Here is a 230,686-nt window from a genome sequence, read left to right as displayed (position 1 = left end):
TGCAGGACGACGTGGAAACCATTTCGTATCAAGAAGTTGAAAAGATTTTCGAGGAAGAAATTGGTGTAAGCATCAGCAAAGCTTTTGTGGATTTCAATCAGGAGCCGCTTGCAAGCGCTTCCATTGGCCAGGTTCATCGCGCGACGCTGCATTCCGGACGCGAAGTTGCAGTGAAAATTCAGCGGCCAGGCGTTCGGAAGAACTTTATTTCAGATCTTGAAACTTTGCAAAAAATGGCCGATTTAGCCGTTAATTATTCTAAAGGTGCCCGGAAATATGCGCTGGATAATGTAGTAGAAGAGTTGCGCTTTATATTGTTGAATGAACTTGATTATAATAAAGAAGCACAAAATCTTTTAACCTTAAGAGAAAATCTGAAGAAATTCAAAAACCTGCTGATTCCCGCGCCAGTGAAAGAATATTCCTCGTCAAAAGTACTGACGATGGATTACATCGAAGGTAAAAAAATCACCTCACTTGGTAATCTAAAAAAAGTTGAAACCGATTTTACGCCGATCATAGATGATTTGGTGGAAGCGTATTTACAGCAAATTGTGGTTGATGGTTTTGCACATGCGGATCCGCATCCGGGAAATATTCACCTCACGCCAGACAATAAAGTAATTTTGATGGATTTGGGCATGGTGGCGAAATTCAGCCCGCAAATGATGGAAAAAATTATGATGTTGATGGTGAGCATCAGCAAAAAAGATGGCGATGCCATGGCTGATGCGCTGCTGGAAATGAGCGACTTCGATTACGACAAAACCAAAATCGCAAGTTTCCGTAAAAACATCAACCGACTGGTTTTAGAAAGTACAAGTACCGCTGCGGAAGACATGGAAACCGGCCGCATTGTCCTGCAAATGAACCGAATTGCTGCAAATGACGAAATTAAAATAGCGGTGGAGCTAAATATTTTAGGTAAAATTTTGCTGAATCTGGACCAAATTATTGCCGTACTTACACCAAAATACGATCTTCAACAAGCAATTCGCCGCTTTATGGAAAAAATGGTGAATAAGCGGATGAAAAGCGAGCTGAAACCCGAAAACCTCTATGGTTTTCTGCTCGACAACAAAAAACTGGTGGAAAATTTGCCGAGCCGTTTAAATAAAATTACCGAAAATCTCGCCAATAATCAGTTTGAAATTAAAATCCAGGCGCTGGATGAAAAACGCCTCACCGACGGTTTTCAGAAAATCGCGAACCGAATTACGGTCGGCTTAATTATCGCCGCCATGATTATCGGAGCTGCACTTCTGATGCGGATTCCATCTGCTTTCACCATTTTGGGGTACGGCGTTTTGCCGTTTATTTTCTTTTTAATTGCGATTAGCCTTGGACTTTTTTTGGTGTACAATATTATGTTCAAGGACGAAAGTTTTAAAGAACAGAAAAAATAAGCTGCTTTAACGGCAAATTTTTTCCTTTTAAAAAAGTTATTCTTTCGGATAACTTTTTTCTTTATTTAAATCCTTATTTTTGCTGCGATGCGAGATTTAAGCCTTCGGACAGTTACGGTGATGCGGTATATTTTGCCTTTGCGCGAGGGCGGCTCTTTGCCGGCTTTGGCGGAAGCGGACGACGATTTTAAATATGTTTTAAAGTTTCGCGGCGCGGGCCATGGCGTGAAAATGCTTATTTCTGAACTTTTGGGCGGAAAAATTGCGCAGGTTTTAGGTTTGCCTTTACCGGAACTAGTTTTCGCGAATTTGGATGTAGATTTTGGCCGAACCGAAGCTGATGAAGAGATTCAGGATCTGCTGAAGTTTTCCGAAGGTCTGAATTTGGGACTTCATTTTCTTTCCGGCGCTATCGCCTACGATCCTTCGGTGAAAATTGATTCGCTTTTGGCCTCAAAAATCGTGTGGCTGGATGCGTATATTACCAATATTGACCGCACTTTTAAGAATACGAATCTGCTGATGTGGCATAAAGAGCTTTGGGTTATCGACAATGGCGCGTCGCTATATTTTCACCATTCCTGGATGAATTTTGAAAAGCATGCGCTGAGTCCTTTTCCGTATATTAAAGATCACGTTTTGCTGTCGCAAGCCACGAAACTCCATGAAGCGGATGCATTTGCAAAATCGGTTTTAAGCGACGAAATATTAAAGGAAATCGTAGAGCTCATTCCGTTGGAATGGCTGGATTGGGCTGATACAGACGATTCGCCGGAACAGATTAAAGAAGTGTATTACAATTTTCTGAAAACGCGCCGTGACCACTCGGTAAACTTTCTAAACGAAGCCAAAAATGCAAGAGGTTAAAATTTACGAATACGCGGTAATACGGCTTGTACCGAAGGTTGAAAGGGAAGAATTTTTCAACATCGGGCTGATTATGTTTTCGAAAAAAGAAAAATATATCCGTTTTGAATTTCATTTATGTCCCGATAAATTCCGGTTGATGCATTCAAAACTGGATTATGACGATGTGCAGAAAAACCTGGAAAATTTCCAGCATGTTGCTAACGGTGACAAAGCCGGTGGCGAAATTGCAACTTTCGATATTCCGGAAAGATTTCGCTGGCTGACGGCAGTTCGCAGTTCTGTTATCCAGACTTCGCGGCCGCACCCGGGAAAAGCTTCTGATTTAAATGCAACTTTCGACAGGTTGTTCGAAGAATTGGTAAAATAGAAAAATCCGGTCTTTTAGCACGGAATTTTTTATTGTTGATTTTGCTCTTGCTAAAACTTAATCCAAAACTATTTCAGAAAAAAACTGCCAACTAAAGCGGAATTTTTTAAAAATTTAAAAACGAAAAAATTTGCCCTTAAAGCACTAAATTTTTGTCAGCTTCGCGAATTTTAAAATTAAATTCTTTTCGCCTTCGTGCTGAAATTTCACTTTTGCTTTAATATTCTGCGGATCGGTTCCATCAAGGAAAATAACTTCGCCCACACCGAAACGATCGTGTCTTACCTGATCGCCCACTTCAATATCCTGAGACGACGCGCCACTGGGATTGATAATTCGCGCTGTTGCGACAGGTTTTAAATTCTGCGGCACGGACAACGGTTCGTTTCTTTCGATGGATTTTTTCGGTTCTTTCTTTTTGAAAAAACGCGGTTCTGATAAATCATCATCAAAAATATTGGATTTCAAACCGGAATGATTTACAAATCGGCTTTCCACCGCCGGATTTATATATTCCAGATATTTTTCATCAACTTCACTTAAAAATCTGGACGGTTCTGCGTCGGTAATTTTTCCCCACTGAAAACGCGAAATTGCATACGTGAAAAACGCCTGCTTTTCTGCGCGCGTAAGTGCAACATAGAACAAACGGCGCTCTTCTTCGATTTCCTCGCGCGTGGACGAACTCATAAAGCTCGGGAATAAATTTTCTTCCAAACCAACCAAGTGTACCACGGGAAATTCCAAACCTTTTGAAAGGTGAATGGTCATCAATGAAACTTTGTCGCCATCATCATTTTTGTCGGTTTGCGTGTCCGCGGAAAGCGCGATATTTTCAAGGAAATTGGACAACGACGGATCTCCATCATCCAACTGCTGCTGTTCTTCGATAAAACCCTGCATGGAGTTCATCAATTCCTGGACGTTTTCTACGCGGGAAATACCTTCGGGCGTTTGATCGTCTTTTAAAAACTTAATCATTCCCGTTCTTTTCGCGACTTCCATTGCGACGTTGTAGGCGTTTTCGGTTTTCAACATGACCTGAAAAGCTTTGATCATCGACCAGAAATCTGATAGTTTGGTCAGAATTCCGTTGTTTAAACCGATGTTTGGCGCATAAAATCCGAGGTTATCCAAAACCTGCGAGACCGAAACATTCTTGCTGTCGGCAAAGACAATCAGTTTATTTTGCGTTGTTTCGCCAATGCCACGTGCGGGATAATTGATAATTCGTGTTAAGGCTTCGGAATCGTTTTCGTTGATTAATAACCGCAAATACGCGACTAAATCTTTAACTTCTTTTCTTTGGTAAAAAGACAGTCCGCCGTAAACGCGGTACGGTATATTTTTACGGCGCAATGCATCTTCGAAAGCGCGCGTCTGCGAATTGGTGCGGTAAAGTATTGAAAAATCGGTGAATTTTCGCTGCGCAGAATTGTGCTGTTCCCAGATGTTGGAGGCCACAAAATTGGCTTCATCAGCATCGGAAAGTGCGCGGTAAACTTTTATTTTATCGCCTTCTTCGTTATCACTGAAAACGTTTTTTGCAAACTGCTGCACGTTTTTCGAAATGACGACATTTGACGCATTCACAATGTTTTGCGTGGAGCGGTAATTCTGTTCGAGTGAAACCGTAATTGCGTCCGGGTAATCTTTTTTGAAATTTAAAATATTGTAAATATTCGCGCCACGGAAGGAATAAATGGATTGTGCATCGTCCCCTACCACGCAGATATTTTCAAACTTTGAAGCCAAAGCTTTGATAATCAAATACTGCGAATGGTTGGTATCTTGGTACTCGTCCACCAAAATATAACGGAACCTGTCCTGATATTTCGCGAGCACTTCGGGAAAGCGAGTTAGTAATTCATTGGTTCGTAATAGCAAATCATCGAAATCCATTGCGCCGTTGCGGAAACAGACTTCCACATATTTCTGGTAAATCGCGCCGATTAATTTCATGTTTGCGCGTTCATCAGCTTCGATAAGCTCTGGATTATTGTAATATGCCTTTACCGTAATCAGGTTGTTTTTGTATGACGAAATCCGCGCCTGAACTTTTTTAGGTTTATATAAATCGGAATCAACATTCAGCTCCTTTAAAACTTTTTTGATGACATTCAGCGAGTCCTGGGAATCGTAAATGGTAAAGTTTGAAGGGAAACCTAAATAATGCGCTTCGGAGCGTAAAATTCTGGCAAAAACAGAGTGAAAAGTTCCCATCCACAAAGATTTTGCTTCGCTTTGTCCCACGACTTTCGCGATACGTTCTTTCATTTCTTTCGCCGCTTTATTGGTAAAAGTAAGCGCAAGAATATTAAAAGGATCAACCAGATTGGTAATGAGGTGCGCAATTCTCATGGTGAGCACGCGCGTTTTACCAGACCCGGCGCCGGCAAGCACCATCAGCGGTCCTTCGAGCGTGGTCACGGCTTCATATTGAGGTTCATTCAGTCCTTCTAGGTAATCCATCTGCATTTTTTATAATCTTCAAATTTAGGGATTATTTAGAAATTAGTTGTAGTTGTAACAGTAGTGCAAAAGTTAAAATTCGGGTATTTTTCGCCAATCGAATAAAAGGGCATAATTCTTGAGTAATTGTCAGTACAAAACACAAAAATTTACCACTATGTCAGAAAATATATTATCTCTTGAAGACCTTAAATTTCTGGAAGTCCTGTATCATAAATACGGTCTGGAATTTATAAAATGTGACGAAGCGGGAATTAAAATTAACAACCAGGAGCAAATCTCGCAGGCGAAATCTATTGATTCCTACGATAATATGAGTTACATCGCACAAATTTCTAATAAATTAAAATACCGTTTGGATTCTAACTTTCAGCTGAATTTTTCGCGTGGATTTAATTTCGATTTACAGAGAATTTAAGAATTAGCACAGAACATAAAATAAGGCAATCTTTACAGGTTGTCTTTTTTTGTCTTATGATGCCAGTTGCTGCACCGCATTAATAATATCATCAATCTCGAATGGCTTCGCAATGAATGCGTTGGCGCCAGATTCAAGAGCAGTATGTTCCAGACCGCGGCTTGCGGACATTATTACCACAGGAATATTTTTAGTTCGTTCGTTTTCCTTTAATTTTTTACAGATATCCCGGCCATCTTCGCCGGAAAGCCACATATCTAACAGAATGATATTTGGTTCGTACGATTGTTCTACTAATCCGAAAATTTCGGAACCTCTTTCGAAGGTGTTTACTTCAAAACCTTCAAAATCCAACATTGTTCCTAAAGAATCCAGAATGGCAACATCATCGTCGATAATTACTATTTTTTTAGAAATCATTTTTTTTACGCTTAACTATTAACTTTAGGTAGAGAAAAACAGAAAGTTGATCCGTGGTTTAAAACACTTTTAACAGAAATATTACCGTGTGATCTTTCAACAATCTGCGAAGAAATGTACAAACCGAGACCTAAACCCGGAAATGTACTTTGTTCGTCGCCGCTTACGCGATAATACTGTTCGAAAACCCTGTTTTTTTTATCTTCAGCCATCCCGATCCCGAAATCCTGTACAGACAATTCCACATAATTGTCGGTGTCTGTAACAGTGACCATAATGGTATCCGCTTTAGGCGAATATTTTATGGCATTGGAGATGAGATTGGAAATGACCTGACCTATTCGATCCCTGTCTGCAAAAACCATACCTACTGGTTTGGTATGCAGATCAATTTTATATGCTGTGGACATTTGTTGCTCCTCAATCACTTCTATGACGAGCTTTTCAAAGTCGAAAACATCTTCATTCAAATAAATTTTTCCTGAATTTATTTTGGTTACGTCTAATAAATCACCGATCAGGGAAGTTAATTTTACGATCTGAACGTCCATTTTTTTTGCAAATTCCGCGTTCTTTTCGTCGCCGGTTTTTCGCAACATTCTTTCCAAAACCTGCGCATATAATTTCAGCGAGGTCAATGGTGTTTTCAGCTCGTGGCTTGCAATCCCGAGAAATGTATCTTTTTGTGCTGAAAGCGTTTTAAACTCATCGATATTCGTACTTGTGCCAATCCACTGTCGCAGATTTCCGTTCTCATCCAATACAGGCGTAGCGCGGTTTAAAAACCACACAAAATCATTTTTTTCCGGGCTGTAAAGGCGAAATTCCATTTCGAAGAATTTATGCTCCATGGTGGATTTTTCCCAAACATCTTTAAATTTAATTAAATCTTCGGGGTGAATAACCGCAGAAAAATCAAACGAATCGATCTCGTCTTCCTTTAAATTTAAAAAGTTGATTAAATTTTTATTGTAGTAAACCAGTTTATTCTCCAGGTCGGTGGTCCATACGACATGTGGCATTGCTTCGGCCAAATCTCTGTATTCCTGTTCTGTGTTCTGAGCTTTAATGCGGGATTGCACCAATTCTGTAACATCCATAGCACTGTTCCAGATGGCGTAAATTTTTCCGCTGGAATCACGAAGCGGCCGATAGGAAAAACTATAGTAAAAACGCTGAAGCTTTCCATCAACCTCCAAATCTACAGCATCTTCTGTCGCCATGTACGGTTCACCTGTACGGAAAATATTGCGCAGAATATCGATAAAAGGCTGCCCTTCCAGTTCCGGCACAGCTTCTTCTAATTTTTTACCAATTACAGCTCTTGTTTTGCCCCAGGTTTTAATCATCTGATCGTTAGCGAACTCAATTACCAAATCTTCTCCTTTATATAAAGCGTTGGAATATTCGGAAATTTCCATGAGTTCTTTGAAAAGCATTTCATTTTCCTGTAATTTCTTTTCGCTCAAAACCTTATCCGTCACATCAATTGCGACAACGGAAATTCCCGAAATTTCATCACCGGAAAAAATTGGTGCGTAGATGAAATCAAAATAAAATGGCTGCAAAATGCCGTCCCGCTCCAGGTACGCTTTGGTTTTGGAACCATTATAAGTAACGCCCGTTTTATAAACTTTTTTAAGAATTTTCGGGAATTCCTGGTTTGTAATTTCCGGCAGTGCTTCCAAAATCGGCAATCCGATCACAGTGGAATCTTTCTGCCAGAATTGCAAAATCTGAGTGTTGGCATTCTCTATTACGAAGTCTTTGCCCATTAACAGGGCAAGTCCTACAGGTGCCTGACTGAAAAGAGAAATGATGGATTCTGGACTGATCGTACTGTTCAGGAAATTTTTCATTAATACAAACATAAAAAATTATTGTTACATTATAAAGAAAAAATTTTCCGCCTTAAAACGGCAAAAAATTGCCGTTTTTATAGCCGAACTTTTTCAATATTTAAAGCTGAACAACTGCTTAGATATATTTCTGATTTAGCACAAATCTTTTCATTAAATAATTAAAAAATATGATTATATTTGCCCTTCGAAAACTTTGAATTAAAGATGAACACAATATTTACCTTATTCATGATCCTGATCATGATTTTAAGTATCTTACTAATCATTATTGTTATGGCACAAAACCCGAAAGGTGGAGGCCTTTCCGGAACCTTCGGCGGAACGTCTGCGGCGCAGTTCGGCGTTCAGCGCACCAATGATTTCATGGAAAAAGCAACATGGTGGTTAGGCGGCGGTATTGTATTTTTAATTCTGTTAAGCGTAATTCTTACCGCAAACCCAACAACTGTACAAACTGCTCCGGCTCGTACTGAAACTCCGGCACCACAAACTGCACCGGGCACCAACAACCCAGCGACGTTGCCAACTACACCGGCACCATCCAACTAGAAAAAATTATTTATTTAATACCGAAAGAGATGCAAATATTTTGCATCTCTTTTATTTTATCCGCTGCTTTTCCAGGGAATGCCGAACCTGCAAACCGGCGGAAAGAATGCAGTGCTGTAGCGGTTTGTGGTCTTTATAATATTTATCAATAAAAATCTGCATCGCACCGTAAAAGCGTTTTAAATATTCTAAATCTTTGGTAGTGCTTTGACCTTTGTGATGTAAAATGGAAGTTTTTCCGTAATACCAATTGCTGTAACCTGCGCGTAACAGCGTAAAACAGAAATCGATGTCTTCACCGTACATGAAGTATTTTTCATCCAGACCCCCAATTTCCAAAAAAACTGCCCGTTCAGCAAGTAAAAAAGCGCCGGTAAGTACTTCTACTTCCGCAATTTCAAATTCACCGATATCATTCCGGTAATATGACTTGGTTTTTTCGTTTCTAAAATTCAGATAAAGCTTGCGAAAAGAGCTGAACAAATCCGGAACCGAACGTTTGCTTTCAGGTAAAAAATTTCCGGCTGCATCATGCATACGAACGCCGAGACAGCCAAAATTCTGTTTTGAATCTGCGAAATCCAGCAAGTTTTTCATCGAAAAATCCTCCAGTTCCGTGTCCGGATTTAAAAGCAAAATATATTCTCCACGCGCGATTTTTGCTACTTGGTTATTTGCTTTTGCAAAACCGCAATTTTCGTCGGAAGTCAGAAAATGAAAATCGGGAAATTCATAAATTAAATTTTTCCACGACGAATCCATAGAACAGTTATCGATCACAATTACTTCATAATCAACATCTTTAATATACTTTTGCAGCGAAAGAAGGCAGTTTCGCAGCAAATCGGTTACGTTATAGTTTACAATTAGTATTGATAATTTCATCGGCCTTGCTTTTTAAAATAAAAATTCCGGGCTATTCGTACTAAAAATTTCATTTTATAAAAAGCGAAATAAGCTCCATATTCTGCAAAACCAATCTTTTTTAATGCCAAAAGTTCCTTTAAATTTCTCTGAAAACCTTTTTCCATTTCAAGCAAATTAGCCGATAAACCGGAAACACCGAAACTGCGTTTTCCAGCGCCAGCCAAAATCAATTCTTCATTTAAAATATACATTTTGCAATGCTCAGAAATTTTTAACCAAAAATTCAGGTCTTCAGCAAACCGGAAATTTTCGCCAAAAAAGCTGGTTTTTTTTAAGATTTCAGTTTTAAAAATCACTGTCGAAGGTTGAACTTCATTGCGAAGCAACAATTTTCTAAAAGTAACTTTTGCCAGATTATTTTTTTGCACCCGAAACGGCCATAAAATTTTTTGATTTTTTCTCAAACAACCCAGAAAGTCCACATCCAGATTTCTGTCTTCGAAAACGTCCATCTGCCGCTCCGTTTTGTCCGGAAGCCATTCGTCATCAGCATCTAAAAGCGCGATATATTCTGCTGTCGTTAAGCGCATCGCAGCATTTCTGGCTACCGAAACGCCCAAATTTTCCTGATTGAGTAAAGTGATTTTCAGCGGACGTTGCTTCATATAACTTTCCACCACCGCGGCACTTCCGTCCGTAGAACCGTCATTCACCACAAATATTTCAAACTCACCTTTCCATGTTTGATTTCTGATGGAATCTAAAGTTTTTTCAATACTTTTTTCAGCATTGTAAAGCGGAATGATGACTGAAATCAAGGGTAAAAAATTAAACAGCAATGAAGATAGTAAAAAATCTGAAATCCGCGCCGTTAATCCTTCTCATTGTAAGGCAAACGGTTTTGGATCGAACGGCCCAGCGAAATTTCATCAGCGTATTCCAGTTCATCGCCAACGGAAATTCCGCGCGCAATTGTGGAAAATTTTACGTTGCTGTTTTTAAACTTTTTGTAGATAAAATACGCGGTCGTATCGCCTTCCATCGTGGCGCTCAGCGCAAAAATAAGTTCTTGAACAATTCCTTCTTCAAGTCTTTTTTCAATCGAAGAAATATTGAGTTTGCCCGGTCCAATGCCTTCCATGGGTGAAATTTTACCGCCTAAAACGAGGTATTTTCCGCGAAATTTCCCGGTGTTTTCAATAGCCATCACGTCGCGAACGTCTTCTACTACGCAGATTACTTCTTCTGCACGTTTCGGATCGGCGCAGATTTCACAAACTTCAGAATCCGAAAAATTATGACATTGGCTACAATACTGGATTTCGGTAACAAGTTTTTTTAGTGAATCACCCAAAGTTACCGCTTGGCTCGCGGGCTGCTTTAAAAGATGAAGCGCCAACCGCAAAGCAGATTTTTTACCAATGCCCGGCAAACCTGAAATTTCTTCTACGGCTTTGGCTAAAACTTTACTCGGATAATCCATTGCACAAAAATAAAATTAAATCCCGCAATTACCAAGTCCCTCCTATTTTATTATCTTTAAAAAAAAATTCCTGATGACGCTTAATAACCTGAACTATCCACTCGATTTTAAATTTAAAATTACCACGCTTTCCAGCGACTTCAACATCACCGACAAAAACGGAAATTATGTGGCATACGTGCGGCAGAAAATGTTTAAATTAAAAGAAGATGTGCTGGTTTTTAATGATGAAACAAAAACGCGCGAACTTTTCCGGATAAAAGCCGATCGCTGGCTGGATTTTAACGCAAGCTATTCCATCAAAGATGCCGCGTCACAGCAATATTTCGGGCGGCTTGCACGAAAAGGAATGCGCTCGCTCTGGAAATCGCATTATGAAATTCTAGATGAAAATGACAATATGAGATTTACCGTCAGTGAAGACTATGCGTGGGTAAAAATCCTGGACGGACTGGTAAGCGAAATTCCGATTGTGGGAATGTTTTCGGGTTATTTTTTAAATCCGGCTTATACCGTGAAAGATGTGGAAAATAATGATGTTTTTAAGCTGAAAAAAATGCCGTCGCTTGTAGGCAGACGATTTCAGCTCGACCGTTTGAATGACATTGCGGATTCCGAAGAATCATTGGTGGTTTTATCACTATTAATGATGGTTTTGCTGGAACGCGACCGCGGATAAATTTTAATAAAAAATATATTTAATGAAAAAATTATTGTTTCTCGCAGCTTTTGCATTTTTATTTTCCTGTTCCAAAGACGAAAAAATTGCCGAAAATACCGGTAAAATTTCAGATTCCACGGTTGTAATCCAGGATTCTGTAAATTCAAATCAAACTGATATTCCCGCGCAAATTAAAGTAGAAACCTTCGGTTTTCCGGCCGAAGTTTCGGGTTGTTCCTGCTATTTCAGCACCAATAAAGAAGATTTTCAGGATGAAAAATTTGTCTACATCGATGATTACGGTAATAATGCTTATTTAAAACTCGATGGAAAAACCATAAAAATTCCCATGAAAGAAGGTGATTTCGATCCGGAAAATTTTAATAAAACCCTTAAAAACGAAGAATATACGATTACCATTAATGGTAAAAAAATCAAGGAATTCTATGAAGTCATGATGTTCGAAGGCACGATGACGGTTGAGAATAAAAACGGTGAAAAAACCGTGACACCAATTTACGGTGAATGCGGCTGTTAAATTGCTCACAAAATCTGCATTGAAGCGCTTTCAGCTATTCCGGAAGCGCTTTTTTATTCGTAATTTTGAGCTAAATAAATTTTAAAAATGGAATTATCACAACTCGAACCGCAGATTGTCTGGAAAAATTTCGCAGCTTTAAATTCGGTGCCGCGTCCTTCGAAAAAAGAAGAAAAAGTTATTGAATTTATAAAGAACTTCGGCGAAAAACTCAACCTCGAAACCACTGTTGATGAAGTTGGAAATGTAATCATTAAAAAACCGGCGACGGCAGGTATGGAAGACCGTAAGCCAATTGTGCTGCAATCGCACCTCGATATGGTTTGCCAGAAAAACAACGATGTGAATTTCGATTTCGAAACCGAAGGAATTCAAATGGAAGTTGCGGGGGATTGGGTAAAAGCAAAAGGTACTACTTTAGGCGCTGACAATGGTTTGGGCGTGGCTTCCATCATGAGTATTCTGGAAAGTAATGATGTTCCGCATCCGGCGCTTGAAGCGCTTTTCACCATCGATGAAGAAACCGGAATGACCGGCGCGAAAGGTTTGAAACCAGGTCAGCTGAACGGCGAAATTTTGTTGAATTTGGATACCGAAGAAGATGATGAAATCGACATCGGTTGCGCGGGCGGAATTGATGTTACAGCTTCACAAAATTACACTCTCGAAGATGCGAAAGGCCAGATTGTAAAAATCAGCGTACACGGCTTGCAGGGCGGACATTCCGGGATGGATATTCACAAAGGTTTTGGAAATTCCAACGTGATTTTGGGCCGACTTTTATACACCGGAATTTACAACCAAAATATCCAACTGATTTCCATTGATAGCGGCGGTTTACGCAATGCAATTCCCCGCGAAGGAAACGCGGTTTTGTCGGTGAGAAATTCTGTTGAGTTCATTGAAAACGCAGAAGTTTTAAAGCAGGAAATTCTTGAAGAATTTGCTGAAATCGAAAAAGATCTTCAAATTAACATCGAAAATTTCACCAGCGAGGAAAAAGGGATTTCCGAAAAAGATTCAAAAAACATTATTCTAGCTTTAAAATCAGCACACAACGGCGTTTACAGAATGTCGCCGGATGTGAAAGATTTGGTGGAATCTTCAAACAATATTGCGCGAGTGGAACTGCAGAACGGTGCTTTGAAAATTTTAAATCTTTCCCGCTCATCTGTAGAATCTTCGAAAAATTCGGTCGCAGAGCAGCTAAAATCTGTTTACGAACTTGCGGGAATGGATGTGGAATTCAGCGGCTCTTATCCAGGCTGGAAACCAAAACCGGGTTCTGAAATCGTGCAGATTATGGAAAAAATATACGAAAAAGATTTCGGTGCAAAACCAGCTGTCGTCGCCTGTCACGCCGGTTTGGAATGCGGCATTATCGGCGCCAATTATCCCGAAATGGAAATGGTAAGTTTCGGCCCAACCATCCGCGGAGCACACTCGCCGGATGAAAAAGCGAACATCCCGTCCTTACAGAAATTCTGGGGCTTTTTGCAGGAAATTTTAGCAAATATTCCGAAGAAATAAATTACCACCTTTTCAATAATTAAAAGCGAAATACAATATTTGTGTTTCGCTTTTATAATTTAAAAATTTGCCGCTATTCGGGCTGATTTTGTCAAAATAGCTTTCTACCTTTCTGAAATTATATGTTGGTTCTGAAATTTTTTCCGGAAAATATTAGGGCTTTCACCGGCAATTTTCTTGAAATATTTTCCGAAATGCGATTTGTCCGAGAAGCCCAGCTCAAAAGAAATTTCAGTTACTGAAAGATCGGTGTTTAACAACAATCGTTCCGCCTCTAGAATCACGCGGTTTTGGATTAAATTCTCCGCTGAAACATCGAGTTTTTCTTTCACCAAAGCATTGAGATAATTTGCAGAAATCGCCAGAAATTTTGCGTAATCCGAAGTTCTTTTTAAATCTTTAAAATGAAGTTCAATAAGATTTTTAAACTGCTCTATATGCGAATTTTTCCGGTTTGTCTTAAATTTAATATAATCGGCATTATTGGTTTTCCGGATGAATTTTAACATCGAAACTTTCAGCATCAGGCAAATGATTTCTTTGTTTAAAAGCGCGTGAGTTTCAAATTCTCGTTTAATATCTGCAATTCCGTTTCGGAAATTGGTGAATTCGGTTTTAGAAAAATCCAGCATCGGCGGTAAATCCGAAAAAGCGGTGTCATTTTTAATTTTGCGGTTGCCGGTGTAAATCAAATTGTAGAAACTACGCGTAAAAAGCACAGCTTCGCCGGCAAAATTTTCAGCTTCCGCAAAACGGAAAACCTGGTTATAATTCACGAAAAAAACGCGGTTTTTTTGGAGGTCGAATATTTCAGTATCAATCTGAAGCTGTCCTGCTCCACTTTCCACCGTCATCAATGTGTAAAATTTACTCTTGAAGGCATCACTGCGGGAAAATATTTCAGCCAGTTCTTTTCCGTTTAGAAATATGAATTCACCTTCCAGCGAACTTGTTTTCTTTAATGAATTGATGGTAACAGAATTGATTTTTGTTTTCGCCATTGGTAGAACATATTACTAACCAAACAAAGGTAAAACAAACCATTTTAATGAAAAAATTCGGCCTTAAAACACCTAAATTCTATGATTTAGTTCAAACATAAATAATGATGTGAACTACCGCCAAGGTGAACAACTTCAGTTTTCACCTTTTTGTCTACGTAATCGGAATTCATGGCGCGCAAAACCGCCATATAATTCATGCTGAAATCGATGGTGTCGCCAACCTCCAGATTTTCAGAATTTTCACCTAAATCTAAAATCAGCATATCCGAACTCGCGCCAATAATTTCGATATCCGAATTTAAAGCCTGAATATCTTTATGATCAATATCCAGCAAACCGACATCAACAATGGCGCGCAGCGAAAGTTTTCCTTTTTCATTTTCGGAAAAAACAGGTGTTTCACCTGTTAAATTTGTCCCGGCGGTTCCGGACGGAATCGTTGGTTTTTGCTGCATTTCGATAATTTCAGCGGTAAGCGTGAAAACATCGTGGTACATTCCGCTGAGCAGGGAATCCTGATAGACATTCGTCCCAAAAAACAAAGTTTCACCAACCCGGAAATGGTTGATTCCAAACGGAACTTCATTGGTAAAAATAAGCGGAATCGTCACCGAAGAACCACCGGAAATGTAAGGAATTTTCTCGCCGGAATGTTCTTCCACAATTTCTTTGAAACGGTTGAGCTTGGACAATTTTTTCTCGTCTGGCAAAATTCCGTTCAGGCAATTCAGATTTGTCCCCAGACCAACGACTTCAATATTCGGCAGCGCCAGAACGTCGTCGTAGAAAGACATCAGGTTGCGCGCCATAATTCCCTCACGCAGCTCGCCCATTTCCACCATGAGTACCACTTTGTGGATTTTCTCCTGTTTTACGGCTTCCGCGGCAAGCAGTTCCAGCGTCGCAAGCTCGGTATTGAAACTTACATCAGCAAACTGCACAATGCTTTTTGCCAAACGTTTTGCAGGCGGTTTAATGTAAATCGTCTGCGTTTCCGGCGAAAGTTTTTTGATGGTTTTCAGATTGCTCAGTCGCGAATCGCAAATCTCGGTATTGCTGATATTCAGTAAAACATCGAGGAATTTTTCGTTGCCACACAGCAGTTTTGCTACAATCGCCCACTCGATTTCATGTTCGCGGAAAAGTTGATCCAGAACTTTGAAATTATGACGCAATTTTGTAGCATGTAAAGTAATGTATGACATCTTATTTTTTTAATCTCATTTCGAGATATTTGCTTGTAAAACCAAGGTTTTGGTAAAGGAATCTTGCGGGATTATCCGGTTCGCAGTGAAGCGCCATATCGCCTTCGGAAACTTCTATTGCGGTCTGCATCAGTCTTTTGCCAAGCCCCTGACCACGCATTGATTTGTCGGTAGCGATATATACCAGAATATTTTCCGGGATATAACCTTCCATGCCTGTTTTGTTCACCACCACGGCGCCTGCAATGCGCTGTGTCACGGTATTAAAAGCGCTCAGGACCACACCGCCAGGTTTATTATCAATTCCAAAAGCGTAATTCATCGCTTTTTCTATTTCGGCTTTCGGGTCGCCGTATTGCTCCAGACTTTCCACCAGAAAATCGATAATATCTTCTTTCGTGTGTTCATCTGCTTTATTTTCGTGGGTATAAATGTTTATTTTAATCATTATTTTAATTTTTATCCGGGAAACGGCAAAGTCACGTCGAAACCTGTAAGCGGCTCTTCGCTAATTCGTTCACCTCTTGTCTTCACAATAAAAAGCGGGACATCGGTGCCGTTAATCATTTTTTTAAAGAAATTTTCAGCCATAAAAGATTTCCAGGAATTTTCGTCCTGATCCGCCAATACGATAATATCGCTTTCTTCGCGCTGTGCAGTTTCTACAATTTCGTCGGCGTTATCCGCGCACAGTTTAAACTCCGAAACATAATCAGCCCCTTTCATCTGCATCACCTTCCGCATTTCAGCGTAGGATTTTCTAATCATAGCAAGCCGTTCCGCATCTGCAACACCCAAAAGGTTAATTCCGCCTTCATTTTTTTCGGCCAAAACAAGGGAAATTTTTGCTTTTTCATCCAAATCATTTTCTACACGAACCGGCAAAAGGATTTTCTTGAAATGCGTTTTTCTAAAAGTCTCCGGAACCAAAAGCACCGAAGTTGCCGCGTACTGCAGGATATTGTACGAATTGGAACCTAAAATAAAGCTTTTCACATCCTGTTTACCGGAAGTTCCAAGAACGACCAAATCCACATTTTCTTCCAGAATCAGTTCATTAATGCTGTCAGTAAGGCCTTGCGTGCTTAGCTTAATTTCGATTTCGATATTGAAATTCTGCTGAAGCGCTCCGCGGATCTCATTAAGTTTAAGCTGCGCCACGTCAAGCGATTGCTGCACAATTTCGGAACCTATTACCTGCTTTCCGCCGCGATCCATTAAATAATAAGTGTGTACGACATGCAGAATAATTATTTTTGAACCATGGCGCATTGCCATTTCCGTCGCCAAACGCAAAGCGTTTTCTGCTTTCGCGGAAAAATCCGTGGGAACCAAAAGTGTTTTCAATGGACTGCTCATCATCAGAGTATTTTATGGTTTGCAAATTTATGGGCTCGAATTTCAAAAGCGTGGCTAAAAAAAGCCGGTTTGTGGTATCAATTATCTTCTTTAAGAATGTATTTTGACACACAAATTAAATAAGAAAATCTGCTAAATGATTTTTCGTTCATTAAATATCGGAAAATTTAAATTGAAAAATTACCTGCTTTATGATCATATTTTCTTCAATTTCAAAAAATATTATCTTTAACTTCCAATTCATTGCCATGAAAAATAGCGAGATTAATGACGCTTTGCTAAAGATTTTAAAAGAACGTTTCGACCAAAATATGCAGCGGCACGAAAATTTAAGCTGGAACGAAATCGAAAAAAAGCTACAAAATAACGCCGAAAAACTTAACTCTTTACAGCTTATGGAAGAAAGCGGCGGCGAACCGGATGTCGTGGGTGTCGACGAAAAAACTGGAGAATTTCTTTTTTACGACTGCGCTGCTGAAAGTCCGAAAGGCAGAAGAAGTTTTTGCTACGACAAAGCCGCGCTGGAAAAACGCAAAGAAAACAAACCAAAAAATAATACCGAAGAAGCGGCAAATTTTATGGGCATTGAACTCCTTACCGAAGAACAATACCGTTTTCTACAAACTCTCGGAAAGTTCGACACCAAAACTTCCAGCTGGTTGAAAACGCCGGAGAATATCCGAAAGTTAGGCGGCGCCATTTTTGGTGATTTCCGGTACGACACGGTTTTTATTTACCACAACGGCGCAGAATCTTATTACGCTTCTCGCGGCTTTCGCGGTGTTTTACGCGTTTAGAACTTCAGAAAAAATAGCCGTTAAAAAGGGCAAATTTTTCAGTTTTTTCCGAAAGCGTTAAGCCAAAATATTCAGTGTATTTTCGTCTTTTTTACCATCGTAATATTTCCCGAGCGCTTTGCTGAAAATGCGGTATTTTCCCTCGGAAAACTTTTTTGGATTTTCTTCGACCATGAAATTAAACAAGGTGAGACATGATTTAAATTTCAGAAAATCCGGATAGCCAAAAATCTGCTCCGCCGATTTTCCGTGCACATCATCAACCAAAATTTTTGTTAACCGTAACAGTCTTTTGCCTAAAACATCATGTTCCAAATATTCTTCAGCTTCCGCTAAATCCTGAATTTCAAATTCGCGCGCGATGGCAGATTTCCCCAAACCTTTAATCTGTGGAAAAATATACCACATCCAGTGCGTGGTTTTTTTGCCATTTTTTAGCTCCTGCAAAGCATCTTCAAATGAATTTTTCTGCGCCTCCACGAAACGGTTTAAATGATTTTCCATTTTTTGTGTTTTAAAGCTTAAAGTTACCGGATTTAATTCAAATTTTTTAGCTGCTTTAAGGGCAGATTTTCGAAAATCTCTAAAGCTGCTTTTCTCAAAACCTAACATTTCTCATTGACTTCACCGTGCTGTTTCGGCAAAAAACCGCGCTTTAATGGTTATATTTGTCAAAATTTTTTATCCATGCGTGAAGCACTTTTCAATCCGTTTCTGGAAATGATTTTCGATGACCAGTTCTGTTTTCTTACAGGCGATTTGACGACCGAAAAAATGTCGGTTTATCCGGAGTGGCTGCTGAATCATTTTGATTTTGCCAGTGACCGGATTGAAATGATGGACAAATCGAAATCGTATCAGTACAAAGATTTGCAGCTGCCGTGTTCAACGCGCGTGAAAAAAGCTTTCGGAGAGCTTGAAGAAAAAATACAAGCAGCTTACAAACTGGGATATGAAGGAATGGCGGCGCTGGACGAGCAGCTGATTTTTTTTTGGGCAGGACGCATGGTGTACGGAATGCTATACTATGAAATGCGCTACGAAACCAACCGATTGCTGAAAAAAGGCGAAAATTTTGACCTTTCCGCGTCGCTGCGCGAAAGGTTTGGGAACTTCCATTTGATGATGCAGTCCATCGTCGAACCTATAACTTTCGTGGGCAAAAAACCCTGGACGATTGCGGTTTTTCCGCTGAAATATTCCGCGGACATCATCAGTTACCGCGACGATACCATTAATTTATTGTTCCAGTTTGGCGTCAACGGCTTTGGATTTATCGCTTGCCTGCAGGACAACGGCGTGATTGGCGAAAAACAGCAGGATATTCTGGAAAAAATGGCGGGCCACGCGTTGCATCCGGTTCAATTTGAGGAACTTTTCGCGCGCTTCCACTACTCCGATTATATTTTGCAGTATAAAGCGGAATATGACATTCAGCAAACGGAAAACGGTACTACGATTGAAGCACTTCCAATTGAAGCTAACGCGAACCGTCCGGTTTTCGGATTTTGGGATGAAGATATTTTCGCGCAATTACTGGCAAATTATTGGTCGGTGTACGGCATTCAGCGTGAAGATATTTTAAAATTCCAGAAACCGCCGCTGAGCTTTTTGGAAAATCCGTACACCAAAGATTTCATTGTTCCCGAAAATATCGATTTACCATTTTAAAAAAATTTGCCGTTTAAGCGGCATTTTTTTCGTTTTCATCTTCCTGTTTTTCCACGTATAATTTGTTGACGAGTGTCATAATGATGGCAACAACCGGCGTGGCAAGCAAAACGCCCCAAAATCCGGCGATCAAACCCATCGCGACCTGACCGAATATGAGCAAAGCCGGTGGCACGCTCACCATTTTTTTCTGAATTAAAGGTTGCGTGACGGTGCTTTGAACAATTTGGATAAAAGTGTACAGACCGAGTACAAGCAGCGCAGTGTTTGGACCTTGCATCAAACCGAGTAAAACTGCTGGAACCAGCGCAATGAGCGGCCCGAAATTCGGGATGAAATTGAGCAAACCGGCGATTAAAGCTAAGGTAAGAATCAGCGGCATGCCGAGAATCCAAAGTCCCAAACCGGAGAGAACGGCGATGAAAAAAAAGCCGAAGATTTCACCTTTAATCCAGTTTTTCAGCACGCGGTGAATTTCGTCATAAAGATTTTCGGCGGTTTTTTTTCCTTTCGACGGTACGAGGTGAATGATGCCGCGACGGTAAACACTGGGACCTGCGGTGAAAAATATGGCAAGCAAAAGCACGATATAAATATCACTTAAAATTCCGAAAGTTGAAGAGAAAAAGGATTTCAAAGCGGAAGTTGCTTTGCCGGAATTCAGAGACTTGGTAGAATAATTAAGAATTTTTTCGCCCAAAGGTCTTTCGGAAAGCCAGGTTTTGGCATTGTTGATCGTTTGCGGCAGTTTTTGTGAAAGTTCATCAATCTGAGAATTTAAGCGTGCACCGACGAACCAAAAAAACGCGCCGATAATAATGAGATTCAGCACAATTGAAACGATAAGCGCGTAAGGTGAACCGATTTTCAATTTTTCGGTAACTAAACCTGCGAAGGCGTGAAAATAAATACTGATTAAAGCGCCGGCAAGCACCAGTAAAAGCAGATTTAAAAGCGTGCTGAAAAGATACGCGACCACCACAAAAAGCAAAAGAATTCCGGCGGCGATCCAGACTTTGTTTTTGAAATTGAGGTTTTTCGAAGCAGGAGAATTTTGATCCATAAGGCAGGAATTTTTATGGTAAAATGGAAAGTGCTATTGTAAAGGTAGAAATTTTGAAATAAAAACTTTTTAAATATCAAAAGCTAAATCGAAAATTTTGGCCTTTGTTGTAGCAAATTTTTTAGAAGTTTAGTAGTTTAAAATGGAAAAAAATGCGGTTTTAGCGCGGAATTTTTTAGAACAATAAGAATTTAAAATAAAAAAAAATGATGTTTTGTGCGGGATTTTTTTTAAGACAGTAAAATATTCTTTAGTTAAAATTGAAATTTTAGCGGTTTAATTGTTTTGTATTAAGTAATTTTGTACCTTATCACTTAATCTAAAAACAACAAAAATTATATGGCGGATTCTTTCTCCAAAAAAGAAAACTTTAAGAAAAAACTTCAGAAACAAAAGGAAAAAGCTGCTCGCCGTGAGGAGCGCAAGGACAGCAACGACAAAGGGAAAAGCCTGGACGACATGATTATGTACGTGGATGCCAACGGTCAGTTCACCAGCACACCTCCGGATAAAAGAAATGATGAAGATTTTGATTTAGGAAATATACAGCTTGGCGCGGCGCCGATTGAAGCTGAAAATCCTATTAAATCAGGTATCGTTACTTTTTTCAGCGAAAAGGGTTACGGTTTCATCACCGAAGATAAATCGAAGGAAAATATATTCTTTCACAGCAATAACTGCGAAGAAATGATTAAGAAAGGCAATAAAGTGTCTTTCGAGATTGAAAAATCGCCCAAAGGACTGTCGGCAATGAACATTAAACTCATACGATAAAAATAAAAAAAGCTTCTTTCAGGAGCTTTTTTTTTATCTTAATTTCAGCCGGTAAAAATTCTTAAAATGCCAGCACGACTTTGCAAATCTTATTTTCAGGAGAAAAATGCTCCGGAACTTGCGCGTAAACTTTTGGGGAAAACTCTGGTTCGTAGATTTCCGGATGGGCGGGAAATCCGCAGTAAAATTACGGAAACAGAAGCCTATTTCGGAACCGATGATGAAGCAAGTCACGCCAGCAAAGGCCGCACGGCACGGACTGATCTGATGTTCGGCGACGGCGGTCGCGTTTATGTTTATCTGATTTACGGAAAATACTGGCTGCTGAATATTGTCACCGGAAGAGCGCATACGCCGGAAGCCGTGCTTATCCGAGGACTGGAGACCGTAAGCGGACCGGGACGGCTGGGAAACCTTCTGGAGCTCGACAAAAGTTTCTACGGAGAAGATTTGGAAACATCCGAAAGGATATGGCTTGAAGATTCTGCGTTGGAGGGCGAAATTATCAGTGGTCCGCGGGTAGGTGTGGATTATGCCGGCGAAGAATGGCGCCTAAAGCCCTGGCGCTTTACGCTGATAACAAAATAAAAAAATATCGCTTTTAAAGACGATTTTTTTTTAATCGGAAAACATCAAACTTGATCTATACAATAGCACTTTCAAATATCTTCGGTGTATTTGATTACTGTTTTTTCAAAAAGATAAACATCAAAAGGTTTTGCAAGGAAATCATCTGCCCCGGCCTCGCTTGCAAGTTTGCTAATATTGCTGTTTGCAGAAAAATAGATTACCGGAATGTTTTGCAGTTTGGGATCTGTTTTAATCAGTTTAGTCGCTTCAATTCCGCTGATATCAGGCAACCAGTTATCCATAAAAATCAGGTCGGGCATGAAATCAGTAACCTGCTGCACCACGCTGTTGGTAGTTGGCGACGTTCTTACTTCGCAGCCTATGTCCTGAAGAATTTCGGTACAAAGTTCCAAAATTTCGACATTATCATCAAAAATAAACACTTTCTTTTTCATATCATTTTGGCATTACGCCATTTTATTTATATACTCGGCCATTTCGGTTGGGTCCAGCACTGCATCAACATTTACGTGATCGAGCGCAGATTGTGGCATATAAGTTACCACCGCGGAAGCTGGCTTCTGAACAAGGGCGGTTCCCCCATATTTTTTAATCGCCTGTAACCCTGCGGTTCCGTCGCTGTTGGCTCCCGAAAGCAGCAGACAGGCAAGGTTTTCACCAAAAACTTCGGCAGCACTTTCAAATGTTACATCAATAGACGGACGGGAAAAATTGACTTTCTCTGAGGCGTCCAGCGAAAAAGTGTGATCGTTTTCGATGAGTAAATGGTAATTGGGTGGAGCAATATAAAGGATTGCAGGCAACATTTCTTCTTTTTCTTCTACTTCTTTTACCATCATTTCGGTTCTTGCGGCCAGCAGATTGGTTAAAATGTCGTCTTTTCCGGATTTTCGGTGGAGCACCAGAATAATGGGAAAAGGCAATGTAGGCTTAAGTCCCGGGATTAATTTCAACAATACTTCCAGGCTGCCGGCCGATCCGCCAATAAGCAATGCTTTACAGTGTTTCATCATTCATGGATTTTGCGCCAAATTTTTTCCCCTTTCAACCGTTCAAAGTTCTTTGCCACGCTGGAGAAATCAAGTGTTTCCTTAGTTCCAAGAGCCAGGTAACCAAATTTTTCCAGACTGTTGTTAAAGAGTTCGAAAACTTTGTTCTGCAGCGGCCGGTCGAAATAAATAAGCACATTGCGGCAAAGGATGAGCTGGAATTCATTAAAGGAATTGTCGGTCACGAGGTTATGGGTTGAAAAAATAATTTTCGATTTCAATTCTTCTTTCAGTTTACCCAAAGAGTAATTGGCTGTGTAATAGTCAATAAAATGTTCGCTTCCGCCGGCGGCGATATAATTTTCGGTATACAATTTTATTTTGTTGAGCGGTATCATCGCCTGTGTTGCATTGGCCACTACTTCGCTGTTGATGTCTGTTGCATAAATCAGGGATTTTTGCAGGAGATTAAGTTCCTTTAAAAAAATAGCAACGGAATACGCTTCTTCACCCGTGCTGCAGCCAGCGACCCATATGCGGATAAACGGATAGGTGCCGAGTCGTGGCAGGATTTCGTCTCTTAAGGTTTTATAGAATGCCGGATCGCGAAACATTTCGGTGACATTGATCGTGATTTCCTCAAGAAAACGTTTGAAATAACCAGGTTCGCTTCTAATTTTGTACCGGTATTCGGCGAAACTCACGAATTTATCCATTTCATAAAGCCGCAGTATCCTGCGTTTCAGCGATGCGCGGGAATAGCCGGTAAAATCGTAGCCATAGACTTCCAGCACATCCGAAAGCAAAATTTCTATCAGTTCGTCGTTATGTTCAGAGGATTTCAAAACTAACCGAGTAATTTATTAAGTAAAACAAGCAATTCATCCACGTTCACCGGTTTGCTGATATATCCGTCTGCACCTGCTTCAAGACATTTTTCCCTATCCCCTGTCATGGCCTGCGCGGTAATGGCAATAACCGGAATATGCTGCAGCGCGGTGTCACTTTTTATTTTTCCTATGGCTTCATAGCCGTCCATTTCCGGCATCATCATGTCCATGAGTACTGCACCGATATTTTTGTTTTCTGCCAACAGTTTCAGGCCTTTCACAGCACTCGATGCGGAAAGACATGGGTATTTTTTAGCTTTCAGTACTGCCGTGAGCGCGAAAATATTCCGGCTGTCGTCGTCGATGATCAGGATTTCCTTTTCGGTATTCATCATTATGAATTTTTAAATTTTATCGTACAGCCATACTCTAAGTAATGAGATCAGCTGGTCGATGTCCACAGGTTTCGAAATATAATCTGACGCGCCTACGGCTATGCATTTCTCACGGTCGCCCATCATGGCTTTTGAGGTTACGGCGAGCACCGGCAGGTTTTTAAATTGAGTCATGCTACGGATTTCGCGGATGCTTTCGTAGCCATCCATTTCCGGCATCATCATGTCCATCAACACCACATCAATGGCAGGATCATTTTTCAGGGTGTTGAGTGCTTCTTTTCCATCCATTGCAGGAATTACTTTCATACCGTGAAGTTCCAGGGCTTTGGTGAGCGAAAAAATATTCCGCACATCATCATCCGCAATGAGTACGGTTTTGTCCTTCAATATATTGCGAAGTTCGCCCAAATTTTCGAAGCCTCCGTTAATTTGCTTGTTCTTTTTGGTTTTTTCTTCTACCAAGTGCAGAAACAAACCGGCTTCATCCAGGATTCGCTGGTAAGAGTACGCAGTTTTCACTACAATAGAATCTGCATATTTCTTGATTCGGTTTTCTTCTCCCTGAGAAAGGTTTTTTCCGGTGAATACGATGATGGGAAGCTGCTCCAGACCTTTGTTCTGTTTGATGGTCTCCAACGTTTCATAGGCGGTCCTGTCGGGAACTCCCATATCGAGAATCACACAGTCGATCTCACGTTTTTGCAGCGCGTCGATACTGTCTGAAACATTATTGGCGATGTCGGTATTGATGTTGTTCGCACTTAGGAAATAGCTCAGTGCTTTTGCATGCTGCTCGTTTTCCTCTACAATCAGCACTTTTTTTGGGCCTTTCGTTAGTACATTTTCAAGTTTTTTAAAGATTTCCTGCATTTGCTCCAGCGCAAATGGTTTATTGATGAAATCAACAGCGCCGCGCAGCAAACTCTCCTGTTTGAACTTCATTGAAGACATAATATGCACCGGAATCGGTTTGGTTTCAGCGTTGGATTTCAGAGCTTCCATCACTTGCCAGCCGTCCATCACCGGCAGCTGAATATCGAGCAGAATTGCCAGCGGTTTAAAATGCTGTGCCATTTCAATCCCTTCATCGCCACGTACGGCAACAAGCACTTTATAGTTTTTCGTGCGGGAAAAATCTACGAGAATCTTGGCGAAGGCCGTATCATCTTCAATAATCAATATCACTTTGTCGCCGGCCTGGATATTATCGCGGTCGTCACCGATGGATTCAGGAATTCGGTCAGAGATATAACGTTCAGGCTGTGGTTGGGTTTCTGGAATATAAACTGGCGCTTCCGGCTGAACTTCCTCCTGGGCATCCTGAATTTTTTCCGAATCTACAGGAACAATGAGGGCGAACTCGCTTCCCTTTCCTTCGGTACTTTGCAAAGTAATTTGGCCACCCAACAGTCTTGCAAGTTCACGGCTGATCGAAAGTCCAAGCCCTGTTCCTCCATATTTCCGTTGGGTTGAGCCGTCTGCCTGCTGGAAGGCTTCAAATACCAGCCGCACCTTGTCTTTAGCAATACCAATTCCGGTATCAATGACTTTAAAGATGATTTTTTCTTTCGATTCGTCTTGTGAAACTTTCAGCGTAATGCTGCCTTCGGAAGTGAATTTAATTGCGTTTGAAAGCAGATTTTTAAGAATCTGTTCCAGACGAAGTTTATCGGTACGCAGCATTTGTACTGCTTCGGGATCGGTCTCAATCCTAAGTTCCAGATTTTTATCTTTCGCAAGCGGGCTGAAAAGCATTCGCATATCGGCCGTAACTTCATTTAGAGGAACATCATTGAACTCGAGCGTCATTTTACCCGATTCAATTTTCGAAAGGTCCAAAATTTCATCAATCAGCGTCAGTAAACCCTGACCGGAACTCTGCATTACTTCTGCATATTCAACATACTGCTCATCAAGATCGTCGCTTTCAGACATAAGTTTCGAAAGCAGTAAAATGGAGTTCAGCGGAGTGCGCAGTTCATGAGACATGTTGGCAAGGAATTCCGACTTGTATTTGGTGCTTTGCTCGAGCTCACGCGATTTCTGCTGAATATCAATGTTTCTTTCCTCAATAAGAGCATTTTTCTCTTCAAGAAGGCTCGTGCGTTCTTCTAATTCCTGGTTGCTTTGCAGAAGTTCTTCCTGCTGCACGCGGAGTTCCTCTTCGGAAGCTAAAAGCTTTTGAGACTGAGCCTCAAGTTCGGTATTGATATTTTCCAGTTCAGCATGCTGAGACTGAAGTTCCTCGGATTGTGCCTGGGTTTCCTCTAAAAGTTCCTGAAGTCTCACTCGGCTCTGCGAGCTGTGGAAGGCAAGACCTATATTTCCCGCAACCGAGGAAAGGAATTCGAGTTGAAGCGGTGTATATTCATGCGTACTCGCAAGTTCCAGTACGCCCAAAGGAATATTGTATCTGGTAATTGGGACGGCCACGACATTGCGTGGTTTTGTGTTTCCGGTAGCAAAACTGATTGTGGTTTCATCATTGGGAATGTGTTCCAAAACAATTTGCTGTCTGGACTGGAACGCCTGCCCCACAATACCTTCACCAATCTGCAGGACTCTTTGGGTGTCGCTCCCAGCGAGGGCATAGCTGCCTTCCAGATGAAGCCGATTATCTTCCTGCTGCACATAGAGCGCTGCCACATGACTGTTGGTCTTGACGGTGATTTGGTCTAAAATATCTGCGGCCAGAACGTTGGTATTTTTCTCGCCCATCATACGGTCATTCAGTTGGGCAATCGAAGTGCTCAGCCATTCTTTTTCCTCTAGTGAGTTGAATGAAGTCTGAAGCGATTGAGCCATACGGTTCAGTGGCTCGGCTACATTCCCCAGGCTTTGCTGCGCGTTGTCATCAGAAAGAATATTGTAATCACCATCAGAAATCCGTGCGGTTACTTTCTCAATGGCGATAAGGCGGTTCACGGTTTCTTTATTTTTTTCTTCGAGTTCGGTGGCAAGTTTGGTTTTCTCATTGAAATCCAGCATGACCTTTCGGAAGAATACCAGGGTTATCGTTATGGCAAGCAGTGCCGAAATAATAATCAGGAACGGCGTGTACGAAGCAAAGGTGTTCATGGTATCGGTACGTTCCTGCAGAATTCTTTCTTCCTCGGTCTGCATTGTATCAATCGTAGCGCGAATTGCATCCATGTATTTTTTACCTGACAGCAGCTGTTCGGCCGTCACATCCTGATTTTTTAACCTTTTATAGTTTAAGTTTTTATCCAGGATCATAATCCTGGTTTCGATATTTACTTTTAACTGTTCCAGATTTTGGGCCTGTACCGGAGAGGGCGTAATTTCGCTGTTGAGTTCGGTTATAGCCTGCGCAATTTTAGCTTTGGCGTTATCATAAGGAGTCAGGAATGCTTCGTCGCCCGAAAGCAGATACCCCCGCTGGCCGGTCTCCGCATCTTTAACGAGCGAAAAAACCCTGTCCATATTTTTTATTGTATCGTTGCTTTCGCGGACCATTTTCGAACTGTCGATGAGGTTTTTAATACTGATAAATGATGCCGCGGAGCTTACCAGCAAGAGCAGCATTGATATGCCAAGTCCGTAAAGAAGATTGTTTTTAAAATTCATACATTTTAATTATGATTACGCATCCTTTTCGGGATGTAAGGGGATGTTAAAATAAAATTCGGAACCTTCGCCTGGCTCGCTGTTTACGCCAATGCTGCCCTGATGTCTTTCGATGATTTCCTGACAAATATAGAGACCGATTCCCAATCCCTGAAAACGCTCTGAAGTTTCCTCAACCCGGTAAAATTTATCGAAAATCCGAAGCTGATGATCTTTTGCTATTCCGATGCCAAAATCTCTAACCGAAAAATAAATTTCGTCGCCACGCTGTTCGGAAGTGATGAGAACTTCGTTGCTGTCGGGAGCATATTTAATCGCGTTAGTAATGAAATTAATTATGACCTGTTCCACGCGCATTTCGTCACCAAAAATTTCGGTATTGATTTCACCTTTTCTAATGAAATTCACATTGGGATTGGCCTGCTGCATGATTTCAATAATATGATCAAGAATTTCATTGAAATTGAAATATTTTTTATTGAATTTCAGTTTGCCGCTTTCAATCTTGGAGATATCGAGCAGGTCTGCTACCAACAAATTCAGCTTTTCAACCTGGTTCTGTACCTTTTGCAGCCGGGTTTTCACAGTTGCGGTGTCGTTTTTGTCCACGCTCCTTTCAAGTAACTGAATATAACCTTTAATACTTGTCATGGGCGTTTTCAGTTCGTGACTGGCAATGCTGATGAACTCGTCTTTTTTACGTTCAGCTTCTTTTCGGAATTCTATTTCTTCCAGAAGTTTTTTCTGCATTTCATTCAGCGCGCGGCTTTGCTCATAAATACGGTAAAATGTTTTCACCTTGAGCAAAAGAATATTCATATCCACGGGCTTGCTGATATAATCCAAACCACCTGAAATATAACCTCTTGTAATCAAATTTACATTGGCGCTGGCGGCGGAGAGAAAAATGATGGCGGTTTCTTTGGCTTTGCTATAGCCGGATATCGCTTCTGCAACTTCAAATCCATCCATTCCAGGCATCTGTACATCAAGTATGATTAATACGTAGGATTTTTTGAGGATTTTTTTCAGCGCTTCGTCACCTGAGGAGGCGGTATCCACCTCAAAACCGTTTTTTTCAAGAACGATCTTTAGCGAAATTATGTTTTCAGGAGCGTCATCAACAATAAGAATCATTTTATAGTAAATTTTTTACAGAAGTGGACAAATATAATGTTTTTGAACGTTAGAAGCTTAAAACAGGCGGATAAGACCGATGAAATATAACATTTCTAAGTTTATCATACTAAATTCTCTAAAAAGTCTGATCCCGCAAATCGCTCAAAAGTGACAAAATGAAAAAATACCGCGTTTTAAGGCGATATTTTTTGTAATTGTTAGATTTAAATTTTTAATTAAACTTAAGCTGCAGCGCCCAGTACCGCCGCTTTTTACTTTGATAGACAAAATGAAAAAATACCGCGTTGTAAGGCGATATTTTTCTGAGTAAACGTTGCAGACTTTAGTTAGAGACACCACCTAAAACCCCGATAATCTGGCCGGTGATGTAAGAGGAACAAACAGGCGCAGCGAGGAATACGTAGGTTGGTGAAAGTTCTTCCGGTTGTGCGGCACGTTTCATGGGATTTTTAGCTCCAAATTGCTTGACATCATCTTTTTTCTGATCGGCGGGATTTAAAGGTGTCCACACCGGGCCGGGCGCGACGGCATTGACGCGGATGCCTTTTTCTACCAGGTTTTTGGCGAGCGACTGCGTGAAAGCATTGATGCCACCTTTGGTGAGGGAATAATCGATCATCTTCTCATTGCCGAAAAGCCCGTTTACAGAACTGGTGTTGATGATGGAATCTCCTTCTTTCAGGTGTGGCAGCGCGGCCTTGGTCATGTAGAAATAGCCGTAGAGATTGGTTTTCAGGGTTAAATCAAAATGTTCATCGGAAATCCAGTCCAACTCCTCGGCGTGCGCCTGAAAAGCGGCATTGTTAACGAGAATATTGAGACCGCCGAGTTGGTTTACAGTTTCTGCCACGGCGGCGCGGCAAAATTCAGCATCGGTGACGTCACCGGAAAGGATTAAGGCGCGGTGACCTTCCGCTTCCACGGCTTTTTTAGTGACTTCGGCGTCTTCGTGTTCGGTGAGGTAAACGATGGCGACGTCGGCACCTTCGCGCGCGAAGAGGACGGCGACAGCGCGTCCGATGCCGGAATCTCCACCCGTGATGAGCGCGACTTTACCTTTTAATTTCCCGGAACCTTTGTAATCGGCAGCTTCATAGCGCGGCTGGAGCTGCATGTCGGCTTCCAGGCCGGGTTTTTCCAGTTTCTGGTCGGGAAAAGGCGGCATGGGCTCGTCGCGCTCGTTGGCTTGTGCAGATTTTCCGCCGGATTCTTCTTCTTTCTTTTTTGATTTTGATTTTTTATCGAGTTCATCGATATAATCCTGAATTTCACGGTGTTTTTTGGCGGTTATTTCGGCATTTTTTGCAAATTTTTCCAGATTGTTTTCCATCGTCGTATTTTTTTGTGTTGGTGAATTTTAAGCCAAGGAAGGAGCAAAGATTGTGCAAATGAAGCTTCGGAAAACGGGAAAGCTATTTGAAACGCGCCACCCTAGCCCTGATTGCAGCGGCTACCCCGCAACACGCGTGGGGAAAAGCGCAGGCGTGAGGAGTAATAGCGGAAAGCAGGTTCCCGGCTACGAAAGATTAGTGGTCAGTAATCACTTGTCGGTGGGACAAAATGAAAAAAAACGGTTAAAATGCGGCAAATAAATGCGGCGCTGTAACTTCAGGCTCATAAGTCGCTCACCTTCAAGGGTGGTGCCAAAAAAAATTTCGAGCTAAAAGGCTTATTTTTTGCGGATTTTTTGATAACTTAGTTTTTCCTAAACACTAATGCTATGAAAACCAACAAATTAAAAGACGTGTTATCGTTTGCGGGCTTCCTGGGAATGATTGGTGCCCTTATTTTCTTAACCACCAATTCTACCAGAACCTACAAACCGATCAGTGAATCGCAAACCGAGTGGAAAAACCTGAAAATTCTGCCGAAAAACATTACCAAAGACAGCCTGATGTTTGTGATGAAAACCTTCAATGCGTCTCTGGGCGTAGACTGTGCGCACTGCCACGCGTCACAAAAAGACAATCAGCAAAAGCTGGATTTTCCGTCGGACGCGAAAATGACGAAAGAAATTGCGCGCGGTATGCTAGCGATGACGAACGACATAAACTCCAAATATTTTCTGCCGCACCGCCCGGACCCGAAACCTAAAAATCTGGTTGCCGTGTACTGCGTTACCTGTCACCGCGGAAATCCGAACCCCGAAGAATATCTGCAGGATGTAAGCAAAATGATTCCGAGACTGATGCCGACCAAAGAGAAAAATGAAAAATAGCCGGTTTTACCGGCTTATTTTTTTGTTTTAAGTTTTGCGATAAGTTTCAGCAACGCCTCGCGGTTTTTGGCTTCGTGATAAAAGCGCGGCAGCTTTTCCAGCAGGGTAAAATGGCTGCGTTCTGTATGTTCGCGCAATGTGGCGGAAATATAGGCTTCCAGATAATCGAGGTGTTCGCGGTTAAAAGCGAAAAATTCTTCGCTTTTAAAAGGCGCCGCGAACCACAACTTAGCGCCGAAATATTCGTGTGCAGCGATTTGTAAGTCGCCGCGGATTCCCGCTACCTCAACGCTTGTGCTTACCGTTTTTGAATAACCGCATTGCAGACAGTACATGCGGGCTTCTTTTTTATCATGATCTGCAGTGGCTGTTGCATTTTTGCCACAGCCCCGACAGACAACATCTACGTGATCCTGGAAATGGCTGAGGCGGTGGTTTTGGTCCTGGAAACGGTGAGGCATGAAACTTATTTAATGTGTAAAGTTAGCAATTGTTTATTTCTCCAAATGTCTTCATGAGCTTCAGGCATAAACACAAAATTGCTGGTGCCGACACTAAAAAGTAGTTTAAACAGCAAAATTTTCGTTGCTCATCGAGGCAATTTTTGTTTTATGGTAAAATAGAAAAATCTGCACTTTTAGCGGCAGATTTTTTTGAATAGATCGGTTTATGTAAAAAGCCGCTCCAAGTTAAGCCGTTTTTGATTTAAGGTTAATTATTTTTTAGCCTCGGGTGGATTTTTAATTTCTAAAGTGCGTTTCTCCAAATCGAAAATATCGTGTTTGCTCATCAGGTGTAAAGTCATATTTTCAATGGAAAGGGGCGCGCCATTCACCACTTCCATCAGATTGCTTTTGCTGACATCCCTGCCGTCAAGCAGAATGGCAGCCCCCGAGCCGATGGCTTCCATTTTATTCCGATGGAAGAGCAAGGCGGTATTTTACTCCAAACCAACGCCTAAAACCGTGGGATTACTTACCACGACCTGAAAAAGCCGCGCAATACGTCCGCGCTCAATAAAATGGGTGTCAAAAACGATATGCTTGATGAAGCCAAAACCTGTGGCACTGGTTACGCCACCTTTAAATTCTGCCTCCGAACTGGCCCCTTCAATAATCATGCTCTCCGAAGCGGCAGCGGCTCCAGCCGAAGTGCCCGCATAAACGAAATCAGTTTTTTCGAGCTTTTCAAGTAAAATTCGGTAAAATTCGGTACCGCCGAGCGTAGTAGTGAGCGCAAGTTGCGAGCCGCCCGTGGTAAAAACCGCATCGGCTTTTTTTAACCGTTCCAGATTTTCAGGTTGATCTGCTTCGTGTCTCGTCTTCATCAAAAGAAAACCGCAATTTTCGGCGCCCAGTCTTTTGAAAGTTTTTACGTACTGCTTCCCCATTTCTTCGGGAATCGATGAAGCGGAGGTGATAATCTCAATGCGCGAGCACTTTTTATGCCGGGTTTCTTCAATAAAGCGCTGCAAAATGGTTTCGTCGTTATAGGCGTCGCGGTTGCCTTCCTTATCTTCCGCACCACCTACAATTAAAATTTTTCCTTTCGTCATAGATGTAAAATTTTAAAACTAAATTTTTAAGCAAGTTCAGGCGCAAATTCTTTAATAATCTTAATAACCTCCTGATAATTATCGCTCAGCGCGACGATAAAATCGCCTGGAATGGCAGCTTTAAGGGCAAAGCGGATGGCTTCTTTTTCGTCGGGAATTATCTTGTACGGTACTTTCCGACAGCTTCTTTCCAGGCCGCGGATCATTAGAGTGTTCATTTCGTCCAGTTCTCGGCCCCGTAAGCTGCTATCCTGACGGATGATGATTTGGTCAAACATCTGGCCGGCAAGTTCAGCAAGTTCTATAATATCTTCATCACGCCGGTCGCCCACTGCGGCAATAATTCCGACCTTACGTGATGCCTGCACATGGCTCAGATAGTCCTGCATTTCACGGACACCGTGCGGATTATGCGCGTAATCGACCAATACCGAAAAATCGCGGATTGTAAAATGGTTCATCCGCCCTGGTGTCTGTTCCGGACCAGGTAAAAAAGTCTGCCACGCCTCTTTGATCTGCGTTGCAGAAAAACCATACGCAAAGGCGGCGGCAGTGGCGGCCAGAATATTCGCCGTCATACATCGGGAAGTACCGTTCAATGTGAGCGGAATATCCTGAATGCTTGAAATTATGGCTTTTTCATTCCTTTTTATTACAACGACATTTCCGTCCTCAACCGTCACCACTAAGCCTCCCTTCCAGAGATGTTCTTCAACCGTTGGGTTGGTTTCCAGTGAAAAATAGGCTATATTACAGTTCAAAGTATTTGCGATTTGAACGCAACGGTGGTCCTGAGCATTCAGCACCGCCCAACCATCCTTTTTTACGCTTCGTAGCACAGCTGCTTTTACCTCGGCCAATTCCTCCAATGTATTGATGTTCTTGAGACCTAAATGATCAGCCGCAATATTGGTCAGGATTCCTACGTCGCATTCATCAAAGGCTAGTCCTGCGCGCAGCAGTCCGCCGCGTGCCGTTTCCAATACCGCAAAATCTACTAGAGGATCGGCTAAAACCAGCGCAGCACTGGAAGAACCGGAGCAGTCGCCCTTAACGATTTCGTGCCCAGCGACAGAGATCCCGTCGGTGGTGGTAAAACCCGGAGAATAACCGCAAGTTTGGGCTAAATGTGCCAGAAGCCGGGTGACAGTGGTTTTGCCATTCGTTCCTGTGATGGCAAAAATGGGAATGGTGCTGGGTTTTTCAGCCGGAAAAAGCATATCGATGACAGCAGCGGCAACATTTCGTCGCTGACCTTCCGAAGGAGCAAGATGCATTCTGAAGCCCGGCGCGGCATTCACTTCGATGACGGCACCGTTATTTTCCGCAAGTGGAACTGCAATGTCGGGAGTGATGATATCAATCCCACAAATATCCAAGCCCAGAAATGCGGCAGTTCTTTCGGCCAAAAACCGGTTTTCCAGGTGCACTCTATCAGTGACGTCAATCGCTGTTCCGCCGGTACTGAGATTGGCTGTTGATTTCAAAACAACCGTTTCATTTTCAGCAGGAACGTTTTCAAGAGTATAGTTTTTTTGGTTGAGTAATTTCTCGGTATCTGCATCCACGGAGATTTTGGTTAGAACTTTGAGATGGCCTTCACCACGGTTTGGGTCGGCGTTTACTTTGTCAATTAATTCCCTTATAGTGGATTTTCCATCGCCTTTGACCTGAGCGGGCTGGCGTTGCGCTGCTGCCACCAATTTTCCATTGATGACCAAAAGGCGGAAATCTTTACCTTCAACATACTTTTCAACCATCACCGAAGAGCGGAAATCTTTTGCTTCATCAAAAGCCTGTCTGGCTGAAAACAAATCCTGGATATTGATGGAGACACCGCGACCGTGGTTTGCACCGGCAGGTTTAATGACTAGCGGAAAGCCCAGTTCTTCACAAATCACCTCTAAATCTTCTATAGAAGTGCAAATTGAACCGTGCGGCACCGGAATACCTGCGTCATCTAAAATATTTTTGGTTTGATATTTATTGTCTACCGTTTCCACCGCGATACAGGATGATTTTCCGGTCATGGTGGCGCGGATGATCTGCTGATTTTTGCCATGTCCAAGCAGAATTTTGCAAGAATCGTTTAAGCGTCGCCACGGAATGCCACGTTTTTCGGCTTCAGCAATAATACTTAGCGTGCTGGGCCCGAGATTTTCGGTGTTGCGAAGCTTTTGTTGCATGGTACCAACCGCATAAGGAATTGAGTTTTGATTTTCGGCGTTCGAAGAATAAATTTTTGAGTTTTCGCTGCCTTCAGCACTGCTTCCGTGACGCGAATTTAGATTGGTGGAATTCATGAAATTATTCGTTTTTTTGGCTGTTGCTTCCGGAAAATGGTGAAATTCAATTCTCTTAGCGCGATTAAAAAAGTTTTAGAAGAGATTTCCTTCACCCACAGGAATTGCCATGGTTTTTTTTCGAATCAAAGAAAATGCCATGCTAATCCACTTATAGTCAGATAAGAAGGAGAACAGTTCACCCGTTCTCGATATTGCTTTTTTGAAAATGAACGGCTTAGTTTTTGTTTCGGCACTTTCTCATCCGCGCTGATTGTTTTGAAAATCCAAAATGCTCCATCTAAACGATTGCATTAATGCTGCTTTATTCAAAAAGAAAAAAACGAAAAATTTGCCCGTTTAACGGCAAATAAATTTACCGCTGATATCAACTTCTTCAAACCAAAAAAAACACAACGATGGCTTTAGAAAAATACCGTGAAAAACGCGACCAAAGTAAAACACCGGAGCCTTTTGGCGGAAAAACTTCAGGGAAAGAACTGGTTTTTGTCATTCAAAAGCATGATGCTTCGCACCTGCACTACGATTTCCGTCTGGAAATGGATGGCGTGCTAAAAAGCTGGGCCGTACCCAAAGGTCCATCGCTGGATCCCGACGTAAAACGGCTTGCCATGATGGTGGAAGATCACCCTTACGATTATCGGAAATTTGAAGGCCTCATCCCAAAAGGGCAATACGGCGGCGGCACGGTGATCGTGTGGGACGAAGGCACATATGAACCCATTGATGAAGTTAAGGGCGATAAGAAGAAACAGGAAAAAAGGCTGCTGGAGCAGCTAAAATCCGGCAAGATTAAATTCCGCATGCACGGCGAAAAACTGAAAGGCGATTTTGCTTTAATAAAAGCCTACGGCCGTGGTGAAAACGGTTGGTTGCTGATGAAGCTCGAGGATGAATTTGCTTCTACGGACGACATCACCAAAAAAGATAAATCGGTGATTTCTAAAAAAAGCATTGCCGAAATGGAAAAATCCCCGGACCGCATTTACGGTGAAGAAAAAGCAGCAAAAGCAGAAGACGAGGCAAAAGACAAAAAAATGCCGAAAAAGAGCCGAAAAAAACCGGCTGAGATTGCGGCGCTTTTGGAATCGGCACCGGACGAAAAATTTTATCAGGAAGTCGAACCCATGCTTGCCACATTGGTTGATGAGCCTTTCGACAGTGAAAACTGGTTGTACGAAGTAAAGAGGGACGGTTACCGCGCAGTGGCTTTTCTAAATGAAGGAAGTGTAGAGATGAAATCGCGCAATGATAAAAGTTTCAATGAAAAATTTTATCCAATTTTTGAAGAACTTAAAAAATTAAAAATCAATGCCGTTCTGGATGGAGAAATTGTGGTGCTGAATTCCGAAGGAAAAGCAGATTTCGGTGCGCTGCAAAACTGGCGAAGCGAGGCAGACGGCGACTTGGTGTATTATGTGTTCGACATTTTGTGGCTTGATGGTAAAGATTTGAAAGATTTGGTTTTCACGGACAGACGTGCTATTTTATCGGAAATTTTAAAAGAAAATAAAACCATCATGTTGAGTGAAGCCTTCGATACTTCGGGTATTGAATTTCTGGAAACTGCCAGGAAAATGGGTGTGGAAGGAATTATGGCAAAGCGGAAAGACAGCCGCTACCAGACGAAAAACCGTACAAAAGACTGGCTGAAAATCAAAGCCAATAAAAGACAGGAAGTGGCTATTGGTGGTTTTACACTAAATGAAGATTCCAACAAAAAATTCAGCAGTTTGTTGCTGGGCGTTTATGTAGGGAAAAAACTCGTCTACACCGGAAAAGTCGGCACCGGTTTCAATGCGAAAATGCAGACTGAAATGATGGAACTTTTCCAACCCTTAATCACCGATAAAGTCCCGTTCAGTGAAGAACCGGACGTCAACAAACCTTCGCGCTTCCGTCCAAATCCGCCCCATGCCACAGTCACCTGGCTAAAACCCGAACTTTTATGCGAGGTGAACTATACGGAAATCACGAGTGGCGGCATTATGCGGCATCCTTCTTTCCAGGGAATGCGCACGGATAAAGACGCTAAAAAAGTGGTTTTAGAAACCGAAAAACCAACGGAAGAAATTGTAATTGAAGAAACATCACCCATAAAAAAGCGCGGAAAAGCCGCAAGAAAAACTTTACTGAATCCGAAGGACAAAAGCCAGGTTCGGAAAATAAACGGCAATGAACTGAAATTCAGTAATCTCGACAAAACATTCTGGCCAAAAGAAAAGATTACCAAGCGTGACCTCATCAATTATTATTATCAGGTCGCGCCCTATATTCTCCCTTATTTAAAAAAACGTCCCCAAAGCATGAACCGTTTCCCCGATGGCATTGAAGGTGAGCAGTTTTATTAAAAAGATGTCACCGGTCGCGCGCCAAGCTGGGTGGAAACTTACCTTTACCACAGCGAAAAAGATAATCGGGACCGACATTATCTGGTGGGGAAAGACGAGGCAACGCTGTTGTATATGGCAAATCTCGGATGCATTGAGATGAACCCGTGGAACAGCACCATCGAGAAACCCGAACATCCCACTTATTGCATCATCGATCTGGATCCGGACCAAAATTCTTTCGACCAGGTGGTTGAAACGGCATTGGTGACACGAGACATCTTATCAGATATGGGCGTGCAGTGCTATTGTAAAACCAGCGGTTCCACAGGCCTGCATCTTTATATTCCACTAAGGAACAAATATACGTATGAGCAAAGCAAAGAATTCGCGCGTGCTATCGTAACTTTAGTACACCGTGAGCTGCCGAGAATTACGAGCATAGAACGCATAATTAAGGAGCGTGAAGGCAAGATGTATCTGGATTTTCTGCAAAACCGCCCGCACGCGACTATTGCATCCGTATATTCAGTCCGGCCAAAACCCGGTGCTACGGTTTCAATGCCGCTTCACTGGGACGAAGTAAAAAAAGGACTGAAAATGACCGATTTCACCATTTTCAATGCTTTAAAAAGGCTTGAAGAAGTAGGTGATATTTTTAAACCCGTTTTAGGAAAAGGAATTGATCTGCTGAAGGTTTTGCAAAAGTTTGAGGAGAAATAGTTTTTTATTTTTTCAATTTAGGGAATAAAGAAAAAAAAGAGCCGTTTATGCCGGGAAAAAAAACTTTAGTGAAATTCCGGGAAGTTAGCGTCGAGCTTTTTAAGCTTCGCAAAATGTTTGCGGCAATTTATCATGGTCGTCCAGCCTTGTGTAAAGTTATCGTATTTCACTCCGTGGGTTCTGTTTTGTCTGGAGATTTGAGTCAAAATCAGCCAGTGTTCAGCCAAAATTTTACAAGCTTTAAGCAATGAATTTCCGTTTCCGTAGACGTGATGTGGCTCGGCACCGCAGCCATTATATTCAATAATTGAGTAATTTTTACCTGCTTTTAAATCGTCTACCGAAGCACATTTGATGTCAAACCGCCCGTAAAATAAGCTATCAGAATACGAGCTGATTTCATCAAAAACCTGGTGCAAAGCATCATCTTTTTCATGCTCCAGACTCATTAAACGGCAGCCTTTGCTGAGGTTTAAAGCATAACTCAAACATAAAGTTTCATTATCTTTTAAAACCATTTGCAGCCGGTCTTTGTGCCGGATTTTCATCTCCTGAATTCGTCTGCTTACTCTGTCATTGGCCAACATCAACTGCTCAACAGTGGATTTTCCATCGCCGCAAATCTGCAGGTATTTCTTGCGTACAAAACCAGTGATGGTGCCGCAATTTTTGTTTGGAAAGCGGTAATAGAAAACGCTGACTTCAAGCGGATAATTTACTTTTTCCTGAATAAGGTAATCCACAGACATCGCGCCATTGTAAGCCAACAGCTGCGCGCGGTTGTGAATAATGCGAAACATAAATCCCATTCGCCCGATGTCGGGTTTTACAATGAATGGATATTTAAATTTGCCGTCTATGGCTTTCTCGACCTCACAAAAGGGTGTTGACTTCTTGACTAGTAAAGTTTCCGGAAAACTTCCGGGCGGTAAATGTTCGTAGATCGATGTTTTGGTGGCGCCCTCGAAACCTCCAAAAACCAATTTTGGGTTGGAAGGTGTAAAAAACCAAAAAGACCGGGCGCGCAGACAGTTCCAAACCCAAACGGGCAGAATCGGCACATATTTTATACGCCAGTCCCATCGCTCCCAGGAGGTTATTTTGAGAAACAGCGTTTGCATTTTAATTAAACTCAGTGTTTATTTTTTGTGAAGGTGATTAGATAATCTGGAAAAATAGTGCTTTCGCTGCTTTATTTCAACTTTTTGTGCGGCTTAAAATAGCTAAATCTCAGGATTTTAAGGAAATGATAAATTTATTTCCCGATACAGGATCTTAGCTTTCCTCTATTCATGGGAGTTTAGCTCGTAAAAGTAGTACAAAAGTAGTACAGGCTGAAATGCTGCAACATCTTTTCATGACACATGTTACCGAACATTTCGTCACCGCAAAGCCCGATGGATAAAGGATTTCTACTTTTTCGGGGTGTTCATTTCATGTCATTTTGTACACCTTGGGAAATGTAATGTATTGATTTGTAATCTTTTACGCGAAAAATAAAATACCGTTAAAATCTGCATTTGGGCGAAAAGTGCTGATTTTTGATTAAAAAAAACGCACTTTGTATGAGCTTTTTAATTCAGTATTAATCTCGAGAAAAATGGAAAAACATTTCAGTATAATTTTATATCGTCACGCGCCTATTTGCCAAAGTACAAAATCAAAAGTGATTTGCCTCTATCCAATACTCTGCAATTTGTCACAGGATTAATAATGAAATGCATGCTGCATTATTTCCTGTTCTCCTCTGGAAATTCCAATTTCTGAAGCGATATTTTGCCAGTTTCTCACTGCGTTCTTAATCTCATCAATTATGGAATTCATCCCGCCTTCATTTAACCTAAAATAAATACCGACGCTTTTTGCTAATTCCAAGCTCAAGGCATTATCATCCATATCAACATTCAGAGCTAATCCCTCTTTTTCAACCGAAGGATTTAAATCGTATGCAGGAGATAAAATCCATCCTTTATCGGTTAAAATGAAACCGTGATTTCTTAAATGGTCATCTGTATTTGATATGCAAATATTAAAGACAATTCGCCGCCATAACTGATAAATATTGTTGCTTTTTCTGGGTTACAAAGACCAACAGCAATACAGTTGAGCCTCATTTTTACAGCACGGCACCTGCGCCATCTTCCAATTCTTCCACCCTTTCGCGAAGTATTTTTACGTTGCCGTCTTTTCTGCGGCGCAAGGCTCCTGTAAATCTGGCTTTAGTCCAGCGGAACCTCGAGAATCTTACCCTGCCGAAATGATGCTGCAGTACATATATCATCATTCCAATAGCAGCAATGCAGATCAGGCCGTACACCTTTTTGTTGGCGGCTAAGATCGCGTTGAGCTGTATACTTTTATAACCTGATAAAGCCGACTGTGCCGACATTAAATTCGCGTCCATATACACCGCCAGATTTTGTACACTTTCCCACTGGAACTGATATTGCAGCCAAGATAAGAATGATGAGAATACAGCGGTCGCCACGAAACTCCGGAAAACCAGGATCAGTCCCATCGCCTGAAGCATCGATTCCATTTCCAGCTTATCAAGGGTGTAAAACCACACAGCGATGAAGAGCGCACATAAGCCGTAACCCTTCAGCACCATCGGCAGCAGCCAGCTTTCATAACTGAGTTCAGGCACCATCATAAAATACATCATCACGCTGTTAAGGAAAAAGGCTGCAATACCTGAAAAGATAAACATTTTCAGCGACCGTTCTGCCTTAAACCAATAGACGGCCACCACGCCTGCCACTATCACCCCGGGGATCATCATGATGTTCAGCGACGAATTCGTCACCATATCATAACCGAGTATTCCGACGGCGAATGAGCTCTGAAGCGAACTCGCACCAAGGAACACGCCGGTGAACAGCAGCATCAGCAAACCGCTCTGCACATTGCTTTTGGTGAAGATTCCAAAGGAGATATAACTTCTCTTCAGCATGAGCTGGCGTAGTGCGAGCAGAACGAAGCTGACGAGTGTTCCCCAAAATGATACGCGGATCGCAGACGCCTCGAACCAGTTGAGGGTTTTGCCAAACGAAAGAAAATACGCCATAAACAAAAAGGTGCCGGCAAAAAAGACCATGCTCAGCCAGTCGATCTGCGAGAAGGGCAGTTTGCGCGCGAAACGCTGGTTATGCTGGAAGATCACCGTAATCATGATCAGCACCAGACAAAGCCCCGCCGTAAGCAAATGAGGGTATTGCCACGTGGTGTGATAGGCTAATTTGGAAAGGTAGTAGCCGGCAACATTTCCGGTGATGATGGAAAAAGGATAAAATATCGCGTAAAAGCGGCCCCGTTTGCCGTCCGGACTTAAAATGAACATCAAAGGAAGGATAAATTCCAGCATCATAAACATCTTAAAAAACCCCATGATAAGTGCTGAAGCAATCATGATTTCTGCGACATCGGTCGTAGCGATGACGAAAGACAGCACCGCCGACACGGCCAGTGAAGTCACCATGATTTCTTTAGTCCGGAATCTCATTTTCACCCTCAGTATCAGCGGCATGGCGGTAGCCATTCCGATAAAAGAAGCAAAATTGGCCATCATCAGATAATCGGGCATGATGCCGAGATCACCAACCATCATACTGATATTCCCGCTGTTTACCGGATTCAGCGTCATGATCAGAATGGTGAATATGATGATAAGTAAAAGCTGCACAGGCTTCGGCACCCAACTTTTATACAGCCCTTTGTTATAATCCGACATTACTCTGATTTATTTAAAGTCACACTCACGTTCATCCCGGCACGCAGGTGCGCCACATCTTCTTTTTTATTATCTGCGGTAAATTCAATCCGTACAGGAATCCTCTGCTGTACTTTCACAAAATTTCCTGTGGAATTATCTACCGGAACATTTGAATATTTAGATCCTGTAGCGGCCGAAATAGCCGTCACCGTACCGATGAATTTCTTCCCGTCTAAAGCATCCGCAGTGATATTCATCTTTTCGCCGATTTTTACGCGTGGCATCTGGCTTTCGAGGAAGTTTGCGGTGATCCACTTCTGGCCGTTCAGTACGATGGTGCCCAACTGCTGCCCGGGTTGTACCAGTTGCCCTTCGTTGATCAGCCTTCTGCCCATCACGCCGTTGTAAGGGGCGGTAATTACCGCGTAGGACAAGTTGATTTTGGCCATATCGAGCATGGCTGAGGTTCGTTTTATTTCGGCATCATTTACCCCGAGGCGGCTTCGGGTTTCGCCGGTGGCAAGACTCGCTGAGTTTTTCTGGCTCAGAAGGGTTTCATACGCCGCTTTGGTAGCGTCATATTCGGTCTTTACCTGGTCGTACTGCTGCCTTGTCACCGCTTCGGAAGCTAGAAGGTTCTTGTAGCGGTTCATGTTCTGTTCAGCATTCCAAAGTCGGGCTTTAGCGCCGGCGATGTTCGCATTGGCAACGTTCACGTTATTTGAAACCGTATTCACTGAGGAGGAAGTTACGTCCCGTGAGGCGCGCGCATTCTGCCACGCAGCTTCAGCCTGTGCCAACTGGGTGCGGAGCTCGCGGTCGTCCAGTATGACCAGGGTATCGCCTTTTTTCACGGCCTCATGTTCGGTATATTTTATTTCTTTAATATACCCGGCAACACGTGTGTTTACGGGATTGATAAATTCTTCCACCTGTGCGGAGTTCGTGAAGTTATCGTCGCCAAGGTGAAAATAATGTTTCACCAACCAGTAGAAGCCGCCCACCGCTATTGCGAAAACAAGCAGGTTGATCACCGTTGTTTTTACTTTATTGCTTTTTTTCTTAGGTTTTTTAATAGGTGGCTGCACTTTTTCTTCCGGTTTTTTATGTGAAGCTTTTACTTCAGTCTCGTGCTGGATGATATTTTCGTTATCGGGAGTTTTTTCTGACATCGCTGTAATTTTATTTTATAAAGTTCCTGTTGTTTTCAATAAATTGTAATACTGGTACTGCACGTTAATCTCGCTGTTGGCGTACTGCAGTTCGGCTTCCAGTTTGGCATTGGTGGCATCAATCATATCGGCCTGCAGCGCGAGCTGGTTAAGGTATTTGGCTTCTATGATCTTATAGTTTTCATTGGCCAGTTCTTCGCTTTCTTTGTTAAGACGCGCCTGCTGCACGGCTTCCTGCCATTTGAGATAGGCGGCGTTGGTCTGCACATCAAGATTTTCCTGCTGCAGCACAAGCACGTTTCTGGCCTGGTTGAGCTGCAATTTCCCCAGCTGCTCCTTTTCTTTGGTTTTATAAAGGTTGTCGATATTATAACTGATGCTGAGTCCTGCCTGCCACGTGTTGGTGTAAAAATCCTGCGCAGGAAGCGAACTTGTAACGGGCCGCGCCATATCGTAACCGCCAAAGGCGCCAATAGTGGGTTTTTTATCGGTATTGATAATCACGATGTTTTTGTTGGCGAGTTCAATTCCGGTTTGCGCATATTTTAAGACCGGATGATTCTGATGCGCCCGGTCTAAATAGTAGTTCAGTCCTTCATCGGCCGCCACCCCGCTTAAAGTTGCAGTGGGCACAATAAGAACATCAGGCGAAAGCGCGATAGCGGTCGCCAGCTGATAATTTAAACCCGCACGGTTGTTGTCCAGCGTCAGAATTCCCTGCTCCAGGTTCTTCAGCAACAGTTCGCCACGTATGATCTCATTCCGCGTCACCATGCCCTGCTTATAAAATTTCTTTACGTTCTCAAGGCGCTCAGTCGCGAGTTTTCGGTTATTCAGAAATACATTTTTCTGGTTGATGATCCTTTGGATATCGAGATAATTCGACATCACAAGAAATTTAATATTCTGCTCATCTTTTTCAAGATCCAGTTCGGCAAGCTGTTCGCGCAGTTCCGAAACTTCAATCGATTTTCTCACAAGCCCGCCTTTATAAATAAGTTCTGACGCCTGGATGCTGTAGGTATTGCCGAAATGCGGCATGCTCACGGTTGCGATTTTAGACAGGTCTTTATCGAGGATCAGCGCATCACCCAGATAAAAGGCATTGGCAGAAGCGGTGATGTTCGGCAGTTTCTGCAACGCTGCGTTTTTGGTCTGCTGGCGCGCAATCAGGATGTTTTCTGACGAAAGCTTAAGCTGCGTGTGGTTCTCGAGGGCCATCTGCACCACCTCGTCCAGCACTAAGGTGCGTTCCGTGGTTTGAGCGGTGGCTTCGAAAAAAAACAGACTCAGCAATAATACAGTCAGCGTGTTTTTCAGTTTCATATTTTCTGTGGTTTATTTAACGGTGCAAAGCTACCGGTATACGAGACCCCAGAAAATGACGGAAAGAACGAATAAAATGTTTAAAAGTAAGATTTAGTTTTTAAAACGCCTGCGGTAAACAGCCGGACTTTCGCCTGAGTTCTTCTTGAAAAAATGCCCGAAGGAATACTGGTCGCTGAACTTAAGATCCATGGAAATTTCGTATATACTCTTTTCCGTGGAAGAAAGCAGCGCCATCGCTTCCTTCATCACATAGGCCGCAATGATCTGCCCGGCCGTTTTGCCGGTCACTTCTTTTAAAATGGCCGTGAGATGTCTGGAAGTAATAAATTGCTTTTCGCCGTACCAGGTTACCTCACGCTGTTCGGGAAAATATTCACCAACATTTTTCAGAAACTGAAGGGTAATCTCCTGTTTGCGGGACACTTTTTCCTTCGCGAAAACCGCGTTTTGCGAAATAATATCGCCGAACAGATACACGGCGGAAGAGAAAAGATGCCTGATCACTTCCTCGCGGTTTTCAGATTGATCCTCGCTTTCAAGGATACTCTGCAAAAGTGCTGCGTTGTTCCAAATCCTGGCAAAAGGTGTAGGATCCAGACAAAAATTGCGCACCAGCTCGTTCCGGAAATAGACAAAAGCATTCAGCCGGTTGATCTTGAGGGGAAGTTTTTCGGTGTACTGACGGGAAAAAGCGATAACCAGTATTTCCGGTTTTTCGCTTATTTCCTGAAGTTCGTATACCTGCCTCGAATCGATCAGTGCCACACAATTCTCGCCCAGCTCGATGCTGTTCAGGCCTTCCGTAAAAATGAGTTTTCCCTTTTTCAGGATCAGGAAAGCCGGTGTTTGAGGATGATGCGGCCTGCCTACCGCAATAAATTCAAAAATATTCTCAGCATTAAAGATCCGGATCGGGTATTCCAAAGGTTTAAATTTTAGGCAAAGATAATTATTTAGGTAGCGGAAGAATCATGAAAATGTATCTTGCCTTTTGCTTAATTTTAAATTGAAACATTCCGTGGATTAACACCGTCTCCTAATAGGAATGATAATCTAAGCAAGTGGTACTCTTCAAAACCAAAATGCCGGTAGACTCCCGCAACACTCGCATCATCGTAACCCAGAATAAAGCAGTTGGCAAACAGAATTGATTGCAGTTGCGTGAGCTGCAGATATTCCGACAACATCGCGATCTGATCTTTAAGCATTTCAAAAAGTGGTTCCCGAAGATGCGAATCTCTGGAATGCAGATAAATTTCCTCGATAACGTCCAGCACGTTGAATTTGATCTCTGTTTTCATAAAAGATGTTTATGAGACAAAGATGACGGAGTTTACGGACAAAGTGTGACGCTTTAGCAGGAAAGGTCTACTTCGTTGAATATTTGCACTTTTAATTGTGTAGATTTTTGAATAAAGATTCAGCGAACCCCAGTGTAAGTTTCATTTCATTCACCAGCTGACTATGATTTTTTTTTCAGCAATAATTCAACTTTTAAAGCAATGCTCTTCCGTCTAAATGCCATAAAAACAAAAAAGGAGTTCCGACTTTTTTCACCTTTTGCAAAAAAGGCAAGAGGTCTTGGTATCCAAAACTTGAAAAGTTTGTGGGTACAAAGACACATCTTGCTGTTATCCGTTTTAGAGCTCTAAAAAGTGAAACCTGGTATTATTTTGCCCAGGTTGCAATATATTAGACCTGTCTTTATTTACTCAGGTATATGTATGTATTTGTTAAAAGGGATCGACATGCCTTTTGGTATAATTCGTTGCCTAATAATGAAGGAAACGTGGTACTATTTTACGCAGGTTAATTAGTAGACCTGTAGTGAATTTGCGCAGGAGGTATTTATTGTTTTATGTCCGACCGAAAAAGCACTTTGGTATATTATCTCCCTTGCTCAAAAAAACCTACAGCTATTTTACGCAGGTGAACAGAAATTCCTGTGTAGACATTACTCAGCTACCTGAAACTAATTAGCGCAGCGCCACTGTCGATCTAGCGATGCACCTTGTACTAATTTACGCAGGTTGCAAAAAGAAAACTGCGACTACATTTGACTTACCTGGAGCTATTTTACTCACCTTAATCTTCAAAAAAAAGCAATATTCGCCTAAAACCAAATGACACTGGTATTATTTTCAATTTTAAAGACTAAGTTTTTATGTTTCTGACGTAGCTCTTTTTTTTTCTTTAAAAGCAAAAACTCAAAATGGAGATAATATCCAATTTTGCCTCGGAAAACAAAAAAAATAATGATCTGAATATCAATTAGTTAAGCCAAAAGAAATCGGTTGTTTTTTATCCACAATTATTAATACATTAATAAAAATAATAGAGTTAATTACATTAGTATAATTAAGGAAGGAAATTGAAACCCTTAGGGAAGTCCTTCTGAGAGCCATTTCCAAGAACATAGAACTGATTAAAAATGGAGATAATAACCAAATATTCGGAAATAATATCCAATTACATGGATATAAAATCCTGTTGCATGAAGATAAGATCCTACGTATGGGAGATAAGATAACATTGGACGGAGATAACATGCTACTTTTCTGCGAGCATTTCCAGAACACCCTTTATATACTCACCACCTTTCAAATCTATCTGAATTTTGCGTTTCAGATGAGAAGACAGCCCAATATAACCTCTTAGATCATAAAGCTGCTTTAAAACTCTTAAATGCCCTTCTTCAAGGCTTCGTGTTTTCTTTAAATATTTCAGTGAGCGGCTTATCTGTAAATCATTGAGTGAGCTGAAGGTTTGATCTTTTCCAACAGATTGTTCTGTATAATAGATTACAAAATGATATTGTCCGTTCGAGAATGAATAATTGAAGCTAATGTCATTCAGACTATCCAAGTCAGCTTTTACCGTTCGTAGAAAATCTCTTTCAAAGCGGTAACGACTATCGTACTTATCGGTGGAAATCGCGAGCTCACTAAGTACTTGGGAATAGCTTTTTACAATTTTGCCAATCTTCTTAAACTTTAAAATCCACAGAAGGAATTTTAAGGTATTGGAGGTTGAAGCATGATATGGCAATTCCCTTTTTAGAGAAAAATATTGACTCATATTCAATAAGTTCTTTATTACGGCCCTATCCATATTGAAAAAAATGTTTTTAGAATTCCAGCGAGGTTCAGAAATGAACGGGACAGCTTTAAATCCATTAATGGTTACATCTCTTAACCTAAACCAATTGATGTTGGACATATTGATTAAGGCGCTTTGAATGACAGTGTTTTTCATTTTTCTCCCGGGATTCAATTGGTCCGTGGGAATTACGAATTCCATGACGCCTTGATTTGCCCATCCCTCGAAACAATCGTCAAAAGAGAGCTGTTTTTCTTTTGGATTATTGAATGGTAGTTTTAATTCAATAAAGGCCGACTGCTCTTCTTTTATTGATGCAAGAATCATCATAATTATCCGTTGCTCAATAATCGTAGTATTTTGGGTAATCAGTACTTCACGAAAGTCATTAGAAAACAATACTTTCTTTCTGGGTTTTGTTACAAAAGATCTATTCTTTTCCAACTCACTTTATTTTTTACGTAAAGAAAATTCAATTGCTTCCTGTTGAATTTCATCGTTGGACTTATGGCTGTTTTTTAATAACCAAGCATCAATTTTTTTCCGCTCAAAAAAGAGAACTTTTCCGTTAGGTTTAGAGAATGCGATACTGTTAGAATGTACTAATTTGTAGATGTATGATTTCTTGAATCCTGTGTAATCTGAAAGTTCTTCAACGTTCAAAATTTCTTTCAAACCGAATATATGTTTTTCAATTCGGTTGAGCTTGTGAATAATTATTTCGTCCCTTTCCATGTTTTCGTTTACTCGTTTAGTCAAAGCAAAAGTCAACATTGAAAACCATAAAAACAACATAATCAATACCTTAAAGTGTAAAAAACAATATATAAGGTTATTAAAGATGATTAAACGATTAAAAAAACATTATAATGGGTTATTCTGGATTCAAAAACATTTAAATTAAATGATTATTAACCGATAATATTTAAAAAGTAAATGATATTAAGTTTTGAAAATGGTAATTTCTACATTTCAAGTTTCAATTCAGGAATTATTTCGGCAGCCGCTTTCATATTTTTATCGACGATTTTCGCATAAATTGCTGTTGTTTTGAGTTCACGATGTCCCAGACGTTTCGAGACTGTATAGATATCAGCGCCATTTTCCAGAAGCAAAACCGCATTGGTATGTCGCGCTGAGTGAAAAGTTATATGTTTAGGCACCCCCGCGCGATTGCACCACCGCACGATCTCGGTATTGTACGTCATTCCGTATTTCAGGCCCCTAAATACACGCTCTTTTGGTGAGTCCCGTTCTCCAAGTAGTTCTCGAGCTTGCTTTGAAATATAGAGATACTCTACACCGTCGGTTTTGTCTTGACGAAAATTAATCTTACTGTTTTCACCTTCGTCACGAACTTCAGACCAAATCATCGAATTAATATCAGACCACCGGAGGCCGGATAAACATGAAAACAAAAAAGCCCTCTTTAAAACTGGATATTTACATTCCGTTTTTGCTAAGGCCTGCATTTCATCAAACGTTAAATATTCTCTTTGACTTTCCGCCTGCTCGAAGGATTTTGCTTTTTTCGCGTAATCCACTACCAGATAACCTTCGTCGAATGCGCTTCGTAAGGCAGCCTTGAATTTATTAAAATACGAATACTTAGAGTTTTGGGATAAAGGCAGTTCGCTTTTAGTAAGCGCTTCTTTTGCGAAATAATTTCTTACACGTTTAATCAGATTTTCATCTATATCATCGAATGTCAAATTTGCAGGGATAACTTTCTTAAGATGTTGCAGCGTCGAAGTCCAGTTACCGTAATTATTAATTGAGTTCTGGGTAGGTTTCTCTTCCGTAAGCTCTGCAAAGTAGTTGAGAAATGCTCTTTTCGACTTCGTTGTATTCTTTAAATCGAACCTTCCTTGGACATAGTCAGATTTCCGAATCGCCAAAATACTATCTGCAAGTAGTACACTTTCTTTATTTTCCTTTTTTTCCTTCAAAGTTTGCGGGTCTCCATGAAGATAAATCTGTAAGTTTTCGTACTCTCGAAGATGTCTTCTTTTACCATCCGGAGAAACGGCTGTTCCCTTATAATACTCGACAAATAGGCTAATCCGCCCGTCCTTTAATTTCCTCTCGTTTAGTGATATTTTCATAAGTAGTACAATTGTACTGTTTTATGGGTTCGCGTAGTACAAAAGTAGTACAAAGATAGTAATATAGTCCAATATACGAAAACTTAAAAATCATAAATAATTGATAATCAACTAAAAGAAAGAAAAAGAAACCAAAGAAAAGCTAATCTATTTCCCGATACAAAACTTCGAAAATATATTACCCAAAACCTCATCATTGGTAAATTCACCCGAAATTTCCCCTAACTGTTCAAGGGCGTTCCGAAGTTCATAAGCCAAAAGTTCGGTATGAATGCCGGAGCGTACCGCCTCTTCCACCTGTAATACAGATTGCAGCGATTTTTCCAAAGCATCGTAATGTCTTTGGTTGGTAATGATGACGTTGCTTTCCTGGTCTTTCAGATTTTCCACGTAGTCAGTCAGCACATTTTTTACCGCCTCAATGCCGGTTTTTTCTTTCGCAGAAATCTGCAAAATTTGGTCACAATAATCAGAAAAAAGTTCCTGTGTCAATTCACGGTCAAAGTCGTTCGGAATTTCATCGTTTGTCAAATCAACTTTATTATGAACCAACACGATTTTCAAGTCTTCTCGGTGAAATTCCTTCACAAAAGCAATCACCTCTTCCGGGGTTGAATCCTGTTCGTCATATAAATATAAAAGCACTTTCGCCGAAGCAATTTTCTCTTTCGCTTTCGTCACACCAATTTTCTCAATAACGTCGGTAGTTTCCCGAAGTCCAGCCGTGTCCACAAAGCGGAAAGCCGTGCCTTTTAGGTGAATTACTTCTTCAATCGTGTCGCGCGTTGTTCCTGCAATTTCGGAAACAATTGCGCGTTCTTCTTTCAGCAAAGCGTTCAGCAAAGTAGATTTCCCCGCGTTTGGTTTCCCGATGATAGCCACTTCCACGCCGTTTTTCAGCGCATTTCCGTATTGGAAACTTTCAATCAGCGCGCGCAGTTTTGTGCGCAGGTTTTGTAGCAGACTGTTCATCGCGCTGCGGTCTGCAAACTCCACATCTTCTTCAGCAAAATCCAGTTCCAGTTCAATGAGCGAAGTGAAATTCAGCAGGTCATTGCGCAAAACCGAAATCTCATTGGTAATTCCACCTTTCAGCTGGTTCAGCGCGACTTTGCGTGACGCTTCATTTTCGGAAGCGATTAAATCTGCGATGGATTCTGCCTGCGCGAGGTCAATTCTGCCGTTCATAAAAGCGCGCATGGTAAATTCTCCGGCTTTTGCGAGGCGTGCGCCACTTTTCACCAAAATTTCCAGAATTTTCTTCGCAATATGCGGCGAGCCGTGGTACGAAATTTCCACCACGTCTTCGGTGGTAAAAGTTTTTGGCGCCCGAAAAATCGCAACCATCACCTCATCAATCAGCTCAATTTCCGTTCCCAGATTCACCCCTTGGCTCTTGGCTCTTGGCTCCTGATTTTCGGCTCTTGGCTCTTGGCTCTCGGCTCTTGGCTCTTGGCTCTCAAAAATATACCCATAATGCACCGTATGAGACGCCGCTTTTTTCAGGTTTGCGCCTTTAAAACACCGTTGCGCAATTGTCACCGCTTCCGCGCCTGAAAGACGGATAATTCCCAAAGCGCCCACACCGTTCGCGGTGGCAATCGCACAGATCGTATCTTGATTCATACCGCAAAATTACGGAAATATTCCGGTCATTAGAAGCACAGAAATCTCGCTTCTCCGAAGATTCCAACCCGTTTTTTCGGTCTTTTTTTTGGTAAATTTGTGAATTGGTTAAAATGAAAATTTGAAATTGAATATGAAAAATGCTGTAATAGATCTGCATTGCGACTTGCTGAGTTACCTCGCCCAACCGAATTCTGACATCAACAACCCAGATGATATTGGTTGTGCTTTTCCGCATTTAAAAACGGGAAACGTAAAGCTGCAGGTGATGGCGATTTTTGCAGCGACCGAGCCCAAAAGCGTGGAATTTGGTTTGAAACAAAGTGAAATTTTCCGGGATTTAAACGAAGAAAAAACCGATTTCTATACTTTTGAAAAAAAGCATCTTGCGGATTTTGGAAGTTATGAAAAAGTCGGAATGATTGCGGCGGTGGAAAACGGTTCGGCTTTTTGTGATGAAAATATGCCGTTGAAAGAGGGTTTTAGAAATCTGGAAAAAATCATCGAAAATACCGGTAGAATTTTATACATCGGACTTACGCATCATACCGAAAATCGTTTCGGTGGTGGAAACTTTGCAACAGCAGGTTTAAAAAACGACGGAAAAGCGCTGATCGATTATCTGCACGGCAGAAATATCGCGATTGATTTTTCGCATGCAAGTGACGCGTTGGCGTACGATATTTTGAATTACATCTCCAAAGAAAATATTAAAGTTCCGATTATCGCGAGTCATTCCAACTACCGCGAAGTTTTTGCACACAACAGAAATTTGCCTGATGAAATTGCAAAAGAAATTATTCACCAAAAAGGTTTAGTCGGCCTGAATTTCATCCGCGCTTTTGTACATCCGGCAAAAGTGGAAGCTTTGGAAGAACACGTCGCGCACGGACTACAATTGGGCGGTGAAAACGCAATTTGCTATGGCGCCGATTATTTCTACACCAAAAATCATCCGGATCAGTCGCGTCGGCCTTTTTATTTTAAAGAACACGACAATGCTGGTGAATATCAAAGCATCAATTCAAATTTCGAGCGGATTTTTGGTACGGACAAGGTTGAAAAAATTAGCTTTAAAAATGCACTGAGCTTTTTGGAAAGGAATTGGATTTGAGGAGGAAGGAGGAAGAATGGATGAAGAATGAATGATAATTGGTGAATGGTGAATGGTGAGTGGTTTAGGATAAAGAATGAAAAAAAATTGTCATTTAAGCAGGTAAAAAATTTAATAAAAATGAAAAAAAATATTACAAAAGCCGATAAAAAATATTTAAAAAGATGTGTAGAGCTTGCCGCTTTAGCAGTTGACGCGGGAGATGAAGCGTTCGGTTCCATCTTAGTTGACAAAGAAGGAAAAATCATCGCAGAAGACCACAACCGCGTGAACGAAAAAAATGTGCTGGCACATCCGGAAATCGAGCTGGCGCGTTGGGCAGTGGAAAACCTATCCGAAGAAGAAAGAGCTGCCATCACCATGTACACTAGCGGTGAGCACTGTCCCATGTGTTCCGCGGCACACGGCCTGGTTGGTTTGGGCGCATTGGTTTACCTAAGTTCCGCGAAGCAACTGGGTGAATGGAAAAGTGAATATAACCAACCGGAAGCGAAAATAAACTTTCTGCCCGTGGAGGAAATCATTAAGAATATCGAAGTTCGCGGCCCGGGTGAAGGTGAACTTTTGGAAGAGATAAAAGCACTTCATCTACAGAGCTGGAAGGTAAAGTAGCAACAAAGTGCAGCGGTTGCTAATATGAAATGAAAAAAAGGCCGAATAGCCGGTAAAAACCCGGGAAGGCGCGAGCGAAGCGAGCGCCAAAAAGAAAATTTGTAGCGGCAGTTTTAGGAGACAAACTCATTACTACAATATTGAAAAATACACCCAAATAACAGCTAAAAATTGCAGTTATTGCGTGAGGGATCGCAATGGAAATCCTTTTTGTTTTTTGCGGTGGAAAGGCGCAGGCAAAAACAAAAAGATTGCAATGAAGAGCCCGACCCGAGCCGCCGCGCAAGCGGCGGCTCGAGGCACGCCCCAATAAAAAAAGTGTAGAAAAATCTACACTTTTTATTTTTTAGAGCGGTTTTACCTGGTCCAGGAACCAATTTTTCACCTCGCCTTCCAAATCGTTTTCTAGTTTCTCGCGACACCATGCGTGGTACTCGTTCAGCCAGTTTTTTTCCGGCTCGGTAAGCAGTTCTGTCGCGATAATATTGCGGTCGAACGGACAGATGGTGAGCGTTTCGAAATCGTAGAACGTGCCGAAATCCGTAGTTTCTATTTCGCGCACCGCGATAAGGTTTTCGTGGCGGATGCCGTAGTGGTAATCGTAATAAAAACCGGGTTCATTGGATAAAACCATGCCCGGAATCAGCTGCTGCATATTCATGTCCTTGCGGATGTTCTGCGGACCTTCGTGGACGTTCATAAAGCTGCCCACACCGTGCCCGGTGCCGTGGTTGTAGTCTTTACCTTCCATCCACAGCGCAAGTCGCGCAAAAGCGTCCAGTTGCACGCCGCGTGTGCCTTTCGGAAATTTGACCATAGAAAGCTGAATGAGACCTTTGAGCGCCAAAGTAGCGTTGTGGCGGAACTCATCTGAAGCGCTGCCAAGTGCTAAAGTTCGAGTGATATCGGTAGTTCCTTCCAGATACTGACCGCCGGAATCTACTAAAATCGTATCTTGTTTGGTAACATCTTTGCTGCCTTCGCTCTTTGCTGAATAGTGCATGATCGCGCCGTTTTCACGGTAACCAACGATGCTTCCGAAACTTTCGCCGACGAAATTTTTACCTTCTGCGCGGAAACCGCGAAGTTTTTCACCGATGGAAAATTCGGTCATTTTTTCTTTTCCGGCCTGATGGGTTAGCCAGTAAAGGAATTTCACCATGGCTACGCCATCACGCTGCATCACGGTGCGGAAACCTTCGAGTTCAGTTTCGTTCTTGATGGCTTTCATTAAATTACCAGGAACAGCTGCTTTGATGAAGGTATTTTGGTCTTTTAAAGCTTCAAAAATTGCATGATTGCTGTTTGGCGAAATAAGGATTTTTTCGTCTTTATAGGTTTTTAATTCGTCGAAAAACTGGTCGTAAGGCAGCACTTTTACCCAACATTCCTGCATTTGCTCGCGCGCGTCGGTATCGAGTTTCTCCAGATCTACGAAGAATTTGGTTTCGTTTTTCGTTAAAATGATATAGCCAAGGAAAACGGGATTGGACTGCACGTCGCTGCCGCGTAAATTAAGCGTCCAGGCGACATCATCTAAACTTGAAATAATGTGTACGGAAGCTTCAACCTCCTCCATTTTCTGGCGGATGTCGGCGAGTTTATCAGCCACCGATTTTCCGGCTCTTTCAATCGGATGAACAAAAATCGGGTTTTTCGGTGCACCGGTACTTCGGTCTGTCCAGACTTCTTTTAAAAGCGGCAAATCGACCAAATTTTTCCCTTTTGCTGAAAGTTTTTCCTGCAAAAGTTCGCAGTTGGTATTGGAAGTTGCTAAAGCATTTACCGCGACCGTCCCATTTTCAGGTATTTCGGAAATGATCCAGTCGATATAATTTGGAGTTCCATCCATTCCATCTTTAAAAAGATCGATGCCGGACCCTTCAAGTTCGATTGGTGCCTGCACGAAATAACGGCCGTCTGTCCACAAACCTGCTTTATCTTTGGTGATTACTACAAATCCTGCAGAACCGGTAAAGCCTGAAAGCCAGGATCTTTCCTGCCATTCTGCCGGCAGATATTCGCTCATATGCGGATCGGCGGAATACACAATAAAAGCATCAATATTATTTTCTGCCATTTTCTGGCGCAGCAAAGCTATTTTTTCGGCTGATGTCATAATCTATAATTTGACGTGAATTTACGAAGAATGTCAGACTTTAAAAAAAATTAGCCGTTAAATCGACTAATTTTCCCGAATTGCTTCATAAAAAAAGTATACTGAAATAGCTTCAGTATACTTTTAAGAAATTTATTTAAAAATAATTTATTTCTGAGCCGCTAACATAGCCGCTTCTTTATCTTTAAACTCTTTATATTTCGCCTCGTTTTTTGTAGAAAGGTACAGACCTTTAAGCAAACTCACGACGTCGATATTATTGCTGTCATATTGATACCATTTTTCAGCGTATGGTAACGTAGCAGCTAATCTGGCTCTTCTTGCTTCAATGATTTTATTTGCAAGTTCTGTTTTTCCGGCTTTACGCGCGGTATTGTAGTCTTCGGTAGCTTTTCCATCATCACCCATTGTAAGATAAGTAAGGTTTTGGTGCGCCTGAATTAAATCCGGCTTCACTTCCAACGCTTTTTTGTAAGAAGCAACAGCATCTGCTACTGTTGCAGGATCTTTACTTTGTAAAACTCCCAGGTTGTACCAGTTATTGGCATCATTCGGGTTTTTAGCCAACTGCGATTTCAGGTTGGAAACAAATTCGTTGGTTTTACCGGATTTATAAAAAGCTGTTCCCTGCAGTTCCATCAATTTAGCACTTGTCGGGAATTTTTTCAGACCTTTTTCGATAAAAGCCAAAGCATCATCTGACCGGTCGGAGTCCAAAAGCAAAGCTGCTGTTGTTTCATATAATTCCTGCTCCAGACTTTTGGAGGTTTCAGTCTTGAAATCTGAATAATCTCCGGAAGCACCCATTTTTTTGTAGAGTTCCCAGGTGGATTTTTCCAGATTTTCTACCTCACCGGACTTTTTGTTTTTTGCGGTGTAAGTAGTTTCAATTCCGGTGTAACCGGAGTTGATCAAGTCCATATACACATCAGTTGCTTCTTTTTTCATGTCACCCAAAGCGTAGGTTAAACCGGAATAATAAAGGTATTTTTTGTTATCCTGACCCGCTGCGCTTAAAAGTTCATAAACTTCTCTAAATTTTGGTGCTGCAACACTGTATTTTTTCTCATTATAGGCTGCTAAAGCTGCTTTGTTCGCCGCTTCGATTACCGGATTGATAGAAGTACCTAATTTTCCCATCAAAGTTGGAACATAAGTTTCTTCCTTCAAGCCCTGAATACCGGAAGCGTCAGCTGCTGTTTTACCAACATAGTACACTTTGTTTTTAGAAGAATCTTTACCAACATAAATTTTATTTTTGGCAAGATCATTAATTTTTGCTAGGTAAGATGCGCCTTCTGCAGATTTACCGGCCTTTAAAAGCGACAAACCTTTAGCATAATAATACTGCTCTAAAAGTGCTGGTTCCAAAAAGTAAGTTTTGGTTCCCATGGCGCTTTCAGCCTGCGCGAGCTGCGCGGTAGTGGTTGCGATATCGCCGGCATCAATGGCTTTTACAGCTGCTGCGATTTCTTTTTTCTGTGCGAAGGTAAACACAGCGGTAAGCAGTGCGGCACTTAAAAATATTTTTTTCATTGGTTTTAAATTAAATGGTTGCTATTTATTCTTCCTCTGTTTCACTTTCAGAATCTAGAGTATCCCGGGTTGGATGGATTTCATCACCAGAAGTTGGATTGAGATTCAAATTTACACCCTCTTCTCCATTTTCTTCGCCTTCAAGATCAGGAGCAGTTTCTGCTTCATCAACGATTACTTCCTTATCCATTTCCACTTTTGCGATGGCAGCAATTTCGTCATTTTTCTTAAGATTAATTACTTTCACACCTTGTGTATTTCTACCCATAATGCGCATTTCGTCCATGCCCATTCGGATGGCAACACCGGATTTATTGATGATCATCAATCCATCATCATCAGTCACCATTTGAATTGCAATTAGGTCTCCGGTTTTTTCGGTGATATTTAAGGTAATTACTCCTTTTCCGCCACGGTTTGTCACACGGTAATCTTCTACAGCAGTTCTTTTTCCATAACCTTTTTCTGAAACTACCAAAACAGATTCATTTTCAACATCTTCTACGACAATCATTCCGATCACTTCGTCACCTTCATCTAAGGTGATACCGCGCACACCGATAGAGCCACGCCCCACGGCTCTGGCTTTTTCTTCCGGAAAACGGATACATTTTCCTTTTCGAGTAGCGATCATGATTTCAGAATGTCCGTTCGTAAGTCTCGCGCCCAGTAACTGATCATCTTCGCGAATTTCAATCGCGTTTACACCATTTGTTCTCGGTCTTGAATATGCTTCAAGTGACGTTTTCTTGATGGTTCCGTTTTTGGTAATCATCACCACGTTCATCTGGTTTACATATTCCGCATCTTTCAGGTCATTGGTTCGGATATAAGCTTTAATCTTATCATCCGGCTCAATATTAATTAAATTCTGCACCGCTCTACCTTTCGCAGTTTTGGAACCTTCCGGAATTTCAAAAACTCTTAACCAGAAACATTTTCCTTTTTCGGTGAAGAAAAGCATGTACTGGTGATTGGTAGCAGCTACAATATATTCAAGGAAATCTTCATCACGCGTAGTTGCAGCACGGTTTCCAACTCCTCCTCTACTCTGTACTTTGTATTCAGAAAGCGAAGTTCTTTTGATATAACCTGCGTGAGAAATTGTTAAAACCACTTTTTCGTCCGGAATTAAATCTTCGATGGACATTTCACCACCGGAATAATCAATTTCAGTACGTCTTTCGTCGCCGTACTTTTCTTTCATTTCCAGCATTTCATCTTTAATGATTTGATATCTTCTTGGCTCATTGGCTAAAATATCTTCCAAATCATTGATTAATGCCATAATTTCATCATATTCCGCACGGATTTTATCAAGCTCCATTCCGGTTAAACGAGCCAATCTTAAATCAAGAATAGCCTGCGCCTGAAGGTCGGAAAGTTCGAATTCAGTCATCAAACCATCTTTCGCTTCGGCTGGATTGGAACTGTGACGGATAATAGAAATCGCTTTATCCAGCGCATCCTGAGTTCCGATCACTTTCATGAAACCTTCAAGAATATGCGCTCTTTCGCGGGCTTTATTCAAATCATATTTTGTACGGCGAACAATCACCTCGTGGCGGTGTTCAACAAAATGATGGATAATATCTTTAACGTTCAGCTGTACAGGACGGCCTTTTACCAACGCAATATTATTTACGCTGAAGGAAGTCTGTAAAGCAGTATATTTATAAAGCGTGTTTAATACTACATTCGGAATAGCATCATTTTTCAGTTCATAAACAACGCGCATACCCTGACGGTCAGATTCATCGCGGATTTCATAGATTCCCGGGATTTTTTCATCTTTAACAAGCTCCGCAGTTCGCGCGATCATATCGGCTTTGTTCACCTGATACGGAATTTCCGTTACGATAATCGCGTTTCGGTTTCCGATTTCTTCAAAACCAACTTTTGCACGCAAAACAATTCGCCCGCGCCCGGTGTGTAAAGCATCGCGCACACCGTCATAACCGTAAATAATTCCACCTGTCGGGAAATCCGGCGCGATGATGTGTTTCATCAGTTCATCAATTGTGATTTCACGGTTGTCGATGTATGCACAAATCGCGTCAATAGATTCCGTAAGGTTGTGCGGCGCCATATTGGTCGCCATACCTACAGCAATACCGGAAGTTCCGTTCACCAAAAGATTTGGAATCTTTGTTGGCATTACGGTTGGCTCCGTTAAGGAATCATCGAAGTTATTCTGGAAATCTACAGTATCTTTATCAAGATCGGCCAAAATTTCATCTGAAATTTTTCTAAGTCGTGCTTCGGTATAACGCATTGCCGCCGGCGGATCACCATCCACGGAACCGAAGTTACCCTGACCGTCAACCTGCTGATAGCGTAAGCTCCACGGCTGCGCCATTCTCACCATCGCATCATACACCGAAGTATCACCATGCGGGTGGTATTTACCAAGAACATCACCCACAATTCTGGCTGATTTTAAATGTTTTCTGTTCGAAAATACATTTAAGCCGTACATACCGTAAAGAACTCTTCTGTGTACGGGTTTTAAGCCATCTCTTACATCGGGTAACGCGCGGGACACAATCACCGACATCGAATAATCGATATAAGAGGATTTCATTTCATCAACAATGTTGATAGGAATTAACCTTTCTCCTTCTGTATGCATAATATTTTAATGTAATGAAAGTCAAGCGGTTATACTGATGCCTGAACCTTCTCTAAATTCTGATTTTAACAACGTGCTAAATTACGAAAAAAAACCCGAATTTTGCACCAAATAAATCCCGGCAACCATAAAAATAATTTAAAAAAAATGAGCCTTTTAAGCGTCACTTTTCACAGCACAGCAGACATCCAGAACCAGTGGTCCGATTACTTCACAACGGAGCTGCACCAGATGGTAGAAAATCTTTTGGATGTTGAAAAATATATTCTTTCTGAAGTGGAAAGCGACATGGTTTCAGAAGGTCAGAACACCAACCTTTTGCTGATGTTTTCCGATGCCGAAAAACGCCAGGACTTTGTAGAGATCGAACTCACCAATATCACCGAAATTATCGAGAAAAAATTCGCTGATCAGGTGATGGTTTTTGTTACTTTTTTGAATCCGAGTAAGACCCGATTTTAATTAAATTACTTCTAAGAACGCCATGGTGTCCACGTTATCGGCGTAAGTTGATAGCGAAGGATTTTGTGCTTCGCCAAATTCGATGGAATCTAAGCCCAATTCATTTTTCGCTGCTATAGCCTGAATATTTTGGTTATTTTCTGCTATAAATTCTTTGACTTCCTCGATGTTTTTATAACGCGTAAAATTAAGCACAGAAAGCGGCGAAAAAAGATCAGCATCTTCTTTCAGCATCACAAAATTATTGTCCCAGAATCTCTCCTGATTCAGCAGATAAATCGCGCGGTTATATTCATAATTATTCGCGTATTTATTGTGATTGATGATGTCTTTAAAAGAAACCAAACTTTCAAAAAGCCGGTCGATTACAAAGTCTTCCGGAATAAAAAATCGAGTAACATTTCGGCAACCCAAACCGAAATACCTGAAAATATCTTCGGCTAAAAGCTGAAGTTCTTCCGCTGTTTCATCACCTTTTAAAACTGCGATTGATGTGCGGTTTTTCCGGATGATGTTCAAAGAATCTTTGAAATAATATTCCAGATAACGTGCGGTATTGTTACTGCCCGTTGCGATTACCGCATCGAAATTCTGTAATCTTTCAACGAATTCAAAAGGAACATTTCCCTCAGAAAATTCGTTCCATTTACTCAAAAGAAAAGGCATCAAACGTTTGTCTTTCGACGATAGTTTAATAAGCGGAAAATGTTGGCTTAAAACGACCGAAATTACATCATGAAATCCCACCATTGGGATGTTTCCTGCTAAAATTAAACCGACTTTTTTGGGGTTTTTTGCCGGTTTGTATTTTGAAAGCCAGTTTTCGAGCGAATTTTCCTTCAATAATTCCGCCCACTGCTTTAGAGCAAATTTTTGATTTTCAAGCGTAAACCATGGATTTTCGATTTCCGATTTTCGCAACACTGCAAAAAATCCCTCATCAATTTCGCTATAATTTTCAGCTTTTTTTTCTAAAAAATCTTCAATATAACTGCTTAATTTACAAAGGCCTAAAATTTGTTTTTGTAGCTTCATTGTGCGGAAAATTGGGGGATTTTTAGTAATTTTGTGCAAATTTAAAAAATAAAGTAGCAATGGCTATCAAAATAACAGACGAATGTATTAATTGTGGTGCTTGTGAACCGGAATGTCCGAACAACGCCATCTATGAAGGCGCCGTAGATTGGAAAGCTTCCGACGGAACAGCATTGAAAGGGACTGTAGTTATGAAATCCGGCTTAACCATCGACGCTGATGCACCGCAGGAACCGGTAAGCGACGATATTTATTTCATCGTGACAGATAAATGTACCGAATGTATGGGCTTCCACGAAGAACCACAATGTGCGGCGGTATGCCCGGTAGACTGCTGTATTCCAGATGAAGACCATGTAGAATCTGAGGAAAGTCTGCTGCAGAAAAAAGCCTTTTTACACGGCGAATAAGCTGAATTTTTCAACACGAAATTTTACCGGCTATTAGCCTATTTTTTCCTGAAATATAAATCTTTTTAAATATCATCGACCATGAGTAAAAAACACAATTTCAGCGCAGGCCCCTGCATTTTACCTCAAGAAGTTTTCGAAAAATCCGCAGCAGCAATTCTTGATTTTAATGGCATCGGCCTTTCACTTTTAGAAATTTCGCACCGCAGTAAAGATTTTGTTCCCGTAATGGATGAAGCGCGCGCGATTGTAAAAAGGCTAATGAAACTGGGCGATGATTATGAAGTACTTTACCTTGGCGGTGGCGCCAGTTTACAGTTTGTCATGGTGCCTTTTAACCTGATGAAAGCTGAAAACGGAAAAGCTGCGTACCTTGACACCGGCACGTGGGCAGCCGGCGCAATCAAGGAAGGAAAAAAAATGGGTACGGTAGATATCGTCGGCTCTTCAAAAGAAAAAAATTACTATTTTATTCCGAAAAATTATTCCGTAGGTAGCGAATATGATTATTTTCACTGCACCTCCAATAACACGATTTACGGCACGCAGATGAAAGAATTCCCGAAAGTGGATACACTCATGGTTTGCGATATGAGTTCTGATATTTTCTCCCGCGTGATCGACTTCACCCAATTTGATCTGATCTACGCCGGAGCTCAAAAAAACATGGGACCTGCGGGCACTACTTTGGTCGTGGTTAAAAAGGAAATTTTAGGCAAAACAGGCCGCGATATTCCTTCTTATCTTGATTATTCTCTGCAGATTGCAAAAGAATCCATGTTTAACACGCCACCGGTTTTCCCTATTTATGCGTCGCTTTTAACTTTACAGCATTTAGAAAATAACGGCGGAATTGAAGCTGCTGAAAAACGAAATATCGCAAAAGCGGAATTGCTTTATTCTGAAATTGACCGAAATCCTTTATTTGAAACTTTCTGCGAAAAAGAAGACCGATCGCTCATGAACGTTTCTTTCAAATTATTGGATGAATCGAAAAAAGATGAATTCGACACAGCCTGGAAAGAAGCCGGAATTAACGGTTTAAACGGTCACCGCAGTTTAGGAGGTTACCGCGCCAGCATGTACAATGCGCTGCCGATAGAAAGTGTTCAGGTTTTGGTTGATGTAATGAAAAATTTAAATTAAGATGAAGGTTCTTGCAAACGACGGCATTTCTGAAGCCGGAAAAACAGCGCTGAAAGAAGGCGGAATTGAACTTTTAGACGCAAAAGTTTCTCAGGAACAGTTAGCCGATTTTATCAACCAGAATGAGGTAGATGTATTGCTCGTGCGCAGCGCGACAAAAGTACGTCAGGATCTCATCGATGCCTGCCCTGGTTTGAAAATAATCGGTCGCGGCGGTGTCGGCATGGACAATATCGATGTCGAATATGCCATCGACAAAGGTCTTTACGTTATTAATACTCCGAAGGCTTCCTCGCGTTCCGTAGCAGAAATGGTCTTCGCACACTTCTTCACCTTAGCGAGATTCCTGCACGAATCGAATAGATTGATGCCGCTGGAAGGCGAATCTAATTTTAATGCCCTTAAAAAATCTTTTTCAAACGCTTTTGAACTTCAAGGCAAAACTTTAGGAGTCATTGGCTTTGGTGGAATTGGTCAGGAAGTGCTGAAAATGGGAATTTCTCTCGGCATGAAAGTGAAGGTTCTCACCAGAAATCCGAAAACGGAAACGCTGACTTTAGAATTTTTCGACGGTCAAATGGCAAATTTTCAGATTTCTACAGAAAACGATATCAATACCTTTTTGGAAGGTGTAAACTTTTTAAGCATCAATACGCCGGCTTCGGACAGTTATATCATTGATAAAGCACAGTTTGAAAAAATGCAGGACGGCATTTATATCGTCAATACCGCGCGTGGTGGCGTCATCAATGAAGTCGAATTGCTGAATTTCATCGAATCCGGAAAAGTGGCCGGTGCAGCTTTGGACGTTTTCGAAAGCGAACCGAAACCGGAACTGGCTTTATTAATGAATCCAAGCCTATCATTAAGCCCACATTTAGGCGGAAATACCATAGATGCGCAGGAGAAAATTGGCCGGGAGTTGGCAGAACAGATTATTGAAATCAAAAGAAATTCCAAGTAAATATGCCGATATTTAAACCTTTTCGAGGAATTCGTCCGAGCGAAGATTATGTCGATATTTTCCCGACTCATCCGCTGGATAATTTCTCCCAAGATGAAATTATTAAAAAAGCACAACAGGAATCGTCTTATATTCAAATGGTTAAGCCATTCGTTGTAAGCAAATCGAAAGATGTGGACCGCAATCTGCGGAAAATCCGTACCAACTTTGAAGAACTGGTAGCAGATCGAAAACTCGTTCAGGATAATGCTTCCTACTATTTGTACGAGCAGATTCTTCCCAGTAAATGCGTTTACCGCGGACTTTTAGGTCTGGTAAGCGTGGAAGATTTCTGGAACGGCAACATCAAAAAACACGAATCTACCCTCACCCACCGAAAAGAAAAACTCGCCTATTATCTTGATAAGGTAAATATTCAGGCAGAGCCGGTTTTGCTGACTTATATGGCAAATCCGAAAGTGGAACTGCTGATGAATCACGAGCAAAAAAATGTTCCGATTCTTAATTATTTATCTGAAAACGGTACGCGACATAAAATTTGGCGAATTGATAACCGCCTGAAAATGCTGCAGTTTAAAGAGGTTTTAGATCAAATTGATTCGTTTTATATTGCTGACGGCCACCACCGGATGGGCTCGGCGGCGCTTCATGCAAAAAATCAAAAAGAGAAAAACAAAAAGCACAACGGTACAGAACTTTACAATTATGTATACAGTTTTATCGTGAGCAACCAATCGATTAAAATCCACGATTATAACCGGCTTTTAGAAGATTTGAACGGTTTGGATTCTGCGGATTTTTTAAAGAAAATCGAAAAGAATTTCCAGATCCACGAAAAAGGCGAAAACATCTATTTTCCGTCGCAGAAATTTCATATTTCGATGTATCTCGACGGTAAATTCTATTCGCTGCACGTAAAGCACGAACTGCGGAAAAAAGAGGGCGAGCTGAATGATCTCGACCATTTCCTTTTGGAAGAATTTATCTTTAAAGATATTCTGGGCATCGAAGATCCGAAAACCACCGAAAAAATAACCTATTTAAAAGGAAATTCCACAATTGAAGGCATTAAGGAAATGAAAGAAAAAGTAGATTCCGGCGAATATAAAATCGGTTTCGGAATTTATCCGGTGAGTTTCAATGACCTGTTGAAAGTATCGGACAATAATATCAAAATGCCACCGAAATGCACCTATATCGAACCAAAACTCGTAACGGCGCTTTTGATGTATGATATGAAACAGTAAAAATTTGCCGTTTTAACGAGGTTTTTTTTATATTTGATTTTCAATTAAAAATAAAATGAAATATTCTTTACTAAAAATACTTCCGCTCTTTCTGGGCGGAATTTTATTTTCGCAGCAAAACAGCGATTCCCTTCAGTTCAAAAAAATTTCCGATGAAATTTTGGTGAATGGCAAAGCCTATGAAAATCTGCGCGATTTAACCCAAAATGTCGGTCAGCGGCTCAGCGGTTCCGCGGGTTACGAGAAAGCCACCGATTGGGCGGTACAAAAGCTGAAAGAAGCCGGTGCAGATAAAGTTTGGAAAGAAGAAGTGATGGTTCCCGTTTGGGTGCGCGGTGCAGAATCGCTGCAGATCAAAGAAGGAAACGGAAAATGGAAAACGCTCAAGATGCTGTCGCTGGGCAATTCCGAAGGAACAAAAGGTAAAGATGTAGAAGCTGAAATCGCGTTTGTGAGAACAAAAGAAGATTTCGACAAGCTTCCGGACAGTCAGGTGAAAGGAAAAATTATTTTCTTCAATTATGCTTTTAATCAAACATTCGTGAACACTGGACAGGCGTACGGTGATGCCGGAAAATACCGCCGGAGTGCCGCTTCCTGGGCCGGAAAAAGAGGCGCAAAAGCCGTAATTATCCGTTCATTGTCTTCGGCGTTTGACGATGTGCCGCATACCGGCGCAATGCGTTATGATGAAGATGATACCGCTAAAATAGCAGCCGTTGCTATTGGGCCGAAAAGCGCTGATGAACTGGAAAAAACGCTGAAAACCCAGAAAGTTTTTGCCAAACTGAATTCCAACTGCACCATGAAAGGTGAAAAACTCTCACACAACGTAATCGGTGAAATTACCGGAAACAAAGACAAAAGCGTGCTTGTGGTGAGCGGACATCTGGATTCCTGGGACGTGGGCGAAGGCGCGCACGACGACGGAACCGGAATTGTACAAAGCATCGAGATTTTACGCGCTTTCAAAAAATTGGGCTTGAAAAATAACCACACGATTCGCGTGGTTTGTTTTGCCAATGAAGAAAATGGGTTGAAAGGCGGAACGACTTACGCTGAAAACGCGAAAAAAAATAACGAAAAACAAATTTTTGCTATTGAAAGTGATGGCGGAGGTTTTACGCCGCGCGGTTTCGGTTTGGTAATGACGCCGGAAAAAAGAGCGCAGGTGCAGTCGTGGCGGAATCTTTTTGCGCCCTATAATGTGCACAATTTCGAGTTGCAATACGCCGGCGCTGATATCTCGCCGTTGGAACCTGCAGGAGTTCCTTTAGCGGAACTTTTCGTGGATCCGCAGCGCTATTTCGATATTCACCATTCCAACGAAGATACTTTTGACAAGGTGAACCGCCGCGAACTTTTGCTTGGCGCCGTGGCAATGGGCCAATTGATGTACATGATCGATAAAAACTGGTAATGAGAAAACCGCCGCTGCAGCGCAGTTTTGCCAACGCCGCCAGAGGTATTGTCTGGATTTTCCGGAATGAGCGAAATTTCCAGATTGAATTTTTGGCGCTTCTAAGCAATATCTTTCTGATTTTCTATTTTCAGGTTTCCCCCGCGGAGGCGGCGATTATTATTTTGGTCTGCTTCGCGGTGCTGAGTCTGGAACTCCTGAATACGTGCCTGGAAAAAATCTGCGACGTGGTGCAGCCGGAATTTGATTCGCGCATAAAAATCATAAAAGATGTGGCGGCAGGCTCGGTTTTTCTGATGGCAATTGCCGCGATTATTATTGGCTTCCTGATTTACCCGAAATATGTTTTTTGAAAAAATTTGCCGTTAAAAGGCGGAATTTTTCCAATTTACTGTTAATAAAAAAAATGCCGTCGTAGCGGCATTTTTTTTTGTTTCAGGTACTTTCGTTTTAGAAAAAAACAATGTTTTAAGGAGAAATTTTCACTGTTACGTTTTGCGACTTGGCACATTGGCAAATTTTGCAGTACAAAACTGTCTGCCAGAACTGAAATTGATAAATGGCAATAACTTAATTTAGTATTGAACCCGTTTTTTGCTAAACGTCTGTTTGTGCTATTTTGTTATAATTGTTTTATTAGGTTTTTCTGTTTTATAAAAGCAATAAATTCATTTACTATTTTTTCCGTTCTGACAATTATATCACCTTCCGCAAAGTCAGTTTTACTTTTTGCAAAGGTCACTAACTCAGAAATAATCGAACCTGTTTTATGCTGCCCTTTGTCGTTGGTAAACCCTTTGTAATATTTTATTTTATCACTAAATCTGTAGTCAGACGCTCTAATATTTATTTTGTCTTCAAGTAAAGATTTGTTCCCAAGGGCCTCTAATAGTTTCCTGTTGCTAAGTGACTTATCATTTTCTTGTCGTTTTTTCGCAAAAATATGTTCAATATCAAAAATCGTATTGAGCGCGGGGATTTCTTGTGCATCGTCTTTAAACGCCCACCAAGTTAAAATTGATCTAGTTATTGGCCTTCCATTTTTAAACTCAAAATTATTTATTGCTGTCCGTAAAGAATGTTCATCAAATTTATGTTCTTCAAAGTTGACTATTTTGTCCGTAACAATATTAATCATCTCCGCGTAAACAGGCGTTCTTAAAGCATTAACTCCGGGATTTGTAAATGCAAATGCCCAAACAAATGCGATGGTTTTATTTAAAAATTCATCTAATTTTGTTTCTTCTAGTAGTCTTACTTCATTCTTGTTTTGCAGAAAATACACTGATAAAAAATAGGTCCACATACTGTTTGGTGCGGAATTCAGGATAAAAAATTTTCTCAAGATATTAGGTGAAAATCTATCAGGATTCTGATTATAGACATCATGCCAGAAATCAACAAGGATTTTTAGATTTGATAATGTCTCATCTTGCTTTAGAATTGAGTATTTACCTTTCTCGTAAAATTTTCGTAAGGCCTCGGTTGTGGTTGATTTTATTCCCTGCTTCGCGCGAACAAAATACATATACCTGGTAAAAAGTTCGTCCATTGGTGTACCGTTCAATGGCTTAAAAATTCTACTCGTAATTTCCTCAAGCGTTTTCCATTTTTCTATGAAATAGTCCTTTTGGTTTTTTGATGAATAATGCTTGTAAAATTGTGCTTTGAATATATCAGCGTCAGATAGTGGAAGACCTCTATCATTCAATGTTGAAAAAATTCTCAAAGCGGTGTCTTGCGATTCTGCCTCAATCGGCAATAGAATACAATTGCCTAAAATCCTTGCGGGCAAGTATGCAAAATATCCGGGATATTCACTTAAAAAATTATCTATCTTTTCTTGAAAAAAGCGATAGTTCTTAGCATAGTTACTCTTTTGATCTTTGTTTACAATCCCACTTTTAAGTATTTCTAAAAACTCTTCTTTGTCATTATCGGTTGCAACTTCCGAATCAATTTTCAAAATGTTTTAGATTAGGTTGTCCAAACTCATTTGTTTTCCATAAACATTGGGCAATTCTTTCACGAGTACTTTTAGAGTTCTCGTCTTGCATTTTTCCAAACTTTGCATAAAAAGCGCGTAATAACAGCATCAACGTTGTCAATCGTTGTTGTCCGTCAATTACTTCTTTTTTATTTCTGTCATTTTCAAAAGTAACTATTGAACCTAAGAAGTATTCTTCAATTATATCAAATTTGTCACTGTTATTGTCTGGAAATGCGAAGGTAAAAATGTCGTCCCAAAGAGTTTGGCATTGATCTTCTTCCCAAGCGTAAGGTCTCTGATAATCAGGGATAAGAAAGTCAGATTTTTTATCTGAAAAAAGTAACATTATTGTTTTCTGGTCAACATTAAGTTTTGACATATTTATATTTATTTTTGTGCGTTATATTTGTTTCTTTATATTTCTGCTACATCTCAAATATACATATTTTAACAACATATTTAACACTTTTTAACAAATTTCGCAGCCCGGCTTGAACGGAGCTCTCCGCCGTAGCGGAAGCGGGAGTGGAAGACATAAATGAGGTAAAAGCGAATGCTTTTATTGAAATTTACGAACGTTGTTCAAAGCTGCCAAAAAAAATACAAAATAAACGGATTGCTTCGCGTCGCTCGCAATGCCGCACAAAAAAAATTCCAGCTTTTAACTGGAATTTTTTATAAATATATTTTGTCCTTTTAGATGTGAATCACCTCGCCGTAAGCGGCTGCTACAGCTTCCATCACCGCTTCGGAAATCGTTGGGTGCGGGTGAATGGATTTCAGGACTTCGTGGCCGGTAGTTTCCAGTTTACGCGCTACAACAGCTTCGGCAATCATGTCGGTAACACCGTCGCCCACCATATGACAACCGAGCCACTCGCCGTATTTCGCATCAAAAATAACTTTGATGAAACCGTCGGTGTCGCCGTTTGCAGTAGCTTTTCCGGAGGCTGAGAAGGGGAATTTACCCACTTTCAGTTCGTACCCTTTTTCTTTTGCCTGCTTTTCGGTTAAGCCAACCGACGCCACTTCAGGATGCGCATACGTACAACCAGGAATATTGCCATAATCGATTTTTTCTACGTGTAAACCTTTGATTTTTTCCACGCAGGTAATTCCTTCCGCAGACGCCACGTGCGCCAAGGCCTGAGTCGGTAAAATATCACCAATCGCATAATAGCCCGGAACAGAAGTCTGGTACCATTCGTTCACCAAAACTTTTCCTTTTTCTGTTTGGATGCCCACTTCTTCGAAACCCTGACCTTCAATATTTGAAGAGATTCCAACTGCGGACAATAAAATATCGGCTTCTAATGTGATATTTCCTTTCTCGGTTTTCACGGTCGCTTTCACGCCGTTTCCGGAAGTATCTACTGATTCTACAGACGCATTGGTCATAATCTCGATACCGGATTTTTTCAGGGATTTTTCAACGTGTTTTGAAGTATCTTCATCTTCCACCGGAAGAATATTCGGCATGAATTCCACCACCGTCACTTTGGTACCCATGGTATTGTAAAAATCCGCAAACTCAATTCCTATAGCGCCCGAACCCACAACAATCATGGATTTTGGCTGTTCCGGAAGACTTAAAGCCTGGCGGTAACCGATGACTTTTTTGCCGTCCTGTGGCAAGTTCGGCAATTCACGGGAGCGCGCGCCGGTCGCGATGATGATGTGTTCTGCAGAATATTCAGTGGTTTTTCCGTCTTTATCAGCAACAGAAACTTTTTTACCTTTCTGAACTTTTGCAGTTCCCATGATGACATCGATTTTGTTTTTCTTCATCAGGAAAGCGATTCCACCGCTCATTTTCTGAGCAACGCCGCGGCTTCTCTGGATGACTTTAGAAAAATCAAAACCTGGATTTTCTACTTTATTTAAACCGTAATCTTCGGCTTTCTGTAAATATTTAAAAACGTGTGCAGATTTCAGCAAAGCTTTCGTCGGGATACAACCCCAATTCAAGCAAATTCCACCTAAACTTTCTTTTTCGATAATCGCAGTTTTGAAACCCAATTGTGCGGCTCTGATTGCCGTAACGTAACCACCAGGTCCACTGCCGATGACAATAATATCGTAGTTCATTATTTAAAAATTTGATGCGAATTTACGGAAAATTTCCGAGTGTTTTCGGGGATTTTTGCGCGGGTTTTCTTTAAATTTTATAATTAATTTTTATCAAGCCACGCCTGCAATTGCGCGATTTCGGATGTTTGATGCCGCACAATCCTATCGGAAAGATTCAACAGTTCTTTTTCCTTGCCGAATTTCTGATACACTTTCGCCATATCGACGGCACTTTGATGGTGTGGAATCATCTGCGCCGCGTAATCTTTGTCAATGTCGTTATAGACTTTCGTGTCACTGTTCATCATCGCCGCCATGGACTGGTTAAGCGCCTGTTCGAATTCTTTATTTTCCGGAAAATTTGCCGCTTTAGCGGCATATTTTTTCATTAAAGCAATTTCGGTATTTTGGTCTGCGATGACTTTCTGAGCGAATTTTTTCAGCTCCGGATCGGTGCCTTTTTCAAGCAAAAGTTGCGACATATCCACCGCGCCCTGATGGTGTGCGATCATCATATTGGCAAAATCCGCATCGATGTTTCCGGTAGGTTTGCCGCTGTGCATGTCGTCCATCATTTCATCCATCAAAGCGACCATTTCATTCTTTTCAGAATTTTCTGAAATTTTGCCCGAATCAGGGGAAATTTTTTCAGTTTCGCTGCAGGAGAAAAGCAGGAATGAGATTGAGAAAGCCAGAAGTGTTTTTTTCATTTTTTTGAGTTTCTGGGTAGGCTGCAAAAATGATGCACAAAAAAAGCAGAACCAAGTCTGCTTTTTATTATTAAATTTTTGGAAACTTTTCCGGATTTACCTCGTGAAATAATCCGTAAATTTTTTCTACCATATCATCAACACTTGGCTTGCTGAAATAGTCGCCATCGCTCGCGTACGGCGGACGGTGGTTTTCCGCAGAAATAGTAAGCGGATCGGAATCCAGATATCTGAAGGCTTTTTGTTTTTCTAAAATCTGCTGTAAAATAAAGGCAGAAGCTCCACCTTCCACATCTTCATCAATAACAACGAGGCGGTTGGTTTTCTTCACGCTTTCTTTAATTTCGTGGCTTAAATCGAATGGAATTAAGGACTGAATATCAATTACTTCCGCTGAAATACCGATTTTGTCCAATTCTTTCGCAGCTTCCATAACGAGTCTCCAGGTAGAACCGTAAGTTACCAAAGTAACGTCAGAACCTTCTTTGGTGATTTCGACTTTCCCAACCGGAATGGTAAACTCACCTAAGTTGTCCGGCTGTGTTTCTTTCAAGCGATAACCGTTCAGACATTCGATGATTAATGCCGGTTCGTCGGACTGAAGCATGGTGTTGTAGAAACCTGCAGCTATCGTTAAGTTTCTTGGAACAAGAACCAAAATCCCTTTGGAAAGGTTTAAAATGCCCGCCATTGGCGAACCTGAATGCCAGATTCCTTCCAAACGGTGACCACGCGTTCTGATGATTAAAGGCGCTTTTTGCCCGCCGCGCGTTCTGTACTGCACGGTCGCCAAATCATCGCTCATGCCTTGCAAGCAGTACAAAATATAATCGAGGTACTGGATTTCTGCAATCGGTCTTAAACCACGCATTGCCATTCCGATTCCCTGACCGAGAATGGTGGCTTCGCGAATTCCGGTATCTGCAATACGCAGTTCGCCGTACTTTTCCTGAAGACCTTCCAAACCTTGGTTTACATCACCAATATTTCCGGCATCTTCACCGAAAATCAACGTTTCCGGATACTTTTCAAATATTTTATCGAAATTATTTCTCACCACTACCCGACCGTCTACGGTTTCGGAAGCATCAGAAAAAACCGGTTTTACTTCCAGCACTTTCGTGGCTTTCCATTCGGACTGCGAATATAAATGTGAAGAATAATTTTCTTTTTCAGCAGCGAAAACCTGCTCATATTTCAGCTGAAGATCATGTCTTTCCGGAGTTTGGTTTGCTCTTGTCAATAACAAGGCTTTTCGGACCAAATGAAAAATGTCGCGTTTTGCAACCGAAATTATTTTACCGAACTGTTCGAGTTCCGCAGCAACTTCCGTGTTTTGAGATTTTATATTCTCCACCAAAGGAAGCAAGGCTTCTTTTAGATCAGTAATGGTTTTCTGATAATCTTCCCACGCTTTTTTTTGGCCTTCTTTGACCATTTTTTTCGCTTCTGCTTCTATCTTTTCTAAATCTTCCAGTGAAGCCAGTTGCTGTTCTTCACCTTCAATCTCAATAGAATAATTAAAAATCCATTCACGGAATTTCAGTAAACCATCATATTCACCTTCCCATTTCAGGCGGTCTTCGCTTTTATATCTTTCATGAGAGCCGGAAGTCGAGTGACCTTGCGGCTGCGTAACTTCCACCACGTGCACCACGACCGGAATACTTTCAGTGCGGGCAAAATGCTCGGCGCGCGCGTAAGCATCCAAAAGCGACGGATAATCCCAGGCTTTCACCTGAATGATTTCGCAACCTTGCGCCTCGCCTTCTTTTCTTTGAAAACCTGAAAGCATTTCAGCAATATCAGCTTTTGCGCGCTGGTTTTGTGTCGGAACGGAAATTCCGTAACCATCATCCCAAATTGAAACAATCATCGGAACCTGCAAAGCACACGCAGCGTTCAGCGTTTCCCAGAAATGACCTTCCGCAGTTGAGGCGTCACCGATTGTTCCGAAAGCAACTTCATTTCCTTTATTGGAGAAAATTTCAGAACCTTCAAACTCTACAGATTTGTACACTTTTGAAGCAAGTGCTAAACCTAACAATCGCGGCATTTGTCCTGCAGTCGGCGAAATATCTGAGGAAATATTTTTCTGTTTAGTTAAATCTTTCCAGCTGCCATCCGCATTTAAACTTCTGGTTGCGTAATGACCGTTCATTTGTCGGCCCGCAGAAGCCGGTTCACGTTCGATGTTGGTATCTGCATACAACTGCGCGAAAAAGTTTTCTACAGTTATTGCATCAATTGCAAGCGCAAAGGTTTGATCCCTATAATAGCCGCTTCGGAAATCACCGTTTCTAAAAACTTTTGCCATTGCCAGCTGCGGCAATTCCTTACCGTCGCCGAAGATTCCGAACTTTGCTTTTCCGGTCAGCACTTCGCGTCTGCCCAGATAAGACATTTCGCGGGAAATACGGCCTAGCTTATAATCTTCCAGGATCTGGTTTTTAAAGTCCTGAAAGGAAATCTGCTGAGTTTCTATATAGGTGGATTCCATAAAATCTGATTTTTACAAAGATAATAATTTCCTGAAACAGCGCGCTTAAAATCAGCAAAATAGGGCAAAAAAAATCGAAATCTCCGGAAAGATTTCGATTTCTGTAAAACGTAAAATTTAAAAATATGAAGTTGTTTTAGTTTTTGCTTAGGTTAAATTCTGATTCTTTTAGCATTTCATCGATGATTTCAAATGCTTTTTGCTCATCCTGCAAATTTACCATTACCCGTACCATGGTGGCTGTTGGCGTTGTCGTAAACGACATATAGGTGTTATTGGTGTACGTGGTAATTTTTGCGGCTTCTAATTTAGATTTTACCAATTGTACTTTTGCTGATTGGTCACTTTCAAATACGGGGACTCTTGTTTCTCTTTCCATTATTCTTGCTCATTTAGAAATCTAAAGGTACAAAAAAAATCGGTAAATTCTAAATTTTACATTAAATTTACTTAATACGCATTTAAAAAGCACAATTAATAGCAGTTTTTTACAGGTATCACATTTTCTTTAAACAAACCTCAATAAGGTCTAACGCCATTTGCAGCTCTTCCCGTGAAACATTTAAATGCGGTCGGAAACGTATGGAACGGTCACCACAAGCTAAAATAATTAAATGTTCATTGTACAAAAGCTCACGTAAATGGTCGCGCTGTTCGCCGGTCGGTAAATCTACAGCGCACATCAGGCCGCGGCCGCGCGCATTTGAAACCAAATCCGGATATTTTCCCTGAAGATTCTGCAGTTTTTCAAGCAGATAATCTCCCATAATCCGGGCATTTTCAACCAGATTTTCTTTTTCAATCACTTCCAAAATCAGCTGAAAACGCAGGATATCGATGAAGTTTCCACCAAAAGTTGAATTGATTCTGGAGCTTTCGCGGAAAACATTGTCCGGAATTTCATCAAACTTTTCTTTGTTCGCTAACACACCGCAAACCTGGGCTTTTTTCCCGAACGAAATAATATCCGGCGCTACGCTGAAGTGCTCAAATGCCCACATTTTTCCCGTTAAACCAATGCCGGTCTGCACCTCGTCAAAAATCAATAAAACCTCGTTTTCGTCGCATATTTTTCTGAGACCGACAAAAAATTCATCACGGAAATGGTTATCGCCGCCTTCAGCCTGAATTGGTTCAATGATGATACACGCTACTTTGTTCGGATTCGAAAGAATCGCTTCCTCGATATTTAATAGCGCTAAATTTTCATGTTTTATGGTTTCCTCCAGATTTTCCTCAGTGATTGGGAAAGTCAAATGGGGATTGAGTATTCTCGGCCAGTCGAATTTCGGAAAATACATATATTTTCGAGGATCTGCAGTGTTTGTCAGACTCAAAGTATAGCCACTTCTGCCGTGGAACGCCTGTTTAAAATGGATGCAGATTCCCGCTTCGATGTCTAAACCTTTTTCGAAATTCTTTCGTGTTTTCCAGTCGAAGCACGCTTTCATTGCGTTTTCTACGCCCATTGTGCCACCTTCAATGAAAAAGCAATACTGCAGTTCTTTCGGAATGGCAACTCTTTCAAAAACTTTCATAAAATCGGCAAATTCCTGCGAATAAACATCGGCTAAAGTTGGTTTGTTTACCGCCATTTTTCCTAGCCAGGCAGATTTTTCCATGAGGTACGGATGATTGTAACCAATCGAAGCCGAAGCAAACATGGAAAACATGTCCAGATAGTTTTTTCCTGTCACGCGGTCGTGAATCCAGGAACCGTGAGATTTGTCGAAATCCATCACAAAATCAAAACCATCTGCGAGCATGTGCCGCGAAAGCGTTTGCTTAACAGCGTTTGAAGTTTCTGGATGTGGAGCTATTGCGTTGTTCATAGTTTTAAAATTAGAAAGTTGAAACTGAAAAATTTGCCGTTTTAGCAGGTTATTTATAAATCGAATTTTATTCCCTGCGCGAGTGGCAAGCTGTCTGTATAATTAATGGTGTTGGTTTGTCGGCGCATATAGTATTTCCAGACATCGGAGCCGGATTCGCGGCCGCCACCGGTTTCTTTTTCACCGCCAAAAGCGCCACCGATTTCAGCACCGGAAGTCCCGATATTCACATTCGCGATTCCGCAATCTGAGCCTTGCTGAGAAAGGAAAAGCTCTGCTTGACGCATATCTGTGGTCATAATCGCCGAACTTAAACCTTGCGGAACGTCGTTCTGCATTGCAATTGCCTCTTCCAAAGTTTTATATTTCATGATGTAAAGTATCGGTGCAAATGTTTCGTGCTGTACGATCTCAAAAGAATTTTCAACTTCAGCAATGCAAGGTTTTACGTAGCAGCCGGAAGTATAATCTTCACCTTCGAGGACGCCGCCTTCAACCACAAATTTTCCGCCTTCTTTCTTGCATTTTTCAATGGAATCCAGATATTGCTGTACCGCGTCTTTATCGATCAATGGTCCCACGTGATTGTTTTCATCCAAAGGATTTCCGATTTTCAGTTGCGCGTACGCCTTCACCAAACGGTTTTTCACGTCTTCAAAAATAGATTCATGTATGATTAAACGTCTCGTAGATGTGCATCTTTGCCCCGCAGTTCCTACAGCGCCAAAAACAGCACCGATAATCGACATATTTAAATCTGCATTTTCAGTGAAAATAATGGCATTATTTCCTCCCAGTTCCAAAATTGATTTTCCGAAACGCTGCGCCACATTCGTTCCGACCAGTCTGCCGACTTTTGTTGAACCGGTGAATGAAATCAGCGCGACATTTTTATCATTAACCAGTCGATCGCCTATTTTGTGATCGCCGACAATCATGCTGGAAACTCCTTCAGGTAAATTATTTTCCCTTAGAACTTCGCTGATGATATTCTGGCAGGCAATTCCGCACAGCGGTGTTTTTTCCGAAGGTTTCCAAATGGTTACGTTTCCGCAAATCCAGGCGAGCGCTGTATTCCACGACCAAACTGCTACCGGAAAATTAAAAGCAGAAATAATTCCGACAACTCCCAATGGGTGATATTGCTCGTACATGCGGTGTCCCGGTCGTTCAGAGTGCATGGTAAAACCGTACAACTGGCGCGATAAACCAACCGCAAAATCACATATATCGATCATTTCCTGAACTTCACCAAGACCTTCCTGCAAAGATTTTCCCATTTCATACGAAACCAGTTTTCCCAATTCCTCTTTGTATTCGCGCAGTTTTAAACCAAACTGCCTCACCAACTCGCCTCTTTTCGGCGCCGGAATCTGACGAAATTCCTGAAAAGCCTTTTTTGAACTTTCAATAACGCGTTCGTAATCGCTGAAATTCGCGGTGGTGACTTTTGCGATGAGTTTTCCGTCGGTTGGTGAATAACTTTCGAGCACATCACCGCTGGCAAAGTACTTTCCGCCGGTTGAAACGCCTAAATTTTCGGGTGAAATTCCTAAATTAGAAAGGGATTTTTCGATTCCAAAATCCTGATTGGTGTGGGACATAATTCTATTTTGAGTTGACCTTAAAGATAGAAAATTTAGCCAAAGCAGGAAAATTTCGGGAGCTTTTCTTCGTATTTTTTTTAAACTTTAAATAATAAAAAACAGGAAAAAATGCCGAAATAAGGCGGAGTTTTTATGGAACGAAAATCAGGCGTCCGAAAAAATAATGTTAATTTTGAGGAAAAGTATTCAATGGAAAATATTCAGCCGGAAAACGGCAAAAATTCCAAATTTAGAAAATGGTTTAAACGCGTCGGCATCGGCGGTTTAATATTTTTCACCGTGAAAGGAATCGCGTGGCTTTTTGTGTTTTATTACGGTGCAGAACTTTTTCAGGACTGCAGTGCGAAATAATTTTAGTGTAAATTCTGCCTGCTGTACCAGTCTTTTTTTGTGATTTGGAAAACGGTATTGATTTTCGGCTCTTCGCCGAAATAAGCGACTTCTTCGTTCCCCAAATTCTCGGCACCTAATTTTTCCATCGCTTTTATGGAGCGCAAATTGTCTTTGCCGACATGGAAAATCACCTTTTCCACAAACTGGAAAATATAATCCAGCATCATATTTTTCACCTGCGGATTGATGTTTTTCCCCCAGGATTTCGTGCCGTAAAAAGTGTAACCGATGAAAATGCTGTTGTCTTCTTCGTTAAAATCATAAAATCTGGTGCTTCCCAAAACTTCCTCTGAATTTTTGTCGATGACCATAAAAGCGCCTTTACTTTCCAGCGCGCCGGTGAAAAAATTTTGAAAAACTTCTCTTTTATAGCGTTCTTTATTCGGATGCATTGCCCAAACTTCCGGGTCGGAAGCGACGGCGAATAATCTTTCGAAATCGCTTTCCTGAAGCGGAACCAGCTTAACATTTTCGTTTTCTAAAGTCGGTTGAATGGAAAAATTCATGGCTTTTCGGGTGTTTTTTTTGATTTTAAAAAGTTAAGAAATTTTCTATAAATCGCGTTTTCGCAAGAGGGATCGCAGTGGAAATCCCGGAATAACGGCCGCCAGGCCGGTATGAGGAATTGCAACGAAGAGCCCGGCTTTTTTTGAAAGGGCAAAGCCAGGGAAAAAAGCTTGCCCAAAAAATTAAAAAAGAATCGCCCGTTCCAGTTCTAAAAGTTTTTGTTTGCGCCAAATTCCGCCGCCATAACCGGTTAACGTTCCGTTGCTGCCGATGACGCGGTGACACGGAATTAAAATCGAAATCTTATTCATGCCATTTGCATTGGCGACCGCGCGAACTTTTTTCGGATCACCCAAAACATCCGATTGTTTGCGGTAAGACCAGGTTTCACCGTAAGGAATTTTGCGCAAAACCTGCCAGACTTCTTTTTGAAAGTTTGTTCCGACCGGCGAAAGCGGAACGGTAAATTCCTTTCTTTCACCCGAAAAATATTCCGTGAGTTCTTTTTCTAAAATTTCAAAATGTGAATTTTCGCCCTGAATAATTGTGGCGTTTAAGGATTTTGCCAAATGTTTAAACTCGGTTTCCAGCATTTTTCTATCGGTGAATTCCAACATGCAGATTCCGTCTTCAACGGCCGCGGCGTACATCGTTCCGAGCGGAGTTTCAAGTCTTTTTAGATCGATAATTCTTTGCGTTTTAGAATTTTTTGGCGAAACGCCGAAAATGGTTTTGAAACTTTCATTAAAACCGCTCAAACTTTCAAAACCGCTGTCGTAAGCCGTTTCGATGATATTTTCACCTTGCTGAAGTTTTTTAAAAGCAGTATTTAGGCGAAACATTCTTTGGAAAGCCTGAAACGTCATTCCGTGGTTTTTCTGAAACCAGCGTCGCATTGTTGCAGGTTCGATGTCGCGTTTCACCAAGTCGTAATCTTTAAATTTCAACGCGGGATTTTCGCGGAGTTCTTCTAAAATTTTTTGGATATAAACGGGTGTTTTTTCGGGATTTTCGAGGGGTTTGCAGATTTTGCAAGGTCGGTAACCTTTTAAAATTGCTGCTTTTGTGGAGGAAAAAAATTCTACATTTTCAGATTTTGGTTTTCGCGCCGTGCAGGTTGGGCGGCAAAAAATTCCGGTGGTTTTTACGCCCATCCAAAAAACGCCTTCGAAATCGGGATTTTTTTGAAATGAAGCTTGGTACATGATTTCGTCTGAAAGTTGCATACGGTAAATTTAAAGCAAATATACTTTAACACAAAAACTGAAACAACCGAAAAATTGACAACTATTTTTCATAAAAAAAGTGAACCGAAGTTCACTTTGAAATTATTTTTTCGTCGCAGCGTCTTTCTGAATTTTGTTGATCTCGTTGAGTTTTTCAATAATCTGACCGACGACTTCGGGTTTTGCTTCTTTAATATTAACCGTTGCTTTGGTATTATCCCACGATAAAACCAAATCTACCGAATGCACATCTACAGGATTTAAAGCGATCTCAAACCATTCCTGTTTTTCGGAAGTTTTCTGTACCGGTACGGTCACATCGATAACATTGAGTTTCTCATCGTAAGTGTACGCGCCCCACTGCTGTGCATCTTTATTTAAAATGATTTTCCAGTCTTTTTCAGTTGGAATTACGAAAAGACCGTAAGTTCCTGCCATTACTTCTTTTCCGCCGAAGTTTACATTTTGGTTAAAAGTAATTTTGGTTGAAGAATTTGCGCCGGCACGCCACACTTTTCCGAAAGGAACCAGGTCGCCGAAAATTTTTCTGCCTTTCACGCCCGGTCTGCCGTAATCAACAGTAATTTTTGAAAGTGAAAACTGCTGTTCCACAGTTTGGCGCGGACTGGCAGTTGGTACGCTGAACTGCGCAAAGCCCATCATAGAGAAGGATAAAGCGAAAAGTAAAATGATTTTTTTCATAGTTAAAATTTATTCGGTGTTAAAAAGGTATTTTTTTCAGTTTTGCTAAGATAGAAATTTTGAGCCGAAAAGCCGGAAATAAAAAGTCACTTAAACCGAAATTTAAGTGACTCCCATTAAAAATAAAACTATGAAAACTATGGCATAAGAACCGTGTCTATCACGTGTATTACACCATTTGACTGATTAACGTCTGCAATTGTAATTTTTGCAGAGTTTCCTTTTGCATCGGTTACATACATCATATTATTTTTCATCCAGAAGCTTAATTCTTCGCCCTGAACTGTTTTTGCCATGTATTTACCACCATTTTTGGTGATCCACATGGATAAATCTTTAGCGGAAATTCTTCCCGGCACCACGTGGTAGGTTAAAATTTTGGTCAACATTTCTTTGTTTTCCGGCATTACCAGCATATTTACCGTTCCAGCTGGCAATTTTTCAAAAGCTGCATCGGTTGGTGCGAAAACCGTGAAAGGTCCGTCTCCCTGTAAAGTTTCTACTAAACCTGCGGCTTTTACGGCTGCTACTAAAGTCGTGTGATCTTTTGAATTTACGGCATTTTCAATAATGTTTTTGGTTGCGTACATTGGTGCGCCGCCCACCATTACGGTTTTTTCCTGCATTGCCATCGGTGCGCAAGATTGTGTTGCCATTCCGAAAGTTAAAGTTAGCGCTAGGGCTGCTGTGGTCATTTTTAAATAGTTCATTTTAAATTGATTTAATGTTATATAATTGATGTGTTGTTTGGAGATACGAGGTTTGGAAAGTTTTGGTTCTCTTCTGCTTGAAATTATTTTGAATTTTTTGCATTCGGCTCAAATTCCAGCGAAATAGAATTCATACAGAAACGCTTCTTCGAAGCTGTTGGTCCATCATCGAAAAGATGACCTAAATGCGCGTCGCATCGTCCGCACCGAACTTCGGTTCTGACCATATTATAAGAAGTGTCTTTTTTATAAATGACAGATTTCGGGCGGATGGCTTCAAAAAAACTCGGCCAGCCGCAGGTGCTCGCAAATTTTGCATCCGATTTAAATAAAGCATTTCCGCAGGCAGCGCAATAATACGTTCCGAGGCCGTCAAAATCATTGTATTTTCCAGTGAAAGCCATTTCAGTATCATTGAGTCTGGAAACCGAAAAAAGATTAGCGTTCAAAACTTTTTTCCAGGTGGATTCGGGAAGTTTTAGAATTTTGGAATCTGTTCGGGAATAGTACGGATTGACGATATTTTTTCCGTTTACTTTTTGCATCCGCTGCGCTTCTACCATTTGAAAAGCGAAAAGAGAAACCAAAAAAATTGCCGATATTTTAAGGAATTTTTTCATTTTTTACTTTTTGTTTAAGAGATATACGGCGCGATTAAAAAATTGGTTTTATATATTAAGAAAAAAAACTACTTTTGAAGGGCGAATAATTCATTTGAAAAAAGAAACCATTTCTACGGAGCAACTTTTGTCTTTACTGTTGAGTAGAGATGAAAATGGTTTTAACTATTTGTACGATAATTATTCGGGCGCACTGTATGGAGTAATTTTCCGAATTGTGCGATATGAAGTGGAAGCTAATGAAGTGATGCAGGACGTGTTTGTAAAAATCTGGAATTCAATCACCAGTTACGATGCCAAAAAAGCCACGCTTTACACGTGGATGCTGAACATCGCAAGAAATTCTGCCATCGACCGCCTCAAATCAAAATCTTTCCAAAACGATTTAAAAAACCAAAGTATCCCCGACTTCGTAAATGACAATGCAGCACTTTCTACGGAACAGGTTCACGAATTTCATGAGGTTCAAAAAGGAGTAAATTCTTTGCGAGACGATTATAAAATCTTGATCAACAAAGCCTATTTCGGTGGTCTTACCCAAGAAGAAATTTCCGAAGAGCTCGGTATTCCATTGGGTACTGTAAAAACACGTACAAGAGCTGCGCTATCAGAATTAAAAAATATTTTAAAAGATTTTAAATTTATTATTTTATTTTTTTTGATTAAATAAAAGTGGATATAAAAACTTACATATCATCTGGCGTGATTGAAGATTACGTGATGGGAATCCTTCCGCAGGAAGAATCTTCGATATTGGAGTGTGTAATGAGCAATAATGCAGAAGTTAAACAAGCCGTACTGGAAGTGCAGGAAACATTTGAAAAATTAGCAACCATTCAGGCGATTACACCGCCGACCACTTTGAAGGAGGAAATCCGGAAAAGAATTGAATTCGGGAATGCACCCGTGAATTCCGGAAAAATTGTGCCTTTAAGCACCGAAAAAACTGAAATTAGAAAAACCGGCGATTTTTCGGGTTGGATGAAAGCCGCTTCTGTAGCCTTGCTTCTTGGTTTAGGATTTTTAGGTTATCAGCTTTCAAATAAAAATGCTGAACTACAAACCATCTCGCAACAAAACACGGAACTATCCACCAAAATCACCGATTTGGAACAGATGAATTCCATCATTATGAATTCCAGAAGAATTGAATTGAAAGGCGTAGAAAAACATCCGGACATGATTGCGGACGTGTATTGGCACACCTCGAAAAAAGTCTTTTTGGAAATTAAAAATTTACCGCCGGCACCAACCGGAAAACAATATCAGCTTTGGGCAATCGTGGACGGAAAACCTGTAGATATGGGAATGCACAATGCGAAATCCGATTCTACCGTTCAGGAAATGAAGTCTGTAGACAAAGCACAGGCTTTCGCCATCACTTTAGAAAAAGAAGGTGGCAACGCGCAGCCTACGATGGAGGAAATGTACGTAATGGGAACAACTTAAAAAAAATTGCTCTTTTAGCACCAAAAAAATCCACATTATTCAATGTGGATTTTTATTTTTTGTAGTTCTTACAAATTGTTAGAATCATCAGTATACCATCTGTTGTAGGTATCTCTGGCGTCATCCTCATGTCTTGGTTTGAAGCCCATGTAGATTCCACCGTTTTTGATGTCGTCCTGGTATCTTTCAGCTTCATCTTCTGGCACGCCCATTCCGGTAAGTGCTCCGATTAAACCTCCTGTTGCAGCTCCTGCTCCTGCTCCTGCAAGTCCTGCTGCTAACGGACCGGCAACGATCAAACCTAAACCAGGTAATAATACGTTACTTCCGATTGCTGCAATTGCACCTACAACTGCACCAACTCCACCACCGATTAAGGAACCGGTTCCGGCATTGTCAGCTACTTTATCTCCAAGAGCAGTGTCTGTATCAACATCGTTTTCGAAGTGTCTTTTTCTGGTTTCGTCAGACATCATCACGTTGATATCATCCTGCCCATAACCTCTTGTTGATAAATCGTTATAAGCACGATCCGCATCTTCTCTGGTGTTGAATACTTTTGACACATAATCATTTCTGTACTCTGGCTTGTAATTTTCCATAATTAAATAAATTTTAATGTTAGTATAGTGTTGCTGTCCTAAATTCAATTAAGGTGCCACCATCCGCGCATTGCGGTTAATTTAACATTTTTTATGAATTACTGCTGAATAATAAAAATTTGGGTTTGTTTGGGTAAAAAAATTTAGATTAATATAAGGAGTGCATACTGCTGAAAAATTCTGTTTTGAATTTTATGTGAGCTAAATCAGAAAAATTCGGCCTTAAAGCAGGTAATTTTTTGGAATAAAAAAAAGCGAAGATTTCTCTTCGCTTCAGTTTTAATTAAATTTCTATAAGCTAAACCATAAAAATTCGGCCTTAAAGCACGTAATTTTCGAAGTAAAAAAAGCGAAGATTTCTCTTCGCTTCAGTTTTAATTAAATGGAAAATTTACATCATTTCCATTTTGAAACTCATGCTTTCGATCACTTTCAATATTGCTTCAACCGTATCCATCGAAGTCAAACACGGCACGCCGTTTTCCACCGAAGTCCGGCGGATCTGGAAACCGTCTCTTTCCGACTGCTTTCCTTTGGTCATGGTGTTTACAATGTATTGAACTTTTCCGGTTTGTATTAAATCAATTAAATTAATTTCCGGATTTTCCTCGATTTTATAACCGATTTTTGTGCGGACGCCATTTTCTTTAAAATAATTTGCGGTTCCTTCCGTCGCCCAGATTTTAAAACCAATTTCCTGAAATCTGCGCGCCAGTTCACACGCCTCAGCTTTGTGCTTATCCGCAACGGTGAATAAAATCGCGCCATGAAGCGGCATTTTTCTGCCCGCACCTACCAAACCTTTGTATAAAGCTTTTTCTAAAGTGACGTCTTTTCCCATCACTTCGCCGGTGGACTTCATTTCCGGTCCGAGGGAAATATCAACGCGCGTAAGTTTTGAAAATGAAAACACCGGAACTTTTACAAAAACACCTTTTTTCACCGGTGCTAAGCCGTTTTTATAACCAAGAACTTTCAGTTTTTTACCGAGAATCACTTTCGTTGCTAAATTTGCCATCGGGATTTCGGTGATTTTCGATAGAAATGGTACAGTTCTGCTCGAGCGTGGATTTACTTCGATTACGTAAACACCGCCCTCAAAAAGCACGTATTGAATGTTCATTAAACCAATAACATTTAAGCCTTTCGCCAGTCTTTCTGTATAATCAACCAAAGTCGCAATTTGCTCCGCAGTAATGTTTTGCGGCGGATAAACGGCTATCGAATCACCGGAGTGAACGCCCGCTCTTTCGATATGCTCCATAATTCCCGGGATTACCACCGTTTCCCCATCAGAAATTGCATCAACCTCAACTTCTTTTCCGGTTAAATAGCGATCGATCAAAATCGGGTGTTCCGAATTTTCTTTCACCGCATTTTCCATATAATGCGCGAGTTCGGCTTCGTCATAAACGATTTCCATTGCCCGTCCACCGAGGACATAACTCGGACGAACCAGAACCGGAAAACCAATTTCTTTTGCGATAATTTCAGCTTCCTGTGCAGTGAAACATGTTTTCCCTAAAGGTTGTGGAATTCCCATTTCCTGTAAAGCTGCTTCAAATTTATTTCTGTTTTCAGCGCGGTCTAAATCTTCCAGGGAAGTTCCGAGAATTTCCACGCCGTGAGCCGCTAATTTATCAGCTAAATTTATGGCTGTTTGTCCGCCGAACTGCACCACGACGCCTTTTGGTTTTTCCAGGTCGATGATGTTCATCACATCTTCTTCGGTCAATGGTTCAAAATATAACTTATCCGAAATTGAAAAATCGGTAGAAACTGTTTCCGGATTATTATTAATGATAATCGCTTCGTAACCCATTTCTTTAATCGCCCAAACCGAATGAACTGTGGCGTAATCGAATTCTACACCTTGTCCGATGCGAATTGGTCCGGAACCCAGAACGATAATTTTTTCTTTTTCAGATGGAATGCTTTCGTTTTCTTCTTCGTAAGTTCCGTAAAAATAAGGCGTTTCGCTTTCAAATTCTGCAGCGCACGTATCCACCATTTTATAAACCGGCATGATGCCGTTTTCTCGTCGGAATTCGAAAATTTCCTTTTGACCGGAATTCCATAAAGTTGCAATGCTGAGGTCGGAAAATCCTAATTTTTTAGCTTCCAATAAAATTTCCGTGCTGAACTTATTTTCCGCAATTACTTTTTCAAAATCGATGAGCCTTTTAATTTTCCAGATAAAAAATTTATCTATTTTGCTCCACTCCACAATTTTTTCCCAGTCATAACCACGTCGTAAAGCGTCACCGATGATGAATAAACGCTCGTCATCACAAACGCGGATTCTTCTTTCGATTTCTTCGTCGGTTAAAGCTGCAGCGTCGTTCGATTTTAAACCGATGTGTCGCAAACCTGTTTCCAACGAGCGGATGGCTTTTTGTAAAGATTCCTCGAAATTTCTTCCGATCGCCATCACTTCGCCGGTTGCTTTCATTTGTGTTGAAAGTCGGCGGTCCGCGGTCTCAAATTTATCGAATGGAAAGCGCGGAAATTTCGTCACCACATAATCGAGAGCCGGTTCAAAACACGCGTATGACGTACGTGTCACGGGATTCATGATTTCATCTAAAGTAAGTCCGACGGCAATTTTTGCTGCAATTTTCGCAATCGGATAACCGGTTGCTTTACTTGCTAAAGCGGAAGAGCGCGAAACTCTCGGGTTCACTTCGATGATATAATAGTCGTAAGAATTTGGATCTAAAGCGAGCTGGACATTACAACCACCTTCAATTCCTAAAGCACGGATTATTTTTAAAGAGGAATTCCGCAACATTTGATATTCGCGGTCCGAAAGCGTTTGCGACGGTGCAACAACGATAGAATCTCCGGTGTGAATTCCCACCGGATCGATGTTTTCCATATTACAAACCACAATCGCGTTGTCGTTTTTGTCGCGCATCACTTCATATTCAATTTCCTTGAAGCCCGCGATTGATTTTTCAATCAGACATTGCGTAACTGGTGAATATTTCAAGCCAAAACTGGCAATTTCTTTAAGTTCATCATCATTATTTGCAATTCCGCCCCCGGTGCCGCCCATGGTAAAGGCCGGACGAACAATTACAGGATAACCGATGTTGTGCGCAAATTCCAACGCTGCCTGAACGGTATTTACGATATCAGATTCCGGAACGGGTTCATTTAACTCGCGCATCAAGTTTCGAAACAAATCGCGGTCTTCAGCCTGATTGATAGCAGAAAGCTTGGTTCCCAAAACTTCGACTTTACATTCTTCTAAAATGCCGGAATTTTCCAATTCTACCGCCATATTCAAGCCGGTTTGTCCACCCAAGGTCGGCAAAAGCGCGTCTGGTCTCTCCTTGCGGATGATATGACTTACAAATTCCAGCGAAATCGGTTCGATATAGACTTTATCGGCGATTTCTACATCGGTCATAATCGTGGCGGGATTGGAATTGATGAGAATTACTTTGTAGCCCTCTTCGCGCAAAGAAAGGCAGGCCTGAGTTCCGGCATAATCAAATTCTGCGGCCTGACCGATGATAATGGGACCCGAACCAATAACTAATATCGTGTTTATATCTGCTCTTTTTGCCATGCTTAGTTAGATAATTTTTTAGATTTAAATTCCTCCATTAATGTAATAAACTCATCAAAAAGATAGTTCGCGTCTTCCGGGCCGGGGCTGGCTTCCGGATGATATTGAACGGAGAAGCATGTATGAATTTTATGTTTAAAACCTTCATTGGTTCTGTCATTCAAGGCCACGTGAGTTTCCACAAGGTCGGTGTTTTTTAAGGATTCCTGGTCAACCGCATAACCGTGATTTTGTGAAGTGATGGCGACTTTATTTTTTGCTAAATCAAGAACCGGATGATTGCCGCCACGGTGACCGAATTTTAGTTTGAAAGTTTTTGCACCGCACGCCAAACCAATCAGCTGGTGGCCGAGGCAAATTCCAAAAATCGGCACTTTTCCGAGCAAATTTTTAATCATTTCAGTAGCGCCTTTTACATCTTCCGGATCGCCGGGGCCGTTTGAAAGCATCACGCCATCAGGATTGATAAGCAGGATTTCTTCCGCCGTCGTATCTTGTGAAACCACAATAACATCGCAGTCACGTTGGGCAAGTTCCCGTAAAATCCCGTGTTTAGAACCGTAATCTACCAAAACAACTTTCAAACCTCTGCCTGGATTTGCAAAGGAAGTTTTCGTAGAAACCTGTGCCACCTGATCGGTTGGAAAAACCGTGTTTTTTAAGCTTTCAACAACTTCAGATTCTATCGCCTTTTCGTCCACAATTTTGCCTTTTACCACACCGGAAGCTCGGAGAACGCGAGTTAATCGTCGCGTATCGATCCCACTGATTCCTGAGAGATTTCTTTTTTTGAAGAATTCATCCAAATCCATTTGTGTACGGAAATTAGAGGGAAAATCACAGACTTCTTTTACGATCAAACCTTTAATAGCCGGGTCGATACTTTCGTAATCATCGCGGTTGATGCCGTAATTTCCGATCAGCGGATAGGTCATACACACGATTTGTCCACAATACGAAGGATCGGAAATAAGTTCCTGATAGCCTGTCATTCCGGTATTGAAAACCACTTCACCTTCGGTGTCGGTCTCGACTCCGAAACTTTGTCCATGGAAAACCTCGCCAGTTTCTAATATTAGTTTCTTTTTCATCAATTTTTTATTTGTATAAGGTCGGGATGTAAAAAGTACAATGTTTCAACTATCTGTACCTTACGCTTCAATTTACTTAAACTCAAACCCTTTTGCTTCCAAAGCTGTTTTTAAAATCGCCATTCTGGCGAAAACTCCGTTTTCCATTTGTTTGAAAATTCGGGAGCGGCTGCATTCCACCAAATCTGCGTCGATTTCCACACCGCGGTTTATTGGTGCCGGATGCATAATTATTGCGCCTTCTTTCATTGCTTTTTCGCGTTCTTTCGTCAAACCAAATTTTCGGTGATATTTATCGGCAGAAAATTTCATTTTTTTGTCATTGTCGTGCCTTTCATGCTGAATTCTGAGCAGCATCACCACATCAACTTCTTTTACCAGATCATCGATGGACAGATATGTTCCATTAATTATGGTGCCTTCATCAAACCATTCTTCCGGACCGGAAAAGTATACTTTCGCGCCCAATTTTCTTAAAACTTCGGCGTTGGAATTTGCGACGCGGCTGTGTTTTACATCACCCACAATTCCCACTTTTAAACCTTTAAAATCACCGAATTCCTGCTGAATGGTCATTAAATCCAAAAGATTTTGGGAAGGATGATTTCCGGTTCCGTCGCCGCCGTTGATTATAGAGATATCGATGTTTTTAAATTCATCGTAAAATTTTTCTTTTTTATGACGGATTACACATAAATCAATTCCGATGCTTTTCAAAGTTTTCACTGTGTCGTAAAGCGATTCGCCTTTGTTTACCGAGCTTGCGGAAACATCAAAAGGGACAACGTTTAGGCCTAATTTTCTTTCAGCAACATCAAAACTTGTTTTTGTGCGCGTACTATCTTCGAAAAAGAGGTTCGCTACATAGATTTCACTGGTGGCTTTCAAAACTTTATCTTTTGAAAATTCGGTGGCTTCTTCCAGCAATTTGTGGATTTTTTCTACGGATAAATCGGCGGTTCTGAGCATAATTTTAGTTTTTAAATCAAAAAAAAACGAAGCCAAAATGACTTCGTTTGTTAATAAATATCGTGATTATCGGCATTGCTGCCTTTATGTAAATCGTCTAATGGAAATATTCTTTTCATTAGATGCAAAGATATAAATTTTTCTGAAATCTGAAAATGGTTTTCTGCATTTTAAAACAATTTCTCTGTAATAGCGGCTTTCCCAATAACTTTAATATTTTTGTTAAAATGGATTTTTATGGGCGCAAAGGATAGGATGATTCTCAGTTTGCTTCAGGAAGAGTCAACTATTTTAAGAAAAACGATTTAAAGTTCCTGCTAAAACAGCCATCGACGACGCCAGCAATTTTTCGGATTTTCCACGCGTCATCTGTGTGTAAACCGAATTGTAATTTAATGTTTTGAAATTCAGGTGATACGTCGTGCTTTCGCGGTTAAAATAAGGAAGAACCGTAACCGCCGCAGAACCCAAAGGATTTTCATTAATGATGTTCACGAATAAAAGCATTTCAGCATCGTTTGTCAAAGCTTGCGCGTAGGCGCCAAACCACAAACCGAACGACGACGGCATGGCGATTTGAAAATGCGTGTAGCCGGTAAGCAAAACATTTTTATGCTGATTGGCGAGGCGAATTAGCAATTGAAATAATTGGTCGGTTAAGCCGCCAATTTTCCGGATTTCATCCAACAAATACAGTTTAATATCCAGAAAAAACCTGATCGTTTCTGGAACGAGCAGTGTGTATTTTTTACCTGCTAAACCGAGCTTTTTTATTAAAATAGCTTCAATTTGCGAATGGATATCTTCAGCTTCCGGATCGATTTCGAAAGTATTATTTTGGATTTCTTCTAAAATTTCGTTCAAAACTGACAGTAAATGCACCGATTCTTTTTGCGAAATCAAGCCAACTTCCGCCAACATTTTGCAGTGCGCCATCGAACCAAAAACATCATATTTTGCCAATCGGTCATCGAAATCCAAATCTTTCCCGACGGTGAAACGGTTCACCAAATCATCGGTTAAAGATTGGTCTTTTTGTCATATTTCTTCATCATTTTCTTTAATTTAAAACATTTTTTACCGGCTGTTTACAGTATTTTTCTAAAATTTTGATATAAAAATCAATGCCTTCCTTTAGCAGATTATTTATCTTGAGAATTTCTATCTAAATTTTTTCCGCTACTATCAAATATTGCTCATTTATTATATATTTGCTAAAAAGATATATTTATGCCGAATTCCTGCCCGAAATGCAATCAGCAAAATGTTGTGAAAAGCGGTATTATTAAAGAACGGCAACGTTTTCTGTGCAAAGACTGCAAATACTACTTCACGGTTAAAAAACTCGGTAAGCAGATTGATGATTACGTGGTGACAAAAGCACTTCAGCTTTATCTGGAAGGTCTGAGTTACCGCGAAATAGAACGGATTATCGGTGTTTCACACAACACGGTAAGTTCCTGGATTAAGAAATATAACATTACGAGGCCGCCGCATTCCGATTTTCATCCGGTATACAAAGTTTTTAAACAAAACGAGCTTATACAGTATATGTCCAAAGAGGAAAATCTAAAAGGCTCCGGGCTTGTTATCACAGAATTTGGGGACAAATACATGATGATTAAATGGGAAAGGTTTAAGAAATAAATTTCCCCGTATTTGGGTATTTTTTTTCAATGTGGATTTGTAGCTATATGCATTACACTTGTATATATTAAATTTCTTCAGATAGATTTTTAGTTTCAATTTAGTTTCAGCAAAAAACTAAACTAAAAATTATTAATCCATGAAGAAAACTGCTGTTTTATTAGGAATTATTTCTTCGCTTATATTTTCAGATTTTCTCGTGGCGCAGGACACGCCCACCAACGAAGAGCTTTTGAAAAGAATCGAAGCTCTGGAAGCTGAGAAAAAAGCACCGAAGGAATGGGACGTTTCCCTATACGGTTGGGTGCGCACTGAATATAATTTTGACAGCAGACAATCCGCGTACACCCGCGAGCTGCAACTCAATCTTTATCCACTGGATGAAAAACTAGACGCAAACGGAAACGATATAAACGCTGCCGGCGGAAGCAATATTTTAGCAATTACGTCGCGTGTCGGCATCCGTTTTCGTGGTCCGGATGTTTGGGGCGCAAAAGCCACCGGAAATATTGAAGCTGATTTTTACGGAAATACAGAGCTCAATAAAAGCTCAGCAGGTACGGGAAGTACCGGCTTGATGAGACTTCGCCACGCAACAGCAACTTTGGCCTGGCCAAAAACTGCGGTAACTTTCGGACAAACCTGGTATCCCACTGTAATTCCTGATGTTTTTCCGGGAGTAATGAACTTTAACAGCGGCATTTTATTCAATCCTTTTGGATGGGCAGGTCAGGTAAAAGTTGCACAGAAATTAAGTACGGAGCTTACATTTACGGTTGTTGCGTATAAAGACCGCGAATTTCAAACCGCAAACGCTACCGGCGCTTCACCGAACAGCGCAGTATTCAACTCTGCCCTTCCCACTTTCCACGGACAGCTGCAATACAAAAATAAAAACGTCACCGCCGGTGCAGGCGCAGAATACCGGTCCATAAAACCGGTAATTGAATCTGCAGGTTTGGCTTCTGATGAAACGGTAAAATCTGAGCTCTTTTTCGGGTATTTTAAATACGCGAACGAAAAAATAATCACCAAATTATACGGAATTACAGGCAGAAATCTGCATCATCTGGTCATGCTCGGCGGTTTTGCCGGTTATACGGAAACCAACGGTCAGGAATCTTATGAGGCTTCCAAAACTTCCTCTTTCTGGGCAGATGTTGCCAGCGCAAATGCGAAAGTTGCGCCCGGTGTTTTCTTCGGTTATACTAAAAATTCCGGTGTCGATGCTGGTTTTAAAAATCTTTACGTGCGCGGTGCCGCGGCACAACGAATTATCAACGATGTTTGGCGCGCATCTGCCCGCGTGGAATTCAAACAGAATAAATTCAATATCGCGCCCGAAATAGAATATACAGCTGCTACCTGGGGCGATGTTAATACAGAAGGTCAGGCGCAAAATAATCTGAAAGATGTGGGCAATTTCCGTGCAATGCTACGGGTGATGTACTCCTTTTAAGCAGTTTTCTTATCAAATCTAAAATCAAAAAAAAACAAGTAATTATGGCCAAAAAATTTAAATCTCAGGAGGAGCATGATGCTTATGTCGCCGAGAAAAAAAAGAACAAAACCATTTGGGGCGTCATCATGGCGTCGTCACTCGGGACGCTGATTGAGTGGTATGATTTCTACATATTCGGAAGTTTAGCCGTGGTTTTAGCGACCAAGTTTTTCCCGGCAGATAACCCAACAGCCGCGTTTCTTTCAACTTTAGCAACTTTTGCTGCAGGATTTGTTGTTCGCCCTTTTGGGGCATTATTCTTTGGAAGACTGGGCGACATCATCGGTAGAAAATATACCTTTTTGGTAACGCTTCTCATCATGGGTTTTTCAACCTTCCTCATTGGTTGCGTTCCGGAATATGAAACCATTGGTTATGCTGCACCGGTTTTGGTTTTAATCCTGAGACTTTTACAGGGATTAGCATTAGGTGGTGAATATGGCGGCGCCGCAACGTATGTTGCAGAATATTCGCAACCGCACCGGCGTGGTTACTGGACTTCATGGATTCAAACCACTGCAACTGCTGGTTTATTTATTTCGTTGATTGTAATTCTAGTAACCAAAACCTCGCTTTCTGCGGAAGAATTTGACAGTTGGGGCTGGAGAATTCCATTCTGGATTTCCATTTTAATGGTGGGAGTTTCGTATATCATCCGACGGAATATGGCAGAGTCTCCACTTTTTGCGAAAGCGAAAAAAGAGGGAAAAACCTCGAAAAATCCATTAAAAGAAAGTTTCGGCAATAAGTTCAACTTCAAATTTGTTTTGCTGGCGCTGTTCGGAGCCGTCATGGGACAAGGCGTTATCTGGTACACGGGACAATTCTACGCAATGAGCTTTATGCAGAAAGTGATGAACATAGAATCGTCACAGGTTGACACGATGATGGCACTGGCACTTTTTGTCGCAACACCGCTTTTTGTACTCTTCGGTTGGTTATCCGACAAAGTTGGTAGAAAACCGATTATGATGATCGGGATGTTACTCGCCATTATCGCCTACCGCCCGATTTACAAAGCCATGTACAACTCAGTGAAAATTGAAAGTAAAGTGCTTGCGGCAAATGGTTTAACCGAAAAAAGAACTGCTAAAGCACACGCAAAAATTCCGACAGACAGCTTGATTACTTTTCACCAGGAAAAAGTATTTACGGACGGAACTTTATTGAAAAAAGACAGCATCGTACACTGGGCTGCAGCCGGACCAATTATGGTTGACGGAAAAGCTGAAGCGCCACTCATCAAACAGTCGATTACCGTAAATCCTGACACGCGCTGGTATTTGATTTTATTGGTCTTTATACAGGTGGTTTTTGTAACAATGGTTTACGGTCCTATCGCAGCCTTTTTGGTGGAAATGTTTCCACTAAAAATCCGCTACACATCGATGTCGCTTCCGTATCATATCGGGAATGGAGTGTTCGGCGGACTGCTTCCGGCCGTAGCGACCTATCTGGTGACTTCCGGAAAAGACGCGGGGCATTCTGAATGGTATCTCGAAGGTTTATGGTATCCGATTGTCGTTGCCGCGGTGTGTCTGGTCATCGGAACACTTTATCTGAAAACCAAAAATAAAAGCTTAACCGAAGATGAATTTATAGAAACGCCGGCAGAAATTTCCGTGCCAGAATAAGGCTTTTTAGCGCTTTATCTTCAAAATTTAGTAACTTTAAACAGGAAAAAAAATGGATCAATTAAAAAAAATATTAGGAATTGTCTGGATGCTTTTAGCGCTCGTAGTCGCATATTACGGTTTGACAATGTTCGGAATTCCAAAAGTGATGTCCGACAAACAGGAAGACAATGTTTTCGGCTGGATTATCCTCACCGTCTTAATGCCGATTATCGTCGGTGGTTTAGGAATTTTCGGCTGGTATTCTTTCACGGGCGAATACGCGGACGATAAAATTTAATTAAACTGAACACTAACGGGAAATTCGTTTCCCGTTGGTTTCTTTTATAATCAAAATGAAAAAAAGACATCAACAAAAGCTGGTTATTTTAAGCATTGCCTTGTTTATTTTATTCAATGCGCCAGTGTTGCTGCTGTTTAACAGTACTGAAAGATTTCTCGGTTTACCGCTGATTTATGTCTATATTTTTTTCGTCTGGGCGGCTTCTTCGGTAAGTTCGTTCCTCATTTTCAAAAAGTTCAATGAATAGTTATCTGCTTTTCGCGCTGGTCATCATCTATCTCGGACTTCTTTTCTTCGTGGCATACTTTGCCGAAAAGAACAGAAGCAGCTTTTGGGTGAACAATCCTTACGTTTACGCGCTGTCGCTGGCGGTTTACTGTTCTGCGTGGACTTATTACGGAAGTATCGGCGTCGCCGCAAATCAGGGTTTGGAATATATGGCGATTTATATCGGACCTGTAATAATTATTCCGGCCTGGATTTACATTAATTCAAAAATTATCCGAATTTCACGTGTGAACAAAATAAGCAGTATTGCAGATTTTATTTCGCTGCGCTACGGTAACAGCCGGTCTTTAAGCGCTTTGATCGCGCTGGTTTGCATGTTTGCGATTGTTCCGTACATCAGTTTGCAGATCAAGGCGATTTCCGAAACCTTTCATTTGCTTACAGAAACTGAAAATACCACCAATATTTTCTACGATTCTGCAACATATGTCGTGGTAATTATCGCTTTATTTTCCTCGTATTACGGGACAAAATATGTTGACGCGTCGGAAAAAAGGCTCGGAATAATTTCCGCTGTTGCAGTTGAAAGTTTTCTGAAAATTATCTTTTTCATCATTCTCGGAATTTTTGTGGTGTACGGCGTTTTTAATGGTTTTGAAGACATCTACGCCAAAGCTGAAAAATTGCCTGATTTTTCGGCGAAAAATTCATTTAACGGTTTGGAAGGCGGCTTTAATTGGTTTTTAATGTCGATGCTTTCGATGTCTGCTATTTTTCTTTTGCCGCGGCAATTTCACACCGCAATTATAGAAAATCGCAAGGAAAAGCACCTAAAAACTGCAATCTGGCTTTTTCCGCTGTACCTTTTGATTTTTAACTTTTTTGTTTTTCCAATCGCCTGGGGCGGAAAAATATTGTTTTTTGGCGAAGATGTAAATCCGGAGTTCTACTCTATTTTAATTCCGCAAAAATTTGGAAATACCGTCATCGCTGCGATGGTTTTTTTTGGCGGTTTAAGCGCGTGTATTTCCATGGTGATCATTTCCAGCATTTCACTTTCAATTATGTTGTCAAATAACCTCATCATTCCGTACGGCTGGCTCGACAGATTTAAAATAAGCTCCGATGTTGACAATACTAAAACCATTGTAAACATCAGGAAAGTCAGCATTTTTCTGCTCATTATCACCGGATTTATTTTCTATAAATACCTGATGGTCGGCAAAAGTCTCTTCAGCATCGGTTTGGTTTCTTTTGTAATTATTGCGCAGTTGGCGCCAAGTTTTTTCGGTGCCGTTTTCTGGCGCCGCGGCAATTACATCGGTAGCGTTGCTGGGATTATTGTCGGAATTACAATTTGCTATTTAGGCCTTGTTTTGCCGAGTTTTTCTGAAACTTTCAAACAAAGTGCTTTTTATAACAGCAGCTTTTTCCGTTTTTTTAATATCCCTTATTTGTCGCCGATTGCACAGATTTTTTTCTGGAGCGTATTGGTAAATGCGCTGCTTTTTACTTTGGTTTCGGTGAATACAGTTACGAGCTACCGCGAAAGAAATTATGCCGAACTGTACGTAGACATCAACGATTATATTCAAAATCACGAAAACGCGTATATCTGGAAAGGACGAGCGAACATTTCAGATATCCGAAAGATTTTGGTAAGATTTCTCGGCCAGAAAAAAACCGAGCAGGCGCTGAAAATTTTCAATTTAAAATATAAAATTACCGGCGGCAGCGACACGGCAGATTCGCGGTTTATCAAGTTTTCCGAAAATCTATTAAGCGGAAGAATCGGCACCGCTTCAGCTAAAATTTTAATTGAAGGTGTGACTAAGGAAGATAAAATTTCGTTGCCCGAAGTTTTGCAGATTTTAGAAGAATCAAAGGAAAACATTACGCTGAATAAAAGGTTGAGCGAGCAATCTTCGCAGCTGCTGAAACTTTCGGATGACCTTCAATACGCCAACCAAAACCTTTTGGTAAAAGACAAGCAAAAAGATGAATTCCTGGACAGCGTCGCGCATGAACTTCGGACGCCGCTCACCGCGATTCGCGCGACAAGCGAAATTTTGCTTGACGACGACGAAATGCCGCAGGAACTGAAAAGAGATTTCCTTGAAAATATAATTTCAGAATCTGATCGGCTGAGCGAAATTATCAATGACATTCTGTATCTGGACAAGCTTGAAACCGGGAATATTCCGCTGAATATCCAGTCTTATAATATTATCGAAACCTTCCATAAATCGGTAAAACCATTGCTTCATCTTTTCGAAAAAAGAAACCTGCATCATTCTGAAGTTAATCTTTTAGATGACGAAATCTTTGAATATGACGAGCCGCGTATGATTCAGGTTTTTCAGAATATTTTAGGTAACGCGCTGAAGTTCACCAATGAACAGGGAATGATCCAGACGAAATTTCAGATACAGAATGAAAAACTGAAAATTTCGGTCTTTAACACCGGAAAAATTATTCCGCCCGAAGATCTCGATTTTATTTTCGAAAAATTTTACCAATCTAAAAACCAGAATTTACAAAAACCGGCAGGAAGCGGACTTGGCTTGGCGATCTGCAGACAGATTATGCGCGCACACGGCGGCGATATTCTGGTGAAAAACAAAGAAATTGGGGTGACTTTTGAGATTTTTTTACCACTCTGAATCTCATCTGAAGACGACACAGAAATTGAAAAAATACCCGATGAAAACGAAGTAATGCTATGAAGAAAATATTAATTGCTGACGACGAACATAAAATAATAATGACTTTGGAATATGCTTTTCGCAAAACGGGTTACGAGGTATTTATAGCGCGCGACGGTTCTGAAGTTCTGGAGCTGTTGAAAACTGAAATACCAGATTTGATTTTGCTGGATATCATGATGCCGAAAATGGACGGATTTTCCACATTGCAAGAAATAAAAACTCAGGAAAAGCTGAAAAACGTAAAAGTAATTTTCCTGAGTGCAAAAAATAACCCGGTAGATATTGAAAAAGGTTTGGAAATGGGTGCGGATGATTATATCACCAAACCGTACTCGATAAAGAAACTTACCGAACGGGTTGAAGAGCTTTTGAAGAGTTAAGAAATATTAGTTGCTGAAACGAAAAAAAATGGTCGAACAAGCGGCAATTTTTTAACCACAAAGGACATAGAAAAAGTAAAAAAAAGGTCAAATAACTGGGATTTTTTTTAAAAACAGAGTACACAGAAAAAAGTAAAAAAATGGTAAAACAACCGGGAATTTTTTAAACCACAAAGGTCACAAATGGACACAAAAGAATTAGAGTAAAAAACGTCAGTTCTCGCTAAGTGAACGCCTTTGCGAACGTTTAGAAGAAATGCTTTGAAAATTCTTTGCGATACTTTGTGGTAAAAAAGCAAAAAACCTAAAAATAGCGGCTAAAAAATAGCCCTGATAGAAGCGGTTACCCCGCAACATGCACCGGCAAAAGCCCGGTCGTGAGGAGTATGAGCGGATAGCAGGTTCCCGGCTCCTAAAATAACAAAACAAAAAATTAATAGATATGAAAAATTATGTAATTGATGATCTTCCAGACTATTTCAAACAGTACAAAAAATCCATAAAAAACCCGAAAAAGTTCTGGGACAAGGTTGCGGATGAGAATTTTGTGTGGTACCAGCGTTGGTCTAAAGTTGTGGACTACAATATGGAAGAAGCCAGAATCAAGTGGTTTAAAAACGCAAAACTGAATATCACTAAAAATTGTATCGACCGCCATTTGAACGGGCGCGGTGACAAAACGGCGATAATTTTCGAACCGAATGACCCGAACGAAGAGGCACAACATATTTCCTACAGCGAACTGCGCAACCGCGTGTGTAAAATGGCTAATGTCCTGCGCGATCAGGGCATACAGAAAGGCGACCGCGTGTGCATTTATCTGCCAATGATTCCGGAGCTTGCGGTCACCATGCTGGCGTGTGCACGGTTAGGCGCGGTACATTCGGTGATTTTTGCCGGATTTTCCGCAAATGCTGTGGAATCACGAGTGAATGACTGCGGTGCAAAAATGATTGTGTGTTCCGACGGAAGTTACCGAGGCTCAAAATCCATTGATCTAAAAGGAATTATTGATGAAGCGGTGGAAAAATGTCCGACCGTTGAGAAGGTTTTGGTGGTGAAAAGAACCGGCGGCGAGGTGAACATGAAAGAAGGTCGCGATCTTTGGCTGGAGCCACTTTACGACAAAGCACCGTCGGATTTTATTTCGGTGATTATGGATGCCGAAGATCCGCTGTTTATTCTGTACACTTCCGGCTCTACCGGAAAACCGAAAGGAATGCTGCATACGACGGCAGGCTATATGGTTTTCACGGCGTACACCTTTAAAAATGTTTTTGATTACAAAGAGAATGATATTTTCTGGTGCACGGCAGATATCGGTTGGATCACGGGACATTCCTACATTTTGTACGGTCCGCTGGCGAACGGAGCTACGACGGTGATTTTCGAAGGAGTACCGACCTATCCGGAGCCGGACCGTTTCTGGAAAGTGATCGATAAGCATAAAGTTACGCAGTTTTACACTGCGCCAACCGCGATTCGTGCTTTGGCAAAAGAATCTTACGAATGGGTGGAAAAGCACGATTTGTCGAGTTTGCGCATCATCGGGTCCGTTGGTGAACCGATAAATGATGAAGCCTGGCATTGGTATAACGACCACGTTGGCAAGAAAAAATGCCCGATTGTGGACACGTGGTGGCAAACCGAAACCGGAGGAATTATGATTTCCCCGCTGCCGTTCATCACGCCGACAAAACCAACTTATGCGACATTGCCGATTCCGGGAATTCAGCCGGTTTTGATGGACGATAAACGCAATGAAATTACGGGAAACCAGGTTGATGGAAATCTTTGCATCCGTTTTCCCTGGCCGGGAATTGCGCGCACCATTTGGGGCGACCACCAAAGATATAAAGAAACATATTTTACCGCTTTTCCCGGCAAATATTTCACCGGCGATGGTGCCTTACGCGATGAAGTTGGCTACTACAGAATTACCGGCCGTGTAGATGATGTGATCATTGTTTCAGGTCATAATTTGGGGACAGCACCAATCGAGGACAGTGTAAATTTACACCCAGCCGTGGCGGAATCTGCGATTGTTGGTTATCCGCACGATGTGAAGGGCAGCGCGCTTTATGGTTTCGTGATGCTGAAAGACAGCGGAGAAGAACGTGACCGCGAGAATTTAAGAAAAGAGATTAACAACGTGATTTCTGACACCATCGGGCCAATTGCAAAACTCGATAAAATACAGTTTGTGTCGGCCTTGCCGAAAACGCGTTCGGGCAAAATTATGCGCCGAATCCTGCGAAAAATCGCGGAAGGTGATTTTGCCAATTTCGGTGACACTTCTACCCTTTTGAATCCGGAAATTGTTGATGAAATTAAAAATGAGAAGATTTAATTTGATAATTCGAGGATTTGATAATGTGATGATTGATAATGTGATGATTTGATAATTTGAAGATTTGAAGATTTGATAATGGTAAAAATGTTTACAATTAAACCTTGCGGAAACGTGAGGTTTTTTATTTAATAATAATTCTTGACAGGCTTTTCTGGTCTCTTTCGCGCGACGTTTTTTAACTTTTAAACTTAAGTGAGTAATGCTTAAAATCCCATCAAAAATCAAACTTTTGTAACTTTTGTAGTGAAAATTTTCACTACATTTAAATAAAAAAAGTTGCAAGATTCCAACCTCGATTCTGAAATTGTAATTATTGGCGGCGGTTTGGCAGGCTTAACCAGCGCTATACACCTCACGAAAATGGGGCGGAAAGTCGTAGTTGTGGAGAAAAATTCTTACCCAAAACACAAGGTTTGCGGTGAATATATTTCGAATGAAATTTTGCCTTATTTTGACTGGCTCGGAATCGATATTGAAGCTTTACAACCTACAAAAATTACGCAGTTGCAATTTTCGTCTGAATCCGGGCGAAGCATTAGCGCGAAACTTCCGCTCGGCGGTTTCGGCGTCAGTCGCTATACTTTGGACTACGCTCTATATTTAAAAGCACTTTCACAAAATTGTGAAATCCTGGAAGATCAGGTAAATGACGTTATTTTTATAGAAGATTTTTTTGAAGTTCATCTGCTGTCAGGCAAAATTTTAACAGCGAAAGCTGTACTTGCTGGTTTTGGTAAACGATCGAATATTGACGTAAAACTGAACCGAAGTTTTCTCCAGAAAAAATCGCCGTGGTTAGCAGTAAAATCTCATTATAAAGGCAATTTTTCCGCTGATGTGGTTGGCTTACATAATTTTAAAGGCGGTTATTGCGGCGTCTCGAAAATAGAAAATAAAATAATCAATATCTGCTATATTGTTAATTTTAAATCATTTAAAACGTATAAAAATATCGGGGAATTTCAGCAAAAAATTGTGTTTCAAAATCCTCATCTTAAAAATATTTTAGAAAAATCAACGCCGGTTTTTGAGAAACCTTTAACCATAAGCCAAATTTGTTTTGATAAAAAAGAAAACGTTGAAAATCATATTCTGATGATGGGCGACACTGCCGGACTCATTCATCCGCTCTGCGGAAACGGAATGGCAATGGCAGTTCACAGCGCGAAAATTGCTTCCGAGGAAACTTTAAAATTCTTAAAAGGAAAAACCTCGCGAGATGAAATGGAAAAAAACTACGCGGCAAACTGGAATAAAAATTTCAAAAAAAGGCTCAAATATGGCCGAATTTTGGGTAGCATTCTGGAGCATTCGAAATTATCAGAAATACTGACCAATTTGCTCACTATTTTTCCATTTGTCTTACCAGTTATTATCAGGAAAACACACGGAAAAGAAATTAATATGACTGAAAATTAATGGCTTTAAATACCACCTACAGAAGAACCGATTTAGAAGAATCGATGGACGATTTTTCCATGGACAACGAAAGTCTGGTCATAGCTTTAGACGATATTGCGCGAATAAACCAACTTTTGGGCGGAAATTCTGTGACCTTGGAAGGCGTAAAAAAACTCATCGAAGATTTTCCGAAAGACCAAACCATTACTATAATGGATTTTGGTTGCGGCGGCGGCGATATGTTGCGAATGCTGGCGAAATTCGGCCAAGAAAACGGTTTGAAATTTAACTTGATTGGTATCGATGCAAATGAAGCCACAATTCGGCATGCTGAAAAATGTTCGGCAGAATTTGAAAATATTTCTTACCTCGCCGAAGATATTTTTGAATATGATTTTTCGAAATATAAAATAGACATTGCGCTGATTACGCTGACTTTACATCATTTTAAAGACGAAGGAATTTTGAAAATCGTAAATGTTATTCTGAATTTGGTTACCAAAGGAATTGTTGTAAATGACTTGCATCGCAGCAGATTGGCGTACAGATTGTTTCAAATGATTATCTTTATTTTTCGGTTAAAAAAAATGACGGCAGATGACGGATTAATTTCGATTTTGCGCGGTTTCAAACGTGAAGATTTAGAAAAATATTCCAGGAATTTACAGCTAAAAAAATACAGTATTAAATGGAAGTGGGCTTTTCGCTACCAATGGATTATTGAAAAAATATGAGTGTAAAAATAGTTACAGTTGCGAAGCAATTGCCCAAATATTCCCGAAAAACCGCTGAAGTTATTCCTTTTCTGGATCAATGGCTCGTCGATCAGGATGAGCGTTTTATTCGGAAAGTAAAGAAGATTTTTGAAGGCGCCGCGGTTGATGAAAGATATTCAATTATGGATCCGGTAGAAGTATTCACCGCAACTTCCTTTGAAGACAAAAATGACATTTATGCGCGTGAAGTGGTGATTTTAGGCGAGCAGGTTTTGGAAAAATCTCTAAAAAAAGCCGGCTGGGATCCGCAATCGCTCGACTACATCATAACCGTAAGCTGCACCGGAATTATGATTCCTTCGCTGGATGCTTATATTATCAATAAGCTGAATTTACGACAGGACATTGTGCGTTTGCCGGTCACCGAAATGGGCTGTGCTGCCGGAGTTTCCGGAATTATTTACGCCAAAAACTTCCTTCAGGCAAATCCCGGAAAGCGCGCTGCGGTAATTGCGGTAGAAAGTCCGACCGCGACTTTTCAGCTTGAAGATTTTTCGATGGCTAACATTGTGAGTGCTGCTATTTTTGGTGATGGCGCCGCGTGCGTTTTGATGTCATCAGAAGAGAATGCTGAAGGTCCGGAAATTTTAGCGGAAGAAATGTACCATTTTTACGATAATGAACACATGATGGGTTTTAAGCTTACCAATTCGGGTTTGCAGATGATTTTGGATATCGAAGTTCCGGACACGATTTCGGAACATTTCCCGAATATTCTGCATCCGTTTTTAGCAAAACAGAATTTAGGAATAAAAGATATTGACCACCTAATTTTTCATCCCGGTGGAAAAAAAATTGTGCAGATGGTAGAAGGTTTATTTTCAGAATTGGGGAAAAACATCGATAAAACCAAGGAAATTTTACGGTTATACGGCAACATGTCGAGTGCGACAGTTTTGTACGTTTTAGAAGAAATTATGAACCAAAAGCCACAAAAAGGTGAAAAAGGTTTGATGCTGAGTTTCGGTCCCGGATTTTCGGCGCAACGCGTTTTACTACAATGGTAAAAAGATTTGAAAATACAAATTACTGGGCGCTAATTCTGGGCGGAAGCTCCGGCCTGGGACTGGCGTCGGCAAAAAAATTAGCCGCTGAAGGCATGAATATTTGTATTATCCATCGCAATTCCCGCGCGGAAATGGAAAAAATAAATCAAGATTTTTCGGCCTTAAAGCAGGAAAAAATTCAGTTTTTAAGTTTAAATAAAGATGTTTTAAATTCGGAGCATCAGTTTGAGATATTAGCAGAATTAAAAAAAATACTGGGATCGGGCGGAAAAATTCGTTGTTTGTTACACAGTATTGCAAAAGGAAATTTAAAACCAATGACCGGTTCGCTGAACGAAAGTTTGTCGTGCGACGATTTCGCGATTACGCTGAATGCGATGGCAACAAGTTTATATGACTGGACCAAAATTATTTTCGATGAAAATTTATTCGCTGAAGATGCACGGGTTTTAGCTTTCACGAGTGAAGGCAGCACCAAACCGTTGCAGAATTACGGCGCGGTTTCCGCCGCAAAAGCTGCTTTAGAAGCAATTTCACGAAATATCGCGGTAGAATTTGCGCCATTTGGTTTGCGTTCGAACTGCATTCAGGCTGGCGTTACCGATACGCGCTCTTTGCAGATGATTCCCGGAAGCGAAAAAATTGTGGAACACACCAAAAAACGAAATCCGTTTAAAAGATTAACCACGCCCGACGATGTTGCAAATGTCGTGACTATGCTTTGTACCGACGAAGCTGCGTGGATCAATGGCTGTGTAATTCCTGTTGACGGCGGCGAACATTTATGCTGATGGAAGTTTCAGAAATTTTAAAAAAATTGCCCTATTCTGCCCCATTTTTATTTGTGGACGAATTGCTGCACGTCGACGAAAACGGCGCCACCGGAACTTTCACCTTCAATGAAAATTCAGATTTTTACAAAGGTCATTTTAAAGAAAATCCGGTCACGCCAGGCGTTATTTTAACCGAAACGATGGCGCAGATAGGTGTCGTTTGTCTCGGAATTTTTTTGGTCGGAAACGAGCTGAATTCAGAAAGCCAGATCGGATTAACGTCCACAGAAATCGAATTTTTAAAACCTGTTTTCCCTGGTGAAAAAGTCACGGTGATTTCGGAAAAAATTTATTTTCGGTTTAATAAATTAAAGTGCCGCGTGAAAATGCTGAACGAAAATTCGGAAATTGTGTGTGAAGGCACGATTGCCGGAATTATAAAAGTGAAATAAAATGGAAAGAAGAGTTGTCATCACCGGTTTAGGCGTGGTCGCACCAAACGGAATTGGTTTGGATGATTTCCGGTCGGCGCTGAAAAATGGGCGCTCCGGAATTAAATTCGATCAGCAGCTCGCAGATTTAAAATTTTCATGTCAGGTTTCCGGAACTCCACCGGTTGACAAAGTAAATCATACAGAATATTTCACTGATCTGGAGCTTAGAAATTTTAATTCTACCGGAATTATGTACGGCGTAATCGCAGGTTTGGATGCCTGGAAAGATGCTGGATTACCAATTTCAGAAAGCGAAAACCCAGATTGGGACAGCGGAACCATTTTCGGCACCGGAACTTCAGGAATTGAAAAATTTCGGGAAAGCATTTACAAAATTGATGACCTTCAAACGCGGCGACTCGGCAGCACTGCGGTTTCGCAAACGATGAACAGCGGAATTTCGGCTTATTTGGGCGGAAAATTAGGTTTTGGAAATCAGGTTACGACCAATTCTTCGGCGTGTACAACGGGAACCGAAAGTATTTTGATGGCTTTTGACCGTATCAAAGCAGGTAAAGCAAAACGCATTCTTGCAGGCAGCACGAGCGATTCCGGACCGTATATTTGGGCGGGTTTTGATGCGATAAAAGTCTGCAATTATAAATCAAACGGCGAACCCGAAAAAGCCTCACGACCGATGAGTGCTTCGGCGGCGGGTTTTGTGCCCGGAAGTGGCGCCGGTGCTTTGGTCATCGAAGATTTAGAGTCTGCTTTGGCGAGAAATGCGAAAATTTACTGTGAAATTTTAGGTGGAAATCTGAACAGCGGCGGGCAACGCGGCGGCGGAAGTATGACCGCGCCAAATTCCACGGCGGTGCAGAAGTGCGTGAAAGACGCGCTTTCGGAAGCCAGAATTGAAGCCGGCAACATCGATTATATCAGCGGACATTTGACGGCGACAGCGAAAGACAGCACCGAAATTAGAAACTTAGCAGAAAGTTTAAACCGTTTCGGCAAGGATTTTCCGTACATCAATTCCTTAAAATCACTGACGGGACATTGCCTTTCCGCGGCTGCGAGTGTGGAATGTGTAGCAGCGGTTTTGCAACTTTCCGAGAATTTTGTCGCTCCCAATATCAACTGTGAAGATTTAAATCCGGAAATTACGGCGATCATCGATGCGGAGTGTATTCCGAAAAAAATGGTCGAAAAGCCCCTAAAAATTGCGATGAAAGTAAGTTTCGGTTTTGGTGACGTGAACGGATGCGTTATCTTTAAAAAATATTTTAAATAAATTAAAAATGAATCAAGAAGACGCGATACAGAAACTGAAAAAAATTGTAAAACCTTACGTTAAAGACGAAGAAGCTTTAGAAAAAATCAGTGAAAATACAGATTTCATCAACGATTTAAATATCAATTCCGCGAATCTGGTGGATGTAATTTTGGATGTGGAAGAAGTTTTCGATATTGAAATCGACGCAGAATCGATGGAGAAAATGCGTGACGTGAAATCCGCTTTAGCGGTAATCGAAGAAAAACTTTCCACTAAATAGCATTAGAAATTTTTTAGGAGCCAAATCATTTTCCAGTTGGACGTGAAAATCTTACCTTTGAATAAATAAAAGTAATATGAAATTTTTTATCGACACTGCAAATCTTGAGCAGATAAAAGAAGCGCAGGATTTAGGGATTTTAGACGGAGTCACCACCAATCCATCTCTGATGGCGAAAGAAGGAATTACCGGAAAAGACGCCATTATGAATCATTATAAAACCATTTGCGAAATCGTATCTGATGGTGACATCTCTGCAGAAGTATTGGGCACAACCTACGATGAAATGATTGAAGAAGGTGATGAACTTGCAGCCATACACCCCAATATCGTGGTTAAAATCCCGATGATTAAAGATGGTATTAAAGCCTTGAAATACTTTTCAAATAAAGGAATCAAAACGAACTGTACGCTTATTTTTTCCGCAGGGCAAGCATTATTGGCAGCTAAAGCCGGGGCAAATTACGTGTCGCCTTTTTTAGGAAGACTGGATGATATTTCGGTTGACGGACTGAATTTAGTAGAAGAAATCAGGGTTATTTTTGATAATTACATGTACGATACCGAAATTTTAGCCGCTTCCATCCGTTCGCCGATGCACATCATCAATTGTGCGAAAATCGGTGCTGATGTAGTGACTTCACCTTTGGATTCAATTTTAAATTTATTGAATCACCCGTTGACAGATAAAGGCCTGGCTCAGTTTGTAGCTGATGCAAAAAAAATGGGCTAAAGCAGCCAATTTTTTAATAATATAAACCGTCAATTTTTTGGCGGTTTTTTTGGCATTTTTTTTTAAAAATTTCAAGCATCGATTCTCTCTATCAATTTAAATTGCGCGCAATATGGTTGTGAACTATCTTTGTCTTTCAAAATAGAAAAACAAAAAACTTTACAATATGCAGCTAATAGAAAACCTGAAATGGAGACACGCCGTGAAAGCTTATGATCCAGAAAAAAAAGTTTCGCAGGAAGACCTCAACACCATATTAGAAGCCGCGCGCCTGGCGCCAACTTCTTCCGGTTTGCAACCATTCAGAATTATCGTGGTTGAAAATCAGGAATTGAAAGAAAAAATGGTTCAGGGAGCGCTGAATCCTGAAGTCATGAGAGATTCGTCACATGTTTTGGTATTCGCCGCCTGGGACAATTATTCTGAACAAAAAATCGACAAAGTGTACGATTACCACACCGACGTGAGAGAATTACCTCGCGGAAGATTCGGCAGTTATACCGACAAATTAAAAGAAATTTACAGCGCGCAAAGTGCGGAACAGAACTTCGGACACGCTGCAAGACAAACGTATATCGCACTTGGTTTGGCAATGGCGCAAGCCGCGGAACTGAAAATTGACAGCACACCAGCCGAAGGTTTCAGCAACGAAGTCGTGGATGAAATTTTAGGTTTGAGAGCTTTAGGCTTAAAAAGTGTCAGCCTGCTTTATTTAGGTTATCGCGACATTGAAAAAGATTACCTGTCGCACATGAAAAAAGTGAGAATTCCGATGGAAGAATTCATCATCAAAAAATAAAAATTCCGAGCTAAAACGATGGAAAATCCCGAAATACCAAGATTAGGAAACCAGCTGTGCTTTCCGTTTTACGTAATTGCCAAGGAAATTACGGCAATGTACCGGCCTTTTTTGGAAGAACTTGACATCACGTATTCGCAGTATCTGGTGATGATGGTGCTTTGGGAATATGAACGGTTGACCGTCACGCAAATTGGCGAAAAACTGTATCTCGACAGCGGGACTTTAACACCATTATTAAAAAGACTGGAAGCGAAAGATTACCTCGTCCGCCACAGAAAGCGTGAAGATGAGCGCGTCGTGGAGGTTTTCCTGACAGAGAAAGGAATACAACTGCAGAACAAAGCCTGTTTGATCCCCGGAAAACTGCAGGAAAAGCTGGATTTATCCGAAAACGATCTTTCCGCAATGAAAGACACCGTAACTAAATTACTTCACAAAATAGAAAAATAAAAAAGATGAAAACATTGTACACCACAAGCGCAACGGCAAAAGGCGGCCGCGACGGACATGTAAAAAGCGAAAATGGAATTTTAGAACTCGACGTACGTGCGCCGAAAGCTCTCGGCGGCAACAGCGACGACTTTGCCAATCCCGAAATGCTTTTCGCAGCGGGCTATTCTGCTTGTTTTGGCAGCGCCTTGAGTTTGGTTATCGGTAAAGCAAAAATCCAAACCGGTGAACCCGCTGTGACGGCTAAAGTAAGTTTAGGACAAATTGAGAACGGCGGCTACGGTTTAGCGGTAGAAATGGCGGTGAATATTCCGCAGATTTCATTGGAAGAAGCACAAAAATTGGTCGAAAAAGCCCATGAAATTTGCCCGTATTCCAACGCCACGAGAAATAATATCGAGGTTAAACTTACGGTAACGAACGATTGATTTTAAACTTCAGCAGTTTTGAATTAAATAAAAAGCGGCAAAACTTCAAGAAGTTTTGCCGCTTTTTTGTGACCGCGAAGGGATTCGAACCCCCAACCCTCAGAGCCGAAATCTGATATTCTATCCAGTTGAACTACGCAGCCATTTGAATTAAATTCAAAAATTTTAGAAACTAATTTTTACACCTCCCAAAAACTGTGCTCCCAAAACTTTATAACCTTTGAAAGTTTGATATTGGGTGTTGAGTAAATTATTTCCGAGTGCGAAAATACTGAAATTTTTATGAACTTTATACTCTGCCGACAAATTTAAGTCCGCAAATCCACCAACTTTGTCGTTTTCGTTTTCGGTAGTGGTGTAAACTCCAGTATTCAGCGCGTCGGTGCTGATGTTATAGGAATTGGTGGTCATATCACTGCGGAAAATCGCTTTCGCGCCCAAATTCAACTTTTTATCAAGCATTAAATATTTACCGCCTAAACTGGCTTTTATTAAAGGTTTGTTATAAATATTTTCGGTGTTATTCAGGTCATATTTTTCAAAATTTACCTCCGCATCCAGACTTAAATTTGCGAGCGGAAAATACTGCACGCTTCCGCGAACTTCACTCACGTTTCCGTCGTCATAAACAGGGGAAAAAGTATTCGCAAAATCATAAGCCGGGCGGTTATAATCCACCGTATTATTGAAAAGATCGTTCGCTTTAAAGAATAGGATATCATTCATTTTACCGTAACCTGCGCTGAAATCATATTTTAACTGCTGATCGATGTCTCCGCGTAAACCAAAATAAAATTTATACTTTGTTTCGGTGGCGCGCAATTGCTGATCAGAAACCAAATACGGATTTTCTTCGAGCAAATTAGCGTAAGAATTCAGTTTTAAACCTCCAGTAATTCCGGCATAAAATTTAAATTCGTCCACCGCGGCAAACTGCAGTTCTGCTTTTGGAAACCAATAGGTTTTGTTATTTTGTACCTGACCGCCTAAAATCGTGTTAGAACTTTTAGCATTTAAAAATGAAAAGTCCGAACCAATCATTAAATATGAATTTCCTTTAAAAAAAGTAATTTTCGGTGCTACGGTAGCATTTAAAAATTCTGAAGAATTTTTGTCGAGAATGTCAAAATCTGTTTTTAAAGTTTCCACATTTAAGCCTAAATCAGCGTTAAAATTTATATTATTAAAACTCGGCAATTCTACGCCGTGTTTTGATAAATTCAGCATCATTTCAGCCTGCGTTTCTTTTGCATGAAACTCATCGGTGAGGAAAGATGATTTCAAGCGGACATCATTTAAAATGTCATTCGAATAAAAGTCGTAGTAACCAATCAGCTTAATCTCGCTGGTTTTCTGCTGTAAATTCACGTTGTTTGAAGAGGGCGTCAGCGCGTAAATTCCGTAATAATTATAATTATCCAGACCATAATCCGCGTTGATGCTGAACTTGCCTTTTTCTCCGTAAGAGTTTAAAAATGCGCCCACATTCGCGGAATTTTGTTTGGAATTCCAATCATAAACCTTCCGCAAACCGGTGGTGGAAAGGAAATGCACGTCACCGCCAACTTCCATATCATTTTCCAGTTTTGTAGAAATATTTCCGTCCGCAAGAATTTTTCCGTAGTTTCCCATTCCAAGCTGGAAATAGTTGTTCTGGTAATCGGCGTCAAATTTGGGTGAAATATCTTCGCCTTTAATTAAAGAAGTTTTAAAATCTGAAGACGCCGGCACATTCGTAATATCGTACGTTGGTGGATTGGCAGACTTTTCTTCCGGCGGATAATTTTTTTCCGCCTCTACAGAGGTTTTTTTCTTTTCTATTTTTTTTACCTCCGGCTCGCGTTTTTTGTCTAAAATTAATTTTTCCTCCTTAATCTGTGAAAAAACCGCAGTTGAAGAAAACAGTAAACCGATGAAAAATATATTCTGAATGCTCTTGTTCATTGATGGTTGTATTAGGTACGATATACTATGGATGATGGATGATGGATGATGGGTGATGGATAAGTACATTTTACACCCGACATCGTACAGCCGACATCATACAATTATCTACTTTTTAATTAGTTTTTTTAATTCTTTCGCTTCGCTTACAATTTCCGGGAAGTCGCCGTAGTTTTCGATAATTTGGTCGGCGGTGTAACTTGCCTGGTAATTATCTTTCAAGCCAATATAATTTTTAACCATTAAAACCAAAGATTTTGCGCCCCAATATTCTTCAGAAGCGTAATTATTGGCGAGTTTGAAAATGGTTTCGTTCGAAGATTTAAAGGCTTTTCCCTTGTTTTGGTAGAAAGCTTTCGCATATAATGCTTCCGCCGCAACTTCGGTATTCGAAGATTTTTCCAACGCTGTATAAGCTGCTTTCGCCTCGGAATCTTTTCCGTTGTTCATCAGACTTCTGGCTTTAATGACTTTCGCAAGCTCGTTTACCGAAGCTGGATTTTTCGGATTTTGAAGCACCAAATCAGCGAGCATTTCCGATTTTTTGAAATCTTTTTCGTCCGCGTAGATTTTCATTAATTCTACATTCGCGAAATTTTTCACGTTTATATTCGTAGAATTTGCCAAATTAACGAGATATTTTTTCGCTTCATTCGGGTTGTTCTGCGCCAGATAAATCTGTGAAATCCGCGTTTGTGCATCTTCCTGATAATCGTTTTGTACTTTGGCAACTTCCTGTAAAACCAACAAAGCTTTCGTGGGATTATTGGTTTGGAAATAGCTTTCACCGAGCTGATATTGTGCCTGATATAAGCCTTCGCCGGTTGGATTTTGAGTGAGATATTTTTCAAAAAGTGGTATGGCGCTTTTATAATCTTTATTTGCGTAGAACGTTTTTGCGCGGTTCAGGTTAATTTCATCGATTTCCGAAGCATCGATGCGTACACCTAAACTTTGTGCAAAACTTTGGTAACCCGAAACATCATTATTTTTAATGAAAACCGGGCGCGCTGCCTGCACAATTTTGCTGGCATAAGCCGTGTTTTTATACTGATTTACCAGCGATTTGAATTCCGATAAAGCTTTTGCGTCGTCATTTAAATCGATATAATTCTGCGCGCGGTAGATTTGCGAATTCGCGACCAAATCTTTGTCAGAACTTGTTTTGATGACTTGTGTAAAATAATCGTTTGATGTTTTGAAATCATCATTGGCGGCGTACGCAGTTGCAATTTCATATTGTGCATCATCAAAATATTCCGAGTTTTTATATTGCGTCAATAATTTCTTAAGCTCCGCAATTTTCGCTACAGTATCACCTTTAAAACCTAAAGCTAAAGCTTTTTGGAACAATGTATAATCATCAGCATTTTCCGCTTTGTCGTAAATCGCGATCGCTTCGTTCAAATCGTTATTCGCGTAATACGTGTCTGCGAGGCGAAGTTCCGCATCATTTTTAAATTCCGGTTTTGGATCTTTCAGATAAGCCGTAAAATATTCCTTGGCTTTCTCGAATTTTTTTGATTTAAAATAAGCATAACCCAAATCGTAATTCAGCTGCTGTTTTTCTAAAAATTCTTCGTTTTTAAGTTTTTCAAACCTTACAATCGCCGACGGATAATTTCCTTTTTGATAATAGGTTTGCGCCAGCCAGTACGTCGCTCTGGTATTGAATTCTTTATTATAATTAAATTCCAGACTGCGTAAAAAATACCGTTCTGCAGCATCTAAATTTCCTTTATTAAATTCTTCAGTTCCGATTAAAAATGAAACTTCCTGATCCACTTTATCGGTTTCTGGCGAGGAATTCGGCATTTTATCGATGGCTGCCAAAGTTCCTTTGTAATCACCGGAATACAGATAAGATTTCACCAAAAGTGCCTTCATATCTTTTGTATCCGCACTGTTCGGGTATTTCGAAATATAACTTTGAATCACCGTAGAAGCCGATTCAAAAGGATTTCCGAGTTCATAACTCAGCTTCGCATATTGCAAATGTGCGAGTTGCTGAACTTTAGCATCGTAAGTCATTTGATATGCGGAACGGAACGCCGAAAGTGCTTCCTGTTTTTTACCAACTTCCAGATACGCGTTTCCAAGCTGGTAATACGCGTTTTGCGACGTCGCCGATTTACTGTTCAATAATTGATTATAATACGAAACCGCTTCATCATATTTTTTCAGATGAGCCGAGACAAATCCCATTTCATATAGATCGCTTTCTGACGGAGTTTTCTTGCTGTCCAGATAAATTTTCAAATGCGGGTACGCCGATTCGTAAACACCTTTCATAAAATAACTTTCACCAATCATTTTGTGAACCTCGGTTTTATATTCGGCAGAAATATCCTCATTTAGCAGCGAATTTCCTTCTACAATCGCTTTGTCGTAATCTTTTTCATTAAAATAAAGCTGCACGTAATACGGTTTTACCACTCGCGCATATTTTTCGTTGTCTTTGATCTGATCGAAAAATGAAAATGCTTTATCGTTCTGTCCGTCAGCGTAATACAAGTGCCCCAACATGTAAGCAACATCGTACTTATCTGAACCTTCCGCAGAAACATAAGCTTCTTCCAAAGCTTCAATCGCGCCGCGGGAATCGCCGGTCATGAATTTCGCATAACCGAGTTTCATGATATATTCCGTGTTTTCTTCTTTCGAAAGTTGGTATTGGTTTACATTTTTTAATGTTTCCAAGGCTTTATCAAAATCCTTTTGTGCCAGATAAAAATCGGCTAAAGGCAAATTCGCCTGAGCAAAATACGCGGAGTTCGGATATTCTCTAATAAAAGCGTCCAAACCTTCTTCCGCATGGTTTTTCCGCAGAATTACACCGATGACATTATCAAAAAACTGCGCAGCTTCTTTCTTTGAATTCGACAGATTTTCATTATAAAAATACTGTCTGGCGTATTCAAATTGTGAAGCGTTGTAAATTTTATTCTGGTAAAGATTTTCTGCGAGGTTAAAGCGGTAGTTTTCGCGGTCGCTGAAATATTGGGATTGTTGTGCCTCCGAGAAGCCGAAATAGAATATCGCCGTTGCGACGAAGATTTTTTTTGAATTCATGAAATCCTAGTTTTCGGAAAGTTTTTTTTTAGAAAGTGGACGAAGCATTTCAGCAAAAATCTGCCGGATACTTTTCCACATTTAATCAACGAAATTAACGAAAACTTATTGCTTTCACAAGTTAATTTCTAGCTTGTGGAAAAGTGGATAATTTCTAAATTGGTGAGCTTCAAACTTTAACCACAAAAAATTCGGCCATAAAAGCAGCTTTTTTTTTGAAATTAATTAAGCAACAACAATTCATTAAAATCGAAAAAAACACCAAAATAACCCGGAATTTTTCAAGCTAAAAAGGTGAAATTCTGGTGAAAAAATTAAAGCTAATTTTTACCTGCTAAACGGGCATTTTTTTCAATAATTTCCTGCTTAAAGCACCAAAAAAGTCATTTTTCCAAATTTTCTTTTACATTTGTGTAAATTAAAAATTTAAGATGAATCAGCTTTTCAGAAGAAAACAATACAGTGCAAACGACCATTCCTCGGGATTATTGCGCGTTTTAGGAGTTTGGGATATTGTCTTTTTCGGAATTGCAGCGATTATTGGGGCGGGAAGTTTCAGCTCCCTCGGCGAAGCGGTTTTCCGCGGTGGTCCTGGCGTCATCGTTCTCTATATTATTTGTGGTTTTGCGTGCGGTTTTACGGCGCTTTGTTATGCAGAATTTGCAAGTAGAATTCCGACCGCCGGTTCAGCCTACACCTATGCGTACGCGAGTTTTGGCGAAATTATGGCGTGGATTATCGGTTGGGCTTTGATTATGGAATATTCCTTCGGAAATATTTATGTAGCTTTTTCCTGGTCAGACTATTTTACGAGTTTTATGGGCAGAATCGGGCTTCACATCCCGGAATATTTAACTGCCAGTTATCCGGAAGCGAAAAAAGCTTTCTTTGGCGGTTCCCAAAATCAGGAACTTCTCAACGCCTGGAAAACAGCTCCAATTATTGGTAATTTAAAAATTATTCTGGATGTTCCGGCGCTTGTCATCAACGGTTTGATCACATGGCTGGTATATGTCGGTGTCAAAGAATCAAAGAATTTTAATAATATTTTTGTTTTGCTGAAATTGTTCATCATCCTTTTGGTAATTGCGGTTGGTATTGCTTTTATCAATACTGATAACTGGTTCCCGGCGAGCATTGAAACCGGCGAGCAGTCCTTTATGCCGAACGGATTTGCTGGTGTGATGAGCGCCGTTTCCGGAGTTTTCTTCGCCTATATCGGTTTTGATGCGTTGAGTGTTCTTTCCGAAGAAACCAAAAATCCACAGAAAAATTTGCCACGCGGAATGATAATTTCCCTCGTACTTTGTACTGTAATTTATATTATTTTGACGTTGGTTCTTACGGGAATGGTGGATTACAGAAGGTTTGAAGGCGTAGGCGATCCACTTTCTTTCATCTTCGAAAAAACCAACGCAAATGTTGCCTGGATGGAATTTGTGGTTTCGCTCGGTGCTATTATTGCGATTACCACGGTTTTACTCGTTTTCCAAATGGGACAGCCGCGGATTTGGTACGCCATGAGTCGCGATGGTCTCATGCCGAAAAAATTTATGGAAATTCACCCGAAACACAGCACACCGTCATTTGCAACGATTATTACAGGTGTTGTGGTAGGAATTCCTATTTTATTTACCGATAAATCGTTCATTTTAGATTTTACAAGCATCGGGACAATTTTCGCTTTTGTGCTCGTTTGTGGTGGCGTTTTGCTTTTGCCTTCCAAAGAAAAACTGCCCGGCAGATTTCATCTGCCTTACATCAATTCGCAGTTTATATTTCCGGTTCTTTTTCTCGGCGGACTTGCATTTTTCTACTTCTGGCAGCCGGAATTTTTCCATAATTTAATGGACTGGAAAGATCCAAACGAAGGTGAATTCAGAATTTCAATGTTCTTTTTCCTTTTAATAAATATTGGTTTGTGCGTTTTAACTTTAATTAAAAAACTCTCACTCATTCCACTGATGGGTTTAAGCTCGTGCCTTTATTTATTAACCGGAATGACGCATAACAACTGGTTTTGGTTCCTCGTGTGGTTTGCTTTGGGCATGATTATTTATTTTGGGTACGGTTTTAGACATAGCAAACTGAACCGCGAAAAAAATGCGGTGTAAGCGCAATGGAAGACCGAATAAAAACCTTTTCAGAATTTTACGAATTTTACCTCTTACAGCACCGAAAAATGTGGACACGGATTTTCCACTTCGTTGGAACCGCGCTGGTGCTTGTAGTTTTAATTTATGTCATCCAGTCCGGAAAAGAAAGATTTCTGTGGTATTTGCCGATTTTTGGTTTGGGTTTTTCGGCGCTCAGTCACTATATTTTTGAAAAAAATAAACCGACCACCTTTCAATATCCACTCTTCACCTTGATAGCGGATTTTAAAATGTTTTATGAACTGCTTATCGGTAAGGAAAAATTTAAAAAAGCTGAAGAAAAAGAAACTGAAGAAAAAGCTGAAATTTAATTTTTTAGAAAAATTCAAAAAACATGCTTTTTAGGCGAAAAAAAACGCTCCCAAATCGGAAGCGTTTTTTTTTATTTTTATGAAATTAGTGCGAATGAGATCCCGTTGGAGGTGGATAATCGCCTTTGCTGGTTTCTTCCATTTTCTGCGTAGCTGCCATTGAAACTACAAGATCGTTCAACATTGAACTTGCAGCACTTGGCGAATTCGGCAAAAGCACAAGGTTGCTTCTGTTATTCGCTCCAATCGAATGTAGCGTGTCATAATGCTGCGTCACCACAATCAGCGCGGAAGCTTCCTGAGAGCTTATTCCCGCTTCATTCAGCATTTTTACAGATTCTTCCAAACCTTTCGCAATTTCGCGTCTTTGGTCGGCAATACCCATACCCTGAAGTTTTTTGGATTCTGCTTCAGCTTTCGCCACAGCAACAATTCTAATTTTTTGCGCTTCAGATTCGTATTCTGCAGCGGTTTTTTCGCGTTCCGCGGCATTAATTCGGTTCATCGCGTGTTTCACCTGCTCGTCCGGATCGATATCGGTTACCAAGGCTTTGATAATGTCGTAACCGTAACTTTGCATCGCTTCCTGCAGTTCACCTTTTACAGCGATAGCAACGTCATCTTTACGTACAAAAACATCATCGAGTTTCAGTTTTGGAACTTCCGCGCGTACGACATCGAAAACGTACGAAGTGATCTGGTTTTCCGGGTTTTCCAAACGGTAAAATGAATCGGCAACCTGCGCGGTAATTACCTGATACTGAACAGAAACTTTCATTCTGATAAATACGTTATCTAAAGTTTTGGTATCAATAATTACATCTAACTGCTGGATTCTCAAATTCATACGTTTTGCAACCTGATCGATGAAAGGTATTTTTAAATGAAGACCGGACTGGCGCACGACGTGAAATTTACCCAACCGTTCCACAATCGCAGCAGTTGCCTGCTTGACTGTAAAAAATGAGGCAAAAAGGACGATTAATCCTAAAAAAATAATAATTCCGAAATAAGTCATATTTTAGTTTTTATGGTTAAACTGGTTACTTCTGAAAGATAATCAAATTTTCGGAATTTACATCGTCATTCCGATCTCAATTCCTTTAATTTTCCGGTAAAGATCGGTCGCAAAATTATCCGTCATTCCTGAAACAAAATCAATCACGCCCAAAACCTTTTGGTAATCGCTTCCGTTTTCGTAAACAAACTGTTGCGGTAAAAGTTTTAAAGCCATTTTATCGTAAGATTTTCGTTTCTCATTTTCGGTTAAAATAGGCGGAATAAAATGATTAAGCAACTCGTACATAACATTATAACCCGCATTTTCAATTTCAATGACGGCTTTGTGACCGTAAATTTTCTCAATCGAAAAACTTTCAATTTCCTGAAGCGAAGAATTTTCGCTTTTAAAAATATCCAGCAGCGCTTTATCTAAAGTTCCTTCTAAAATGTCGGAAAAACGCTCTTTATAAATTTCGATCGATTTATTAATTAAAGCATTGATGACTTTTGCGCGCAAATAGGAAATGCGTTCATTAGCATTGGTCAAAACCGCAAGCTTATCTTCTACCCTTTTGGTATTCGCATTTTCAGATTTTATGAGGTCAAAGAACAGATTTTCGCAATCTGCCGTGGATACGATTCCCAGGCGATGCGCATCTTCCATATCGATGATGTTGTAGCAAATATCGTCGGCCGCTTCAACAAGCCAAACAAACGGATGCCTTTTAAAAATTACGGGTTCTTCACTTTCAGAAATCAGCTGAACTGATTTTGCGATATTTAAAAAAGTATCTTTTTCGTTCTGAAAAAAATTGAATTTTTTCCTGTGTATTTGCCCCTTTTTTTTCGCTACAGCTTCACACGGATATTTAGCAATACTTGCTAAAGTTGCAAATGTGAGCTGCGTTCCGCCATCATCTTTTCCGGTTTGCTGATGCGTTAAAACTCTGATTGCATTTGCATTTCCTTCAAAATTAACCAAATCTGCCCATTCTTTTTCGGTAAATTTTGGTTTTAAATCAGCTTCATTTTTTTCGAAATAGCTCGCAATGGCGTCTTCCCCCGAATGTCCGAACGCCGGATTTCCAACATCATGACATAAACACGCCGCAGCGATTACATTTTGAAGATTGTGCTGATAAAAATTTTGGGCGTTCAAATCGAGTTTTTTCTCGAAATTCTGAAAGATAAATTCACCAACTGAACTTCCCATGCTTCGGCCGACCGAGGAAACTTCCAGCGAGTGCGTAAGCCGGTTATGCACAAACACGCTGCCCGGAAGCGGAAAAACCTGAGTTTTATTTTGAAGTCGGCGGAAAGCTGCTGAGAAAATAATCCGGTCAAAATCGCGCTGAAAATCTGTTCGTGAAGCAGGCGTTGAAGTTGGGTTTCCGGTGCGCTGATGCGTGAAAATGCTGTTTAAATCCATATTTCAAAAGTACGTTTTTTCCCGAGCTTTCTAAAATGGTTTAAGTTTTGGAGCTCTGCTTAAAAAATTTCACCAACATGCCCGAAGGACCTTCCATAAAAATCCTGAAAGACCTCGCAGAAAAATTCATCGGTCAGGAAATCATTTCCGCTTCCGGGAACGCGAAAATCGAAATGGACCAACTGCCGGGAAAAACTTTCGAAGCGTATAAAACCTACGGAAAGCAATCTTATCTGGTTTGCGGTAAACTGGTCGTCCGGATTCACCTGCTTTTGTGGGGCAGCTATTCACTGGACGAGCAGACAAAACCCGACCGGCAGCTTCGCTTGCATCTCAAATTCGAAAATGGTGATCTGTATTTTTATTCGTGTTCGGTTAAATTGTTAGATTCAAAAGTTTTAAAAGAAATCGACTGGCACGCTGATGTTTTGAGTGATGAATGGAAACCTTTAAAAGCGAAAAAAAGCTCAAATTGCAGCCAGAAATGTTGGTTTGTGATGCGCTGATGGATCAGAATATTTTTTCCGGCGTCGGGAATATCATCAAAAACGAAGTTCTTTTCCGGATTGGCGTTCATCCGGAAAGTTTGATCGGAAGATTACCGCCGAAAAAGTTATCAGCGCTTATTTTCGAAGCGCGCAATTACAGTTTTGATTTTCTGCGCTGGAAACAAGAATACGTGCTTAAGAAAAACTGGCTGGTTCATACCAAAAAAATCTGCCCAAAATGCGGCGAAAATTTAACAAAAAGACACACTGGCCTCAATAGCAGACGCAGCTTTTTCTGTGAAAAAGACCAGAAATTATATCAATAAAAATTCCCGGCTAAAACCGGGAATTTTTTCAATTTATATAAGCAAGTAATCTTACATGTAACTTTCAATTGGTGCGCAGGTACAGATTAAATTTCTGTCGCCATAGGCTTCATCAACTCGGGAGACCGAAGCGAAGAACTTGCGGTCGCGAACCCAATCCAATGGATAAGCTGCTTTTTCGCGGCTGTATGGTTTATCCCAGGAATCAGAAATTACAACTTGCTCGGTGTGAGGCGCGTTTTTCAAGACGTTATTCGCCATATCTGCTTTTCCTTCTACGATTTCGTCGATTTCTTTTTTTATTGAAATCAGTGCTTCTGCGAAACGATCCAATTCTGCTTTACTTTCCGATTCAGTCGGCTCAATCATCAAAGTTCCCGCAACCGGGAAACTTACCGTTGGTGCGTGGTAACCGTAATCCATCAATCTTTTTGCGATGTCGGCAACTTCAATTCCGAACGCTTTAAACTGTCGGAAATCTACGATACACTCATGTGCCACGCGACCCTGTCTGTTTGAATATAAAATCGGGAAATGTTCCGCTAAAACTTCTTTTAAATAATTGGCGTTTAAAATGGCAAAATTTGTAGCCTGTTTCAAGCCATCAGCGCCCAACATTTTAATATAAGCGTAGGAAATATTTAACACCAAAGATGAACCGTATGGCGCACCGGAAATTGCAGCAATAGATTCATTTCCACCGGTTTTAACGTTTGGATTTCCAGGTAAAAATTTCACCAAATGTTCAGCGACGCAAATCGGACCAACACCTGGACCGCCACCGCCGTGCGGAATTGCGAAGGTTTTATGAAGATTTAAGTGGCAAACATCTGCTCCGATATCACCAGGTGAAGTGTAACCAACCTGCGCATTCATGTTTGCGCCATCCATATAAATCTGTCCGCCGTGCTGATGAATTAAATCGGTAATTTCCTTGATATTGTCATCGAAAAAACCGTAAGTTGAAGGATAGGTGATCATCACCGCGGAAAGATTTTCGCTGTGCTGTTCTGCTTTCGCTTTCAAATCTTCAAAATCGATTTCACCGTTTTCGAGGTTTTTCACTACCACCACTTTCATACCGGCAATTACCGCGGATGCCGGATTTGTACCGTGCGCAGATTGTGGAATTAAAACAATATTCCGGTGACTTTCGCCACGCGATTTATGATATTCGCGAATCACCATTAATCCTGCATATTCACCCTGCGCACCGGAATTCGGCTGCAAAGATGTGCCCGCAAAACCTGTGATTTCTGCTAAATCTTTCTCTAATTCTTTAATTAAAATCTGATATCCACCAGCTTGTTCAGTTGGTACAAACGGGTGCACACTGCCCCATTCCGGCCAGGAAAGCGGAAGCATTTCTGTTGCCGCGTTCAATTTCATTGTACAAGAGCCAAGGGAAATCATGGAATGTGTAAGTGAAAGATCTTTTCTTTCCAAACGCTTGATATAGCGCATCAATTCGGTTTCCGTATGGTAAGCGTTGAAAACTTCTTCCTGTAAAATAGCGTCGGTTCTCAAAAGCTCTTCCGGAATATGAACTTCATCTTTGAAGGTTAATTTAAAACTCTGGGAAGCTAAAAAGTCTGCAAAAGCATCAAATAAATACTGAACTTTCTGAACGGTTGAAGTTTCATTTAAAGAAATGCTAACAATTCCGTCCGAGAAATAATTCAAATTAATTTTCCGGTCAAGCATCAATCGAGTCAATTTTGCTTTTTGCGCTTCATTCATGCGGATTTTTACCGTATCAAAAATCGGTTCATCGGTGATGTCATAACCTAAAGTTTTTAAACCGTTTTGCAACGCAGTTGCTTTAAAATGAATTTGGTCCGCTATGAAATTCAAACCTTGTGGTCCGTGGTAAACCGCGTACATTCCTGCCATTACCGCCAGAAGAACCTGCGCTGTACAGATATTGGAAGTTGCTTTTTCTCTTTTAATATGCTGCTCACGCGTTTGCAAAGCCATACGCAAAGCACGTTTTCCGTAAGCATCCTGAGAAACACCTATAATTCTTCCCGGTAAATCGCGTTTATATTCGTCTTTACAAGCGAAAAAAGCCGCGTGAGGACCACCGTAACCCATCGGAATACCAAAACGCTGTGTAGTTCCCACCGCGCAATCTGCGCCCATTTCAGCAGGTGATTTAAGTTTGACCAAAGCCATCGGATCACAGGCAACTACAACCTGCAAATCTAAAGCTTTGTAAGCGCTGATCGTATCGGTATAATCGATGACAACTCCGTTTTTTCCCGGGTATTGCAAAATTGCACCGAAAAAAGATTCATCAAGTTTTTCTCCTTCAAAATTTCCAACTACAACGTTAATTCCTAAACCTTCAGCTTTGGTTTTTAGAACAGCAACGGTTTGGGGTAAAACCAAATCCGAAACGAAAAACTTATTAGCTTCGCCTTTTTTTTGGGTTTTTGTACGGCTTTCGAAGAACATGTGCATAGCTTCCGCAGCTGCTGTTGATTCATCTAAAAGTGAAGCATTCGCCAAATTAAAACCGGTTAAATCGCAAACAACAGTTTGGAAATTCAATAAAGCTTCCAGACGGCCTTGCGCTATTTCTGCCTGATAAGGCGTGTAAGCGGTATACCAGGACGGATTTTCCAGAATATTTCGTTGGATGGCACTCGGTAAAATAGTATTGTTATAACCAAAACCGATATAATTATCGAACATTAAGTTTTTCGCCGCCAACTCTTTGGAGTGTGCAAGCATTTCGTACTCAGAAAGAGCATCGGAAATAGAAAGTTCCTCTTTTGAGCGAATGGAATCAGGAATGGTCTGACCGATAAGTTCCTCAATATCTGCAACTCCAATACGGTCTAGCATTGCCTGTTGATCGGCTTTATTCATGGAAATGTGCCGGTTTACAAATTGTGTAGTATTCATATTACTTTTACTGGATTTTTATAAAATAAAGGTTTGTAAAAATACAAATATTTGGGCAACGCTACAATTGATAAATGTCGCTAAATTCAATTTATTGAAAGTATTATTTGGAACTGTTCTAAATAAATTTTACTTTTGCGCCATGAATATTCAGATTATTCCGTTCAAAGTTGCGCCATTAGCACCAGCCCCAAGTTTCAAAGAAGAAATGCTGTGCGGCAAAAAGAACTGCTGCAAAAAGTTTAAGAAAGGAAAAAGGTGTAAAAAATGCCCCGGAAGGGTGAAATTAGCTTAAACTAAATTTCAATACCAAAAAGTACTTTAGCTAAAAGCATTGCGGCGATAATCAGGAAAATTATCGCGATGGTAATTCGGCTTGCTTTTGACGGATTTTGCGTTTCTGCTTTTTGTGCCTGCTGCGGACTTACCAATTTCTCTGCCTCTTCCCGGTTTTGGTTCTCCGTATTTTCAAAAACTTCGGTAATTGTAATTTGCTGCACTAAAGTTTTATTCAGCAAAGAATTGGTCACATGCAGCAACAGCTGAAACTGACCGTTTTTAAATTCCGTTATTCTGATAGTTTTTTCGCCATAACCTTTTTCGAGACCAAAAGGCAAAACTTTAACAATATCCGCGTTGATAGTTTGCCAGGAAATAATGACTTCCTCACCTTTTTGAACGCGGACTTTGTTCGTGGTAAACGATTTGATGACCGGCGGCAGATTCGGTCTGTAACTTCGTTGCTGATGACCTAAATTATCATCGTAAATCCGTCTTTTTTCTTTGTCATTCAGCATTTCGTAAGCTTCCTGAATTTCGCGAAAGCGGTTTTCGAAAAATTCATCGCCCGGATTTTTATCGGGATGATATTTTAATGATAATTTTCGATAGGCTTTTTTGATGTCTTCCTCGGAAGCATTTTCGGCGACACCAAGAAAATAATAATAATTCTTCATTCAGGATTTTCGGGCTGAGCAGCACTCCATTTTGGTACGCAAAAATAGAGCTTTTAAATTTTTGAGCAGAAGATTTGGTTAAATTTTTACTGTGTTGGCAGATAAATTCCGAAAAACCACGTCCAGGCAATCAAAATAATTTGCATGGGTAAACGCTCTTTAAATAGATAAGCCATTCCGGGTCCGGAGAAATCACCTTTAAATAAATTAACTTTTTTCCGCGAAGAATTGATGTTGGCAAAAAATACAAGAACTAAAAATACAATCAGGAAGATGGCGGTCGCTTCACGCAAAGTGGGAAAAAAGAGCAAAATACCGGCAAGAATTTCCAGCACGCCGGTGAAGTAGACCAAAAACATTTTCGCCGGTAGAAAATCCGGAATCATGAGCGCCATTCCTTTTTGAAATTTAAAATGCGCTAAGCCGGTGAAAATCATAAAAACCGAAAGTCCAAGGTTTCCGGAAAAAATAAAGTCAAAATACCCGTAAAAAATTTTGGTAACACCCAGACTCAGCAGAAAAGTTACCGCGATGATGAAAAGTAATTTCATCTAGCTTTCCGCGATTTTTTTCAAAAGCTCAAAACCTTTATTAAAACCGGTATTCATCATATCCACCATACTTTCATCGGCATGTACAATTGCGCGAAGTTCAGTTGTTGTATCGTCCACTGCGCGCAGGAAATATTTTTCCTCGGTTCCGCTCCATTGCTTTACATCTCGGCTTTGCGTGTCTTCAACATCGTTTTTGTAAGTGCCCAAATGACTGAAAACCACTTCGGTTGGCTCATTTAAACTCACGATGGTAGAAACCATTCCTTCACCATTTTTATTGGTGAAATAAGTTTTTCCGCCAACTTTCCAGTCGGTTTTAAACTGCGAACCTTCTTCAAAAAACTGCGTCCATTGTCCATAAGTTTCTTCGCTCCAAAGCAAATTCCACACATCCTGAATCGGTGCGTTGATGTACATTTCGTAATTTAAAGTTTCCATTTTTGCGTTTTTTTTAAAATTTATTCTTCAGAAAGCTGCTTGATTAATTCCAGATTTTTCGGGTATTTTGTTCGGAAAAAATCCACAAATTCATCAAGTGAATTTACTTTCACGGTGAGCAGCGTTCCGTTTTCATTTGATTCTAAGAAATAGCTGACGGTAGAATTTTCCCAGTTTTGCGGTTCCGGTTTTCCATCCATGATCCAGCCGAGGTGTTTCATCGAAAGTTGCTGCGGAAAATTATTTTTTTCAACCACGTTATACATGCCGTTGTTGGACTGATCGAGAAATTTCATCGTGCTGCCTTCGCTCCAGTCGCCTTCAAAATAGGTGCCTTCGTTCATTGCAGAAGACCATTTTTGGTAAGCATCCTGCGTAAAAAGCACTTCCCAGACTTTTTCGCGATTGGCATTTATTTGCTGCTCAAAGACCAAATTTTTCATTTTTATATAACTTATGGTTGCTAAGAATTGTACGCTGTTTCCAGATCAGAAATAATGATTTTCTGCATCGTCATCATCGCCTGCATCACCTTCGCGCCTTTCGCGTGATCTTCACCATTCATCAGTTCCAGAAGCTTCTTCGGAACAACCTGCCAGCTTACACCAAACTTGTCTTTAAGCCAGCCGCACATTGACTCTTTTCCGCCGTCGGCGGTTAAGCCATTCCAATATAGGTCGGTTTCTTCCTGAGAATCTGTCATTACAACAATTGAAATTCCTTCATTGAAATCAAACGGATGATCGTAGGAATAATCCATGCAAAACAGCGTGTAACCATCGATTTCAAAATGGGCGTGCTGAATATTTTCCGGGTTTTCTTCGGCTTTATCTCCGTCGCCGTATTTTAAAATGGAACCTATTTTGGAATTTGGAAAAATGTCGGTGTAGAAAATCATGGCTTCCGCAGCTTTGCCATTGTTTTCGTGTAAAAACATTAAGGTCGGCACAATTCTTTGAACCTCTTTTTTAGCGTTGATAGAAAGTTGCCACGTTACACCAAATTTATCACGAACCCAACCATATAATTCCGACCACGGCTGCTCCGCAAGCTCTAATAAGACTTTTCCGCCATCCACCAGATTTTCCCAATATTTTTTGAGTTCGTCAGCATCTTCGCACAAAACGGTAAATGAAATCGAAGCGTTTTTCTGAAACTGTGGACCGGCATCTAAAATCATTAATTTTTGCCCAAACAGCTCGATATTTATTACCATTTGGGTGTCAACCGTGATTTTACCGCCAAAGGTTTCACAGTAAAAATCGGCGGCCGCTTTGCCGTCTCCATCAAACCAAAGACAGGGAAAAATTTCGTTCGTCATTTTTAATTTTACTTAAATAAAAAAAGCCGCAGATTTAGTGGTTTTCTACATATTTGTGAAAACGGTCTAAAATGGCGTACCAGCCGATTCTTTGCATTTCGCGTGAAAACTGAACTTCAGGCTCGAATACTTCGATGATTTCAGTGGCATTTTCGTCTATTTTTTTGAAAAAGACTTCCACTTTTCGGCCGTCATCCAGAACTGTTCGCACATATTCCCGCGGACGGATTTCATCAATAATGCCGGAAAAATTATAACCAAAGGATTTGTCTTTGTATTCCAGCCGATAATCAAACCGGCCGCCTTCCCGAAAATCGATAACGGCCTTGGGGCAATGCCAGTTTGTAGTGGTAAAATTCCATTTGACAATATGCTTGGGCTGATAAAAAAAATCCCAAACTTTTTCTATTGGTTTTAAAATGGTAATGTTCACGGTTATGGGCTCCATATTAGCTTATTTTTCATAAAAATACGGAATAAATTCCAAACCGCTTAAGCCAAAATTGATTTTAGGTTAATTGTTTTCCACATATTTATGAAAGCGATCGAGGATAGCATACCAACCGTCACTCTGCATTTCACGCGGTTGACTTTCGTCGGGGTCGAAGGTTTCCGTGACCTTTGTGGTGCTTGCATCTAATTCTTCAAAAGTGACCAGAACTTTCCGGTTATCGTCCAGATGATAGCGTATTTTCTGCTTCGGAATTACTTCATCATACGTTCCTTTAAAATCAAAACCGAACTCGCCATCGCGCTGCTCCATTCTGTAATTAAATTGGCCGCCAACACGCAGATCATTTTCCGCGGACGGACAAACCCAGGACTCATCGGCGAAGTTCCACTCGGTGATGTGAGATGGTTCTGTGAAAAATTCCCAAACCTGCGAAACAGGTTTTAAAATCGTAATTTCAAGTGTTATTGGCTCCATATTTCTGTTTTTTTAATGTGATTTATTTGCCGTTAAAAGCTGCTTTTTTTTGAATTTAAAAAAAATACCGTTTTAGCAGCTAAAAAAGCGAGAGCTGAATTGCGGTATTACCTTTGGGTTTTTCAGCATCGCCAAAGACGGTTTTTCCGCCATATTTCCAGGAATTTTTGCGTTCTTCCTCAATGACGTCATTAATATCAAAATTCGGTTCAAAATGTTCTTCCGCTTTTGCCATCATGCGGTGGAGCTTTTCAACGGTTTTCAATTGATCGGAATTTCCGAGCTTTGATTTTTCGACACCTTTTTGAAGAATTGAAATCGTCTCATCATAGATTTTCAGCGGCACTGGAAACGGATGACCGTCTTTGCCGCCGTGCGCAAACGAAAACCGCGCGGGATCTTTAAATCGTGAAGGCGCGCCGTGAATGACTTCGCTCACCAAAGCTAAACTTTGCAGCGTTCGCGGGCCGACACCTTTAAGCAATAAAAGTTCCTCGAAATGTTCGGGCGGAGTTTCGCGCGTCATAGAAAGTAAAGCTCCCAATCTTTTCAAATCAACATCCGAAGCCTGAACATCGTGATGCGCCGGCAAGATTAACCGGGCAAAATCAGACATTATTTTTTCGGAATTGGTATGCGAAATTTCGAGAATTCCACTCCGGTTTTCTTTCGCGTTCTGGGAAGTGAGATTTAAAATCTGACCGCGGTTTATTCCTTCAATTCCTGTGTGCGGTTCTTCCACAAAGGATTTTAAGTTTTCAGAATGCCAGTGATAGCGCCGCGCGGTTTTATCTTTCACATTCATTCCCTGCTGAATCACCGCCCACTTACCTTCATCGGTGAGCATAAAATTGTGCGTGTACAACTGATAGCCATCCTGAACGGCGGTATTATCTACTTTTGCTGAAAGTTTGCTTGCACGGACAAGTTCTGTACCGTTTAAACCAGTGGTTTCCGAGATCTTCACAAGCTCATTTGGTGTTTGGAGCGACAGTTTTCCTTTTCCGCCAGCGATATAAATTCCAAGCGATTTTGCCTGCGGATTGATGGCTTTTTTCAGCGCGCCCATGACCGAAGTGGTGATTCCCGACGAATGCCAATCCATGCCCATGACCGCACCAAAACACTGGAACCAAAACGGATCGCTCATGCGGCGGATAACCTCATCTTTGCCGTAGTCGCACAGCATAACTTCCACCACCGAAAGACCGAGTGTGGACATTCGGTCGTAAAGCCATTGCGGGACGTAGCCGTAATGCAGTGGTAAATCTGCAGAACCCGAACGTTTCATTTATTGAATTTACTTTTCTATTTCAGACAAAAAACCTCGTCAGAAACTGCTTCCTGACAAGGTTAAAACTTTTAATTTCGGATTTTATTTTAAAGCGTTTAAAGCTGCTTCATAATTCGGCTCCTGTGCAATTTCTGCAACCTGCTCGGTATAGATCACTTTTCCGTCTTCATCAGCAACGATTACCGCGCGGCTTAAAAGGCCCTGCATCGGCGAATCTTCCATCGTCACTCCATAGTCATCGCCGAAAGTTCCGCGGAAATCAGAGAGACTTTCTACGTTATCCAAACCTTCTGCAGCGCAAAAACGGTTTAAAGCAAACGGTAAATCTTTGGAAACATTTATTACGACTGTGTTTTCCAAATCAGCTGCTGCTTCATTGAATTTTCTTGCAGCTTCGGCGCAAACGCCGGTATCGATGCTTGGAAAAATGTTGAAAATTTTACGTTTTCCGCTGTAATCTTCGCTAGTTTTTTCTTTCAATTCTCCGTTGATTAACCGGAAATTTTTAATGGTGCTTCCAACTTCAGGTAAATTTCCCACGGTGTGCACCGGACTGTCGTGTAATGTAATATCTGCCATAATTGTAATAATTTTTAATTATCTCAAATTTAAAGAAACTTTCACCAAGTCCCGAATTATGAAAGTTAAATAATTCTTAATTGATATTTTTCGGCGGTTAAACAAGCACTTTTTTAAAAGCAAAAAAATCCGCTTTTAAGGCGGAATTTTTTTTTAAGCAGCTTAAAAATTTACTTAATGTTTTAGCAACAGGTCGGGCCGCAGCACTCGTTTTGCTTTTCACCGTAAACCGTGATGCTGAAAATTATATTTTTATTGGAATTGTAAATTTCAATTTCCTCTTCATTCAGATAATTTTTCAGAATATCGTTCGGAATGATAATCGGTTTTTCTTTCTGAATGGTGACGTTCTGAAAGCCGCAATTTTTAATGATTTCCAGATATTCATCTTTCTGAATTGCGCTCGCCACGCAGCCCGCATACATTTCGGCGGCGTTTTTAATTTTTTCAGGTAAATCACCGGTTAAAACAATATCCGAAATGCTGAAATGTCCGCCAACTTTCAAAATCCGCTGCACTTCGCTGAACGCTTTCGGTTTGTTCGGCACGAGATTCATCACGCAGTTGCTCACCACAACATCCGCAACATTGCTCATCGTAGGAATATTTTCAATGTCGCCCAGACGGAATTCCACATTGTTGTATTTCAATTTTTCGGCGTTCAAACGTGCTTTATTGATCATTTCCGGTGTGAAATCGATGCCGATGACTTTTCCGGTTTCACCCGTTTCGTTTCGCGCCACGAAGCAATCATTTCCGGCGCCGCTGCCCAAATCGATGACGGTGTCACCAGGTTTAATTTTCGCAAATTCGGTTGGTAAACCGCAGCCTAATTTTAAATCTGCTTCGGCGTTATAACCTTCAAGATGATCGTATTCATCGTTCATTACGTTATAAACTTCGGTGGAACAACCGCCGCTTCCACAGCAGGAAGTTGCGTTGGTGTCTTGATTCTGCAAAGCAATTTCACTGTATTTTTGCTTTACCATTTCTTTGATTTCTTCGTTGGTAGTCATGGATTTAAGATTAGAAGTTAGATTTTAGAAGTATGATGGATGAACAGTTAAGATATGTTTTAAAAAAATTTGCCGTTAAAAGGGGATTTTTTTACGTTTTAATGATTAGCCGAAGGAATTTTCTTCGCTGAGTTTGGTTGTAATTCCTTTTAAATACTTGTGAAGTTTTTCGATTGTCGCTTCGTCGATGCAGTAGCAAACGGAATTTCCTTCGATATTTGCTTTGATGATTTTTGTTCGGTTTTGCTTGCGTCCATATTCATATTTTGATATTGCAATATTACGATATAGTTTTTCACATCTCCAAATTTTTTAGCGATTATTTTTAGGCTTGAAGCAAAAAAAAAGCACCTAAAAGATGCTTTTTTTTAAATTTATAAAAATTAATTTTTTACTCCGATATTTTTTCTTCTTTCTTTTTTCCGAAGAAAAATTTAATGATTATCGGTAAAGTAGTCATCAAAACGATGATAATGATAATCATCTCGAGATGCGATTTTAAATCAATTCCGAATTGGTTCTGAAAAAGTGCATCCAAATAATGTCCGGCAAAAATCAGTGAAAAAGACCACAAAATTGCTCCAATAATATTGTCGATCAAAAAACGGCCTTTATCCATTTTTACAATTCCGGCAACAATCGGCGTAAAAGTTCTTACCACCGGTAAAAATCTCGCCATAATCACCGCCAAAGCGCCATGCTGCTCGAAAAAGTCATGTGCCTGGAAGAGATATTTCTTTTTGAAAAGGAAAGAATCTTCTCTTTTGTACAATGCCGGGCCGGCTTTTAAACCAAACCAATATCCGACTTCATTACCGATGATTGCAGCAACTGAAACCGCTGAAGCTAAAATGGTAGTGTCTAAAAAATCGCTACCTGTGGAGCCTAATGTTTCATTTACAAGTTCTACCGCGTAAATACCGGAAACAAAAAGCAGGCTGTCACCCGGAAGAAAAAAACCGACAAACAAACCTGTTTCCGCAAAGATTATAAATAAAATGAGCCAAAAACCGCCCATTTTTATGTAAAACTCAGGATTTAATAAATCCTTCCAACTTTCAAAATTCTCCATATTTGCAAAGATAACAAAAGAGCTCTTCTGCAAAGAATAAGAAATTGTTAAAGTTTATTAAATTTTAAAGCTCGAAGTTATCATCGGAAACCGCCGTTCCGTCGGCCATTAGAAATGCTTTAAGAAACGGCGTCAGATTTCCGTTCATCACACCGTCCACATCCGAAGTTTCAAAGCCAGAACGTACATCTTTCACCAGTTTGTACGGGTGCATCACGTAATTTCGAATTTGGCTGCCCCACTCGATTTTCATTTTACCGGCTTCTATCTCAGTGCGCGCTTTCATACGCTCTTCAAGTTCCATTTCGTAGAGTCGCGATTTCAACAACTGCATTGCTTTTTCTTTGTTTTGAAGCTGTGAGCGCGATTCGGAATTTTCAATTATAATTCCAGTGGGTGCGTGACGCAAACGAACTGCGGTTTCTACTTTATTGACATTCTGTCCACCGGCGCCACTCGAACGCATGGTTTCAAAGGAGATATCTGCAGGATTAATGTTGATTTCAATCGTGTCGTCCACCAACGGATAAACGTAAACCGAGACGAAACTGGTGTGGCGTTTTGCATTGGAATCAAACGGAGAAATCCGCACCAAACGGTGAACACCGTTTTCACCACGCAGATAACCAAAAGCAAATTCACCGTCAATTTCCAGGGTCACGGTTTTTATTCCGGCAACTTCGCCTTCCTGATAGTTCAGTTCACGAATTTTGTAGCCTTGATTTTCTGCCCACATCTTGTACATCCGCATCAGCATCGAAGCCCAATCGCAGCTTTCCGTTCCTCCTGCGCCAGCTGTAATTTGTAAAACCGCCGAAAGTTCGTCGCCTTCATTCGAAAGCATATTTTTAAATTCTAAATCTTCGATTTTCTGAACTAAAACCGGAAAAGCTTCATCAAGTTCCCGCGCGGAATCCGGATCTTCTTTAGCAAATTCCATTAAAACCTGAATATCTTCAAAACGTGTGAAAATTTCCTCGTAATCATCCACCCATTTTTTCTTGGAACGCAGCTGTTTCATGAAGATTTCCGCTTCCTTCGGAGTGTCCCAAAACTCCGGTGAAACAGTTTTTTCTTCGTCATTTGCAATCTCAATTTTTTTCCGGTCGATCTGCAGATATTTATACAAATCTGCTATCCGGGATTGCGTTTCTTTTATCTGGTCGCTGTTGATCACTCGATTTTAATTTTAGCAAAAGTAATATTTTTTAAAGGAAACCTAAATTACCGCAAAATGCAAAACTGAAAAACTTGCCGTTAAAAGGGCAAATTTTTTCGATTTATCTAATCGCTTTATTTTTAAAATTAAAAATTCGGCACAAAAAAGCCGGAAAATTTGCATTCTCCGGCCGGTATTTTTTGGTATTGATTTAAAGGTAAATCTGCTTGTAATATTCATCGGCCATTCGGTCGGAATTGAAAGCAACTTTTACATCGTCCATCGCGGTTTGCTGAACAGTGCGCCATTCATCAGGTCTGTCGTAATACATCGGGATTATTTCGTTTTCCAGGATTTCATAGAGTTTATTCAAGTCATAATTATCTTGGTCATAAACGCTCATGTTTTCGTAATCAGCTTTTGTAACAACAAATGAATTTTTACCGTGTTTGGTAAACTCCGGAATCCAACCATCATCGGTGGAAAGATTTACCGAACCGTTCATTGCTGCCGTCATTCCCGAAGTTCCGGAAGCTTCGCGCGGTACACGCGGATTGTTTAACCAAACATCAGAACCTTGCTTCATCGATTTGCTTAAGGACAATTCGTAGCCCGTAAGAACCGCCATGTTTTTGTAATTTTTACTTTCTTCAACAAGTCCGTTGAAGGTAGAAATCGCGGAATAATCCATCGGATAAGGTTTTCCTGCCCAGATAATCTGCACCGGATATTTCGGATTGTTCAAAAGTCTTTCAAAACGTTCTTTGTCGTGCAGCAAAAGATCAGCTCTTTTATAACCCGCAAATCTGCGAGCCCAAACGATGGTTAAAACGTTCGGATCGAATAAATTTCCTGTTTGATCGGCAACGATTTTGAAAAATCTTTTCTTTAAATGCTTTTTGCGGAAATCAAATAAGGTAGAATCAGCTTCATCTTTCGACTGGTAAAGCGGTTTATCTGCCCAATATTTAAATTCCTGTGCGTTCGTAATTGCTTTAATTTCACAAATATTTGGGTATTTGCTCCACATTTCACGGGAAACTACTCCATGCAGTTGGGAAACACCATTAGCAACTCTCGCCATTCTGAGCGCACAAAGCGAGTGATTAAAACGGTCGTCATCTACACCTTCGATGTTTTTAACCTGATCAATGCTTAAACCTGAAAAGTAAGACATATCATGGCACATGGTAAGATTATGCTTTTCATTTCCGGCTTCTTCCGGCGTATGCGTGGTGAAAACCAGTTTTTCTTTAACTTTATTCAAATCGCCACCGAATTTCTTCAATAAATAAAATGCTGCCGGCAAACCGTGCGCTTCATTTAAATGATAAACATCGCGCTCGAAATTCATCATGTCCAGAAGTTTTGCGCCACCTTTTCCTAAAAGAATATATTGCGCAAGTTTGGTAGATTCGTTAGCGTCGTACAGACGGTGACAAATTGTTTTTGAAATATGGTCGTTTTCCGGCACGTCGGTGGAAAGGAAAAACATCGGCGCAGTGTGGAAAACTTCCGGCGCCAAATAATACACTTTCACCCAAACCGGCGCGGAATGGATATTTATTTGAAACTTAATGCCCGTGTCCTGCAAAAAAGAATACAATTTTACCGTCCAGGTTGGTTGTAAAGTCTGGTCGTGATTTCTGGCCTGATCGTAATAACCAAATTTCCAGAGAATGCCGATTCCTACCAAATCCTGCTTTAGGTTATAAGCACTTCGCATGTGCGAACCCGCCAAAAATCCGAGCCCGCCGGAATATATTTTCAACGCCTGATCAATGGCAAATTCCATTGAAAAATAGGCAACTTTTTTAGAATACTCCGGATTGATGCTGTATGGCATCGTATAGTTTTTAAAATCCATTTTTGTTTAAAATTAAAAATCAGCTGCAAATGTATTGATTAAAAAGCGGTCTGAAAATGAATGACACCAAAATTTTGCAATAGCTGCGCGAACTCATATTAAGCGCCGAATAGCAAATTTTAAAAATTACATTGCGTAAATTTGAGTTTTTAAAAGTTTCATCATGAAAGAAATAATTTTTGCTGAATTCCAGAAATATAAATATCAAACCGACGAAATTTTTTCGGTGTTAAATGAGCCTATTTTCTTCAAAAAAATTAATGATGAAAGCAAAACCATCACTGATTTGGTTCAGGATTTTGCTGAAGAATTCGGGACAAAAACGGCTTTTTTTTCTGAAATAGAAAATGAAAAAATTGGGCAAAATAGCAGCAAATTTCTTCAATATACTTTGACTTCAAAAGCCGAAGTTCTACAGTTTTGGTCTGAAAGCTGGGAAATTTTATTTAAAAACATTGAAGAAAGTCCCGCGGAAAAATGGGAAAAATTCGGTCAAATAACCGGTAAAAAATCTGATTTTGAATCAATGGTTTTAAGCCAACTTTCAAGCTGTGCGTTCTCCGTGGGTCAAATTATTTTCCTCGCAGAATTGCTTCAAAACGAAAAAAATTCAGCTGAAAAAATACAAACAAAAATTCTGTTTTCGCAAAAACCGGAAAATACAGCCGATTTGCCGGAAAATTCTTCGCCCGTGTGTTTTGCGAAAAGCGACGAAGTGCGCGACGAATACAAAATTTAAAATAGCTGATAAATTTCAGTATTGATTTAAGTCAGTACCAAAAAATATTTCTCCTCGCCGCTTGTGTTTAATTTTACACCATCAAAACACATGTAATGGAAACACCTATCGGATTACAGAAACTCGAGCAGGTTTTAGCAGATCTGAAAGCGAAAAATAGCCTAAGCTTCGAGGAAGTTTGCGATTTACTTTTCACCTTTCACATTAAGGATTTCGAAGAAATCTACCAGATTTCTGCTTTGGAAATTCCGGCGGAAACCTGTATGAGAATTCCGGTCTTTCAGGGCGAATTTTTCGCGGCGCTGAAAATCTGGGGCATAAATTACTGTTCTGTTATCCGGGATCATGTGAATTATGATACCAAACTTAAAGTACTGAAAGGCAGCCTGACGGAAATTAGTTACCGCGAAAATGACAATTTTATTGAATACGATTCGCGCGCAACAGCTAAGGAAGGCGATATTTTAATTGAGAAAACTACAGACATTAACTCGATTATCAATAATTCCGACGAAATTACGGTAAGTCTTCACGTGTACAGAACGCCAAAACTGAATGTAGAAAACGTAAGAATTTTCGATACGGAGCAGCGCAGAATTGGCCAGCTGTCGCACCACGCCACGGTTTGTTCCTGGAAAGCAGTTGATAATCATTTTAAAAAAATAACCCAGATTTAGGGCAAAAAAAAGTTATATTTAGTTAGATTTCATTTCATTAAGAATCGCGCTTCGGCGCGGTTTTTTTGGTAATAAACGGAAATTTTTCTTTGCACCGAAATAATCTTTAAATTTGCAGTTTCAAAATATGGAAAATTTAACCCAAAAAACTGCCGCATTTCATACGCTTGGGTGTAAACTCAATTTTGCGGAAACTTCAACAATTGCGCGCCAATTAACAGGCGCCGGCTACGCAAAGGTTAGCTTTGATGAGCCTGCGCATGTGTACGTCATCAACACCTGTTCTGTGACAGAAAATGCTGACCGCGAATGTAAATTTCACGTGAAAAGAGCCATGAAAGCCAATCCCGACGGTTTGGTAGTGATTTTAGGCTGTTATGCGCAGCTGAAACCGGAAGAAATTTCAGGTATTGAAGGTGTAGATTTGGTTTTAGGCGCGAAAGAAAAATTCAACCTTTTGAGTTACCTTGAAGATTTGCAGAAATCCTCCGACAACGGAATTATCCATTCCTGCGAGGTTGATCAGGCGGATTTTTTTATCGGAAGTTACTCGATCGGCGACCGCACTCGGGCTTTTCTGAAAGTTCAGGACGGTTGCGATTATAAATGTACGTATTGCACCATTCCCTTAGCACGTGGAATTTCCCGTTCCGATACCATCGAAAATGTGGTGAAAAACGCGACAGAAATTGCGTCGCGCGGAATTCGTGAAATTGTTTTAACCGGCGTCAACATTGGTGATTACGGTAAAGGTGAATTTGGAAATAAAAAACACGAGCACACTTTTTTAGATTTAATTTCAGAACTCGATACCGTTGAAGGTATTGAAAGAATCCGGATTTCCTCGATTGAACCGAATCTTCTGAAAGATGAAAGCATTGAACTGGTAGCAAAAAGCAAGCGTTTTGTACCGCATTTCCACATTCCGTTGCAAAGCGGCAGCGATGATTTATTAAAGAAAATGAAGCGTCGTTATATGTCCGGACTTTATTCTGATCGTGTTCAAAAAATCCGTGAAGTTATGCCCGATGCGTGTATTGGTGTTGACGTTATCGTAGGGTTTCCGGGTGAAACGGAAGAAAAATTTCTGGAAACCTACCGTTTTCTGAATGAATTACCGATTTCTTATCTGCATGTTTTCACCTATTCTGAGAGAGAAAATACCGAAGCCGCGGAAATGGGCGGTGTAATTCCGATTGTAGAACGAAAAAAACGCAGCAAAATGCTCCGAATTTTATCCGAGAAAAAGAAAATGGCATTTTATGAAACGCAGCTTGGCAAATCTTTGCCAGTGTTGTGGGAGCACGAAAATAAAAACGGATTTATGTTCGGTTTCACCGAAAATTATGTGCGCGTAAAAAAAGCTTTCGACGAAAATTCCATCAATCAAATCGAATTTTTGAAACTTGACAAAGTTGAAACCGACGGAACAGTATCTGTTCAGGCCGCTTTCGAAGCGTTTTTAAGTAAAGTTTAGTTCGTTGGCACAGGTTGAACGGTTCCCGTAGGTAAAATCCGAAATAAGTCGGGGAAAAATACTTGTAAAATCAGGTAAGAAATTATTGCGATGATCATTGATACAATGGCAAAAATCACGATCGGTCCTGGTGTATTTTTTTTTCTTGGTTCCATAGTTTTGAATTTTTTAATGTTAAATTTTTTCCTGCAATTTCTGCACCAGCTTATTTTGGTGATTCGGTTTGTGCTTTTGCCATTTTAAATTGGGTATAGCGCGGCTGCAAAATTTTGGCGATTAATCCTGTCCAACCCGTTTGGTGTGAAGCGCCTACGCCACGGCCATTATCACCATGAAAATATTCGTAAAAAAGAATATAATCCTTGAAATCTTCATCTTCCTGAAATCTCGGATATTGGCCGTTAAAAGCGCGTTTTCCGTTCTCATCCTCAAGAAAAATTTTCGCCAGTCTTTTGCTTAAAAAATCTGCAATTTCATTTAAATTTAAATATTCGCCACTACCGGTCGGACATTCTATCTTAAAATCGGGGCTGTAATAAAAAAAGAAGCGCTGCAGACTTTCGATAATTAAAAAATTAATCGGAAACCAAATAGGCCCGCGCCAGTTGCTGTTTCCGCCAAACATGTAACTGTCACTTTCCGCAGGCAGATATTTCACCGTATAGTCCGTGCCGCCTAAATTGATATGAAAGGGATTTTCCTCATATTCCTTTGATAAAGCGCGCACGCCGTAATCGCTGAGAAATTCTTTTTCGTTCAGCATTCGTTCGAGCAATTTTTTCAAACGGTGACCACGCAGCAATGAAAGTAGATGTTTGGATTCGTCACCTTTTACGTCCCAATGTGAAACGAGTGCCGCAAGTTCCGGTTTGTTTTTTAAGACCCATGCCATTCTTTCACGGAAAACCGGTAATTTATCCAGCATTTCTTCGTCGATGACTTCCACCGCAAACATGGGAATTAAGCCGACAATCGTGCGGATACGCAAAAACATATTCGTGCAGTCTTTCAGTTGCAAAGCGTCGTAGAAAAACTGATCTTGCTCGTCCCAAAGTGAAAAATCATCTTCGCCCATATTGTCCAGCGCATAAGCAATATGAAGAAAATGTTCGAAAAATTTCGTCGCCATATCTTCATACACTTTGTTGTAAAGCGCCAGTTCCAGCGCGATACGCATCATGTTTAAAGAAAACATGGCCATCCAGCTCGTGCCGTCTGCCTGTTCAAGATTCTGTCCGTAAGGCAAAGTTGCATTCCGGTCGAAAATGCCGATATTATCCAAACCGAGAAAACCGCCTTCGAAAATATTGTTGCCGTTATTGTCTTTTTTATTCACCCACCAGGTGAAATTCATCAATAATTTCTGGAAAACGCCTTCAAGAAATTCCAGGTCTGGTTTTCCTTTCTGGACCTCATCAATTTTAAAAACCCGAAATGCTGCCCAGGCATGGACCGGCGGATTTACATCACTGAAATCCCATTCGTACGCCGGAAGCTGACCGTTCGGGTGCATAAACCACTCCAGCGTGAAAAGTTTGAGCTGCTGTTTGGCAAAATCGGAATCCATGAGCGCATAACTTAAAGTGTGAAAAGCCAAATCCCAGGTCGCAAACCACGGATATTCCCACTTGTCGGGCATGGAAATAATGTTCATGGAATTGAAAGTTTCCCATTCTTCATTTCGGATTTTCCGTCGTGATTTCGGTGGTTTTACGAGCGCCGGATCACCTTCCAACCATTTTTCAACATTGTAATGGTAGAATTGTTTGTTCCACAACATTCCTGCTAATGCCTGCCGCTGCACGAGTTTTTCATCTTCGGTTTTTATGCCCTTTTGTAATTCTTTATAAAATTCATCAGCTTCATCTTTTCGTTTTGAAAATGTTTCGTCACATTTTTCAAATGGATTTTCCACATCTTTGTCCGATAACCGAAATTCGAAAATTTTGGTCGATTTAGCCGGAATAATTTCATCGATGAAAAAAGCGGCTTTTGTACTCTTTTTTTCCGGATTTACCGCGTTCTCATTTCCATTAATTACATAATCATTAATTCCGTCTTTGCAGTATTTCCCGCTATTTTCAGAATGATACAGCCTTTGGTTATTGGTTTCATTATCGCAAAAAAGGATTTTTTGGGCACTTTTGCCGTAAAAATTTTTAATGCTTAACGCTCTGTGCTTTATGCAGATTTGGTTAGAATTTATTTCATTTAGTTCTGGTCGGTAATCATCGTAGCCCCAGCTCCAGGTATTACGAAACCAAATCGTAGGCAAAAGCACGAGCGGCGCGTCTGCCTCGGATTTATTGGTAACAGTGACTTTAATGAAAATATCCTGTGGTGAAAATTTCGCAAATTCTATAAAAACATCGAAATATTTATTCTCATCAAAAATTCCCGTGTCAATGAGTTCATATTCTGGTTCCAGTTTTCCTGCAGCTGCGTTTCTTTCAATTAATTCTTCGTACGGATACGCGTTTTGCGGATATTTATAGAGCATTTTCATGTAGGAATGCGTCGGCGTGTTGTCGAGGTAATAATAATATTCCTTCACATCTTCGCCGTGATTCCCCTGACTGTTCGTAAGGCCGAAAAACCGCTCTTTGACCATTTCGTCTTTCTTGTTCCAAAGACCCAATGAAAAAATTAAAAGCTGCTCATCGTCAGAAATTCCACAGATTCCTTCCTCACCCCAGCGGTAAGCTTTGGCTTCAGCGGTGTCATGCTGTGTGTAATTCCAGGCGTCACCGTTCGCGCTGTAATCTTCACGAACGATGCCCCATTCTCGGTTGCTCACATAGGGTCCCCATTTTTTCCAGGCTATATCGGGTAATTTTTTGCTTTCTTCGGTCATCGGGTGTGTTTTTTGTTTAAAGGCTTTTGCAACGCGCTAAATTTAGCCGCCGGTGGTAAAAGACTCAAAAGTGGTCATGCCTCCATCGATAAAAATGCTTGCGCCAGTGATATAATCTGCCAAATCGCTCGCTAAAAAAACGGCGAGATTTCCAATATCCTGCGGCTGGCCGATTCTGTTATATGGAATCAGCGTCAAAAGCGAATTCATTTCCTGTTGCGTTTCCCAAGCGCTTTTGTTAATCGGCGTTTGGATTGCTCCAGGACAAATGGAATTCACGCGAATTCGGTCCGCACCGTATTCCTGCGCTAAAGTCTGCATCAACATTCTGATGGCGCCTTTGCTGGCGGCATAATTGGCGTGTCCGGCCCACGGAATCACCTCGTGAACCGAAGAAATATGAATAATTTTCCCGCAGGCCACAGAGCGCTCGGGATCGATGCCGCGACGTAAAAATTCTTTAATGGCTTCACGTGCGCAGAGAAACTGCCCGGTTAAATTAACGCCCATTACGGCTTCCCACGCGTCTAACGTCAATTCTGTAAAAGGTGCATCGACCTGAATTCCGGCATTATTCACCAAAATATCCACCGTCCCGTACTTATCTGTGACTTCTTTAAACATGTTGATGACTTCATCTTCCTTCGAAACATCGCACTGGCAAAGCATTCCTTCGCCGCCTTTCTCAACGATTTCATTTAAAATAACTGCGGCTTTTTCGCGTGAGCTTTCACTCGGATAATTAATGACCACGTTCGCGCCGGATTCCGCCATGGATTTTGCAATTCCCGCTCCGATGCCGCTGGAGGAACCTGTGATTAAAGCGACCTGGTTTTTTAATGAAACTTCCATTTTTATATATTTTTGAAATGATGATTTTTAATGATGATATACGTCATCGTACATCACGCCAGCCTCAATTCTTACCGGTAGAAAATTTTCTGGCGGAACAATCGGGCAGTTATAATCGAAAGCATTGTAAGCGCAATACGGCTGATAAGATTTATTAAAATCGATGACGATTTTGTTGTTGGCTGGAATTTTTAAATCCAGATATTTCCCGCCGCCGTAAGTTTCTTTGCTGTTGGTTTCGTCGCGAAATGGCAAAAAAAGATAATCTTCATATTCTTTCTGCTTCATCAAGTCTAAACTTTGGTAAAGCGAAACGGTGTAATTTTTTCCATCTAAATTAAATGTTGCTTTACCGTATTCGCGGTATTTTTTAGTTTTCCCGGAAGAAGTTGGCATTTCGAAAGTTTCCGGATTTTCGGTTTTTTTGAAATCTGCATTTACCCGATATTTTAAATCGATCGGAAAAAACGGATGCGCCGTAAAACTGGTAAAATTACTTCCGCGCAATGGCGTTGTTTTTTCGTTTTTGTATTCGGAATTCAATTCCTGCTGAAAGTTTTTAATGTCCGAAACCGGGTTTTCAGCAACCGAAGTGGCGCAGGAGAAAATCAGAAAAAAACAGGCAAAAAGGGCGATATTTTTCATTAAATTAAATTAAAAAAGATAAACTATCAGCAGATAAAATCGCTGAGGGTTATTTTTAAAAAAAAGACCGTTTTAAGACGATATTTTTACACGGTAAACATCGGTGCCGTTTCTTTTTATATTCGGCACGTAAAATCCGCCATCTTCCGGTATTTCTTCTTTGAGGTCAAAACTTTTACAGTCGCGCGGCAAGCCGGAAAAAACCAGCGTAAACAAAAAGTCTTTATGCGACGGAACTTCGGTCCAATACGGGAAAAGCGAAATGTTTTCGTGATGAATCAGCGTGCTTTTGTGGCTGGAATTATTATCGATTAAAAACGTGGACGCCCAAATGCGTACCAGCATCCCGGAAAACGGACTGCCCGGAAAACAGCAATGTACGATGACCTGTTTTTCTTCTTCAACCAATGGCTGAAGCGATTCCAGAATCTCTGTGTTGATTTCCGGCTTTGTAATGGTGCCGGGCTCGCTCATTTTCCAAAGCAGTTTCATCGGCTAATAATTGAGTTCCAGTTTTTCCTTGGTATAAGCGCGAATTTTTTCAGTCAGTTCAGGATTTTCGGATAATTTCTGGCCGTAAGATGGAATAATTTCGCACAGTTTTTCCTTCCATTCGTTTTCCACCTTGTCCGGAAAACATTTTTCCAGCACCTGCAACATCGCATAAGCCGCGGTAGAAGCACCAGGCGAAGCGCCAAGTAACGATGCAATTGTGCCGCTTTTATTCACTACGACTTCGGTCCCGAATTCCAGTTTTCCGCCGTCTTCATCATCTTTTTTAATGATCTGCACACGTTGTCCGGCAATTTTCAATTGCCAGTCGTCTTCATGCGCGTCTTTCACAAATTCCCGTAAATGTTGCATGCGCTGATCTTTCGTCATCGCGACCTGTCGGACTAAATATTGAGTTAAAGGCAAATTATGCCACCAAGCACCAAACAGTGAACGGATGTTTGAAAAGTTCACACTTTCCGGCAAATCCAGATAGCTTCCTTCTTTTAGAAATTTGGTAGAAAAGCCCGCAAAAGGACCGAATAAAAGCGCCTGCTGACCATCGATGATGCGCAAATCCAAATGCGGAACGCTCATTGGCGGGGCATCTACAGTGGCTTGCGTGTAAACCTTGGCTTGATGTTGTGCGATGAGTTCAGGTTTGAAGGAAACCAGCCATTCACCGGAAACCGGGAAACCTCCGTAACCTTCGCTTTCGGGAATGTCGGAACTGTCGAGCAATGGAAGCGCATAACCGCCAGCACCGATAAATACAAAGTCCGAAGTAATTTCATACTTCTTCGGATGCATGCGGTTTTTAACTTTTATTTTCCATTTTCCGTCGTCGCGCGGATCTATGTCTTTTACGTCGTGGTATAGGAAAACATCAACATTAGAATCATCGGCAAGAAATCTACCCATCTTCCGGGTTAATGTTCCGAAATTCACGTCGGTTCCCATGTCCATTTTTGTGGCGGCCAAATGCTCGGTTTGCTTGCGGTGGTTCATTATTAAAGGAATCCATTCGCGAAGCTGATTATGATCGGTGGTAAACTGCATTCCCTGAAAAAGATGAGATTGCGTCATTTTTTCGTGCCGGCGGCGCAGAAACTCACCATCACCTTTACCAAAAACCAAACTCATGTGCGGACAGCTGTTGATGAAAGTTTTCGGATCCTGAATATAATTTTTTGAAAGTAAGAAAGACCAAAACTGTTTAGAAATTTCGAACTGTTCGGCTATTTTTTCTGCTTTTGAAATATCGATGGAACCATCTTCCTGAAGTGGTGTATAATTTAATTCACAAAAAGCGGAATGACCGGTTCCGGCGTTATTCCAGGCGGCGGAGCTTTCGCGGGCAAAGCGGCCGAGTCTTTCAAAGATTGCGATATTTAAAGTAGGTTCCAGTTCGTGAAGTAAAGTTCCGAGCGTGGCGCTCATAATTCCACCACCTATTAAAACAACGTCGTAGTGCGACTTCGGAACTCGTGCAGCGATATATGAAGGCATAAAAAAACAGTTTTGTGTTACGAATTTCGGTAAAACTTTTGTTTTAAAGCTAATGGAACTTGTTAAACTTAACTTAAATTAAGCCCTGAAAATCACAAAATTTCGGTCAAACAACGGCGAGAATTTCTGACCAATGAAATTTATAAAAGCAAAAATTTGGTGTTTTAGCAGGAAATATTTTGAAATTTTTAAACTGAAAAAATTCCACAAAAAAAGCCCCGAATAAGGGCTAATTTTTTGAAATGGTGAAATATTTTGGTTTAAATTTAATTCAACATCAAAGTCAGTTTCTTAAATTCAGTTTCAGCATTTTTTTCTTTGTATAAAACCTCGTAAATCGTATCGATAATCGGTGTTTTCAGCTTTTTTTCTTTCGCGGTGTGGTAAACGGAATCTGCGGCGTAATAACCTTCGGCGATCATATTCATCGATTGTATTGCCGATTTCACGGTGTAACCTTTTCCGATGAGATTTCCTAAATTTCGGTTTCGTGAAAACAGGGAGTACGCCGTAACCAGCAAATCGCCGAGATACGCGCTTTCATTTACATCACGGGGAACTTCGTACACCGCATCGAGGAAAACTTCCATTTCGCGCACTGCATTAGAAACAAAAACCGCTGTAAAGTTGTCGCCGTAACCCAAACCGCTCGAAATTCCGGCGCCGACGGCATAAATATTCTTTAAAATCGCGCTGTACTCGTTGCCCAAAATATCTTTGCTGCAATGCACATTGATAAAATCTGAGGCAAAAAGGCCGGATAATTTTTGCGCAACTTCTTCTTTTGCCACGGCAATCGTGAGGTACGATAATCTTTCCATCCCGACTTCTTCCGCGTGACACGGCCCGGCGATTACCGCCTGATTGGTGAAGCCGATTTTAAACTCATCGCGCAGATAATGCGCAACAACATCGTTCACCGCAGGAACGATCCCTTTAATCGCTGAGACAAAAATTTTATTTGAATAATCGCAGGTCATTTTTTCCAAAGCCGCGGAAAGGTAGATCGATGGCGTAGCAAGCACCACGACTTCGCAGGCTGAAACTAGCTCGTTAATATCTGTGGTAATTTTCAAATGCTTTACATCAAATGAAACTGAGGTGAGGTAAGTTGGATTGTGACCGCGCAGCTCTATCGCGCCTTTTACAAACTCATTCCGAACGCACCAGTGCACCACTTCGCAGTTTTCTACCAGCATTTTTACGATGGCCGTGGCAAAACTGCCGCTGCCCACAACACCTACAGCAATCTGGTTTTTTGGGCGTTTTTTGTCGGAATTTTTCTTTTTTATCATATCGGATACGGAAAAGTTTTCAGCTTCACTTATCGCCATTCTGGCTTTCACAAAGATATTAAAGCTTTCTGAATTACCATTAATAAATGTTTTTTGTCATTAAACTGAAAGTTGTTAGAATTATGGAAACCAAAAAATTAGGTGCTTTTTGCCCCGAATTTTTTATTTATTTTTTTCTTAAATTTGCAGCTCATTTTTTTCGAAAACCTTAAGACGATTTTATAAAGATGAAAAACTTTTTAAGCAGCAAAAAAAATATTAATGTAATCCTGGGATTTTTAGTATTAATGATTTTTGGACAGGCGCTGTTAATCGGAAAACTCTATGCTGAAAAGGATTATAAATCCTACGAAGTAAATTTGGTTCCCATTAAAACCGAAAAAGACAGCATTGATTATCACAGCATGAAAAATGACCTGGCACTCGTAGACCACACGGTGCGCGAGCTGAATTCCTTTCTGGCTTCAAAAAACCTAAGCGAGGGGAAAATAGAAATGTTGGCGAAAGACAGCCTTTCAAACGCAGTATATCTTGCGAAACAAACCAACCGGTACAGCCAGTATTTAATGGATTTGCAGCTGAAACTGCAGCAGGTTCCGCTGGGAATTCCAACTGATGGCTATATTTCTTCGCAGTTTGGAAAAAGAACGAATCCGATCCCGCCAAAAACGGTGATGTTGGCTTCATTAAAACCCGTAAAAGCTGAGCCGCAGTATGTTGAGGAAAAAGACAGTTTAGGAAATGTCATTAAAAAAACGGTGGTAAGCACCACTCCACCCGTACAAAATAATGTGCCGGCTGAAAAAGACCAAATTCAGTTTCATAAAGGTCTGGATATCGCAGTTGCGCACGGTTCAGATGTTCGAAGCGCCGCTGCAGGAAAAGTGATTTTCGCCGGAGTCAAAGGCGGTTACGGAAACTGCGTCATCATTTCTCACGGAAATGGTCTGGACACTTTATACGGGCATTTATCCGCGATTTTGGTGAAAACCAACGATGTTGTAAAAGTAAATGACGTGATTGCGAAATCCGGAAATACAGGCCGTTCCACCGGGCCGCACCTTCACTATGAAGTGCATAAAAACAATACGCCGGTAAATCCGAAATTGTTCATTAATATTTAATAAATTCAATTTTATACAATAGCGCTTCTGAGTTTTCGGGAGCGTTTTTGGTTAAATTCAATTTAGCTAAAACAGAAAAATCATCTCATTTAGCACCGAATTTTTCCTGAAACAATTTCAAAAAATTAAACTTTTTTGTGGTAAAAATTGTGGAGATTTGCACCTCGTGTAAAAATTCGACGTAGAGGTATGAAGTTATGTATTGCTGAAAAGCCCAGTGTTGCCCGTGATATTGCCAGAGTTTTGGGTGCAGAAATGCCCAAACAAGGTTATTTCGAAGGAAATGGCTATTGGGTGACATGGACGTTCGGCCATCTTTGTACGCTGAAAGAACCGCACGATTACGGCGCGCACCTGAAATCCTGGAATCTCATTTTTCTGCCCATTATTCCGGAGCCTTTTGGTATAAAACTGCTGGATAATCCCGGAGTGCTGAAACAATTTAAAACCATTGAAAAACTGGTTGAGGAATGTTCCGAAGTCATTAATTGTGGAGATGCCGGCCAGGAAGGTGAAGTAATTCAGCGCTGGGTTCTGCACAAAGCAAAATGCAAAAAACCGGTGAAAAGACTCTGGATTTCTTCTTTAACGGAAGAAGCAATCCGCGAAGGTTTTGCCGCTTTAAAGCCGGCTGAAGATTACGAAAATCTTTATTTAGCCGGAAATGCGCGCGCGATTGGCGACTGGCTTTTAGGAATTAATGCAACGCGATTATTCACCAGAAAATTCGGCGGAAATAAATCTGTGCTATCTATCGGGCGCGTGCAAACCCCAACTTTAGCGATGATTGTTCAACGTCAGAAAGAAATCAATGCTTTTGACACCGAAGATTATTGGGAACTGAAAACGAAATACCGTGAGGTGATTTTCAGCGCCGCGATCGAGCGCTTAAAATCGAAGGAGAAAGCCGAAAAAGGCCTCGAATACCTCAAAAAAAATCCTTTTGAAATCATCGCTTTTGAAATTAAAGAAGGAAAAGAAAAAAATCCGCGGCTTTTTGATTTGACCTCACTACAGGTTGAAGCCAACAAAAAATACGGTTTTTCGGCCGAAAATACGCTGAAATTCATCCAGAGTTTATACGAAAAAAAACATACGACTTATCCACGTGTGGACACTACTTACCTTTCGGAAAATTTATATCCGAAAATTCCGGCAATCCTGGAAAGCATGAACTTTTACACCGAATTGACGGCACCACTTTTATTGCAGCCTTTACCAAAATCAAAAGCGGTTTTTGATGATGCTAAAGTTACCGATCACCACGCCATCATTCCGACGGAAATTCCGCCAACATCCAATTTAAGCCGCGAAGAAAAATTAATTTACGACTTGGTGGCGAAACGTTTTATTGCGGTTTTTTATCCGGAATGTAAAATTTCAAATACTTTGGTGGAAGGTCAGGTTGGCACCATTAATTTTAAAACGGCGGGCCGGCAAATTCTGGAAATGGGTTGGCGCGAAGTGTACGCAAAAGACAAAAAAGGAGACGCTGAAAAAAAGGAAAAAGACGAGGAACAAACCATTCCGGAATTTACAATAGGTGAAACCGGGCCGCACAAACCTTTAATTCATCAGGGAAAAACCACGCCGCCGAAAGCTTTTACGGAAGCCACTTTGCTGCGCGCCATGGAAACCGCCGGCAAACAGGTGGAAGATGAAGAACTGCGCGAAATGATGAAAAATAACGGCATCGGCAGGCCGTCAACGCGGGCAAATATCATTGAAACACTTTTCCGAAGGAAATATATCGAGCGAAAAAAGAAAAATATTTTTGCGACAACAACTGGTGTTGAACTTATCGATACGATTCAGGATGAACTTTTAAAAAGCCCGGAACTGACTGGTGAATGGGAATCGAAACTCAGAAAAATTGAGCGCGGTGAATACGAAGCTCAACAATTTAAAAAAGAATTGATTTCAATGGTGACGACTTTAACCAAAAACGTCATCAATGAAAAAGCAAAAGTGATTTCGCACCACGAAGAACCGCAGCCAAAAGAGAAAAAAGAAGCCGTTCCGCGCAAAGTAAACATCATTAGCTGGAATGAAGAAATTTGCCCAAAATGCCGCGAAAAAAATTTAATTAAAGGAAAAACTGCGGTTGGTTGCTCGGATTTCAAAGGTTGTACTTTTAAAATTCCGTATGTGGTTTTTGGTAAAAAACTCAGCGAAAAACAAATCCACGATATTGTGACCAAAAGCAAATCAGCAAAACTAAAAGGTTTTACGGCGCATCCGCAAAATATTTTGGAAGGAGTTTTGCATATAAATCAGGAATTTTCACTGGAACTGAAATAGAAATTTTACCCGCTTAATTCATGTATTTTTAATTTTAAAAAAAATGCAGTTTAAGCGCCGAAAATTTTAAAACCGAAATTTGTTTTTGATATTTTTAAAAAATTCGCCGTTTTAGCACCGAAAATTTATAAACCTCGAAATCTTTATATTTGTACAAAATGGTTTTAGGTAAAACTCAGTCCATTTTATAAAAAACAGGAAAAAATCAAGTCATGACAGTAGACAAAAATCACGTAGTTGCGCTGCACTACACGCTAAACGCCATTGAAGAAAACGGCGAAAAATCATTTATCGAAAAAACAGATGCGGAGCAACCTTTCGTTTTTTTATACGGCGTCGGTATGATGTTGCCAAAATTCGAAGAGCAGCTGCAAGGCCTGTCAGCAGGTGATAAACGCTCTTTTACCATTACGCCGGAAGAAGGTTATGGTGAAAAAGTTGCCGATTCTACCACGCAGTTGCCGGCAGAAATGTTCGGGGATTCGGGTATGCCGCCGGTTGGCGCTATTTTGCCGCTGCAGGATCCGGACGGAAATCATATTAACGCCGTGGTTTTAGAAGTAACACCGGAAGCGGTGACTGTAGATTTAAACCATCCGATGGCGGGAAAAACCCTTCATTTCGATGTTGAAATCGAATCCACAAGACCGGCGACTGAAGAAGAATTGCAGCACGGGCACGCGCACGGCGCTGACGGTCACAGCGGACATTAAAATAACTTTTTACAATTTAAAGCTGCGATTTTCGCGGCTTTTTTTGGTTTAAATTCGAACCAAATCGAATTAAAATATCTTTTTTATCTTTAAATAAATAATGCGGTTATGAAAGATCAGGCAATAAATTTTTCGATCGGTTTGCAGAACTCTGTCATTAATTTTTGGAATATGTTCGTGCTTTCGCTGCCACGAATAATGCTTGCGCTGCTGATTTTACTGTTTTTTTATTTCGGCTCAAAATACCTGTCTGCGTTGATAAAAAGAAAATTTCTGAATGAAGATCACGATCCGCTTTTCGTAAATTTTCTGAGCAAAACATCGAAAGTTTTACTGGTTATTGTTGGAGTTATTTTAGCGATGCAGGCAGTTGGTCTCAGCGGTATAGCGCAAGGGTTACTTGCAGGAGCCGGAATTTCAGCTTTTATTTTCGGTTTTGCTTTTAAAGATATTGCGGAGAATTTTCTTGGCGGTTTAATCTTAGCTTTTAACCGGCCCTTCAGCCTGGATGACACGATACAAATCCGTGATTTTGTAGGCCACGTTAAAGCTTTGAATTTCCGGACGACGCATATTAAAACTTTCGATGAAAAAGATGTTTTTTTACCGAACTCGATTGTGGTAAAGGAACCGGTGACGAATTTTACGCGAGACGGGCAAATTCGGGTAGATTTTTCTGTAGGCATCGCTTATGAAGACAGCATTACCCGTGCAATTTCGCTGATTGTTAAAACTGTAAAATCCATCGCTGACCACGTTAAAGACCAGGAACCTTTTTCGGTGGTTGAAGAATTGTCGTCCGGAACGGTAAATCTTCGCGTCTATTTTTGGGTAAGAACCATCGATTACAAAAAAGGCGTGCTTGAAATAAAAAGCGAAGTCATCCGCCGGGTAAAAGAAAATTTAATTAAAGAAGGCTTTTCGCTGCCGTCTGATGTTCAGGAAATTAAATGGTACGACGGAAATAAAGCGTTTCCGGTTGATATTTTAAATATGAGAAAAAAACCAGAGGAAACCTCCTAATAAAAAAAAATTCCAAAGCGAAAATCACTTTGTAATTTTTATTAATTGTTAGTTGTTAATTATCAATAACTCATTTGAATAATTTTCTGAGCGTCCGAAGGTTTTAAAGATTTGTGTTCACCCAAACCTTCCCAACCTCTTTCGGTGAAGCGTTTCGCAACGGTGCTTCCGGTTTCAGAATAATCGTTGGTGTAGTCAGAAAGTTTAATATCAATTCCTAAAGATTTGAAAAACTCGTCGGTTTTTTCGATTCCGGCGTGAGCTTTTTCTTCCAAAGTTCCGTCGGTTACATTCCAAACGCGTTCCGCGTATTGTGCTAATTTTTCCTTTTTGGTTTCGAAATTATATCGGTAATGATTTCCGGCTAAAATGGCCAAAGTTCTGGCGTGGTCAATTCCGTACATCGCCGTCAGTTCGTGACCCATGGAGTGAATCGCCCAGTCTCCTGGAACGCCTTGTTGAATTAAACCGTTCAGCGCCATGGTGCAGCACCACATAAAGTTCGAGGCGGCTTCGTAATTAGACGGATCCGCCATCACTTCCGGCGCTACTTCCACTAAAGTTTGCATAATGCTTTCCGCAAACCTGTCCTGCAGTTTCGCACCAATCGGATAAGTCATATACTGCTCCATCACGTGCGTAAAGGCATCAGCAATACCGTTCGCCAACTGGCGCTGCGGAATAGATTTAATGACTTCCGGATCGAGAATTGAAAAAACCGGAAACATGCCCGGACCGCCGAAAGATAGTTTTTCCTGAGTTTCAGCGCGTGTAATCACCGAACCGGAATTCATTTCCGAACCGGTCGCCGGAAGCGTTAAAACCGTTCCAAACGGTAAACCTTTGGTTACCGGTTTTTTGTTGGTTAAAAGTTCCCACGGTGTTTCGCCTTCATATAAAGTGGCTGCGGAAAGAAATTTCGTACCGTCGATGACGGAGCCGCCGCCTACTGCTAAAAGAAAGGTAATGTTTTCGTCTTTAATGATTTTCAGCGCGTCCAGCAAAATGCTGTATTCCGGATTTGCAGGAATTCCGCCGAATTCCAAGACTTCAAAATTTGAAAGTGCAGATTTTACCTGCTCGTAAATTCCGTTTTTCATAATGCTTCCACCGCCGTAAAGCATTAAAATTTTAGAATTTTTGGGTATTTCTGTTGCGAGATTTTCAATTTGTCCTTTACCAAACAAGATTTTGGTGGGGTTTCTGTATTTGAAATTATTCATATGAATTTATTTTTTTCGGTGCTTTTTGGGCATTTTTTCGTGAATTTCTGAATACCAAAGGTACCACCTAAAATTTAAAAATTTCATTTGTTTTTTCTATTCTGGATTTCTAAAATAAAATTTATTAACTGAAATAACATTTGCGATATTTTGCGCTTTTCGAAAAATTTGGCGCTATTTGGCTATTTTTATTAAATTTGCATTTTAAAAAAAAAGCGCTGTTTAATGGTTAAAAATCTTCTTATTTTTCTTCTTGTAAGCCTGTTGTTGCTAAGTTGTAAAACCGCAAACAAAAATATTTACATGCTGCCAACTTTGCATTCCATTCATAAAATTAATGCGAATTACGATTACCGTCAGCTAAAGGAAGCTGTGGCAGAAATCAATCCTGATATTATCGCTGTTGAAATCCGTGCTGAAGATATTTCGCAGGATTCTTTGTACCTAAAAAAGAATTATCCGTACGAAATGTGGATGATGAAAAAATGGTTTCCGGCAAAGAAGATTGTTGGTTTTGACTGGCTCGGAAGCGATATCGAAGGTCAGTTTATCCCCGCGAACTATTGGAAAGAAATTTCACCAATTAAAAAATACGAAAAAGCGCTTGCGGAAGATTCCGTTTATTCTGCAAAAAAAGCAAAATGTGAACATTTCAGCACCGAAAGACTTCCGATTTTAAAGACTAACAGCCTGGCAGAATTGCTGAAAAGCAAAGATGCGCAGCTCACCAGCGATTTTTACAATTGTTTGAATAAAAGTCTGGAAGGCAGTATTCATCAGCGCGTTCCTGATTTTTATGCAAAAAGAAATGACGAAATTCTGAAAAATATCCGGGAGATTATTTCGGAAAATAAAAATAAAAAAATTCTTTTTTTAACAGGCGACGACCATTATATTTTTCTGAAAGACAAAATCGAACACCGCACAATTCAAGATAAAATAAAAACTAAAAAATTAAAAACTAATATTTAACTAATCTGTTTGGCGCGCCAACCTTTCATCAACCATGAAAACAAAACATTTAAGCATTTTATTAATTCTATTGAGCCAAATATTTTTTGGTCAGAAAAAGGCAGAAAATATAAAAACAGCTCAGGAATTTTTTACCGTAACTTCAGACAGCACTAAGCTTTTCACCAGGATTTCCGGCACCGGCGACCTTTGCATTTACGTTCACGGCGGGCCCGGAATGTGGAGTGATTCCTTTGAAAATTTAAAAGGAAAAAACCTGGAAAGCCGCCTGAAAATGGTGTATTACGATCAGCGCGGCAGCGGAAGATCTTTCGCGGCAACGCAGAATAATTATTCGGTAGACAGAATGGTAGAAGACATTGAAGATGTACGGAAAAATCTGGGTTCGCCGAAGGTTTATCTGATGTCACACTCGTTTGGCGGAATTATCGCCACAAGTTATGCCGCGAAATACGGCGAAAATTTAAAAGGTTTAATTCTTGTAAATTCCACGCTTTTTCTGAATAATTCCGTAATCAGCCAGGTTGCGTATGCGAATAAGCTTGCAGGAACGAAAATTGAAATTAAAGACGACCAGTTTATGCCTGCACTTTCGGAAGCGATGGGCGCTTTAAACGATAAAGGTTTGATGTACAAACTGCTGACCGACAGCCCGAAAAACATGGAAATCCTGAATAAAATCGATGAAAAAAGACCCGAAGAAAACGGTTTCCGCAACAACGTCTGGTCGATGAACGAATATTTTGGAGATTTTACAAAATTAACTGCTGATATTGATATTCCGGTTTTGGTAATCACTGGCACCGAAGATCACGCCGTTGGTCCGGATCATTATAAATTATTCCGTTTTCCGAACCACAAAATTGCAAAAATAAAAGGCGGGCATTTACTTTATTTCGAAAATAATCCGGAATTTTTACATAGCGTTTTCGGTTTTATCGGCTCGAAAAATTAGCCGCTAAAACGATATTTTTTTTAAAATTACACGTAGGTTTTTTTAATTCTGATTTTAAATTTCACAGTTCGAAAAGCCTGCGTTTTTCTATTTTATATTCCTTTATTCTTTCTATTTTAGCGCTCTGAAAATTACCGCATGACGCCTACAGATTTTATAAGAAAAACCCTCAATTTACCGGCAAAAAATATCGATGCAACATTAAAACTGTTGGCGGATGACTGCACAATTCCCTTTATTTCCCGCTATCGGAAAGACGCGACAGGAAATCTCGATGAAGTTCAGATTGAGGAAATCTTTAAACTGAAAAAGCAGTTTGAGGAAATTACAAAACGCAAGGAAAGCATTTTAAAATCAATCAGCGAGCAAGATGCTTTAACTAATGATTTAAAATATAAAATTGAGCAAAGTTTTGATATTTTAGAATTGGAAGACCTTTATTTGCCATTCAAAAAAAAACGGAAAACAAAAGCTGATGCGGCAAAAGAAAAAGGTTTGGAACCTTTAGCAAAAGCGATTACCCAGCAAAATATCAAAGATTTGGAAGCGTACGCTTCAAAGTTTTTAAATGAACAGGTTGAAACTGAAGACGAAGCTTTACAAGGCGCGCGCGACATTATAGCGGAATGGATTAATGAAAATACTCTCGTGCGGAAAAATCTACGCCGACTTTTTCAGCGCAAAGCCTGCATCAGTTCTCAAGTGGTAAAAGACAAAAAAACAGACGAAAACGCCCAAAAATTTGCGCAGTATTTCGACTGGGAAGAAGCTTTACATAAAATTCCGTCGCACCGATTGCTCGCGATGTTGCGCGCGCAAACCGAAGGTTTTGTAAAAACAAAAATCGTCATCGATAAAGATGAAGCTTTGAATTTAATAGAAAATGCGCTCATCAATTCTAATAATGAATGTTCGGAGCAGATTTCATTAGCCATAAAAGACAGTTACAAAAGATTGCTGGAACCCGCCATTGCCAATGAAGTTTTGCAGGAAGCCAAAGAAAAAGCAGACCAAAAAGCTATAGCGATTTTCTCTAAAAATCTGCGCCAGCTGCTGCTCGATTCACCGTTGGGTGAAAAACGAATTCTGGCGATTGACCCGGGTTTTAAAAGCGGCTGCAAAGTTGTGTGCCTTGATGAAAAAGGCGATTTGCTGCACAATGAAACCATTTATCCGCACGCGCCACAAAATGAAAGCGGCATGGCGATGAAAAAAATCCGGTCGTTGGTGAACTCCTTTAATATCGACGCGATTTCGATTGGAAACGGCACCGCGAGTCGCGAAACTGAATTTTTCATTAAAAAAATTGCCTTCGAAAAACCGCCGCAGGTTTTTGTGGTCTCGGAAGCGGGCGCTTCGGTTTATTCCGCAAGCAAAATTGCACGTGAGGAATTTCCGAATTATGATGTTACGGTGCGCGGCGCGATTTCTATTGGCAGAAGACTTTCGGATCCGCTGGCGGAACTGGTGAAAATCGATGCGAAATCCATAGGCGTCGGACAATACCAGCACGATGTGGACCAAATTCAGCTTAAAAACGAACTCGACTCTACGGTGATGAAATGTGTAAATTCCGTTGGCATCAACCTGAATACAGCGAGCAAATCGCTTCTAAGCTACGTTTCCGGAATTGGTGAAAAGATGGCGGAAAATATCGTAAAATATCGCGCAGAAAATGGCGCTTTTCAGGAGCGGAAAGAACTGAAAAAAGTGCCGAGACTCGGCGAAAAAGCTTATCAGCAAGCTGCGGCATTTATCCGGATTACGAATGGTAAAAATGCTTTGGACAATTCGGCGGTTCACCCGGAAGCGTACGCTATTTTAGAAAAAATAGCTAAAGATTTAGGTTTGAAAACCGAAAACCTTATCGGCAATAAAGAAAAAATAAGCTCAGTTAAGGCCGAAAATTATGTTACTGAAACGGTGGGAATTATTGGTGTTCAAGATATTTTGAAAGAGCTTGAAAAACCCGGTTTGGATCCGCGAAAAGCCGCAAAAATTTTTGAGTTTGATTCTTCGGTGAAATCTATCAAAGATTTAAAACCAGGAATGGTACTGCCCGGAATCGTCAATAATGTTACAGCTTTTGGCTGTTTTGTGGATGTCGGTATTAAAGAAAGCGGTTTGGTGCACATTTCCCAGCTAAAATCAGGTTTTGTCTCCGACGTGAATGAAGTGGTAAAACTTCACCAACAGGTTCAGGTTAAAGTTACGGAAGTTGATGAAGCGCGGAAAAGGATTCAGCTGACAATGATTTTTTAATGGTTAATGGTAATTATAAAAAAGCTGGATATTTCCGTAGAAATTCCAGCTTTAAACAAAACAAATTCTGAAAAAATATCTTCTATTTCACCTTAAATAAGGAGGAAAAATTTAATCCTAACCAAGTCCAGCTCTGCATCGAAGACGGATTTGCCACATTTTTAAGACGTTTCATTCCTTCCGACGCAAACATTTGCGAATGACCAAGCTGCATCGTAAAAGCGTTGGCGAATTTGTAATTGAAAACCGCGTCCGCTTCAGTTCCTAAATATTTAGAAAGATTTTTCTGATTTACAGCATCAAATCCAAGTTTAGCATTGGCTTCAAAGGCGTGAATCTGGAGCGCCAGCGAAGCTTTCGGCGTAAATTTAAAATTGGATTTAAGGTAATAATCATTCAAGCCCACATTATTGAAATGATTTCCGACGAAAAAATAATCCATAAAACCATTGAATTTATGGTTGGTTCCGTACAGCGGGCTGAACGAATTATTTTTGGAATTATTGGTGTCATAATCTGTCCCGGAAAGCCATTCAGCTCCTAAAATCACATTAGCTTTTGGATTCAAAATAAAATCCACATTTGCTGAAAACTGATAAGCATTTTTGCTTTGTGCTAAAGTATTTTTACCGGTTTGCCAATAAGCTGAACCAAAAAAACCGAAGTTTTCGTAATATTTTTTAGCATTTACACCAACGGTCAGCATATCATAATGTGTTCCGGTCACATTCTGAACAACATTATTAAGTCCGATAAAAGAAAGGCTTGCTTTTGGTAAAAGATACTCATAATGAACAATCTGCATTGATTTTGTGCGTTCACCGGAATCCAGAATGCCGTAAAATTCTCTGTCCGCCAAATCATTTGTATCAATTTCATCGTTGTTATAGGTAACAACGGCCTCGAGTTTGGATTGCGGACTGAAGCGGAAAATGCCTTTAGCGCCGTCAAAACTTCGTCCTTGTATTTGCCAGTCCAAAGCGCCGAGCAATCTTTCGTCGTCGTAGGAAAGAATCTGGCGACCGACTTTCAAAACGGTATTTTTGTTAAACTGATATTTCGCCCAGGCTTCATTCACGTTCAAACTGCCGCTGCGTTGGTTTGTTGAGGAAACTTCGCCCCAAACGCGGGCATCCTGCAAGGACATGTAAAGCTCCAGATTTTGGAAATAATAATCTACACCTAACCTGGCTCTGGAAAAAACGGTGGTTTCAGGGCTTTTATTTTTGGGAATTAATGTTTTATAACCGTTATCCAGCTCTGCACGCGTGCGGAAATCAAGGTTTAATTTTAAACTGTCAACCTGGGCCTGTGCGGAAAAGCTTATAAAAGTAAGGGCGCAAAGCGCTAAAATATGTTTTTTCATGATTTTCACAATTTCAAATAAGATAATTTTGTCTTATTAAATATTGGTGCGAAAATACTTAGAAAATTCCCCAACTCTTTGCTGAGTTCTGGCCTTATTTTAAAATGCTGAAAAAAATCATAAGAAACTTAGAAAGCTAAAACCGAAAAAAAATGCCCACATAAGGCTGAAAATTTAAATTTCACAATGTAAAACAACGAAAGACCACGGCGAAAGTTCCAGTTTCAGCTTTTCCGAAATATTTTTAGTTTCACCGGTAAAAAGGTTTTTATATTCACCAGACTCTTCCGAAGTATCGAAATTGACAAAGACATTTTCTCTACTTAAATTAAAGAAAGCCAACAATTTGTCGCCATTTTTTTCGCGCGAAAAAGAAACGACTTCGTCCATTCTGTCGTTTACAATTCTGATCATTTCACCGCCAAAAATTCCGTTCCAAAGCGCCTGATTTTTGTGTTTTAGCTCAAACAGCAGCGTGTATAATTTTTCATTTTCGTGAGATTTCCATTCAATCGGATCTTTTTCAAAAAACTTCAGCGAACGGTCAAGTCCTGCTTCCTCGCCGTTGTAAACCAGCGGCATGCCGTCCATTAACATGCTGAAAACTCTGGCAGCTTTCAACGCATCACCGAAGTTGTCCGGCGGCGTGCCTTCCCAGGAATTTTTATCATGGTTATCAATGAAATTCAAACGGATTCCTTCTTTCGGGAAAATGGAAACGTGTTCCGCCAAATACGCTTCGCTCAACGTTTTTGCGCTTTTGTTGTAAATAGCAATTTGGTGTAGAATATTCCACAAAGTCCAGTTATAGGTGGCGTCGAATGCTTTTCGGTGAAGTTCTCTGTCTTCAGCTTCCGCGAGCATAAACACAGGTTTAATTTCTTCGAGCTCCAGACGCACATTTTCCCAAAAATCAATCGGTACAAAACTCGCGACATCGCAGCGGTAACCATCAATATCATATTCTTTCACCCAGAATTTCAGCGCGTCCGTCATAAATTTCCGCAACTCGGGTTTGTTGTAATCGAAATCGATAATATCGTCATAATCGCGCCACGGCAACGACTGAAACTCACCCGACTCCGATTTTTTATACCACTCCGGATGACTGGTGACCAAAGCATTATCCCAACTGCTGTGGTTCGCCACCCAATCCAGAATCACATACATTCCTTCTGAATGAATAGTTTTCACCAGTAGATGAAAATCTTCGTCGGTTCCAAATTCCGGATTGACGCCGAAATAATCTTTTACCGCATACGGGCTGCCCAAACTTCCTTTCCGATTTTTAAGGCCAATCGGTTGAATCGGCATTAGCCAAATAATATCGATTCCCATTTTCTTCAGCCGCGGAAGTTCTTTTTCAATTGCTTCAAATGTCCCTTCTTCTGAAAACTGGCGAATATTCAGTTCATACAGCGTGGCGTTTTTCAGCCAGTCCGGATTTTTTAGCTGAACGTATTTTTGGGGTTGATAGTGGGACATGAGCTAATTGTTAATTGTTAATGCTGTAGGCTGTAGGCTTTAAGCTATGCGCAAGTTGCTTAGAACTGGTAATAGTAAGTAGACAGCTGATTGCTTAAGGCTTACGGCTTATTTTCCATCTTCATTGAATCCAAATTTATAACAAAACGAATTAGGTTTGATCTTTGCTGATGAAATACATCTGTTTAGCGGTTAAAAAAACTTCAATAAACTTCTCAAAAATTATTTTATGATTCCGAAAAAAATTCACTACTGCTGGTTTGGCGGTCACGAAAAAACCGAGCTGGCGCAGCACTGCATTGCTTCCTGGAAACGGATTCATCCCGATTTTGAAATAATAGAATGGAACGAAAGCAATTCGCCGATCTTCGATAATGCTTATGTTAAAGAAGCGTTTGCACAAAAAAAATGGGCTTTTGTATCAGATTACGTGCGGTCGAAAGTCATGTTTGAATACGGCGGAATCTATATGGATACGGACATGGAGCTTAAACTTCCGCTTAATGAATTCCTGCGTGAACAGGCAGTTTGCGGATTTGAAGTGAAGGGCGTTCCCTATTCCGCATTTTGGATGGCGGAACCTCAGCACCAATTGGCGCGGGATTTTATGGATTATTATAATATTCAGGACGGTTTTGTGGAGCGCATCAATACCGATATTTTTTCTGAAATGCTGGAAGATATGTACGGTGCCGACCGTTATAGCGATACAATTCAGCATCTGAAATACGGTGTAACCCTTTATCCGTCGGTTTATTTTTCGCAGGATTTACCGAAAAATTATGTGAGTCACCATTTCAGCGGCTCGTGGTTTGGCGGTGATTCTGAAAACACCCATAAAAAAATGGTGAATGTTTACGGACTTTTAGAGCGGCTGGTGAATTATCCGGATGCCGCAAAAGCAGTGAAAAGTATTTTAGATGAACACAAAATTATCGACGTAAAAGATATTTTAGACCTGATTCCGCGGGAAAAAATTGAGGAATATTTAAGCAGTAAACAGTAGTCAGTAGTCAGTGGTCAGAAGAAAGAAGAAAGAAGTAAGGAGTAAGGAGTATGGAGTATGAAGTATGAAGTAAAAATAGAATTGAAGATAGAATCGTGGAAACAAAAAAGTTCTAAAGCCAATGTAAGCTTTAGAACTTTTTTGTGAAATTTTAAAGAAAAAAATTCCAGGTTATATTGAGGTTTTTTTTAATTCTGCCAAATTAAATTGTGAACTGCTAATCTTTCTTTTAGTTTAGTTCTGCCAGATTTTCGCCGTTGATACCGAAGATTTTTACGTCATCTGGCAAAATATGTTCGCGCAGATTCTGTAAAAATTTAGCGCTGCGTTTGCCGTATACTCCCGGATCAATAACGATAGCGGAAAGATTTTCGGTTTTGCAGATGTTGAAAATACTTTCAGTTTCTTTCGGACGGATAATTTGAAAACGGCGTTTGGTAAAATATTTACGAAGGCGCTGAAGCGGCTGTGTTTGGTTTTCTATAACAAGTATTTTGCTTTTCATAATGTGCTTTTCGAAGTCCACTCAAAAAGCGTTCCACATATTAAATAGCACATCTTAAGCAGTTTAAAAGCTAATAGAATTTTTCTATAACTGTTATAACAGCGCCGTGCTTGCTTAAAATTTAAGCAGTTTTTTAGCTGTTATTTAAGCATTTTTTCGGTTTAGATTTGCAATAAAAAAACACCTACATAGCTGTAAGTGTTTAATTTCCAATTATTGTGGCCCCACTTGGGCTCGAACCAAGGACTTGCTGATTATGAGTCAGCTACTCTAACCAGCTGAGTTATAGGGCCTAACTTTTTTCCGAAGAAATAGAAGTCTCAATTGGGTTTGCAAAAATAACGCTTTTTTGAAAAAATCAAAATTTATTTAGTCTTTTCCCTGACAAAGTTCTACCAAAATACCATTTGTAGATTTCGGATGCAGAAAAACTACAAGTTTATTATCAGCGCCATCTTTCGGTGTTTCGGAAATGAAAATAAAACCCAAGTTTTTCAAACGCGCGATTTCTGCTTCAATATCATCAACTCCAAAAGCGATGTGGTGAATTCCTTCGCCGCGTTTTTCAATAAATTTTGCGATGGGACTTTCGGGATTTGCAGCTTCCAAAAGTTCGATTTTGCTGTCGCCTAAATTATAAAACGAAGTCGTGACGCCTTCGCGCTCCACGGCCTCCTGCTTATAATTTTCTTTTCCGAGCAATTTCGTAAATAACTCGTCAGATTTTTCTAAAGATTTTACGGCGATACCGAGGTGTTCTATTTTCATTTATAGTTAGGTGATAGTTGTTAGGTGTTAGGTGCTGGGTGCTGGGTGCAAGGTTCAGGATATTAGAGTTTTGATATAAATATTAAAAAGTGAATCTTGCATCTTGTGTCTTGATTCTTGTATCTTGTGTCTTGACTCTTTACTCTTGTATCCTGCATCTTGAATCTTGTTTACCGCGCTGCCGCGTGAGGGCAAAGTGCATTGTTGGAGCTCTTTTTCGGCGGCGGCTCCGCCGCCGCCGAAAAAAGCGACTGCACGCAGACCGACCTTTTTTTTGCTTTGGCAAAAAGCGCCGGCAAAAAAGGGCACGCCCAAATAATTCAAACAAAAATAGTAAATTTGCCCCATGAACGAAAGCAACCGACAAAGAAAAGTCGCACAGATTATACAGGAAGATTTTGCTGAATTTTTCCGCAAACAGGCTTCGGAAAGCAAACAGAATTTTTTGATCAGCGTCTCGGACGTGAAAGTTACCGCGGACCTGAGCATTGCCAAAATTTATTTGAGCATTTTCCCGGCGGAATTCCGTGCGGCGATTATGAAAGAAATCAACGAAAATAAGGCGCATTACCGTAATTTTTTAGGTCAAAAAATGGGTAAACAGGTGCGTATCATTCCGGAGCTGAATTTTTATCTGGACACGACTTTGGACGACGTGGAAAAAATTGAAAAAGAATTGAAAGGCCTGGGCGACAACCCGGTGCTGTAATCTGTTTTTAAATTTTTTTCTTTGAGAAACACCTCATTTTATATCGCAAGCCGCTATCTTTTGGCGAAAAAAGGCAGTACCGCAGTCACTTTTATTACGTGGCTCGCCGCGGTGGCCATGCTGGTTGCCGTAGCCGCGATGTTTATTATTATTTCGGTTTTTTCGGGGCTTGAAGATTTAAACCAGGATCTGATCGCAAATCTGCACTCCGACCTGACAATAAAAAACACGAAGGGCAAAACACTTTCGGATATCGATAAAGCCACAAAAATTCTGGCTAAAAACAAGGAAATTGCGCATTTTTCTAAAGTCATTGAAGAGAAAGCCTACGTGCGCTACCGCGAAAACGGTGATATTGCAAACTTGCGCGGCGTAGATTCGGCGTACATTTTCGTAAACCCGATCAACGAAAACATTTTTTACGGCACCTACCCGAGTTTTAAATATTCCAACGAAGTGCTGATGGAAAATAAGCTGGATAACCGTCTGACAATTCCTATTGGTGAAGGTTCGGAATACGCCACGGTGCTGATGCCGAAACCCGGAACCGGAATTATCAGCAAAGAAGAAGATATTTTTACGAAACGCGAAATTTTTGTATCCGGTGTTTTTCCCGGAAATGATCAGCTGGACAATACCATTATTTCACCGCTGGAGTTGGTTCAGCAACTGCTGAACCTGCCGAAAAATGCAGCTTACGAAATCGTAATAAAGCTTCACAATCCGGAAAAAGCAGATGACGTAAAAGCAGAACTTGCGCAATTGCTTGGCGGTAAATACGACATTAAAACAAAAAAAGAGGAAAACGCGGCGTTCTGGAAAATGATTAATACCGAAAAACTCTTTATTTACCTCATTTTCATGCTCGTGATTTTCATCACGACTTTCAACCTCGCGGGCGCAATCATCATTTTGCAGCTTGATAAAAAAGAACAGGCAAAATCGCTGCTTTCGTTGGGAATGAATTTAAAATCGCTGCGAAACATTTACTTTTATACGGGAATCCTGATTGTATTTTTCGGAATTGTTTGCGGCTTATTAGTTGGGACAGCTGTTTGTTATCTGCAGATCAATACCGGAATTTTCAAAGCTGGCTCGAATACTGATTTGGCTTTTCCCGTGCGCGTAACTTTTCTGAATTACGTCATCGTGAGTGCAACAGCCGGAGTTTTCGGTGTCGCGATTGCAAGAATTTTTTCTAAGGTCAATAAAAGACATTTCAAGCTGAACTAAAAAATTTTTTACCTTCTTAATAAGCATTTTTTTCGTTTTTAAACGTGAAAAAAAGTCCCGTTTACCACCGAAAAAATTTCAATTAAATTTCACCAAATCCGGCGGAATTTATTTTTTTAAGTAACTTTGACCTTCAAAAATTTCTAAAAATATGAAAAAATACTCTACTTTTTTGCTCAGTTTTCTATTTTCTTTGAGTTTCGCGCAAGCGCCCGCCAGCTATTACGACGGCACGGAAGGTTTGACCGGCTACGCACTGAAAACAAAACTCAGCACCATTATTTCCAATGGCGCGCTCGACCTCGGTTACGGCGGTTTATGGACAACTTACGCAACGTCCGATGTAGATAAATACTACGAAAACGACGGTACTTTGCTTGATATGTATTCTGAAAAACCTGTTGCTGCGGACGCTTATAACTTCAGCATCGGGTCTTCCAATGACGGTGGCGACCAATGCGGTTCTGCGAACCAAAACAGAGAAGGTTTTTGTTACAACCGCGAACATTCTTTGCCGAAAAGTTATTTCGGTGGACAAATCGCGCCGATGGCAAATGACGCGCATTTCGTGGTTCCCTCCGATTATTATGTAAACAGCCAGCGTGGAAATTATCCTTACGGCGAAACTATTGCGCCCGTTTGGGTTTCCACCAACGGAAGTGAGATTGGACCGTCAAATTTTCCGGGTTACAGCGGTACCATTTTCGAACCGATTGATGAATTCAAAGGTGATTTTGCGAGAATGCATTTATATTTTGTAACGCGTTATGAAAGCAAACTCACGTCGTTCAGCGATTTCCAGAGCGACCAAAATCCGCTTGACGGAACAACAGACCGCGGCTACAAACAGTGGTACATCAATTTAATGTTGAAATGGGCGGCGCAGGACCCGGTTTCGCAAAAGGAAATCGACCGAAATAATGCGATTTACGCTAGACAGCAAAACCGTAATCCTTTTATCGATCATCCGGAATGGATCAGCATGATTTGGAAATCTACCCTTTCCAGCAGTGAAGTTTTGGCGACTAAAAAATCAATTTCCATTTATCCGAATCCGGTAAAAAACGGCGAAATTCATTTGTCCGGACTTGGATTAAATGAGATTTCTGCAGTTGAAATTTACTCAATGGACGGAAAGTTAATCCAGACTGTGGAGCAAAACTTTAAAAATTCGGGAACTGTTTTGCTGAAAAACAGAACCAAAGGTTTATATATTTTAAAAGCCGGTTCTCAAAGTTTAAAATTCATCGTGCAGTAATTTTAGAAAAACTTGCCGTTAAAGCAGTTAATTTTTAAAATTTGAGTGAAGCAAAAACACTTTTAGAAAATCAAAAAGACTGGCATTTTGCCGGTCTTTTTTTATTATTTTTGAACGATGGAGGAACAGGTAAAATTCGGGCTGATGGGAAGAAATATTTCCTACTCGTTTTCAAAAAAATATTTTGAACAGAAATTTTCCGAGCTAAAACTGCCAAATTTTTCATATTCTATTTTTGATTTGCAAAATATTTCGGAAGTTGAAGAAATCTTTAAAACCGAAAATCTGCGCGGTTTTAATGTCACGATTCCTTTTAAAGAGCAAATAATTCCGTTTTTGGATGAATTAAGTGACGAAGCGGAAAAAATCGGCGCTGTAAATACGGTTTTATTTAAGAACGGAAAAAAAATCGGTTATAACACCGACGCTTTTGGTTTTGAAGACACTTTGCTTTTGCACAAAAATTCAACACAAAAATCGGCGCTGGTGCTAGGAAATGGTGGCGCCGCAAAAGCCGTAAAATACGTTTTGGAAAAACACCAAATTCCGTATCAAACTGTTTTCCGGAACGGAAAGATAAACTTCGAAAATCTGCCAAAAGAGGCGGTAAAAAATAATTTAATTATCGTGCAATGTACACCGGTGGGCACGTTTCCGAACGTTTCAGATTCCGTGGATTTTCCTTTTGAAAACCTTTCCGCGGAGCATCTGGTCATCGACCTTATTTATAATCCCGCAGAAACCGAATTTTTGAAAAAAGCTGCGGCGCAGAAAGCTGCAACGGTAAATGGTGAAAATATGCTGAAAATGCAAGCAGAAAAAGCCTGGGAAATTTGGAACATTTAAAAAAATTAGGTTAATTTAGTGCACAGTTTGCCAAGCTTGCGGCAACTTCAACAAAAAAAACAGTTTGCTATGATTACAGAAGATTCTCTTTCTGACAAACCCGGAAAAGAAACGCCGGTTGACCAATTTTTAACGGAAACAACTTCCGAACAAACTTCCGGAAACGAAACTGAAGTTACTGCTGAAAGCACTTCAGAAGAAAATTCTGCGGCACAAACAGCCGACTTTCCTGAAAATTCCGAAGTTCAAAATGAAGAAAATTCAGTTTTAAGTTCCGAAAATTCTGCTGATGATGTGAATGTTTCGGAAAATGAGGAAAATTTGCCAAATAACGAGGAAATTTCTGAGCAAACAGCAATTGAAAATTCTGAAGAAGCCGAAACTGATTTAGCAGAAATTATGGCCGAAGAGCCGGAAATAACTGCGGAAGTTCAGGAAAAAACAAAAGAGCCGGAAGATAAAATGAGTTTTGCGAATCTGTCTTTAGCTGAAGTTTTAGCAGAGATGGAAAGCATTACAAAAATGGACGACGGCGCCGCGCATTACCGAAAATTTAACCAGCTGAAAGAAGAAGCAAACCAAAGAATTCTGGAGGAAAACAACAGTCTGAAAGCAGATTTCGTGGCGGAAGGAAATCCGGAAGAACTTTTCACAGCACACAATGCTTCACAGGGAAAACTTTCTGCTATTCTGCACAGTTTCCGCGAGAAAACAGACAAGTATCATCAGCAACAGGAGCAAAACCAAAGTGCAAATCTGGAGCATCGCCAAAATATCATTGACAAGCTTAAAAATCTTTATACCAACACCGAACCCGGAACCAACCTTTTTAAAGCAATCCGCGAGATAAAAGATGAATGGAAAAACGCCGGACAAGTTGCCAAATCGGAATTTAAGCTTCTGAATAACAACTATTTCCACCATTTAAACCAATTCTATCAAATGCTTGATATGAATAAGGAATATATGGAACAGGAATTTGCGCATAATCTGGAAAAACGCACCCATATTATTGAACGTGCTAAGGAACTTCTTACAGAACCTTCGGTTCAGAAAGCACTAAATGAGCTGCAATACCTTCACAAATTGTGGAAAGAAGAAGCAGAACCGGTTGCGGAAGAATTCCGTGAAAAAACCTGGGATGAATTTAAGGAACTTTCGAATAAAATTCATGACCGGAAATCTGAACTTAATGAGCAGCTTGAAAAAGAACTGAATGAAAATTTGGCCAGAAAGAACGAAATAATTGAAGAACTAAAAAAACTGGTTACTCCGGGAAAAGAAGTGAACCACAGTTACTGGCAAAACGCGATTAACAAAGTGGAAGAACTGCGTACGGAATTTTTGCGTTTGGGCAACGTTCCGCGAAAATTTTCGAACCAAAACTGGAATGATTTCAAACAAAATCTGCGAAGCTTCAACGTCAGCAAAAATGAGTTTTATAAAGGCTTAAAAAATTCTCAGCAAACCAATCTGGATGAAAAACTGAAATTAATCCAAACCGCAAAGGACAATATGCTGAGCGAAGACTGGGAAATTGCGGTTCCGCTTTATAAAAAACTGCAGGACGACTGGAAAAAAATCGGACATGTACCACGCAGCATGACCAACAAAGTTTGGGACGATTTTCGCGAAGCGTGTAACGTATTTTTCAGCAATTACCGCGAGAAGAACAATACCGCGGGTGATAACTGGAAAGAAAATTTCAAAAATAAAAAGCAACTTCTGGAGGAATTAAAAGCGATTGGAAATGAAGAAGGAAGCATTGAAAAAATTGAACAGATAAAAAACAGCTGGAATAATATCGGCAAAGTTCCGCGCGAGAAGATAAACATCAATACCGAGTTTAATAAAACGCTTCGCGAAAAACTGAAACTGAACCAAATCCATGAATACGACCTGAAAGAAGAAGGTTTAAGTGAAAATCAGCTGACCGATAAAGCAAGAAAAATTAAAAATCAAATTGCAGATTTGGAAGCTGAAGTGGTAAAAATGGAAAATAATTTAGGTTTTTTCAGCAATTCTTCACGCGAAAATCCGTTGCTAAAAGATACCTATGCAAAAATCGATGAGAAAAAATCTCAGATTGAAACCATGAAAAAAAGCCTGCACAATATCGTCGCCGGCGAAAACTTTTAAAAAATGCTAAAAAACTTATTTTTAATCTTTCTTTTTTTTATAGCGTCTAATTTCAACGCGCAGGAAAAAGTGGATATGATTTCCGTTCCCGGACCAATAGATTTACATGGAACAGAATTTTTTCTGTCCTGGAGTAAGCAGGCGTCTAAAACTTTAGTTCGCCAACAGTACCTGCCGCGTGAGGAAAAAATTGAAAACTTCACACAGTTGCTAGACATTTCTTATTTTAACAAGGAAATTGATATTGAACAGGCTGTTCGCCAAAAAGTAGAACAGATACAGGCTCGAGAAAAGACTGATAAACTTGCTAAAGTAAATGTTTCGCAAAATAAAGACGGAACAGAGTTTGTCGTAGATTATTTTATTTCGGAAACCCCTGCGGAAGGTGAACCATTTGTGGATTATGTCGTGGACCGGTTCGTAACCATTGAACATGGTTCAGGAAATACATTTTTAATATTTTCTTACGTGAAACGTGCTTATAATAACATCAAATGGGAAGCGCGCGCGATGGCAAAAATGCGGGATGAAATCCTCATTAATGTAGTGGATTACAAGATTCCTACAATCAGGCTGAAAAATATTAAATAAAATTCAACACCCTAATTTGGGTGTTTTTTCATACCATGGACCATGAATTTTACATGCAGCGCTGCCTGGATCTGGCGTACAAAGCACTCGGAAAAACTTATCCGAACCCGATTGTAGGCTGCGTTATTGTTCATAAAGGCGAAATTATCGGTGAAGGATTTCACGAAAAAGCAGGTGAAAACCACGCTGAAATTAACGCCATTAAATCGGTAAGAAATCCTGAATTGCTGAAAGAATCAACAATTTACGTTTCGCTGGAGCCGTGTTCACATTTTGGTAAAACACCGCCGTGCGCAAATAAAATTGTGGAAATCGGTTTTAAAAAGGTGGTTATCGGCTGTCTGGACTCCAATAAAGCCGTGAACGGAAAAGGTAAAAAAATAATCGAAGACGCAGGTATTGAAGTTATTTCGGGCATTTTGGAGCAAAAATGTAAGATTGCCAACAAGCGCTTTTTTACCTTTCAGGAGAAAAAAAGACCCTTCATTGTGCTGAAATGGGCGGAATCCGGTGATGGTTTTCTAGACCAAAATCGGCAGCCGACACAAATTGGAAATTCTTTGACGAAGCAATTTGTACATTTGCTTAGAAGTCAGGAAGAAGCAATCTTGGTAGGTACAAAAACAGCTTTAACAGACGACCCAAGTTTAACTACACGAGAAGTCGAAGGAAGAAATCCAGTTCGGATTCTCGTCGACCTTGATTTAAAAGTTCAGGGAAACTTCAAAATATTTAATGGTGAAGCCAAAACCATCGTTTTCAATACAAAAAAAAATTCCGTGCTAAATGACCTGATTTTTGTAAAAATCAACCGCGAAAATGTGGCGGAAGAAATGCTGAAGCATTTATATGAACTGCAAATTCAGTCTGTTCTAGTTGAAGGTGGCGCATTTACTTTGCAGCAATTCATCAACAATAATCTTTGGGATGAAGCAATCATCATTAAGAATGAAAACCTGCTTTTAGAAAATGGAACAAAAGCGTCAATACTTTCGGCAAAACCGGAAAAAGTGCTTAAAATGCGGCAGAATTTTGTAGAATTTTACCAAAATTTTTAAGCGTGGAGTTTTCATTTGAAACGATAAAAGCGCCGGTAGAAAATATTTTTTTCCGGGGAAAAGGGAGCAAATTTATCGGTTTTGCTTTTCCTGTCCGTAATGATGCTGAAATAAAGGACGCGTTGCAGCAGATAAAAGAAATCCATCCAAAAGCTACGCATCATTGTTACGCTTTTCGCCTGGGCATTAACGGTGAAAATTACAGGGCTAATGACGATGGCGAACCTTCCGGCAGTGCGGGTTTACCAATTTACAACCAATTGCTAGCGCATAATCTTACTAATACTTTGGTAATTGTTGTTCGGTATTACGGCGGAACGAAACTGGGTGTTTCAGGTTTGGTTCGGGCTTATAAAGAGTCGGCGAGAGCAGCTTTGGCAGAAGCAGAAATCATTACCGAAGAACTGCAAAGCGGAATTGAAATTTCGTTTGACTTTTCACAACAGAACGTGATTTTCACCTTGCTGAATAAATTTAACGCTAAAATCCAGGATTTTATAACTGAAGAAAAATGCACAATTAAGGCGGTAATAAAATCGGCTGAAAAAGAAAGCATCTCAAACCAACTGGCTGAGATGCAAAATATTTCTTTTAAGTTTTTGGATTAATCCCTTCGTCCCATCAGCATTGAAGCCCAATAAAGAAGCTGTGCCAATGACCCTAATGCTGCTACCACGTAGGTTCTTGCTGCCCAGGTTAATGAATCTTTCACGCCAACATATTCTTCGCTTGTCACGGTACCGGTATTTTTTAACCAAACCATCGCGCGTTTACTTGCGTCATATTCCACCGGTAAAGTTACGAAGGCGAAAAGCGTTGTCACCGCAAATAATGCCACACCGATTGCTAAAACTGTGGTATTTCCGTTTGGATTTTCAATGGTTCGCGTTGCGCCCATTAAAACGATACCTGCGATTAAAACAAACTGCATCAAATTGGAACTAATGTTTACCATCGGAACCAGTTTCGAACGAAGTTGCAACATCGAATATCCTACTGCGTGCTGCACAGCGTGTCCACATTCGTGAGCTGCAACTGCGGCAGCAGCTGCATTTCTCTGCATATAAACACCTTCAGATAAATTTACCGTTTTGTCTGCCGGATTGTAATGGTCGGTTAACTGCCCCGGAACTGAAATCACTCGTACATCATTGATATTATTGTCCCGCAACATTTTTTCGGCTATTTCTTTGCCTGATAAACCATTGCGCAAGTGGACTTGTGAATAGTGTTGGAATTTAGATTTCAACCGCGCCGACACTAACCAACTCACCAACATTGAAATCCCAATAATTAAATAATACCCTGTCATTCTTTCTATTTTTTCTGATTTTATAAATTCTTAGATAATAATAAAAAACGTGCCAAAATTTTGATTTTGCACTGAATCATTTATCTTTGTTTTTTCCAAATTGAACCTGATGTCTGTAGTTACAATTTTTGAAGTGAAAACTCAAAATGATTTAAAAAAATTCATCGAATTTCCGATGAATCTGTACAAAAATAATAAAAATTACGTTCCGCCTCTCATCAAAGATGAAGAAAACATCTGGAGCCCGAAAGAAAACGCAGCACTTAAATTTTCGGAGTTCAAAAGATACCTCGCGCTGAAGGATAACAAAGTTGTAGGTCGTATCGCGGTGCTTATTAACTACAAAGAAGTTGAAGACCTGGGACACAGGAAAGTACGTTTTGGCTGGCTGGATTTCATCGATGATTTGGAAGTTTCAAAATCACTAATGAACAAAGCGGTTGAGTTCGCCAAAGAAAAAGAAATGCAGATGATTGAAGGTCCTATGGGTTTCACCAATCTGGACAAAGCCGGAATGCTGACGATGGGTTTTGAAAAACTCGCCACAATGATCGGGCTTTACAATTTTCCGTACTATCCGGAACATTTAGAAAAATTAGGTTTAAAGAAGGAAAAAGAATGGGTGGAATATGAACTTCAATTTCCCGAAGTTCTTTCAGATAAAATCCAAAAATTTAGTGATTTAATCGCCGAAAAATATAAATTAAGCGTTCTGGAGTTTAAAAACAAACAGGAAATTTTACCCTATGTTTTCCCGATGTTTAAATTATTAGACCAAACGTATAAGTCGCTTTCGACATATACACCGATCACCGACGAACAAATTCAAACTTACAAAGACAAATATTTTAATTTTATCGATAAGGATTATATTGTGTGTATCATTGATGAAAATAAGGAATTGGTTTCTTTCGCCATCACCATGCCGTCGTACTCCCTTGCGTTGCAAAAAGCGAAAGGTAAACTTTTACCTTTTGGCTGGTATCACTTCCTCCAGGCCGGTAAAAAAAATCTGCGCGCCAATTTCTACCTGATTGGTATTCATCCGGATTACCAAAGACGCGGTGTAACATCGCTTATCTTTAAAGAAATCTGGAAAAATTTCAGCAAAAAAGGGGTAAAATTACTCGAAACAAATCCGGAACTGGAAGAAAACAAAAGCGTACAGGTGCTTTGGCAGGACTATAATCCGGTGAACCACAAACGCCGCCGGACTTACGCGATGGACATCACCCCACAAACTCAACTTTTCCGATGAAAAAGCAGCTGTATTTTTACGTCATGATGATTATCGCTTTTATCGTTTACAACCAGTTTTTTCAGGTTGAAGACGAAAAGACCAACGCAATCATCAATATTCTGTTTGCCAGCTTTTTATTTCTGTACATCGGCTATCTGGCCTACGAAGTTCTTAAAAGACTGAAAAATATCAGGAAAAAGTAAAACATAGTTTTGATGGATATAATTTTTTCTATTATACAATATTGCGTAAATTTGCACAAGTAAAAATATGTCTAATGAATGTTCCCGCTGATTATATCCCGATTTTTATTCAGATTGCTGTTGGTGCAGGTTTCGTTTTACTCTCCATATTAGGAACCCATTTTTTAGGACCCCGCCAGAAAGCGGGTGACACCAAGAAAAATGAAAGTTTTGAATGTGGTGTTGATGTAGAAGGAAACGCCCGTACACCATTCTCTGTTAAGTATTTTCTTACCGCTATTTTATTCGTGCTGTTTGATATAGAAATTGTATTTTTCTATCCTTACGCTGTAAACCTCCGCGAATTTGGTGTGGAAGGATTTTTAGCAGTTCTCACTTTTATCTCAATATTCTTCCTGGCGTTTATTTACGTTTGGAAACGCGGTGCATTGGATTGGGACAAATAGTTTAACAATTTTAAGAAAACAAAATGTCAGAAAATAATAAACCAGTAATCCGGATGGACGCGGAAGCGCCGGAAGGTTACGAAGGCGAAGGTTTTTTCGCCACCAATCTCAGCAGTGTCATCGGTATGGCGCGTAAATTTTCTTTATGGCCTTTACCTTTCGCTACTTCATGTTGCGGTATTGAATTTATGGCAACCTTAAATCCAACTTTCGATGCTTCTCGTTTCGGAATGGAAAGAAACTCATTCTCACCACGCCAGGCAGATATGCTGATGGTGTGCGGTACCATTGCTAAAAAATTGGGTCCTGTCTTAAAACAGGTTTACACGCAGATGGCAGAACCAAAATGGGTAGTCGCAGTTGGAGCTTGTGCTTCCAGTGGCGGTATTTTCGATAGCTACTCTGTTTTACAGGGAATCGATAAAATTATTCCTGTTGACGTATATGTACCTGGATGCCCACCGCGCCCGGAACAGATTATCGAGGGAGTAATGCAGGTTCAGGCACTGTGCGAAAGCGAAAGCATCCGCAGAAGAGATATGCCGGAATACAGAAAATTGTTGGAATCTTACGACATAAATTAAAGGAATGACAAACGAATTTGTGCTCGAAGCGATTACCAGAGAATTTCCCGAATCGCTGATTTCTTACGCTACACCTTACGATTTTTTAACTTTAGAAATTAAGAAAGAAGACATCAAAAAAGTGATTCATCACCTTCGAGATTCTTCGCTTCAAATTGACTTTCTTACCGATATTACCGGCATTCATTACCCGGAAATTCCCGAAAAAGAAATCGGTGTTATTTACCATTTACATAATATGAGAACGAATTTCAGAATTCGTTTGAAAGCTTTTATGCCCCGTGAAAACGCGGAAGTAGATACATTAACCGATCTTTATGCTGGCGCGAACTGGATGGAACGCGAAACTTTCGAATTTTTCGGAATTAAATTTAAAGGTCATCCGGATTTACGTGTAATCCTTAATGTAGAAGACATGGATTATCACCCGATGTTGAAAGAATATCGCCTGGAAGACGGCACCAGAACGGATAAGGATGATAAAATGTTCGGCCGTTAATTAATTTAATGCTTAAGAAATAAGCTTAAGCCATTTTTTATTATGAAAGATAACGCACTCTCTAATATACTCAGTCAGCAAGAATCCAGCGATCATATCGACGGACAGCTTTACACCCTGAACCTTGGTCCTACGCACCCGGCGACACACGGTATTTTCCAGAATGTTCTGACCATGGATGGTGAGAAAATTCTGCATTCCGAGCAAACAATCGGATACATTCACCGTGCTTTTGAGAAAATTTCAGAAAGACGCAGTTTCACTCAAATCACTACGCTTACAGACCGTATGAACTACTGTTCAGCGCCCATCAACAATATGGGTTGGCACATGACGGTAGAAAAACTCATCGGTATTGAAATGCCAAAACGCGTAGATTATATGCGTGTGATTATGATGGAGCTTGCAAGAATTTCCGATCACCTGATCTGTAACGGTGTTATCGCAATGGATGCAGGTGCAATTACAGGATTAACCTATCTTTTCCAGGAAAGAGAGAAGATTTATAATATGTACGAAGAAGTTTGTGGCGCCAGATTAACCACAAACATGGGAAGAATCGGCGGTTTCGAAAGAGACTTCACACCGAAGTTTCATGAATTCCTTCAGGATTGGTTAAAGAAATTCCCGAAAATTTTCAGTGAATTCTGTGCTTTGAATGAAAGAAACAGAATTTTCATGGACCGGACCATTAAAGCCGGACCAATTTCTGCAGAACGCGCTTTAAGCTACGGTTTTACAGGACCAAACTTGCGTGCGACCGGCGTTGATTATGACGTGCGCGTTGCTGATCCCTACTCTTCTTATCAGGATTTCGATTTTATAATTCCGGTCGGAACTTCCGGTGATACGTATGATCGATTTATGGTGCGTCAGCAGGAAGTTTGGGAAAGTTTGAAGATTATCGAACAGGCTTACAAAAATTTACCGGACGGTCCGTTCCACGCAGATGTACCGGAATTTTATTTACCGGAAAAAGCAGACGTTTACACTAAAATGGAAGCATTGATTTACCATTTCAAAATCGTGATGGGCGAAACAGATGTTCCAAAAGGTGAGGTATATCATGCCGTAGAAGGCGGAAATGGCGAATTAGGTTTCTATCTTGTAAGCGATGGCGGACGAAGCCCGTACAGACTGCATTTTAGAAGACCGTGTTTTATTTATTACCAGGCTTATCCGGAAATGATCAAAGGCGGACCGATATCAGACGCGATTGTAACGATGTGTAGTATGAATGTAATTGCCGGCGAACTGGACGCATAAAAATTTAAAAAAATACCGGCTTTAAAGGCCAAATTTTTTAAATATCATTTTTTAGACAGTTTAAAAAAAATTAGAATTCAGGAAAATATGCCGTTTTAGCCGGTAAAAAACAAAGTATAAAGTAAGATTCAGCCTGCTGAAACTTAGAATATAAAATATATAAAGTGAGCGAAAATATAGCTTTTCAACCTGAAACATTAGCTCAGGTTCAAAAAATAACCGAGCGATATCCTGCACAGCACAGAAAGTCCGCATTGATTCCGGTGTTGCATTTAGCACAGAAAGAATTCGGTGGCTGGCTTCAGGTTCCTGTGATGGATTATGTGGCTGAACTTTTAGAAATTCAACCCATTGAAGTATATGAAGTGGCGACATTTTACAGCATGTTCAACATGAAACCTGTGGGTAAATATGTTTTGGAAGTTTGCCAAACCGGACCGTGTATGCTGAACGGCAGCGATGAAATCATCCGCCACATCAAAGAAACGCTTCATATTGAAAACGGTGAAACCACAGCAGACGGTTTATTCACGCTGAAAACGGCGGAATGTCTTGGCGCCTGCGGTTATGCACCGATGATGCAGCTCGGCAAATTTTATCACGAACATTTAACGAAAGAAAAAGTAGACGAAATCCTGGAGCTATGCAGACAGGGCGCGCTTGCTTTGGATTAATTTATAAAACTGATGAGTAAAAAACTTTTACTTAAGCACGCACATGTAGAAGGCATCCGCACTTTCGATGTTTACCGTAAACACGGTGGCTACGAATCTGTGGAAAAAGCGCTGAAAATGGAACCAGACGCGATCACCGAAGAGGTGAAAACTTCCGGTTTAAGAGGACGTGGCGGCGCAGGTTTCCCAACCGGTTTGAAATGGAGCTTTTTGGCAAAACCCGAAGGCGTACCAAGATATTTAGTTGTAAATGCTGATGAATCTGAACCGGGAACTTTCAAAGACAGGTATTTGATGGAATATATTCCGCATTCACTGATCGAAGGAATGATTGTTTCTTCTTACGCTTTGGGTGCAAACACCGCGTACATCTACATTCGTGGTGAATATTCCTGGATTCCGGACATTCTGGAAGCTGCGATTGAAGAAGCAAAAGCCGCTGGATTTTTAGGAAATAACATCCAGGGAACCGGATATAATTTAGAAATTTATGTTCACCGTGGCGCCGGCGCCTACATTTGTGGTGAAGAAACCGCACTTTTGGAATCGTTGGAAGGCAAGCGTGGAAACCCGCGTCTGAAACCACCATTCCCGGCTGTTAAAGGACTTTGGGCCTGCCCGACCGTGGTGAATAACGTAGAAACCATTGCCGCAGTTGTACCAGTCATTAATTTGGGTGGAGCTGAATATGCTAAAATTGGTGTCGGAAGATCTACCGGAACGAAATTGATTTCTGCGTGTGGAAACATCAATAAACCCGGAGTTTACGAAATAGATATGACCATCACTGTGGAAGAATTTATTTATTCTGATGAATATTGTGGTGGAATCCCTAACGGTAAAAGACTGAAAGCCTGTATTCCGGGTGGAAGTTCAGTGCCGATTGTTCCTGCAAATTTATTGCTGAGAACAATTAATGGCGAGCCGCGCTATATGAATTACGAATCTTTGGCTGAAGGTGGTTTTGCAACCGGAACCATGATGGGTTCAGGCGGATTTATCGTTTTAGACGAAGACCAGTCCGTAGTGAAACATACGATGTCTCTTTCGCATTTCTACGCACACGAAAGTTGCGGCCAATGTACGCCATGTCGTGAAGGAACGCCGTGGATGTTCAAAATTTTAAAGAAAATTGCGAGCGGTCAGGGAACAAGAAATGATATTGATTTGCTTTGGGACGTACAGCGAAAAATTGAAGGAAACACGATTTGTCCGCTTGGTGACGCTGCGGCGTGGCCTGTGGCAGCAGCAATCCGTCATTTCCGTGATGAATTCGAATGGTATATCGATAATCCGGACGCATTAACCGGAAATTACGGAATAGGAAATTACGACGTGCCAATCCCGATGCCGGAAAAAGCAGACGTTAATTCATAAATGAAAATAAGTTTTAACTAAAAAGAAAAAAAAAGCACGTTTTAGCCCGGAATTTTTATTAAAGGAAAACTTTAATGATATCTTAAATTTTTTCGGTGTTAAAACAGGTAATTTTTCAGTTTTACTAAAAGCAAAAAAAACAATGAAATAGCAGGCAGAATTTAAAAGATTCTGTTTTGGAAAAGGTTAAAATTTAACCGTGGTGTAAGACAACCAAAAGTTTAATTAAAAGACAAATGCTTAAAGCTTTAGGCTGAAAGCTGACCTATATGAGCGAAGAAATAAAAAAATTTAAAATTACCATCGACGGCCAGACCACAGAGGTTTTGCCGGGTACTTCGATTCTGGAAGCAGCACGACAAATCGGTGGAAAATCTGTACCGCCTGCAATGTGTTATTACAAACCGCTGGAAAACAGTGGCGGACGATGCAGAACGTGTTTGGTAGAAGTTTCTAAAGGTTCTGAAGCAGATTCGCGCCCCATGCCGAAACTGGTAGCAAGCTGCCGAACTTCCGTAATGGACGGTATGGAAGTGAAAAACATTACCTCGGAAAAAACTCAGGAAGCCCGCCACGCGGTGACTGAATTTTTATTGATTAACCACCCGCTGGATTGCCCGATTTGCGACCAGGCAGGTGAATGTCATTTGCAGGATTTAAGTTACGAACACGGTGTAGAGGCAACAAGAACCGAATTTGAAAGAAGAACTTTCGAACCGGAAGATATCGGTCCGTACATCAAACTTAACATGAACCGCTGTATTTTGTGCGCGCGTTGTGTTTTGGTAGCCAATCAGCTGACCGACAACCGTGAGCACGGAATTTTATTCCGCGGTGAACATGCAGAGATTTCAACCAATTTAAATAAAGCTTTAGAAAGCGATTTCATCGGAAACGTTATTGATGTTTGCCCTGTTGGAGCTTTAACCGACAGAACTGCGCGTTTTGCAAGTAGAGTTTGGTTTACAAAACCAATGAACGCATCTTGTGAATGTGACAAATGCGCCGGAAAAGCTGTTCTTTGGATGAAAGGTGAAGAAATTATCCGCGTTACCGCAAGAAAAGATCAGTATGATGAAGTTCAGGACTGGATCTGTAACGAATGCAGATTCCACAAAAAAGATGTGAAGAGATGGAATATTGAAGGTCCAAGACATATCGACAGACATTCGGTAATCTCTCTGAACCATTATCAAAAACCTAAAAACATGATTAATCTTTTGGACAACGCCGATGCCAAAGAAATCAGTGAAAAAGACGAAAAATAAGCATGGATTTACTTACATTTAAAATTATACTGGTTGTCAGCCTTTTTGCCGTGTCCTTGGGCGTAGCAGCCTATTCCACATGGGGAGAGCGAAAAGTTGCGGCAATTTTGCAGGACCGTATCGGGCCGAACAGAGCCGGACCTTTCGGAATTCTGCAGCCTTTAGCAGATGGTGGAAAACTTTTTTTCAAAGAAGGTTTTGTACCACAGGGCGCTGACCGTGTTCTATTTTACGTTGGTCCTGCGATTACCATGTTTATTTCCCTCATTACCGGAGCGGTGATTCCATGGGGAAAATCTTTTAATATCGGCGGAAATTCTTTTGACATCCAGGTTGCGAATATTGACGTAGGCGTTTTGTATTTGATCGGAATGGTTTCCATTGGAGTTTACGGAATGATGATTGGTGGCTGGGCTTCGAATAATAAATATTCGTTAATTGGAGCAATTCGTGCATCCTCGCAGATGATTTCTTATGAACTCGCGATGGGGCTTTCACTTCTTTCTATCATTTTAATGGCTGGAAGTCTTGATTTAAATATAATCACAGGTACACAGGGAACAGGAAAAATCTGGGGTTTTATTCCAGCTGACGGAATGAACTGGAATATTTTTTACCAACCTTTGGCATTTATTATATTTTTCGTCGCTGCAATGGCAGAAACCAACCGTCATCCTTTCGATTTACCAGAGTGTGAATCAGAACTTGTAAACGGTTATATGACTGAATATTCTTCAATGAACTTTGGCCAATATATGTTTGGTGAATATGTAAATATGTTCATTTCCAATGCCTTGATCGTAACCTTGTTTTTTGGTGGATTTAATTATCCCGGAATCAACTGGGTTGGTGAAAACTGGGGAGAAAATATTGCCGGTGTTTTGAGTATTTTTGCGATGTTATTCAAAGTTATCATCGGTATTCTGATCTTTATGTGGATTCGCTGGACGATTCCAAGATTCCGATATGACCAACTGATGCACCTGGGCTGGAAAACATTAATTCCGCTTGCATTAGCCAATTTAGTTATTACAGCTGCTGTAATTGTATTTTTTACAAATTAAAAAGAAGTTTTATTTCCAACTTTTCGTTGAGTTAAAACCTACAATATGAAATTGACAAACAGATCGAAAGTAGTCTCGAACAAAGAGATGACTTTCATGGAAAAATTATACCTCCCGGAAATCCTGAAGGGAATGGCAATTACGATGCGCCACGCATTGGCAGGGCCAAAAGGAAAAGTATTCTCTTATCCGGAACAGGAAAAACCGAGAACAAAATTCTGGCGTGGACTGCACGTTTTGAAACGTGATGAAGAAGGTCGTGAAAGATGTACTGCCTGCGGACTTTGTGCCGTAGTTTGCCCAGCAGAGGCTATTACAATGACCAGTGCCGAACGTACACGCGACGAGAAACACCTCTACCGTGAAGAAAAATATGCTTCAGTATATGAAATCAATATGTTGAGATGTATTTTCTGTGGTTTGTGTGAAGAAGCTTGCCCTAAGTCTGCCATTTATCTAACAGACCGTTTGGTAGATGTTGAAACCAACCGCGGAAGCTTTGTTTACGGAAAAGACAAACTGGTTGAAAAAATCAACGAAAGAGTTGACATCACCGCGCGCCAAAGCGAATTGCAAAAGAAAACAGTTAAGTAATATGGAGCAGATTATCTTTTTCGTTGTTGCCCTGTTGGCCATTACGAGCGGCTTTTATTTTGTTTTTGCCAAAAATCCGCTTTATTCAATTTTATCCCTTATTATCACCTTTTTTTCCATAGCTGCACTTTACATTTTGCTTAATGCGCAATTCCTCGGGATTGTTCAGATCATTGTTTATGCCGGAGCAATTATGGTTTTGTTCCTCTACATTTTAATGATGTTGAATTTGAACAAAGAAGACGAAAGTAAGAAGCAGAATCTTTCCAAATTTATTGGCGTCTTTACGGCCGGAATTTTATTGGTTGGGATTTTAGGCGCTTTCAAAGGTTTGAACCAAACAACTTTCGGAACAGGTGCTGACAGCTCTGTAGGTCTGACCAAAAATCTTGGGAAATTATTGTTCAACGAATATGTTTTACCATTTGAACTGGCTTCAATACTCATTCTTGCCGGTATTGTAGGCGCTGTTTTAATCGGTAAAAAAGATTTATAAATTATGGGAGAAGTAAATTCATTTATTCAGGCGGTGCCACTGGAATATTTTATTATTCTGAGTTCCATCTTATTTTGCCTCGGTGTCTTAGGAGTTTTGATCCGAAAAAATGCCATCATTATTTTAGGTTGTGTGGAATTGATGCTGAACTCAGTAAACCTGATGCTGGCGGCTTTTTCTTCGTATAAAGGTGACGGAAACGGCCAAATTCTGGTATTTTTCATTATGGTAGTTGCGGCGGCGGAAGTGGCGGTTGGATTAGCGATTATCGCGATGCTTTACCGAAATACCAAATCTGTAGACATCAGTATTTTTAACAAATTAAGAGGATAATAGAAGATGGAAAATTTAGTTTACGCAATTATACTTTTACCTCTGGCAGGATTTCTTTTTAACGGTTTTTTCGGCAAAAAATTGCCAAAAAATTTAGTTGGTGGTGTTGCCACCGCGGTTGTTTTCGGTTCATTTCTTATCGCTTTAAGCTTATTTCTTAAGTTTGATGCAGATTCGCAGCCGGTTATCGTGCGCGCTTTTGAATGGTTCCGCGTGAGTGGTGTTCAGGTAAATTTCGGTTTCCAGATCGATCAGCTGTCGTTGATGATGGTTATGATCATTACAGGAATCGGTTCTTTGATTCACCTCTACTCCATTGGCTACATGCATGATGACGACGGATTTTACAAATTCTTCTCTTACCTCAACCTTTTCATCTTTATGATGTTACTTTTGGTAATGGGAAGCAATTATTTAATTCTTTTCATCGGTTGGGAAGGTGTTGGTTTATGCTCCTATTTATTGATTGGTTTCTGGTACAAAAACAAAGAATACGGCGCAGCAGCACGAAAAGCATTTATCATGAATCGTATTGGTGATTTAGGAATGATTATCGGAATCCTGATGATTGCTTCACAAACCAATGCAATTGATTATCTATCGGTTGCGCAAAATTCCGGGAAATTTGAACTGGATTCTGCCGTAATCATCTTCATAACCGCCAGTTTATTTATCGGTGCGATGGGAAAATCGGCGCAAATCCCTCTATTTACCTGGCTTCCGGACGCAATGGCCGGTCCAACGCCGGTTTCCGCACTAATCCACGCTGCAACAATGGTTACCGCAGGAATTTACCTTGTTGTACGCTCAAATTTTCTGTTTTCTCTAGCGCCAACCACGATGGATGCAATTCTCTTCATCGGATTGCTTACGGCATTAGTTGCAGCATTTATTGGCTTGCGCCAAAATGATATTAAAAAAGTTCTAGCTTACTCAACTGTCTCTCAGTTAGGATTTATGTTCGTTGCTGTTGGTGTGGGAGCTTATACCACCGCAATGTTCCACCTGATGACGCATGCTTTCTTTAAAGCTTTGCTGTTCTTAGGTTCAGGTTCAGTAATTCACGCGATGAGCGGCGAACAGGATATGAGATTTATGGGCGGTTTAAGACGTAAAATTCCTATTACGCATATCACTTTTCTTATTGGAACTTTAGCAATTTCAGGTTTTCCGTTCCTTTCGGGAATGATTTCCAAAGATGAAATCTTAACCAATACTTATGCAAGAAGCCCGATTATTTGGGGCGTTTTATTCGCAATTGCTGCTATGACGGCGACTTATATGTTCCGCGCTTATTACCTTACTTTCCATGGTGAATTCCGCGGAACTAAAGAACAGGAACATCACCTGCACGAAAGTCCTTTAAATATGACTTTACCGCTTATCGTACTTGCAGTTTTAACGGTGATTGGTGGTTTCATCAATTTGCCACACTTCATCGGCCATGGTGATTATGCGAAACTTGCAGATTGGTTAAAAATAATTTACGTTTATGATGTAGAACTTGCCGAAGTTCCGTTCATGACCGAAATGATTTTGTTAGGTTTAACGGTGCTGATGTTTTTCGTCGTTTGGTTTCTGGTTAGAAACATTTATGTAAACAAGAAAAAAATGGCGCTTCCGGACGAAAAATATAATGGTTGGGAAAGACTTTCTAACCGCAAATTGTATCTTGATGAATTGAACAATGTGACTTTCGTAAAATTCATTGAAGGTCTTGGCGTCGGCGGCAATATGTTCGATAAAGGCGTGCTGAAAAGATTTGTGGATTATATCGGTATCGGAGCTGAAGATTCCGGCCGCGCAGCTAAGCGTCTTCAGAACGGAAACGTAGAAAACTACGTGCTCATCATGTCTCTGGCCGTGGGAATTATTTTAATCGTTAACTTTATATTACAATAGTAAATGTCGTACCTATTATTAACATTACTACTATTACCTCTTGTAGGTTCAGCATTGGTGTTCGCGTGGAAAAATCCCGCAAGTAAATTTTTAGCTTTAGGAATTGCATTTGCGCAAATGTTTCTTACTTTTTATATGCTGTCAGATTTCGATTTTAAACCGACAGTCGACGGCGTCTTACAGTATGAAATAAATTATCCATGGTCCAACTATATCAAAAGCAACCTGCATTTCGGCATTGATGGAATGAGCATGCTGATGGTGCTTTTAACCAATATTTTAACGCCAATTATTATTCTGTCTTCATTTAATGAAAAACCTGGCTATAGAAATTCATTCTACGGCTTGATTTTATTGATGCAATTCGGTTTACTAGGACTTTTTACCTCTTTAGATGGCTTACTTTTCTATATTTTCTGGGAAATCACTTTAATTCCAATTTGGTTAATCGCCGGAATTTGGGGTCAGGAAAACAAAAAAATCCAGTTTACAACGCGGTTTTTTGTCTTTACCTTCGTCGGCTCCCTATTCATGTTAATCGGGCTTATTTACATATATACGCATTCCGCATCATTTGCGCTTACAGATTTGTATAATGCAGATTTAACTTCCGGTGCGCAGACCGTAATATTCTGGTTTATTTTCTTTGCTTTTGCGGTGAAATTACCAATCTTCCCTTTCCACACCTGGCAGGCCGATACATACACCTATTCACCAACACAGGGTTCCATGCTACTTTCCGGAATTATGCTGAAAATGGCGGTCTACGGAATTTTGAGATATTTGCTGCCGATAACTCCGGAACCTATTTTCGGACTTTCCGGAAAAATAGTTTTGGTTTTGGCAATTATCGGAGTTGTCCACGGTGCTTTGATCGCGATTATTCAAAATGATTCAAAACGAATTATCGCGTACTCTTCACTTTCACACGTTGGTTTAATTACGGCCGGAATTATGGCTTCAGCAATTCTTACGATGAACGGAACTGTGGTAACTACAGGTGGTGAAGGTGCTCTGGTTCAGTCTTTTGCGCACGGTATTAACGTGGTCGGCTTATTTTATTGTGCTGATATTCTTTACAAAAGATTTAAAACACGCGACATCCGCCAGATGGGTGGTTTGGCAAAAGTTGCCCCTAAATTTGCTGTTTTTTTCCTAATTATTTTATTGGGCTCCATCGCGCTTCCGCTAACAAACGGTTTTGTGGGCGAATTCATTTTAATTAAATCCATTTTCGAGTACAGCATTATTGCCGCAGTTATTGCCGGCTTAACGATGATTTTTTCTGCAGTTTATCTTTTCAGATTTTACGGAAAAGCAATGTTCGGTCCTGGTGACGAAGCGGTTTTAAGCACTGCAACCGATGTAAATGCTGTAGAGTTTACCGTTTTGGCAAGTTTGGTAATTTTCGTTATTCTGTTGGGAATTTTCCCGCAGCCGATTATTGAAATGGTGAGCAGTTCATTGAAGTTTATTTATTCTTCAATGCTAAATTAAAAATAACTAATCAAGAAATTAAGAGATGGAGATACCGGATGAAAATCCAGATTCTCAAATCTATAAATCTCAAATCTAAATTAAATGAGCGTTTTAATCATTATTTTCCTTACCGCCTTAGTTGCGCTTTTTACAGGTGTTTTTCAACAGGGAAAATTTTCACGTTATATCAGTATTCTGGGGCTGATGGTTGCTTTTTACGTCAGTTTCCTGCCGGAATTAGCTTTCTTTTCGCAGTACCAAAATATGTATGAATTCGGTGCAAACGCCGCCTTATTCACCAAAATTACCATCGTAATTACCATTTTACTGTTTTTTATCGCCGGTTTTGCCTTCAGCAATCACCGCAGTCACCAGTCAGAATTATATGCTTTAATGCTGTTCTCGCTTTGTGGCGGTGTTATTTTGTTCGGTTATCAGAATTTAGTGACTTTATTCCTGGGAATTGAAATTCTTTCCATTCCACTTTATGTCCTTGCTGGGAGCAACAAAACCGATTTACGTTCCAACGAAGCTTCAATTAAATACTTCCTGATGGGAGCTTTCGCAACCGGATTCCTTCTTTTCGGCGTTGCTTTAATTTACGGAAGTACCGGAAGTTTTGATTTGTACACCATCCACGCGTTCGCAGTTAAAAATCCGAAAGATTTGATGTTCATTTTAGGAGCAGTTTTAATGTTAGTCGCTTTGGCGTTTAAGGTTTCTCTGGCGCCTTTCCACATGTGGAGTCCAGATGTTTACCAGGGTTCGCCTTCTTTGATTACCGCATTCATGATGTCCGTGGTAAAAATATCGGCCTTTTTTGCCTTTTTTAAATTGATGACCATCGGTTTCTTAGGAATTACCGGAGAATGGATCAACGTCATCGGCGTTTTAATAATCATCACTTTATTCCTTGCGAACGTGATGGGTCTTGCGCAAAGCAACGCAAAAAGAATGCTGGCCTACTCTTCCGTTTCGCACGTTGGTTATCTTTCGCTCATTTTCTACGGAATGAACAGCTTATCGAGCTACAACCTTGCATTTTACTTATTCGCTTATTCATTAGCAACAGTTGGTGTCATGATGTGTTTGATCTGGGTTGAAAAACTGAAACGCGAAACTTCATACAACGCTTTTCGAGGTTTAGCACACACCGAACCGATTTTAGCGGTTACAGCGACAGTTTCTTTGTTGTCAATGGCCGGAATTCCATTAACCGCAGGTTTTATGGGAAAATTTGCAATCTTCGCACAGGCAATCGACACAACTCCGTTTTTGGTTTTAATCGCGGTTTTAGGATCAGCAATTTCAATTGCTTATTACCTTCGTTTAATTATGTCGATGTTCTTCCCGAAAGAAAGCAGCTTTAAAACTTCGGAAAAAGTGTCGTTAACTTACAATATCGTAGCGGTTTTCGTAGTTGTAGCGCTTGTAGCGATGGGCGTTTTCCCGGATTTATTTGCTAAACAGTTTGGCTTATAAAAGTTATTTTTAAAGTATTGAAACGCACTTCTTGGGATTTGCGTTTTTTTTAATCATTTTATTAATCATTTGATTAATTCATTTGCTTAAATCAAAAAATTAGTTGTAATTTTACTTGAGAATTTAAAAAATGACTCAGGAAGAAGTTTCAACCGAAGACAAAATTTTACTCGCCGCTTCAAAAGTTTTTACAGAAAAAGGTTTTTCGGGTGCGCGCACGCGCGACATTGCCGATGAGGCCGGAATTAATCTGGCACTGCTGAATTATTATTTTCGAACCAAAGAAAAACTTTTTGAACAAGTGATGAAAGTAAAAATTTTCCTGCTTTTCGGGCAAATAATTCCAATTGTGACGAACGAAAAAACTACACTCGAAGAGAAAATAGATTTAGCAAGTGTAAAATATTTCGAAATTTTAAGCAAAAATCCGAACCTGCCGCTTTTTGTTTTAAGCGAAATTCAGAAAAAAACTTCGGATGTTAAATCTATTCTACCATTTGAAAAAGTGTTGAATAATTCTTTCCTATTAAAACAGATTAAAGAAAGACGACCGGACTTAAATCCGTTTCACTTTCTGCTGAATTTTTTAAGCCTTACCGTTTTTCCGTTTGTCGGAAAACCAATTTTGCAGTCTTTCGATATTATGAACGATGCTGAATTTCACCAATTTGTAGAAGAAAGAAAAACGTTCGTTCCGGTGTGGATTAAGATGATGCTGAACAATTAGCAAATCGGAAAAATTTGCCTATAAAAGGTCGAATTTTTTGCACAAATATTTTTTCGGCTTTAAACATTGTTCAGGAAAAAGAAACCGGCACCATCGAACAGATTAATGTTTCACCGATAAAAAAACGAGATTTCATTTTAGGAAAACTCATTCCGTTCTGGATTTTAGCAATGTTTGCTTTCACGCTCGGACTTTTGGTGACAATTTTCTTCTACAAAATTAAAACGCAAGGCAGTTATTTGCTGCTTTACGGCTTTATTTCGGTTTATCTCATCACGATTCTCGGTGGCGGTTTATTGGTTTCAGTTTACAGCGAAACACAGCAGCAGGCGATGTTTATGATATTTTTTTTCATGATGATTTTCGTGTTGATGAGCGGACTTTTCACCCCGATTGAAAGCATGGAAAACTGGGCAAAATTCATCGCTTATGCTAATCCGGTCACTTACGGCGTGGAAGGTGTGCGTTTGATCATGCTGAAGAACAGCGGTTTTAAAGATTTGCTGTCGCATTTTGGTTTTATTTCCGGACTTGGAATCATGGTAATTTCCTGGGCTGTAATCCGTTACCGAAAAACAAATTGATGTGAATAAACTTGAAAAATACATTTAATATGACTAACTTTAAAAGACCATCATGAAACGCACTTTACTTTTAATTTTCTTAATTGTTTTCGGCGGTGTTACGCTGTTCATGAGCAGTTCCGTGCTTTTCGACTGGTTTGGAATCCGCGAAAAAAAAGGAAATTTTGTACCAATTATCGTCTGGGCAAATTTTGTCTGCGGCGTGCTCTACTTTGTGGCAGCTATTGGGATTTTAAAAACAAAAAAATGGGCAAAAGACCCGTTAATTTCTGCCTTAATCATTCTCGTAATCGCTTTTATATTTCTCTTTCTCCACATCAATAATGGCGGAGTTTACGAAACCAAAACCGTCGGTGCCATGACTTTCCGAATTGCAGTTACGGCGCTTCTAATTTTTACAACTCATAAAATTTTAATAAAATGAAAAAAGCAATTTTATCAGCACTTTTTGCGCTGTCCATCGTGATTTCCTGCGAGAAAAAAGCAGAAACAGTAACCGATGAAAATGCGGTGTCGAACACAGAGCAAACTTCACACGACGAACATTCCGCTGCAACGGAGGAAAAATCTGATGATCACGACGCTTCAGCAGAACTGACGCTTGACAACGGAAAAAAATGGGCGGTAAACGAAGAAATGAAACCGTACGTCGCTGAAATGGAAGACGCGCTGGTACAGTACAAACCTGAAAATGGTGATTATAAAATGCTTGCCACCAATATAATTGCCGCAAACGACAATTTGGTTAAAAGCTGCACCATGACAGGAAAATCGCACGACGTTCTGCATGTTTGGTTAACGGATCATATTCAGGATTTAAAGAAGCTGCAAAATGCGCCGAACCGCGACGAAGCCAATGAAACTGTAAAAGAACTGAAAGAATCAATGGACGAATACCACGAGTATTTTAACTAAAATAGCGACATAGCAAAAGGTGGAAATGCTATTAATCAATAAACCTTTGGTATTGCCGAAGGTTTATTCGTTTTTCTTGGCTTCTTCCCAAAGTTCGTCCATTTTATTCAGCGGTAAATCGGCTAAATTTTGCTTTTTGTCTAAAGCTATATTTTCCATTTTCTGAAACCGATTGATGAATTTATTATTGGTGCGCTCCAATGCAGAATCCGGATTAAGTCCTAAAATTCGCGCGTAATTTACAAGCGAGAAAAAAATATCGCCTAATTCCTGCTCTTTTTTGTCAAATTCCGTTTCGGCGTGAAATTCAGCTAATTCTTCCTCGACTTTTTTCCAGGCGTCTTCAGCATTCGCAAATTCAAAACCAATTCCTTTCACCTTATCCTGAATTCTGTACGCTTTAATTAAGCTCGGCGTACCTTTCGTCACCCCGGAAAGCACGGATTTATTACCTTCTTTAAGCTTTAGTTTTTCCCAATTTTGCTTTACTTCATCTTCATTCTGAACCTGTACGTCGCCATAAATATGCGGATGACGAAAAATGAGTTTTTCGTTTAATGAATTAATGACATCAGCAATATCAAAACTATTTTTTTCAGATCCGATTTTCGCGTAAAAAACCAAATGCAGCAAAACGTCGCCTAATTCTTTTTTGATTTCCGGTAAATCTTCGGTCAGCAAAGCGTCGGAAAGTTCATAAACTTCTTCTAAAGTCAAATGCCGTAAACTTTGCAATGTCTGCTTTTGATCCCACGGACATTTTTCGCGCAAATCGTCCATAATATCCAACAATCTGCCGAAAGCTTCTAGTTTTTCTTCTCTGGAATTCATTTTTTTGAGTTTTAGGTATGGAAGATGAAGTATGGATTACAAATTTAATCTTGCCAAATTAAATAAAAAACCTTGTCAGGTTTTGACAAGGTAAATTTCATTTAAAACAGAAGTTTATCCCATTTTTCGGTGTGTACTTTTCGGCGCTGATTTCGCTGATGTCGTTGCAGCTTTCACTTTCGGTGTCGTAGTTTTTTCCTTTTTTGGTGCCGCTTTTTTAGCTTCTGTTTTTTCGGTTTTTACCTCATTTTCAGCAGGAGTTTCTTCTGCAGTTTCCGCTTTTACGAAACTTTCAGGCGTAATGTAACCAGCTTTATGCAGGATATTATACCACTGTGCCAGCTTTTTCATATCAGAAACATACACTCTTTCGGTATCGTAATTCGGCAAAGATTTAGACATTAACTCCTTCAATTCCGCTTCCGAAGATTTGTGAGAAATGGTTTCTTTATAATCTTCATTTTTAGCCAAATTTTCGAAAACATCGAACAACGGAACTTCATTATCGAAAGTAAACATCGCGATATTGTCCAACAAGCTTACCTGTGAAGAATTAGAAATACTGGCTTTTTTCTTGGTAATTACGTCTTCTACGATAAAGCCGCTTTTCAACTGAGAAATAAGCTTATAAAGTCCTGGTTTTCCGGAAATTGAAATTATTTTTTCTAACTGCATATGTTTATTTTTTTGATTTTTAAATTCTGTTTTTTTGCTGAATATTTACTTAGGAAAACGCATTTTATAATTCACCGCCACGTCGCCCTGCGAAATTTTCACCAGTTTTCCTTTCACTAATTTTTTCTTCAGTGCGCTTAAGTGATCGGTAAATAAAATTCCGTCTATGTGGTCGTATTCATGCTGAATAACTCGCGCGCGCATGTCTGAAAAAGTGTCGGTATGTTTAACGAAATTTTCGTCGAAATATTCGATTTTTATGGTTTCTTTCCGTTTTACATCTTCGCGAACGTCGGGAATTGAAAGACAACCTTCATTGAATTTCCATTCTTCACCGGTTTCTTCCAAAATTTTTGCATTGATGAAAACTTTGCGGAAATCCTTTAATTCCTCGGCAATATCGGCATAATCTTCATCTTCTGCCAAAGGCGAAACGTCCACAACAAAAAGCCGGATATCCAAACCTACCTGAGGCGCCGCCAAACCAATGCCGCTGGCGCTTTGCATGGTTTCAAACATATTGTCGATCAGCGTATTCAGTTCCGGATAATCGGGCGAAATATCGTGACACATTTTTCGTAAAACGGCATCGCCAAAGGCTCTTATCGGTAAAATCATCTCTGTTTCTGTTCTAAAAAATTCTGCAATATTATGGTCGCGCTTACTTTGTCAATCAACCCTTTTTCCTCTCTTTTTTTCTTTGTTTTTCCACTTTGTGAAATTGCAAAAGACGCCATTTTTGAAGTAAAACGCTCATCAAACCTCGAAACTTCAATGGTGGGAAATTCGTTTCTAAACTTTTCGATGAATTTTAAAATTTCCTTTTCAACTTCATTTAGATTTCCTTTCAGATCCGTCGGAAGTCCCACCACAATTTGCTCTACCCGATTCAGGGAAAAATAATTTTTCAAAAAAGAAAATATTTCTTTCGTGGGAACGGTTTGCAGGCCGCTTGCAATAATTTGCATATCGTCTGTTGCAGCTAAACCACAGCGCGCTTTCCCGTAATCAATGGCTAAAATTTGTGACATCAGCTGCAAATTTACAAATATTTGACTGTGTTCACAAAATTTAAAAAATACCGGCTTAAAACGCCGAATTTTAATGTTTTAGCATTTTGTTTAATTAAATGTTTCACTTTTTAATTTAAAAAAAAATGGCTGATTTGTTTTCAATTTTTAATTAATTTTATTGTTTTAAAAAACATTAAGGAATGAAAAAATTAATACTTGTTCGTCATGCTAAAAGCGACTGGCCGGAAAACACCGATGATTTTGACCGGCCTTTGTCGGAAAAAGGTGAAAAAAATGCCGCTAAAATGGCAAAATTCCTGAAAGAAAATAATATAGAAATCGATAAATTTTACTCAAGTCCAGCGCTCCGCGCCTTTAAAACCTGTGAAATTTTCAATAAAGAATATCAGCTGGAGGTGGAAACCATGCAGAAACTCTACAACGCCTCCGAAACAAATTTTGAATCACTTATTACAGATTTGCCCGATGAATTAGATTCGGTCGCGATGTTTTCGCACAACAACGGTATTTCCAATTTTGCGAACAGCATGGCCCACGACGTTTTTATGTTTCCCACGTGTGGTGTTGCAGGTTTCGAGATCGACGGCGATTCCTGGTCGGATTTCCACAGCGCTGAAAAGAAGCCCATTTTCTTCTACGAACCTTCGAAAATTTAAATAAAAAACCTCATCAGATTGATGAGGTTTTTTTGGCTGCTTTTTGGTATATTTTTTAGTTTTTCTTTACCAAGTCCAAATCTTCAAAATCAAAACTGAAATCAGTTACGTCAGAAATTGGTTTTAATTTCATTCCGGTTGCTTTTCCGTTTTCATCCAAATCGAAATTTACAAAAGCATCAGCATCGTAACTTCTGTCGTCCCATTTTACAATCATCACGTTCGGTGAATACGGCAAAAGTTCACCTTTTAAGCGCGGAGAATTTTTGCTTGCAAAACGCAGGTTTTTTCCGTATTGGGAAATGGTAACGTCGCCAAACCACAGATCGTTGTAAGTTCCGGTAATCTGATTATTTTTAATCTGGCAGTTTTTATCTCTTTTAAAGCTTTCAGATTTCGCAAAAATCTCTTTTTTATCTTTAGCATAATCGGCATTTACTTTCGCCATTCTGTCGCCATAAGTTTTCAGCCAGTCTTTTTCCGGCATTCCTAAATACGAATCTTTGATGGTATTGGTAATTGTGCTGAAAGCCGCACCACTCTGCTGATTGGTGAGAACCACAATTCCCAGTTTCATATCCGGAATTAAGGTAAATTGTGTCACCGTACCAATCAAACCGCCGGTGTGATACACCTGCTTATGACCTTTAACATCGGTTAAGAACCAACCTAAACCGTAACCGCCGAAGTTGCTGTCGTACGGGTTTTTCAGCGCCACAGGCGTAGAAATCTGTAAATTCCATAATTGCTGAATTTGCTTATCCGAAACCAGTTTTTTACCATCTTTTGTGGTGAAGCCATTCATTAAAAATTCTGCCCAGGTCGTCATATCTTTCACATTGCTGATGATTCCGCCTGCTGCATTTGCAGTTTCATTCCAGTCGTGCGGCACTGCAACAGCTTTTCCGTCAACCGGCGCGTGTGCTTCGATAATGTTGGAAACATTCGCTGCTTTTGCGCGGTTGTAACTTCCGAAACTTGAGGTCATACCGACAGGTTTCAAAATTCTCTGCTCAATAAATTCCGCCCAGGAAAGTCCGCTTACGCGGTGAATAACTTCTCCCGCAACGATAAACATGATATTGTTATAATCCAAAGTCGTACGGAACGGATTTTCCGGCTTCAGATATCTCACGTTGTGAATAATATCGTTGACGCTTAAATTGCCGCCTTCCGGGAAAAACATCAAATCGCCCTGACCTAAACCTAAGCCGGCGCGGTGCGTGATTAAATCTTTAATGGTTACGTTTTGCGTAACGTATGGATCGTACATCTGAAATTCAGGAATGTATTTGGTCACTTTATCATCGAAATTCAGTTTTCCTTCATCCGCTAACAAGGCGAGCGCCGTCGCGGTAAAACCTTTACTGTTAGAAGCAATTCCGACCAAAGTTTCATCAGTCATTTTCTGTTTTGAGGTTAAAGATCTCACACCAAAACCTTTGGAGTAAATAACTTTTCCATCTTTCACCACACCTACAGAAATCCCCGGAACATCAAAGGTTTTTAAGGTATTTTGAATAAGTTCATCAAGCTTTTTTTCCTCCACCTGCGCGAAGACGAAAAAAGAAATCAGAAATAAAAAAAGAGAAAATTTTGCTTTCATAGCGGGATATTTTTGTTTGAAGGTTGTAATCGACATCAATTTTCTTCCAGAAAAATCCGCCGTTAAAAGCGGCTTTTTTTGAAGTTTTCCAAAGATAGAAAATTTATAAATGCTGAAAGCGGCGTGGCACGGAAATCTCTGTTGGTTTTTCTTTTAAAATATTAACTTTGTGCAACAACTAAAATACATGGAAACTAAGAAAGAATTTTTTCTGGAGTGTTACAAGCTCGGCATCATTAAATTTGGGAAATTTACCCTGAAATCTGGTATTGAAAGTCCTTTTTATGTGGATTTGCGTCCGCTTGCTTCGGATCCTAAAATCCTGAAATCACTTGCCAATTATCTTTTGGATATGCTTCCGCTGGATAATTTCGATGTGATTTGTGGTGTTCCATACGCAGCTTTACCCATGGCGACAGCAATGTCTTTGGAAAGCTATATTCCGTTGATTATCAAAAGAAAGGAAGCCAAACAGCACGGTACCAAAAAATTGATTGAAGGAATTTTTACTAAAGGTCAAAACTGTTTGTTGGTGGAAGATGTCATCACATCCGGGGCTTCTTTGCTGGAAACGATTCCAGAAATTGAAAACGAAGGAATTACCGTTTCTGATATCATTGTTGTGCTGGACCGTCAGCAGGGCGGTAAAGAACTTTTAGAGAGCAAAGGTTACCGCGTGCACACGCTTTTCACCATTTCTGAAGTATGCAAAATGTTGCGCGCAGAAGGTCATATTGATGAAGACGAAGTTTTACGTATTAATGATTTCCTGACCGGAAATAAAGTAAAATTCGAGGAAGAAAAAAGGCTTTCTTATGAGCAGAAATTAGAGATTTGTGAACATTCGGTGGCGCAAAAAATATTGCAGATTTCACTCGAAAAAAAATCAAATCTTATTGTTTCTGCAGATGTTACCACGACGCAGGAATTGCTGGAACTTGCGGAAAAAGTAGGTCCGCATATCGTTGCTTTGAAAACGCACATTGACATTATCCTGGATTTTGATGCTGATGAAACAATATTAAAACTGAAAGACATCGCGACAAAACACAATTTCCTTTTGATGGAAGACCGTAAGTTTGCGGACATCGGAAATACGCAGGAACTGCAGTTTGCCTACGGAACTTTTAAAATCTCGAACTGGGCAGACTTGGTTACGGCACAGGTAATCGCAGGTTACGATTCGCTAGACTGTTTCCGAAATGTTGGTGTGGTTGCGATTTTAGGAATGTCCTCGAAAGGAACTCTTACTGACCGAAATTATCAGGACGAAGCCACGAAAATTGCCGTTGCGCACCCGAATGTTTTTGGCGGTGTTTCGCAACGACAAATCCCGAATGAACTTTTGCTTTTCACGCCGGGAATTAACATCAACACCAGCGGCGATGGCAAAGGTCAGCAGTACAACACGCCGGAACACGCATTCCGCAATCTGAAAACCGATTTTATCATCGTGGGACGCGGCGTTTACAAAGCTGATGATGCGGAAATGGCGGCTTTACATTATAAAATCGCCGGCTGGAAAGCCTACCGGGAGTCGCTGTAAAATCTAAAAAAAACACCCAATTAAGGCTGAAAATTTAAAAAAGTTCAGCCTTTCTTCATTTTAAAAAACAGCTTAAAAAGTTTACAACTTGGCTAATTTAATTTTACTTTTTCTGTGTCTTTTGCTCGGAATTTTTCTTCGGAAGTTTAAAATTTTCCCGGAAAACGGTCATGTCGCGCTAAATTCTTTTGTTGTAAACATTTCGCTCTCCGCCCTGTCGCTTTATTATATCCCGAAAATTGTGCTCAATTATCAGGTAATTTTTCCGGTTTTGGTGCCGTGGTTGAACATTTTGCTGGCGCTATTGTTTTTCAGCATTCTCGGTAAAAAACTCGGTTGGTCTAAATCCTTAATCGGTGCTTTAATTTTATGCGCGGGTTTCAGCAACACTTCTTTTGTGGGAATTCCTGTTATTCAGGCGCTTTACGGCGAAAGCGGAATAAAAACCGTGATGTTGGTGGATCAGCCGGGTTCGTTTGTTGCGCTTTCAACGCTCGGTATTACAATAGCAAATGTGTATTCCGGCGGAAAAAGTTCAGCTTTCGAAATCATACAGAAAATTCTGAAATTTCCACCATTTATTGCTTTTTCAGTTGCTGTTGCTTTAAATATTTTCAATGTAGAAATTCCGGGTGAAATTGATGAAGTTTTTGCAAAATTGGGCGCGACTACTGTTCCGCTGGCGTTGGTTTCAGTTGGAAGTCAGCTGCAATGGCAGAAATTTAATAACGAAGCAAAACCGCTTTTTTTCGGGCTTTTATTTAAACTTCTACTTTTTCCGGCGTTTATTTTCATTTTATATTTTTTAATTCTAAAACAGCGCGGCGACATCATCGAAATTTCATTTCTGGAATCTGCAATGGGCCCGATGGTTACCGCAGCAATTATCGCGGCAGCGCACCGTCTGGAACCAAAACTGTGTAATCTCATGCTTGGAATCGGTATTCCGCTTTCGTTTGTGACCTTAGCTTTCTGGTATTTCGTGCTGCAACTTTCGGGATTTAATTAAAAGCGTTCTTACCTTAGGTCAAATTACGTTGCTTTTCATATTCTTATCTTTGTGTAGTTAAATACAAAAGTTATGAAAGTAGATATTTGGAGTGACATTAGATGTCCTTTTTGTTACGTTGGTAAAAAGAATTTCGAAAACGCTTTGGAAAATTTTCCGAACAAAAAAAATATTGAAGTTACTTGGCACAGTTTTCAACTCGATCCGAACCTGAAAACACAGCCTGAAAAAAGTTCGCTTGATTATTTTTCTGAAGCCAAAGGTGTTTCCAAAGCCCGCGCGAAAGAAATGCATGCTCACGTTTCCAATGCCGGAAAAGATGCTGGAATACAGTTCAATTTCGATGATCAGAAAGTTGCGAATTCTTACCGCGCGCACCTATTGGTGAAACTTGCAGAAAGCAAAGGTTTAGCAAACGAAGCTGAAGAAGCGCTTTTTAAAGCACAATTGGTAGAAGGAAAAAACATTGATGACGACGCTACTTTAATTGAAATCGGTAAATCTTTGTCTTTTACGGAAGATGAAATTAAAGCCGCACTTTCTTCAGATGAATTTGGCCACGCGGTGGCGCAGGACATGATGCAGGCGCGCCAAATGGGAATCAGCGGCGTGCCGTTTTTCGTTATTAATGACAAATACGGTGTTTCCGGCGCGCAGCCAACACCGGTTTTTGCTGAGGTTTTAGAAAAATCGTGGCAGGAATTCGCCGAAGGCGACAACGGTTTGAAAATCATTCACGAAGGTGAAAGTTGTGACACCGATGGAAATTGCGATTGATTGTAAATAAAATTAATAGAACATAAGCGCCTGAAAAATTTCAGGCGCTTATTTTTTCGGCGTTATTTAGCCGTTTTTTTTGGAAAGGAAGTTGCATTCATTTCGCGGAAAATAATTACCATGAGCCGAGGTTTTGTAAAAGAAGATGATCAGGAAGAAGTTCCTTTAGTTCCGCCCAGAGCGGATTTGCCTGCCGGAACCGAAAATTTCGTCACCGAAAACGGAATGAAGGAGCTTTTAGCAGAAAAGGAAAATCTGCTCGCCGAGCAGGAAAAATTAGACGCGTCGCAGGAGAAAGAATACCGCATTGCCTTCAACCATATCAACGCAAAACTACAGCTGCTGAACGAAAGAATCGCATCAGCGAAAATCATCGATCCTAAAAAATTACCGCAGGACGAGGTGCATTTTGGCGCGGTGGTCACTTTTAAAAATTCCGCAAACAATTCAAAACAGACTTTTCAGATCGTTGGTGTTGATGAAGCCAATGTTTCCAAAGGTAAAATTTCTTTTACCACACCTTTAGCTAAAGCTTTGATGCTTAAGAAAGTCGGTGAAAAAGCCACCCTGAAATTAGCAGACAGAGAAAATATTTTCGAAATTTTAGAAATAAAATACATTTAGGCGCCGAAATTGCGTTTAGAATTTCGCTTTTTTATTTTTGAAGTAAAGTCTTTTTCAAAACGAAAAAAAACACTCATTTTGAGGCAAATTTTTGAAATCAAAAGCACGGTCACTTTAAAAAAAACATCGTTATATTTGACGCACTTTTGAAAATGAAAAGATATTTCTTTGCTTCTTTTTTCCTGATTTTTTTTACTGAAGTCTTCGCGCAGCAGGACAGCATTTCTATTGCTGCCACAGTTTCCGCAGATCAAAAAGAAATGTACGTGGAGCAAACTTTGGTGTATTATAATACCACTGATGTTCCGCAGGATAAAATAAAACTCCTGAACTGGAGCGCCGCTTATAAAAACCGCGACACGCCGCTGCTGAAACGCACGATGGAAGACCGAAAAAATGACCTTTATTTTGCCCAAAAATCTGAACTGGCTTCGGTTGAAAACCTCAAAATTAATATCGACGGAAATTCGCTGGAACATAATTCGCGACAGGAAAATATTTTTATTGCTTTAGACCAAACTTTACAGCCCGGCGAAAGCAAAAAACTGAATTTAAATTATAAAATCAACCTTCCAAATTCCCAGTTTACAGGTTATGGCACACTGTACGACGACACGCATTTCAAATATTTTTTCTTAGTTCCCGACGGTTTCGAAGATGAAAACCAAACGCCGAAATATTACCGCGGCATCGAAGAAAACCAAAGTCCCGGAAATTACTGGAAAGTGCATTTTAATTTGCCCGCGGAGGTGAACGTAAAAAGCAATTTAACGCAGGAAGACGCCACAACTTTTAGCGGAAATCTGCCCGTGGACCCGGAGTTTTTTCTGACCAAAAGCCCAACCGATTTGCTGATGACGGAAGTCGACGGGCAAAATATTACCGTTCAACTCGGCTATACCTTGCCGGAAAATGAAAAAAAGGCGCTGGAATTTTTCCTGCCTTTGCACCTTAAATTCATTAAAAATAAAATCGGTTTTTTGCCGGATAAACTTTTCATCAGCGAAAAATTCCGCCAGGATGAAAATTTTGTCGGTATAGATGACATTAATTTTTGGAAATTTAATTTTCAGCTGTTCACCGATTACGAAAAGACCGACCTCGCCTATTTCAGCGTCATTTCAAAAGCCGTAATGCTGAATGCAGCAAAATTTGAAAAAAATGATGATCACTGGCTGAGCAACGGTTTGAAAACTTACCTTGAAATCCAGTATTTACAACAATATTACAAGGACAGAAAACTACTTGGCGACTTGCCGGAAAATGCAAAAATTCTGGGCATTAAGCCGTTAAAATTTTTCCACGCATCCGAACTGAAACTTACTGAAAGATACGGACTTGCGTACCAATATATGGTGACGCAAAATCTGGATCAGAAAATTGGTGAAGAATTTGCGAACCTGAGCAACTTCAATGCGACAGCCATCAGCCATTTCGAAACCGGAAGTCTATTTTCTTTTCTGGCGGAAAAAATGGGTCACGAACACTTTGCTCAGTTTTTACAGAACTATTTGGCAGAAAACAGAGGAAAACACGTGGACAAGCAGGTTTTTCTGGATAAACTTACTTTAGCTTCGGGTTATTCTGCGGACTTTCTGGATGAATTCATCAAACATAAAAACCGTGTAAATTTCCGCTTAAAAAGGTACCGTAAAATTGGTGAAGATTTTCAGGTTAAAATTTCGAAAAACACGGTAATGACCATTCCGTTTAAAATAGAAACCGAAGAAAAATCGGGCACCAGCAAGACTTTTTGGTTTGATACTGACGATACAAGGAAAACCGTTCAGTACAATATTCCGCAGTCTAATGCTGAAAAAATCATTATTAACGACGATTATATTTTTCCCGAAAAAAACTTTCGCGACAATTATCTTTACACCAAAGGCGTTTTCGCAAATACCAAGAAAATTAAATTAAAACTGCTGAAAGACATTCCGAATCCGGAATTCAATGAAATATATATTACTCCGCGATTGAACTTTAACGCGTACGACAAAGTTCTGTTTGGTATAAATGTAAAAAATACCTCGTTATTTCCCCGAAAATTTGCGTATTCCTTTACACCATATTTCAGCTCGGGCACGGGTCAGTTGGCGGGTTCCAGCAGCGTTGGTTACTCGTTTCAGCCTGCAGAAGCGTTTTACCGAAGTTTAGATTTGGGAGTGTACGCCTCGCATTTTCATTATGACTATGATTTAACTTACCGGAAATTAGCGGCCTTTGCGAACCTGAATTTTGCGAGAGATCCGCGAGCGGAAATCCGAAGAGATGCCGCGTTTTCTTACACGTATCTCGAAAAAGATTTAGATCCGAATAAATCGAATGACACCGAATATTCTAAATATAATTTATGGAACGTTGGATACGCTTTTTCGGACCGTAGTCTTATTAACGAAAAGTATTTCAGCACCGGTGTGCAGTGGATGGAAGATTTTCAGAAAATCACCACCGAAGTTTCCTACCGGTACGAATATGCAAAAGACAAAAAGATAAGTCTGCGCTTTTTCGGTGGAGTTTTTCTGTCGAACAATACCAAAAACAGCCTTTTTGATTACGGAATTTCGCGTGTTTCAAACTACGCGTTTTCTTACGGTTTGCTCGGGCAAAGTGCTACAACCGGTGTTTTGGCGCAGCAACTCATCATCGCGGAAGGCGGATTTAAATCTTATATTGGCACAACAGCAAACCAGTGGATTACAACGGTAAATTCCGATACACACGTGTGGCGCTGGTTTAATGTTTATGCGGACGCGGGCGTTTATAAAAACAAGTTTGAAAGCGCGAAATTCATTTGGGATTCAGGAATAAAATTGAAGGTTATCCCGGATTTTCTTGAGGTTTATTTCCCAATCCAAAGTTCGCTTGGTTTTGAACCGGCTTTTAAAGATTACGGCAAAAGAATCCGTTTTACACTCAGCCTGAATATTTCAGCAATCACGAGTTATCTGCGTCGCGGCTGGTTTTAAACAAAAAAAGCGGCTCCCGGAGAACCGCTTTAGTTTGAGCTAAAGAATTTAGTTTTTAACAGCTTTTCTGCTCACTTTCGCAGTTCCGTTATCTACCGTTACAATATACATCCCTTTTTTCAATGATGAAGTATTGATTGCATCACCACTGTTAACACGTGTTGAGCTTACCAATCTTCCCTCAGCAGTGTAAATATTTACGGTTGCTTTTGATGGAAGAAACACGGTGAGTGCATTGCCAAGATCGGTGTTCATTTTAATTTGCTTGTCAAAAGCAGAAATATCAGAAACCGCTAAATCTTTTTTGTTCATCACCGAAAAATCGTCGACCATAAAATTTGTAGCTCCTGCATAGACACGAAATGCCACATCCAAGTTGGTGGCATTAGGACCTGCAATCATCTCAGCGGTATATTTTGTCCACGTTGTTGCTTCCGGTAAATATCCGTTGTTACTTCTGAAAGCATCCTCTTCAGCTTTACTTGTGGTATAAACTGTACCACCATTTGTATCTTTATAAACACTCCAAAGTCTTGCTCTTGAATCCGTACCATTTCCGGTTCCTTTATACCAGAAAGAAATTACGTATGTTTCACCTGCGGTTACCGCCACATTTTGGTAAAAGCCGGTGGTAGCACTTACCGTTGCGTAACCTGCAGATTGAGCTCCGCTGTGAGCATCTGTCGTGATAATTGCCGGTGCTGTGTAGGAACTTGTGGGACCTGCGGCCCACGGTGACAGACCTGTTTCAAAACCAGGATTTGACAGAAGCTCTTGAGAAAACGCAGTTGCTGTGATAGCAACCACACTTAAAAAAGTAAAGATTTTTTTCATAAGTCAAATAATTTAAGGTTAATATTTACAACCCGAATTTAAGAAATTTTCCGGAATTATATTTTCTTTGAACAAAATTTAACGTTCACAGCATCAATAATTTTAATTTTCATAAAACTTGCAAAATATTTACAGAATTAGCAAAGCATTATCTTTTTGGTGAGTGCTGAACCGTTTACAATTTTAGCCGCAGTTTTTCGTTATTTTTACACTTTGTTTGCGCACTTTGATTAAAAAATTACTTGCTTTTTCCGCCTTTTTTTTCGCTTTTTACCTGCTGAATGCGCAAATTTTTTCGTGGGCCAATCCCAATATTCCGAAGGATTCTTTAAAAAAAGACTCCATTTTGGCGGCAAAAATTAACAAAGATATTTTCTCAAAAGATACTTTAGATTTCATCCGTTTGCCGAGTAAAACCATTGTTGATGAAGGCGTAATCGTAAAAAACGCCAAATCACAAGCGCTGGGCGAGCTCAATTCGAAAGGCTCAATAATTCGCGGAATAACTTTCGGCAATAATCAGGGACAAAGCGTGCAAAGTTCCATGGATCTTCAGATTTCCGGCAGACTTTCACCGGACGTCACAATTTTAGCATCGATTTCAGACCACAATTTGCCGGTTCAGGCAGATGGTTACACGCAAACTTTGGAAGAATTCGACAAAGTTTATATGCAGCTGAACATCAAAGAAAATTCAATTTTACGCGCCGGACATTTAGATTTGGTCGATGATCAGACTTTTTTTGGTCGCTACCAAAGGCGGAGCATGGGTTTGCAGTTCGAAACGTCATTTGGAAAGGAAAATAAAACCTTTGTGGAATCTTCTGCGGGCGTGGAGCGAAGCGAATTTCATCGCGTACGTTTTGAAGGAATTGAAGGAAACCAGGGTCCGTATCGCTTGAACGGCAAAAACGGCGAGCAGTTCATCACCATTATTTCCGGCTCGGAGCAGGTTTTTATTGACGGAATTTTGATGAAGCGAGGTGAAAGTCTGGATTATGTCATCAATTACAACACGGGCGAAATTACGTTTACCAGTTTTCGGCCGATCTTGCGCCAGAATTTTATCACGATTTCCTATAATTACACGAACCGGAATTACACGCGTTTTCTGGTTACCGGCGGCGTTCAGCATCAGCGTGAAAAACTGAAAATTGGCTTAAACTGGTTTCTGGAAAATGATAATAAAAATGCGCCCTTAGCTTTAAATTTATCCAAAGAAGATGAAAAAATTCTCGCAAATGCCGGCAATAATCCAGAATTTATGTACGCTCCTTCCGGAACGGTTTCCGAATACGATGTTAATAAAATCCTGTATGCTTTAAGACAGAATTCTACCGGCAATTATTATGAATTTTCTACAGATGAAGCGCAGACTTTATATCAGGTTTCGTTCACCAGTTTTGGCGATAATAACGGTGATTACCGCATAAAGCAAACCACGAATAACGGTCGCGTGTTCGAATACGTGGGGCCGCAAAACGGAAATTACCGCGCGGTTCGGAAGTTGCCTGCGCCACAAAAATCTCAGGTTTTTTCTACCAATGCAGAATTTCTTCTGAACGATGGGAAAGTTGGCGCAGATTTTTCGCTGAGCAATTTTGACGTTAATCTTTTCTCAAGCAAAAATTCGGAAAAAAACCTCGGTTTTGCCGGCAGAATTTTTGGTTTTAAAACTTTCACAAAAAATACATGGAAAGGAAAGCCGAGTTTTGAATATCAGCACATCAGCTCGCAGTTTCATATTCTGGACCGCATCAATGATGTGGAATTCTCGCGCGATTTCAACTTAGCGCAGGAATTCAACCAGATCACACAAAACAGACTGATTTTCAGTTTTTTAAACCAATGGAAAAACAACTCTTTTCTAAATTACCAACTAAATTATCTAAAGGAAAAAAATTCTTACCAAGGCGTAAAAAACGATTTGGATTTCGGTTTTTTGAAAAAAAACATTAAAACAACAGGTAAAATTTCTTACCTCGACACGAAATCTGTATTTCAGGACACCCAATTTCTACGCGGCGGCGCCGAAACAGAATATCTCGGTAAGAAAGGGAGCTGGACTTTAGGCGCCGGAATGGAGCACAATTTGAAAAAATTTAATCAAACTGAGTTGCTGGATGTTACGAGTTTTCGCTGGAAGGAAATTTTTCTACAAAAGAAAATTGGCGATTCCGCGCGACTGAAACTTTTAAGCAAAATTTACCTTCGCGATAATGATTCCGTGCGTGATAACCGTTTGGAAAACAGCAACCGAATCTTAGGTTTTCTCGCAGAAAGTCAGCTCATTAAAAATGAAAATTCCACACTGACGGCGCTTGTTCAATATCGGAAATTTTTCAATCAGCAAAAAAATTACAATAGCCAAAATAACCAAGATTTTGTGCTTGGAAACCTCACTTATCAGCAACAGCTGTTCAATAATGGCATGCGTTTGCAGGCTTTTTACGAACTGGGAAATGGCCAGGAAGCGCAGCGCGAATTTCAGTACATTAAAGTGACCGACGCACAGGGAATTTACAAATGGACAGATTATAATGGCGATGGAATTCAGCAACTTGATGAGTTTGAAATCGCGGAATATGCTGATTTGGCGCAGTATATCCGCGTTTACACGAACACCGTAAATTTTGTTCCGTCGAATAAAAATAAATTACAGCTCGCGCTTTTTGTGAATCCCGCGGTGGTTTTCAATTCGGAAAATCAGTTTCTGAAACGCTGGAATTTCAACATTTCATTAAACTCGCAAAACTCTTATCTGAAAAGAGAAAAAGTTGTGGTTTTCAATCCGTTTGAAAATAATGAAAATCAAATCTTGAAAAATCAGAATATTTTAGCTTCGGTGCAGTTTAATCAAACCGAAAAATCAGGCTGGAACGGAAATTACCGTTTCATCGACAATAACAATTTAATTAACGCAAATTTCAGCAATGAAGAGCGCAGCCAGACTTCGCATTTCGCAAATATTGGGCATTTCTTCGGGGAAAATTTCCGGTTAGAATGGGAAAATTCTTTACAACAAATCCACAACTCATCCGAACTTTTTTCGACCAGAAATTACCAGCTTCAAAATTTAGAAAGCAGACCGAAAGCAATTTATAAATTTACCGATGCAATTCAGGCTGAAATGTCTTCCGCTTTCCGTCAGAAAAAACGTCTTGACGGCCCGGAATTTTTGAAAACTTTTGATATAACCGGCGGTTTGCAGTGGGAAAGACGGAAAACTTCGGTGCGAGGAAATTTTTCTTTTATCGATAACGATTTCACCGGAAATAATTTTTCAATCGTTGGAAATCAAATGCTCGACGGTTTAAAACCCGGAAAAAACCAGGTTTGGTCGCTGTTTTTACAACAGGCAGTGAATTCATTTATCCAGTTGAACGTAAATTATGAAGGACGAAACTCCGGTGAAAGAACCATTCACATCGGTTCCATGCAGGTGAAAGCCAGCTTTTAGATTTGTGAAAAATTCGCCGCTTAATCAGCATAAATTACATATTTAGCCCTGATTTTCTGAAAAGCATCAAGGTCGATTTTCCAGCTTTCTTTAATTTCCGCCGAGGTTTTTCCGGCGATAATTTGCTTTCTAAGCTGATCTGTTCCGGCAAGTTTATCGAAAAAAAGATTTTTCAGAAAGAAGTCCTGCTGCGGATTTTTGTAGTTTTTATAAGATTCGAGAAGCCAATCCAAATTGATCATCCGCAAATCTGTATTAGTTTCCGAAAGATTTCTGCCGTAGCATAATTTACCGTTCATGAAAGGATCTTTTGCGCCAGCAGAAGGTTTTGGGCTAAATGTAAAAGGGAAATTTTTGGTCCATGGAGAGCCGAAAATCTGAAAAGGCAAATTGGTGCCGCGACCTACGGAAACTTGCGTGCCTTCGAAAAAGCATAAACTTGGATAAATATTTATTGCGCGGGAATTCGGCAAATTTGGTGAAGGTTGCGCGGAAATTTCGTAGCGCTGCTTTTTGTGGTAACGCTGCATTGGGATCAGTGTGTATTTCGCCTGAATGCCTTTTGAAAGCCACTTTTCACCGTTTACCATTTTACCATATTCACCAATTGTTAAACCGTAGACCACGGGAATTGGATGCATGCCGACAAAACTTTGCCACTGTGGTTTTAAAACCGGGCCGTCAATATAGCCGTCATGCGGATTTGGCCGATCCAGAACCATAACTTCCACGTTATTTTCCGCGGCGGCTTCCATCACCAAAGTTAAAGTTGAAATGTAGGTGTAAAAGCGAACGCCTACGTCCTGAATGTCAAAAACAATGATGTCAAGACCTTTCACCTGCGCCGCAGTTGGTTTTTTATTGCTACCGTACAGTGAAATTATCGGAATTCCGGTTTTAACGTCAACGCCATTTTTTACATGTTCTCCAGCATCAGCATCGCCTCGGAAACCGTGTTCGGGCGCAAAAATTGACTGTATTTTGACCGAATTTTTTACCAAAAAATCTACGAGAAAAGTGCCGTCGCTTAAAAGTCCGGTTTGATTGGTGACCAACGCCACGGTTTTATTTTTAAGCAAAGGCAGGTATAATTCGGGCCGGTCGGCGCCGGTTTTAAAGCAGTTTTTATCAATGTTTTGCGCAAAACCCATCTGGCAAAAACCAAAATAAATTAGCATAGTCAGAAGTAAATCTTTAATTTTGGTCTTTAAAATCATTTGCTTGAAATTTCCGTTATATTTCTCTAAAAAAATTGCTTTTTCCAAAGATAACAAAAATAATCTCTCACGGGTTATTGTCTTTATTGGTCGTCTTTCTGTGGCACTTGGCGTGATTGTTTCGCTCATTACCGTGTCAACAGGACTGGGTTCAAAAAAAGCGATTAAAGAAAGGATGGCAGATTTTTCCGGGCATATTTCCATAAAATCCAAGCAGTCTAATAATTCTTATAATTCCTCGGTTTTAAGCACCGAAGGTTTACAGGTCCCGAAAATCAAAGGTTTACCAGATGTCGCCGCAACGCAAAAATATGTAGCAGCGAGTGGAATTTTCCGCAACGAACACAATTTTGCCGGAATTATTTTTAAAGGTGTCGGTAAAGATTTTGACAGTGCGCGGTTTCGCAAATTTCTGGTTGCCGGACATACGCCAAAAATCACCGAAAAAGGTTTTAATAACGGAATTTGTATTTCTGCAAAAATTGCAAACGACCTGCATCTGAATGTAAAAGACAGCATTATCGCTATTTTTTCAAAAGAAAACCAAAGTCCACTTTACCGGAAATTTGAAGTGGTCGGAATTTATAAAACTGATATCAAGCAAATCGATGATATTTTCGTGATTGGCGGCATTAACCATGCGCGGAAAATTCAGGGAATGACTCAGAGGGAAGTCGGCGGAATAGATGTTTTTTTGAAAGACATCAACGACATCGACCAGGACGCACCGAAGATTGACAAACTTGTCGGTTATAAAAACTATACGGTAAAAGCCACTGAAGAATATCCGCAAATCATGGATTTCATTGCTATTTTTGATATGAACATTGCTTTAATCATTATCATTATGCTCATTGTGGTCATTATCAATATCATTATGGTGCTTCTCATTTTAATTATCGAACGCACGAACTCCATCGGAATGCTGAAAACTTTGGGGGCGACAAACGGACAAATACGTACGATTTTCATTAATTACACTTTGCTTATCATGGTTCCGGGACTTTTGATCGGGAATATTATTGGAATTGGCTTTTTACTGATTCAGAAATATTTCCACGTAATTACTTTGAACCCGGAAAATTATTACTTAAGCGTGGTTCCGGTGGAACTCAACATTTTTTACATCCTCATGATTTCCGCCGGCATTCTTGTAGTTTCCGGTATTTCACTGGTTTTACCGAGTTATCTCATCAGCAAAATATCGCCGGTAAAAGCCATTAAATACAATTAAAATTTTAAGTTATATCTTTGCAAACCCGTAATTATAGCTGTTATAATTACGGAATTAATACGCAAAAAACCATATGAAATACGCAGAAAATATATTAGAAACGATAGGAAATACCCCGCTTGTAAAACTTAACAAAGTGCTAGGCGACGACTTCCCGGCGCTGGTTTTGGCGAAAGTTGAAACCTTTAATCCCGGAAATTCTGTAAAGGACAGAATGGCGCTTAAAATGATTGAAGACGCGGAAAAAGACGGACGCCTAAAACCAGGTGGAACGATCATCGAAGGAACTTCCGGAAATACCGGAATGGGTCTGGCTTTAGCAGCGATCGTAAAAGGTTACAAATGTATTTTCGTGACCAATTCCAAACAGTCCAAAGAAAAAAATGATATTTTAAAAGCCGTTGGCGCCGAGGTTATTGTTTGTCCAACCGACGTCACGCCGGAAGATCCACGCTCCTACTACAGCGTTTCAAAACGTCTCGGCGAAGAAACCGAAAACGGTTGGTACGTAAACCAATATGATAATTTATCAAACCGCGTGGCGCATTACGAAACTACTGCGCCGGAAATTTGGGAACAAACAGAAGGAAAACTGACACATTTCGTTGCGGGTGCCGGAACAGGCGGTACGGTAACGGGCTGTGGACAGTTTTTCAAGGAAAAAAATCCGGACATCAAAATCATTGGAATTGATACTTACGGTTCCATTTTGAAAGAATATCACGAAACCGGCGAATTTCACCCGGAAAAAGCGCATTCTTACGTAACAGAGGGAATTGGCGAAGACATTATTCCGCTTAATTATGACATGTCGGTTATTGATCATTTTGAAAAAGTAACCGATAAAGACGGTGCGGTTTTCGCAAGAAAACTGGCCAAAGAAGAAGGTATTTTCTGCGGATATTCCGCGGGTAGCGCAATTGCGGCTTTGTTGCAGATGAAAGACCAGTTTACTAAAGACGATGTAGTGGTGGTTTTACTGCACGATCACGGTTCGCGTTACGTCGGGAAAATCTACAACGACGAGTGGATGAAAGAAATGGGCTGGTTATAATATTTGGCGTGCCTACACAAAAAAAGAGCAAAATTTCATTTTGCTCTTTTTTTTGTTCCGGTCGGTCTTCGGCTCCCAATCTTTGTTCCTTGGCGCGGCGGCTTCACCGCCGCGCCACGGAACAAAGGATTTCCGCCTACGCCCTCACGCGGACGTTTTTTCCAAAATTTCGCTCAGTTGTTGGGTTAAATTTTTCCGGGCAAACTGACCAATATTTTGCGTTTTAGCCACAGCATTTCCGCTTTGCCATTCATTGAATTTTTCAAGCAGAAAACTTTTCAAGCGCGCAGTTTCTTCGTAAGCGAAATGTTCACCGGCATTCGTTTCCAGCAGAATTTTTTTCACATCGCTGTCTTTCGGGCCAAAGGACAGAATCTGGTTTCCCGTCGCCAGATATTCGAAAATTTTTCCCGGAATTATGCCTTTCGACTGCTCATCCGGAAAATTGGTGATCAGCAGCAAATCTGAATTCTGCATTTCCTCATTCGCGGCGCCGTGCGAGAGATAACCCAGATTTTTAACCAAATTTTTGAGGTTAAAAGCCGCAATTTTTTCTAAAACTTTCGCATCAATTCTACCTGCAAAACGAAGTTCAAAATTTTGCTTGAATTCTTCATTTTCGTTGGTCAATTCCCCCAAAACTTTCCATAAAATCTCTGGATTTCGAAGTTGCTCCAAAACTCCGATATAACTTAAAGTAAATTTGGGATTTTTTGCCTTTTTAACCGTTAATTTTTCCTCCAAATCTCTGTCAAAACCATTGGTAATGCAGAAGGCATTCGCACCATTTTTCCGGAAATTTTCAGCATCAGAAAAGCTGGTGGCTAAAGTAATGTCGGCAGTTTTAAAAACCTGCCTTTCCAGATCGCGGTGCTTGTCGTCGGCGCTTTTGCTTAATTTTAAATGTTTGTAATAGGAAATTTCCGTCCAGGGATCGCGAAAATCAGCAAGCCATTTTAAAGCCGGAAATTCTTTCTTCAGTTCCAAACCAATTAAATGCATAGAATGTGGCGGACCGGTGGTTACAAATGCATCAAAATGATTATCCTGAAGATATTTTTTTAGAAATTTTGCCGACGGTTTCACCCAGAATTTCCGCGCATCCGGAATGAAAAAATTACCGCGAACCCAGATGGAAAGTTTGGATTTCCAAGATTGGTTATTGCCGACATCAAACTGGCCTGCTTTAAACTTTTTATTGTCTTTCCCGAAAAATTCTGCAATTTGGTACGGCTCCCAGATTTTGGTTTTGATGATTTCAAGATCTTTTGAAACTTCGTTCCCCAAAGATTGATCAACAATTGGGTAACTCGGGTTTTCCGGAATAAAAACGGTGGGTTTCCAACCGAATTCCGGTAAATATTTCACGAATTTCAACCAACGCTGCACGCCAGGCCCACCTGCGGGCGGCCAGTAGTAAGTGATGATTAATATTTTTCTTGGTGAATCCATTTATTAAAACGAAAAAAATTGCCGTTAAAACGGCAAATAATTTTAAACAGAAATTTCTTGCTCTTCTACCACAGAATTTTTTGCGGCAGCTTTTTTACGAAACAGCCAATATAAACCGAGTCCGCTTAAAAGCAAAAATATACCAAACGCGATCAGCGACACGATTTTTCCGGTCTCGATAACATCCGGTGCAAAAACCATTTTCACGGTGTGATTTCCCGCGGGAACGTGCACTGCGCGCAGCAAATAATTCGCTTTAATGTACGGAACTTCTTTACCATCAATGCTTATTTTCCAGCCTTTCGGGTAATAAATTTCCGAGAAAACAGCTAATTGCGGCGTTTTCGACTGTGTTTTAAATTCCAGCTCATCCGCCTGATAATTGGTTAATTTTAAAAATGCGGTTGAGTCAGCCTGAAGCGGTTTTCCGTTAAAATAAGTTTTGTCAGCACTTGAAACGACAGCAATTTTTTTGGTATCGATTTCACCAATTTGTGCAATTTCCTCGTTAGGTGAATTCACGAATTTAACATCAGAAACAAACCAAGCATTTCCGTTTGCATCCGGATTCGTAACGACTTCAGGTTTTTCTGTATTGCCGAAAATGAGATATTTCGTGTTCAGCATATTCAGAATTCGCGGAACTTTTACCGTATCCATTTTTCCGAAATATTCAGTAATTAAATCGTCGTATCGTCTCAGTTTCACCGCGTGATAACCGCCCACCGAAGATTTGAAGTACGAAGTATTCGTTTCACCAAACGCACCTAAAACCTGGTTGTAAATGCGGTAATGCGTTTGATCTTTTTCCGCAATGGTTTCCAACGTTTTGTTGACATTTATATTATTTAAAAGCGAAACCAAATTGGCATTTTCACCCACTTTCTGCATTAAAATATCGGAGCTTTCAGTTTGAAACGGATTTTCGGTGAAGGCTTTGTCGATAAAATTATCGTTATTAAGATATCGTTTGTTGACGCTCCACAGGTCAACAAAGCTGACCAGACCAATCACGATTAACGCGACGTTTTGAGAAATTTTGTGCTTTAAGCTCAGAAAAAGTACGGTTGCTGTAATGGCGACAAAAATAAGCGCTTTCACAGCATCTGCGGCGAACATTTTAAAGCGTTCATCAACCAGAAATTCTAAAAGATAGGGCGGCAGATAGGTCTTTTCGGTATCGGTATAAAAACCTAAAATTGGTTTTCCGAAAACGAGTAATAGCAAAGTAATTCCTAAAAAAATGCCGCTTACAACAAGCAAAATTTTCTTTTTGTATTCAAAGGTCAGCGAACTTTCATTTGCAATTTCTGCAGTTTCTTTGGAATTGAAAAAGCGGTATAAACCTACAATTGCAATCAGCGGAAACAGCAGTTCTACTACTACCAAAATTGAACTTGGTGCGCGGAATTTATTATAAAACGGAACATAATCGATAAAGAAATCAGAAACAAACATAAAATTGCTGCCCCACGCCAAAAGTACGGTCAAAACCGAGGCACCCAAAATCCAGTATCGGTATTTTTTCCAGCCGAAGAAAAAACCAAGAACCGCAAGAAAACACACGACGGCGCCTTGATACGCCGGTCCGGAAGTTCCAGGCTGTTCGCCCCAGTAGGTCAGCGAGCCAAAACCTTTTCCGATCTGGTCCATTTCCTGCTGTGAGGTCACATTTTCCTGAACAAGCTGCTGTACTTTTGCCATCATTTCATCAGAACCGGCTTCGTTGCTCGCGCCGCCCATTAATCTTGGGATAAAGAGATTCAGCGTTTCCAGTTTTCCGTAGCTCCACATGAGCATACTTTCTTTGTCCATGCCGGTTTTGTCGTCGGAATGTCGTTCGTTGTTTAAAATTTGTTTGCCACGCACCGTTTCTGTAATATATTCGGAATTCGCCATAATTCGCTGAGAATTCATGCCGACACCTAAGACAAAAGCAAGCGCTAAAATCCCGGTTGAAATTCCAAAATGTTTCCAGTCGGTTTTTCCCTGAAAAGCGCGGATTAATTCAGAAATAAACAAAAATGCGAGCGCGATAAAAAGGTAAAAAGTCATTTGCGGGTGATTGGCCGCAATCTGCAAGCCCATAAAAAGCGCGGTCACAATAAATCCGACCACATATTTTTTCCGGATATAAACCAGTAAAATTCCGGCTAAAAGCGGCGCAAAATATGCAACAGTATGGATTTTTCCGTTATGTCCGGCAGCAAGTGCGATATAAAAATAGGTGGATAAACCGAAAAAAGTGGCGCCTAAAAGGGCATATTTCCAGTTTCTGACAGCGACCATTCCAAGCAGGAAAAATCCGGAAAATAGCAGGAAAATGTAGTTGGCAGGTTTTGGTAAAAAATTCAGAAAATCATCGATGTTTTTGATGATATCTCCGCGAAACTGCGCGCCCATTTGATACGTCGGCATTCCGCCAAACATCGAGTCGCTCCAATAAGTTTCTTTGCCATTTTGCGCGCGGTAATCCAGCAGTTCTTTGGCGCCGCCTTTGTATTGCACGATGTCGTGCTGAAAGAGCTGCTTGCCTGTAAGCACCGGATTGGCGTAAATCACCGCCAGAAGCACGAACAGCACCAGAGAACCGAGGATGAAAATTAGATTTCTGTTTTTTACCATTTTAAACTTTATTATTTTGAAAAACCCTTTGACTGTTGTCAAAGGATTATTTTGGTTTTTTCTCTTCTACTTCTTCGTAATCTACAGTTTCTGCGTCCCAGGTAATCTTGGACTTCAGCTTTTTTTTGGATTTTTCCTGCCTTTTTTCCTCAGTGTTATTTGCTTTTGGAAATTTAAAAACCGCGGTGAAAAATAAGCGTTTCAAAATATTCCAAACAAAAAAAATGACAACCGTAGTCAGAATTAATTCTAAAATAAATTTCATTTAGTTTTTACTATTGAATGTGGAAAACGAAAAAATTTGCTGTTTTAGCGGCTTATTTTCCTGGATTTACCACGACTGTTGAGTTTGATAATGATTTCATGGTTTGCGATTGTTTACCGTCTGACAGCGTTTCGGACTGCGAAGTTTTCACGCTGATGTTTTGGTTTTTTACCCAACCCGTATTTTGGTCAAGCGTAATAGTACCGTTTTGCGAAAGTTCCGATGACATGCTGCGCGTAATTCCCTGCTGCGTCTGTTTATCAGATTTTTTCGGGATTCCACCAGAAACACCGATTTGCGCGATACCGTTCCCAACATTTTTCAAAACGTAAGTCGTCACCAGCTTAATTTTTCCGTCCGGTGTTGCGTTCTCGCTTTCGGTCCATTTTTCACCGATTTTCACGCCTTTTTCCGGGATTAAAACCAGATTTTTCGCGATTTGATCTTTCAGCATTTTTTCATTAAAACTTTGTTTAAAGCTGCTCAGGAACGCAGTTTTTGCTTTTGCGTCTTTAATCGTGCTTCCAACCGCTGCAGAAATTTTGTTGTAAATAGCATCAAAACCTGTAATAGAAACCACTTTTCCGGTTTCAGTCATTTTCAGATTCAATTTGTTTCCGACCAAAGCTTTATTCACTTTCCACATCATTTTCAGCTGCTCATCTTTAGGTTCAGCCTGCTTGGTATCCACTGAAACGGATTTTCCGTTCGCAGACTGCGAGTTTCTTTTACCAACTAAATTGATCGAAATATCATAAATTCCGTCTTTAAAATCATTCACGGTGAAAGACATTTCGTCCGTCATTTCGCTTGTTCCGCTTTGCGATTTTCCGTCCGGCGCCGTCATGGTTTGCACATCTTTTTGGTAAGTTTTCAGCGGATAAGTCTGGCCTTTTTCCAGTTTGAAAGTTTGCTTGTAGACCCCTGCGGTTTCGAAAATTGCCGGAGCAGAATTTGCTGTATTTGATTGCGCAACGGCAGTAGAATCGTTTGCGTTTCCTGCCGGAACTTCAACAGTCACGCTTTTTCCGGTTTCAGGATCGATTTTCGTAACGGTTTTTGTTTCTTTTTTACAGGAAAGCAGCGCTATAGAAAGTAGGGCAAGAGCCGTAAATTTTTTCATTAAATAAATTTTCTGTTTAAATTTTATTCCGAATGCTTCGATTTTCGCGGAATAAGGCACAAATTTAAGGTAATTATTTCTGATGCTTTCAAAGATTATCAATATTTTAACAGTGTTCGGAATTATTAAAAAAAAGTGTCGGAAAGCGCAGAAAAAATGTTAGTAATTTTAAATTTTTTAAAAAGCATTTACCAAATTGAAAAAAAAGCCGGTTTTAGCACCGAATTTTTTCAGCGCTTTCATCCAAAAAAAATGTTTTGGTCAGAATTCCGTAAATTTAGCCTTCAAATTTTTACAATAAAATGACAAATCCACTTTTACAACCGTTCGAAACCAAATATAATGCTGCACCTTTTGATGAAATTAAGGAAGAACATTTTCTACCGGCTTTTCAGGAATTAATTAAAATTTCAGAAGAGGAAATTAATGAAATAGTTGACAATTCCGACGAAGCAACTTTTGAAAACGTCATTGCAGCTTTGGCTTTTTCCGGACAAAAATTGGATGTTGTTTCGGCCATTTTTTTCAATTTAAATTCTGCGGAAACCAACGATGAAATCCAGAAAATCGCCCAGGAAGTTTCGCCACTTTTAACCGAATTTTCGACTAAAATTTCGCAAAACGAAAAGCTTTTCGAAAAAATAAAAAAGGTTTTCGAAGAAAAAGAAAAATACAATCTGAACGAAGAGCAGCAAATGCTTTTGAACGAAACGTACAAAGGTTTCGTGAGAAGCGGGGCTTTGTTGAACGATGAAGAAAAGGAGAAATTTAAAAATATCAGCATCGAACTTTCGAAAAAATCGCTGCAATTTGGGCAAAATGTTTTGGCGGAAACCAATAATTATTTTAAGCACATCACCGATGAAAAAATGCTTGCCGGTATTCCGGAGCCGATTTTAGCGCAATACCGTGAAGATGCGAAAGAGCGAAATCTCGACGGATTTGTGGTGACTTTGCAATATCCGAGCTTTTTACCGCTGATGACTTATGCCGAAAACCGCGATTTGCGTAGAGAATTGGCCTTAGCAAACGGCAAAAAAGGCTTCCAGAAAAATGAATTCGATAATCAGGATCTGATTAAAGATTTGATTTCTTTAAAACAGGAAAAGGCGAAACTTTTGGGTTACGCAAATTATGCAGATTTTGTTTTGGAAGAGCGCATGGCAAAATCTCCAACGCAGGTTCGGTCGTTTTTGAACGAGCTTTTAGAAAAAGCAAAACCGTTTGCGGTTAAAGAAATTGATGACCTAAAAAAACTCGCGAAAGTTGACGGAATTGAAGAAATGCAGAGTTACGATCACGCTTTTTACGCCGAAAAATTACGGAAACAGAAATTTGATATTGATGATGAAGAACTAAAACCGTATTTTCAGCTGGAAAAAGTTCAGGACGCGGTTTTCAGTTTGGCGAAAAAACTTTTTGGTTTAGAATTTAAAGAAACCACGGAACTTCAGAAATATCATCCAGAGGTGAAAACGTATGAAATTTTTGAAGGCGAAAGTTTCAAAGCCCTACTCTACGCCGATTATTTCCCGCGAAAAGGAAAGCGCGCAGGCGCCTGGATGACGAGTTTTAAAAACCAGTTCATTAAAAATGGTGAAAATCACCGTCCGCATATTTCGGTGGTCTGCAATTTTTCAAAACCGACTTCTGAAACGCCGAGTTTGCTGACTTTTCAGGAAGTTACTACGCTTTTCCACGAGTTTGGGCACGCTTTGCATGGCGTTTTAGCGAACACCACTTATCCAAACCTTTCCGGAACTTCGGTAAAATGGGATTTTGTGGAATTGCCTTCGCAGTTTTTGGAAAACTACTGCTATGAGCCGGAATTTTTACAAACTTTTGCAAAACATTATGAAACCGGGGAAGTTTTACCCAACGAAAAAATTCAGAAAATATCAGAATCGAAGAATTTTATGGAAGGTTACCAGACTTTGAGACAAATCGGTTTCGGAATTTTAGATATGGGTTATCACTCAAATCTGGAAAAAATTGGCGACATCAAAACTTTCGAAGTGGAGGAAACAAAAGCGACAAACCTTTACCCAAGTAACCCGGAAACTGCAATGAGCACGAGCTTTTCACACATATTTCAGGGCGGATATTCAGCAGGATATTATTCCTACAAATGGGCAGAGATTTTGGATGCGGACGCTTTTCAGTATTTCAAAGAAAATGGCATTTTTAACCCGGAAATTTCTGCGAAATATAAAATTCTACTGTCGTCGGGCGGCACAAAAGATCCGATGGAATTGTATAGAGATTTCCGTGGAAGCGAACCGAAGGTCGAAAGTTTACTAAAAAGAGCCTTCGGAGCTTGAAATTTTTAGCAGTTTATTAGTTTAAAAATCAAAATTATGGAAACCAATTTTTATATGCTCAATCATCAAAAAGTTTTATTTGTTGCGCGCGAATTGCATAAACGAGGATTTGAGAATTTGAGAATTGTTCCGTCTTTGTCTCCTTCCGGACTTTCCTGGCGGTGTTCTTTCATCACCATTGTTAACCGCGAAGAAATGAATGTTTTTGCTTCGTTGTGGTTACAATCGAATTATGAGTACCAAAACAAGGAAATAGAATTAAACATCGAAGAATTAACGGACGATTTCATGAAAAAAGAAAAAAATTTTCTGGAAAATTGTCGCGGTAAAAATGAAGTTTACGTGAAATGGTTCGCAAACATTCTTCAAAAACTGGAACCTGAAGAACTGCCTTATGCTTTTGCTGATTATTTTTCACCAACCAGCTATTGGAAAACTTCTCTGGGAAACCAAATTGACACTATTCCTGGTGAGGAAAAATATTATTTCGGGTATTAAAATTTAAAATTTTGGTTTTTTACCGCCTTATTTCTTGCTTTTGCCAGGATCGGAATGGAAACCGCGCCTAAAACCAACATCAGCACGAGTTGCATAGTGTGCGAAATAAAAGCGTAAGAAAGCCCGATTTCACCGCCTTCTTCAGGGTTTTTTCCCATCGAAAGAAACAGCGCCATTATACCGAATTTTAAAGCTAAATGGAAAGCGCCAATTCCGCCAGAAGCCGGAACCATCATTCCCAAAGTGCCGACAACGATGATGAAAAAGCCGTCAGCGAAAGTGAAATTCGAAGTTTCTGGCAAAGCGAAGCAAACCAAATAAGCTGCGAGATAATAGCAAACCCAAATTCCGGCGGTATATGCTAAAAATTTAGCTTTTTGCTTCATTTTAAATATGGAAGTCAGACCATGGAAAATTCCGTTTACAAAATTCAGAACTTTTTTATAGATAGCGAATTGCGCTAATTTTTTCCGAAGTAAAACCGCTAAAATTATTAAAACTAAAACTGCGGCACCAAAAAAAATTAAAGAAAAATTCCCCTTTGTTTCGGCATTTTTTCCCTTTTCTGCTGTGACGTAGGAGTAGAACGCTAAAATTGCTTTGTATTTAAAAATAAGTGTAAGCCCGAGAAATACCAGCATGCACATTAGATCGATGACGCGCTCCAGAATGATGGTTCCGAAAGATTTGTCAACCGGAACTTTTTCAACCCCGAAAAGCGCCGTGGAACGCGCTACTTCACCACTTCGAGGAATAGTAAGATTCATTAAATATCCGAAAGAAATCGTCCAGAAAGAATTGGAAGTTGAAATATTATAACCCATCGGCTCTAATAGCAAATTCCAGCGTACCGCGCGGAACCAATAAGCTAAAACGCCAAAAATCGCGGCAACGAAAACCCAAAAATAATTGGCTTTAGCAAAATAACCGGCAATTTTTTCGAATTCCATTCCTTTTAGCGCCCACCACATAAAAAGCGCGGCAACTGCAAGCGAAATGGCAATTGTTAAAAAAGTCTTTAAAAAGGGCGTTTTTTTTGAATTTTCCAAAAGAAAATAATCAGGAATTAAGTAAGGAGATTGGTTTTTTCGTCGGGGAAAATAATTTTCGGCTGAAAAGTTTTTGCTTCTTCAGGCGTCATCTGCGCGTAAGACATGATAATAATGATGTCTCCTTTCTGCACGCGGCGCGCTGCCGGGCCGTTTAAACAAATTTCACCGGATTTTCTTTTGCCTTTAATCGCATACGTGTCGAAACGTTCGCCGTTGTTAACGTTTACGATATAAACGCGCTCTCCGACGATGATTCCGGAGGCATCCAGCAAATCTTCATCGATGGTTACGCTGCCGATATAATTAAGGTCGGATTCTGTTACGCGAACGCGGTGAATCTTTGATTTAAAAATTTCAATTAACATGGCGCAAATTTAATTATTTTAAACAAAATAAAGAATATAATAATTTTTAGTTTTTGGCTTTTAGTGAATTTAATAAAATCGCGCATTAGTTTAATTATTTGTTTTTCAATTATTTAGCTTAAGTATTTAAAAACAGAAATTAAAAGCTGATTTTTGATAATTCATAATTGTAATCAAAAAGCACCCAATTTCAATTAAATGGCGCCAGCAGTAGCTTTGGCATAATTATAGCACTCGGTAAGGCTCATTAATCAGGGAAAGTGGGTTTTTTAAGTTTATGTTAAAAATCCACTTTTGTTGAATTTTGATTAATTATTTCCAAAAAATTTGCGCAATATGAAAAAAGTTTTATATTTGCTATACAATCAAATTAACCCTAACTAATTTATTATTATGAACAAGTCTGAATTAATCGACGCTATTGCAAAGGACGCAAACATCACGAAAGTTGCAGCTAAAGCAGCTTTGGAATCATTTATCTCTAACGTTTCCAACACTTTAAAGCAAAAAGACGGTAAAGTTTCTTTAGTAGGCTTCGGAACTTTCTCAGTTGCAGAAAGAGCTGCAAGACAAGGTATCAACCCGGCTACTAAAAAACCAATCCAGATTGATGCAAAAAAAGTTGCAAAATTCAAAGCTGGTGCTGATTTAGCTGGTGCAGTTATGGAAGGAATGACTAGCGGAAAAAAGAAAAAATAATCGAAAAGATTAGCAAAAAAATTAAAGTCCCGATTGCTCGGGACTTTTTTTATGGTGCTAAACGGCTGATTTTCCAGTCGAAATCGTCGGTCAAATTATAAATCAACCTGTCGTGCAGGCGGTTTGGGCGTCCTTGCCAAAATTCAATTTCGTAAGGTTTTGCCAGATATCCACCCCAGTTTTCGGGACGCGGGACCTCTTTATTTTCAAATTCGGTTTCCAGCGCTTTCAGTTTTGTTTCCAAAAATTCCCGGTTTGGGATCACCTGGCTTTGCGGTGAAACTACGGCGCCAAGTTGGCTGCCTTTTGGCCGCGAATGAAAATATCCGTCGCTGAGATTTGCCGGTAATCGTTCCAGCGATGCTTTAATAATAATTTGTCGTTCCAGCGAAGGCCAGAAAAAATGCAGACACGCTTTATGCGTACTTTCAATCGCGTGACCTTTGCGGCTTTCGTAATTGGTATAAAAAATAAAACCTTCCCACGTATAAGCTTTTAACAGAACCATTCTGGTGCGTGGACAACCGTCTGTTTCTACGGTAGAAATCGCCATAGCATTCACTTCAGAAACCTGTGCATCTGCTTCTGCTTCGAGGAACCACGAGCGAAACTGCTCAATCGGACTCTCTTTTATCTGATCTTCCAAAAGTTCCGAACGGTCATAAATTTTTCTTTTATCGTGTAAGTTTTCCATTAAATTTTTATTACTTTTGATCAAAGGTTTTTTATTTGACCTAAAATTTCAGATGAATTATTCTTACAAAGGTAAAATTTTAATTTCCACTCCGGATATTTCGGGCGACATATTTTCCCGTTCTGTGGTCCTGATTATCGAGCACAACGAGCAAGGTGCATTCGGTTTAATTCTCAATAAAAAGAACGAAAATATGACCTCCAGGCTGCTGGATATTTTCGGTTTTCAGGTTTCGGTTTACGATGGTGGTCCGGTAGAAAACGATAAGATCTTTTTCATCTGCAAAGGTGAAAAAGTGACTGATACTTATTCGGAAATCACTGAAGAATTTTATCTCACCGAAGATATTGAGAACGTTGTTGCCGCGATGATTGATCTTCGTCTGCCGATCAACGATGTAAAAGTATTTTCCGGCTACACGGGCTGGGGAATGCAGCAGTTGGATGGTGAAATCCTGAGAAAAGTGTGGACTCCAGTGGACGTTTATAACCTCGATTACACCTCACCGAACGACCAGAATCTTTGGAAAAACATCATGCAGAATTTGGGTGGTGAATATCTGTTGTGGGCAAACGCGCCGCAGGATGTTTCGATGAATTAAATTCCCGCCACATTTAACATAATTTTAATATTCGGCGCATAGGAAGATACAAAGTTTTTGATTACCTTCGTGTCATCAAAGTCTTAAAGCCCGGTTACTGACCTTTTTGCAGGTTGCTGACCGGGTTTGCCAATTTTAAGCGAAACTTGCCGACCACGCCGAAACTATATCTGTAAACCTGGTTTTTTCGAAGGTCTTATTACGGATTTTCATTACCGGAAAAATGCCTTTTTCGTCAGAAATAATGATGATTTCTTCCGCTTTCTGAGATTCAAAAGCAATCAATTCCGCCTCTTCAATTACCGCAAGCTTATTTTGGTGAACGAAAGTCACAAAACTTTCCATCAATGGCGAAACAAAAGCACCTTCACTCTGTTTCGGAATTTTAATTGTATTTCCGGTTAAAAAGAGCAGATTTCCAATCGTGGTGCGCGCAATTCTTTTGTTCGGATTCAGGAATATTACATCATCCAGCTCATTGTCTGCAGCATAAACTTCAGCATAAATGTTTTCCGGCGAGTGCACATGAATTCCGCTTAAAACATTAGTATTTACATTGATTTCTTTAATCAGATCAATTTCAAAAGCGCGTTGCATTTCCAGAATATTCCGCGGCGAATCTACTTCAAAATAAAAAGAAATTTCGCGCTTAGAGAGCAAACTTTCCTGAGAATTACGGTACACGTGAAAATTAATAACGCCGTCAGAAATTCCAGCTTCAATTACCTTTTCTGCAAACAGATTCTGAAAAAATTCCAAAGTGTAGGAAAGCGGAATCGCCATACGCATTTTCCGCATCGAAGCCATCAGAAAAAAATAGCATTCTTCAGCCAGAACAATTTTCGAATGATGCACAAAAAACGAAACCCGCACCGAATCACCGTACAAAAATGCGCGGTTATTAAGTTCTGCAGTGTCGGAGTAAAAAGATAATTTCAAAATTTTCAGGGTTTTTAGGGTAAAAAAATAATGAACGAAAATTCGTTCATCATATTATCAGGCGTAAAAAAATTAGGACGCGCCTAATTTCAGTTTAAGATTTTCAATAAGATTTTCCCAGTACAGTCTGTTTTCCTCTTCGTCGCCGGCGTCGCAAAAATCCACGATATTCAGCGCTAAATCTTCGGTGATATCATCGATGACGATGGTCATTTCAAAATAATTTTTGGTGCCCTCATCCTCTTCCCAACGAAAACGCACAAAACTTTCCGGCTTATAACGAATAAGCGTTGCTTTCTCTTCCGGCCCGTTTCCCCAGCTGAAGAAAAAATCGTCTCCTTTTTCCTCCACATCATCTGCAAACCACTCCGAAAGTCCTTCCGCGCTCGCCATATATTCGTATAAAATCTCTGACTGGCAGTGCATTGGAAATTCATATTGCACCTTCGTTTTCGCCATATTGCTACCTATTTTTAATGTGTCGCAATATATAAATTAATTTCTTATTACAGCAATTAAAATTTGTTCAAAACCATAAAAAATCAGGAGCAAGCCGGGCTGGTTTTCCTATTAAAAATCGTCCCGCTGTCCGCTATATCCCCGATGTCGGAGATTTTTGTTTTCCGGTATGATATATATCATCGGGGGATGCCGCTTCCATCGGGGCTAAAAACCACTTTTATCGCATCTTTTGACAACTTTACAGTGCGATGAGGTAGTGATTTGGTGATGTGATGATTTGGTGATTTGGTGATTTGAAAATTTGAAATTCGCCGCTAAAACAACAATTTCTCCTAAAATATAAATCTGCAGAATCCGCAAATTCAGCGGGAGAAAAATGCCACGAATACACATATAAATATTCGCCGCTAAAACACCCAATTTTTCAAAAATAAAAAATCTGGGAAAATCGGTAAATCTGTTGGGGTTTTCTCTGATAGTAAAACCAAAAAAAATTGCCGCTAAAAGACCCAATTTTTCAAATTACCAAATTATCAAATTATCAAAAATGAAATTCGCTAATCAAATTCATTTAAAATTTCCAGAATAATTTCGCAACCCTGCCGGATTTCCTCAAGCGAAATGGTTAACGGTGGCGAAATTCTCAAATATTCATTGCGATACAGTTGCCAGAAAACGATTAAACCCTTTTCCATGCAGCGTTTTGCAACTTCCAAAGTAAATTCCGGAGCGCCGAGATTTACCGCAAGCATCAAACCTTTTCCGTTTACATTTTTAATTTTCGGATGAACCAAAAGTTCCCGGAACAGCTGTTCTTTTTCTGCAACTTCATTCATCAGACTACTTTCTACAACCCCCTGTAAAGTAGCGAAACTCGACGCGGCAATCAGCGGATTTCCACCAAAAGTCGTAATATGACCGAGTTTCGGTGAATGCGACAGCGATTGCATAATTTCACCGGAACTCATAAAAGCACCAACCGGAACGCCGCCGCCCATGCCTTTTCCCATCACCAGAATATCCGGAACCATTTCGAAATGTTCAAAAGCGAACAGTTTCCCGGTTCGTCCAAAGCCCGGCTGAATTTCATCTAAAATCAGCAGCGCGCCAACTTCTTCGCAGCGCTTTTTCAAATTTTTAAAATAATCAGCATCCGGCACCAAAAAACCTGCAGCACCCTGAATGGTTTCTGCTAAAACGCACGCGGTTTTCTCGGTAATTTTAGAAAAATCATTTTGGTTATTAAATTCAATGAAATTCACCAACGGCAAAAGAGGACGGAATTCGCGCTTGTGATATTCGTTCCCGGAAACCGACAAAGCGCCGTGCGTGTTTCCGTGATAAGAATTTTTCATCGAAATAATTTCCTCTCGTCCGGTGTAACGTTTTGCTAGTTTCAAAGCGCCGTCAATCGCTTCCGCGCCGGAATTTACCAAATAAGTAACTTCGAGCGGTTCCGGCGTAGAATCTGCTAAAAGCTTGCAGAGTTTCACCGGCATTTCCTGCGCGTATTCGCCATAAACCATCACATGTAAATATTTTTCAGCTTGAGTTTTTATGGCTTCAATAATTTTTGGATGCGAATGACCCAACGTATTTGCGGAAACTCCGGCAACAAAATCGAGATATTTTTTGCCGTTTTTGCCGTAAATAAATGTTCCGGAAGCTTTTTCAACCTCAAAGCCGGCGGCAAACGGTGTGGTTTGTGCCTGATATTTAAAAAAATCTGTCTGCATTTTAAAGGTAATTTTTAATCTAAACTTTCAACCGCGCCCTGACTTGAACGGAGCTCTTTTTGTGGAACGAAGTGGAACAAAAAAGCGGGAGTGGAAGGCGGATAAAGGCGCCCAAATAAAAAAATTATTTCCGGACGCGTTTTGGTTTTTTCGCCTCTTCTTTGGCCTTTTCTGCATCAATTGCTTTCTGGGCAGCGTCGTACAACTCGTTGTTCGATTCGTATTTTATTTCGGGATAGTTGGGCGAGTCCACAAAAATGTCGCGCCAGGTCCGCAGCCGGTCTTTTGTGTTCCAGTTAAAATCCGGGAAAAAGCGCTGTTCGCGCGAAATCAAACTCATCGGAAAAGTGTCCACATTTGCGCCGATATTGCAGGAAATAATCTGCACTTTCCGATCTTCAAATTCCGCTTCAATCGTACCGCAGGTAGAAAGTGACACGCCTATGCGCTCGACTTCCTTCGTAGTTTCGTTTTGGTCATCCGCATAAGTAATCGCCTGCGCATTGCCAATGACTTTCGCGAGTTTCACCTGATTTTTTTCGTAGTAAACCGTCATTAATTTACCTTTCACCTGGTTGAATTCATCTTTCATGTTAAGCGAATCGGCTTTGCTGATCGCGAAAGCGTCGCCAATCACCCGCAAAGAATCGATGTATTCATTTTTGGTGTCGAAATAAGCTTCAATTTTATTTCCGGTAACCTGCTTTTCTCCGCTCCACGCAATCGGGCTGCCGAACAGGTGCATGACGCCATCGGTTTCATTAAAACTTAAAGAATCCGCGCGCAGCTGAATGTTTGATTTAAACATGCGCGCCTTTCGGTAAGCACGTAAAAAGCTTTTTTTCTCGAGCGGGTTTTGGACATCAGGTTTCTGAAATGCCAAAATTCGGTCCGCTGAAAAGTACATGGAATCTTTTTCCAAAATTTTTACAGCGTAGGGTTTTTCAGTAATCATCGCGGAATCTTTTTTCTCGTAGATTTCGGCGTAACCGCCTTTCATGTAGCGGTTTTCTTTTGGATCGCGAAGTGTTACATTTCCTTTTGCTGTCCCGAAACCTGTAATTTGGTTAAAATACATGTCATCGCCGGTAAGCAATTTTCCGTTATAATGAATGCGGGAATTCTTTTTTAAATAGACTTCCTTGGTATTCATATTATACGTGCCCTTTTCGGTGTAAATGAGATTTCCCGGATTTTTTTTATTTGTAATCGTGGTCGCACCGTTGAATGTGGCGGTGTTCGTATTTTGGTTTTGGATAATATTTACGCCTTCCACCGTATATTCGGGATTGTCGATTTTTACGTTTCCTGTGAAATCAATTAATCGGCTTGTTAGATCATAAGTTGCAGATTTGGTGTACATCACATTGCCATCTTTGGTAATTGTACCGCCGGTATTGAAATAAGCTTTGTTGGAAAGCCGGTCGTAATAAAGCGTTTCAGTCTGAATCGTCTGGCCAGGGTCGGTGAGCAGAACGTTCTTTCGGGCAATTCCTTTTTGGGTATTTCCGTCATATTCCATTTCACCAGATGTGATCACTGAACCGTCGGCATTTTGCAAACGGACATTTCCGAGCGCTTTTACAAAATTCTGATCCTGATAAAAAATAACCTCATCGGCAATTAAAACTGAGCCCTGATGCGCAAACTGAACGTTACCCGAAAAGAAAGGGTTTCCGTTATATCTGTCGGGCGTTTTCTGGAAAAAGTCGGAGTGTATAAGCTTAACTTTTTCGGGTGCAGCGCCGGTTTGTGGTCCACTGAAGAAAGGATCGCGCGCCGCATCCTGCTGAGGCTGGGTTTTGATCTGCGCAAAAAAATGTGCACTAATAAAGAGAAAAAAAACGAAAAGTTTTTTCATTAATCCTTTTTGGTTCCGTAAAAATAAAGTGAATGGGAATCAATGTTTACGCCGAAAGCGTTTTCGATAGATTCTTTGATGCCCTGAATGCGTGGATCGCAAAACTCGATAATTTCCTGAATTTCCTTGTTGGAATCTTTTTTATAAATCACCATGTGGTCGTGCTGCATGTTGAAGTACGACTTTTCATAGGAAGAAGAAGTCAATGTTTTTTCGCCAAACTGGTGTTTCCGGATGAGGCCAGCATCTAAAAATATTTCGATGGTGTTGTAAATAGTGGCTTTGGACACGTGATATTTTTTCTGCATCATGAGCAGGTAGAGATCATCTACATTAAAGTGATGCTCCAAATTGTAAATCTCTTCCAGAATCGTATAGCGTTCCGGCGTATTTCTAAATCCTTTTTCCAGAAGATACTGCCGTAAAACCTCTTTAATTGTGGCAATATTGAGTTCTTTATGTTTCGCGTCCATTGATAAAAAATATGTACAAATTTACCGATAATTTTATTAACGGTTAGAAATGACTTTTATTGGATTTTCTGATTTTAAGAATCGTAGCGGCGGAAATTTACCTGCTGAATTTTATTAGTGATAATTTTCTGATCAAGCAATGGCGCTGATTCTACTACTACATTGTGCGCAGAAATCCCCCAGGCTTTAAAGTCATCGCTGCCAATGTATTTCACAAAATTATAGATATTAAGGGTGATTTTTTCTTTTACGGTAAGCAAAGTATCATTTATATACGTATTGTCGATAATCACATACTTTAAATCCGGCGGCACATTATAAGATCGCAGCGAGGGATGGCTGCTGCGCGAGGGAATACTCCCCTCTTCCATCATATCCTCTAGAACCTGATCGAAATAATCATTGATGCGGCGGTCAATTTTGAAACCAAGCATGAAATTGATGCGGTAAATTGTTCCAGGCATGATTTCATCAATGGTATAATTAAAAGTAAAAGGATCTTCCTGGTTTATAATATTCAAAATAAAATAATGATCTGCGCGCTTGGGCTGCTTTCGGATAATGGAATAGATAATTTTCGCCTCTACTTCATCGGAACGTTTTGCACGGCTTAAAAATGCCAGATTCGTGGCATATTTTGGTATTGTTTCGTCGAGTTTCAGTTCTTTGATTACCGGCACATATTTGTCGAGTTTTACAAACTTAATAAATTTACCTTTGATAGAACGTCCGTTATACCAAGCGTACATACAGACCGCGATGAAGCCGCCCAACACCATGGTAAGCCAGCCACCGTCAAAAAATTTAATGACATTGGCATAGAAAAATCCTAATTCAATAAAGAGGTAAACCGCTAAAAATCCTAAAGCAAAAACGCGGGTCGCTTTGTTCCGACGCAGCCAGAAAAAAAGCAGTGTTGTTGTCATCAGCATAGTGATGGTAATTGTTAAACCATACGCAGCTTCCATTGCTTCTGACTTTTGGAAATAAATCACAACGATAAAGCACAAGAACATCAGGCCCCAGTTTACCCGGGGAATATACATCTGACCTTTAATTCCAGAAGGATAATCAATTTGCTGGTTGGGCCAAAAAGTAACTGACATCGCCTCCGAAAACATGGTAAAAGAACCAGTAATTACTGATTGACTTGCAATGATTGCCGCCGCCGTTGCTAGAATAACACCCGGTAAAATTGCCCAAACCGGCATAATCCCAAACATTGGATTAATACCGGACGCAACCGCATCAGGATTAGATAAAAGCCAGGCGCCTTGTCCTAAATAATTAAGTATAAGCATGATTTTTACGAAAATCCAGCTGACACGAATATTTCTTTTACCACAATGTCCTAAATCAGAATATAATGCCTCTGCACCCGTAGTACAGAGAAAAACCGCACCCATGATGACAATAGCGCTCGGAGAATGCGTAATTAAATTATAAGCATAATAAGGATTAAATGCTTTTAAGACCTCAAGATGCTCGGAAATGTGCATGGAACCAAACCCTCCTAAAACCAAAAACCAAAGGACCATCACCGGACCGAAAAATTTGCCGATAGAAGCCGTTCCAAACTGCTGTACAATAAAAACAATTGCCAAAATTACCAGCGTTATTCCGACGACAGGCGTGTGCGGGGAAAATATTTTAAGGCCTTCTACAGCTGACATTACAGTTAATGATGGCGTAATTATACTGTCTGCCACCAAAGTTGAGGCTCCAATTATTGCGGCGACGTAAAGCCATTTTTTCTTCAGCTTTTTCACAAGAGAATACAATGCTAAAATTCCACCTTCACCTTTGTTATCAGCTCGCAGGGCGATAATTACATATTTTACAGTAGTTTGCATTGTCAGCGTCCAGATGATACACGAAAGTGCACCTTCAATATATTCATCAAAAGGTAAATTTCCTGTTTCTTTCCGTGCATTTACGATCGCCTTCATTACATAAAGCGGCGAGGTACCGATATCGCCAAAAACAATACCGAGTGAAACTAAAACTCCTACGGCGGTCAGCTTTTTGGTATCGAAATGCGATATACTATTTTCAGACATAAACGAGAAAATTTCGTCAAAGGTAAACGATTATCTGCTTTCTTGCAGTACTTAGCAATAAAAAAAACTCCCTTGCAGGAGTTTGAATTTTTTAAGCTTTAATGTAAAGCGCATTTTTGATTTCTTCTTTGACCTTTTCCAGTTTGGGGAACCATTCCGCGAACAGCGGTGCCGAATACGGCGCTGGCGCATCTGGTGTGGTAATTCTTTTGATTGGAGCATCCAGATAATCGAAAGCTTTTTGCTGAACCATATAAGTAAGTTCTGTCGCGATAGAACCTAAAGGCCACGCCTCTTCCAAAACCACCATGCGGTTGGTTTTCTTTACAGATTCCAAAACGGTGTCATAATCAATCGGGCGAACAGTTCGAAGATCGATAACTTCTACAGAAATTCCTTCTTTTGCTAAATCTTCAGCAGCCTGAATCGCCAGTTTCATAATTTTTCCAAAGGAAACCAAAGTCACGTCGGTACCTTCACGCTTGATATCTGCTTTTCCGATTGGGATATAATATTCTTCTTCAGGAATTTCCATTTTATCACCATACATCTGCTCAGATTCCATGAAAATTACAGGATCGTTATCCTGAATTGCTGTTTTTAATAAACCTTTTGCATCATAAGGATTAGACGGAACAACCACTTTTAAACCAGGAACATTTGCGAACCAGGATTCCAAAGCCTGAGAGTGCGTTGCGCCCAACTGACCTGCAGAAGCTGTAGGTCCACGGAAAACAATTGGGCAGTTCCACTGGCCACCGGACATTTGTCGGATTTTCGCGGCATTATTGATAATCTGATCAATTCCAACCAAAGAAAAGTTGAAAGTCATGTATTCCACGATTGGTCGGTTTCCGTTCATTGCAGAACCGATGGCGATTCCGGTGAAACCAAGCTCTGCGATTGGTGTATCGATTACTCTTTTCGGTCCGAATTCGTCCAACATTCCTTTAGAGGCTTTATACGCGCCATTGTATTCGGCAACTTCTTCCCCCATCAGATAAATGGTGTCATCTTTTCGCATTTCTTCGCTCATTGCCTGCGCAATAACTTCTCTAAAAGTATATTCCTTCATAATATGTTGAAAAATTAAAGTACAAAAGTAAAGATTTTTCCGCAAAGTTCCTTCATTGCACAAATGATAAAAAGCAACTCTTGCGAATTGCTTTTTTAATTTTATAAATATTTTTTCGGCCTTATTTAGCCATCTTTTTCGGTTTTAAATTTCTCCTGTAAAACCCTTGTTTCCATTTTGGAAAAAAAAGGTTCAGACAACCCGGAATTTATTTTACCGCGTGCCAGGTTTGTGTTCTGCCGATGAGCGAGAAACCTACATAACCTCTAACATTCAGTTTATCGCCTTGTCTGGAGATATTACATTTGTAAGTTTTTCCGGTTTTCGGGTCGGTAATTGTTCCGCCAGTAAATTCGCCGCCCACTTTTTTCATATCACGGATCACTTCCATGCCTAAAATTGGTTTGTTTTTTCGGTCGTCGCTACAGTCAACACAGTTTGGGTTTGCCGGTTTGATTAAAAGTTGGGTAACTTTTCCGTAATATTTACCGTTGGATTTTTTGGTAATTTCCACGATAGATTTAGCCTGGCCGGTTTCATCATCGATTGTTTTCCATTTTCCTTCAATTTGTGCATACGAAAGTGTTGCGAAAAATAAGGCTACAAAAGCAAAAACTATTTTTTTCATTTTAAATTTTTTTTAATTGTTGATTGGATAAATGTAATTAAAAAAAGTTAAACACCAAATAATTAATTATTCATATCATAATTTCTTAGCAGAATCAGCAAATTTTTAAAATTAAACACTCATTTAATTTTATCTTATTTCAGTTTCCGGTTAATCACGCGGTTCATATAATCCTGATACCAAGCTTTGGTCAGCAAAATTCCTTTTTTCATTTCCGGATTTAATGGCTTTTTAATCAGATTATTTTTCAAACCTTTATCATCAATAGCATAAATTCCGGTAACTTCTTCACCATTAAAAAGGTAAATATAATTCCCGATAATCATCTGTTCGTTGATGGAATCGGAATTTACAATCAAATAATCTTCTTTTTTCTCCGAAACCAAACTTCGTCCCCAGCTGCGGATTTTTTTGTTGTAGCCCATTAAGTCTACCAATGTCGGATAAATGTCCATTTGCTGCGTTGGCTCGGTAATTTCGCCCTGCAAATTGTATTTTGGATTTGGCGAATAAAACATGATGGGAATAGCAAAACGATTCATGGCCTTTTCGTATTCGGGATAACCGACCTGATTCGTGTGATCGGCCACAAAAACGAAAATGGTATTTTGATACCACGGCATTTTTTTGGCGGTTTCAAAGAACTTTTTTAAAGCAAAATCGGTGTAGCCAATTGGTTCGTGAATTTCCAGCGGACCTTTTTTAAATTTCCCTACATATTTTGTCGGAACTTTAAACGGATGATGCGAGGAAACCGAAAATAAAGTGGCAAAAAAGGGCGATTTTTTCTGGTTTAAAGTCTGCGCAAAAAACTGAAAAAAGGGCTCGTCCCAAATTCCCCACATTCCATCAAACTCCTGATCATTATTAAATTCCGTTTTTCCGTAATAATGCTTGAAACCCAAAATATTTCCGAAACCTAAAAATCCCATCGAACCGTTCGGCGCACCATGAAAAAACGAAGTATCATAACCCATTTCGTTCGCGACAGAAACCACCGATTGAATTTTCTGGTTTGAAAAAGGCGAACTCGTAAAAGCATCTTTCAAGCTCGGAATTCCCGCCAATACGGAACTCATACCGTGAATAGACTGCCGGCCGTTTGCAAAAGCATTCGTCGCAATTAAACTTTGCGTCGCTAAACTGTCAAAAAAAGGCGTGTACGACTCGAAATTTTTAATTCCGGAATTTTTGTTAAAAGCACCGGAATATTCTTTACCAAAACTTTCTAAAATGAAAATCACCACGTTGGGTTTCGGTTCCACATTTTCGCGCGGATAAAACTTGTAAGGCATTATGTTTTCTTCGATGAACTTTTCATCAACAAAATGAACTTCTTTGAAATTATTCGTCGTCAGCGTGCGGAAAAAAGAAAAAACGCTGTTCAATACGACATTTGCCTGCACGGGTTTGGTGACGTGCCTGTTTGCATCAACCAGATTAATCGGCCGTGTGGAATGTCTAAAATCACCGCGGATCCCACCAACGACAAGCAACGCCGCTACACAAAGCGTAAGAATTGAGAACAGAAAGTACGGAACCAGTTTTTTCGGCCTTATTTCGGCAATTTTTACTCTTTTATAAAAGTAAATCCACAAAGACATCAAAACCACGAACCAGATAATCACAAAAGGATGTTCAGCCAGCGAAGTGAGAAAGATTTTGCCGACATTATTTTCATTCTGTGCCACTTTAAAAGCTGCACTGGTGAGCCGCGCCTGCGAAAATTTGTAATAAATAAAATCACCGAAATTTAAGCTGTACGCAATTCCGTTGGTGATGAAATAAAGGTAAAAAAGAAATTTTTGGTAAGGTTTCCGGCTATTTATAAGAATCGGAATTAAACTTAAAAGAATAAAAAGCGAATTCACGTACAAAATCGCCGTGGTATCAAAGGCAAAACCGCGGTACGCGATATTCAGATATTCCGAAAAACTGTCAACAGGAATCAGATTTTTATTGAAAAACCAAAACAGCAGACGCGCAATCTGGTAAAATACAAAAGCCAAAAAAATTCGGTATAAAAGGGCTAAAATTTCCTGTTTTCTAATTTCTTTCATTAATTATCTGAAAAATATGGTGCAAATTTACATTATTTTCGCATCTTAACGTCATGTGCGAAAGCGCCGAAAAGCACAGAAAAAATCAATAAAATCCTTACTTTTGCAGCTATGAGTTTTATAAAAAACAATTTTGCCAACATGCTGACTTTGGGAAATCTCATGTCGGGCAGCATTGGCGTCATTCACTTGATTAGCGGCAATTACAAAATAACGGCGCTTTGCATTATCATTTCTTTAGTTCTGGATTTTTTCGACGGGCTTGTTGCGCGCGCTTTGAAAGCCAATTCGTCGCTTGGCGTGCAGCTGGATTCGCTTGCGGACATGGTGAGTTTTGGCGTGCTACCTGGCGTCACAATGTTTAAAGCTCTGGAACCGTTTGGCAACCAGTTTTTAGGTTTTGATTTGCCTTTTAACCTGCAATATATCGGGCTTTTTATCACTTTATTTTCCTGTTTGCGCCTGGCGATTTTCAATCTGGATGATGAGCAAACCTATTATTTTAAAGGTTTAAATACGCCATCAAATACCATTTTAATTTTCGGGCTTTATTATGCTTTTGTAGAAAACGGCGCGTTCCGAATATTTTTCGAAAGTCCGCTTTTGCTGATTATGATTACGCTGATATCGTCGCTGATTTTGGTGAGTCCGGTGAAAATGATCGCGATGAAATTTAAATCGATGCAGCTGAAAGACAATTACCCAAAAATTGCCCTTTTAGCCGGCGGAATTTTAATTCTTCTTTTATTTAAAATCCCGGGAATTCCGCTGGTCATTTTATATTATATTTTAATTTCGGTTGTTTTTCAGAGGCAGTTAAAGTAATTAGTTGTCAGTTGTCAGTAATCAGGATTTAAATTATATAACATTAAATTTTCAAATTTGTTCATTTTCAAATTACCACTTCAACACATCAAAAAATGAATTTAAAACTCCATAAACCACTTTGCGTTTTCGATCTGGAAACCACCGGAATTCAGGTTTCACGCGACCGCATCGTGGAAATTTCTATTTTAAAAGTTTATCCCGACGCATCTCGCGAATCGCGAACCTGGCGTGTAAATCCGGAAATGTTTATCCCGAAAGAATCTACGGGAGTTCACGGCATTACCGATGACGACGTGAAAGATTCACCAAAATTCCGTGAAATAGCCGGTAAAATTATAGACATGATTTCCGGTTGCGATTTGGGTGGTTTTAATTCAAACCGTTTTGATGTTCCGCTTTTGGCTGAAGAACTTTTGCGCGCAGGTGTGGATTTCGATTTAACCAAATTTAAGCTCGTCGATGCCCAAACCATTTTCCACAAAATGGAACCACGAAACTTAACCGCAGCTTATCAGTTTTATTGCCGAAAAAGCCTGGAAAATGCGCATTCTGCCGAAGCTGATGTTTTGGCAACTTTTGAAGTTCTCGATGCGCAGGTCGGTCATTATCCGGATTTACCGAAAGATATCGCGGGATTGAGCGAGTTTTCTTCGCATCATAAATTTGCAGATTTAGCGGGATTTGTCGCTTTTGACAAAGATGAAAAGGAAATTTTCACCTTCGGAAAATACAAAGGTCAGCGTGTGAAAGACGTTTTCCAGAAAGACTTGGGCTATTACGGCTGGATTCAAAATGCAGATTTCCCGCTTTACACCAAAAAAGTGCTGACCGGAATTCAGTTGAGAAGCAGATTTTAGCCACTAAAAACCATAAAAAAAATCAAAATGAAAATCATTTGTATCGGAAGAAATTACGCAGCGCACGCACAGGAATTAGGCAACGAAATCCCGGAAAGTCCCGTGATTTTTATGAAACCCGACACCGCAGTTTTGAAAGGGAACGACTTCTACATTCCGGAATTTTCCAGTGATGTTCACTACGAATTGGAAGTGGTTTTGAAAATTTCGAAAGGCGGAAAATATATTCAGGAAGAAAATGCCGGAAAATATTATGATGAAATCGGTTTGGGAATTGATTTTACGGCGCGCGATCTTCAGTCGGAATTAAAATCGAAAGGCTTGCCTTGGGAGCTGGCAAAAGGTTTTGATGGCAGTGCTGTTTTATCGGAGTTTTTTCCGAAAAAAGATTTCGACCTGAAAAACCTGAACTTTTCGCTGTTGAAAAATAAAGAAGAAGTGCAGAACGGAAATACTTCGCTGATGATATTTTCACCTGAAAAAATCATCGCTTTTGTGTCGAAATTTTTCACCTTGCGTGTGGGTGATTTAATTTTTACCGGCACACCAAAAGGCGTGAGTAAAGTTTCGGAAAATGATGAGCTGCAGGCATTCCTGGAAGATCAAAAGGTTTTTGACCTAAGAATTCAATAAAAATTCGGGGTTAAAGTAGCAGAAATTTTCGTAACTTTAAGCTACTAATAAAAAAATCATGATAAACATTATTTTACCAGTAGATTTTTCTGATGCGACCGACAAGTTGGTGGAAGGCGCCATGAAATTTGCGCGTGAGTTAAATGGGAGATTATGCCTGATTCACGTGGCGCCCGCAGACATCGGTTTTGCCATCGGAGACATGGGATTTCAGTATTTTCCCGAAGTGGAACAAAACGAAATTAAACAGGAACTGCGACAGCTGAACACTTTAGAGCAGCGCATAATTGCTCAGGGAATTGATTGTGAACATTTGCTGAAACAGGGCGTTTCCGGCGACACCATTTTGGAGTACGCAAAAGATAAAGCAGCTGCGTATATCGTCATGGGTTCGCACGGCAGAAGCAATATGTATGACGTTTTCGTGGGAAGTTTAACCAAAGAACTTACGCGAAGATCACACATTCCGGTGTTGGTTATTCCAATTCATTAATAGAAATCGACAAAAAATAAAAATCCCGAAATTAAAAAATTTCGGGATTTTCATCGTTAAAAAACGGGTATCAATTATTAATTCTCTTTGTTGTAAATTCTTGGGTCGTAATATGGATAATGACCTTCTGTAGGAGAAAAATATTCTTTGTCTTTGTTTCCGCCCAATACTTTAATCAGGACGTAGCACCAGTAAGTAAAAATGGCAACCGCAGCGAAAAATAAAATCCAGTTGAGAAGGTTCCCCGCGAATTCAAAAAGACCGAAAGACCATTTGAAAAACTCACTTATTAATAGAAATATAGACGTCATTATTTTCCTTTTTTAAATTAACTTTGCACAAATTTATAAAAAATGTTTCGATTACTTTCAAAAGAAAGCAATATTTTTTCGGTACCGGTTTATATTGGTGTCCTGCTTTTGATTGTAATCAGCTTTAACATTTTAAATTTCAATACTTTAGATGTAATTTCAGCAACGGTTACATTCGCGGGCGTGGCGCTGGGTTATTTCTGTTTTAACGCGATTGGGCTTACTTATCAAAGCCATTTGCCGCTGTTTTTATACACTTTTTTCGTTTTTGCTTTATATCCCGGAGATTTGGATATTGGGATTGCTGTTGCGCTGTTTACAAACTCCATCATTTT

General features: G+C 40.3%; 217 protein-coding genes, 2 tRNA genes and 2 pseudogenes (2 of these 221 running past the window's edge). 106 read left to right on the top strand and 115 right to left on the bottom strand.

Annotated elements, in window-relative coordinates:
* The 3 genes from BMZ55_RS01400 to BMZ55_RS01390 form a co-directional block, all read left to right on the top strand.
* A protein-coding gene (locus BMZ55_RS01400; RefSeq protein WP_089817991.1) for an ABC1 kinase family protein crosses the window boundary here: on the top strand, nt 1–1,406 show its 3' portion. 262 nt of this gene lie to the left of the window's left edge; only the last 1,406 of its 1,668 coding nucleotides appear in the window; the start codon falls outside the window, past its left edge; the stop codon is at nt 1,404–1,406.
* An 87-nt stretch (nt 1,407–1,493) separates the two neighbouring features.
* The gene (locus BMZ55_RS01395; RefSeq protein WP_089817989.1) at nt 1,494–2,273 is read left to right on the top strand and encodes a HipA family kinase; all 780 of its coding nucleotides are present in this window, start codon (nt 1,494–1,496) and stop codon (nt 2,271–2,273) included.
* Nucleotides 2,260–2,643: a DUF3037 domain-containing protein gene (locus tag BMZ55_RS01390; protein ID WP_089817987.1), complete on the top strand. Its 384-nt coding sequence runs from the start codon at nt 2,260–2,262 to the stop codon at nt 2,641–2,643. The genes BMZ55_RS01395 and BMZ55_RS01390 overlap by 14 nt, the downstream gene beginning before the upstream one ends.
* 144 nt (nt 2,644–2,787) lie before the next feature.
* On the opposite strand, the gene BMZ55_RS01385 is transcribed toward BMZ55_RS01390, so the two are convergent.
* A complete protein-coding gene (locus BMZ55_RS01385; protein WP_089819352.1) occupies nt 2,788–5,115 on the bottom strand; it encodes an ATP-dependent helicase in 2,328 nt (775 codons plus the stop codon).
* Between the two features lie 157 nt (nt 5,116–5,272).
* Between BMZ55_RS01385 and BMZ55_RS01380 the strand changes: the two genes are divergently transcribed.
* The gene (locus BMZ55_RS01380) at nt 5,273–5,533 is read left to right on the top strand and encodes a hypothetical protein (protein ID WP_039345020.1); all 261 of its coding nucleotides are present in this window, start codon (nt 5,273–5,275) and stop codon (nt 5,531–5,533) included.
* A gap of 54 nt (nt 5,534–5,587) precedes the next feature.
* On the opposite strand, the gene BMZ55_RS01375 is transcribed toward BMZ55_RS01380, so the two are convergent.
* Nucleotides 5,588–5,953, bottom strand: a complete 366-nt coding sequence (locus BMZ55_RS01375) for a response regulator (protein WP_089817985.1) — start codon at nt 5,951–5,953, stop codon at nt 5,588–5,590.
* Nucleotides 5,954–5,964: 11 nt separating this feature from the next.
* The gene (locus BMZ55_RS01370; protein WP_089817983.1) at nt 5,965–7,824 is read right to left on the bottom strand and encodes a PAS domain-containing sensor histidine kinase; all 1,860 of its coding nucleotides are present in this window, start codon (nt 7,822–7,824) and stop codon (nt 5,965–5,967) included.
* Between the two features lie 195 nt (nt 7,825–8,019).
* On the opposite strand from BMZ55_RS01370, the gene secG reads away from it, so the two are divergent.
* Entirely contained in the window at nt 8,020–8,364 is a 345-nt protein-coding gene (gene secG, locus BMZ55_RS01365; protein WP_089817981.1) for a preprotein translocase subunit SecG, read from the top strand.
* 51 nt (nt 8,365–8,415) lie between these two features.
* Here the strand turns inward: secG and BMZ55_RS01360 are convergent, their stop codons facing one another.
* Genes BMZ55_RS01360 through recR form a run of 3 tightly spaced genes read right to left on the bottom strand, consistent with a single transcriptional unit; the run spans nt 8,416 to nt 10,714 of the window.
* A complete protein-coding gene (locus tag BMZ55_RS01360; protein ID WP_089817979.1) occupies nt 8,416–9,249 on the bottom strand; it encodes a glycosyltransferase family 2 protein in 834 nt (277 codons plus the stop codon).
* On the bottom strand, nt 9,246–10,049 hold the full coding sequence (locus tag BMZ55_RS01355; RefSeq protein ID WP_177179767.1) for a glycosyltransferase family 2 protein: 804 nt from the start codon (nt 10,047–10,049) through the stop codon (nt 9,246–9,248). Before BMZ55_RS01355 ends, BMZ55_RS01360 begins: the two co-directional genes overlap by 4 nt.
* Before the next feature lie 53 nt (nt 10,050–10,102).
* Entirely contained in the window at nt 10,103–10,714 is a 612-nt protein-coding gene (gene recR / locus BMZ55_RS01350) for a recombination mediator RecR (protein ID WP_089817975.1), read from the bottom strand.
* Between the two features lie 73 nt (nt 10,715–10,787).
* Here recR and BMZ55_RS01345 point away from each other — a divergent pair, with 73 nt between their 5' ends.
* The 3 genes from BMZ55_RS01345 to BMZ55_RS01335 all read left to right on the top strand — a co-directional run bounded on the left by BMZ55_RS01345 (nt 10,788) and on the right by BMZ55_RS01335 (nt 13,443).
* Nucleotides 10,788–11,393, top strand: coding sequence for an LURP-one-related family protein (locus BMZ55_RS01345; protein ID WP_089817974.1), 606 nt, complete (start codon nt 10,788–10,790; stop codon nt 11,391–11,393).
* Between the two features lie 22 nt (nt 11,394–11,415).
* Nucleotides 11,416–11,913: a hypothetical protein gene (locus BMZ55_RS01340; protein WP_089817972.1), complete on the top strand. Its 498-nt coding sequence runs from the start codon at nt 11,416–11,418 to the stop codon at nt 11,911–11,913.
* 87 nt (nt 11,914–12,000) lie between these two features.
* Nucleotides 12,001–13,443 (top strand): aminoacyl-histidine dipeptidase, encoded by a 1,443-nt coding sequence (locus BMZ55_RS01335; RefSeq protein WP_089817970.1) that lies wholly within the window; start codon nt 12,001–12,003, stop codon nt 13,441–13,443.
* Nucleotides 13,444–13,547: 104 nt separating this feature from the next.
* Here the strand turns inward: BMZ55_RS01335 and BMZ55_RS01330 are convergent, their stop codons facing one another.
* From BMZ55_RS01330 to BMZ55_RS01315, 4 genes are all read right to left on the bottom strand, one after another.
* Nucleotides 13,548–14,444, bottom strand: coding sequence for a helix-turn-helix domain-containing protein (locus tag BMZ55_RS01330; protein WP_089817968.1), 897 nt, complete (start codon nt 14,442–14,444; stop codon nt 13,548–13,550).
* Between the two features lie 86 nt (nt 14,445–14,530).
* The gene (locus tag BMZ55_RS01325) at nt 14,531–15,652 is read right to left on the bottom strand and encodes an alanine racemase (RefSeq protein ID WP_089817966.1); all 1,122 of its coding nucleotides are present in this window, start codon (nt 15,650–15,652) and stop codon (nt 14,531–14,533) included.
* 1 nt (nt 15,653) lies between these two features.
* Nucleotides 15,654–16,100 carry a GNAT family N-acetyltransferase gene (locus BMZ55_RS01320; RefSeq protein WP_089817964.1) on the bottom strand — a complete coding sequence of 149 codons (447 nt, stop codon included), beginning with the start codon at nt 16,098–16,100 and terminating at the stop codon, nt 15,654–15,656.
* Between the two features lie 11 nt (nt 16,101–16,111).
* A complete protein-coding gene (locus BMZ55_RS01315; RefSeq protein WP_089817962.1) occupies nt 16,112–17,014 on the bottom strand; it encodes a universal stress protein in 903 nt (300 codons plus the stop codon).
* Nucleotides 17,015–17,259: 245 nt separating this feature from the next.
* Between BMZ55_RS01315 and BMZ55_RS01310 the strand changes: the two genes are divergently transcribed.
* Nucleotides 17,260–17,808: a DUF4256 domain-containing protein gene (locus BMZ55_RS01310; RefSeq protein ID WP_089817960.1), complete on the top strand. Its 549-nt coding sequence runs from the start codon at nt 17,260–17,262 to the stop codon at nt 17,806–17,808.
* Between the two features lie 57 nt (nt 17,809–17,865).
* On the opposite strand, the gene BMZ55_RS01305 is transcribed toward BMZ55_RS01310, so the two are convergent.
* Nucleotides 17,866–18,312 carry a DUF1810 domain-containing protein gene (locus tag BMZ55_RS01305; protein WP_089819350.1) on the bottom strand — a complete coding sequence of 149 codons (447 nt, stop codon included), beginning with the start codon at nt 18,310–18,312 and terminating at the stop codon, nt 17,866–17,868.
* 183 nt (nt 18,313–18,495) lie between these two features.
* Here BMZ55_RS01305 and BMZ55_RS01300 point away from each other — a divergent pair, with 183 nt between their 5' ends.
* Entirely contained in the window at nt 18,496–19,479 is a 984-nt protein-coding gene (locus tag BMZ55_RS01300; protein ID WP_089819348.1) for a hypothetical protein, read from the top strand.
* A gap of 13 nt (nt 19,480–19,492) precedes the next feature.
* On the opposite strand, the gene BMZ55_RS01295 is transcribed toward BMZ55_RS01300, so the two are convergent.
* Nucleotides 19,493–20,542: an AI-2E family transporter gene (locus tag BMZ55_RS01295; RefSeq protein WP_089817959.1), complete on the bottom strand. Its 1,050-nt coding sequence runs from the start codon at nt 20,540–20,542 to the stop codon at nt 19,493–19,495.
* A gap of 339 nt (nt 20,543–20,881) precedes the next feature.
* Here BMZ55_RS01295 and BMZ55_RS01290 point away from each other — a divergent pair, with 339 nt between their 5' ends.
* A complete protein-coding gene (locus BMZ55_RS01290) occupies nt 20,882–21,316 on the top strand; it encodes a cold-shock protein (protein WP_039345058.1) in 435 nt (144 codons plus the stop codon).
* Between the two features lie 66 nt (nt 21,317–21,382).
* On the top strand, nt 21,383–21,904 hold the full coding sequence (locus tag BMZ55_RS01285) for a DNA-3-methyladenine glycosylase (RefSeq protein ID WP_089817958.1): 522 nt from the start codon (nt 21,383–21,385) through the stop codon (nt 21,902–21,904).
* Nucleotides 21,905–21,975: 71 nt separating this feature from the next.
* On the opposite strand, the gene BMZ55_RS01280 is transcribed toward BMZ55_RS01285, so the two are convergent.
* From BMZ55_RS01280 to BMZ55_RS01250, 7 genes are all read right to left on the bottom strand, one after another.
* Nucleotides 21,976–22,341, bottom strand: coding sequence for a response regulator (locus tag BMZ55_RS01280; protein WP_089817956.1), 366 nt, complete (start codon nt 22,339–22,341; stop codon nt 21,976–21,978).
* A 12-nt stretch (nt 22,342–22,353) separates the two neighbouring features.
* Nucleotides 22,354–22,920, bottom strand: a complete 567-nt coding sequence (locus tag BMZ55_RS01275) for a chemotaxis protein CheB (protein WP_233701865.1) — start codon at nt 22,918–22,920, stop codon at nt 22,354–22,356.
* A complete protein-coding gene (locus BMZ55_RS01270; protein ID WP_089817954.1) occupies nt 22,917–23,741 on the bottom strand; it encodes a CheR family methyltransferase in 825 nt (274 codons plus the stop codon). Before BMZ55_RS01270 ends, BMZ55_RS01275 begins: the two co-directional genes overlap by 4 nt.
* Nucleotides 23,742–23,743: 2 nt before the next feature.
* Nucleotides 23,744–24,121, bottom strand: a complete 378-nt coding sequence (locus tag BMZ55_RS01265) for a response regulator (protein ID WP_317041312.1) — start codon at nt 24,119–24,121, stop codon at nt 23,744–23,746.
* Between the two features lie 9 nt (nt 24,122–24,130).
* Nucleotides 24,131–27,712 (bottom strand): response regulator, encoded by a 3,582-nt coding sequence (locus BMZ55_RS01260; protein ID WP_089817950.1) that lies wholly within the window; start codon nt 27,710–27,712, stop codon nt 24,131–24,133.
* A gap of 15 nt (nt 27,713–27,727) precedes the next feature.
* Nucleotides 27,728–28,849 (bottom strand): ATP-binding response regulator, encoded by a 1,122-nt coding sequence (locus BMZ55_RS01255; protein WP_089817948.1) that lies wholly within the window; start codon nt 28,847–28,849, stop codon nt 27,728–27,730.
* A 325-nt stretch (nt 28,850–29,174) separates the two neighbouring features.
* Nucleotides 29,175–30,182 carry an SDR family oxidoreductase gene (locus BMZ55_RS01250; RefSeq protein WP_089817947.1) on the bottom strand — a complete coding sequence of 336 codons (1,008 nt, stop codon included), beginning with the start codon at nt 30,180–30,182 and terminating at the stop codon, nt 29,175–29,177.
* A 390-nt stretch (nt 30,183–30,572) separates the two neighbouring features.
* On the opposite strand from BMZ55_RS01250, the gene BMZ55_RS01245 reads away from it, so the two are divergent.
* The gene (locus tag BMZ55_RS01245; protein WP_089817944.1) at nt 30,573–31,070 is read left to right on the top strand and encodes a c-type cytochrome; all 498 of its coding nucleotides are present in this window, start codon (nt 30,573–30,575) and stop codon (nt 31,068–31,070) included.
* A gap of 14 nt (nt 31,071–31,084) precedes the next feature.
* Here BMZ55_RS01245 and BMZ55_RS01240 read toward each other — a convergent pair whose 3' ends face one another.
* The 4 genes from BMZ55_RS01240 to cphA form a co-directional block, all read right to left on the bottom strand.
* Entirely contained in the window at nt 31,085–31,531 is a 447-nt protein-coding gene (locus BMZ55_RS01240; RefSeq protein WP_089817942.1) for a hypothetical protein, read from the bottom strand.
* Between the two features lie 254 nt (nt 31,532–31,785).
* Nucleotides 31,786–31,980, bottom strand: a complete 195-nt coding sequence (locus BMZ55_RS11420; RefSeq protein ID WP_233701864.1) for a hypothetical protein — start codon at nt 31,978–31,980, stop codon at nt 31,786–31,788.
* A gap of 30 nt (nt 31,981–32,010) precedes the next feature.
* The gene (locus BMZ55_RS01235) at nt 32,011–32,625 is read right to left on the bottom strand and encodes a cyanophycinase (RefSeq protein WP_233701863.1); all 615 of its coding nucleotides are present in this window, start codon (nt 32,623–32,625) and stop codon (nt 32,011–32,013) included.
* A gap of 26 nt (nt 32,626–32,651) precedes the next feature.
* Nucleotides 32,652–34,928: a cyanophycin synthetase gene (cphA, locus tag BMZ55_RS01230; RefSeq protein WP_089817941.1), complete on the bottom strand. Its 2,277-nt coding sequence runs from the start codon at nt 34,926–34,928 to the stop codon at nt 32,652–32,654.
* A gap of 398 nt (nt 34,929–35,326) precedes the next feature.
* Here cphA and ligD point away from each other — a divergent pair.
* Nucleotides 35,327–37,981 (top strand): annotated as a pseudogene (gene ligD, locus BMZ55_RS01225) (DNA ligase D).
* Nucleotides 37,982–38,046: 65 nt separating this feature from the next.
* Here ligD and BMZ55_RS01220 read toward each other — a convergent pair.
* From BMZ55_RS01220 to mnmE, 11 genes are all read right to left on the bottom strand, one after another.
* Nucleotides 38,047–39,102: an ATP-grasp domain-containing protein gene (locus BMZ55_RS01220; protein WP_089817939.1), complete on the bottom strand. Its 1,056-nt coding sequence runs from the start codon at nt 39,100–39,102 to the stop codon at nt 38,047–38,049.
* Between the two features lie 586 nt (nt 39,103–39,688).
* Nucleotides 39,689–40,042, bottom strand: a complete 354-nt coding sequence (locus BMZ55_RS11490; RefSeq protein WP_089817937.1) for a HipA domain-containing protein — start codon at nt 40,040–40,042, stop codon at nt 39,689–39,691.
* Between the two features lie 55 nt (nt 40,043–40,097).
* Complete coding sequence (locus tag BMZ55_RS01210) at nt 40,098–41,711, bottom strand: MFS transporter (protein ID WP_089817935.1); 1,614 nt, start codon at nt 41,709–41,711, stop codon at nt 40,098–40,100.
* Nucleotides 41,711–42,865, bottom strand: a complete 1,155-nt coding sequence (locus BMZ55_RS01205) for an HlyD family secretion protein (protein WP_233701860.1) — start codon at nt 42,863–42,865, stop codon at nt 41,711–41,713. The genes BMZ55_RS01210 and BMZ55_RS01205 overlap by 1 nt, the downstream gene beginning before the upstream one ends.
* A 15-nt stretch (nt 42,866–42,880) precedes the next feature.
* A complete protein-coding gene (locus BMZ55_RS01200; protein WP_089817933.1) occupies nt 42,881–44,191 on the bottom strand; it encodes a TolC family protein in 1,311 nt (436 codons plus the stop codon).
* Between the two features lie 93 nt (nt 44,192–44,284).
* Nucleotides 44,285–45,118: a helix-turn-helix domain-containing protein gene (locus BMZ55_RS01195; protein ID WP_089817931.1), complete on the bottom strand. Its 834-nt coding sequence runs from the start codon at nt 45,116–45,118 to the stop codon at nt 44,285–44,287.
* Between the two features lie 77 nt (nt 45,119–45,195).
* A complete protein-coding gene (locus BMZ55_RS01190; RefSeq protein WP_089817930.1) occupies nt 45,196–45,495 on the bottom strand; it encodes a hypothetical protein in 300 nt (99 codons plus the stop codon).
* A 1,249-nt stretch (nt 45,496–46,744) separates the two neighbouring features.
* Nucleotides 46,745–47,737: a hypothetical protein gene (locus tag BMZ55_RS01185; protein WP_089817928.1), complete on the bottom strand. Its 993-nt coding sequence runs from the start codon at nt 47,735–47,737 to the stop codon at nt 46,745–46,747.
* Between the two features lie 6 nt (nt 47,738–47,743).
* Entirely contained in the window at nt 47,744–48,028 is a 285-nt protein-coding gene (locus tag BMZ55_RS01180; protein WP_089819343.1) for a helix-turn-helix transcriptional regulator, read from the bottom strand.
* Nucleotides 48,029–48,258: 230 nt separating this feature from the next.
* On the bottom strand, nt 48,259–49,398 hold the full coding sequence (locus BMZ55_RS01175) for a site-specific integrase (protein ID WP_089817926.1): 1,140 nt from the start codon (nt 49,396–49,398) through the stop codon (nt 48,259–48,261).
* A 147-nt stretch (nt 49,399–49,545) separates the two neighbouring features.
* Nucleotides 49,546–51,024, bottom strand: coding sequence for a tRNA uridine-5-carboxymethylaminomethyl(34) synthesis GTPase MnmE (gene mnmE, locus BMZ55_RS01170; protein WP_089817925.1), 1,479 nt, complete (start codon nt 51,022–51,024; stop codon nt 49,546–49,548).
* Between the two features lie 133 nt (nt 51,025–51,157).
* Here mnmE and BMZ55_RS01165 point away from each other — a divergent pair, with 133 nt between their 5' ends.
* Entirely contained in the window at nt 51,158–52,138 is a 981-nt protein-coding gene (locus BMZ55_RS01165) for a dipeptidase (RefSeq protein ID WP_089817923.1), read from the top strand.
* 120 nt (nt 52,139–52,258) lie between these two features.
* Complete coding sequence (locus tag BMZ55_RS01160; RefSeq protein WP_089819341.1) at nt 52,259–52,750, top strand: nucleoside deaminase; 492 nt, start codon at nt 52,259–52,261, stop codon at nt 52,748–52,750.
* 346 nt (nt 52,751–53,096) lie between these two features.
* On the opposite strand, the gene BMZ55_RS01150 is transcribed toward BMZ55_RS01160, so the two are convergent.
* The 3 genes from BMZ55_RS01150 to gyrA all read right to left on the bottom strand — a co-directional run bounded on the left by BMZ55_RS01150 (nt 53,097) and on the right by gyrA (nt 59,037).
* Entirely contained in the window at nt 53,097–54,869 is a 1,773-nt protein-coding gene (locus BMZ55_RS01150; RefSeq protein WP_089817919.1) for an aminopeptidase P family protein, read from the bottom strand.
* Between the two features lie 147 nt (nt 54,870–55,016).
* On the bottom strand, nt 55,017–56,405 hold the full coding sequence (locus tag BMZ55_RS01145; RefSeq protein ID WP_089817917.1) for a tetratricopeptide repeat protein: 1,389 nt from the start codon (nt 56,403–56,405) through the stop codon (nt 55,017–55,019).
* A gap of 25 nt (nt 56,406–56,430) precedes the next feature.
* Entirely contained in the window at nt 56,431–59,037 is a 2,607-nt protein-coding gene (gene gyrA, locus BMZ55_RS01140) for a DNA gyrase subunit A (protein ID WP_089817915.1), read from the bottom strand.
* Nucleotides 59,038–59,184: 147 nt separating this feature from the next.
* On the opposite strand from gyrA, the gene BMZ55_RS01135 reads away from it, so the two are divergent.
* Entirely contained in the window at nt 59,185–59,499 is a 315-nt protein-coding gene (locus tag BMZ55_RS01135) for a DUF4286 family protein (RefSeq protein ID WP_089819339.1), read from the top strand.
* On the opposite strand, the gene BMZ55_RS01130 is transcribed toward BMZ55_RS01135, so the two are convergent.
* A complete protein-coding gene (locus BMZ55_RS01130) occupies nt 59,500–60,534 on the bottom strand; it encodes an acyl-CoA reductase (protein ID WP_089817913.1) in 1,035 nt (344 codons plus the stop codon).
* A 59-nt stretch (nt 60,535–60,593) separates the two neighbouring features.
* On the opposite strand from BMZ55_RS01130, the gene BMZ55_RS01125 reads away from it, so the two are divergent.
* From BMZ55_RS01125 to BMZ55_RS01100, 6 genes are all read left to right on the top strand, one after another.
* Entirely contained in the window at nt 60,594–60,944 is a 351-nt protein-coding gene (locus BMZ55_RS01125) for a 4Fe-4S binding protein (protein WP_039345141.1), read from the top strand.
* 81 nt (nt 60,945–61,025) lie between these two features.
* Nucleotides 61,026–62,090, top strand: coding sequence for a 3-phosphoserine/phosphohydroxythreonine transaminase (serC, locus tag BMZ55_RS01120; RefSeq protein ID WP_089817911.1), 1,065 nt, complete (start codon nt 61,026–61,028; stop codon nt 62,088–62,090).
* Nucleotide 62,091: 1 nt separating this feature from the next.
* Nucleotides 62,092–63,054: a D-2-hydroxyacid dehydrogenase gene (locus tag BMZ55_RS01115; RefSeq protein ID WP_089817909.1), complete on the top strand. Its 963-nt coding sequence runs from the start codon at nt 62,092–62,094 to the stop codon at nt 63,052–63,054.
* A 2-nt stretch (nt 63,055–63,056) separates the two neighbouring features.
* Nucleotides 63,057–64,301, top strand: a complete 1,245-nt coding sequence (locus BMZ55_RS01110; protein ID WP_089817907.1) for a DUF1015 domain-containing protein — start codon at nt 63,057–63,059, stop codon at nt 64,299–64,301.
* Between the two features lie 55 nt (nt 64,302–64,356).
* Nucleotides 64,357–65,721, top strand: coding sequence for a M20/M25/M40 family metallo-hydrolase (locus tag BMZ55_RS01105; RefSeq protein WP_089817905.1), 1,365 nt, complete (start codon nt 64,357–64,359; stop codon nt 65,719–65,721).
* Nucleotides 65,721–66,074, top strand: coding sequence for a diacylglycerol kinase family protein (locus tag BMZ55_RS01100; protein WP_089817903.1), 354 nt, complete (start codon nt 65,721–65,723; stop codon nt 66,072–66,074). The genes BMZ55_RS01105 and BMZ55_RS01100 overlap by 1 nt, the downstream gene beginning before the upstream one ends.
* Nucleotides 66,075–66,343: 269 nt before the next feature.
* Here the strand turns inward: BMZ55_RS01100 and BMZ55_RS01095 are convergent, their stop codons facing one another.
* The 8 genes from BMZ55_RS01095 to amaB form a co-directional block, all read right to left on the bottom strand.
* Complete coding sequence (locus tag BMZ55_RS01095) at nt 66,344–67,687, bottom strand: DUF262 domain-containing protein (protein WP_233701859.1); 1,344 nt, start codon at nt 67,685–67,687, stop codon at nt 66,344–66,346.
* Nucleotides 67,677–68,090: a DUF262 domain-containing protein gene (locus tag BMZ55_RS11405; protein WP_233701858.1), complete on the bottom strand. Its 414-nt coding sequence runs from the start codon at nt 68,088–68,090 to the stop codon at nt 67,677–67,679. Before BMZ55_RS11405 ends, BMZ55_RS01095 begins: the two co-directional genes overlap by 11 nt.
* Nucleotides 68,091–68,407: 317 nt before the next feature.
* Nucleotides 68,408–69,799 (bottom strand): dihydrolipoyl dehydrogenase, encoded by a 1,392-nt coding sequence (lpdA, locus tag BMZ55_RS01090; RefSeq protein WP_089817901.1) that lies wholly within the window; start codon nt 69,797–69,799, stop codon nt 68,408–68,410.
* Between the two features lie 83 nt (nt 69,800–69,882).
* Nucleotides 69,883–70,491, bottom strand: coding sequence for a DUF305 domain-containing protein (locus BMZ55_RS01085; RefSeq protein ID WP_089817899.1), 609 nt, complete (start codon nt 70,489–70,491; stop codon nt 69,883–69,885).
* 70 nt (nt 70,492–70,561) lie between these two features.
* Nucleotides 70,562–72,991: an alpha-ketoacid dehydrogenase subunit alpha/beta gene (locus BMZ55_RS01080; protein ID WP_089817897.1), complete on the bottom strand. Its 2,430-nt coding sequence runs from the start codon at nt 72,989–72,991 to the stop codon at nt 70,562–70,564.
* 136 nt (nt 72,992–73,127) lie between these two features.
* Nucleotides 73,128–73,370, bottom strand: a complete 243-nt coding sequence (locus tag BMZ55_RS01075) for a putative signal transducing protein (RefSeq protein ID WP_039345174.1) — start codon at nt 73,368–73,370, stop codon at nt 73,128–73,130.
* Nucleotides 73,371–73,488: 118 nt separating this feature from the next.
* Nucleotides 73,489–74,823, bottom strand: coding sequence for an L-lysine 6-transaminase (gene lat / locus BMZ55_RS01070; protein WP_089817895.1), 1,335 nt, complete (start codon nt 74,821–74,823; stop codon nt 73,489–73,491).
* Nucleotides 74,824–74,876: 53 nt separating this feature from the next.
* Nucleotides 74,877–76,427, bottom strand: a complete 1,551-nt coding sequence (gene amaB, locus BMZ55_RS01065; RefSeq protein ID WP_089817893.1) for an L-piperidine-6-carboxylate dehydrogenase — start codon at nt 76,425–76,427, stop codon at nt 74,877–74,879.
* A gap of 192 nt (nt 76,428–76,619) precedes the next feature.
* Between amaB and BMZ55_RS11310 the strand changes: the two genes are divergently transcribed.
* Nucleotides 76,620–76,781 (top strand): hypothetical protein, encoded by a 162-nt coding sequence (locus tag BMZ55_RS11310; protein WP_164467039.1) that lies wholly within the window; start codon nt 76,620–76,622, stop codon nt 76,779–76,781.
* A 2-nt stretch (nt 76,782–76,783) separates the two neighbouring features.
* Here the strand turns inward: BMZ55_RS11310 and BMZ55_RS01055 are convergent, their stop codons facing one another.
* The 5 genes from BMZ55_RS01055 to msrB all read right to left on the bottom strand — a co-directional run bounded on the left by BMZ55_RS01055 (nt 76,784) and on the right by msrB (nt 80,588).
* Nucleotides 76,784–77,329, bottom strand: coding sequence for a GNAT family N-acetyltransferase (locus BMZ55_RS01055; protein WP_089817891.1), 546 nt, complete (start codon nt 77,327–77,329; stop codon nt 76,784–76,786).
* A gap of 183 nt (nt 77,330–77,512) precedes the next feature.
* Nucleotides 77,513–78,556 carry a bifunctional transcriptional activator/DNA repair enzyme AdaA gene (locus tag BMZ55_RS11520; protein WP_089817887.1) on the bottom strand — a complete coding sequence of 348 codons (1,044 nt, stop codon included), beginning with the start codon at nt 78,554–78,556 and terminating at the stop codon, nt 77,513–77,515.
* 102 nt (nt 78,557–78,658) lie between these two features.
* Nucleotides 78,659–79,258 (bottom strand): DUF2911 domain-containing protein, encoded by a 600-nt coding sequence (locus BMZ55_RS01040; RefSeq protein ID WP_089817884.1) that lies wholly within the window; start codon nt 79,256–79,258, stop codon nt 78,659–78,661.
* Nucleotides 79,259–79,395: 137 nt separating this feature from the next.
* Nucleotides 79,396–79,914: a fasciclin domain-containing protein gene (locus BMZ55_RS01035; protein ID WP_233701895.1), complete on the bottom strand. Its 519-nt coding sequence runs from the start codon at nt 79,912–79,914 to the stop codon at nt 79,396–79,398.
* A gap of 137 nt (nt 79,915–80,051) precedes the next feature.
* On the bottom strand, nt 80,052–80,588 hold the full coding sequence (gene msrB / locus BMZ55_RS01030) for a peptide-methionine (R)-S-oxide reductase MsrB (RefSeq protein ID WP_089817882.1): 537 nt from the start codon (nt 80,586–80,588) through the stop codon (nt 80,052–80,054).
* Between the two features lie 94 nt (nt 80,589–80,682).
* Here msrB and BMZ55_RS01025 point away from each other — a divergent pair, with 94 nt between their 5' ends.
* The gene (locus tag BMZ55_RS01025) at nt 80,683–81,258 is read left to right on the top strand and encodes an RNA polymerase sigma factor (RefSeq protein WP_233701857.1); all 576 of its coding nucleotides are present in this window, start codon (nt 80,683–80,685) and stop codon (nt 81,256–81,258) included.
* 2 nt (nt 81,259–81,260) lie between these two features.
* The gene (locus tag BMZ55_RS01020; RefSeq protein ID WP_089817881.1) at nt 81,261–82,037 is read left to right on the top strand and encodes an anti-sigma factor; all 777 of its coding nucleotides are present in this window, start codon (nt 81,261–81,263) and stop codon (nt 82,035–82,037) included.
* A gap of 68 nt (nt 82,038–82,105) precedes the next feature.
* Here the strand turns inward: BMZ55_RS01020 and BMZ55_RS01015 are convergent, their stop codons facing one another.
* The 5 genes from BMZ55_RS01015 to BMZ55_RS00995 all read right to left on the bottom strand — a co-directional run bounded on the left by BMZ55_RS01015 (nt 82,106) and on the right by BMZ55_RS00995 (nt 89,284).
* Entirely contained in the window at nt 82,106–82,639 is a 534-nt protein-coding gene (locus BMZ55_RS01015; RefSeq protein WP_052252171.1) for a hypothetical protein, read from the bottom strand.
* Nucleotides 82,640–83,030: 391 nt separating this feature from the next.
* Nucleotides 83,031–86,216: a carbamoyl-phosphate synthase large subunit gene (gene carB / locus BMZ55_RS01010; RefSeq protein WP_089817879.1), complete on the bottom strand. Its 3,186-nt coding sequence runs from the start codon at nt 86,214–86,216 to the stop codon at nt 83,031–83,033.
* A gap of 2 nt (nt 86,217–86,218) precedes the next feature.
* Entirely contained in the window at nt 86,219–87,307 is a 1,089-nt protein-coding gene (locus BMZ55_RS01005) for a carbamoyl phosphate synthase small subunit (RefSeq protein ID WP_089817877.1), read from the bottom strand.
* Between the two features lie 72 nt (nt 87,308–87,379).
* Entirely contained in the window at nt 87,380–88,276 is an 897-nt protein-coding gene (locus tag BMZ55_RS01000; protein WP_089819333.1) for an aspartate carbamoyltransferase catalytic subunit, read from the bottom strand.
* A 291-nt stretch (nt 88,277–88,567) separates the two neighbouring features.
* On the bottom strand, nt 88,568–89,284 hold the full coding sequence (locus BMZ55_RS00995; protein ID WP_177179766.1) for a lyase family protein: 717 nt from the start codon (nt 89,282–89,284) through the stop codon (nt 88,568–88,570).
* Nucleotides 89,285–89,506: 222 nt separating this feature from the next.
* On the opposite strand from BMZ55_RS00995, the gene BMZ55_RS00990 reads away from it, so the two are divergent.
* From BMZ55_RS00990 to BMZ55_RS00900, 19 genes are all read left to right on the top strand, one after another.
* Nucleotides 89,507–89,923 carry an IS1/IS1595 family N-terminal zinc-binding domain-containing protein gene (locus tag BMZ55_RS00990; RefSeq protein ID WP_089817873.1) on the top strand — a complete coding sequence of 139 codons (417 nt, stop codon included), beginning with the start codon at nt 89,507–89,509 and terminating at the stop codon, nt 89,921–89,923.
* Between the two features lie 139 nt (nt 89,924–90,062).
* Nucleotides 90,063–91,382 carry a hypothetical protein gene (locus BMZ55_RS00985; RefSeq protein ID WP_089817871.1) on the top strand — a complete coding sequence of 440 codons (1,320 nt, stop codon included), beginning with the start codon at nt 90,063–90,065 and terminating at the stop codon, nt 91,380–91,382.
* A gap of 44 nt (nt 91,383–91,426) precedes the next feature.
* Nucleotides 91,427–93,058 (top strand): MFS transporter, encoded by a 1,632-nt coding sequence (locus tag BMZ55_RS00980; protein WP_089817869.1) that lies wholly within the window; start codon nt 91,427–91,429, stop codon nt 93,056–93,058.
* Between the two features lie 52 nt (nt 93,059–93,110).
* Nucleotides 93,111–93,338: a DUF6814 family protein gene (locus BMZ55_RS00975; RefSeq protein ID WP_089817867.1), complete on the top strand. Its 228-nt coding sequence runs from the start codon at nt 93,111–93,113 to the stop codon at nt 93,336–93,338.
* Between the two features lie 55 nt (nt 93,339–93,393).
* The gene (locus BMZ55_RS00970; RefSeq protein ID WP_039346029.1) at nt 93,394–93,588 is read left to right on the top strand and encodes a hypothetical protein; all 195 of its coding nucleotides are present in this window, start codon (nt 93,394–93,396) and stop codon (nt 93,586–93,588) included.
* A complete protein-coding gene (locus tag BMZ55_RS00965) occupies nt 93,581–96,232 on the top strand; it encodes an ATP-binding protein (protein WP_089817865.1) in 2,652 nt (883 codons plus the stop codon). Before BMZ55_RS00970 ends, BMZ55_RS00965 begins: the two co-directional genes overlap by 8 nt.
* 59 nt (nt 96,233–96,291) lie before the next feature.
* Nucleotides 96,292–96,657, top strand: coding sequence for a response regulator transcription factor (locus BMZ55_RS00960; protein WP_089817863.1), 366 nt, complete (start codon nt 96,292–96,294; stop codon nt 96,655–96,657).
* A gap of 442 nt (nt 96,658–97,099) precedes the next feature.
* Nucleotides 97,100–99,007: an acetate--CoA ligase gene (gene acs / locus BMZ55_RS00955; RefSeq protein WP_089817861.1), complete on the top strand. Its 1,908-nt coding sequence runs from the start codon at nt 97,100–97,102 to the stop codon at nt 99,005–99,007.
* 279 nt (nt 99,008–99,286) lie between these two features.
* Nucleotides 99,287–100,429, top strand: a complete 1,143-nt coding sequence (locus BMZ55_RS00950) for an NAD(P)/FAD-dependent oxidoreductase (protein ID WP_089817858.1) — start codon at nt 99,287–99,289, stop codon at nt 100,427–100,429.
* The gene (locus tag BMZ55_RS00945) at nt 100,429–101,145 is read left to right on the top strand and encodes a methyltransferase domain-containing protein (RefSeq protein WP_089817856.1); all 717 of its coding nucleotides are present in this window, start codon (nt 100,429–100,431) and stop codon (nt 101,143–101,145) included. Before BMZ55_RS00950 ends, BMZ55_RS00945 begins: the two co-directional genes overlap by 1 nt.
* Complete coding sequence (locus BMZ55_RS00940; protein ID WP_089817854.1) at nt 101,142–102,194, top strand: type III polyketide synthase; 1,053 nt, start codon at nt 101,142–101,144, stop codon at nt 102,192–102,194. The genes BMZ55_RS00945 and BMZ55_RS00940 overlap by 4 nt, the downstream gene beginning before the upstream one ends.
* Nucleotides 102,188–102,985, top strand: coding sequence for an enoyl-ACP reductase FabI (locus BMZ55_RS00935; RefSeq protein WP_089817852.1), 798 nt, complete (start codon nt 102,188–102,190; stop codon nt 102,983–102,985). Before BMZ55_RS00940 ends, BMZ55_RS00935 begins: the two co-directional genes overlap by 7 nt.
* Entirely contained in the window at nt 102,985–103,419 is a 435-nt protein-coding gene (locus BMZ55_RS00930) for a 3-hydroxyacyl-ACP dehydratase FabZ family protein (protein ID WP_089817850.1), read from the top strand. The genes BMZ55_RS00935 and BMZ55_RS00930 overlap by 1 nt, the downstream gene beginning before the upstream one ends.
* A 1-nt stretch (nt 103,420) precedes the next feature.
* Nucleotides 103,421–104,695 (top strand): beta-ketoacyl-[acyl-carrier-protein] synthase family protein, encoded by a 1,275-nt coding sequence (locus BMZ55_RS00925; protein ID WP_089817848.1) that lies wholly within the window; start codon nt 103,421–103,423, stop codon nt 104,693–104,695.
* A gap of 7 nt (nt 104,696–104,702) precedes the next feature.
* Nucleotides 104,703–104,957 carry an acyl carrier protein gene (locus tag BMZ55_RS00920; RefSeq protein WP_039345229.1) on the top strand — a complete coding sequence of 85 codons (255 nt, stop codon included), beginning with the start codon at nt 104,703–104,705 and terminating at the stop codon, nt 104,955–104,957.
* A 76-nt stretch (nt 104,958–105,033) separates the two neighbouring features.
* Nucleotides 105,034–105,690, top strand: coding sequence for a fructose-6-phosphate aldolase (fsa, locus tag BMZ55_RS00915; protein ID WP_089817846.1), 657 nt, complete (start codon nt 105,034–105,036; stop codon nt 105,688–105,690).
* Between the two features lie 166 nt (nt 105,691–105,856).
* Nucleotides 105,857–106,489, top strand: a complete 633-nt coding sequence (locus tag BMZ55_RS00910) for an NAD(P)H-dependent oxidoreductase (protein WP_089817844.1) — start codon at nt 105,857–105,859, stop codon at nt 106,487–106,489.
* A gap of 18 nt (nt 106,490–106,507) precedes the next feature.
* The gene (locus tag BMZ55_RS00905) at nt 106,508–106,942 is read left to right on the top strand and encodes a MarR family winged helix-turn-helix transcriptional regulator (RefSeq protein WP_089817842.1); all 435 of its coding nucleotides are present in this window, start codon (nt 106,508–106,510) and stop codon (nt 106,940–106,942) included.
* 5 nt (nt 106,943–106,947) lie between these two features.
* The gene (locus BMZ55_RS00900; RefSeq protein WP_089817840.1) at nt 106,948–107,370 is read left to right on the top strand and encodes an organic hydroperoxide resistance protein; all 423 of its coding nucleotides are present in this window, start codon (nt 106,948–106,950) and stop codon (nt 107,368–107,370) included.
* 69 nt (nt 107,371–107,439) lie between these two features.
* On the opposite strand, the gene BMZ55_RS00895 is transcribed toward BMZ55_RS00900, so the two are convergent.
* The 3 genes from BMZ55_RS00895 to BMZ55_RS00885 form a co-directional block, all read right to left on the bottom strand.
* Nucleotides 107,440–107,513: transfer RNA gene (locus BMZ55_RS00895), tRNA-Arg, on the bottom strand.
* A gap of 22 nt (nt 107,514–107,535) precedes the next feature.
* Nucleotides 107,536–109,314: a porin family protein gene (locus BMZ55_RS00890; protein WP_089817838.1), complete on the bottom strand. Its 1,779-nt coding sequence runs from the start codon at nt 109,312–109,314 to the stop codon at nt 107,536–107,538.
* A gap of 108 nt (nt 109,315–109,422) precedes the next feature.
* The gene (locus BMZ55_RS00885) at nt 109,423–112,386 is read right to left on the bottom strand and encodes a tetratricopeptide repeat protein (RefSeq protein WP_089817836.1); all 2,964 of its coding nucleotides are present in this window, start codon (nt 112,384–112,386) and stop codon (nt 109,423–109,425) included.
* Between the two features lie 431 nt (nt 112,387–112,817).
* Here BMZ55_RS00885 and BMZ55_RS00880 point away from each other — a divergent pair, with 431 nt between their 5' ends.
* Together BMZ55_RS00880 and BMZ55_RS00875 are read left to right on the top strand one after the other, a co-directional pair.
* Entirely contained in the window at nt 112,818–114,500 is a 1,683-nt protein-coding gene (locus BMZ55_RS00880; protein ID WP_089817834.1) for an APC family permease, read from the top strand.
* 5 nt (nt 114,501–114,505) lie between these two features.
* Nucleotides 114,506–114,853 (top strand): Mpo1-like protein, encoded by a 348-nt coding sequence (locus BMZ55_RS00875; RefSeq protein ID WP_089817832.1) that lies wholly within the window; start codon nt 114,506–114,508, stop codon nt 114,851–114,853.
* An 85-nt stretch (nt 114,854–114,938) separates the two neighbouring features.
* On the opposite strand, the gene BMZ55_RS00870 is transcribed toward BMZ55_RS00875, so the two are convergent.
* Both BMZ55_RS00870 and dgt read right to left on the bottom strand, forming a co-directional pair.
* Nucleotides 114,939–115,871 carry an SPFH domain-containing protein gene (locus BMZ55_RS00870; protein WP_039345253.1) on the bottom strand — a complete coding sequence of 311 codons (933 nt, stop codon included), beginning with the start codon at nt 115,869–115,871 and terminating at the stop codon, nt 114,939–114,941.
* A 57-nt stretch (nt 115,872–115,928) separates the two neighbouring features.
* Nucleotides 115,929–117,284 (bottom strand): dGTP triphosphohydrolase, encoded by a 1,356-nt coding sequence (gene dgt / locus BMZ55_RS00865; protein ID WP_089817830.1) that lies wholly within the window; start codon nt 117,282–117,284, stop codon nt 115,929–115,931.
* Between the two features lie 77 nt (nt 117,285–117,361).
* On the opposite strand from dgt, the gene BMZ55_RS11390 reads away from it, so the two are divergent.
* Entirely contained in the window at nt 117,362–117,790 is a 429-nt protein-coding gene (locus BMZ55_RS11390; RefSeq protein ID WP_233701856.1) for a DNA-formamidopyrimidine glycosylase family protein, read from the top strand.
* On the top strand, nt 117,769–118,098 hold the full coding sequence (locus BMZ55_RS11385) for an Fpg/Nei family DNA glycosylase (RefSeq protein ID WP_233701855.1): 330 nt from the start codon (nt 117,769–117,771) through the stop codon (nt 118,096–118,098). Before BMZ55_RS11390 ends, BMZ55_RS11385 begins: the two co-directional genes overlap by 22 nt.
* 51 nt (nt 118,099–118,149) lie before the next feature.
* Here BMZ55_RS11385 and gcvP read toward each other — a convergent pair whose 3' ends face one another.
* The 15 genes from gcvP to glgP all read right to left on the bottom strand — a co-directional run bounded on the left by gcvP (nt 118,150) and on the right by glgP (nt 132,192).
* Complete coding sequence (gene gcvP / locus BMZ55_RS00855) at nt 118,150–121,008, bottom strand: aminomethyl-transferring glycine dehydrogenase (RefSeq protein WP_089817828.1); 2,859 nt, start codon at nt 121,006–121,008, stop codon at nt 118,150–118,152.
* A gap of 296 nt (nt 121,009–121,304) precedes the next feature.
* Entirely contained in the window at nt 121,305–121,964 is a 660-nt protein-coding gene (locus BMZ55_RS00845) for a J domain-containing protein (protein WP_089817824.1), read from the bottom strand.
* Between the two features lie 86 nt (nt 121,965–122,050).
* Nucleotides 122,051–122,515 (bottom strand): DoxX family protein, encoded by a 465-nt coding sequence (locus BMZ55_RS00840; protein ID WP_089817822.1) that lies wholly within the window; start codon nt 122,513–122,515, stop codon nt 122,051–122,053.
* Complete coding sequence (locus BMZ55_RS00835; RefSeq protein WP_089817820.1) at nt 122,516–122,956, bottom strand: SRPBCC family protein; 441 nt, start codon at nt 122,954–122,956, stop codon at nt 122,516–122,518. It lies immediately after the preceding gene.
* Nucleotides 122,957–122,976: 20 nt separating this feature from the next.
* Nucleotides 122,977–123,399: an SRPBCC family protein gene (locus tag BMZ55_RS00830; RefSeq protein WP_089817818.1), complete on the bottom strand. Its 423-nt coding sequence runs from the start codon at nt 123,397–123,399 to the stop codon at nt 122,977–122,979.
* 20 nt (nt 123,400–123,419) lie between these two features.
* On the bottom strand, nt 123,420–124,277 hold the full coding sequence (locus BMZ55_RS00825) for a VOC family protein (protein WP_089817816.1): 858 nt from the start codon (nt 124,275–124,277) through the stop codon (nt 123,420–123,422).
* Nucleotides 124,278–124,311: 34 nt separating this feature from the next.
* On the bottom strand, nt 124,312–124,725 hold the full coding sequence (locus BMZ55_RS00820) for an SRPBCC domain-containing protein (protein ID WP_089817814.1): 414 nt from the start codon (nt 124,723–124,725) through the stop codon (nt 124,312–124,314).
* Nucleotides 124,726–124,791: 66 nt separating this feature from the next.
* Nucleotides 124,792–125,205 carry an SRPBCC domain-containing protein gene (locus BMZ55_RS00815; protein WP_089817812.1) on the bottom strand — a complete coding sequence of 138 codons (414 nt, stop codon included), beginning with the start codon at nt 125,203–125,205 and terminating at the stop codon, nt 124,792–124,794.
* 79 nt (nt 125,206–125,284) lie between these two features.
* On the bottom strand, nt 125,285–126,496 hold the full coding sequence (locus BMZ55_RS00810) for a DUF763 domain-containing protein (RefSeq protein WP_089817810.1): 1,212 nt from the start codon (nt 126,494–126,496) through the stop codon (nt 125,285–125,287).
* Between the two features lie 84 nt (nt 126,497–126,580).
* On the bottom strand, nt 126,581–127,078 hold the full coding sequence (tpx, locus tag BMZ55_RS00805) for a thiol peroxidase (protein ID WP_039345288.1): 498 nt from the start codon (nt 127,076–127,078) through the stop codon (nt 126,581–126,583).
* A 182-nt stretch (nt 127,079–127,260) separates the two neighbouring features.
* Nucleotides 127,261–128,094, bottom strand: a complete 834-nt coding sequence (locus BMZ55_RS00800) for an arsenite methyltransferase (protein ID WP_089817808.1) — start codon at nt 128,092–128,094, stop codon at nt 127,261–127,263.
* Between the two features lie 149 nt (nt 128,095–128,243).
* Nucleotides 128,244–128,393 (bottom strand): hypothetical protein, encoded by a 150-nt coding sequence (locus BMZ55_RS11305; RefSeq protein WP_177179765.1) that lies wholly within the window; start codon nt 128,391–128,393, stop codon nt 128,244–128,246.
* Nucleotides 128,394–128,485: 92 nt separating this feature from the next.
* A complete protein-coding gene (locus BMZ55_RS00795; protein ID WP_089817805.1) occupies nt 128,486–129,166 on the bottom strand; it encodes a DedA family protein in 681 nt (226 codons plus the stop codon).
* Nucleotides 129,167–129,230: 64 nt separating this feature from the next.
* Nucleotides 129,231–130,343, bottom strand: a complete 1,113-nt coding sequence (gene prfB / locus BMZ55_RS00790; RefSeq protein ID WP_089817804.1) for a peptide chain release factor 2 — start codon at nt 130,341–130,343, stop codon at nt 129,231–129,233.
* A 193-nt stretch (nt 130,344–130,536) separates the two neighbouring features.
* Nucleotides 130,537–132,192: an alpha-glucan family phosphorylase gene (gene glgP / locus BMZ55_RS00780; protein ID WP_089817800.1), complete on the bottom strand. Its 1,656-nt coding sequence runs from the start codon at nt 132,190–132,192 to the stop codon at nt 130,537–130,539.
* 163 nt (nt 132,193–132,355) lie between these two features.
* Between glgP and BMZ55_RS00775 the strand changes: the two genes are divergently transcribed.
* The 3 genes from BMZ55_RS00775 (at nt 132,356) to mtaB (ending at nt 135,085) form a co-directional block, all read left to right on the top strand.
* Nucleotides 132,356–132,931 carry a DUF1572 family protein gene (locus tag BMZ55_RS00775; RefSeq protein WP_089817797.1) on the top strand — a complete coding sequence of 192 codons (576 nt, stop codon included), beginning with the start codon at nt 132,356–132,358 and terminating at the stop codon, nt 132,929–132,931.
* 95 nt (nt 132,932–133,026) lie between these two features.
* Nucleotides 133,027–133,608: a cupin domain-containing protein gene (locus BMZ55_RS00770; protein WP_039345311.1), complete on the top strand. Its 582-nt coding sequence runs from the start codon at nt 133,027–133,029 to the stop codon at nt 133,606–133,608.
* A gap of 127 nt (nt 133,609–133,735) precedes the next feature.
* On the top strand, nt 133,736–135,085 hold the full coding sequence (gene mtaB / locus BMZ55_RS00765; RefSeq protein ID WP_089817795.1) for a tRNA (N(6)-L-threonylcarbamoyladenosine(37)-C(2))-methylthiotransferase MtaB: 1,350 nt from the start codon (nt 133,736–133,738) through the stop codon (nt 135,083–135,085).
* On the opposite strand, the gene BMZ55_RS11300 is transcribed toward mtaB, so the two are convergent.
* From BMZ55_RS11300 to BMZ55_RS00735, 7 genes are all read right to left on the bottom strand, one after another.
* Nucleotides 135,082–135,240 (bottom strand): hypothetical protein, encoded by a 159-nt coding sequence (locus tag BMZ55_RS11300; protein ID WP_156965060.1) that lies wholly within the window; start codon nt 135,238–135,240, stop codon nt 135,082–135,084. The two genes, mtaB and BMZ55_RS11300, sit on opposite strands and share 4 nt — an antisense overlap.
* A 50-nt stretch (nt 135,241–135,290) precedes the next feature.
* Nucleotides 135,291–137,939, bottom strand: coding sequence for an MGH1-like glycoside hydrolase domain-containing protein (locus BMZ55_RS00760; RefSeq protein WP_089817793.1), 2,649 nt, complete (start codon nt 137,937–137,939; stop codon nt 135,291–135,293).
* 42 nt (nt 137,940–137,981) lie between these two features.
* Nucleotides 137,982–138,791 (bottom strand): glucose 1-dehydrogenase, encoded by an 810-nt coding sequence (locus tag BMZ55_RS00755; RefSeq protein WP_089817791.1) that lies wholly within the window; start codon nt 138,789–138,791, stop codon nt 137,982–137,984.
* Nucleotides 138,792–138,818: 27 nt separating this feature from the next.
* Entirely contained in the window at nt 138,819–139,436 is a 618-nt protein-coding gene (locus tag BMZ55_RS00750; RefSeq protein ID WP_089817789.1) for a DUF1684 domain-containing protein, read from the bottom strand.
* Between the two features lie 72 nt (nt 139,437–139,508).
* The gene (locus BMZ55_RS00745) at nt 139,509–139,928 is read right to left on the bottom strand and encodes a hypothetical protein (protein WP_233701854.1); all 420 of its coding nucleotides are present in this window, start codon (nt 139,926–139,928) and stop codon (nt 139,509–139,511) included.
* A gap of 3 nt (nt 139,929–139,931) precedes the next feature.
* On the bottom strand, nt 139,932–141,437 hold the full coding sequence (gene mqo, locus BMZ55_RS00740; RefSeq protein WP_089817785.1) for a malate dehydrogenase (quinone): 1,506 nt from the start codon (nt 141,435–141,437) through the stop codon (nt 139,932–139,934).
* Nucleotides 141,438–141,703: 266 nt separating this feature from the next.
* Entirely contained in the window at nt 141,704–142,732 is a 1,029-nt protein-coding gene (locus tag BMZ55_RS00735; protein ID WP_089819331.1) for an NAD(P)H-dependent glycerol-3-phosphate dehydrogenase, read from the bottom strand.
* A 227-nt stretch (nt 142,733–142,959) separates the two neighbouring features.
* Here BMZ55_RS00735 and BMZ55_RS00730 point away from each other — a divergent pair, with 227 nt between their 5' ends.
* From BMZ55_RS00730 to BMZ55_RS00715, 4 genes are all read left to right on the top strand, one after another.
* Entirely contained in the window at nt 142,960–143,856 is an 897-nt protein-coding gene (locus BMZ55_RS00730; protein WP_089817783.1) for a M23 family metallopeptidase, read from the top strand.
* A 189-nt stretch (nt 143,857–144,045) separates the two neighbouring features.
* Nucleotides 144,046–146,157 carry a type IA DNA topoisomerase gene (locus BMZ55_RS00725; RefSeq protein WP_089817781.1) on the top strand — a complete coding sequence of 704 codons (2,112 nt, stop codon included), beginning with the start codon at nt 144,046–144,048 and terminating at the stop codon, nt 146,155–146,157.
* Between the two features lie 212 nt (nt 146,158–146,369).
* Complete coding sequence (locus tag BMZ55_RS00720) at nt 146,370–146,870, top strand: FKBP-type peptidyl-prolyl cis-trans isomerase (RefSeq protein WP_089817779.1); 501 nt, start codon at nt 146,370–146,372, stop codon at nt 146,868–146,870.
* A 108-nt stretch (nt 146,871–146,978) separates the two neighbouring features.
* Nucleotides 146,979–147,893: a mechanosensitive ion channel family protein gene (locus BMZ55_RS00715; RefSeq protein WP_089817777.1), complete on the top strand. Its 915-nt coding sequence runs from the start codon at nt 146,979–146,981 to the stop codon at nt 147,891–147,893.
* 62 nt (nt 147,894–147,955) lie between these two features.
* Here the strand turns inward: BMZ55_RS00715 and BMZ55_RS00710 are convergent, their stop codons facing one another.
* Nucleotides 147,956–149,116, bottom strand: a complete 1,161-nt coding sequence (locus tag BMZ55_RS00710) for an iron-containing alcohol dehydrogenase (protein WP_089817776.1) — start codon at nt 149,114–149,116, stop codon at nt 147,956–147,958.
* A gap of 303 nt (nt 149,117–149,419) precedes the next feature.
* On the opposite strand from BMZ55_RS00710, the gene BMZ55_RS00705 reads away from it, so the two are divergent.
* From BMZ55_RS00705 to BMZ55_RS00695, 3 genes are all read left to right on the top strand, one after another.
* Entirely contained in the window at nt 149,420–150,088 is a 669-nt protein-coding gene (locus BMZ55_RS00705; RefSeq protein ID WP_143068732.1) for a DUF5694 domain-containing protein, read from the top strand.
* A gap of 34 nt (nt 150,089–150,122) precedes the next feature.
* Nucleotides 150,123–151,043 (top strand): alpha/beta fold hydrolase, encoded by a 921-nt coding sequence (locus tag BMZ55_RS00700; RefSeq protein WP_089817774.1) that lies wholly within the window; start codon nt 150,123–150,125, stop codon nt 151,041–151,043.
* Nucleotides 151,044–151,181: 138 nt separating this feature from the next.
* Nucleotides 151,182–153,305: a Tex family protein gene (locus tag BMZ55_RS00695; RefSeq protein WP_089817772.1), complete on the top strand. Its 2,124-nt coding sequence runs from the start codon at nt 151,182–151,184 to the stop codon at nt 153,303–153,305.
* Between the two features lie 82 nt (nt 153,306–153,387).
* Here the strand turns inward: BMZ55_RS00695 and BMZ55_RS00690 are convergent, their stop codons facing one another.
* Nucleotides 153,388–154,671: an alginate export family protein gene (locus BMZ55_RS00690; RefSeq protein ID WP_089817770.1), complete on the bottom strand. Its 1,284-nt coding sequence runs from the start codon at nt 154,669–154,671 to the stop codon at nt 153,388–153,390.
* 174 nt (nt 154,672–154,845) lie between these two features.
* A complete protein-coding gene (locus BMZ55_RS00685) occupies nt 154,846–156,156 on the bottom strand; it encodes an alpha-amylase family glycosyl hydrolase (RefSeq protein WP_089817768.1) in 1,311 nt (436 codons plus the stop codon).
* A gap of 214 nt (nt 156,157–156,370) precedes the next feature.
* On the opposite strand from BMZ55_RS00685, the pseudogene BMZ55_RS00680 reads away from it, so the two are divergent.
* Nucleotides 156,371–157,162: pseudogene (locus BMZ55_RS00680) on the top strand (glycosyltransferase family 32 protein); the annotation flags it as partial.
* Nucleotides 157,163–157,391: 229 nt separating this feature from the next.
* Here BMZ55_RS00680 and BMZ55_RS00675 read toward each other — a convergent pair.
* From BMZ55_RS00675 to BMZ55_RS11245, 4 genes are all read right to left on the bottom strand, one after another.
* The gene (locus BMZ55_RS00675; protein ID WP_039345362.1) at nt 157,392–157,667 is read right to left on the bottom strand and encodes a hypothetical protein; all 276 of its coding nucleotides are present in this window, start codon (nt 157,665–157,667) and stop codon (nt 157,392–157,394) included.
* 219 nt (nt 157,668–157,886) lie between these two features.
* Nucleotides 157,887–157,960: transfer RNA gene (locus tag BMZ55_RS00670), tRNA-Ile, on the bottom strand.
* Nucleotides 157,961–158,036: 76 nt separating this feature from the next.
* A complete protein-coding gene (mce, locus tag BMZ55_RS00665; RefSeq protein ID WP_089817764.1) occupies nt 158,037–158,435 on the bottom strand; it encodes a methylmalonyl-CoA epimerase in 399 nt (132 codons plus the stop codon).
* A 54-nt stretch (nt 158,436–158,489) separates the two neighbouring features.
* A complete protein-coding gene (locus BMZ55_RS11245) occupies nt 158,490–158,759 on the bottom strand; it encodes a hypothetical protein (protein ID WP_143068731.1) in 270 nt (89 codons plus the stop codon).
* 22 nt (nt 158,760–158,781) lie between these two features.
* On the opposite strand from BMZ55_RS11245, the gene rbfA reads away from it, so the two are divergent.
* From rbfA to BMZ55_RS00625, 8 genes are all read left to right on the top strand, one after another.
* The gene (gene rbfA / locus BMZ55_RS00660; protein ID WP_089817762.1) at nt 158,782–159,144 is read left to right on the top strand and encodes a 30S ribosome-binding factor RbfA; all 363 of its coding nucleotides are present in this window, start codon (nt 158,782–158,784) and stop codon (nt 159,142–159,144) included.
* A 21-nt stretch (nt 159,145–159,165) separates the two neighbouring features.
* Nucleotides 159,166–160,377: an ABC transporter permease gene (locus tag BMZ55_RS00655; RefSeq protein WP_089817760.1), complete on the top strand. Its 1,212-nt coding sequence runs from the start codon at nt 159,166–159,168 to the stop codon at nt 160,375–160,377.
* 151 nt (nt 160,378–160,528) lie between these two features.
* Nucleotides 160,529–161,635, top strand: a complete 1,107-nt coding sequence (locus tag BMZ55_RS00650; protein ID WP_089817758.1) for an endonuclease — start codon at nt 160,529–160,531, stop codon at nt 161,633–161,635.
* Between the two features lie 117 nt (nt 161,636–161,752).
* Nucleotides 161,753–162,481 (top strand): shikimate dehydrogenase family protein, encoded by a 729-nt coding sequence (locus BMZ55_RS00645; RefSeq protein WP_089817756.1) that lies wholly within the window; start codon nt 161,753–161,755, stop codon nt 162,479–162,481.
* 69 nt (nt 162,482–162,550) lie between these two features.
* Nucleotides 162,551–164,620 (top strand): DUF349 domain-containing protein, encoded by a 2,070-nt coding sequence (locus BMZ55_RS00640; protein WP_089817754.1) that lies wholly within the window; start codon nt 162,551–162,553, stop codon nt 164,618–164,620.
* Between the two features lie 3 nt (nt 164,621–164,623).
* Nucleotides 164,624–165,211: a hypothetical protein gene (locus BMZ55_RS00635; RefSeq protein ID WP_089817752.1), complete on the top strand. Its 588-nt coding sequence runs from the start codon at nt 164,624–164,626 to the stop codon at nt 165,209–165,211.
* A 35-nt stretch (nt 165,212–165,246) separates the two neighbouring features.
* The gene (gene ribD / locus BMZ55_RS00630) at nt 165,247–166,269 is read left to right on the top strand and encodes a bifunctional diaminohydroxyphosphoribosylaminopyrimidine deaminase/5-amino-6-(5-phosphoribosylamino)uracil reductase RibD (protein ID WP_089817750.1); all 1,023 of its coding nucleotides are present in this window, start codon (nt 165,247–165,249) and stop codon (nt 166,267–166,269) included.
* A 2-nt stretch (nt 166,270–166,271) separates the two neighbouring features.
* Nucleotides 166,272–166,877, top strand: a complete 606-nt coding sequence (locus BMZ55_RS00625) for an IMPACT family protein (protein WP_089817748.1) — start codon at nt 166,272–166,274, stop codon at nt 166,875–166,877.
* Here the strand turns inward: BMZ55_RS00625 and BMZ55_RS00620 are convergent.
* Entirely contained in the window at nt 166,874–167,581 is a 708-nt protein-coding gene (locus BMZ55_RS00620; RefSeq protein WP_039345382.1) for a zinc metallopeptidase, read from the bottom strand. The genes BMZ55_RS00625 and BMZ55_RS00620 overlap by 4 nt on opposite strands.
* A 109-nt stretch (nt 167,582–167,690) precedes the next feature.
* Between BMZ55_RS00620 and BMZ55_RS00615 the strand changes: the two genes are divergently transcribed.
* The 20 genes from BMZ55_RS00615 to BMZ55_RS00520 all read left to right on the top strand — a co-directional run bounded on the left by BMZ55_RS00615 (nt 167,691) and on the right by BMZ55_RS00520 (nt 184,714).
* Nucleotides 167,691–168,839, top strand: a complete 1,149-nt coding sequence (locus tag BMZ55_RS00615) for a GTP cyclohydrolase (protein WP_089817746.1) — start codon at nt 167,691–167,693, stop codon at nt 168,837–168,839.
* Nucleotides 168,836–169,024, top strand: a complete 189-nt coding sequence (locus BMZ55_RS00610) for a hypothetical protein (RefSeq protein WP_089817744.1) — start codon at nt 168,836–168,838, stop codon at nt 169,022–169,024. Before BMZ55_RS00615 ends, BMZ55_RS00610 begins: the two co-directional genes overlap by 4 nt.
* Before the next feature lie 74 nt (nt 169,025–169,098).
* Complete coding sequence (locus BMZ55_RS00605; protein WP_039345388.1) at nt 169,099–169,470, top strand: NADH-quinone oxidoreductase subunit A; 372 nt, start codon at nt 169,099–169,101, stop codon at nt 169,468–169,470.
* A gap of 23 nt (nt 169,471–169,493) precedes the next feature.
* Nucleotides 169,494–170,054 carry an NADH-quinone oxidoreductase subunit B gene (locus BMZ55_RS00600; protein ID WP_089817743.1) on the top strand — a complete coding sequence of 187 codons (561 nt, stop codon included), beginning with the start codon at nt 169,494–169,496 and terminating at the stop codon, nt 170,052–170,054.
* A gap of 4 nt (nt 170,055–170,058) precedes the next feature.
* A complete protein-coding gene (locus tag BMZ55_RS00595; RefSeq protein WP_039345392.1) occupies nt 170,059–170,553 on the top strand; it encodes an NADH-quinone oxidoreductase subunit C in 495 nt (164 codons plus the stop codon).
* Between the two features lie 42 nt (nt 170,554–170,595).
* A complete protein-coding gene (locus tag BMZ55_RS00590) occupies nt 170,596–171,819 on the top strand; it encodes an NADH-quinone oxidoreductase subunit D (RefSeq protein WP_089817741.1) in 1,224 nt (407 codons plus the stop codon).
* A gap of 164 nt (nt 171,820–171,983) precedes the next feature.
* Entirely contained in the window at nt 171,984–172,493 is a 510-nt protein-coding gene (locus BMZ55_RS00585; RefSeq protein WP_039345398.1) for an NADH-quinone oxidoreductase subunit NuoE family protein, read from the top strand.
* A gap of 12 nt (nt 172,494–172,505) precedes the next feature.
* Nucleotides 172,506–173,870, top strand: a complete 1,365-nt coding sequence (gene nuoF, locus BMZ55_RS00580) for an NADH-quinone oxidoreductase subunit NuoF (protein ID WP_089817739.1) — start codon at nt 172,506–172,508, stop codon at nt 173,868–173,870.
* A gap of 269 nt (nt 173,871–174,139) precedes the next feature.
* Nucleotides 174,140–175,138, top strand: a complete 999-nt coding sequence (locus BMZ55_RS00575; protein ID WP_089817737.1) for an NADH-quinone oxidoreductase subunit G — start codon at nt 174,140–174,142, stop codon at nt 175,136–175,138.
* A gap of 2 nt (nt 175,139–175,140) precedes the next feature.
* Nucleotides 175,141–176,202 carry an NADH-quinone oxidoreductase subunit NuoH gene (nuoH, locus tag BMZ55_RS00570; protein WP_089817735.1) on the top strand — a complete coding sequence of 354 codons (1,062 nt, stop codon included), beginning with the start codon at nt 175,141–175,143 and terminating at the stop codon, nt 176,200–176,202.
* Between the two features lie 45 nt (nt 176,203–176,247).
* The gene (locus BMZ55_RS00565) at nt 176,248–176,796 is read left to right on the top strand and encodes a NuoI/complex I 23 kDa subunit family protein (protein ID WP_039345409.1); all 549 of its coding nucleotides are present in this window, start codon (nt 176,248–176,250) and stop codon (nt 176,794–176,796) included.
* A gap of 1 nt (nt 176,797) precedes the next feature.
* Nucleotides 176,798–177,292, top strand: coding sequence for an NADH-quinone oxidoreductase subunit J family protein (locus BMZ55_RS00560; protein ID WP_039345412.1), 495 nt, complete (start codon nt 176,798–176,800; stop codon nt 177,290–177,292).
* A gap of 3 nt (nt 177,293–177,295) precedes the next feature.
* Nucleotides 177,296–177,625, top strand: coding sequence for an NADH-quinone oxidoreductase subunit NuoK (gene nuoK / locus BMZ55_RS00555; protein ID WP_039345415.1), 330 nt, complete (start codon nt 177,296–177,298; stop codon nt 177,623–177,625).
* 6 nt (nt 177,626–177,631) lie between these two features.
* On the top strand, nt 177,632–179,527 hold the full coding sequence (nuoL, locus tag BMZ55_RS00550; protein WP_089817733.1) for an NADH-quinone oxidoreductase subunit L: 1,896 nt from the start codon (nt 177,632–177,634) through the stop codon (nt 179,525–179,527).
* Between the two features lie 3 nt (nt 179,528–179,530).
* The gene (locus BMZ55_RS00545; protein WP_089817731.1) at nt 179,531–181,024 is read left to right on the top strand and encodes a complex I subunit 4 family protein; all 1,494 of its coding nucleotides are present in this window, start codon (nt 179,531–179,533) and stop codon (nt 181,022–181,024) included.
* A gap of 84 nt (nt 181,025–181,108) precedes the next feature.
* Nucleotides 181,109–182,488: an NADH-quinone oxidoreductase subunit N gene (locus tag BMZ55_RS00540; protein WP_089817729.1), complete on the top strand. Its 1,380-nt coding sequence runs from the start codon at nt 181,109–181,111 to the stop codon at nt 182,486–182,488.
* Nucleotides 182,489–182,618: 130 nt separating this feature from the next.
* Nucleotides 182,619–183,215, top strand: a complete 597-nt coding sequence (locus tag BMZ55_RS00535; RefSeq protein ID WP_089817727.1) for a TetR/AcrR family transcriptional regulator — start codon at nt 182,619–182,621, stop codon at nt 183,213–183,215.
* 14 nt (nt 183,216–183,229) lie between these two features.
* Nucleotides 183,230–183,799, top strand: a complete 570-nt coding sequence (locus BMZ55_RS00530) for an ABC transporter permease (protein WP_089817726.1) — start codon at nt 183,230–183,232, stop codon at nt 183,797–183,799.
* 52 nt (nt 183,800–183,851) lie between these two features.
* Nucleotides 183,852–184,223: a hypothetical protein gene (locus BMZ55_RS00525; protein WP_089817724.1), complete on the top strand. Its 372-nt coding sequence runs from the start codon at nt 183,852–183,854 to the stop codon at nt 184,221–184,223.
* Complete coding sequence (locus BMZ55_RS00520) at nt 184,220–184,714, top strand: hypothetical protein (RefSeq protein ID WP_089817722.1); 495 nt, start codon at nt 184,220–184,222, stop codon at nt 184,712–184,714. The genes BMZ55_RS00525 and BMZ55_RS00520 overlap by 4 nt, the downstream gene beginning before the upstream one ends.
* A gap of 63 nt (nt 184,715–184,777) precedes the next feature.
* Here the strand turns inward: BMZ55_RS00520 and mazG are convergent, their stop codons facing one another.
* The 4 genes from mazG to ruvX form a co-directional block, all read right to left on the bottom strand.
* A complete protein-coding gene (gene mazG, locus BMZ55_RS00515; protein WP_089817720.1) occupies nt 184,778–185,545 on the bottom strand; it encodes a nucleoside triphosphate pyrophosphohydrolase in 768 nt (255 codons plus the stop codon).
* A gap of 114 nt (nt 185,546–185,659) precedes the next feature.
* Nucleotides 185,660–186,220 carry a DUF5606 family protein gene (locus BMZ55_RS00510; RefSeq protein ID WP_089817718.1) on the bottom strand — a complete coding sequence of 187 codons (561 nt, stop codon included), beginning with the start codon at nt 186,218–186,220 and terminating at the stop codon, nt 185,660–185,662.
* 45 nt (nt 186,221–186,265) lie between these two features.
* Entirely contained in the window at nt 186,266–186,838 is a 573-nt protein-coding gene (gene def, locus BMZ55_RS00505; RefSeq protein ID WP_089817716.1) for a peptide deformylase, read from the bottom strand.
* The gene (ruvX, locus tag BMZ55_RS00500) at nt 186,835–187,251 is read right to left on the bottom strand and encodes a Holliday junction resolvase RuvX (RefSeq protein ID WP_039346050.1); all 417 of its coding nucleotides are present in this window, start codon (nt 187,249–187,251) and stop codon (nt 186,835–186,837) included. The genes def and ruvX overlap by 4 nt, the downstream gene beginning before the upstream one ends.
* A 182-nt stretch (nt 187,252–187,433) precedes the next feature.
* Here ruvX and BMZ55_RS00495 point away from each other — a divergent pair, with 182 nt between their 5' ends.
* A complete protein-coding gene (locus tag BMZ55_RS00495; RefSeq protein ID WP_089817713.1) occupies nt 187,434–187,910 on the top strand; it encodes a SixA phosphatase family protein in 477 nt (158 codons plus the stop codon).
* A 55-nt stretch (nt 187,911–187,965) separates the two neighbouring features.
* Here BMZ55_RS00495 and BMZ55_RS00490 read toward each other — a convergent pair whose 3' ends face one another.
* Complete coding sequence (locus BMZ55_RS00490; protein WP_089819329.1) at nt 187,966–189,516, bottom strand: serine hydrolase; 1,551 nt, start codon at nt 189,514–189,516, stop codon at nt 187,966–187,968.
* A 187-nt stretch (nt 189,517–189,703) separates the two neighbouring features.
* Between BMZ55_RS00490 and pyrF the strand changes: the two genes are divergently transcribed.
* From pyrF to BMZ55_RS00465, 5 genes are all read left to right on the top strand, one after another.
* A complete protein-coding gene (gene pyrF, locus BMZ55_RS00485) occupies nt 189,704–191,062 on the top strand; it encodes an orotidine-5'-phosphate decarboxylase (protein ID WP_089817712.1) in 1,359 nt (452 codons plus the stop codon).
* Nucleotides 191,063–191,150: 88 nt separating this feature from the next.
* Nucleotides 191,151–192,071 (top strand): AEC family transporter, encoded by a 921-nt coding sequence (locus tag BMZ55_RS00480; RefSeq protein WP_089817710.1) that lies wholly within the window; start codon nt 191,151–191,153, stop codon nt 192,069–192,071.
* Between the two features lie 72 nt (nt 192,072–192,143).
* Entirely contained in the window at nt 192,144–192,848 is a 705-nt protein-coding gene (locus BMZ55_RS00475) for a DsbA family oxidoreductase (RefSeq protein ID WP_089817708.1), read from the top strand.
* 120 nt (nt 192,849–192,968) lie between these two features.
* Complete coding sequence (locus BMZ55_RS00470) at nt 192,969–193,472, top strand: GreA/GreB family elongation factor (RefSeq protein ID WP_089817706.1); 504 nt, start codon at nt 192,969–192,971, stop codon at nt 193,470–193,472.
* Between the two features lie 152 nt (nt 193,473–193,624).
* A complete protein-coding gene (locus tag BMZ55_RS00465; RefSeq protein WP_089817704.1) occupies nt 193,625–196,441 on the top strand; it encodes an aminopeptidase in 2,817 nt (938 codons plus the stop codon).
* A gap of 48 nt (nt 196,442–196,489) precedes the next feature.
* Here the strand turns inward: BMZ55_RS00465 and BMZ55_RS00460 are convergent, their stop codons facing one another.
* Nucleotides 196,490–197,275, bottom strand: coding sequence for a T9SS type A sorting domain-containing protein (locus BMZ55_RS00460; protein WP_089817703.1), 786 nt, complete (start codon nt 197,273–197,275; stop codon nt 196,490–196,492).
* Nucleotides 197,276–197,549: 274 nt separating this feature from the next.
* Between BMZ55_RS00460 and BMZ55_RS00455 the strand changes: the two genes are divergently transcribed.
* A complete protein-coding gene (locus BMZ55_RS00455; protein ID WP_089819327.1) occupies nt 197,550–200,735 on the top strand; it encodes a hypothetical protein in 3,186 nt (1,061 codons plus the stop codon).
* A gap of 20 nt (nt 200,736–200,755) precedes the next feature.
* Here BMZ55_RS00455 and BMZ55_RS00450 read toward each other — a convergent pair whose 3' ends face one another.
* Nucleotides 200,756–201,952 carry an exo-beta-N-acetylmuramidase NamZ family protein gene (locus BMZ55_RS00450; RefSeq protein ID WP_089817702.1) on the bottom strand — a complete coding sequence of 399 codons (1,197 nt, stop codon included), beginning with the start codon at nt 201,950–201,952 and terminating at the stop codon, nt 200,756–200,758.
* 4 nt (nt 201,953–201,956) lie between these two features.
* Here BMZ55_RS00450 and BMZ55_RS00445 point away from each other — a divergent pair, with 4 nt between their 5' ends.
* The gene (locus BMZ55_RS00445; RefSeq protein ID WP_089817700.1) at nt 201,957–203,186 is read left to right on the top strand and encodes an ABC transporter permease; all 1,230 of its coding nucleotides are present in this window, start codon (nt 201,957–201,959) and stop codon (nt 203,184–203,186) included.
* Between the two features lie 73 nt (nt 203,187–203,259).
* Entirely contained in the window at nt 203,260–204,240 is a 981-nt protein-coding gene (locus tag BMZ55_RS00440) for a PLP-dependent cysteine synthase family protein (protein ID WP_089817698.1), read from the top strand.
* 144 nt (nt 204,241–204,384) lie between these two features.
* Here BMZ55_RS00440 and BMZ55_RS00435 read toward each other — a convergent pair whose 3' ends face one another.
* The 4 genes from BMZ55_RS00435 to BMZ55_RS00420 are packed head-to-tail and all read right to left on the bottom strand — an operon-like array spanning nt 204,385 to nt 209,705.
* Nucleotides 204,385–205,692 carry a glycosyltransferase family protein gene (locus BMZ55_RS00435; protein ID WP_089817696.1) on the bottom strand — a complete coding sequence of 436 codons (1,308 nt, stop codon included), beginning with the start codon at nt 205,690–205,692 and terminating at the stop codon, nt 204,385–204,387.
* A gap of 42 nt (nt 205,693–205,734) precedes the next feature.
* The gene (locus BMZ55_RS00430; protein WP_089817694.1) at nt 205,735–208,317 is read right to left on the bottom strand and encodes a YfhO family protein; all 2,583 of its coding nucleotides are present in this window, start codon (nt 208,315–208,317) and stop codon (nt 205,735–205,737) included.
* A gap of 46 nt (nt 208,318–208,363) precedes the next feature.
* Complete coding sequence (locus tag BMZ55_RS00425; RefSeq protein ID WP_089817692.1) at nt 208,364–208,582, bottom strand: hypothetical protein; 219 nt, start codon at nt 208,580–208,582, stop codon at nt 208,364–208,366.
* Nucleotides 208,583–208,634: 52 nt separating this feature from the next.
* Nucleotides 208,635–209,705 (bottom strand): DUF6263 family protein, encoded by a 1,071-nt coding sequence (locus tag BMZ55_RS00420; RefSeq protein ID WP_089819325.1) that lies wholly within the window; start codon nt 209,703–209,705, stop codon nt 208,635–208,637.
* A gap of 302 nt (nt 209,706–210,007) precedes the next feature.
* Between BMZ55_RS00420 and BMZ55_RS00415 the strand changes: the two genes are divergently transcribed.
* Complete coding sequence (locus tag BMZ55_RS00415) at nt 210,008–212,026, top strand: M3 family metallopeptidase (RefSeq protein ID WP_089817690.1); 2,019 nt, start codon at nt 210,008–210,010, stop codon at nt 212,024–212,026.
* Nucleotides 212,027–212,062: 36 nt separating this feature from the next.
* A complete protein-coding gene (locus BMZ55_RS00410) occupies nt 212,063–212,524 on the top strand; it encodes a hypothetical protein (protein WP_089817688.1) in 462 nt (153 codons plus the stop codon).
* Here the strand turns inward: BMZ55_RS00410 and BMZ55_RS00405 are convergent.
* Nucleotides 212,521–213,573, bottom strand: a complete 1,053-nt coding sequence (locus BMZ55_RS00405; protein WP_089817686.1) for a lysylphosphatidylglycerol synthase transmembrane domain-containing protein — start codon at nt 213,571–213,573, stop codon at nt 212,521–212,523. The two genes, BMZ55_RS00410 and BMZ55_RS00405, sit on opposite strands and share 4 nt — an antisense overlap.
* A gap of 17 nt (nt 213,574–213,590) precedes the next feature.
* Nucleotides 213,591–213,941: an aspartate 1-decarboxylase gene (gene panD / locus BMZ55_RS00400; protein ID WP_089817684.1), complete on the bottom strand. Its 351-nt coding sequence runs from the start codon at nt 213,939–213,941 to the stop codon at nt 213,591–213,593.
* 393 nt (nt 213,942–214,334) lie between these two features.
* Between panD and BMZ55_RS00395 the strand changes: the two genes are divergently transcribed.
* Nucleotides 214,335–214,640 (top strand): HU family DNA-binding protein, encoded by a 306-nt coding sequence (locus BMZ55_RS00395; protein ID WP_039345494.1) that lies wholly within the window; start codon nt 214,335–214,337, stop codon nt 214,638–214,640.
* 49 nt (nt 214,641–214,689) lie between these two features.
* On the opposite strand, the gene pdxH is transcribed toward BMZ55_RS00395, so the two are convergent.
* On the bottom strand, nt 214,690–215,334 hold the full coding sequence (pdxH, locus tag BMZ55_RS00390) for a pyridoxamine 5'-phosphate oxidase (RefSeq protein ID WP_089819323.1): 645 nt from the start codon (nt 215,332–215,334) through the stop codon (nt 214,690–214,692).
* Between the two features lie 52 nt (nt 215,335–215,386).
* Between pdxH and BMZ55_RS00385 the strand changes: the two genes are divergently transcribed.
* A complete protein-coding gene (locus tag BMZ55_RS00385; protein ID WP_039346064.1) occupies nt 215,387–215,935 on the top strand; it encodes a YqgE/AlgH family protein in 549 nt (182 codons plus the stop codon).
* 135 nt (nt 215,936–216,070) lie between these two features.
* On the opposite strand, the gene BMZ55_RS00380 is transcribed toward BMZ55_RS00385, so the two are convergent.
* The 9 genes from BMZ55_RS00380 to BMZ55_RS00335 form a co-directional block, all read right to left on the bottom strand.
* Nucleotides 216,071–216,874 (bottom strand): aminotransferase class IV, encoded by an 804-nt coding sequence (locus BMZ55_RS00380; protein WP_089817682.1) that lies wholly within the window; start codon nt 216,872–216,874, stop codon nt 216,071–216,073.
* A 72-nt stretch (nt 216,875–216,946) separates the two neighbouring features.
* Complete coding sequence (locus BMZ55_RS00375) at nt 216,947–217,333, bottom strand: START-like domain-containing protein (protein ID WP_039345497.1); 387 nt, start codon at nt 217,331–217,333, stop codon at nt 216,947–216,949.
* A gap of 560 nt (nt 217,334–217,893) precedes the next feature.
* On the bottom strand, nt 217,894–219,072 hold the full coding sequence (locus tag BMZ55_RS00365; protein WP_089817678.1) for an aspartate aminotransferase family protein: 1,179 nt from the start codon (nt 219,070–219,072) through the stop codon (nt 217,894–217,896).
* A 124-nt stretch (nt 219,073–219,196) separates the two neighbouring features.
* The gene (locus tag BMZ55_RS00360) at nt 219,197–220,933 is read right to left on the bottom strand and encodes an OstA-like protein (RefSeq protein WP_089817676.1); all 1,737 of its coding nucleotides are present in this window, start codon (nt 220,931–220,933) and stop codon (nt 219,197–219,199) included.
* Nucleotides 220,933–221,406 carry a Fur family transcriptional regulator gene (locus tag BMZ55_RS00355; RefSeq protein ID WP_089817674.1) on the bottom strand — a complete coding sequence of 158 codons (474 nt, stop codon included), beginning with the start codon at nt 221,404–221,406 and terminating at the stop codon, nt 220,933–220,935. The genes BMZ55_RS00360 and BMZ55_RS00355 overlap by 1 nt, the downstream gene beginning before the upstream one ends.
* A 74-nt stretch (nt 221,407–221,480) precedes the next feature.
* Nucleotides 221,481–223,466, bottom strand: coding sequence for a KUP/HAK/KT family potassium transporter (locus BMZ55_RS00350; protein WP_089817671.1), 1,986 nt, complete (start codon nt 223,464–223,466; stop codon nt 221,481–221,483).
* Between the two features lie 91 nt (nt 223,467–223,557).
* The gene (locus tag BMZ55_RS00345; RefSeq protein WP_089817669.1) at nt 223,558–224,541 is read right to left on the bottom strand and encodes a pyruvate dehydrogenase complex E1 component subunit beta; all 984 of its coding nucleotides are present in this window, start codon (nt 224,539–224,541) and stop codon (nt 223,558–223,560) included.
* Between the two features lie 208 nt (nt 224,542–224,749).
* A complete protein-coding gene (locus BMZ55_RS00340) occupies nt 224,750–225,169 on the bottom strand; it encodes a DUF2147 domain-containing protein (RefSeq protein ID WP_089817667.1) in 420 nt (139 codons plus the stop codon).
* 134 nt (nt 225,170–225,303) lie between these two features.
* A complete protein-coding gene (locus tag BMZ55_RS00335) occupies nt 225,304–227,229 on the bottom strand; it encodes an LTA synthase family protein (RefSeq protein ID WP_089817665.1) in 1,926 nt (641 codons plus the stop codon).
* A 111-nt stretch (nt 227,230–227,340) separates the two neighbouring features.
* Between BMZ55_RS00335 and BMZ55_RS00330 the strand changes: the two genes are divergently transcribed.
* The 4 genes from BMZ55_RS00330 (at nt 227,341) to BMZ55_RS00315 (ending at nt 230,040) form a co-directional block, all read left to right on the top strand.
* Entirely contained in the window at nt 227,341–228,054 is a 714-nt protein-coding gene (locus BMZ55_RS00330; protein ID WP_089817663.1) for a CDP-alcohol phosphatidyltransferase family protein, read from the top strand.
* A 95-nt stretch (nt 228,055–228,149) separates the two neighbouring features.
* Entirely contained in the window at nt 228,150–228,914 is a 765-nt protein-coding gene (locus BMZ55_RS00325) for a 3'-5' exonuclease (RefSeq protein ID WP_089817660.1), read from the top strand.
* Between the two features lie 27 nt (nt 228,915–228,941).
* On the top strand, nt 228,942–229,547 hold the full coding sequence (locus BMZ55_RS00320) for a fumarylacetoacetate hydrolase family protein (RefSeq protein ID WP_089817658.1): 606 nt from the start codon (nt 228,942–228,944) through the stop codon (nt 229,545–229,547).
* Nucleotides 229,548–229,605: 58 nt separating this feature from the next.
* Nucleotides 229,606–230,040 carry a universal stress protein gene (locus BMZ55_RS00315; protein ID WP_089817656.1) on the top strand — a complete coding sequence of 145 codons (435 nt, stop codon included), beginning with the start codon at nt 229,606–229,608 and terminating at the stop codon, nt 230,038–230,040.
* A gap of 77 nt (nt 230,041–230,117) precedes the next feature.
* Here the strand turns inward: BMZ55_RS00315 and BMZ55_RS00310 are convergent, their stop codons facing one another.
* On the bottom strand, nt 230,118–230,351 hold the full coding sequence (locus BMZ55_RS00310) for a hypothetical protein (RefSeq protein ID WP_089817654.1): 234 nt from the start codon (nt 230,349–230,351) through the stop codon (nt 230,118–230,120).
* A 42-nt stretch (nt 230,352–230,393) separates the two neighbouring features.
* On the opposite strand from BMZ55_RS00310, the gene BMZ55_RS00305 reads away from it, so the two are divergent.
* On the top strand, nt 230,394–230,686 hold the beginning of the coding sequence (locus tag BMZ55_RS00305; protein WP_089817652.1) for a DUF6427 family protein. Its footprint extends 613 nt past the window's final position; only the first 293 of its 906 coding nucleotides appear in the window; it begins with the start codon at nt 230,394–230,396; its stop codon lies off the right edge, out of view.

The sequence above is a fragment of the Kaistella treverensis genome (genome assembly GCF_900114045.1).
In the GTDB taxonomy this organism is placed as follows: domain Bacteria; phylum Bacteroidota; class Bacteroidia; order Flavobacteriales; family Weeksellaceae; genus Kaistella; species Kaistella treverensis.
This window is presented reverse-complemented; position numbering and strand designations above follow the sequence as displayed.

Excerpts from the sequence above, each read along its gene's own strand:
- BMZ55_RS01395 (WP_089817989.1), top strand. The coding sequence starts at position 1,494 with ATGCGAGATTTAAGCCTTCGGACAGTTACGGTGATGCGGTATATTTTG.
- BMZ55_RS01390 (WP_089817987.1), top strand. The coding sequence starts at position 2,260 with ATGCAAGAGGTTAAAATTTACGAATACGCGGTAATACGGCTTGTACCG.
- BMZ55_RS01385 (WP_089819352.1), bottom strand. The coding sequence starts at position 5,115 with ATGGATTACCTAGAAGGACTGAATGAACCTCAATATGAAGCCGTGACC.
- BMZ55_RS01380 (WP_039345020.1), top strand. The coding sequence starts at position 5,273 with ATGTCAGAAAATATATTATCTCTTGAAGACCTTAAATTTCTGGAAGTC.
- BMZ55_RS01375 (WP_089817985.1), bottom strand. The coding sequence starts at position 5,953 with ATGATTTCTAAAAAAATAGTAATTATCGACGATGATGTTGCCATTCTG.
- BMZ55_RS01370 (WP_089817983.1), bottom strand. The coding sequence starts at position 7,824 with ATGTTTGTATTAATGAAAAATTTCCTGAACAGTACGATCAGTCCAGAA.
- secG (WP_089817981.1), top strand. The coding sequence starts at position 8,020 with ATGAACACAATATTTACCTTATTCATGATCCTGATCATGATTTTAAGT.
- BMZ55_RS01360 (WP_089817979.1), bottom strand. The coding sequence starts at position 9,249 with ATGAAATTATCAATACTAATTGTAAACTATAACGTAACCGATTTGCTG.
- recR (WP_089817975.1), bottom strand. The coding sequence starts at position 10,714 with ATGGATTATCCGAGTAAAGTTTTAGCCAAAGCCGTAGAAGAAATTTCA.
- BMZ55_RS01345 (WP_089817974.1), top strand. The coding sequence starts at position 10,788 with ATGACGCTTAATAACCTGAACTATCCACTCGATTTTAAATTTAAAATT.
- BMZ55_RS01340 (WP_089817972.1), top strand. The coding sequence starts at position 11,416 with ATGAAAAAATTATTGTTTCTCGCAGCTTTTGCATTTTTATTTTCCTGT.
- BMZ55_RS01335 (WP_089817970.1), top strand. The coding sequence starts at position 12,001 with ATGGAATTATCACAACTCGAACCGCAGATTGTCTGGAAAAATTTCGCA.
- BMZ55_RS01330 (WP_089817968.1), bottom strand. The coding sequence starts at position 14,444 with ATGGCGAAAACAAAAATCAATTCTGTTACCATCAATTCATTAAAGAAA.
- BMZ55_RS01325 (WP_089817966.1), bottom strand. The coding sequence starts at position 15,652 with ATGTCATACATTACTTTACATGCTACAAAATTGCGTCATAATTTCAAA.
- BMZ55_RS01320 (WP_089817964.1), bottom strand. The coding sequence starts at position 16,100 with ATGATTAAAATAAACATTTATACCCACGAAAATAAAGCAGATGAACAC.
- BMZ55_RS01315 (WP_089817962.1), bottom strand. The coding sequence starts at position 17,014 with ATGATGAGCAGTCCATTGAAAACACTTTTGGTTCCCACGGATTTTTCC.
- BMZ55_RS01310 (WP_089817960.1), top strand. The coding sequence starts at position 17,260 with ATGAAAAATAGCGAGATTAATGACGCTTTGCTAAAGATTTTAAAAGAA.
- BMZ55_RS01305 (WP_089819350.1), bottom strand. The coding sequence starts at position 18,312 with ATGGAAAATCATTTAAACCGTTTCGTGGAGGCGCAGAAAAATTCATTT.
- BMZ55_RS01300 (WP_089819348.1), top strand. The coding sequence starts at position 18,496 with ATGCGTGAAGCACTTTTCAATCCGTTTCTGGAAATGATTTTCGATGAC.
- BMZ55_RS01295 (WP_089817959.1), bottom strand. The coding sequence starts at position 20,542 with ATGGATCAAAATTCTCCTGCTTCGAAAAACCTCAATTTCAAAAACAAA.
- BMZ55_RS01290 (WP_039345058.1), top strand. The coding sequence starts at position 20,882 with ATGGCGGATTCTTTCTCCAAAAAAGAAAACTTTAAGAAAAAACTTCAG.
- BMZ55_RS01285 (WP_089817958.1), top strand. The coding sequence starts at position 21,383 with ATGCCAGCACGACTTTGCAAATCTTATTTTCAGGAGAAAAATGCTCCG.
- BMZ55_RS01280 (WP_089817956.1), bottom strand. The coding sequence starts at position 22,341 with ATGAAAAAGAAAGTGTTTATTTTTGATGATAATGTCGAAATTTTGGAA.
- BMZ55_RS01275 (WP_233701865.1), bottom strand. The coding sequence starts at position 22,920 with ATGATGAAACACTGTAAAGCATTGCTTATTGGCGGATCGGCCGGCAGC.
- BMZ55_RS01265 (WP_317041312.1), bottom strand. The coding sequence starts at position 24,121 with ATGATGAATACCGAAAAGGAAATCCTGATCATCGACGACGACAGCCGG.
- BMZ55_RS01260 (WP_089817950.1), bottom strand. The coding sequence starts at position 27,712 with ATGAATTTTAAAAACAATCTTCTTTACGGACTTGGCATATCAATGCTG.
- BMZ55_RS01255 (WP_089817948.1), bottom strand. The coding sequence starts at position 28,849 with ATGATTCTTATTGTTGATGACGCTCCTGAAAACATAATTTCGCTAAAG.
- BMZ55_RS01250 (WP_089817947.1), bottom strand. The coding sequence starts at position 30,182 with ATGGAAAACAATCTGGAAAAATTTGCAAAAAATGCCGAAATAACCGCC.
- BMZ55_RS01245 (WP_089817944.1), top strand. The coding sequence starts at position 30,573 with ATGAAAACCAACAAATTAAAAGACGTGTTATCGTTTGCGGGCTTCCTG.
- BMZ55_RS01240 (WP_089817942.1), bottom strand. The coding sequence starts at position 31,531 with ATGCCTCACCGTTTCCAGGACCAAAACCACCGCCTCAGCCATTTCCAG.
- BMZ55_RS11420 (WP_233701864.1), bottom strand. The coding sequence starts at position 31,980 with ATGGAAGCCATCGGCTCGGGGGCTGCCATTCTGCTTGACGGCAGGGAT.
- BMZ55_RS01235 (WP_233701863.1), bottom strand. The coding sequence starts at position 32,625 with ATGACGAAAGGAAAAATTTTAATTGTAGGTGGTGCGGAAGATAAGGAA.
- cphA (WP_089817941.1), bottom strand. The coding sequence starts at position 34,928 with ATGAATTCCACCAATCTAAATTCGCGTCACGGAAGCAGTGCTGAAGGC.
- BMZ55_RS01220 (WP_089817939.1), bottom strand. The coding sequence starts at position 39,102 with ATGCAAACGCTGTTTCTCAAAATAACCTCCTGGGAGCGATGGGACTGG.
- BMZ55_RS01210 (WP_089817935.1), bottom strand. The coding sequence starts at position 41,711 with ATGTCGGATTATAACAAAGGGCTGTATAAAAGTTGGGTGCCGAAGCCT.
- BMZ55_RS01205 (WP_233701860.1), bottom strand. The coding sequence starts at position 42,865 with ATGTCAGAAAAAACTCCCGATAACGAAAATATCATCCAGCACGAGACT.
- BMZ55_RS01200 (WP_089817933.1), bottom strand. The coding sequence starts at position 44,191 with ATGAAACTGAAAAACACGCTGACTGTATTATTGCTGAGTCTGTTTTTT.
- BMZ55_RS01190 (WP_089817930.1), bottom strand. The coding sequence starts at position 45,495 with ATGAAAACAGAGATCAAATTCAACGTGCTGGACGTTATCGAGGAAATT.
- BMZ55_RS01180 (WP_089819343.1), bottom strand. The coding sequence starts at position 48,028 with ATGGAAAGGGACGAAATAATTATTCACAAGCTCAACCGAATTGAAAAA.
- BMZ55_RS01175 (WP_089817926.1), bottom strand. The coding sequence starts at position 49,398 with ATGAAAATATCACTAAACGAGAGGAAATTAAAGGACGGGCGGATTAGC.
- mnmE (WP_089817925.1), bottom strand. The coding sequence starts at position 51,024 with ATGAATCAAGATACGATCTGTGCGATTGCCACCGCGAACGGTGTGGGC.
- BMZ55_RS01165 (WP_089817923.1), top strand. The coding sequence starts at position 51,158 with ATGAAAAATGCTGTAATAGATCTGCATTGCGACTTGCTGAGTTACCTC.
- BMZ55_RS01160 (WP_089819341.1), top strand. The coding sequence starts at position 52,259 with ATGAAAAAAAATATTACAAAAGCCGATAAAAAATATTTAAAAAGATGT.
- BMZ55_RS01150 (WP_089817919.1), bottom strand. The coding sequence starts at position 54,869 with ATGACATCAGCCGAAAAAATAGCTTTGCTGCGCCAGAAAATGGCAGAA.
- BMZ55_RS01145 (WP_089817917.1), bottom strand. The coding sequence starts at position 56,405 with ATGAAAAAAATATTTTTAAGTGCCGCACTGCTTACCGCTGTGTTTACC.
- gyrA (WP_089817915.1), bottom strand. The coding sequence starts at position 59,037 with ATGCATACAGAAGGAGAAAGGTTAATTCCTATCAACATTGTTGATGAA.
- BMZ55_RS01135 (WP_089819339.1), top strand. The coding sequence starts at position 59,185 with ATGAGCCTTTTAAGCGTCACTTTTCACAGCACAGCAGACATCCAGAAC.
- BMZ55_RS01130 (WP_089817913.1), bottom strand. The coding sequence starts at position 60,534 with ATGAAGCTACAAAAACAAATTTTAGGCCTTTGTAAATTAAGCAGTTAT.
- BMZ55_RS01125 (WP_039345141.1), top strand. The coding sequence starts at position 60,594 with ATGGCTATCAAAATAACAGACGAATGTATTAATTGTGGTGCTTGTGAA.
- serC (WP_089817911.1), top strand. The coding sequence starts at position 61,026 with ATGAGTAAAAAACACAATTTCAGCGCAGGCCCCTGCATTTTACCTCAA.
- BMZ55_RS01115 (WP_089817909.1), top strand. The coding sequence starts at position 62,092 with ATGAAGGTTCTTGCAAACGACGGCATTTCTGAAGCCGGAAAAACAGCG.
- BMZ55_RS01110 (WP_089817907.1), top strand. The coding sequence starts at position 63,057 with ATGCCGATATTTAAACCTTTTCGAGGAATTCGTCCGAGCGAAGATTAT.
- BMZ55_RS01105 (WP_089817905.1), top strand. The coding sequence starts at position 64,357 with ATGAAATATTCTTTACTAAAAATACTTCCGCTCTTTCTGGGCGGAATT.
- BMZ55_RS01100 (WP_089817903.1), top strand. The coding sequence starts at position 65,721 with ATGAGAAAACCGCCGCTGCAGCGCAGTTTTGCCAACGCCGCCAGAGGT.
- BMZ55_RS11405 (WP_233701858.1), bottom strand. The coding sequence starts at position 68,090 with ATGTCAAAACTTAATGTTGACCAGAAAACAATAATGTTACTTTTTTCA.
- lpdA (WP_089817901.1), bottom strand. The coding sequence starts at position 69,799 with ATGAACTACGATATTATTGTCATCGGCAGTGGACCTGGTGGTTACGTT.
- BMZ55_RS01085 (WP_089817899.1), bottom strand. The coding sequence starts at position 70,491 with ATGAAAAAAACACTTCTGGCTTTCTCAATCTCATTCCTGCTTTTCTCC.
- BMZ55_RS01080 (WP_089817897.1), bottom strand. The coding sequence starts at position 72,991 with ATGGAATCCACCTATATAGAAACTCAGCAGATTTCCTTTCAGGACTTT.
- BMZ55_RS01075 (WP_039345174.1), bottom strand. The coding sequence starts at position 73,370 with ATGGAAAGAGAAACAAGAGTCCCCGTATTTGAAAGTGACCAATCAGCA.
- lat (WP_089817895.1), bottom strand. The coding sequence starts at position 74,823 with ATGAACAACGCAATAGCTCCACATCCAGAAACTTCAAACGCTGTTAAG.
- amaB (WP_089817893.1), bottom strand. The coding sequence starts at position 76,427 with ATGTCCCACACCAATCAGGATTTTGGAATCGAAAAATCCCTTTCTAAT.
- BMZ55_RS11310 (WP_164467039.1), top strand. The coding sequence starts at position 76,620 with ATGGAAAATATTCAGCCGGAAAACGGCAAAAATTCCAAATTTAGAAAA.
- BMZ55_RS01055 (WP_089817891.1), bottom strand. The coding sequence starts at position 77,329 with ATGAATTTTTCCATTCAACCGACTTTAGAAAACGAAAATGTTAAGCTG.
- BMZ55_RS11520 (WP_089817887.1), bottom strand. The coding sequence starts at position 78,556 with ATGCAACTTTCAGACGAAATCATGTACCAAGCTTCATTTCAAAAAAAT.
- BMZ55_RS01040 (WP_089817884.1), bottom strand. The coding sequence starts at position 79,258 with ATGAAAAAAATCATTTTACTTTTCGCTTTATCCTTCTCTATGATGGGC.
- BMZ55_RS01035 (WP_233701895.1), bottom strand. The coding sequence starts at position 79,914 with ATGGCAACACAATCTTGCGCACCGATGGCAATGCAGGAAAAAACCGTA.
- msrB (WP_089817882.1), bottom strand. The coding sequence starts at position 80,588 with ATGAAAAAATTCCTTAAAATATCGGCAATTTTTTTGGTTTCTCTTTTC.
- BMZ55_RS01015 (WP_052252171.1), bottom strand. The coding sequence starts at position 82,639 with ATGGAAAATTACAAGCCAGAGTACAGAAATGATTATGTGTCAAAAGTA.
- carB (WP_089817879.1), bottom strand. The coding sequence starts at position 86,216 with ATGGCAAAAAGAGCAGATATAAACACGATATTAGTTATTGGTTCGGGT.
- BMZ55_RS01005 (WP_089817877.1), bottom strand. The coding sequence starts at position 87,307 with ATGAAAAAGAAACTAATATTAGAAACTGGCGAGGTTTTCCATGGACAA.
- BMZ55_RS01000 (WP_089819333.1), bottom strand. The coding sequence starts at position 88,276 with ATGCTCAGAACCGCCGATTTATCCGTAGAAAAAATCCACAAATTGCTG.
- BMZ55_RS00990 (WP_089817873.1), top strand. The coding sequence starts at position 89,507 with ATGCCGAATTCCTGCCCGAAATGCAATCAGCAAAATGTTGTGAAAAGC.
- BMZ55_RS00985 (WP_089817871.1), top strand. The coding sequence starts at position 90,063 with ATGAAGAAAACTGCTGTTTTATTAGGAATTATTTCTTCGCTTATATTT.
- BMZ55_RS00980 (WP_089817869.1), top strand. The coding sequence starts at position 91,427 with ATGGCCAAAAAATTTAAATCTCAGGAGGAGCATGATGCTTATGTCGCC.
- BMZ55_RS00975 (WP_089817867.1), top strand. The coding sequence starts at position 93,111 with ATGGATCAATTAAAAAAAATATTAGGAATTGTCTGGATGCTTTTAGCG.
- BMZ55_RS00970 (WP_039346029.1), top strand. The coding sequence starts at position 93,394 with ATGAAAAAAAGACATCAACAAAAGCTGGTTATTTTAAGCATTGCCTTG.
- BMZ55_RS00965 (WP_089817865.1), top strand. The coding sequence starts at position 93,581 with ATGAATAGTTATCTGCTTTTCGCGCTGGTCATCATCTATCTCGGACTT.
- BMZ55_RS00960 (WP_089817863.1), top strand. The coding sequence starts at position 96,292 with ATGAAGAAAATATTAATTGCTGACGACGAACATAAAATAATAATGACT.
- acs (WP_089817861.1), top strand. The coding sequence starts at position 97,100 with ATGAAAAATTATGTAATTGATGATCTTCCAGACTATTTCAAACAGTAC.
- BMZ55_RS00945 (WP_089817856.1), top strand. The coding sequence starts at position 100,429 with ATGGCTTTAAATACCACCTACAGAAGAACCGATTTAGAAGAATCGATG.
- BMZ55_RS00940 (WP_089817854.1), top strand. The coding sequence starts at position 101,142 with ATGAGTGTAAAAATAGTTACAGTTGCGAAGCAATTGCCCAAATATTCC.
- BMZ55_RS00935 (WP_089817852.1), top strand. The coding sequence starts at position 102,188 with ATGGTAAAAAGATTTGAAAATACAAATTACTGGGCGCTAATTCTGGGC.
- BMZ55_RS00930 (WP_089817850.1), top strand. The coding sequence starts at position 102,985 with ATGGAAGTTTCAGAAATTTTAAAAAAATTGCCCTATTCTGCCCCATTT.
- BMZ55_RS00925 (WP_089817848.1), top strand. The coding sequence starts at position 103,421 with ATGGAAAGAAGAGTTGTCATCACCGGTTTAGGCGTGGTCGCACCAAAC.
- BMZ55_RS00920 (WP_039345229.1), top strand. The coding sequence starts at position 104,703 with ATGAATCAAGAAGACGCGATACAGAAACTGAAAAAAATTGTAAAACCT.
- fsa (WP_089817846.1), top strand. The coding sequence starts at position 105,034 with ATGAAATTTTTTATCGACACTGCAAATCTTGAGCAGATAAAAGAAGCG.
- BMZ55_RS00910 (WP_089817844.1), top strand. The coding sequence starts at position 105,857 with ATGCAGCTAATAGAAAACCTGAAATGGAGACACGCCGTGAAAGCTTAT.
- BMZ55_RS00905 (WP_089817842.1), top strand. The coding sequence starts at position 106,508 with ATGGAAAATCCCGAAATACCAAGATTAGGAAACCAGCTGTGCTTTCCG.
- BMZ55_RS00900 (WP_089817840.1), top strand. The coding sequence starts at position 106,948 with ATGAAAACATTGTACACCACAAGCGCAACGGCAAAAGGCGGCCGCGAC.
- BMZ55_RS00890 (WP_089817838.1), bottom strand. The coding sequence starts at position 109,314 with ATGAACAAGAGCATTCAGAATATATTTTTCATCGGTTTACTGTTTTCT.
- BMZ55_RS00885 (WP_089817836.1), bottom strand. The coding sequence starts at position 112,386 with ATGAATTCAAAAAAAATCTTCGTCGCAACGGCGATATTCTATTTCGGC.
- BMZ55_RS00880 (WP_089817834.1), top strand. The coding sequence starts at position 112,818 with ATGAATCAGCTTTTCAGAAGAAAACAATACAGTGCAAACGACCATTCC.
- BMZ55_RS00875 (WP_089817832.1), top strand. The coding sequence starts at position 114,506 with ATGGAAGACCGAATAAAAACCTTTTCAGAATTTTACGAATTTTACCTC.
- BMZ55_RS00870 (WP_039345253.1), bottom strand. The coding sequence starts at position 115,871 with ATGACTTATTTCGGAATTATTATTTTTTTAGGATTAATCGTCCTTTTT.
- dgt (WP_089817830.1), bottom strand. The coding sequence starts at position 117,284 with ATGGATTTAAACAGCATTTTCACGCATCAGCGCACCGGAAACCCAACT.
- BMZ55_RS11390 (WP_233701856.1), top strand. The coding sequence starts at position 117,362 with ATGCCCGAAGGACCTTCCATAAAAATCCTGAAAGACCTCGCAGAAAAA.
- BMZ55_RS11385 (WP_233701855.1), top strand. The coding sequence starts at position 117,769 with ATGTTGGTTTGTGATGCGCTGATGGATCAGAATATTTTTTCCGGCGTC.
- gcvP (WP_089817828.1), bottom strand. The coding sequence starts at position 121,008 with ATGAATACTACACAATTTGTAAACCGGCACATTTCCATGAATAAAGCC.
- BMZ55_RS00845 (WP_089817824.1), bottom strand. The coding sequence starts at position 121,964 with ATGAAGAATTATTATTATTTTCTTGGTGTCGCCGAAAATGCTTCCGAG.
- BMZ55_RS00840 (WP_089817822.1), bottom strand. The coding sequence starts at position 122,515 with ATGAAATTACTTTTCATCATCGCGGTAACTTTTCTGCTGAGTCTGGGT.
- BMZ55_RS00835 (WP_089817820.1), bottom strand. The coding sequence starts at position 122,956 with ATGGAAACTTTAAATTACGAAATGTACATCAACGCACCGATTCAGGAT.
- BMZ55_RS00830 (WP_089817818.1), bottom strand. The coding sequence starts at position 123,399 with ATGAAAAATTTGGTCTTTGAGCAGCAAATAAATGCCAATCGCGAAAAA.
- BMZ55_RS00825 (WP_089817816.1), bottom strand. The coding sequence starts at position 124,277 with ATGACGAACGAAATTTTTCCCTGTCTTTGGTTTGATGGAGACGGCAAA.
- BMZ55_RS00820 (WP_089817814.1), bottom strand. The coding sequence starts at position 124,725 with ATGGAGCCCATAACCGTGAACATTACCATTTTAAAACCAATAGAAAAA.
- BMZ55_RS00815 (WP_089817812.1), bottom strand. The coding sequence starts at position 125,205 with ATGGAGCCAATAACACTTGAAATTACGATTTTAAAACCTGTTTCGCAG.
- BMZ55_RS00810 (WP_089817810.1), bottom strand. The coding sequence starts at position 126,496 with ATGAAACGTTCGGGTTCTGCAGATTTACCACTGCATTACGGCTACGTC.
- tpx (WP_039345288.1), bottom strand. The coding sequence starts at position 127,078 with ATGGCAGATATTACATTACACGACAGTCCGGTGCACACCGTGGGAAAT.
- BMZ55_RS00800 (WP_089817808.1), bottom strand. The coding sequence starts at position 128,094 with ATGACTACCAACGAAGAAATCAAAGAAATGGTAAAGCAAAAATACAGT.
- BMZ55_RS00795 (WP_089817805.1), bottom strand. The coding sequence starts at position 129,166 with ATGGAGAATTTTGAAAGTTGGAAGGATTTATTAAATCCTGAGTTTTAC.
- glgP (WP_089817800.1), bottom strand. The coding sequence starts at position 132,192 with ATGGATTTTAAAAACTATACGATGCCATACAGCATCAATCCGGAGTAT.
- BMZ55_RS00775 (WP_089817797.1), top strand. The coding sequence starts at position 132,356 with ATGAAAGAAATAATTTTTGCTGAATTCCAGAAATATAAATATCAAACC.
- BMZ55_RS00770 (WP_039345311.1), top strand. The coding sequence starts at position 133,027 with ATGGAAACACCTATCGGATTACAGAAACTCGAGCAGGTTTTAGCAGAT.
- mtaB (WP_089817795.1), top strand. The coding sequence starts at position 133,736 with ATGGAAAATTTAACCCAAAAAACTGCCGCATTTCATACGCTTGGGTGT.
- BMZ55_RS11300 (WP_156965060.1), bottom strand. The coding sequence starts at position 135,240 with ATGGAACCAAGAAAAAAAAATACACCAGGACCGATCGTGATTTTTGCC.
- BMZ55_RS00760 (WP_089817793.1), bottom strand. The coding sequence starts at position 137,939 with ATGACCGAAGAAAGCAAAAAATTACCCGATATAGCCTGGAAAAAATGG.
- BMZ55_RS00755 (WP_089817791.1), bottom strand. The coding sequence starts at position 138,791 with ATGGAAGTTTCATTAAAAAACCAGGTCGCTTTAATCACAGGTTCCTCC.
- BMZ55_RS00750 (WP_089817789.1), bottom strand. The coding sequence starts at position 139,436 with ATGAAAAATATCGCCCTTTTTGCCTGTTTTTTTCTGATTTTCTCCTGC.
- BMZ55_RS00745 (WP_233701854.1), bottom strand. The coding sequence starts at position 139,928 with ATGAAACTGCTTTGGAAAATGAGCGAGCCCGGCACCATTACAAAGCCG.
- mqo (WP_089817785.1), bottom strand. The coding sequence starts at position 141,437 with ATGCCTTCATATATCGCTGCACGAGTTCCGAAGTCGCACTACGACGTT.
- BMZ55_RS00735 (WP_089819331.1), bottom strand. The coding sequence starts at position 142,732 with ATGATAAAAAAGAAAAATTCCGACAAAAAACGCCCAAAAAACCAGATT.
- BMZ55_RS00730 (WP_089817783.1), top strand. The coding sequence starts at position 142,960 with ATGAAAAACTTTTTAAGCAGCAAAAAAAATATTAATGTAATCCTGGGA.
- BMZ55_RS00725 (WP_089817781.1), top strand. The coding sequence starts at position 144,046 with ATGAAGTTATGTATTGCTGAAAAGCCCAGTGTTGCCCGTGATATTGCC.
- BMZ55_RS00720 (WP_089817779.1), top strand. The coding sequence starts at position 146,370 with ATGACAGTAGACAAAAATCACGTAGTTGCGCTGCACTACACGCTAAAC.
- BMZ55_RS00715 (WP_089817777.1), top strand. The coding sequence starts at position 146,979 with ATGAAAGATCAGGCAATAAATTTTTCGATCGGTTTGCAGAACTCTGTC.
- BMZ55_RS00710 (WP_089817776.1), bottom strand. The coding sequence starts at position 149,116 with ATGAATAATTTCAAATACAGAAACCCCACCAAAATCTTGTTTGGTAAA.
- BMZ55_RS00705 (WP_143068732.1), top strand. The coding sequence starts at position 149,420 with ATGCTGCCAACTTTGCATTCCATTCATAAAATTAATGCGAATTACGAT.
- BMZ55_RS00700 (WP_089817774.1), top strand. The coding sequence starts at position 150,123 with ATGAAAACAAAACATTTAAGCATTTTATTAATTCTATTGAGCCAAATA.
- BMZ55_RS00695 (WP_089817772.1), top strand. The coding sequence starts at position 151,182 with ATGACGCCTACAGATTTTATAAGAAAAACCCTCAATTTACCGGCAAAA.
- BMZ55_RS00690 (WP_089817770.1), bottom strand. The coding sequence starts at position 154,671 with ATGAAAAAACATATTTTAGCGCTTTGCGCCCTTACTTTTATAAGCTTT.
- BMZ55_RS00685 (WP_089817768.1), bottom strand. The coding sequence starts at position 156,156 with ATGTCCCACTATCAACCCCAAAAATACGTTCAGCTAAAAAATCCGGAC.
- BMZ55_RS00675 (WP_039345362.1), bottom strand. The coding sequence starts at position 157,667 with ATGAAAAGCAAAATACTTGTTATAGAAAACCAAACACAGCCGCTTCAG.
- mce (WP_089817764.1), bottom strand. The coding sequence starts at position 158,435 with ATGAAAATAGAACACCTCGGTATCGCCGTAAAATCTTTAGAAAAATCT.
- rbfA (WP_089817762.1), top strand. The coding sequence starts at position 158,782 with ATGAACGAAAGCAACCGACAAAGAAAAGTCGCACAGATTATACAGGAA.
- BMZ55_RS00650 (WP_089817758.1), top strand. The coding sequence starts at position 160,529 with ATGAAAAAATACTCTACTTTTTTGCTCAGTTTTCTATTTTCTTTGAGT.
- BMZ55_RS00645 (WP_089817756.1), top strand. The coding sequence starts at position 161,753 with ATGGAGGAACAGGTAAAATTCGGGCTGATGGGAAGAAATATTTCCTAC.
- BMZ55_RS00640 (WP_089817754.1), top strand. The coding sequence starts at position 162,551 with ATGATTACAGAAGATTCTCTTTCTGACAAACCCGGAAAAGAAACGCCG.
- BMZ55_RS00635 (WP_089817752.1), top strand. The coding sequence starts at position 164,624 with ATGCTAAAAAACTTATTTTTAATCTTTCTTTTTTTTATAGCGTCTAAT.
- ribD (WP_089817750.1), top strand. The coding sequence starts at position 165,247 with ATGGACCATGAATTTTACATGCAGCGCTGCCTGGATCTGGCGTACAAA.
- BMZ55_RS00620 (WP_039345382.1), bottom strand. The coding sequence starts at position 167,581 with ATGACAGGGTATTATTTAATTATTGGGATTTCAATGTTGGTGAGTTGG.
- BMZ55_RS00615 (WP_089817746.1), top strand. The coding sequence starts at position 167,691 with ATGTCTGTAGTTACAATTTTTGAAGTGAAAACTCAAAATGATTTAAAA.
- BMZ55_RS00610 (WP_089817744.1), top strand. The coding sequence starts at position 168,836 with ATGAAAAAGCAGCTGTATTTTTACGTCATGATGATTATCGCTTTTATC.
- BMZ55_RS00605 (WP_039345388.1), top strand. The coding sequence starts at position 169,099 with ATGAATGTTCCCGCTGATTATATCCCGATTTTTATTCAGATTGCTGTT.
- BMZ55_RS00600 (WP_089817743.1), top strand. The coding sequence starts at position 169,494 with ATGTCAGAAAATAATAAACCAGTAATCCGGATGGACGCGGAAGCGCCG.
- BMZ55_RS00595 (WP_039345392.1), top strand. The coding sequence starts at position 170,059 with ATGACAAACGAATTTGTGCTCGAAGCGATTACCAGAGAATTTCCCGAA.
- BMZ55_RS00590 (WP_089817741.1), top strand. The coding sequence starts at position 170,596 with ATGAAAGATAACGCACTCTCTAATATACTCAGTCAGCAAGAATCCAGC.
- nuoF (WP_089817739.1), top strand. The coding sequence starts at position 172,506 with ATGAGTAAAAAACTTTTACTTAAGCACGCACATGTAGAAGGCATCCGC.
- BMZ55_RS00575 (WP_089817737.1), top strand. The coding sequence starts at position 174,140 with ATGAGCGAAGAAATAAAAAAATTTAAAATTACCATCGACGGCCAGACC.
- nuoH (WP_089817735.1), top strand. The coding sequence starts at position 175,141 with ATGGATTTACTTACATTTAAAATTATACTGGTTGTCAGCCTTTTTGCC.
- BMZ55_RS00565 (WP_039345409.1), top strand. The coding sequence starts at position 176,248 with ATGAAATTGACAAACAGATCGAAAGTAGTCTCGAACAAAGAGATGACT.
- BMZ55_RS00560 (WP_039345412.1), top strand. The coding sequence starts at position 176,798 with ATGGAGCAGATTATCTTTTTCGTTGTTGCCCTGTTGGCCATTACGAGC.
- nuoK (WP_039345415.1), top strand. The coding sequence starts at position 177,296 with ATGGGAGAAGTAAATTCATTTATTCAGGCGGTGCCACTGGAATATTTT.
- nuoL (WP_089817733.1), top strand. The coding sequence starts at position 177,632 with ATGGAAAATTTAGTTTACGCAATTATACTTTTACCTCTGGCAGGATTT.
- BMZ55_RS00545 (WP_089817731.1), top strand. The coding sequence starts at position 179,531 with ATGTCGTACCTATTATTAACATTACTACTATTACCTCTTGTAGGTTCA.
- BMZ55_RS00540 (WP_089817729.1), top strand. The coding sequence starts at position 181,109 with ATGAGCGTTTTAATCATTATTTTCCTTACCGCCTTAGTTGCGCTTTTT.
- BMZ55_RS00535 (WP_089817727.1), top strand. The coding sequence starts at position 182,619 with ATGACTCAGGAAGAAGTTTCAACCGAAGACAAAATTTTACTCGCCGCT.
- BMZ55_RS00525 (WP_089817724.1), top strand. The coding sequence starts at position 183,852 with ATGAAACGCACTTTACTTTTAATTTTCTTAATTGTTTTCGGCGGTGTT.
- BMZ55_RS00520 (WP_089817722.1), top strand. The coding sequence starts at position 184,220 with ATGAAAAAAGCAATTTTATCAGCACTTTTTGCGCTGTCCATCGTGATT.
- mazG (WP_089817720.1), bottom strand. The coding sequence starts at position 185,545 with ATGAATTCCAGAGAAGAAAAACTAGAAGCTTTCGGCAGATTGTTGGAT.
- BMZ55_RS00510 (WP_089817718.1), bottom strand. The coding sequence starts at position 186,220 with ATGCAGTTAGAAAAAATAATTTCAATTTCCGGAAAACCAGGACTTTAT.
- def (WP_089817716.1), bottom strand. The coding sequence starts at position 186,838 with ATGATTTTACCGATAAGAGCCTTTGGCGATGCCGTTTTACGAAAAATG.
- ruvX (WP_039346050.1), bottom strand. The coding sequence starts at position 187,251 with ATGTCACAAATTTTAGCCATTGATTACGGGAAAGCGCGCTGTGGTTTA.
- BMZ55_RS00495 (WP_089817713.1), top strand. The coding sequence starts at position 187,434 with ATGAAAAAATTAATACTTGTTCGTCATGCTAAAAGCGACTGGCCGGAA.
- BMZ55_RS00490 (WP_089819329.1), bottom strand. The coding sequence starts at position 189,516 with ATGAAAGCAAAATTTTCTCTTTTTTTATTTCTGATTTCTTTTTTCGTC.
- pyrF (WP_089817712.1), top strand. The coding sequence starts at position 189,704 with ATGGAAACTAAGAAAGAATTTTTTCTGGAGTGTTACAAGCTCGGCATC.
- BMZ55_RS00475 (WP_089817708.1), top strand. The coding sequence starts at position 192,144 with ATGAAAGTAGATATTTGGAGTGACATTAGATGTCCTTTTTGTTACGTT.
- BMZ55_RS00470 (WP_089817706.1), top strand. The coding sequence starts at position 192,969 with ATGAGCCGAGGTTTTGTAAAAGAAGATGATCAGGAAGAAGTTCCTTTA.
- BMZ55_RS00465 (WP_089817704.1), top strand. The coding sequence starts at position 193,625 with ATGAAAAGATATTTCTTTGCTTCTTTTTTCCTGATTTTTTTTACTGAA.
- BMZ55_RS00460 (WP_089817703.1), bottom strand. The coding sequence starts at position 197,275 with ATGAAAAAAATCTTTACTTTTTTAAGTGTGGTTGCTATCACAGCAACT.
- BMZ55_RS00450 (WP_089817702.1), bottom strand. The coding sequence starts at position 201,952 with ATGATTTTAAAGACCAAAATTAAAGATTTACTTCTGACTATGCTAATT.
- BMZ55_RS00440 (WP_089817698.1), top strand. The coding sequence starts at position 203,260 with ATGAAATACGCAGAAAATATATTAGAAACGATAGGAAATACCCCGCTT.
- BMZ55_RS00435 (WP_089817696.1), bottom strand. The coding sequence starts at position 205,692 with ATGGATTCACCAAGAAAAATATTAATCATCACTTACTACTGGCCGCCC.
- BMZ55_RS00430 (WP_089817694.1), bottom strand. The coding sequence starts at position 208,317 with ATGGTAAAAAACAGAAATCTAATTTTCATCCTCGGTTCTCTGGTGCTG.
- BMZ55_RS00425 (WP_089817692.1), bottom strand. The coding sequence starts at position 208,582 with ATGAAATTTATTTTAGAATTAATTCTGACTACGGTTGTCATTTTTTTT.
- BMZ55_RS00420 (WP_089819325.1), bottom strand. The coding sequence starts at position 209,705 with ATGAAAAAATTTACGGCTCTTGCCCTACTTTCTATAGCGCTGCTTTCC.
- BMZ55_RS00415 (WP_089817690.1), top strand. The coding sequence starts at position 210,008 with ATGACAAATCCACTTTTACAACCGTTCGAAACCAAATATAATGCTGCA.
- BMZ55_RS00410 (WP_089817688.1), top strand. The coding sequence starts at position 212,063 with ATGGAAACCAATTTTTATATGCTCAATCATCAAAAAGTTTTATTTGTT.
- panD (WP_089817684.1), bottom strand. The coding sequence starts at position 213,941 with ATGTTAATTGAAATTTTTAAATCAAAGATTCACCGCGTTCGCGTAACA.
- BMZ55_RS00395 (WP_039345494.1), top strand. The coding sequence starts at position 214,335 with ATGAACAAGTCTGAATTAATCGACGCTATTGCAAAGGACGCAAACATC.
- pdxH (WP_089819323.1), bottom strand. The coding sequence starts at position 215,334 with ATGGAAAACTTACACGATAAAAGAAAAATTTATGACCGTTCGGAACTT.
- BMZ55_RS00385 (WP_039346064.1), top strand. The coding sequence starts at position 215,387 with ATGAATTATTCTTACAAAGGTAAAATTTTAATTTCCACTCCGGATATT.
- BMZ55_RS00375 (WP_039345497.1), bottom strand. The coding sequence starts at position 217,333 with ATGGCGAAAACGAAGGTGCAATATGAATTTCCAATGCACTGCCAGTCA.
- BMZ55_RS00365 (WP_089817678.1), bottom strand. The coding sequence starts at position 219,072 with ATGCAGACAGATTTTTTTAAATATCAGGCACAAACCACACCGTTTGCC.
- BMZ55_RS00360 (WP_089817676.1), bottom strand. The coding sequence starts at position 220,933 with ATGAAAAAACTTTTCGTTTTTTTTCTCTTTATTAGTGCACATTTTTTT.
- BMZ55_RS00355 (WP_089817674.1), bottom strand. The coding sequence starts at position 221,406 with ATGGACGCGAAACATAAAGAACTCAATATTGCCACAATTAAAGAGGTT.
- BMZ55_RS00350 (WP_089817671.1), bottom strand. The coding sequence starts at position 223,466 with ATGTCTGAAAATAGTATATCGCATTTCGATACCAAAAAGCTGACCGCC.
- BMZ55_RS00345 (WP_089817669.1), bottom strand. The coding sequence starts at position 224,541 with ATGAAGGAATATACTTTTAGAGAAGTTATTGCGCAGGCAATGAGCGAA.
- BMZ55_RS00340 (WP_089817667.1), bottom strand. The coding sequence starts at position 225,169 with ATGAAAAAAATAGTTTTTGCTTTTGTAGCCTTATTTTTCGCAACACTT.
- BMZ55_RS00335 (WP_089817665.1), bottom strand. The coding sequence starts at position 227,229 with ATGAAAGAAATTAGAAAACAGGAAATTTTAGCCCTTTTATACCGAATT.
- BMZ55_RS00330 (WP_089817663.1), top strand. The coding sequence starts at position 227,341 with ATGAGTTTTATAAAAAACAATTTTGCCAACATGCTGACTTTGGGAAAT.
- BMZ55_RS00325 (WP_089817660.1), top strand. The coding sequence starts at position 228,150 with ATGAATTTAAAACTCCATAAACCACTTTGCGTTTTCGATCTGGAAACC.
- BMZ55_RS00320 (WP_089817658.1), top strand. The coding sequence starts at position 228,942 with ATGAAAATCATTTGTATCGGAAGAAATTACGCAGCGCACGCACAGGAA.
- BMZ55_RS00315 (WP_089817656.1), top strand. The coding sequence starts at position 229,606 with ATGATAAACATTATTTTACCAGTAGATTTTTCTGATGCGACCGACAAG.
- BMZ55_RS00310 (WP_089817654.1), bottom strand. The coding sequence starts at position 230,351 with ATGACGTCTATATTTCTATTAATAAGTGAGTTTTTCAAATGGTCTTTC.